The organism is Seohaeicola nanhaiensis (genome assembly GCF_042654245.1).
Classification (GTDB): domain Bacteria; phylum Pseudomonadota; class Alphaproteobacteria; order Rhodobacterales; family Rhodobacteraceae; genus Seohaeicola_A; species Seohaeicola_A nanhaiensis.
On record NZ_JBHSGI010000033.1, the window covers coordinates 273,093 to 498,248 of the forward strand.

Annotated in this window: 205 protein-coding genes and 3 tRNA genes (1 of these 208 cut by a window edge); 87 read left to right on the forward strand and 121 right to left on the reverse strand. The window is 66.4% G+C overall.

Translation table 11 applies throughout. The annotated features are described in order from the left end of the window. On the forward strand, positions 1-798 hold the 3' portion of the coding sequence (locus tag ACFO5X_RS22585; RefSeq protein WP_380721810.1) for a hypothetical protein. It extends 162 nt beyond the left edge of the window; 798 of the gene's 960 nt are visible here — the last part of the coding sequence; its start codon lies off the left edge, out of view; it ends in the stop codon at positions 796-798. A 22-nt stretch (positions 799-820) separates the two neighbouring features. Here ACFO5X_RS22585 and ACFO5X_RS22590 read toward each other — a convergent pair whose 3' ends face one another. Further along, on the reverse strand, positions 821-1,570 hold the full coding sequence (locus tag ACFO5X_RS22590; RefSeq protein WP_380721812.1) for an IclR family transcriptional regulator: 750 nt from the start codon (positions 1,568-1,570) through the stop codon (positions 821-823). Positions 1,571-1,667: 97 nt separating this feature from the next. Here ACFO5X_RS22590 and ACFO5X_RS22595 point away from each other — a divergent pair, with 97 nt between their 5' ends. Beyond that, complete coding sequence (locus ACFO5X_RS22595; RefSeq protein WP_380721814.1) at positions 1,668-2,981, forward strand: aromatic ring-hydroxylating dioxygenase subunit alpha; 1,314 nt, start codon at positions 1,668-1,670, stop codon at positions 2,979-2,981. Next, positions 2,974-4,413 carry a glutamine synthetase family protein gene (locus tag ACFO5X_RS22600; RefSeq protein WP_380721816.1) on the forward strand — a complete coding sequence of 480 codons (1,440 nt, stop codon included), beginning with the start codon at positions 2,974-2,976 and terminating at the stop codon, positions 4,411-4,413. Before ACFO5X_RS22595 ends, ACFO5X_RS22600 begins: the two co-directional genes overlap by 8 nt. On the opposite strand, the gene ACFO5X_RS22605 is transcribed toward ACFO5X_RS22600, so the two are convergent. Next, positions 4,400-5,554 carry a DUF3095 domain-containing protein gene (locus ACFO5X_RS22605; protein WP_380721818.1) on the reverse strand — a complete coding sequence of 385 codons (1,155 nt, stop codon included), beginning with the start codon at positions 5,552-5,554 and terminating at the stop codon, positions 4,400-4,402. The two genes, ACFO5X_RS22600 and ACFO5X_RS22605, sit on opposite strands and share 14 nt — an antisense overlap. 127 nt (positions 5,555-5,681) lie before the next feature. On the opposite strand from ACFO5X_RS22605, the gene ACFO5X_RS22610 reads away from it, so the two are divergent. Next, complete coding sequence (locus ACFO5X_RS22610; RefSeq protein ID WP_380721820.1) at positions 5,682-6,857, forward strand: MFS transporter; 1,176 nt, start codon at positions 5,682-5,684, stop codon at positions 6,855-6,857. Between the two features lie 74 nt (positions 6,858-6,931). Further along, positions 6,932-7,954, forward strand: coding sequence for an aspartate-semialdehyde dehydrogenase (locus tag ACFO5X_RS22615; RefSeq protein WP_380721822.1), 1,023 nt, complete (start codon positions 6,932-6,934; stop codon positions 7,952-7,954). Between the two features lie 42 nt (positions 7,955-7,996). Here the strand turns inward: ACFO5X_RS22615 and ACFO5X_RS22620 are convergent, their stop codons facing one another. The 4 genes from ACFO5X_RS22620 to xylF form a co-directional block, all read right to left on the reverse strand. Further along, on the reverse strand, positions 7,997-8,917 hold the full coding sequence (locus ACFO5X_RS22620; RefSeq protein ID WP_380721824.1) for a glucokinase: 921 nt from the start codon (positions 8,915-8,917) through the stop codon (positions 7,997-7,999). Continuing rightward, positions 8,917-9,666: an ATP-binding cassette domain-containing protein gene (locus ACFO5X_RS22625; protein ID WP_380721826.1), complete on the reverse strand. Its 750-nt coding sequence runs from the start codon at positions 9,664-9,666 to the stop codon at positions 8,917-8,919. The genes ACFO5X_RS22620 and ACFO5X_RS22625 overlap by 1 nt, the downstream gene beginning before the upstream one ends. Continuing rightward, positions 9,663-10,952 carry a sugar ABC transporter permease gene (locus tag ACFO5X_RS22630; protein ID WP_380721828.1) on the reverse strand — a complete coding sequence of 430 codons (1,290 nt, stop codon included), beginning with the start codon at positions 10,950-10,952 and terminating at the stop codon, positions 9,663-9,665. Before ACFO5X_RS22630 ends, ACFO5X_RS22625 begins: the two co-directional genes overlap by 4 nt. A gap of 75 nt (positions 10,953-11,027) precedes the next feature. Continuing rightward, the gene (xylF, locus tag ACFO5X_RS22635; RefSeq protein ID WP_380721830.1) at positions 11,028-12,056 is read right to left on the reverse strand and encodes a D-xylose ABC transporter substrate-binding protein; all 1,029 of its coding nucleotides are present in this window, start codon (positions 12,054-12,056) and stop codon (positions 11,028-11,030) included. A gap of 158 nt (positions 12,057-12,214) precedes the next feature. Here xylF and ACFO5X_RS22640 point away from each other — a divergent pair, with 158 nt between their 5' ends. Both ACFO5X_RS22640 and ACFO5X_RS22645 read left to right on the forward strand, forming a co-directional pair. Further along, the gene (locus ACFO5X_RS22640) at positions 12,215-13,420 is read left to right on the forward strand and encodes an ROK family protein (protein ID WP_380721832.1); all 1,206 of its coding nucleotides are present in this window, start codon (positions 12,215-12,217) and stop codon (positions 13,418-13,420) included. Further along, a complete protein-coding gene (locus ACFO5X_RS22645; protein ID WP_380721833.1) occupies positions 13,410-14,906 on the forward strand; it encodes a CRTAC1 family protein in 1,497 nt (498 codons plus the stop codon). Before ACFO5X_RS22640 ends, ACFO5X_RS22645 begins: the two co-directional genes overlap by 11 nt. Before the next feature lie 79 nt (positions 14,907-14,985). On the opposite strand, the gene ACFO5X_RS22650 is transcribed toward ACFO5X_RS22645, so the two are convergent. The 8 genes from ACFO5X_RS22650 to phnF form a co-directional block, all read right to left on the reverse strand. Beyond that, positions 14,986-15,486, reverse strand: coding sequence for an OsmC-related (seleno)protein (locus ACFO5X_RS22650; protein WP_380721835.1), 501 nt, complete (start codon positions 15,484-15,486; stop codon positions 14,986-14,988). A 3-nt stretch (positions 15,487-15,489) separates the two neighbouring features. After that, entirely contained in the window at positions 15,490-16,380 is an 891-nt protein-coding gene (locus ACFO5X_RS22655) for a fumarylacetoacetate hydrolase family protein (protein ID WP_380721837.1), read from the reverse strand. Positions 16,381-16,384: 4 nt separating this feature from the next. Beyond that, complete coding sequence (locus ACFO5X_RS22660) at positions 16,385-17,161, reverse strand: cyclase family protein (RefSeq protein ID WP_380721839.1); 777 nt, start codon at positions 17,159-17,161, stop codon at positions 16,385-16,387. Between the two features lie 11 nt (positions 17,162-17,172). Beyond that, the gene (locus ACFO5X_RS22665; protein ID WP_380721841.1) at positions 17,173-18,483 is read right to left on the reverse strand and encodes a TRAP transporter large permease; all 1,311 of its coding nucleotides are present in this window, start codon (positions 18,481-18,483) and stop codon (positions 17,173-17,175) included. After that, positions 18,480-18,992: a TRAP transporter small permease subunit gene (locus ACFO5X_RS22670; RefSeq protein WP_380721843.1), complete on the reverse strand. Its 513-nt coding sequence runs from the start codon at positions 18,990-18,992 to the stop codon at positions 18,480-18,482. The genes ACFO5X_RS22665 and ACFO5X_RS22670 overlap by 4 nt, the downstream gene beginning before the upstream one ends. A 108-nt stretch (positions 18,993-19,100) precedes the next feature. Next, positions 19,101-20,171: a C4-dicarboxylate TRAP transporter substrate-binding protein gene (locus ACFO5X_RS22675; protein WP_380721845.1), complete on the reverse strand. Its 1,071-nt coding sequence runs from the start codon at positions 20,169-20,171 to the stop codon at positions 19,101-19,103. A gap of 48 nt (positions 20,172-20,219) precedes the next feature. Then, positions 20,220-20,867 carry a TetR/AcrR family transcriptional regulator gene (locus tag ACFO5X_RS22680; protein ID WP_380721847.1) on the reverse strand — a complete coding sequence of 216 codons (648 nt, stop codon included), beginning with the start codon at positions 20,865-20,867 and terminating at the stop codon, positions 20,220-20,222. 27 nt (positions 20,868-20,894) lie between these two features. After that, entirely contained in the window at positions 20,895-21,626 is a 732-nt protein-coding gene (gene phnF / locus ACFO5X_RS22685; protein ID WP_380721849.1) for a phosphonate metabolism transcriptional regulator PhnF, read from the reverse strand. A gap of 118 nt (positions 21,627-21,744) precedes the next feature. Between phnF and ACFO5X_RS22690 the strand changes: the two genes are divergently transcribed. The 5 genes from ACFO5X_RS22690 to ACFO5X_RS22710 all read left to right on the forward strand — a co-directional run bounded on the left by ACFO5X_RS22690 (position 21,745) and on the right by ACFO5X_RS22710 (position 26,600). Next, positions 21,745-22,590, forward strand: a complete 846-nt coding sequence (locus ACFO5X_RS22690; protein WP_380721851.1) for a hypothetical protein — start codon at positions 21,745-21,747, stop codon at positions 22,588-22,590. A 9-nt stretch (positions 22,591-22,599) separates the two neighbouring features. After that, positions 22,600-23,739, forward strand: coding sequence for an alpha-D-ribose 1-methylphosphonate 5-triphosphate diphosphatase (locus ACFO5X_RS22695; protein ID WP_380721853.1), 1,140 nt, complete (start codon positions 22,600-22,602; stop codon positions 23,737-23,739). Positions 23,740-23,846: 107 nt separating this feature from the next. Beyond that, positions 23,847-25,529 carry an AMP-binding protein gene (locus ACFO5X_RS22700; protein WP_380721855.1) on the forward strand — a complete coding sequence of 561 codons (1,683 nt, stop codon included), beginning with the start codon at positions 23,847-23,849 and terminating at the stop codon, positions 25,527-25,529. 11 nt (positions 25,530-25,540) lie between these two features. Continuing rightward, complete coding sequence (locus ACFO5X_RS22705; RefSeq protein ID WP_380721857.1) at positions 25,541-26,353, forward strand: adenylate/guanylate cyclase domain-containing protein; 813 nt, start codon at positions 25,541-25,543, stop codon at positions 26,351-26,353. Between the two features lie 37 nt (positions 26,354-26,390). Then, entirely contained in the window at positions 26,391-26,600 is a 210-nt protein-coding gene (locus ACFO5X_RS22710) for a hypothetical protein (RefSeq protein WP_380721859.1), read from the forward strand. Here ACFO5X_RS22710 and ACFO5X_RS22715 read toward each other — a convergent pair whose 3' ends face one another. From ACFO5X_RS22715 to ACFO5X_RS22735, 5 genes are all read right to left on the reverse strand, one after another. Further along, positions 26,601-27,797 carry an MFS transporter gene (locus ACFO5X_RS22715; protein WP_380721861.1) on the reverse strand — a complete coding sequence of 399 codons (1,197 nt, stop codon included), beginning with the start codon at positions 27,795-27,797 and terminating at the stop codon, positions 26,601-26,603. Positions 27,798-28,006: 209 nt separating this feature from the next. Then, positions 28,007-28,624: an outer membrane protein gene (locus ACFO5X_RS22720; protein WP_380721863.1), complete on the reverse strand. Its 618-nt coding sequence runs from the start codon at positions 28,622-28,624 to the stop codon at positions 28,007-28,009. 146 nt (positions 28,625-28,770) lie between these two features. Continuing rightward, a complete protein-coding gene (locus ACFO5X_RS22725; RefSeq protein WP_380721865.1) occupies positions 28,771-29,751 on the reverse strand; it encodes an NAD(P)H-dependent flavin oxidoreductase in 981 nt (326 codons plus the stop codon). Positions 29,752-29,894: 143 nt separating this feature from the next. After that, positions 29,895-30,818, reverse strand: coding sequence for an HNH endonuclease (locus ACFO5X_RS22730; protein WP_380721867.1), 924 nt, complete (start codon positions 30,816-30,818; stop codon positions 29,895-29,897). Positions 30,819-30,879: 61 nt separating this feature from the next. Beyond that, positions 30,880-31,713, reverse strand: coding sequence for an IclR family transcriptional regulator (locus ACFO5X_RS22735; protein ID WP_380721869.1), 834 nt, complete (start codon positions 31,711-31,713; stop codon positions 30,880-30,882). Between the two features lie 181 nt (positions 31,714-31,894). Here ACFO5X_RS22735 and ACFO5X_RS22740 point away from each other — a divergent pair, with 181 nt between their 5' ends. The 4 genes from ACFO5X_RS22740 to ACFO5X_RS22755 all read left to right on the forward strand — a co-directional run bounded on the left by ACFO5X_RS22740 (position 31,895) and on the right by ACFO5X_RS22755 (position 36,586). Beyond that, positions 31,895-33,589 carry an AMP-binding protein gene (locus tag ACFO5X_RS22740; RefSeq protein WP_380721871.1) on the forward strand — a complete coding sequence of 565 codons (1,695 nt, stop codon included), beginning with the start codon at positions 31,895-31,897 and terminating at the stop codon, positions 33,587-33,589. Between the two features lie 175 nt (positions 33,590-33,764). Then, complete coding sequence (locus tag ACFO5X_RS22745; RefSeq protein ID WP_380721873.1) at positions 33,765-34,997, forward strand: urate hydroxylase PuuD; 1,233 nt, start codon at positions 33,765-33,767, stop codon at positions 34,995-34,997. Between the two features lie 90 nt (positions 34,998-35,087). Next, positions 35,088-35,963 (forward strand): glutathione-dependent disulfide-bond oxidoreductase, encoded by an 876-nt coding sequence (yghU, locus tag ACFO5X_RS22750; protein WP_380722352.1) that lies wholly within the window; start codon positions 35,088-35,090, stop codon positions 35,961-35,963. Between the two features lie 119 nt (positions 35,964-36,082). Further along, positions 36,083-36,586 carry an HD domain-containing protein gene (locus ACFO5X_RS22755; RefSeq protein WP_380721875.1) on the forward strand — a complete coding sequence of 168 codons (504 nt, stop codon included), beginning with the start codon at positions 36,083-36,085 and terminating at the stop codon, positions 36,584-36,586. A 3-nt stretch (positions 36,587-36,589) separates the two neighbouring features. Here ACFO5X_RS22755 and ACFO5X_RS22760 read toward each other — a convergent pair whose 3' ends face one another. After that, the gene (locus tag ACFO5X_RS22760; RefSeq protein WP_380721877.1) at positions 36,590-37,399 is read right to left on the reverse strand and encodes an HTD2 family dehydratase; all 810 of its coding nucleotides are present in this window, start codon (positions 37,397-37,399) and stop codon (positions 36,590-36,592) included. A 42-nt stretch (positions 37,400-37,441) separates the two neighbouring features. Here ACFO5X_RS22760 and ACFO5X_RS22765 point away from each other — a divergent pair, with 42 nt between their 5' ends. Continuing rightward, the gene (locus ACFO5X_RS22765) at positions 37,442-37,840 is read left to right on the forward strand and encodes a VOC family protein (RefSeq protein ID WP_380721879.1); all 399 of its coding nucleotides are present in this window, start codon (positions 37,442-37,444) and stop codon (positions 37,838-37,840) included. Here the strand turns inward: ACFO5X_RS22765 and ACFO5X_RS22770 are convergent. The 10 genes from ACFO5X_RS22770 to ACFO5X_RS22815 all read right to left on the reverse strand — a co-directional run bounded on the left by ACFO5X_RS22770 (position 37,837) and on the right by ACFO5X_RS22815 (position 48,173). After that, entirely contained in the window at positions 37,837-38,379 is a 543-nt protein-coding gene (locus tag ACFO5X_RS22770; RefSeq protein ID WP_380721881.1) for an NADPH-dependent FMN reductase, read from the reverse strand. The two genes, ACFO5X_RS22765 and ACFO5X_RS22770, sit on opposite strands and share 4 nt — an antisense overlap. A gap of 14 nt (positions 38,380-38,393) precedes the next feature. Further along, positions 38,394-39,035, reverse strand: a complete 642-nt coding sequence (locus ACFO5X_RS22775; protein WP_380721883.1) for a YiaD family glycine zipper/OmpA-like lipoprotein — start codon at positions 39,033-39,035, stop codon at positions 38,394-38,396. A 136-nt stretch (positions 39,036-39,171) separates the two neighbouring features. Beyond that, positions 39,172-40,023, reverse strand: coding sequence for a bifunctional helix-turn-helix domain-containing protein/methylated-DNA--[protein]-cysteine S-methyltransferase (locus ACFO5X_RS22780; RefSeq protein ID WP_380721885.1), 852 nt, complete (start codon positions 40,021-40,023; stop codon positions 39,172-39,174). Positions 40,024-40,103: 80 nt separating this feature from the next. Beyond that, positions 40,104-41,375: an MFS transporter gene (locus ACFO5X_RS22785; RefSeq protein ID WP_380721887.1), complete on the reverse strand. Its 1,272-nt coding sequence runs from the start codon at positions 41,373-41,375 to the stop codon at positions 40,104-40,106. Between the two features lie 4 nt (positions 41,376-41,379). Beyond that, positions 41,380-42,525 (reverse strand): CaiB/BaiF CoA transferase family protein, encoded by a 1,146-nt coding sequence (locus tag ACFO5X_RS22790; protein WP_380721889.1) that lies wholly within the window; start codon positions 42,523-42,525, stop codon positions 41,380-41,382. Then, positions 42,522-43,793, reverse strand: coding sequence for an acetyl-CoA hydrolase/transferase family protein (locus ACFO5X_RS22795; RefSeq protein ID WP_380721891.1), 1,272 nt, complete (start codon positions 43,791-43,793; stop codon positions 42,522-42,524). Before ACFO5X_RS22795 ends, ACFO5X_RS22790 begins: the two co-directional genes overlap by 4 nt. A gap of 3 nt (positions 43,794-43,796) precedes the next feature. Beyond that, on the reverse strand, positions 43,797-44,963 hold the full coding sequence (locus ACFO5X_RS22800; protein ID WP_380721893.1) for an acyl-CoA dehydrogenase family protein: 1,167 nt from the start codon (positions 44,961-44,963) through the stop codon (positions 43,797-43,799). 306 nt (positions 44,964-45,269) lie between these two features. Continuing rightward, the gene (locus tag ACFO5X_RS22805) at positions 45,270-46,292 is read right to left on the reverse strand and encodes a TRAP transporter substrate-binding protein (RefSeq protein ID WP_380721895.1); all 1,023 of its coding nucleotides are present in this window, start codon (positions 46,290-46,292) and stop codon (positions 45,270-45,272) included. Between the two features lie 26 nt (positions 46,293-46,318). Further along, on the reverse strand, positions 46,319-47,602 hold the full coding sequence (locus tag ACFO5X_RS22810) for a TRAP transporter large permease (protein ID WP_380721897.1): 1,284 nt from the start codon (positions 47,600-47,602) through the stop codon (positions 46,319-46,321). Between the two features lie 4 nt (positions 47,603-47,606). After that, positions 47,607-48,173: a TRAP transporter small permease gene (locus ACFO5X_RS22815; protein ID WP_380721899.1), complete on the reverse strand. Its 567-nt coding sequence runs from the start codon at positions 48,171-48,173 to the stop codon at positions 47,607-47,609. 253 nt (positions 48,174-48,426) lie between these two features. On the opposite strand from ACFO5X_RS22815, the gene ACFO5X_RS22820 reads away from it, so the two are divergent. Then, positions 48,427-49,212, forward strand: a complete 786-nt coding sequence (locus tag ACFO5X_RS22820; RefSeq protein ID WP_380721901.1) for an IclR family transcriptional regulator — start codon at positions 48,427-48,429, stop codon at positions 49,210-49,212. A gap of 6 nt (positions 49,213-49,218) precedes the next feature. Here the strand turns inward: ACFO5X_RS22820 and ACFO5X_RS22825 are convergent, their stop codons facing one another. From ACFO5X_RS22825 to ACFO5X_RS22845, 5 genes are all read right to left on the reverse strand, one after another. After that, entirely contained in the window at positions 49,219-50,079 is an 861-nt protein-coding gene (locus ACFO5X_RS22825; RefSeq protein ID WP_380721903.1) for an HpcH/HpaI aldolase/citrate lyase family protein, read from the reverse strand. Continuing rightward, a complete protein-coding gene (locus ACFO5X_RS22830; protein ID WP_380721905.1) occupies positions 50,076-50,534 on the reverse strand; it encodes a MaoC family dehydratase in 459 nt (152 codons plus the stop codon). Before ACFO5X_RS22830 ends, ACFO5X_RS22825 begins: the two co-directional genes overlap by 4 nt. A gap of 14 nt (positions 50,535-50,548) precedes the next feature. Continuing rightward, entirely contained in the window at positions 50,549-51,793 is a 1,245-nt protein-coding gene (locus tag ACFO5X_RS22835; RefSeq protein ID WP_380721907.1) for a CaiB/BaiF CoA transferase family protein, read from the reverse strand. Between the two features lie 433 nt (positions 51,794-52,226). Then, complete coding sequence (locus ACFO5X_RS22840; RefSeq protein ID WP_380721909.1) at positions 52,227-52,991, reverse strand: enoyl-CoA hydratase-related protein; 765 nt, start codon at positions 52,989-52,991, stop codon at positions 52,227-52,229. A 26-nt stretch (positions 52,992-53,017) separates the two neighbouring features. Next, on the reverse strand, positions 53,018-53,611 hold the full coding sequence (locus ACFO5X_RS22845) for a TetR/AcrR family transcriptional regulator (protein WP_380721911.1): 594 nt from the start codon (positions 53,609-53,611) through the stop codon (positions 53,018-53,020). A 291-nt stretch (positions 53,612-53,902) separates the two neighbouring features. On the opposite strand from ACFO5X_RS22845, the gene ACFO5X_RS22850 reads away from it, so the two are divergent. The 15 genes from ACFO5X_RS22850 to ACFO5X_RS22920 all read left to right on the forward strand — a co-directional run bounded on the left by ACFO5X_RS22850 (position 53,903) and on the right by ACFO5X_RS22920 (position 69,989). Further along, the gene (locus ACFO5X_RS22850) at positions 53,903-55,003 is read left to right on the forward strand and encodes a type 2 periplasmic-binding domain-containing protein (RefSeq protein WP_380721913.1); all 1,101 of its coding nucleotides are present in this window, start codon (positions 53,903-53,905) and stop codon (positions 55,001-55,003) included. 72 nt (positions 55,004-55,075) lie between these two features. Then, positions 55,076-56,386 carry a TRAP transporter large permease gene (locus ACFO5X_RS22855; RefSeq protein ID WP_380721914.1) on the forward strand — a complete coding sequence of 437 codons (1,311 nt, stop codon included), beginning with the start codon at positions 55,076-55,078 and terminating at the stop codon, positions 56,384-56,386. A 5-nt stretch (positions 56,387-56,391) separates the two neighbouring features. Next, positions 56,392-56,904, forward strand: a complete 513-nt coding sequence (locus ACFO5X_RS22860) for a TRAP transporter small permease (RefSeq protein WP_380721916.1) — start codon at positions 56,392-56,394, stop codon at positions 56,902-56,904. Then, on the forward strand, positions 56,897-57,958 hold the full coding sequence (locus tag ACFO5X_RS22865; RefSeq protein WP_380721918.1) for a phosphotransferase family protein: 1,062 nt from the start codon (positions 56,897-56,899) through the stop codon (positions 57,956-57,958). The genes ACFO5X_RS22860 and ACFO5X_RS22865 overlap by 8 nt, the downstream gene beginning before the upstream one ends. Beyond that, positions 57,955-58,404, forward strand: a complete 450-nt coding sequence (locus ACFO5X_RS22870; RefSeq protein WP_380721920.1) for a hypothetical protein — start codon at positions 57,955-57,957, stop codon at positions 58,402-58,404. The genes ACFO5X_RS22865 and ACFO5X_RS22870 overlap by 4 nt, the downstream gene beginning before the upstream one ends. A 25-nt stretch (positions 58,405-58,429) precedes the next feature. Further along, entirely contained in the window at positions 58,430-60,040 is a 1,611-nt protein-coding gene (locus ACFO5X_RS22875) for an AMP-binding protein (protein WP_380721922.1), read from the forward strand. Between the two features lie 8 nt (positions 60,041-60,048). Then, positions 60,049-61,275 (forward strand): acyl-CoA dehydrogenase family protein, encoded by a 1,227-nt coding sequence (locus ACFO5X_RS22880; RefSeq protein WP_380721924.1) that lies wholly within the window; start codon positions 60,049-60,051, stop codon positions 61,273-61,275. Next, on the forward strand, positions 61,272-62,273 hold the full coding sequence (locus ACFO5X_RS22885; protein ID WP_380721926.1) for a DUF7064 domain-containing protein: 1,002 nt from the start codon (positions 61,272-61,274) through the stop codon (positions 62,271-62,273). The genes ACFO5X_RS22880 and ACFO5X_RS22885 overlap by 4 nt, the downstream gene beginning before the upstream one ends. 13 nt (positions 62,274-62,286) lie before the next feature. Beyond that, positions 62,287-63,255 (forward strand): ABC transporter permease, encoded by a 969-nt coding sequence (locus ACFO5X_RS22890; protein ID WP_380721928.1) that lies wholly within the window; start codon positions 62,287-62,289, stop codon positions 63,253-63,255. Positions 63,256-63,296: 41 nt separating this feature from the next. Then, positions 63,297-64,316, forward strand: coding sequence for a sugar ABC transporter substrate-binding protein (locus tag ACFO5X_RS22895; RefSeq protein ID WP_380721930.1), 1,020 nt, complete (start codon positions 63,297-63,299; stop codon positions 64,314-64,316). Between the two features lie 100 nt (positions 64,317-64,416). Then, positions 64,417-66,540 (forward strand): ABC transporter permease, encoded by a 2,124-nt coding sequence (locus ACFO5X_RS22900; RefSeq protein WP_380721932.1) that lies wholly within the window; start codon positions 64,417-64,419, stop codon positions 66,538-66,540. Continuing rightward, positions 66,537-66,767 (forward strand): hypothetical protein, encoded by a 231-nt coding sequence (locus ACFO5X_RS22905; protein ID WP_380721934.1) that lies wholly within the window; start codon positions 66,537-66,539, stop codon positions 66,765-66,767. Before ACFO5X_RS22900 ends, ACFO5X_RS22905 begins: the two co-directional genes overlap by 4 nt. A 9-nt stretch (positions 66,768-66,776) precedes the next feature. Next, positions 66,777-67,613 (forward strand): SMP-30/gluconolactonase/LRE family protein, encoded by an 837-nt coding sequence (locus ACFO5X_RS22910; RefSeq protein ID WP_380721936.1) that lies wholly within the window; start codon positions 66,777-66,779, stop codon positions 67,611-67,613. After that, positions 67,610-69,103: a sugar ABC transporter ATP-binding protein gene (locus ACFO5X_RS22915; RefSeq protein WP_380721938.1), complete on the forward strand. Its 1,494-nt coding sequence runs from the start codon at positions 67,610-67,612 to the stop codon at positions 69,101-69,103. The genes ACFO5X_RS22910 and ACFO5X_RS22915 overlap by 4 nt, the downstream gene beginning before the upstream one ends. A 115-nt stretch (positions 69,104-69,218) precedes the next feature. Continuing rightward, complete coding sequence (locus ACFO5X_RS22920) at positions 69,219-69,989, forward strand: SDR family NAD(P)-dependent oxidoreductase (protein WP_380721940.1); 771 nt, start codon at positions 69,219-69,221, stop codon at positions 69,987-69,989. Positions 69,990-70,099: 110 nt separating this feature from the next. On the opposite strand, the gene ACFO5X_RS22925 is transcribed toward ACFO5X_RS22920, so the two are convergent. From ACFO5X_RS22925 to ACFO5X_RS22940, 4 genes are read right to left on the reverse strand one after another with little or no spacing between them, the layout of a single operon-like run. Further along, positions 70,100-71,128, reverse strand: a complete 1,029-nt coding sequence (locus tag ACFO5X_RS22925; protein WP_380721942.1) for a TRAP transporter substrate-binding protein — start codon at positions 71,126-71,128, stop codon at positions 70,100-70,102. Positions 71,129-71,181: 53 nt separating this feature from the next. Then, positions 71,182-72,447 (reverse strand): TRAP transporter large permease, encoded by a 1,266-nt coding sequence (locus ACFO5X_RS22930; protein WP_380721944.1) that lies wholly within the window; start codon positions 72,445-72,447, stop codon positions 71,182-71,184. After that, the gene (locus tag ACFO5X_RS22935) at positions 72,444-72,986 is read right to left on the reverse strand and encodes a TRAP transporter small permease (protein WP_380721946.1); all 543 of its coding nucleotides are present in this window, start codon (positions 72,984-72,986) and stop codon (positions 72,444-72,446) included. Before ACFO5X_RS22935 ends, ACFO5X_RS22930 begins: the two co-directional genes overlap by 4 nt. Next, positions 72,979-74,076 carry a Zn-dependent alcohol dehydrogenase gene (locus ACFO5X_RS22940; RefSeq protein WP_380721948.1) on the reverse strand — a complete coding sequence of 366 codons (1,098 nt, stop codon included), beginning with the start codon at positions 74,074-74,076 and terminating at the stop codon, positions 72,979-72,981. The genes ACFO5X_RS22935 and ACFO5X_RS22940 overlap by 8 nt, the downstream gene beginning before the upstream one ends. 340 nt (positions 74,077-74,416) lie before the next feature. Between ACFO5X_RS22940 and nth the strand changes: the two genes are divergently transcribed. From nth to ACFO5X_RS22955, 3 genes are read left to right on the forward strand one after another with little or no spacing between them, the layout of a single operon-like run. Continuing rightward, positions 74,417-75,061: an endonuclease III gene (nth, locus tag ACFO5X_RS22945; protein ID WP_380721950.1), complete on the forward strand. Its 645-nt coding sequence runs from the start codon at positions 74,417-74,419 to the stop codon at positions 75,059-75,061. Further along, positions 75,058-76,047 (forward strand): adenosine kinase, encoded by a 990-nt coding sequence (locus ACFO5X_RS22950; protein ID WP_380721952.1) that lies wholly within the window; start codon positions 75,058-75,060, stop codon positions 76,045-76,047. Before nth ends, ACFO5X_RS22950 begins: the two co-directional genes overlap by 4 nt. After that, positions 76,044-76,643, forward strand: a complete 600-nt coding sequence (locus ACFO5X_RS22955; RefSeq protein ID WP_380721954.1) for a GNAT family N-acetyltransferase — start codon at positions 76,044-76,046, stop codon at positions 76,641-76,643. Before ACFO5X_RS22950 ends, ACFO5X_RS22955 begins: the two co-directional genes overlap by 4 nt. An 84-nt stretch (positions 76,644-76,727) precedes the next feature. Here ACFO5X_RS22955 and ACFO5X_RS22960 read toward each other — a convergent pair whose 3' ends face one another. Next, positions 76,728-77,762 (reverse strand): NAD(P)/FAD-dependent oxidoreductase, encoded by a 1,035-nt coding sequence (locus ACFO5X_RS22960; RefSeq protein ID WP_380721956.1) that lies wholly within the window; start codon positions 77,760-77,762, stop codon positions 76,728-76,730. A gap of 120 nt (positions 77,763-77,882) precedes the next feature. Between ACFO5X_RS22960 and mnmC2 the strand changes: the two genes are divergently transcribed. Beyond that, entirely contained in the window at positions 77,883-78,542 is a 660-nt protein-coding gene (gene mnmC2, locus ACFO5X_RS22965) for a tRNA (5-methylaminomethyl-2-thiouridine)(34)-methyltransferase MnmC2 (RefSeq protein ID WP_380721958.1), read from the forward strand. After that, the gene (locus ACFO5X_RS22970) at positions 78,539-79,408 is read left to right on the forward strand and encodes a DMT family transporter (protein ID WP_380721960.1); all 870 of its coding nucleotides are present in this window, start codon (positions 78,539-78,541) and stop codon (positions 79,406-79,408) included. Before mnmC2 ends, ACFO5X_RS22970 begins: the two co-directional genes overlap by 4 nt. Before the next feature lie 4 nt (positions 79,409-79,412). On the opposite strand, the gene ACFO5X_RS22975 is transcribed toward ACFO5X_RS22970, so the two are convergent. Beyond that, positions 79,413-81,392: a lytic transglycosylase domain-containing protein gene (locus ACFO5X_RS22975; RefSeq protein WP_380722354.1), complete on the reverse strand. Its 1,980-nt coding sequence runs from the start codon at positions 81,390-81,392 to the stop codon at positions 79,413-79,415. Between the two features lie 137 nt (positions 81,393-81,529). Here ACFO5X_RS22975 and dapA point away from each other — a divergent pair, with 137 nt between their 5' ends. After that, a complete protein-coding gene (gene dapA / locus ACFO5X_RS22980; protein ID WP_380721962.1) occupies positions 81,530-82,405 on the forward strand; it encodes a 4-hydroxy-tetrahydrodipicolinate synthase in 876 nt (291 codons plus the stop codon). Between the two features lie 189 nt (positions 82,406-82,594). Here the strand turns inward: dapA and ACFO5X_RS22985 are convergent, their stop codons facing one another. The 5 genes from ACFO5X_RS22985 to ACFO5X_RS23005 form a co-directional block, all read right to left on the reverse strand. Beyond that, positions 82,595-83,467 carry a dimethyl sulfoxide reductase anchor subunit family protein gene (locus ACFO5X_RS22985; RefSeq protein WP_380721964.1) on the reverse strand — a complete coding sequence of 291 codons (873 nt, stop codon included), beginning with the start codon at positions 83,465-83,467 and terminating at the stop codon, positions 82,595-82,597. Then, positions 83,467-84,216 carry a 4Fe-4S dicluster domain-containing protein gene (locus ACFO5X_RS22990; protein WP_380721966.1) on the reverse strand — a complete coding sequence of 250 codons (750 nt, stop codon included), beginning with the start codon at positions 84,214-84,216 and terminating at the stop codon, positions 83,467-83,469. Before ACFO5X_RS22990 ends, ACFO5X_RS22985 begins: the two co-directional genes overlap by 1 nt. 24 nt (positions 84,217-84,240) lie before the next feature. Further along, positions 84,241-87,054 carry a molybdopterin oxidoreductase family protein gene (locus tag ACFO5X_RS22995; protein ID WP_380721968.1) on the reverse strand — a complete coding sequence of 938 codons (2,814 nt, stop codon included), beginning with the start codon at positions 87,052-87,054 and terminating at the stop codon, positions 84,241-84,243. Between the two features lie 64 nt (positions 87,055-87,118). After that, the gene (locus ACFO5X_RS23000; protein WP_380721970.1) at positions 87,119-87,889 is read right to left on the reverse strand and encodes a TSUP family transporter; all 771 of its coding nucleotides are present in this window, start codon (positions 87,887-87,889) and stop codon (positions 87,119-87,121) included. Then, a complete protein-coding gene (locus ACFO5X_RS23005) occupies positions 87,864-89,000 on the reverse strand; it encodes a citrate/2-methylcitrate synthase (RefSeq protein ID WP_380721972.1) in 1,137 nt (378 codons plus the stop codon). The genes ACFO5X_RS23000 and ACFO5X_RS23005 overlap by 26 nt, the downstream gene beginning before the upstream one ends. Positions 89,001-89,036: 36 nt before the next feature. On the opposite strand from ACFO5X_RS23005, the gene ACFO5X_RS23010 reads away from it, so the two are divergent. After that, positions 89,037-89,888 (forward strand): phosphate acyltransferase, encoded by an 852-nt coding sequence (locus ACFO5X_RS23010; RefSeq protein WP_380721974.1) that lies wholly within the window; start codon positions 89,037-89,039, stop codon positions 89,886-89,888. A 48-nt stretch (positions 89,889-89,936) separates the two neighbouring features. On the opposite strand, the gene ACFO5X_RS23015 is transcribed toward ACFO5X_RS23010, so the two are convergent. The 7 genes from ACFO5X_RS23015 to ACFO5X_RS23045 form a co-directional block, all read right to left on the reverse strand. Beyond that, positions 89,937-90,344, reverse strand: coding sequence for a hypothetical protein (locus ACFO5X_RS23015; RefSeq protein ID WP_380721976.1), 408 nt, complete (start codon positions 90,342-90,344; stop codon positions 89,937-89,939). Positions 90,345-90,467: 123 nt separating this feature from the next. After that, entirely contained in the window at positions 90,468-92,240 is a 1,773-nt protein-coding gene (gene xsc / locus ACFO5X_RS23020) for a sulfoacetaldehyde acetyltransferase (protein WP_380721978.1), read from the reverse strand. A gap of 111 nt (positions 92,241-92,351) precedes the next feature. After that, entirely contained in the window at positions 92,352-93,818 is a 1,467-nt protein-coding gene (gene pdxR / locus ACFO5X_RS23025) for a MocR-like pyridoxine biosynthesis transcription factor PdxR (protein ID WP_380721979.1), read from the reverse strand. A 55-nt stretch (positions 93,819-93,873) separates the two neighbouring features. After that, positions 93,874-94,827 (reverse strand): class I SAM-dependent methyltransferase, encoded by a 954-nt coding sequence (locus ACFO5X_RS23030; protein ID WP_380721981.1) that lies wholly within the window; start codon positions 94,825-94,827, stop codon positions 93,874-93,876. 161 nt (positions 94,828-94,988) lie between these two features. Next, complete coding sequence (locus tag ACFO5X_RS23035) at positions 94,989-95,699, reverse strand: hypothetical protein (RefSeq protein ID WP_380721983.1); 711 nt, start codon at positions 95,697-95,699, stop codon at positions 94,989-94,991. A 39-nt stretch (positions 95,700-95,738) separates the two neighbouring features. Next, entirely contained in the window at positions 95,739-96,638 is a 900-nt protein-coding gene (locus ACFO5X_RS23040) for a DUF262 domain-containing protein (protein WP_380721985.1), read from the reverse strand. Between the two features lie 320 nt (positions 96,639-96,958). After that, positions 96,959-98,350, reverse strand: a complete 1,392-nt coding sequence (locus ACFO5X_RS23045; protein WP_380721987.1) for an aminotransferase family protein — start codon at positions 98,348-98,350, stop codon at positions 96,959-96,961. Positions 98,351-98,768: 418 nt separating this feature from the next. Here ACFO5X_RS23045 and ACFO5X_RS23050 point away from each other — a divergent pair, with 418 nt between their 5' ends. From ACFO5X_RS23050 to ACFO5X_RS23060, 3 genes are all read left to right on the forward strand, one after another. Further along, positions 98,769-99,764 carry a taurine ABC transporter substrate-binding protein gene (locus tag ACFO5X_RS23050; protein WP_380721989.1) on the forward strand — a complete coding sequence of 332 codons (996 nt, stop codon included), beginning with the start codon at positions 98,769-98,771 and terminating at the stop codon, positions 99,762-99,764. A gap of 125 nt (positions 99,765-99,889) precedes the next feature. Next, positions 99,890-100,696: a taurine ABC transporter ATP-binding protein gene (locus tag ACFO5X_RS23055; RefSeq protein WP_380721991.1), complete on the forward strand. Its 807-nt coding sequence runs from the start codon at positions 99,890-99,892 to the stop codon at positions 100,694-100,696. Positions 100,697-100,700: 4 nt separating this feature from the next. Further along, positions 100,701-102,032, forward strand: a complete 1,332-nt coding sequence (locus tag ACFO5X_RS23060; RefSeq protein WP_380721993.1) for an ABC transporter permease — start codon at positions 100,701-100,703, stop codon at positions 102,030-102,032. Between the two features lie 106 nt (positions 102,033-102,138). On the opposite strand, the gene ACFO5X_RS23065 is transcribed toward ACFO5X_RS23060, so the two are convergent. From ACFO5X_RS23065 to ACFO5X_RS23110, 10 genes are all read right to left on the reverse strand, one after another. Next, positions 102,139-102,894 (reverse strand): LamB/YcsF family protein, encoded by a 756-nt coding sequence (locus tag ACFO5X_RS23065; RefSeq protein ID WP_380721995.1) that lies wholly within the window; start codon positions 102,892-102,894, stop codon positions 102,139-102,141. Next, positions 102,891-103,919 carry a 5-oxoprolinase subunit C family protein gene (locus tag ACFO5X_RS23070; RefSeq protein WP_380721997.1) on the reverse strand — a complete coding sequence of 343 codons (1,029 nt, stop codon included), beginning with the start codon at positions 103,917-103,919 and terminating at the stop codon, positions 102,891-102,893. The genes ACFO5X_RS23065 and ACFO5X_RS23070 overlap by 4 nt, the downstream gene beginning before the upstream one ends. Before the next feature lie 37 nt (positions 103,920-103,956). Beyond that, positions 103,957-104,700 (reverse strand): 5-oxoprolinase subunit B family protein, encoded by a 744-nt coding sequence (locus ACFO5X_RS23075; protein ID WP_380721999.1) that lies wholly within the window; start codon positions 104,698-104,700, stop codon positions 103,957-103,959. Positions 104,701-104,805: 105 nt separating this feature from the next. After that, positions 104,806-106,386: a glycerol-3-phosphate dehydrogenase gene (gene glpD / locus ACFO5X_RS23080; RefSeq protein ID WP_380722001.1), complete on the reverse strand. Its 1,581-nt coding sequence runs from the start codon at positions 106,384-106,386 to the stop codon at positions 104,806-104,808. Between the two features lie 128 nt (positions 106,387-106,514). After that, positions 106,515-107,510: an ABC transporter ATP-binding protein gene (locus tag ACFO5X_RS23085; RefSeq protein ID WP_380722003.1), complete on the reverse strand. Its 996-nt coding sequence runs from the start codon at positions 107,508-107,510 to the stop codon at positions 106,515-106,517. Further along, positions 107,510-108,499, reverse strand: coding sequence for an ABC transporter ATP-binding protein (locus ACFO5X_RS23090; RefSeq protein WP_380722005.1), 990 nt, complete (start codon positions 108,497-108,499; stop codon positions 107,510-107,512). The genes ACFO5X_RS23085 and ACFO5X_RS23090 overlap by 1 nt, the downstream gene beginning before the upstream one ends. Then, complete coding sequence (locus ACFO5X_RS23095) at positions 108,499-109,383, reverse strand: ABC transporter permease (RefSeq protein WP_380722008.1); 885 nt, start codon at positions 109,381-109,383, stop codon at positions 108,499-108,501. Before ACFO5X_RS23095 ends, ACFO5X_RS23090 begins: the two co-directional genes overlap by 1 nt. Next, positions 109,380-110,357, reverse strand: coding sequence for an ABC transporter permease (locus ACFO5X_RS23100; RefSeq protein ID WP_380722012.1), 978 nt, complete (start codon positions 110,355-110,357; stop codon positions 109,380-109,382). The genes ACFO5X_RS23095 and ACFO5X_RS23100 overlap by 4 nt, the downstream gene beginning before the upstream one ends. 67 nt (positions 110,358-110,424) lie before the next feature. Next, the gene (locus tag ACFO5X_RS23105) at positions 110,425-111,987 is read right to left on the reverse strand and encodes an ABC transporter substrate-binding protein (RefSeq protein WP_380722014.1); all 1,563 of its coding nucleotides are present in this window, start codon (positions 111,985-111,987) and stop codon (positions 110,425-110,427) included. 92 nt (positions 111,988-112,079) lie between these two features. Then, complete coding sequence (locus ACFO5X_RS23110; protein ID WP_380722016.1) at positions 112,080-113,045, reverse strand: LysR family transcriptional regulator; 966 nt, start codon at positions 113,043-113,045, stop codon at positions 112,080-112,082. 109 nt (positions 113,046-113,154) lie between these two features. On the opposite strand from ACFO5X_RS23110, the gene ACFO5X_RS23115 reads away from it, so the two are divergent. Beyond that, entirely contained in the window at positions 113,155-114,795 is a 1,641-nt protein-coding gene (locus tag ACFO5X_RS23115) for an amidohydrolase (RefSeq protein WP_380722018.1), read from the forward strand. Next, positions 114,792-115,670, forward strand: coding sequence for a CobW family GTP-binding protein (locus ACFO5X_RS23120; protein ID WP_380722020.1), 879 nt, complete (start codon positions 114,792-114,794; stop codon positions 115,668-115,670). The genes ACFO5X_RS23115 and ACFO5X_RS23120 overlap by 4 nt, the downstream gene beginning before the upstream one ends. Before the next feature lie 54 nt (positions 115,671-115,724). On the opposite strand, the gene ACFO5X_RS23125 is transcribed toward ACFO5X_RS23120, so the two are convergent. The 3 genes from ACFO5X_RS23125 to ACFO5X_RS23135 form a co-directional block, all read right to left on the reverse strand. After that, positions 115,725-115,907: a DUF3008 family protein gene (locus tag ACFO5X_RS23125; RefSeq protein WP_380722022.1), complete on the reverse strand. Its 183-nt coding sequence runs from the start codon at positions 115,905-115,907 to the stop codon at positions 115,725-115,727. Between the two features lie 61 nt (positions 115,908-115,968). Then, entirely contained in the window at positions 115,969-116,673 is a 705-nt protein-coding gene (locus ACFO5X_RS23130; RefSeq protein ID WP_380722024.1) for a winged helix-turn-helix domain-containing protein, read from the reverse strand. Next, positions 116,645-116,923 carry a hypothetical protein gene (locus ACFO5X_RS23135; RefSeq protein ID WP_380722026.1) on the reverse strand — a complete coding sequence of 93 codons (279 nt, stop codon included), beginning with the start codon at positions 116,921-116,923 and terminating at the stop codon, positions 116,645-116,647. The genes ACFO5X_RS23130 and ACFO5X_RS23135 overlap by 29 nt, the downstream gene beginning before the upstream one ends. 185 nt (positions 116,924-117,108) lie before the next feature. Here ACFO5X_RS23135 and ACFO5X_RS23140 point away from each other — a divergent pair, with 185 nt between their 5' ends. From ACFO5X_RS23140 to ACFO5X_RS23155, 4 genes are all read left to right on the forward strand, one after another. Next, positions 117,109-117,627, forward strand: a complete 519-nt coding sequence (locus ACFO5X_RS23140) for a hypothetical protein (protein WP_380722028.1) — start codon at positions 117,109-117,111, stop codon at positions 117,625-117,627. Positions 117,628-117,756: 129 nt separating this feature from the next. Beyond that, complete coding sequence (locus ACFO5X_RS23145) at positions 117,757-118,389, forward strand: ribonuclease HII (protein ID WP_380722030.1); 633 nt, start codon at positions 117,757-117,759, stop codon at positions 118,387-118,389. A gap of 90 nt (positions 118,390-118,479) precedes the next feature. After that, positions 118,480-119,577: a site-specific DNA-methyltransferase gene (locus ACFO5X_RS23150; protein ID WP_380722032.1), complete on the forward strand. Its 1,098-nt coding sequence runs from the start codon at positions 118,480-118,482 to the stop codon at positions 119,575-119,577. A gap of 147 nt (positions 119,578-119,724) precedes the next feature. Further along, positions 119,725-121,125 (forward strand): adenylate/guanylate cyclase domain-containing protein, encoded by a 1,401-nt coding sequence (locus tag ACFO5X_RS23155; RefSeq protein WP_380722034.1) that lies wholly within the window; start codon positions 119,725-119,727, stop codon positions 121,123-121,125. 6 nt (positions 121,126-121,131) lie between these two features. On the opposite strand, the gene ACFO5X_RS23160 is transcribed toward ACFO5X_RS23155, so the two are convergent. The 3 genes from ACFO5X_RS23160 to mutY all read right to left on the reverse strand — a co-directional run bounded on the left by ACFO5X_RS23160 (position 121,132) and on the right by mutY (position 123,871). Further along, positions 121,132-121,536, reverse strand: a complete 405-nt coding sequence (locus tag ACFO5X_RS23160; RefSeq protein ID WP_380722036.1) for a response regulator — start codon at positions 121,534-121,536, stop codon at positions 121,132-121,134. Between the two features lie 65 nt (positions 121,537-121,601). Beyond that, the gene (locus ACFO5X_RS23165; RefSeq protein ID WP_380722356.1) at positions 121,602-122,735 is read right to left on the reverse strand and encodes an alkane 1-monooxygenase; all 1,134 of its coding nucleotides are present in this window, start codon (positions 122,733-122,735) and stop codon (positions 121,602-121,604) included. A gap of 47 nt (positions 122,736-122,782) precedes the next feature. Next, positions 122,783-123,871, reverse strand: a complete 1,089-nt coding sequence (gene mutY / locus ACFO5X_RS23170; protein WP_380722038.1) for an A/G-specific adenine glycosylase — start codon at positions 123,869-123,871, stop codon at positions 122,783-122,785. A gap of 83 nt (positions 123,872-123,954) precedes the next feature. On the opposite strand from mutY, the gene ACFO5X_RS23175 reads away from it, so the two are divergent. The 4 genes from ACFO5X_RS23175 to ACFO5X_RS23190 all read left to right on the forward strand — a co-directional run bounded on the left by ACFO5X_RS23175 (position 123,955) and on the right by ACFO5X_RS23190 (position 127,396). Further along, positions 123,955-124,461, forward strand: coding sequence for a DUF721 domain-containing protein (locus tag ACFO5X_RS23175; protein ID WP_380722041.1), 507 nt, complete (start codon positions 123,955-123,957; stop codon positions 124,459-124,461). 13 nt (positions 124,462-124,474) lie between these two features. After that, entirely contained in the window at positions 124,475-125,137 is a 663-nt protein-coding gene (locus ACFO5X_RS23180; protein WP_380722043.1) for a DsbA family protein, read from the forward strand. Then, positions 125,134-126,246 carry a CaiB/BaiF CoA transferase family protein gene (locus ACFO5X_RS23185; RefSeq protein ID WP_380722045.1) on the forward strand — a complete coding sequence of 371 codons (1,113 nt, stop codon included), beginning with the start codon at positions 125,134-125,136 and terminating at the stop codon, positions 126,244-126,246. The genes ACFO5X_RS23180 and ACFO5X_RS23185 overlap by 4 nt, the downstream gene beginning before the upstream one ends. 313 nt (positions 126,247-126,559) lie before the next feature. Beyond that, a complete protein-coding gene (locus tag ACFO5X_RS23190; RefSeq protein WP_380722047.1) occupies positions 126,560-127,396 on the forward strand; it encodes a hypothetical protein in 837 nt (278 codons plus the stop codon). Between the two features lie 185 nt (positions 127,397-127,581). Here the strand turns inward: ACFO5X_RS23190 and ACFO5X_RS23195 are convergent, their stop codons facing one another. From ACFO5X_RS23195 to ACFO5X_RS23230, 8 genes are all read right to left on the reverse strand, one after another. Further along, positions 127,582-128,841, reverse strand: coding sequence for a flavin-dependent oxidoreductase (locus ACFO5X_RS23195; protein WP_380722049.1), 1,260 nt, complete (start codon positions 128,839-128,841; stop codon positions 127,582-127,584). Between the two features lie 53 nt (positions 128,842-128,894). After that, positions 128,895-129,431 carry an isopentenyl-diphosphate Delta-isomerase gene (idi, locus tag ACFO5X_RS23200; RefSeq protein WP_380722051.1) on the reverse strand — a complete coding sequence of 179 codons (537 nt, stop codon included), beginning with the start codon at positions 129,429-129,431 and terminating at the stop codon, positions 128,895-128,897. Further along, positions 129,428-129,841 carry a c-type cytochrome gene (locus ACFO5X_RS23205; protein WP_380722053.1) on the reverse strand — a complete coding sequence of 138 codons (414 nt, stop codon included), beginning with the start codon at positions 129,839-129,841 and terminating at the stop codon, positions 129,428-129,430. The genes idi and ACFO5X_RS23205 overlap by 4 nt, the downstream gene beginning before the upstream one ends. Positions 129,842-129,903: 62 nt before the next feature. Next, positions 129,904-130,923: a P1 family peptidase gene (locus tag ACFO5X_RS23210; RefSeq protein WP_380722055.1), complete on the reverse strand. Its 1,020-nt coding sequence runs from the start codon at positions 130,921-130,923 to the stop codon at positions 129,904-129,906. 65 nt (positions 130,924-130,988) lie between these two features. Beyond that, positions 130,989-131,408: an alternative ribosome rescue aminoacyl-tRNA hydrolase ArfB gene (gene arfB, locus ACFO5X_RS23215; protein WP_380722057.1), complete on the reverse strand. Its 420-nt coding sequence runs from the start codon at positions 131,406-131,408 to the stop codon at positions 130,989-130,991. Between the two features lie 357 nt (positions 131,409-131,765). Continuing rightward, positions 131,766-132,389, reverse strand: coding sequence for a queuosine precursor transporter (locus ACFO5X_RS23220; RefSeq protein ID WP_380722059.1), 624 nt, complete (start codon positions 132,387-132,389; stop codon positions 131,766-131,768). A 96-nt stretch (positions 132,390-132,485) separates the two neighbouring features. After that, the gene (mepA, locus tag ACFO5X_RS23225) at positions 132,486-133,358 is read right to left on the reverse strand and encodes a penicillin-insensitive murein endopeptidase (RefSeq protein WP_380722061.1); all 873 of its coding nucleotides are present in this window, start codon (positions 133,356-133,358) and stop codon (positions 132,486-132,488) included. After that, a complete protein-coding gene (locus ACFO5X_RS23230) occupies positions 133,355-134,905 on the reverse strand; it encodes an MFS transporter (protein ID WP_380722063.1) in 1,551 nt (516 codons plus the stop codon). The genes mepA and ACFO5X_RS23230 overlap by 4 nt, the downstream gene beginning before the upstream one ends. Between ACFO5X_RS23230 and ACFO5X_RS23235 the strand changes: the two genes are divergently transcribed. From ACFO5X_RS23235 to yaaA, 3 genes are all read left to right on the forward strand, one after another. Continuing rightward, positions 134,840-135,127 (forward strand): YggT family protein, encoded by a 288-nt coding sequence (locus tag ACFO5X_RS23235; protein ID WP_380722065.1) that lies wholly within the window; start codon positions 134,840-134,842, stop codon positions 135,125-135,127. The two genes, ACFO5X_RS23230 and ACFO5X_RS23235, sit on opposite strands and share 66 nt — an antisense overlap. 98 nt (positions 135,128-135,225) lie before the next feature. Next, entirely contained in the window at positions 135,226-137,268 is a 2,043-nt protein-coding gene (gene recQ / locus ACFO5X_RS23240; RefSeq protein WP_380722067.1) for a DNA helicase RecQ, read from the forward strand. A gap of 65 nt (positions 137,269-137,333) precedes the next feature. After that, a complete protein-coding gene (yaaA, locus tag ACFO5X_RS23245) occupies positions 137,334-138,104 on the forward strand; it encodes a peroxide stress protein YaaA (protein WP_380722069.1) in 771 nt (256 codons plus the stop codon). Here the strand turns inward: yaaA and ACFO5X_RS23250 are convergent. Continuing rightward, the gene (locus ACFO5X_RS23250; RefSeq protein ID WP_380722071.1) at positions 138,092-140,269 is read right to left on the reverse strand and encodes a response regulator; all 2,178 of its coding nucleotides are present in this window, start codon (positions 140,267-140,269) and stop codon (positions 138,092-138,094) included. The two genes, yaaA and ACFO5X_RS23250, sit on opposite strands and share 13 nt — an antisense overlap. A gap of 162 nt (positions 140,270-140,431) precedes the next feature. Here ACFO5X_RS23250 and ACFO5X_RS23255 point away from each other — a divergent pair, with 162 nt between their 5' ends. From ACFO5X_RS23255 to pbpC, 3 genes are read left to right on the forward strand one after another with little or no spacing between them, the layout of a single operon-like run. After that, positions 140,432-145,879 carry an alpha-2-macroglobulin family protein gene (locus tag ACFO5X_RS23255; RefSeq protein ID WP_380722073.1) on the forward strand — a complete coding sequence of 1,816 codons (5,448 nt, stop codon included), beginning with the start codon at positions 140,432-140,434 and terminating at the stop codon, positions 145,877-145,879. After that, positions 145,876-146,433 carry a putative glycolipid-binding domain-containing protein gene (locus ACFO5X_RS23260; protein ID WP_380722075.1) on the forward strand — a complete coding sequence of 186 codons (558 nt, stop codon included), beginning with the start codon at positions 145,876-145,878 and terminating at the stop codon, positions 146,431-146,433. The genes ACFO5X_RS23255 and ACFO5X_RS23260 overlap by 4 nt, the downstream gene beginning before the upstream one ends. A gap of 24 nt (positions 146,434-146,457) precedes the next feature. Continuing rightward, positions 146,458-148,503, forward strand: coding sequence for a penicillin-binding protein 1C (gene pbpC, locus ACFO5X_RS23265; protein WP_380722077.1), 2,046 nt, complete (start codon positions 146,458-146,460; stop codon positions 148,501-148,503). Between the two features lie 7 nt (positions 148,504-148,510). Here pbpC and ACFO5X_RS23270 read toward each other — a convergent pair whose 3' ends face one another. Genes ACFO5X_RS23270 through ACFO5X_RS23285 form a run of 4 tightly spaced genes read right to left on the reverse strand, consistent with a single transcriptional unit; the run spans position 148,511 to position 155,203 of the window. Then, positions 148,511-150,556, reverse strand: coding sequence for a hypothetical protein (locus tag ACFO5X_RS23270; protein WP_380722079.1), 2,046 nt, complete (start codon positions 150,554-150,556; stop codon positions 148,511-148,513). Further along, positions 150,553-153,327 (reverse strand): DUF4159 domain-containing protein, encoded by a 2,775-nt coding sequence (locus ACFO5X_RS23275; RefSeq protein WP_380722081.1) that lies wholly within the window; start codon positions 153,325-153,327, stop codon positions 150,553-150,555. Before ACFO5X_RS23275 ends, ACFO5X_RS23270 begins: the two co-directional genes overlap by 4 nt. After that, complete coding sequence (locus ACFO5X_RS23280; RefSeq protein WP_380722083.1) at positions 153,324-154,199, reverse strand: DUF58 domain-containing protein; 876 nt, start codon at positions 154,197-154,199, stop codon at positions 153,324-153,326. The genes ACFO5X_RS23275 and ACFO5X_RS23280 overlap by 4 nt, the downstream gene beginning before the upstream one ends. Then, the gene (locus ACFO5X_RS23285; protein ID WP_380722085.1) at positions 154,196-155,203 is read right to left on the reverse strand and encodes an AAA family ATPase; all 1,008 of its coding nucleotides are present in this window, start codon (positions 155,201-155,203) and stop codon (positions 154,196-154,198) included. Before ACFO5X_RS23285 ends, ACFO5X_RS23280 begins: the two co-directional genes overlap by 4 nt. A gap of 81 nt (positions 155,204-155,284) precedes the next feature. Between ACFO5X_RS23285 and ACFO5X_RS23290 the strand changes: the two genes are divergently transcribed. The 4 genes from ACFO5X_RS23290 (at position 155,285) to ACFO5X_RS23305 (ending at position 159,326) form a co-directional block, all read left to right on the forward strand. Continuing rightward, entirely contained in the window at positions 155,285-155,863 is a 579-nt protein-coding gene (locus ACFO5X_RS23290; RefSeq protein WP_380722087.1) for a DUF1285 domain-containing protein, read from the forward strand. 187 nt (positions 155,864-156,050) lie between these two features. Further along, positions 156,051-157,859, forward strand: a complete 1,809-nt coding sequence (gene edd, locus ACFO5X_RS23295) for a phosphogluconate dehydratase (protein ID WP_380722089.1) — start codon at positions 156,051-156,053, stop codon at positions 157,857-157,859. Between the two features lie 3 nt (positions 157,860-157,862). Beyond that, positions 157,863-158,513: a bifunctional 4-hydroxy-2-oxoglutarate aldolase/2-dehydro-3-deoxy-phosphogluconate aldolase gene (eda, locus tag ACFO5X_RS23300; RefSeq protein ID WP_380722090.1), complete on the forward strand. Its 651-nt coding sequence runs from the start codon at positions 157,863-157,865 to the stop codon at positions 158,511-158,513. A 51-nt stretch (positions 158,514-158,564) separates the two neighbouring features. Beyond that, positions 158,565-159,326, forward strand: a complete 762-nt coding sequence (locus tag ACFO5X_RS23305) for a hydroxypyruvate isomerase family protein (protein ID WP_380722091.1) — start codon at positions 158,565-158,567, stop codon at positions 159,324-159,326. Between the two features lie 142 nt (positions 159,327-159,468). Here the strand turns inward: ACFO5X_RS23305 and ACFO5X_RS23310 are convergent, their stop codons facing one another. The 6 genes from ACFO5X_RS23310 to ACFO5X_RS23335 all read right to left on the reverse strand — a co-directional run bounded on the left by ACFO5X_RS23310 (position 159,469) and on the right by ACFO5X_RS23335 (position 166,649). Continuing rightward, positions 159,469-160,242 carry a hypothetical protein gene (locus ACFO5X_RS23310; RefSeq protein ID WP_380722093.1) on the reverse strand — a complete coding sequence of 258 codons (774 nt, stop codon included), beginning with the start codon at positions 160,240-160,242 and terminating at the stop codon, positions 159,469-159,471. A gap of 215 nt (positions 160,243-160,457) precedes the next feature. Beyond that, positions 160,458-163,268 carry a DNA polymerase I gene (polA, locus tag ACFO5X_RS23315; protein ID WP_380722095.1) on the reverse strand — a complete coding sequence of 937 codons (2,811 nt, stop codon included), beginning with the start codon at positions 163,266-163,268 and terminating at the stop codon, positions 160,458-160,460. A gap of 340 nt (positions 163,269-163,608) precedes the next feature. Continuing rightward, positions 163,609-163,788: a zinc-finger domain-containing protein gene (locus ACFO5X_RS23320; protein WP_380722097.1), complete on the reverse strand. Its 180-nt coding sequence runs from the start codon at positions 163,786-163,788 to the stop codon at positions 163,609-163,611. Positions 163,789-163,868: 80 nt separating this feature from the next. Then, on the reverse strand, positions 163,869-164,330 hold the full coding sequence (locus ACFO5X_RS23325; RefSeq protein ID WP_380722099.1) for a DUF1203 domain-containing protein: 462 nt from the start codon (positions 164,328-164,330) through the stop codon (positions 163,869-163,871). Between the two features lie 94 nt (positions 164,331-164,424). Continuing rightward, positions 164,425-165,624, reverse strand: coding sequence for a winged helix-turn-helix domain-containing protein (locus ACFO5X_RS23330; RefSeq protein ID WP_380722101.1), 1,200 nt, complete (start codon positions 165,622-165,624; stop codon positions 164,425-164,427). Continuing rightward, complete coding sequence (locus ACFO5X_RS23335) at positions 165,624-166,649, reverse strand: LacI family DNA-binding transcriptional regulator (protein ID WP_380722103.1); 1,026 nt, start codon at positions 166,647-166,649, stop codon at positions 165,624-165,626. Before ACFO5X_RS23335 ends, ACFO5X_RS23330 begins: the two co-directional genes overlap by 1 nt. 124 nt (positions 166,650-166,773) lie before the next feature. On the opposite strand from ACFO5X_RS23335, the gene ACFO5X_RS23340 reads away from it, so the two are divergent. The 4 genes from ACFO5X_RS23340 to ACFO5X_RS23355 all read left to right on the forward strand — a co-directional run bounded on the left by ACFO5X_RS23340 (position 166,774) and on the right by ACFO5X_RS23355 (position 170,544). Next, positions 166,774-166,850: transfer RNA gene (locus ACFO5X_RS23340), tRNA-Arg, on the forward strand. 137 nt (positions 166,851-166,987) lie between these two features. Beyond that, the gene (locus tag ACFO5X_RS23345) at positions 166,988-167,545 is read left to right on the forward strand and encodes a heme oxygenase-like domain-containing protein (RefSeq protein ID WP_380722105.1); all 558 of its coding nucleotides are present in this window, start codon (positions 166,988-166,990) and stop codon (positions 167,543-167,545) included. Next, a complete protein-coding gene (locus tag ACFO5X_RS23350; RefSeq protein ID WP_380722107.1) occupies positions 167,542-170,118 on the forward strand; it encodes an HWE histidine kinase domain-containing protein in 2,577 nt (858 codons plus the stop codon). The genes ACFO5X_RS23345 and ACFO5X_RS23350 overlap by 4 nt, the downstream gene beginning before the upstream one ends. Positions 170,119-170,202: 84 nt before the next feature. Beyond that, the gene (locus ACFO5X_RS23355) at positions 170,203-170,544 is read left to right on the forward strand and encodes a cupin domain-containing protein (protein ID WP_380722109.1); all 342 of its coding nucleotides are present in this window, start codon (positions 170,203-170,205) and stop codon (positions 170,542-170,544) included. A gap of 6 nt (positions 170,545-170,550) precedes the next feature. On the opposite strand, the gene ACFO5X_RS23360 is transcribed toward ACFO5X_RS23355, so the two are convergent. The 5 genes from ACFO5X_RS23360 to ACFO5X_RS23380 all read right to left on the reverse strand — a co-directional run bounded on the left by ACFO5X_RS23360 (position 170,551) and on the right by ACFO5X_RS23380 (position 174,890). After that, a complete protein-coding gene (locus ACFO5X_RS23360; RefSeq protein ID WP_380722111.1) occupies positions 170,551-171,387 on the reverse strand; it encodes a L,D-transpeptidase in 837 nt (278 codons plus the stop codon). A 93-nt stretch (positions 171,388-171,480) separates the two neighbouring features. Continuing rightward, positions 171,481-172,689 carry an aminopeptidase P family protein gene (locus tag ACFO5X_RS23365; protein ID WP_380722113.1) on the reverse strand — a complete coding sequence of 403 codons (1,209 nt, stop codon included), beginning with the start codon at positions 172,687-172,689 and terminating at the stop codon, positions 171,481-171,483. 228 nt (positions 172,690-172,917) lie between these two features. Next, entirely contained in the window at positions 172,918-173,235 is a 318-nt protein-coding gene (locus ACFO5X_RS23370) for a hypothetical protein (RefSeq protein ID WP_380722115.1), read from the reverse strand. A 19-nt stretch (positions 173,236-173,254) separates the two neighbouring features. Then, positions 173,255-174,097 carry a hypothetical protein gene (locus tag ACFO5X_RS23375; protein ID WP_380722117.1) on the reverse strand — a complete coding sequence of 281 codons (843 nt, stop codon included), beginning with the start codon at positions 174,095-174,097 and terminating at the stop codon, positions 173,255-173,257. A gap of 1 nt (position 174,098) precedes the next feature. Next, positions 174,099-174,890 carry an alpha/beta hydrolase gene (locus ACFO5X_RS23380; protein ID WP_380722119.1) on the reverse strand — a complete coding sequence of 264 codons (792 nt, stop codon included), beginning with the start codon at positions 174,888-174,890 and terminating at the stop codon, positions 174,099-174,101. An 85-nt stretch (positions 174,891-174,975) separates the two neighbouring features. Here ACFO5X_RS23380 and ACFO5X_RS23385 point away from each other — a divergent pair, with 85 nt between their 5' ends. From ACFO5X_RS23385 to ACFO5X_RS23405, 5 genes are all read left to right on the forward strand, one after another. Next, positions 174,976-176,451 (forward strand): NAD-dependent succinate-semialdehyde dehydrogenase, encoded by a 1,476-nt coding sequence (locus ACFO5X_RS23385; protein WP_380722121.1) that lies wholly within the window; start codon positions 174,976-174,978, stop codon positions 176,449-176,451. Between the two features lie 154 nt (positions 176,452-176,605). Then, complete coding sequence (locus tag ACFO5X_RS23390; RefSeq protein WP_380722123.1) at positions 176,606-177,571, forward strand: IS1595 family transposase; 966 nt, start codon at positions 176,606-176,608, stop codon at positions 177,569-177,571. Positions 177,572-177,594: 23 nt separating this feature from the next. Continuing rightward, complete coding sequence (locus ACFO5X_RS23395; RefSeq protein WP_380722125.1) at positions 177,595-178,455, forward strand: hypothetical protein; 861 nt, start codon at positions 177,595-177,597, stop codon at positions 178,453-178,455. Then, on the forward strand, positions 178,448-178,966 hold the full coding sequence (locus tag ACFO5X_RS23400; RefSeq protein WP_380722127.1) for a type II toxin-antitoxin system VapC family toxin: 519 nt from the start codon (positions 178,448-178,450) through the stop codon (positions 178,964-178,966). The genes ACFO5X_RS23395 and ACFO5X_RS23400 overlap by 8 nt, the downstream gene beginning before the upstream one ends. Next, positions 178,956-179,099 carry a hypothetical protein gene (locus ACFO5X_RS23405; RefSeq protein WP_380722129.1) on the forward strand — a complete coding sequence of 48 codons (144 nt, stop codon included), beginning with the start codon at positions 178,956-178,958 and terminating at the stop codon, positions 179,097-179,099. Before ACFO5X_RS23400 ends, ACFO5X_RS23405 begins: the two co-directional genes overlap by 11 nt. Positions 179,100-179,236: 137 nt before the next feature. On the opposite strand, the gene ACFO5X_RS23410 is transcribed toward ACFO5X_RS23405, so the two are convergent. The 6 genes from ACFO5X_RS23410 to ACFO5X_RS23435 form a co-directional block, all read right to left on the reverse strand. Further along, positions 179,237-179,614 (reverse strand): hypothetical protein, encoded by a 378-nt coding sequence (locus tag ACFO5X_RS23410; protein WP_380722131.1) that lies wholly within the window; start codon positions 179,612-179,614, stop codon positions 179,237-179,239. Between the two features lie 283 nt (positions 179,615-179,897). Continuing rightward, positions 179,898-180,596: a dimethylsulfonioproprionate lyase family protein gene (locus tag ACFO5X_RS23415; protein WP_380722133.1), complete on the reverse strand. Its 699-nt coding sequence runs from the start codon at positions 180,594-180,596 to the stop codon at positions 179,898-179,900. Positions 180,597-180,695: 99 nt separating this feature from the next. Beyond that, positions 180,696-180,878 carry a hypothetical protein gene (locus ACFO5X_RS23420; RefSeq protein WP_380722135.1) on the reverse strand — a complete coding sequence of 61 codons (183 nt, stop codon included), beginning with the start codon at positions 180,876-180,878 and terminating at the stop codon, positions 180,696-180,698. 108 nt (positions 180,879-180,986) lie between these two features. Next, positions 180,987-182,426 (reverse strand): amidase, encoded by a 1,440-nt coding sequence (locus ACFO5X_RS23425; RefSeq protein ID WP_380722137.1) that lies wholly within the window; start codon positions 182,424-182,426, stop codon positions 180,987-180,989. Further along, complete coding sequence (locus ACFO5X_RS23430) at positions 182,426-182,710, reverse strand: ArsR/SmtB family transcription factor (RefSeq protein ID WP_380722358.1); 285 nt, start codon at positions 182,708-182,710, stop codon at positions 182,426-182,428. The genes ACFO5X_RS23425 and ACFO5X_RS23430 overlap by 1 nt, the downstream gene beginning before the upstream one ends. Positions 182,711-182,815: 105 nt before the next feature. Further along, complete coding sequence (locus ACFO5X_RS23435; RefSeq protein ID WP_380722138.1) at positions 182,816-184,045, reverse strand: mandelate racemase/muconate lactonizing enzyme family protein; 1,230 nt, start codon at positions 184,043-184,045, stop codon at positions 182,816-182,818. Between the two features lie 307 nt (positions 184,046-184,352). Between ACFO5X_RS23435 and ACFO5X_RS23440 the strand changes: the two genes are divergently transcribed. Next, a complete protein-coding gene (locus ACFO5X_RS23440; protein WP_380722140.1) occupies positions 184,353-186,686 on the forward strand; it encodes a Tex family protein in 2,334 nt (777 codons plus the stop codon). Positions 186,687-186,754: 68 nt separating this feature from the next. Here ACFO5X_RS23440 and ACFO5X_RS23445 read toward each other — a convergent pair whose 3' ends face one another. After that, a complete protein-coding gene (locus tag ACFO5X_RS23445) occupies positions 186,755-187,930 on the reverse strand; it encodes an acetyl-CoA C-acyltransferase family protein (RefSeq protein WP_380722142.1) in 1,176 nt (391 codons plus the stop codon). 125 nt (positions 187,931-188,055) lie between these two features. Between ACFO5X_RS23445 and ACFO5X_RS23450 the strand changes: the two genes are divergently transcribed. The 5 genes from ACFO5X_RS23450 (at position 188,056) to ACFO5X_RS23470 (ending at position 192,624) form a co-directional block, all read left to right on the forward strand. After that, the gene (locus ACFO5X_RS23450) at positions 188,056-188,622 is read left to right on the forward strand and encodes a helix-turn-helix domain-containing protein (RefSeq protein WP_380722144.1); all 567 of its coding nucleotides are present in this window, start codon (positions 188,056-188,058) and stop codon (positions 188,620-188,622) included. 220 nt (positions 188,623-188,842) lie between these two features. Continuing rightward, entirely contained in the window at positions 188,843-190,030 is a 1,188-nt protein-coding gene (locus ACFO5X_RS23455; RefSeq protein WP_380722146.1) for a glycine C-acetyltransferase, read from the forward strand. Beyond that, the gene (locus tag ACFO5X_RS23460; RefSeq protein WP_380722148.1) at positions 190,027-190,647 is read left to right on the forward strand and encodes a class I SAM-dependent methyltransferase; all 621 of its coding nucleotides are present in this window, start codon (positions 190,027-190,029) and stop codon (positions 190,645-190,647) included. The genes ACFO5X_RS23455 and ACFO5X_RS23460 overlap by 4 nt, the downstream gene beginning before the upstream one ends. Next, a complete protein-coding gene (gene tdh, locus ACFO5X_RS23465) occupies positions 190,637-191,674 on the forward strand; it encodes an L-threonine 3-dehydrogenase (protein WP_380722150.1) in 1,038 nt (345 codons plus the stop codon). The genes ACFO5X_RS23460 and tdh overlap by 11 nt, the downstream gene beginning before the upstream one ends. After that, entirely contained in the window at positions 191,674-192,624 is a 951-nt protein-coding gene (locus ACFO5X_RS23470) for a PLP-dependent cysteine synthase family protein (RefSeq protein ID WP_380722152.1), read from the forward strand. The genes tdh and ACFO5X_RS23470 overlap by 1 nt, the downstream gene beginning before the upstream one ends. A 158-nt stretch (positions 192,625-192,782) precedes the next feature. Here ACFO5X_RS23470 and ACFO5X_RS23475 read toward each other — a convergent pair whose 3' ends face one another. The 10 genes from ACFO5X_RS23475 to ubiE all read right to left on the reverse strand — a co-directional run bounded on the left by ACFO5X_RS23475 (position 192,783) and on the right by ubiE (position 202,145). Further along, the gene (locus ACFO5X_RS23475; protein WP_380722154.1) at positions 192,783-193,871 is read right to left on the reverse strand and encodes a Zn-dependent alcohol dehydrogenase; all 1,089 of its coding nucleotides are present in this window, start codon (positions 193,869-193,871) and stop codon (positions 192,783-192,785) included. 68 nt (positions 193,872-193,939) lie between these two features. Continuing rightward, positions 193,940-195,139 (reverse strand): TCR/Tet family MFS transporter, encoded by a 1,200-nt coding sequence (locus ACFO5X_RS23480; protein ID WP_380722156.1) that lies wholly within the window; start codon positions 195,137-195,139, stop codon positions 193,940-193,942. Between the two features lie 5 nt (positions 195,140-195,144). Then, positions 195,145-196,473, reverse strand: coding sequence for a lyase family protein (locus ACFO5X_RS23485; protein WP_380722158.1), 1,329 nt, complete (start codon positions 196,471-196,473; stop codon positions 195,145-195,147). Further along, positions 196,473-197,189, reverse strand: a complete 717-nt coding sequence (locus ACFO5X_RS23490; RefSeq protein ID WP_380722160.1) for an alpha/beta fold hydrolase — start codon at positions 197,187-197,189, stop codon at positions 196,473-196,475. Before ACFO5X_RS23490 ends, ACFO5X_RS23485 begins: the two co-directional genes overlap by 1 nt. Then, positions 197,189-197,755 (reverse strand): protocatechuate 3,4-dioxygenase subunit alpha, encoded by a 567-nt coding sequence (gene pcaG / locus ACFO5X_RS23495; RefSeq protein ID WP_380722162.1) that lies wholly within the window; start codon positions 197,753-197,755, stop codon positions 197,189-197,191. The genes ACFO5X_RS23490 and pcaG overlap by 1 nt, the downstream gene beginning before the upstream one ends. A 1-nt stretch (position 197,756) precedes the next feature. Then, on the reverse strand, positions 197,757-198,467 hold the full coding sequence (pcaH, locus tag ACFO5X_RS23500) for a protocatechuate 3,4-dioxygenase subunit beta (protein WP_380722164.1): 711 nt from the start codon (positions 198,465-198,467) through the stop codon (positions 197,757-197,759). Continuing rightward, positions 198,464-198,844 (reverse strand): 4-carboxymuconolactone decarboxylase, encoded by a 381-nt coding sequence (pcaC, locus tag ACFO5X_RS23505; protein WP_380722166.1) that lies wholly within the window; start codon positions 198,842-198,844, stop codon positions 198,464-198,466. The genes pcaH and pcaC overlap by 4 nt, the downstream gene beginning before the upstream one ends. Then, on the reverse strand, positions 198,837-199,625 hold the full coding sequence (gene pcaD, locus ACFO5X_RS23510; RefSeq protein WP_380722168.1) for a 3-oxoadipate enol-lactonase: 789 nt from the start codon (positions 199,623-199,625) through the stop codon (positions 198,837-198,839). The genes pcaC and pcaD overlap by 8 nt, the downstream gene beginning before the upstream one ends. A gap of 187 nt (positions 199,626-199,812) precedes the next feature. Beyond that, on the reverse strand, positions 199,813-201,345 hold the full coding sequence (gene ubiB / locus ACFO5X_RS23515) for a 2-polyprenylphenol 6-hydroxylase (RefSeq protein ID WP_380722170.1): 1,533 nt from the start codon (positions 201,343-201,345) through the stop codon (positions 199,813-199,815). A 47-nt stretch (positions 201,346-201,392) separates the two neighbouring features. After that, a complete protein-coding gene (gene ubiE / locus ACFO5X_RS23520; protein WP_380722172.1) occupies positions 201,393-202,145 on the reverse strand; it encodes a bifunctional demethylmenaquinone methyltransferase/2-methoxy-6-polyprenyl-1,4-benzoquinol methylase UbiE in 753 nt (250 codons plus the stop codon). A gap of 85 nt (positions 202,146-202,230) precedes the next feature. Between ubiE and ACFO5X_RS23525 the strand changes: the two genes are divergently transcribed. The 8 genes from ACFO5X_RS23525 to ACFO5X_RS23560 all read left to right on the forward strand — a co-directional run bounded on the left by ACFO5X_RS23525 (position 202,231) and on the right by ACFO5X_RS23560 (position 209,945). Then, a complete protein-coding gene (locus ACFO5X_RS23525) occupies positions 202,231-203,271 on the forward strand; it encodes a hypothetical protein (RefSeq protein ID WP_380722174.1) in 1,041 nt (346 codons plus the stop codon). Further along, the gene (mutM, locus tag ACFO5X_RS23530; protein WP_380722176.1) at positions 203,264-204,115 is read left to right on the forward strand and encodes a bifunctional DNA-formamidopyrimidine glycosylase/DNA-(apurinic or apyrimidinic site) lyase; all 852 of its coding nucleotides are present in this window, start codon (positions 203,264-203,266) and stop codon (positions 204,113-204,115) included. The genes ACFO5X_RS23525 and mutM overlap by 8 nt, the downstream gene beginning before the upstream one ends. A 66-nt stretch (positions 204,116-204,181) precedes the next feature. Further along, positions 204,182-204,958, forward strand: a complete 777-nt coding sequence (locus tag ACFO5X_RS23535) for an enoyl-CoA hydratase (RefSeq protein ID WP_380722178.1) — start codon at positions 204,182-204,184, stop codon at positions 204,956-204,958. Positions 204,959-205,152: 194 nt separating this feature from the next. Then, complete coding sequence (rpsT, locus tag ACFO5X_RS23540; protein WP_380722180.1) at positions 205,153-205,416, forward strand: 30S ribosomal protein S20; 264 nt, start codon at positions 205,153-205,155, stop codon at positions 205,414-205,416. 545 nt (positions 205,417-205,961) lie between these two features. Further along, the gene (dnaA, locus tag ACFO5X_RS23545) at positions 205,962-207,356 is read left to right on the forward strand and encodes a chromosomal replication initiator protein DnaA (RefSeq protein WP_380722182.1); all 1,395 of its coding nucleotides are present in this window, start codon (positions 205,962-205,964) and stop codon (positions 207,354-207,356) included. A 119-nt stretch (positions 207,357-207,475) separates the two neighbouring features. Next, entirely contained in the window at positions 207,476-209,503 is a 2,028-nt protein-coding gene (locus tag ACFO5X_RS23550; protein ID WP_380722184.1) for an oxidoreductase, read from the forward strand. 81 nt (positions 209,504-209,584) lie between these two features. Beyond that, positions 209,585-209,767, forward strand: coding sequence for a DNA gyrase inhibitor YacG (locus ACFO5X_RS23555; protein WP_380722186.1), 183 nt, complete (start codon positions 209,585-209,587; stop codon positions 209,765-209,767). A gap of 103 nt (positions 209,768-209,870) precedes the next feature. Then, positions 209,871-209,945 (forward strand) — tRNA-Phe (locus tag ACFO5X_RS23560). A gap of 316 nt (positions 209,946-210,261) precedes the next feature. On the opposite strand, the gene ACFO5X_RS23565 is transcribed toward ACFO5X_RS23560, so the two are convergent. The 4 genes from ACFO5X_RS23565 to ACFO5X_RS23580 all read right to left on the reverse strand — a co-directional run bounded on the left by ACFO5X_RS23565 (position 210,262) and on the right by ACFO5X_RS23580 (position 214,163). Continuing rightward, positions 210,262-210,338 (reverse strand) — tRNA-Met (locus tag ACFO5X_RS23565). A 115-nt stretch (positions 210,339-210,453) separates the two neighbouring features. Next, complete coding sequence (gene hemN / locus ACFO5X_RS23570) at positions 210,454-211,809, reverse strand: oxygen-independent coproporphyrinogen III oxidase (protein WP_380722188.1); 1,356 nt, start codon at positions 211,807-211,809, stop codon at positions 210,454-210,456. A 120-nt stretch (positions 211,810-211,929) separates the two neighbouring features. Then, positions 211,930-213,333, reverse strand: a complete 1,404-nt coding sequence (locus ACFO5X_RS23575; RefSeq protein ID WP_380722190.1) for an aminotransferase — start codon at positions 213,331-213,333, stop codon at positions 211,930-211,932. Further along, positions 213,330-214,163, reverse strand: coding sequence for an aldo/keto reductase (locus ACFO5X_RS23580; RefSeq protein WP_380722192.1), 834 nt, complete (start codon positions 214,161-214,163; stop codon positions 213,330-213,332). Before ACFO5X_RS23580 ends, ACFO5X_RS23575 begins: the two co-directional genes overlap by 4 nt. 140 nt (positions 214,164-214,303) lie before the next feature. On the opposite strand from ACFO5X_RS23580, the gene ACFO5X_RS23585 reads away from it, so the two are divergent. Then, positions 214,304-215,206: a LysR family transcriptional regulator gene (locus ACFO5X_RS23585; protein ID WP_380722194.1), complete on the forward strand. Its 903-nt coding sequence runs from the start codon at positions 214,304-214,306 to the stop codon at positions 215,204-215,206. A gap of 20 nt (positions 215,207-215,226) precedes the next feature. Here ACFO5X_RS23585 and ACFO5X_RS23590 read toward each other — a convergent pair whose 3' ends face one another. From ACFO5X_RS23590 to ACFO5X_RS23620, 7 genes are all read right to left on the reverse strand, one after another. Beyond that, positions 215,227-217,215, reverse strand: a complete 1,989-nt coding sequence (locus tag ACFO5X_RS23590) for a hydantoinase B/oxoprolinase family protein (protein WP_380722196.1) — start codon at positions 217,213-217,215, stop codon at positions 215,227-215,229. Between the two features lie 2 nt (positions 217,216-217,217). Next, positions 217,218-219,254 (reverse strand): hydantoinase/oxoprolinase family protein, encoded by a 2,037-nt coding sequence (locus ACFO5X_RS23595; protein ID WP_380722198.1) that lies wholly within the window; start codon positions 219,252-219,254, stop codon positions 217,218-217,220. Positions 219,255-219,351: 97 nt separating this feature from the next. Then, the gene (locus ACFO5X_RS23600) at positions 219,352-220,383 is read right to left on the reverse strand and encodes an ABC transporter ATP-binding protein (protein ID WP_380722200.1); all 1,032 of its coding nucleotides are present in this window, start codon (positions 220,381-220,383) and stop codon (positions 219,352-219,354) included. After that, entirely contained in the window at positions 220,380-221,366 is a 987-nt protein-coding gene (locus tag ACFO5X_RS23605) for an ABC transporter ATP-binding protein (RefSeq protein WP_380722202.1), read from the reverse strand. The genes ACFO5X_RS23600 and ACFO5X_RS23605 overlap by 4 nt, the downstream gene beginning before the upstream one ends. Continuing rightward, a complete protein-coding gene (locus ACFO5X_RS23610; protein ID WP_380722204.1) occupies positions 221,363-222,274 on the reverse strand; it encodes an ABC transporter permease in 912 nt (303 codons plus the stop codon). The genes ACFO5X_RS23605 and ACFO5X_RS23610 overlap by 4 nt, the downstream gene beginning before the upstream one ends. Then, positions 222,271-223,248 carry an ABC transporter permease gene (locus ACFO5X_RS23615; RefSeq protein ID WP_380722206.1) on the reverse strand — a complete coding sequence of 326 codons (978 nt, stop codon included), beginning with the start codon at positions 223,246-223,248 and terminating at the stop codon, positions 222,271-222,273. The genes ACFO5X_RS23610 and ACFO5X_RS23615 overlap by 4 nt, the downstream gene beginning before the upstream one ends. A 92-nt stretch (positions 223,249-223,340) precedes the next feature. Beyond that, positions 223,341-224,924: an ABC transporter substrate-binding protein gene (locus ACFO5X_RS23620; RefSeq protein WP_380722208.1), complete on the reverse strand. Its 1,584-nt coding sequence runs from the start codon at positions 224,922-224,924 to the stop codon at positions 223,341-223,343. Between the last annotated feature and the right edge of the window lie 232 nt (positions 224,925-225,156).

The window sequence follows — 225,156 nt, forward strand, 5'->3', positions numbered from 1 at the left end:
CTGCCGCCGATCCAGGTCGGGGCGCATGAAGAGACGGTGTCGGCGCCCTATACGATCCGGCTGGAGTTCTCCGGCGCGCTGATTCCGGGGGCCGAGGCACGGTCGGATATCTTTCTCTGGGTCGGGGCGACCGCCTATCGCCTGCCGTCCATCGGGCTGAACGAGCTGACTGGGGTCTGGGAACTGACCCTGTCGATGGCCGATCCGATGCTGGGCGCGATGCGGGCGGCCGACCGGCTGGTGCTGGCGCCGGGGCAGGATCAGGCCTGGGAGCTGCCCGTGGACGGATTGTCCGAGGCGGCCGGTGCAGCGATGCGCACCTGCGCCGAGGCCTGGGTGGCCGCCGGGTTTCCGGTGCCGCCGGCGCTGGCCGAGTTCGCGCCCGCCTATGGCGGTGGTGCGGCGACGCCGATGCGGGTTGCAGCCGATCAGGCGGTGATCGCGGGATGCAACGGACCGGCGAACCGGGGGCCGGATTACCTGCTGTCGGGCAATATCGATGGCGACGGCACCGAGGACATCATCCTCGACTGGCGCGCGGTGGAGTGCCTGTCGCAGCCGGCGCAGCCCTTTTGCGGCGCGTCCCTGTGCAGCGCGGATGTTTTCCTGAGCGGAACCTTCCCGCGTTCGGGCACGCCGGAAACCATGCTGGCGCTGGGCGTCGGGCTGGTGCCTTTGTCCAACGGCAATGACGGGATCCGGCTGGGCGCATCCTATGCCACCTGCAACGCACGCGGGCTGAACGAGTGTGAGTTCCTGTATTATTGGGACGGGTCGGCGCTTCGGGAAGTGCCCTGAGAATGGCGGGGTGAACCCCGCCTTACGTCGCGCCCACGCCGCTTTGCCGCAGCTCCGCCGCGCAGAGGCGCAGCGCGCGCAGCGCGGCCTCGCCGTCGCTGCCGCGCGGCATCGACGTGCCGACCACCATGCCGGCCGCCTCGGGTGCGCTGACCGGGACGGCGAAGCCGACGATACCGCTTTCGAATTCACCGTCGGTTTCTGCGTAGCCCGCGCCGCGTGCCTGCGTCACCTGCTCCATCACGGACTCGCGGCTGGCAAGCGAGCGTTCGGTGTGCGCGGTCATCGGCGCGGTCGAGGCCAGCGGCGCGGGGTCGGTTTCGCAGGCCAGCAGCATCCGCCCGAGGCTGGTGTGCAGCAGCGGCAGGCGGCTGCCCGGGGTAAAGCCGAAGGACACCGGGCCGCTGGGCAGGGTGGATTGCGCGAGCAGCAGCACCTCGGTCCCGTCGCGCGTGGCCAGCACGATTTCGGCGCCAAGCCGGGCGGCGTGGCGGTTCAGCACGGGCTGCACCCGGTGGCCGAAGTCGTTGGCCCGGAAATAGCCCGCTGCCAGCGTCAGCACCTTCGGTGTCAGGGTAAAGGCGCGCCCGGTCTGGGCCAGATAGCCGAGCTGGACCAGTGTCAGCGCGCCGCGCCGGGCGGCGGCCCGGTCCTGCCCGGTGGCGCGGGCGATGTCGGCCAGGGTCAGCGCGGGCATACTGCCGTCGAAAGCGCCAAGAACGGCCATCCCCTTGGCGAAGGTCGAGGCGGTGTTGCGATCCTGCGTCGTCATCCTTGACTCTCTGCGGCGGTATCCGGCAATCTGGGCGGATAACGGATACTATGTGCGATATACGCACATTCGTCAACAGCCAGGGGAGACCTCGCCAATGATCAGCCAGGAACAGAACGACAGCCTGACCCGGGTTGGCCCCGGCAGCGACGCGGGCGCGGTGCTGCGGCTGTACTGGCAGCCCGCCGCCTTGTCGGACGAGCTGATGAAGGCGCGGCCTGTCGTGCCGGTCCGGCTGCTGGGCGAGGATCTGGTGCTGTTCCGCGACCAGGAGGGCAAGCTCGGCCTGATCCAACGCGGCTGCCCGCACCGTGGGGCCGATTTCTGCTATGGCCGGCTCGAGGACAACGGGCTGCGCTGCCCCTTCCACGGCTGGCATTTCGACCGCTCGGGGCAGTGCGTCGAGCAGCCGGGCGAGCCCGAGGGCAGCCGGATGCACGAGCAAATCAAGGCGCGGTCCTATCCGGTGGTCGAGAAGAACGGCATCGTCTGGGCCTATATGGGGCCGGGCGATCCGCCGCCGTTCCCGAATTTCGACTGCTTCCGCGCGCCGGACAGCCATGTCTTTGCCTTCAAGGGGTTGTGGGAATGCAACTGGCTGCAGGCGATGGAGGTGGGCATCGACCCGGCCCATGCCTCCTTCCTGCACCGCTTCCTGCAGGACGAGGACCCGAAGGAGTCCTACGGCAAGCAGTTCCGCGACACCGCCGGGAATACCGAAATCCCGATGACGAAACTGCTGCGCGACTATCCGCGTCCCGAGATCAGCGTGGACGACACCGACTGGGGCCTGCGCCTGACCGCGCTGCGCCACATGGAGGACGGGCGCACCCATGTGCGCATCACCAACCAGATCTTCCCCGGCGCCATCTGCATCCCGATGAGCCGCGAGATGACCATCACCCAGTGGCATGTTCCGGTCGATGACACGACCTGCTACTGGTATTCCATGTTCACCAGCTTCAACAATCCGGTCGACAAGACGCTGATGCGCGAACAGCGGCTGAAGGAGCATCGCCTGCCGGATTACGCGCCGCTCAAGAACGCGCGCAACAACTATGGCTATGATGAGGCCGAGCAGGCGAGCACGACCTATACCGGCATGGGGCTCGACATCAACGTGCACGACCAGTGGGCGGTGGAATCGATGGGCCGTATCCAGGACCGGACCGAAGAGCATCTGGGCAAGACCGATGTCGGCATCATCCGCAACCGCCGGCGCCTGCGAGACGCCATCGCGGCGGTGAAGGCGGGGAACCTGGACAAACTGCCGATGCGAAATGGCGGCACCGAGGCGCTGACCGGGCCGGTGTCGAATGATACCATCGCCAGCGGCGGCGACTGGCACGCGGCGGCCGCCGAGGCCGATGTGGCGCGGCGCGCGACCTGTCCCTGGGACGCCAGTGTCTGAGCCGGGCGCGCTGGCCCGGCTGGGCCTGACCGGACCCGACCGTGACGCGGCTTCGGCCGCATTGCTGGCGCAGGTTTCCGAGGCCGGGCTGGAGACGATCCGCGTGGTCTTTGCCGACCAGCACGGAATCCTGCGGGGCAAGACGATCGTGGCCTCGGCGCTGGAATCGGTCCTGCGCAACGGGTTGGCCGCGCCCTCGACGCTGCTGTTGAAGGACACCTCGCACCGCACCGTCTTCCCGGTCTGGTCCGAGGATCCGGGCATCGGCGCCGGGCTGATGCGCGGGGCGAGCGACGTGCTGATGGTGCCCGATCCGGGCAGCCTGAGGATCCTGCCCTGGGCGCCGCATTCCGCCTGGCTGCTGGCCGATGTGGTGTTCCGCGATGGCTCGCCCATTTCCTTCGCCCCTCGCACCGTGCTGGCGCAGGCCGAGGCCGCGCTGGCGGCGCAGGGGATGCGCGCGCTGATGGGGCTGGAGGTGGAGTTCCACGTCTTTGAACGGCTGGACGCCGGGCTGGCGCACGGTCAGACCACGATGCCCGGCGCGTCGGTGCAGACGCGGGCGCTGACGCAGGGCTATCAGTTCCTGACCGAGACCCGTTATGCCGAGGCCGAGGACATGCTCGACAGCCTGCGCCGGGCAGCGCAGGCGATGGGGATGCCGGTGCGGTCGGTCGAGATCGAGATGGGGCCAAGCCAGTTCGAATTCACCTTCGACCCCGGCCCACCGATGGCCCAGGCCGAGACGATGGTGATGTTCCGCACGCTGGTGAAGGAAGTCTGCGCGGCCAAGGGACTGCACGCCAGCTTCATGGCGAAGCCGAGGCTCGAGAATATCGCGGCGAATGGCTGGCATGTGCACCAGTCGGTGACGGACGCGCAGGGCACCAACGTTTTCATGCCCGGATCGGACGGCGCGCTGCGTCCCGAAGCGCAGGGCTGGATTGCCGGGCTGCTGGCCCATGCCCCGGCGCTGTCGCTGCTGATGGCGCCGACCGTGAACAGCTACAAGCGCTATCAGCCCTTCCAACTGGCCCCGAACCGCATCGCCTGGGGGCGCGACAACCGGGGCGCGATGCTGCGCCTGCTGTCGGCGCCGGGTGACAAGGCCTCGCGCATCGAGAACCGCGCACCGGACAGCACGGCCAACCCCTATTACGCCTTCGCGGCCCAGATCGCCGCCGGGCTGGACGGGATCGCGCAGGGCATCTCGCTGCCCCCCGAGACGCTGTCGCCCTATGACAGCGTCGCGCCGCTGCTGCCGACCAGCCTGCTGGACGCCATAGCGGCTTTTGACAGGTCGGCCCTGCTGAGGCAGGCCTTCGGCGACGACTTTGTCGACTATCTGGTCCGCATCAAGCGGGCCGAGTGGGAGCGGTATCTGGCCACCGTCTCGGAATGGGAACAGGCCGAGTATTTCAATCTGTTCTGAGCGAGGGGCCGGATTTGATCTGGGCCGCCGCCAGGGCATAGCCGCCGGCCGCGCCGTCGATGAAATGGACATGATCGTCCTGCATGGCCGAGGGCACGATGCAGGTCATCATCGCCTCGTCCTGTTCGTAGAGGCCATAGCGGATCACCCCGGCGGCCTGCGCCTTTTCCAGAACGGCGCGCAGGCGCTGAACCGTGTCGGGATCGCAGTCGAGCGTCATCTTCAGCCCGTCGTCGAACTTGCGGAAATCGGCGTTGCGCCCGACCGCGCGCTTGTAGGCGCGGGGATCAAAGGTGCCGACCGGCAGATTGAAGCGCAGCACGGCCCAGGCAAAAAGCGTCTGGGCATAGAGCGAGAGACGCCGCCCGAGCGAATTGCCCTGCCGCGCCGTCCGCGCCTCGAGCGCGACACCGGCCGCGGGCCAACTGACATCGGCGCCCTGCGAGGGGATCGGGTGCCCGTCGCGGTCGAGCGACCGGACGATCGACAGCACCGAGTTGGCAAGCCGGGTGAAGGCCGGGCCCGGCACGCGGTTGGCGGGTTCGATCACCAGCGACAGGATGGTGCCGTTGCGGGCCGGGATGTGCGACCAGCGGCAGGACAGTCCGGTGAGGTCGGGCCGCGTGCCAGGCGGCGCGGGGGGCAGGGCAAAGGCCCCGGACTTCATCTGCGCTTCGAGCCAGGCCAGGCCGCCGCCGGCGAACATGGCGTAATCGACATCGGGCGAAGCCTGATAGCGGGCCACGGCAACGTCGCGCCCGGCGGCGCGGATCCGGGCGAGGCTCGCTTGCGCCACGCGCAGTTCGATCCCGAATTCGGCCGCGGCCCAGGCCTGAACCGCGCTCAGCGCCGCAGCGGCGGTGGCGGCATGGCCGGGGGCGCAGGCAAAGGCGGCGCCGTCGCCGCCGAAGACATAGGGGAAGGCGCGACCGCCCGCGGCGTTGATCTGCGCCGAGATGACGCCGGCCCCGACCATGTTGACCGTCTTGTAGCGACCCGCCGCGATCTCGCCGGTCGAGCCGACGATATCGGCGCAGCCCACCACCCAGTCGTCGGGCAGCGGGGTATAGCTGGCCGGATCGGTCAGCGCGCTGAAGGTCGCAAGCCTGGGCAGGCTGTCATAGAAGCCGTCGCTCTCCATGAGTCTGTCTAGCACCGGGTCTGGCGATTTGGGAACACAACCCGGTGTGGATCGACCGTACGACGATGCCGGCTTGCCTCTGGCGTGCGGGCGTGGCACCGAACCTTATCGGGGGAGGACATCCGACATGCAGGCCGGACTGATCGTCTTGTGTCTGGCTTATGTGCTGAGCCAGTTCTTTCGCGCGTTTCTCGCGGTGATGACTGCCGTGCTGGAGCGCGATCTGGGCGCCGGTCCCGAAGAGCTGGCCAGCGCTTCGGGGTTCTGGTTCCTGGCTTTCGCGGCAATGCAGCTGCCAGTCGGCTGGCTGCTCGACCGGATCGGGCCGCGGCGCACCGCCTCGGTCCTGCTGCTGCTGGGCGGTGGCGGGGGCGCGGCGGTCTTTGCGCTGGCGGCCCAGCCCTGGCACGTCGAGGCGGCGATGCTGCTGATCGGGATCGGCTGTTCGCCGGTGCTGATGGCATCCTACTACATCTTCGCCCGCGAATATCCGCCCGCGCGCTTTGCCACGCTGGCGGCGCTGATGCTGGGCATGGGATCGGTCGGCAATCTGGTCGCCTCCTATCCGATGGCGCTGGCGGTGGAATGGATCGGCTGGCGCGGCGCGCTCTGGGCGCTGGCGGCGGCCTCGGCGGCGGTGGGTGTCGGAATATTCCTGACAGTGCGTGACCCGGCGCGCCACGAGGGCGGGGCTGGGGGATCGGTCCTGACCCTGCTCAGGATGCCGGTGATGTGGGCGATCCTGCCGATGATGTTCGTGTGTTATGCCCCTTCGGGCGCGGTGAGGGGCCTGTGGATCGGCCCCTATCTGCGCGATGTCTTCGGGCTGGACACCGGCCAGATCGGCACCGCCACGCTGATCATGGGCTGCGCGATGATCGCGGGCACGCTGAGTTTCGGGCCGCTTGACCGCCTGCTCGGCACGCGCAAGTGGGTGATCTTCGCCGGCAACCTGGGCGGGGCGGCGGCGATGCTGCTGCTGGTGGCGCTGATCGACCATTCAGTAACCCTGTCGATCGCACTGATCGCGCTGGCCGGGTTCATGGGCGGCACCTTCCCGGTGATGATCGCACATGGCCGCGCCTTCTTTCCGGCCCATCTGACCGGGCGGGGGGTGACTCTGATGAACCTCTTCGGGATCGGCGGCGTGGGCATGATGCAGTTCGCCTCGGGGCGGATGCATCAGAGCTTTGCCGGCGTGCCCAACGTCACCGCGCCCTATAGCGCGATCTTCCTGTTCTTCGGCTTGGCCCTGCTGGCGGGGACGGCGGTCTATTTCTTCTCGAAGGACAGCCTGGATTAATTCCCTTTCCCCGGTCCCGCTTTGCCGATAAGAGACCGACGCCGGATCGCACCGGACAATCTTGGAGAAGACTTATGGGTTACCGCGTCGTTGTTGCGGGCGCCACAGGCAATGTGGGCCGCGAAATGCTGAACATTCTGGCCGAGCGCCAGTTCCCGATCGATGAGATCGCCGCCCTGGCGTCCCGAAAATCGATCGGCACCGAAGTCAGCTTTGGCGACAAGACCCTCAAGACTAAGGACCTGGACACCTTCGACTTTACCGGCTGGGACATTGCCCTGTTTGCCATCGGGTCGGAGGCGACCAAGCAATATGCGCCCAAGGCGGCCAAGGCCGGCTGCGTGGTGATCGACAACTCGTCGCTCTATCGCTACGACCCGGACGTGCCGCTGATCGTGCCCGAGGTGAACCCGGACGCGGTGATGGGCTATGCCAAGAAGAACATCATCGCCAACCCCAACTGCTCGACCGCGCAGATGGTGGTGGCGCTGAAGCCGCTGCATGACCGTGCGAAGATCAAGCGGGTGGTGGTCTCGACCTACCAGTCCGTCTCGGGCGCCGGGAAAGAGGGCATGGACGAGCTTTGGGATCAGACCAAGGCCGTCTACAACCCGACCGACGACAAGCCGGCGAAGAAGTTCACCAAGCAGATCGCCTTCAACGTCATTCCCCACATCGACGTCTTCATGGAAGACGGGCAGACCAAGGAAGAGTGGAAGATGGTCGTCGAGACCAAGAAGATCGTCGACCCCTCGATCAAGGTCACGGCGACCTGCGTGCGGGTGCCGGTCTTCGTCGGCCACTCGGAAGCTGTGAATATCGAGACCGAGGACTTCCTCGACGAGGACGAGGCCCGTGACATCCTGCGCGAGGCGCCGGGCTGCATGGTGATCGACAAGCGCGAGAACGGCGGCTACGTGACCCCCGTCGAATGCGTCGGCGACTTCGCCACCTTCATCAGCCGGATCCGCCAGGATTCGACCATCGACAACGGTCTGAACATGTGGATCGTCAGCGACAACCTGCGCAAGGGCGCGGCGCTGAACGCGGTTCAGATCGCGGAACTGCTGGGCAATCGCGTCCTGAAGAAGGGCTGAGGCCCATAGCGGACCCGGGGCTGTCGCGAGATGGCCCCGGCTTCAGCGGCGAGCGAGGGTCAGGGCCAGCCGGGCAAGACCCGTCAGCGCCGCCGCATCGTCGGTGATCAGGCCCAGCGGCACCCGCGACACGATCTCGGAATAGGCGCCATCGCCGCGTTCGGCCGCGCTCAGGAAGGCGTCACGGCCCACCGGGCCCAGAATGCCGCGCCCGACGCTGCCGGCAAAGTGGATGCCGTCGAGCGGCATATATTGAAACACCAGTTGCCGGGCCAGCAGGCCGGTCAGCCGCGCCGCCAGTCGGACCGTGTCGGGCGCTTCGGCCACGATCTGCCCCGCCTCTCGGTCGGACTCGCCGGTCAGGGCGCGGTGCAGCTGGGTCAGACCGCGGCCCGAGAACAGGTGTTCGACGCTTGGAAAGCAGGCCGCTTTGTCACCCAGTGCTTCCTCCAGCGCCTCGTAGACGCTGATCGGAAGGCTGGCGTGCCCGAGTTCGGCCTCGACCACGACAAGGCCCTCGGATGTGGTCTTGGCGAGGCAGACGTTGAACCCGGTGCCCAGCCCGGCCACGAGGGCCTGACCGTTGCGCGTTCCGGCGCCCGAGGCGGGGCGCAGGACTTCGGTCTGTTCCGCACCCAGTCCCGGCAGGGCATGGCCCAGCGCGGCGAGATCGTTGACCAGACGCACCGGCGCGTTCAGCCGGGCCGAGATTGCGGCGCGGTCGATGGTCCAGTCGCGGTTCGTCAGGCTGGCGCGCTCCGGTGTGATCGGGCCGGCGATGGCGATACAGCAGGCGGCAAAAGGACCGGCATGGGCCGAGAGGTAACGTTCCAGCACTGCGTCAAAGCTCGGATGGTCGTCATTGGCAAAGCGCGCGATGTCCTCGAGCCAGCCGCCCGGCCCGGCGCGCGAGAGACGGGTATTGGTTCCGCCCACATCGGCGACAAGCACGTCCGGTCCCATCAGGCCGCCTTTGCCGGCGCTTTGCCGAGGATGATCATGCCAAGCAGGTCGTCGTCCGTCACATCGGCGACATTCACCGTGCCGACCAGCTTGCCGTTCTTCATCACGCTGGCCCGGTCGCAAAGCTTCATCACGTCATGGATGTCGTGGCTGATGAGGAAGATGCCGATGCCCTGTGCCTTGAGCTGTTCGATCAGTTCGGCCACCATCTGCGTCTCGTGCGGGCCGAGCGCGGCGGTCGGTTCGTCCATGATCAGGATCCGGGCATCGAAATAGACCGCGCGGGCGATGGCCACCGACTGGCGCTGGCCACCCGAGAGCGCCGACACCGGCACGTTGAACTTGCGGAAGTTCGGGTTGAGCCGGGCCATGATTTTGCGCGTCTCGGCCTCCATTGCGTCGTCATCGACGAACCCCAGCGGCGTCACCAGTTCGCGCCCGAGAAACAGGTTCGAGGCAGCGTCGAGATTGTCGGCCAGCGCGAGGGTCTGGTAGATCGTCTCGATCTTGTAGGCCCGGGCGTCGCGGGGATTGGCGATCTCGGCCTTTTCGCCGTTGATGTAGATCTCGCCGGAATCGGCCTTGTAGGCACCTGACAGGATCTTGATCAGCGTCGATTTCCCAGCGCCATTGTGGCCCAGCAGGCCGACCACCTCACCGGGGTGAAGATCGACGCTCACGTGATCGACGGCATGGACGCCGCCGAAGGCGATGGAGATGTCGCGCATCTCGACGAGCGGTGTGGTCATGGTTTCCCCCAGCGCTTGCGATACTGGATGTCGATCCAGACGGCGAAGACCAGTACGGCCCCCACCACGATATTCTGCAACGGCGAATCGACGCCGACCATCCCCATGCCGCTGGCGAGCGACTGCATGATGAGCGCGCCGAGGATGGCGCCGTAGATCGTGCCGCTGCCGCCGGCGAGCGCCGTGCCGCCGATCACGGCGGCGGCGATCACGCGCAACTCGTCCAATGTGCCGATGTCGTTGGCGTGGCTTTGCAGCCGGGCCGAGGCGACCACGGCGGAGAGGCCGCAGAGAAAGCCCATGAGGGCAAAGACTTTCACGGTCAGCATCCGCGTGTTGATGCCCGAGAGTTCCGCTGCGTCCGGGTTTCCGCCGGTGGCGAAGATATACCGCCCGAGGCGGGTCTTGCGGGCCATCAGCGTCATCGCCACGGCGACGACGATCAGGATCAGAACCGAGAAGGGCAGGCCATGGCCCGCGACATAGCCGTCGGGCAGCTCCAGCCCCTGCGCCTCGAAGATGCGGCGCAGCTTGCCGCGCGGGATGGCATAGGCGTTCAGGATAGCGACAAAGCCGAGGATCGCGGCGACCGCCAGCCCGGCCAAGGCGAGTTCGGCGGCCAGCGGCTTGACCGGGAAGTCATGCGCCAGCTTCGAGCGCCGCGCCGACCAGATCGCCCAGAGCGCAGCGATTGCAAGCGCCAGGCCGACGATCCACGACCAGAACTCACCCAGCGTGCCTTCGGCACCGCCGAACAGCAGGAAGGTCTGATCCAGCGGCGCGATGGTCTGTCCCGAGGTCAGATACCAGCCGGCATAGCGCCAGATCAGGAACCCGCCCAGCGTGACGATGAAGGCCGGGATGGCCTGATAGCCGATCAGCCAGCCGTTCACTGCGCCGATCAGCGTGCCGACAGCCAGACCGACGAACACCGTGATCGGCGCGATCAGCGGCGAGCCGAGGTCGAGGCCCAGTGCCTCGGGCAGCCAGCGGGCCTGCGTCATCGCCATCATCGCCGAACAGATGGCCAGCAGCGCGCCGACCGAAAGGTCGATGTTGCGGGTGACGATCACGAAGACCATGCCGGTCGCCATGATGGCGACCGAGACCGTCTGGATCGTCAGGTTGAAGATGTTGCGCGGGCTGAGGAAATTGCCGCCCGTCGCGATGTTGAAGGCCAGCGCGATCAGCACCAGCGCGCCGATCATGCCGATCAGGCGCATGTCGAGATCGAGTTGCTCGATCAGGCCGCGCTTGCGCGGTGTGTCTTGGGAAATCTCGGCCATGCCGCTGCCGCGCCTCCTGCAGTCGTCGGGAAGGGCCGCCGCCCCTGAGGGCGGCGGCGAAATCGCGTCAGGCGATCAGTTGCAGGGGGCCGGGCCGCCGGTGACGCCCTGGCACAGCGCGTCCTTGGTGATCCAGCCGGCATCGACCACGGCGGCAAGGTTGTCCTTGGTCACCGGCAGCGGCGAAAGGAAGACGGCGTTCATCTCGTTGCCGCCGGGCGTCTTGAACTTCACGGCGCCCGGGATCTCTTCCATCTTGGTGCCCTTGGCCAGCGCCACGGCGATCTCGCCGGCCGCCTTGCCCAACTCGCGCGCGTCCTTCCAGACCGACACGGTCTGCGTGCCGGCCGCGACGCGGTTCAGCGCGGCATGGTCGCCGTCCTGCCCCGAGACCGGAATGCCCTGCATCCCCTGCGCGGTCAGCGCCGCCACCACGCCACCGGCGGTGCCGTCGTTCGAGGCGACCACGGCGTCGACCTTGTTGCCCTGCTCGGTCAGGATCTGCTCCATGTTGCGCTGGGCGTTCGCGGGAAGCCAGCCATCGGTATAGGCCTCGCCGACGATCTTGATCTTGCCCGCGTCGATGGCCTCTTTCAGCACCTCCTGCTGACCGCCGCGCAGGAAGTCGGCGTTCGGATCGGTGGGCGAGCCCTTGATCATCACGTAATTGCCTTCCGGCGCGGCGGCGAGCACGGCGCGGGCCTGCATCCGGCCGACCTCGACGTTGTCGAAGGTCAGGTAGAAGGCGCGCGGATCCTCGATCAGGCGGTCATAGGCGATGACGGGGATCTCCTCGTCGGCCGCCGCCTGCACAGCGGGAATCACCGCCTGGGTGTCCTGCCCCAGCACGATCAGCGCATCGACGCCCTGGGCGATCAGGTTCTCGATATCGGTAAGCTGCTTGGCCGAGGACGACTGCGCGTCAGCCGAGACGTATTTTGCACCGGCGGCGTCCAGCGCCGCCTTGATCGCGGCCTCGTCGGTCTTCCAGCGTTCTTCCTGGAAGTTCGACCAGCTGACACCGACGGTCAGGTCCTGGGCCAGAGCGGCCGTGCCGATGAAAGCGCCGGCGAAAATCGCCGTCGCGCATGCGAATAGTTTCATGATCTCCCTCCACGGTGTTCGGCGCCCGGATTATTGGTCCTCCACCGGGCGTGTTCCCGAAAGGTGGGGCATTTTAATTTGAAAATCAAATTAAATTGTCTAACCTGCCGGCGCGCGGGTCTTACAGGCCGCGCCGGCAGGAGGGGAGGCCGGGCTGGATGGCAGTTCTGCAAAGGGAATACGGGCGGCGGCGGCTGTTGCAGGATATCCGCCGGGCGGGCCGAATTCCGCGGATCGAACTGGCCGACCAGACCGGAATCAGCCGCGCCACGGTGACGACGATCACCGCCGAACTGCTGCAGGGCGGGTTGATCGAAGAGATCGCGCCCGGCGGCGAGGATCCGGAGGGACGGCGCGGGCGCCCGCGTGTCGATCTCAAGATTCGCGGCGCCGCGCATCTGGTGGCGGGCGGCAAGATCTCGGACCGCACGCTGTCGCTGGTGCTGATGGATTTTGAGGGAACGCAACTGGCCGAGCTGGAGGTGCAGCTGGCCCGCCCTCGCTTCGAGCCCGAGGCCATGGCCGACGCGCTGGCCGACGCCATCGACGCATTGGCGGCGCAGGCCGGGGTGGCGCGCAGCGCCATCTCGGGCGTCGGGTTCGGAATCGCGGGAATCGTCGAAGCCACCTCGGGCATGATCTACTGGTCGCCCTCGCTGGCCCGGCGCAACGTGGAATTCGGCGCGATCCTGTCGGCGCGGCTGGGGCTGCCGGCCTTCATCGACAATGACGCCAACCTGGTCGCTGTGGCCGAGAAGAGTTTCGGCCTCGGGCAGGATCAGTCGGATTTCATCGTGGTGACCATCGAAAGCGGCGTCGGCATGGGGCTGGTGATCGGCGGGGAGCTCTATCGCGGCACACGTGGCTGCGGCGCCGAGTTCGGCCATACCAAGGTGCATCTGGACGGCGCCTTGTGCCGCTGCGGGCAGCGCGGCTGCCTCGAGGCCTATGTCGCCGATTACGCCCTGCTGCGCGAGGTAGCGACGATGCCCGGCGCCGATGCCACCGCCAGCCAGGCGGAGCGCATCGAGGCACTGCTGGCGGCGGCGCGCGACGGCGACCAGATGGCGCGGCGGATCGTCGAACGCGCGGGGCGCATCTTTGCGCTGGGACTGGCGAATCTGGTCAATATCTTCGACCCCGGCCTGATCATCCTGGCGGGCGAGCAGATGCAGTTCGACCATCTCTATGCCGAAGAGGTCATCGCCGAGATGCGCAAGTCGATCGTGCAGGTCGACAAGCCGCCGCCCGAGGTGGTGATCCACAAATGGGGCAACCTGATGTGGGCGCGCGGCGCGGCGGCCTATGCGCTGGACAAGGTGTCGGATCTGGCGCTGGAGCGGCTCGGCGACCATGCGGCCTAGCCTTCTGCTCTGCCTGCTGCCGACGGTCGCGCTGGCTGGCCCGCGGTTCGAACCGGTCGCGGTGCCCGACCACGTCTATGCCGGCGGCTGGGAGCATTTTGTCGGCGGCGGCGTCGCCGCCTTCGACTGTTCGGGCGATGGCCTGCCCGAACTCTACGCGGCGGGCGGCACCAACCCGGCGCTTCTGCTGCGCAATCGCGGCGGGATGGTTTTCGAAGCCGCCACGCCCGATGCGCTGGCCCTGACCGGGGTAACCGGGGCCTATCCTCTCGATATCGACGGCGACGGGCTGCTCGATCTCGCCGTGCTGCGCGTGGGCGAGAACATGCTGATGAAGGGTAGCCCCGATTGCACCTTCGCCCCCTTCACCGATCTGGGCTTTGTCAGTGACACCCGCTGGACCACCGCCTTTTCCGCCACATGGGAGGGCAAGAACACGCTCCCCACGCTCGCCTTCGGCAACTACGTCAACCGCGACGATCCGAACGGGCCGTTCCGCGCCTGCGACATCAACCTGCTCTACCGGCCCGAGGGCGACCGCTATGGCACGCCAGTGGAGCTGACGCCGGGGTTCTGCCCGCTGTCGATGCTGTTCTCCGACTGGGGCGGGCGGCGGGCCGACCTGCGGGTCAGCAACGACCGGCATTACTATGTCAGCGGCGGGCAGGAACAGATGTGGGCGATGGATGCGGTGCCGCGTCTCTATGGGCCGCAGGACGGCTGGCAGAGCCACATGCTCTGGGGCATGGGCATCGCCGCGCGGGATCTCGACGGCGACGGGCAGGGCGAGGTGATGATGACCTCGATGGGCGACCAGCGCCTGCAACGGCGGATGCCGGGCGCGTCTGGACCGGCGTTCGAGGATGTGCCCTATGGTCTCGGCACCACGGCACATCGGCCCTATACCGGCGGCGACGGGCGGCCCTCGACCGGCTGGCACGTGGCCTTTGGCGATGTCACCAACGACGGGCGCGACGACATCTTCATCGCCAAGGGCAATGTCGAACAGATGCCCGACAGCGCCTGGGAGGATCCGAACAACCTGCTGATCCAGCAGGCGGACGGGCGTTTTGCCGAAGCCGGGCTGGAAGCCGGTCTTGCCAGCCTCGCGCGCGGACGCGGCGCGGCGCTGGTCGATCTGGATGGCGACGGGCTGCTGGACGTGGTGGTGGTCAACCGCCGCGCGCCGATGGAAGTCTGGCGCAACGTCTCCGTGTCCGAAGGGCACTGGCTGACGGTCCAGCTGCTGACCGGAGGGGCGAATTCGCAGGGTGTGGGCGGCTGGATCGAGGTGGACGACGGCACCGGCCCGCCGCGCCGGCGCGAGATCACGGTGGGCGGCGGCCATGCCGGGGGCAGCGCCGTGCCCGCGCATTTCGGGCTGGGCGCCGCCACGCGGGTCCGGGTGCGCGCGGTCTGGCCCGATGGGGTGATCACCGAATGGGGCGAGACCGAAACGGATCAGGCCATTACCCTGCTGCGCTGATGCCGAAGGCAGAGGGCCGCGACGCCTGCTTCTTCTCTTTAAAAATACTCCCGCCCGACGATGGCCGCCGGACGCGCCGTCAGAGGTCGATCCAGCTCCCGCCGCGCTTCAACCGGTGGCGCAGCGTATTGGCCCGCCCCAGCGTCTGTTCCAGGAAACACCCCTTCTGCGCGGCCGCGATCAGGGCCGCGACCTTTTCTGTACTGTCCGGGCTTTCGATCAGCACGTCGATCTCGAAGCTGTTCGGCGCGGTCTCATACGTGCGGCCGGTCTTGCGCCAGTCCCAGATCACCCGCGTCTCGACGCGCAGGTCGTCCAGCGTGACCCCAAGCCGGCGCGCGAAGGCGCGGATTTGGGTCATCAGGCAGCCGGTCAGCCCGGCGACGAAGAGCGCGAGCGGCGGCGGGGCCGAGGCCTCGCCGCCGTGAAAGCTGCCCTCGTCGGTGGCGATGTGGTGCACCTCCTCCTCGAAGGGTTGCACCATTTGCACCGCCAGTTCGTTGCGCATCTTGCCGACCGCCGTGCCGGTGCAGTTGAACTGCACCTTGGCGGCCTCGGGCCAGGTGTTGGGTTCGGCCATGGCTCAGCCCTTCACGATGCGGTTGGCCAGCGTCCCGATCCCCTCGATCGTCAGCTCGAAGCGGTCGCCATCGGCCAGCCTGCGTCCGGTTTCCAGCCCGCAGCCGGTGCCCACGGTGCCCGAGCCAATCACCTCGCCGGGATAGAGCGTCTCGGACATCGAGATATGCTCGATGATCCGCGCGAAGTCGTGCTGCATCTGGCGCGAATTGCCGCCGCCCCAGCGCTCGCCGTTGATGCTCAGGTCCATGCTCAACGCGGCGGGATGGGGGATCTCATCGGCCGTGACGATCCAGGGGCCGAGGATGTTGCCGGTGTCGAAATCCTTGCCCTTGCAGGGGCCAAGTTGGCCGGGCATCTCCTTCATCTGGGCGTCGCGGGCCGAGACGTCGTTCAGGATGGTATAGCCGAAGATATGGCCGGGCGCGTCTGCGCGCGAGATCGACGTGCCCTTCTTGCCGATGACGATGGCCAGTTCCAGCTCCACATCCAGATGTTCGGCATAGGAAGGCCATCTGACGTCTTGCCCGCTGCCGATGAAGGACATGCGGTTGCCCTTGTAATAGATCGGCTGGTCGTACCAGACCGGGGCGATCTGTCCCTTGACGCCGGTGTTCTTCTCGAAGGCGGCAAGACAGTTGGCCAGATGCTCTTCGAACACGAGGCAGTCGCGGTATTGCACCGGCCGGATCGGGCAGCGCATCTCGGCCTCGGCCAGAGCGATGACCGGCGCGCCCTCCGCCAGCCGCTTGCGCGCCTGGTCCAGCGCTTCGGGGCCGCCTTCGACCAGCGTGACCATGTCTGGGAAGAGGTCGGAGAGATCGACCACCTCGGCGTCGGATTTCACCGCGACCACCTTGTCGCGGCCCTGATGGTGGATGGTGCCGAGTTTCATGCGCTCACTCCTCGAAGATGGCGACGGCGCGGGTGAAGCCACCCGAGGCGCCCTTGATCTTGAACGGGAAGGCCGAGACCATGAAGCCGGTCGAAGGCAGGCCTTCCAGGTTGCTCAGCTTCTCGATCTGGCAATAGCCCTGATCCATCCCGGCGCGGTGGCCCTCCCAGATGATGCTGGGGTCTTTCGTCTCGGCGTATTTGCGGGCGGTCAGGGCAAAGGGGGCGTCCCAGCTCCAGGCGTCGGTGCCGCACATGCGCACCCCCTTGCCGGTCAGATAGTTGGTCGCTTCGCGGCCCATGCCGCAGCCTTTCATCAGGAAGTCGTCCTTGCCGTAGTGCATCCCGGCCGAGGTATTGACGAGGATCACGTCCAGCGGTTGCAGGTCATGCCCTATGCGGTCGAGCTCTTCCTCGATCTCGGCGGCGGAAATCACATGTCCGTCGGGCTTGGCGCGGAAATCCAGCTTGACCCCCGGACCATAGCACCATTCCAGCGGCACCTCGTCGATGGTGAAGGACTTCTGCCCGCCGCTCATGGTCGAGTGATAGTGATAGGGCGCGTCCACATGGGTGCCGTTGTGGGTGGAAATCTGCAGCTGCTCCACCGCCCAGCCTTCGCCACCCGGCAGGTCGTCGCGGCTGAGGCCGGGGAAGAACGACAGGATCTGGTCGGCGGTCTGGTCGTGGGTGAAATACTCGATCTTCGGCAGCGCCATCGGCGGATCCGAGGCGATGCCCATTTCAAGCGGGACGGAGAGGTCGACGAAACGGCGGGGCATGGCGGGTCCTTTTACTGGATGAGGAAGGTGGCGATGGGGGGGAAGGCCATGACGAGGCCAAGCACGGCGAGCATGATCACCGCGAAGGGCAGCGCGCCGGCGAAAATGTCGGCCAGCGTGATCGACGGATCATCCAGCGTGGCCTTGATCACGAAGACCGACAGGCCGAAAGGCGGGGTCAGTAGCCCGATCTCGACCGCGATCACGGTGACGATGCCGAACCACACCAGATCGACCTGCATCGGGACGACGACGGGCAGCATCAGCGGGACAAGGATCAGCATGATCGAGGAGGAGTCGAGGATCATGCCCATGGCGATGACGATGCCGACATAGATCAGCATGACGCCCCAGAGGCCCAGATCGGCATTGGCGGCGAACTGTCCGATACCGGCGGGCACGCCCGAGAGCGCGAGCATCTTGGAGTACATCTGCGCCGCGATGATCAGGAAGCAGACGGTGGCGGTGACGAGGCCAGTCTCGACCAGCACGGTCCAGAGCCGCCGCAGGGTCAGCCGGCGCATCCCGAAGCCGAGCAGCAACGCCCCGATGGCACCCATCGCGCCGGCCTCGACCGGCGTGAAGAAGCCGGCGTAGATGCCGCCGAGGACTAGGCCGATCAGAAGGGCGATGGGCAGCCCCTTGGCCAGGAACTGGCCCGGGGTCAGCGCCCCCTCGTCGCTGTCGCGATCCGGCGTGCCGACGAAACCGGGCCACCAGATCGCCATGGCGACGATCCCCAGCGCATAGGCCACGGCCAGGAGCAGGCCGGGGCCGACACCGGCGAGGAACAGGTCGCCGATGCTCTGTTCCGACAGGATGCCGAAGAGGATCAGCAGAAGCGAGGGCGGAATCAGCATCCCCAGCACCGAGGAGCCGGCCACCACTCCGACGGCGAAGCGGGGGGTGTAGCCGTGGCGGATCATCTGCGGCACCGCGATGCGGGTGAAGACGGCGGCCGAGGCGATGGAGATGCCGGTGATCGCGGCGAAGATCGCGTTGGCGCCGACCGTTCCGACACCCAAACCCCCGCGAAGCTTGCGGAACAGCGCATTGGCCACGTCGAAGGCATCCCGCCCGAAGCCGGCCTCGGAAACGATGAAGCCCATCAGCACGAACAGCGGCACCACGCCGAAGAAATAGCTGGAGATCGAGTCGTTGGCCGACAGCGCCAGCAGTTTCGATGCCAGCAGCGGCGAGCCCTTGATCGCCCAGACCCCGAGATAGGAGGCGGCGATCAGGGCGATGGGCACGAAGAGGCCCAGCATCACCGCCGCGCCCATGCCGGCCAGCGACAGGAGACCGATTTCGAAGGGGGTCATTGCAGGTGCCTCCGCCAGATGCGCGCGGCGAATTGCGCGATCAGCATCGCGCCGCCGACCATCAGGGTCAGTTTGACGGGCCAGACCGGCGCGGTGAAATCGCCCAGCGCGCCGATGAATTCGTTGCTCTCCCAGGCCTTGGCGAAGATCGGCCAGGTGGTGCTGACGATGATCCACAGGACCGCGATCCCGATCAGGTCGAACAGCGTCTCGATCCAGCGGGCGGCAACGGGGGCACGGGCGTGCAGCATGGTGAGGAAGCCCTCGGAGCGCGTCATCCGCCCCGAGCGAAGGGCCTGCGGGATTTGCAGGAAGACGATGGCGACGATGGACAGCGTGACCAGTTCCGGCACGCCGCTGACCGGGGCGTTGAACAGGACCCGGCCGCCCACATCGAGGCCGAAGAGCACCATCAGCACCAGGATCAGCGCGGAGCCGAGGACGTTCAGCCCCTGCGTGACCGCATCGAGCAGGCGCAGCGGGGCAGGGTCGGGACGGGGATCTGGCATCTGATGTTCCAAATTGTGGCGTGGCCCCTCACCCCTGACCCCTCTCCCCGAAAGGGGAGAGGGAAGTGCGACGGATGACGGGCGGTGACTCTCCCTGTCGGGGAGGGTTTATTCCTGGTCCCAGTTGCGCAGCGGCTTGGCGCCGGCGGCGCGCATCGCGTCCATGTAGGTCTTCAGGATTTCGCTCGCCGGCTTGCCCTGCGCGTCCAGCTCGGTCGCCCATTTCTTGGCCGCGTTGTCCATCCCGTCGGCCCAGGCCTGGCGCATGTCATCGGGCGCCTCAGTGACGGTCGCCCCGGCCTCGGCCATCTTGGCCAGCGCGCCGGTCACGGCATTCTCCAGATCGGTCGTATACCAGTCCTGCGCGGCGGCCGAGCCGGCGAGGAATGCGGTGCGCACCTCTGCCGGCAGCCCGTCCCACCAGTCCTTGTTGGCGCAGAGCGAGCCGGAATACTGCGCGCCGAGGCCGAAGCGGGTGATATGGGGCGCGACCTCGTACAGCTTGCCCGGCAGCGCGGCCGAGGCGAAGACGATCACGCCGTTATACACGCCGGTCTTGATCTCGTTGTAATAGGTCGTGAGGTTGCCGGCGACACCGACCGCCCCGGTGCCCGAGAGCCAGTTGATCGCAGCCCCCGGCGCGGCGATCTTGCGGCCCTGCAGGTCGGCCAGCGAATTGATCGGAAAGTTCGACATCACGAGGTAGTCGTCGATGGTGATCGGCGCGCCGATATAGACGACGCCGTTCTCGGCATAGGCCTCGGTCATCGCCGGCAGGTTGGCGTGCAGGTCGTTCACGACATTGCCGACCAGCCGAACGTCCGAGCTGACGAAGGGCGTGTAATAGGTGACGTTCTGCACCGCCAGCTTGGCCGGGTCGAACAGGCTGGAGCAGGCGCCGATCTCTGCCAGCCCGGCCTCGACGGCCTCGAGCTCGTCGCCCACCTTCGCCAGCGCGCCGCCGTATTGTTCCGAGAAGGTGACCGTGTGGCCAAGCTTGGTCAGTTCGGCGGTGACCGTGGGGATGAAGGCCTCGGGCATCATGCGCACCCAGCGGAACACCGGCGGGTGGCCGGCGACGATGGTCACGTTGAAGTCATCGGCGCTGGCCGTCATGGGCGCCGTCAGGGCCAGCAGCGGCGCGAGCGCCGTGGCCAGGGTCAGTCTCTTGAGTGTCATTGTCTTTCTCCTCCCAAAGAAAGGCGCCCCTCCCGGCGCCGTGACGTGTCAGTTCGTATCGGTCTCCGCGGCGATGGCGGCCCGCAGGCCACCACTGGCGAAACGCACCAGGCGGGCGACGATGGTGTCGACGTCCGGAGACGCACCTGTGCCGGCCAGCCGCTCGGGACGGTCGTTGCGCGCCACGGTCGCCACCAGTGCGCCGATGGCAAAGCTGTAGCCCCAGGCCAGGATCTGGGGCGACGCGCCGGGGCAGGCGGTCTGCAGCGCGGCAATGAAGCGGCGTGCCACGGGGTCGTAATGTTCCAGCACCATCCGCTGATCACGGGCGACGCCCACCAGCAGCCCCGCGAAGATACGGGCATAGGCGCGGCCACCTCCGGCCGGACCCAGCGGCGGGCGCAGCAGAGCTTCCATGACCCGCTCGACCGCATCAGGCGCAGCGAGGTCGACGCGGTCCAACCGGGCCAGACGTTCCGCGTTGATATTGCCCGCGCGCCGGCCGATCACCGCCTCGTAAAGCCCGTCCTTGTTTGCGAAATGATAGTGCAGCAGACCCTGCGCGACTTCGGCGCGCTGGGCGATGGCCTTCATCCCGGCGCCCGAGAAGCCTTCCTCGGAAAATTCGATCTCGGCCGCGTTCAGGATCCGGTCGCGGGCGGGCAGGGTCGAGGCTGAGTCGGCGGGTTTGTTCATGGGCGCAGGAAAGGCCTGACTGAACGATCAGTCAAGAGATTCCTGCGGCGTGTCGTGCGATACCGTGAGCGCGATCCGTTCACCCGCGAAGAAGGTCACGCCATATTCCAGCGGGGTGCCGTCCAGCAGCGTGTTGACGGCGACGGTCTTGAGCACAGGCACACCATCGCGCAGGCGCAGGTGAAGCGCCTGGGTGGCCGAGGCGCTCTCGGCGGTGATCCGGGTTTCGCGCCGCACATAGTCGGGCACGCCGCTGGCGGCCAGCGCCTCGGTCACCGAACCGCCCTTGCGCAGAGCGTGGGCCAGGCGCGGCAGGCGGGCGGCGGGAAAGGTGCTGGTGAACAGCGCGACCGGCGCCTCGCCAATGCTGGAGAGACCTTCGTAGACGACAACTGGATCGCCGGCCGCCAGCGCCAGCGCCTTTGCCTCGGCCGCGTCGGCGGCGCGGGTTTCGACCCGCAGCACCTGCTTGGCCGGTTCCCGCCCGGTGGCGCGGATGTTCTGGTGAAACCGGACGCGGCGGCCCAGCGGATAATCGGCGGGCGGCGCCTCGACAAAGACCCCGGCGCCGCGGCGGGTGCGCAGGATGCCGCGCTCGGCCATGTCGGCGAGGGCGCGGCGCACGGTGTGGCGGTTGACGCCAAAACGGGTGGCGAGTTCCGCCTCGGTCGGAAGCTTGTCGCCGGGGCCGTATTGCCCGGCGGCGATTTCGCCCTGAAGGGTCGCCGCGATCGCGGTCCAGACCGGTGTGCGCGCCATGATGTCTGCCTCTTGCTGTTGGAGGGGCGGTGCGATAGAGATTTGTCTAGTTGTATATTAATTAGACAAATCCGCAAGGTGTCCAGATGGTTGTGACCCATCCCGCCCGGTGCCGCCCGTGAGCGCCGGTATCTTCGCCCTTGTCCTGCTGGCGGCGCTGCTGCACGCGGTCTGGAACGCGCTGGTCAAGGGAGGGTCCGACAAGTCGGCGGCGATGATGGCCGTGGTGATCGGGCAGGGGGTGGCCGGGCTGCTGGTGCTGCCCTTCGCCCCCGCGCCCGATCTCGCTAGCCTGCCCTACATGATCCTCGGGATGCTGCTGCACATCGGCTATCAGGTCTTTCTGGTCGCGGCTTACCGGATCGGCGACCTGACACAGGTCTACCCCATCGCGCGGGGCGCCTCGCCGGTGATCGTCACCGCCGTCTCCGTGCTGCTGCTGGGCGTCGCCTTCAGCGCGCAGGAGCTGATCGCCGTGGCGATGATCGCCGGGGGGATCGCCAGCATGAGCCTCGCACGTGGAACCGCAGGGCTGGTGCAGGGCAAGGCTGCGCTGCTGGCGCTGGTGACCGGCGCCTTCATCGCCTCCTATTCCATGTCCGACGGGCTGGGCGCGCGGCTGGCGGGCACGGCGCTGGGCTATTACGCCTGGGTGTCAATCCTGAACACGGTCGGCTTTGCCGCGCTGGGCGGGCTGCTGCGCCCCGGTCTGGTGACGGCGGGACTGCGGCAGGTCAAGAGCCTCGTCATCGGCGGCGGCGCGTCCTTTGTCGCCTATGCGCTGGTGGTCCATGCCTTCACCCTCGCGCCCATCGCGCTGGTGACGGCGCTGCGCGAGACCAGTGTCGTCTTCGCGCTGGGGATCGGAGTGCTCTTTCTGGGCGAGCGTCTGACCCCGATCAAGGTGATTGCGACACTGGCGACGGTGGCGGGCGCGGCGCTGCTGCGGATGGCGCATCTTTAGGGGGTGGCAATGGAAACGGTCTTCACCAACGCGCAGCTTGCGCTCGAGGGAGAGATTCGCAGCGGCTCTCTGGTGGTAGAGGACGGGCGCATCGCGCGGATTGACAGCGGTCGCAGCGCGGTGCCGGGGGCCATCGACTGCGACGGCGATCTGCTGCTGCCCGGGCTGATCGAACTGCACACCGACAACCTGGAGCGTCACATCCAGCCGCGCCCGGGGGTCGACTGGCCGCATGGCGCGGCGATCCTGGCGCATGATGCCGAACTGGCGGGGGCCGGGATCACGACGGTCTTCGATGCCATGCGGATCGGCGTGATCGAAGGCGACGAGGGGGCGGCGGTGCTGCAATACGCCCGCGACCTGTCGCGCGAGATCCTGGCGCTGCGCTCGCGCGGGGTGCTGCGGATCAGCCACCTGCTGCACCTGCGGGCCGAGATCTGCTCGACCACGCTGGCGCAGGAATTCGCCGCCTTCACGCCCGAGGACGGGATCGGCATCGTCTCGGTCATGGATCACACGCCGGGACAGCGGCAGTTTCGCGATCCGGCCTCGCTGGAGCGCTATTGGCGGGGCAAGCGCGGGCTCGACGGCGATGGCTATGCCCGGCTGGTCGATCGTCGGCTTGCGGTGCGCCAGAGCCACGGTGACGCCAATATCAGCTGCGCTGTGGCCGAAGCCGGACGGCTGGGCGCGATCCTCGCGAGCCATGACGACACCACGGCCGAACATGTCGCCGAGAGCGCGGCGCAGGGCGCGCGCGTCGCCGAGTTTCCCACCACGCCCGAGGCGGCGCAGGCCTGTCAGGCCCATGGCATCGCGGTGATGATGGGCGCGCCGAACCTCGTGCGCGGCGGTTCGCATTCGGGCAATGTCGCGGCCGAGACACTGGCCCGGGACGGTTTGCTGGACGTGCTGTCGTCCGATTATGTGCCTGCCTCGCTGCTGATGGGCGCGGTCATGCTGGGCGATATCTGGGGCGACATGGCGCGCGGGATTGCCACGGTCACGACGGCCCCGGCTCGGGCGGTGGGGCTGGTGGACCGGGGGCGGCTAGCCGAAGGACTGCGCGCCGATCTGGTGCGTTTGGCCCGGCCAGAGGGGCTGGCGGCAGTGCGCGGTGTCTGGAGCGCGGGCCGGCAGGTGGGCTGAGCGCCCGGCAGCCAAAACACTTGCATCAGGGCGGCACGGTTCTTACCGTGCCGCAATGTCTGCGTAGAGATGGCGTGTCAAACGCTGCAACCGGGGGAGGTGCGCGCATGACCCTGACGGTATCGGCCCGGCCTCGGCCGTGGCACGTTCACTATGGCGCGGACATCCGCGTCGATCTGGATCCGCCCGAAACCACCTGGACCGCCATGATGACCGAGGCGTTCCAGCGCTATGCCGATACGGTTCTGCTGGAATACTACGGCACCCGTTACACCTACGCCGAAATGCGCGACCTGACCGCGCGGGTCGCCGCCGCGCTCAAGGCGCGCGGGATCGCCAAGGGCGACCGGGTGGCGCTCCACCTGCCGAACTGTCCCTGGCATCCGATCTTCTTCTTTGGCGTGATCGCGGCCGGGGGCGTGGTCACCCATCTCTCGCCGCTCGATGCCGAGGCCGAGATCGCCTACAAGCTGGCCGACAGCGGCGCGAAGCTGGTGGTCAGCCTGACGACGCCGGAATTCGCCCATCCTTTCGCGCGCCTCCTTGCCGAGGGCAAGCTGCCGCCGCTGGTGCAATGCCCCGATCCCGTCTCGGGACGCGGGCGGCCCTGTCCGGTGCTGGAGGGCGCGCTGTCGCTGGACGATTTCTGGGCCGGGCACGAGGGGGCGCCCTATCTGCCGGTGACTCTGTGCCCGCAGGACACGGCGCTGTTGCAATACACCGGCGGCACCACCGGCATACCCAAGGCGGCCGTGCTGAGCCATCGCAACCTGACGGCGGCGGTCTACATTTATCACGAGGCCAGCAAGGACGAGGAAGCGACCGCGCCGGGCATGGCGACGCTGGTCTATTCGCCGCTGTTCCACATCATGGGCCTGACCGTCGGGCTGCTCAAACGGATGTGGGAGGGCGGGTTGCTGCATCTGCGCCTGCGCTACGATCCAGAGTCGGCGGTGCGCGAGATCGAGGAAAAGCGTGTCGCGGCTTTCGGCGGGGTGCCTTCGGTCTGGATCGGCCTCCTGCAGGTGCCGGGGATCGAAACGCGCGATCTCTCCTCGCTGAAAAACGTCGGCTCGGGCGGCGCGCCCCTGCCGGTCGAGGTCTACAACCGCGTCAAGCAGCTGACCGGGCTCAAATTGCGCGGCGGCTGGGGGATGACCGAAACCGCACCCGCCGGCACCAGCGTGCCGGCCGACATGCCCGACGCCAAGCTGGGCACCATCGGCATTCCCCTGCCCGGGATCGACATGAAGATCGTCGATGTCGAGGATCCGGCCCGCACGCTCGATCCGAACGAGGCGGGCGAGATGGCGATCCGCGGCCCGAACGTGATGACGCACTACTGGAACCGTCCCGACGAGACCGCCGCCGCCTTTCACGACGGCTGGCTGCTGACCGGCGACATCGGATACATGGACGAGGACGGGTATTTCTATATCGTCGACCGCAAGAAGGACATGATCCTGTCGGGCGGCTTCAACGTCTATCCGCTGGTGATCGAGAATGCGGTGCACCAGCATCCCGCAGTGTCCGAGGCCATCGCCATCGGAGTGCCTGACGCCTATCGCGGGGAAAGCGCCAAGGTCTTCGTGGTGCTGAACAAAGGGGCGGACCCCTTCACCCTGGACGAGCTGCGGCTGTTCCTGACCGACCGGCTGGGGCGACATGAAATCCCGCGCTATCTCGAATTCCGCGAGACGCTGCCGCATACGCCGGTGGGCAAGCCCGACCGCAAGGCGCTTCGGGCCGAGAATCAGGCAGGGCTGGCGGAGAATAGGGACATACCCTAGCGTTTGCGTGCATGAACCAAGCGTCGCCCCCTCGCAGGCTTGCCGCGATCCTTGCCGCCGATGTCGTCGGCTATTCGCGCATGATGGCGCAGGATGAGGCCGGCACGCTGGCCGCCCCGAAACGCTTTCGCGCCGAACGGTTCGACCCCGAGGTGGCCCGGCATGGCGGGCGTGTCTTCAAGCTGATCGGTGACGGCGCATTGGTCGAGTTTCCAAGTGTCGTCGATGCCGTGCGCTGCGCCGTCGCGGTCCAGATGGCAGGGCAGGCTGGCATCGTCCTGCGCATCGGCATCAACCTGGGCGACGTGCTGGTGGATGGCGACGACCTCTATGGCGACGGGGTGAACGTCGCCGCGCGGCTGGAGCAGCTGGCCGAACCAGGCGGGCTGTGCGTGGCGGGCATCGTCGCCGACAGTGTCGCCAACCGGGTGGAGGCATCGTTCAGCGACGGCGGCGAGGTGCGCGTCAAGAACATCGACCGGCCGATCCGCATCTATTCCTGGGCGCCGGGGGGCGCGGTCACGCCGGCCAAACCCAGCCAGCCCGCCATCGCCGTCCTGCCCTTCGACAACATGTCGGGCGATCCCGAGCGGAGGGCATCAGCGAGGACTCCTTGCCGGCTCTCTGGTGGCCGCGGACCGGGCGGTCGAGCTGAACCCGAACTTCCTGCTGGCGCTGACCATCCGCGCCTCGGCGCTGATGTATGCGGGTCGCCCGCTGGAGGCGGTTGCCGACCTGAAACGCGGCCTGCGAATGGACCCGCTGACCGGCCATCTGGCGTGGCATTTCCTCGGTTCCGCCTGGCTTTTGGCCGGGGAGCATGAACAGGCGGTGGAGGCCTTTTGCGAAAGGGTGCGGATGATGCCCTCGACCGACCTGTCGCGCGGCTTCCTCGTCGCGGCGCTGGGCCTGCTGGGGCGTGTGGACGAGGCGCGCGCGGTACGGGACGAGCTGGCAGCCATCAATCCGGGCTATTCCTTCGCCGCGCATCTCGCCCGGCTGCCGTTCCCCGATCCCGCCCCGGCCGAGCGTCTGAAACAGGGCTATGCGGCCGCCGGCATTCCCGACTGATCAGCGCCGCAGCGCAAAACCCGTGGCCAGCACGGCGCCCAGAAGCCCGAGAAGGAAGATCGCAAAGCCCATCCCGGCCAGATCGCCGACGGCACCGGTCGCCAGCCCGCCCAGCGACACGGCGGCAAAGCTGGCCGAGCTCCACCAGGTCAGCACCCGCGCCCGGTGGGTGTCGGCCACCTCCATCTGGATGATGATCTGGCTGCCGATGCCGACGAAGGTGGCGACAAAACCTAGACCCACCGCGATGGCCACCAGCCCGGCAAAGGGCAGGCCGGCGCTGAGCGCCAGACACAGTGCCGCGCTGACCAGGGGGACCAGCCGCAGCATGGTCTGCAGCTGCCGCGTGTCGCGCTTGAGCCAGCCCAGCGTGATCGCCGCCGTCACCGACCCCAGCCCGGCGGCCGAGGTCATCCAGGTCAGGTCGCGCGCGTTGCCGTCCAGCAGCCCGCCCACCACCGCCGGCATGTTTTCGACGATGCTGCGCACCAGCAGGCTGTTGGTCGCGGCCAGCAGCAGGCTCCACCGGATCAGCGGATGCGCCAGCGCATAGCGCAGCCCCTCGGCCAGCCCCTGACCCAGCGAGGATTTCACCCCGCGCGCAGGGCGGGGCTTCATCGGGATCAGCGCCAGCAGTGCTATATAGGGCAGGTAGGACAGGGCATTGACCAGAAAGGTCCAGTTCAGCCCCACCGTGGTGATCAGCAGCCCCGCCACGGCGGGGCCGACCACGCGAGAGGCGTTGAAGGCCATCGCCGACAGCGCCACAGCCCGCGGCAGGTAATGGCGCGGCGAGACCGACGGGATCAGGGTCAGCCGCACCGGATGCATCGCGGCGCCGATCACGCCGATGGCCAGCGCCAGCACGGCCAGCAGGGGGAGCGTGATGAAACCGCCCGCCACCAGCGCAAACAGCAACAGCGAGGTGACCATGAAGGCGCCGTTCGTCAGCATCATCGCCCGCCGTGAATCCCAGCCTTCGGCATAGACGGCGACAATCGGCCCCAGAAACGCCGAGGGCAGCAGAACGGACATAGACACGAAGCCGGTCCAGAAGGTCGATTGTGTCAGCGTCCAGGCCAGCCAGCCGAGCGCGACGCGTTCGGTCCATGTCCCGACGTAAGAGATGAAGCTGATCCCGACCAGCAGGCGGACGGAGGATACCGTGCGGGTCTCTTCGGGGTCGATGTCCTGCATGGGCGGGGGATCGGGGTCTTTCAGGCCGGGCCGGGTGCCGGTTCGGCGGCAACCTCTGGCAAACCTCAGGGGGTGTCAATCGCCCGCGCCCGGCAAATTCGTTCGCATATTACATTTTTTTGACGGGGCTATCTTGGGGTGCCGCCCGACGGCCAACCAGACGAAAAAGGGCCGCCCCGAAAGGCGGCCCCTGACAGATCCCCTGGGGATCAGAAGCGGTAAGTGGCTTTCACGTGGATCGTGTTGAAGTCGACGTCGCCGCCGCCCGAACCCACGTCATCGAAGCTGTGGTACATGTATTCGCCACCGACGGTCCAGTTTTCGCCGACGCGCCAGTCATAGCCCAGACCCACGACATAGCTGTTGGCACTGCCGTTGAAGAAGGTGCCGACGCCGTTGAAGTCGGCATAGGCGTAGCCAAGGCTTGCGTAGAGCAGACCGTTGCCCATCTCCTTACCGGCGATCAGCTTCAGGCGGGCCATCTCGTCGAAGGTCGCGGTATTGCCGGTGCCGGGGTCGGTCACGGTCACGTCGGCCCAGTCGTACTGGAATTCCGGACCCATATACCAGCCGTTGCCGATGTCGAACAGGTAACCCGCGGTCAGACCGCCGATCACGCTGTCGTCGTCGAAGCTGCCGCCGAGGTCGAATTCGCCAAAGGTATAGCCGATCTGGCCGCCGACATAGCCGCCTTCCCAGAAGGATTTCACCTGGACCGGCGCGGGGACGGTCACGACCGGTTCGACGACGGGGGTCGCCGGGCTGCCGGCGAAGGCGGTTCCTGCCAGAGCGGTGGTGGCGAGGGCGAGAGCGAGTTTTTTGAACATGGTCTTCTCCTGTGCTCGATTCCGTGCATGATCCTGACCGGTGCCGCAGGGCGGACCGGACCAGTCCTTGCATTCACGCGGATATAACCATTCCCGCCGCCGGACGTTCCCTCACGGTTCCGTCAGCGGCGGGAACCTGCGCGTTTTCAGGCAGGTACGGCGCGAAACAGCCGATCGCGCGCGGCGCGGTATTCCCGCTCCAGCCGGTCCACCAGCACGGCGGCGGGAACCACCTCCTTGACCGCGCCGATACCCTGGCCCGACCCCCAGATTTCTTTCCAGCTTTTCGGCTTCTGCCGGTTCGGGCCGAAGTCCATGGTCGAGGGGGCCGAGCGTTCGAGGTTGTCGGGATCCATACCCGCAGCGGCAATCGAGGGCTTGAGGTAGTTGCCCCAAACTCCGGTGAAGAGGTTCGAGTAGACGATATCGCTGGCACCGCTGTCCGCGATCATCTGCTTGTAACCTGCCACCGCATTGGCCTCTTCAGTGGCGATGAAGGCCGAGCCGATATAGGCGAAGTCCGCGCCCATCGCCTGGGCCGCGAGGATCGAGTCGCCCGTCGCGATGGCCCCAGAAAGCGCCAGCGGCCCGTCGAACCACTCGCGGATTTCCTGAACCAGCGCCATCGGCGACAGCGCCCCGGCGTGACCGCCGGCGCCGGCGGCGACCGCGATCAGCCCGTCGGCGCCCTTTTCGATGGCCTTGCGGGCAAAGCGGTTGTTGATCACGTCGTGCAGCGTGATCCCGCCCACCGAATGCGCAGCCTCGTTCACCCACTCTTGCGCGCCAAGCGAGGTGATCCAGACCGGCACCTTGTGTTTCACGCAGATCTCCACGTCGCGCTCCAGCCGGGCGTTCGAGCGGTGCACGATCTGGTTCACGGCGAAGGGCGCGGCGGGCTGGTCGGGGTTGGCCTGGTTGTGACGGTCGAGCTCTTCCGTGATCCGGGTCAGCCAGCGCTCCAGTTCGATCGGCTCGCCCTCCTTCTCACGGGCGTTCAGCGCCGGGAAGGATCCGACGACGCCGGCCTTGCACTGGGCGATCACCAGATCGGGGTTCGAGATGATGAAGAGCGGCGAACCGATGACGGGCAGGCGCAGGCGCGAGAGAACTGGAGGAATGGTCACGAAGAGGGTCTCCGGAAATTATGGATCGGGCCGGAGCCTAGCGGCGCGGGGGACGATGTAAAGCGGAGCGCAGCGTCAGAATGGGTGGGGGGCAGTGTCTTTGGGGCGGCTTCGGGCGGGAACAGCCAGAGATGCCCCGCGCCTCAACCCCAGGGCGCGGGGCCATCCGGGGCGCCCTGGCCGAAGACGTTTTCACGATGCCAGCGCAGGTTGGCGGCGCTGGGATGCGAGCGCGGATCGGCGGGTCGGTGCAATTTGCAGTCGGGCGACAGCAGGCGCGCGACGACATCGCCCGGCACCTTGTTGCGCGACACGAGAATGGTCTGCATGTCCTCGGCCACCGAGAGCAGGCCCCGGTCGAACATCCAGTGCAGCGTGGCCGAAAGCGCGAGGCCGTTGCGGACGGCATCGCTGCCGCCGTGTTCCACCGGGCGGATATGCGCGGCCTGCACCTCGGGCCGGCCTCCGCCGTTGCGAAGTTGCAGGCCAGACATGGCGCAGCGATAGCCATAGGCCTCGCGCACCCTGCGGCGGAAGGCCACCTCGCGATAGGGGCGCCGGGTGAGACGTTCGAGAACCGGGCGTTCGAAGGGCTGCATATCTTCCGCCGCCTCGGTCCGGTGAGGATCGTAGCGGTGCGCTTCCCGGTCTTCCAGATCGGCGGGCAGGCCAAGGCTCACGATCCGGTTGAAGTCGGCTTCGGGCAATCGGCGCACCGCCAGTTGCACCGAACCTCCGGATCGCGGCGAGCCATCCGCATTCCGCAATGCCTGTTCGAGCGGTTCGCCTTGCCAAAGGCGAGGAACGAATTGATCGAATTCCAGATAGCTGTGTGGGGCGATCAGTGCGAGGAAACGCCCCTCGGTTCCCGGCTTCGGAATGACCCGGTCGAGACGCGCAACAGCGAAATACCCGCGCGGGCCGGCCTTGACCGGCTCATAGTAAATGACCCAGTCGCCCACAGCCTCCTGCACGGATTTCAGATAGGAGCGGGGAAAGTCGTAGACGACCTCCGGCTCATCCTCGTAGATCGAGTCCGCCTTGTGCATGAGGACCAGTTTCACCATGCACCCAGGAAATCGGGATTGCAGAGAATGGCAAGGCGCTTTTTCGCCTGGCCCGTCGCCCCTAAACCTCCGCCCGCATCCGGTGGGTCAGCGTCTCGGCCATGCGCACCAGGCGGGGACCGATCTCGCCGATCAGGCGGTCGACGGGCAGAAAACCCGAGGGACCGCCGAGGTTGAAGGCCAGCAGCGGGCCGCCCTTCTGCGGGCTGGGAAAAGGCACGGCGACGGAATGCACGCCGGGATTCCATTCGCCGAGGTTGGCGTAGAAGCCGCGTTCGGCGATCTCGGCGGCGGCCTGGCGGATGCCGTCGCGCAGGGCGGGCCAGGCCTCCTTGCCGGCGTGGCGGCGGATCTCGGCCAGCGCGCGGTCCCGTTCCTCTTCGGGGCAGGCGGCAAGCCAGGCGCGCCCCATCGCCGAACGGGCGAGAGAGATTCGCGAACCGACGCCAAGCTGCAGGGAGATCACGCTGGGGGTGCGGGCGCAGGCGATATAGGTCATCGTATGCGCGTCGCGCCCGCCAAGCGCCACCAGCACGCCCTCGCCGCAGCTGTCGGCCAGGTCCTGCATATGCGGCTGGGCGGCCTCGCGGATCGGCAGGCCGGACAGGCAAGCATAGCCAAGGCTCAGCACCGGCACGCCCATCCGATACCGCCCGGTCGGCTTGTCATAGGTCAGATAGCCGGTTTCCAGCAGCGTGAAGGTCAGCCGCGAGACGGTCGAATTCGGCAGTCCGGTGCGTTCGGCGATGTCGCCGTTGCTCAGCCCCGCGCGGTCGTCGGGGCGAAAGGCGCGCAGCACCTCGAGCCCGCGATGCAGCGAGGTGATGAACTGGCGATCCGTCTGTGCCTCGCCGGGCGTGGTTTCGCCGGCGTCCGTGGTAACCCGCTTGCGCAAGGGTGATAATCCTCGTCCCTGTCTGTTTCCTCGGACGGTGTGCGCCCGTCCTTGGCCCCGGCGCACAGGATAGCCGCGCAAATCGCGCCGGGCCAGCCTGCATTTCGGTCAATCCATCCGGCTTGAGTGTCCTGGCGCGCCCGGTCATGATGCGGCTCCGGATCGGGAGAGGGAGGGAACGATGGCGGAGCGGATCGAGACCATGGGCGCGCCGGAAGGCGGCCTGTCGCTGGTGCGCGGCACGACAGATGTGCCGATGCTGGAGCTGACCATTCCCGGGCTGCTGCGGGCGGCGGTAAAGGCGCATGGCGCGCGCGAGGCTCTGGTCTTCCCCGGGCAGGAGGTGCGGCTGAGCTATCGCGCCTTCGCCGAGCGGGTCGATGCGCTGGCGGCCGGCTTCCTGGCGCTGGGTCTGAAGCAGGGCGAACGGGTCGGCATCTGGTCGCCCAACCGGCTGGAATGGGTGCTGACCCAGTTCGCCACCGCGCGGATCGGGGTGATCCTGGTCAACATCAACCCGGCCTACCGCGTGACCGAGCTGGAATATGCGCTGAACAAGGTGGGCTGCGTGGCACTGGTCACGGCGGCGCGATTCAAGTCCTCGGACTATCTGGCGATGCTGCGCGATCTTGCGCCCGAGCTGGCCACTGCCACGCCGGGTCAGTTGCAGGCCGCGCGCCTGCCGGCGCTGCGCGCGGTGATCGCCATGGGGGAAGAGGCGCAGCCGGGGATGCTGCGGTTTGACGACGTGGCGCGCACGCCGGATGTCGCGGCGCTGGACGCCATCGAGGCGACGCTCGACCCGAACGACGCGATCAACATTCAGTTCACCTCGGGCACGACCGGGCGGCCCAAGGGCGCGACGCTGACCCATCGCAACATCGTCAACAACGCCGCCCAGGTCACCGCGCGCATTCATCTGACCGAGGCGGACCGGCTGTGCATTCCGGTGCCGCTCTACCATTGTTTCGGCATGGTGATGGGCGTGCTGGGCGCGGTCAGCAAGGGCGCGGCGAGGATCTTTCCGGGCGAAGCCTTCGAGCCGGCCAAGACGCTGGACGTGCTGGCGGCCGAGCGCTGCACCGCCTGCTATGGCGTGCCGACCATGTTCCTGGCGATGCTGCAGGATCTGGAGGACAATCCCCGCGATCTGACCTCCCTGCGCACCGGCATCATGGCGGGCGCGCTCTGCCCGGTCGAGATCATGCGCAAGGTGCAGGCGCGGATGCACATGACCGAGGTGACCATCTGCTATGGCATGACCGAGACCAGCCCGGTCTCCTTCCAGAGCTTCACCGACGATCCGCTGGACAAGCGCTGCGAGACGGTGGGGCGGGTGCATCCGCATCTCGAGGTGAAGATCGTCGGCGAGGATGGCGCCATCGTGCCGGTCGGTCAGCGGGGCGAGCTGTGCACGCGCGGCTATTCGGTGATGCAGGGCTATTGGGACGAACCGGAGAAGACCGCCGAGAGCATCCGCGACGGCTGGATGTTCACCGGCGATCTGGCCGAATTCGACGAACAGGGGTTCTGTTCCATCGTCGGGCGGGTCAAGGACATGATCATCCGCGGCGGCGAGAACGTCTATCCGCGCGAGGTGGAGGAGTTCCTGATGAGCCACCCGAAAGTGGCCGACGTGCAGGTCTTCGGGGGGCCGGACGAGAAATACGGCGAGGAGGTCTGCGCCTGGGTGGTGCCCGAGCGCCACCAGGAGGTGACCCCGGAAGAGATGCGCGCCTTTGCCAAGGACCGGATCGCCCATTTCAAGGTGCCGCGCTTCGTGCGGATCGTGACCGAGTTCCCGCTCACGGTCACCGGCAAGCCGCAGAAGTTCATCATGCGCGACAAGGAGATGGAGCTGCAGGGGCGGGCGTGAAGCGTAGTCCTCCCGGGACCACCGCCGTTTTCCAGCCCGTCCGAATATCCGGCAGGCACAGACATTCATGCACGATTGTTCGGCGATTTTTGAAAGCGATGGTGCGCGGAAGCGGATGGCTTGGCCGCCCGCCTTGTTGCTAAGCTAAATCTGACGCAGCGGACGGGAGACCAAGATGCAGGACATGGCCATTCTCTGGGAGTGGATCGCCTTCGCGGTGCGCTGGGTGCATGTGATCACCGCCATCGCCTGGATCGGTTCGTCGTTCTACTTCATCGCGCTCGACCTCGGCCTGCAAAAGGCGCCGCATCTGCCCAAGGGCGCCCATGGCGAGGAATGGCAGGTGCATGGCGGCGGCTTCTACCACATCCAGAAATACCTCGTCGCCCCGGCGCAGATGCCCGAGCACCTGACCTGGTTCAAATGGGAGAGCTATTCCACCTGGCTGAGCGGCGCGGCGATGCTGATGGTGGTCTACTGGGTCGGGGGCGAACTGTACCTGATCGACGCAAACAAAGCCGACCTTTCGCTGTGGCAGGGCATCGCCATCTCGGCTGGCTCGCTGACCATCGGCTGGCTGGTCTACGATTTCCTCTGCAAGTCGAAACTGGGCGAGCGTCCGACGGTGCTGATGCTGCTGCTCTTCGTGCTGCTGGTGATCATGGGCTGGGGCTACAACCAGATCTTCACCGGGCGCGCCATGATGCTCCATCTCGGCGCCTTCACGGCGACGATCATGACGGCCAACGTCTTTTTCATCATCATGCCGAACCAGCGGATCGTGGTGGCCGATCTAAAGGCGGGCCGGGTGCCGGACGCGAAATACGGCAAGATCGCCAAGCTGCGCTCGACCCACAACAACTACCTGACGCTGCCGGTCATCTTCCTGATGCTGTCCAACCACTACCCGCTGGCCTTCGCGACGCAATACAACTGGATCATCGCGGCCTTGGTCTTCCTAATGGGCGTCAGCATCCGCCATTACTTCAACACCATGCATTCCCGCCGCCCCGCACCCTACTGGACCTGGCTGGTGACCGCTCTCCTGTTCGTCGCCATCGTCTGGCTGTCGGCAGCAGGCTATCGCCAGCCGGAGGAAGCGGCCGAGGCGCGGCTGACCGCGACCCAGCAGGTCTATGCCGAGGCCGAGGGGTTCGACGCGGTGAAGGATATCGTGCTGGGCCGCTGTTCGATGTGCCACGCACGCGAACCCTTCTGGGAAGGGATGCGCTGGGCGCCCAAGGGCATCTACCTGGAAACCACTGCCGACATCACGGCGGCGGCCCGGCTGATCCATGTGCAGGCGGGGATCACCGAGGCGATGCCGCCGGCCAATGTCAGCTTCATCACGCCGGAAGAGCGCCAGACCATCGCGGCCTGGTATCGCGGTGCGACCGCAACCAACTGAGCGAGCGCGGCGTCACGATTGCGTGCAGGGGTGGCGCAGGGCCGCAAAAGGCATAAGGTGGCGCCCGATCTCACCACCGAGGAAGCCGCGATGACCGAGACCTATACCCCGCCCGCCGTCTGGACATGGAACAAGGCCAGCGGTGGCCAGTTCGCCAGCATCAACCGCCCGATCTCCGGCCCGACCCATGACAAGGAGCTGCCGGTCGGCAAGCACCCGCTTCAGCTCTATTCGCTGGCAACGCCCAACGGGGTGAAGGTGACCATGCTGCTGGAAGAGCTGCTGGCGGCAGGCCACACCGGCGCCGAATACGACGCCTGGCTGATCAAGATCGGCGATGGCGAACAATTCGGATCGGGCTTCGTCGCCGTCAACCCCAACTCCAAGATCCCGGCCCTGATGGACCATTCGGTAAACCCGCCGCAGCGGGTCTTCGAATCGGGGTCGATCATGCTCTACCTCTCCGAAAAGTTCGGCGGGGCCTTCATGCCCAAGGACCCGGCGGCGCGCACCGAATGCATGTCCTGGATGTTCTGGCTGATGGGCAGCGCGCCCTATCTTGGCGGCGGCTTCGGACATTTCTATGCCTATGCGCCCGAGAAGTGGGAATATCCGATCGACCGCTTCACGATGGAGGCCAAGCGCCAGCTGGACGTGCTGGACCGCCATCTGGCCGAGCGTGAATGGATGGCGGGCGATGCCTATTCACTGGCCGACATGATCATCTGGCCCTGGTATGGCCAGCTGGTGCTGGGACGGCTCTATTCGGCGGCCGAATTCCTGGATGTCGAAAGCTACAAGAACGTGATGCGCTGGGCGAAGGTCATCGACAAACGTCCGGCGACATTGCGCGGGCGAATGGTGAACCGCACCTTCGGCGAGCCCTCGCTGCAGCTGCACGAGCGGCACGACGCCTCCGACTTCGACACGAAGACGCAGGACAAGCTGGCGCCGTCCGACGGCTGACTGCGGCAATGCGTCCGCTGGACGGCGGGCGCGGGCCGGGGCAGGCTGGTGGGGTGCGCGCCTCCGGAGTTCCACCGGGAACAGGAGCCGCGCCTCCCAGCCAAAATTGGAGACATGCGATGATCCGTTCTGCGGAAACCTTCGCGCGTTCCGCCCATGCGGGCCAGTTCCGCAAGGGGGCCGCGCGCCTGCCCTATGACACCCACCTGGCCGAAGTGGCCGATTTCGTGACCCGGCACGGCGGCGATCCGGCGGCGGTGGCCGCTGCCTGGCTGCATGACACGGTTGAGGACACCGAGGTGAGCTTTGCCGACCTCGAGGCGAAGTTCGGGGCTGAGGTCACGGGTCTGGTGCGCGAACTGACCGACGACAAGGCGCTCGCCAAGGCCGAGCGCAAGCGGATGCAGGTGGTTCATGCGCCCGGCAAATCGCCCAAGGCGGCGCTGGTCAAGCTGGGCGACAAGACGTCGAACGTGCGCTCGCTGAGGCTGAACCCGCCGGGCTGGCCGCCCGAACGCATCGCCGCTTATGTCGCCTGGGCCGCGCAGGTGGTGGGCGCGCTGCCGCCGCAGTCCGAGGCCGCGCTGGCCGAGTTCCGCGCGGCGGTGGCGCTGCACGACTAAGGGTCAGGCGGGGGTGGCGGTGGCGCTCATGCAGAGCCTGCCGTTCGGGCCGCGCACCCAGAGGTCCTGGCCGTTCCGGCAGATCGTGGCGGACTCGCTGTGCATCAGCGGGGATGCGGCGCGGAAGGCGAAGGTGGCCAGCGGCCCCATCATCTCGGTCGCCATCAGGATCATCAGCTGGGCGAGCAGGGGTCCGTGCACCACCAGCCCGTCATAGCCCTCGACGTCGCGGGCATAATCCAGATCGTAATGGATGCGGTGCCCGTTCAGGGTGAGAGCGGAATAGCGGAACAGCAGGGTCGAATCAAACAGCGCCTCGCGGGCGTCGGTTTCGTCTGTCCGTGCCTCAGGTGCGTCAGGGCGCGGCGCATTGGGGTCGGGGTCTTCGCGATAGACGAGATCCTGCCACTCGCTCAGACAAGGCGTGCCGTCCTGAAGTATCTCATGGCGCAGGGTGACAAAGCCAAGCGGGCCGCTGCGGCCGGTCTTGCGATCGACAGCCTCGACCCGGCTGACTTTTTCTGCGGCGCGGCCGGCGATCAGCGGTTTGTGAAAGGTGAGACGCCCGCCGGCCCACATCCGACGCGGCAGGCCAAGATCGGGGATCAGGCCCTGCCCGGTCTTGGGGTGGCCGTCGCGCCCGAGGCCTCCGGGGGGCTGCGGTGCCCAGAAATAGATCTGATGAAAGAAGGGCGGCAGGGGCGTCCCTGCGGCGATATCGCCGGCCTGTCCCAGCGCCACCTGCAACGCAGCGGCGCGGGCGGGGTCGAGGACATCGGTCAGCTTTTCGGTCGTGTCGGAAGATGCGATCATGGCAGAACCCTAGAGTCGAAAATAAGGCTGAGCAATATCCACATGGCACCCACCCTGACCTCACTCGACCACCTTGTGCTGACCGTGGCCGACATCGGCGCGACGGTGGCCTTCTACACCGATGTTCTGGGCATGCGGGCCGAGGTGTTTCATCCGGCCGATGGCTCTCGCCGCCATGCGCTGGTGTTCGGCCGCCAGAAGATCAACCTGCACCCGAAGGGTGGCGAGTTCGATCCCAAGGCCGCGCATCCTGCACCGGGCACGGCCGATCTCTGCTTTCTCACCGCGACTCCGCTGACAGACTGGCAGGCCCATCTGGCAGCCTGCGGGGTAGAGTTGGAAGAGGGGCCGGTGCGGCGCACCGGGGCGACGGGGCCGATCCTGTCGCTTTATCTGCGCGACCCGGACGGCAACCTGATCGAAGTGTCGAATCCGCTCTAGCGCTCGGCGGCCGCGCGCAGCCGGTCCATCAGCACGCCCAGCGTCTTCAGATAGCGTTCAGAGGTCAGCCGACCCTGGGCGTCGAACTGGTTGCGGCTGTCGGCGACGTGCAGCTCGGGCCCGGTCAGCAGATGCGGCTCGAAGGGCACCAGCAGGCTGCGCAGGATCATCTGCGAGCGTTCGCCGCCAGCCCGCCCGCCGGCCGCCGACATCACCGCGACCGGCTTTCCGGCCCAGGGGTTGGCCTCGGTCCGGCTGACCCAGTCGAGCGCGTTCTTCATCACACCGGAAGGCCCCTTGTTGTATTCGGGGCAGGAGATGGCCACCGCGTCGGCGTCGGCGATCTGGTCGGCCAGCGTCCGGACCGGGGCCGGGATGCCCTCGGCCTCTTCCAGATCGCCGTCGTAGAGCGGCAGGCGCAGGTCGGCGACGGTCAGCCGTTCTGGGTCGAACAGCCGGGCGGCCTCATGCGCCAGCTTGCGGTTGGTCGCCCCGGCCCGCAGCGAGCCGGAGACGATCAGCAAGTGATGCCGGGCCATGCCGCAGCGATCCGTCAGCGCGTCGGGATGATGACGACTTCGACGCGCCGGTTCCTGGCCCGCCCCTCGGGGGTGAGGTTCGAGGCGATCGGCGAATCCTCGCCACGGCCGATGGCCTGCACACGGCTGGCCGAAACGCCCGCGCCGATCAGCACGCTGGCCACCGAGCTGGCGCGGCGTTCGGACAGATCCTGGTTGTAGGCCGCCTCGCCGGTGTTGTCGGTATGGCCGACGACCTGAACGGTCGAATTCGGATAGGCCCTCAGGTTGCTCGCCAGGGCGCCGATATCGCGCTGCAGGTCGGGGCGCACCGCAAAGCTGTCGGTCGCGAAAAGGATGTCCTGCGGCAGGGATACGATCAGCCGGTCGCCGGTGTTCGTGATGGTGCCGTTGCTCATCGAGGCGCGCAGTTCCGCCTCCTGCTTGTCGAGGTTCGAGCCGATCAGCCCGCCGGCGATCCCACCGATGGCCGCCCCGGCGACGGTCGCCTCCGTATCCTTGCCGATCAGCTGGCCAAGTGCCGCGCCGACGCCCGAACCGATCAGGGCCCCCTGGTTGCGGTTGCGGTTGTTGGGATCGTTCAGGACCGGATCGTTGCAGGCGGTCAGGAAAAGGACTGCGCCGAGAGCGGCGACAATAGGGGTCTTCAGGGTCATATGCGTTGCTGCCTTATATGCTCGCGCCGCGTTCTTCCGGCGGTCAAGAACGCATCAAAGCACCAATTGTTCCCTTCCGCAGCCCCAAATCGGCGCGCGCCGGCAAAAGGTCGCGCATCAGTGAGCCGTCGGGGCCTCAAGCCTCCGCCCGGGCCGACTCCCATGCGAGCATCGCGCGCTTGACCGGCAGGCCCCAGTGATAGCCGCCCAGGCCCCCCGACTTGCGCAGCGCGCGGTGGCAGGGGATCAGCCAGCTCACCGGGTTGCGCCCCACCGCCGTGCCGACCGCGCGCACCGCCTTGGGCGCGCCGATGGCGCCGGCGATCTCGGAATAGGTGGTGACCTGCCCTGAGGGGATGGTCAGCAGTGCCTCCCAGACCTTGATCTGGAAGGGCGCGCCGATCAGGAAGAGCGGCGTTTCAGTCAGCTTGCCCTCGCCGGCCCCGAAGGCCGACAGCGCCCAGGGCCGCAGGCGCATCACGTCCTCGACGAAGGTCGCCTTCGGCCAGCGTCCGGTCAGGTCGGCCATCGCCGCCTCGGCCCCCGTCTCGGCGGCGAAGGCGATGCCGCAGATGCCCTTCTCGGTGCCCATGACCAGCGCCGGGCCGAAGGGGCTTTCGAACCAGCCCCAGTAGATCGTCAGCCCTGCGCCGGCGCGGGCGAAGTCGCCCGGGCTCATCGCCTCCCAGCGCAGGAAGAGGTCGTGCAACCGGCCCGAGCCGGAGAGGCCGGTGGAAAGAGCCGTTTCCAGCGTCGAGAAACGTTCGGCCAGCAGCGCCTTGGCATGGCCGAGACGGAGGTACTGCTGATAGCGCTTGGGCGAGACCCCGACCCAGGAGGAGAACAAACGCTGGAAGTGCGCCGGGCTCATCCCCATCTCGCGGGCGAGGTCGTCCAGGCTCATGCCCTCGCCGCCCCGGTCGATCAACTCGATGGCGCGGCGCATGACGTTGTAGTGATAGCCGGTTTCGGGAAGGGCGACGTTCATGGGCGTGATCCTTGTGCTTGCCCGTCAATCTACGTCGCGCGCGCACACCGCGCGACCCGAAACCTGCGCAAATGGAGCGATCAACGCGGCGGCGGCAGCTCGCGCGCCTCGGTCAGGCGGCGCGTCGCGAAGAAGGGTGCGGCTGCGAGGATGACGGCCAGCGCGGCCACAGCAAAGGCCGCCGAATAGTCGCCGGTCCAGACATAGAGCCGGCCCGAAAGCCAGGATCCGAAGGCCGCGCCGAAGGACATCAGCATGAAGATCAGCCCGTAGATCGAGCTGACCCGGCCGCGGGCGAAGATGCGCGCGTTCAGCGACGAGATCACCGGCCCGCGCGCACCCTGGCTGGTGCCGAAGCAGATCACGAAGACCAGCACGAAAAGCCCGAGCGGCCAGAAGGAGAAGGCCAGCAAGGCGACCAGTCCGACGAAGGTTCCGAGAAAGGAAATCAGCGTGCTGCGTCGGATGCCGAAGCGCACGCTGGCCCAGCCCGAGATCAGCACACCGAAGATCGACAGCATCCCGGCCACACCAAAGGCGAAGGCGGCGCTGAGCGCGGGAAAGCCGCGGTCGATCAGAAAGGCGATGGTCTGCACCGTGGTCAGATAGGCCGCGACGGCGGTGAAGAAGAAGGCCTGCACCAGCAGCCAGAATTCCTTTGTGCGCAGGGCGTGGCGCAGGGTCCATTCCGCTTCAGGCGCGGTGCCGGGCCTCGGTGTCCCGCGGGCGCGCGGATTGCCCTCGGCACCCTGCGCAATGATCCGCCAGGGCAGGACCAGCAGCAGGGGGATCGCTCCGGCGACGCACCAGAACAGGATCGCATAGGTCTCGCGCCAGCCCAGATGGTCGATGCCGGCCTGGGCCAGCGGCACCACGGCCAGCATGCCCGAGCCGAAGCCGGAATAGGCGATGGCGATGCCGACGCTCATGTTGCGGTCGAACCAGCGCCCGATCAGCGCGGCCGCCGGCACCATCCCCATCAGCGAGGAGGCCGCCCCGCAAAGCGCCCCGGCCGAGATATAGAGATGCCACAGCGCGGTGGTGCGCCCGGCGATGAACATGGCCAGCGCCAGGCAGCACGCGCCGCCCAGATAACTGACGCGCGGGCCCCAGCTGTCGATGATCATGCCGGTCAGCGGCGACATCACTCCGAGGGTGATCAGGTAGACCGAATAGACCTGCGTCAGGTCGTCGTGCCGCCAGCCGAACTCGGCCTCGAGCGGCTGCATGAAGACCATGAAGGTGTCCACCACGCCGCGCGCGAAGAAGTTGCTGAGGAACCCGAGGGAGACGACAAGGACCGGGATCGCCGCAAGCGCGCGCCGGCTCGTCCTCGGGTCCGTCGTCGTCATGGTCTCACCCCATCGCACCCGCAGCGCGCAGGGCGGCGATCCGGGCCTCCGGGATACCCCATCCGTGCAGCGCGTTAGCCCCAGCTCCGGGGGACTGCGGCGGCGTCGGCACGGCGGCGGGCGTGGCCGAGAAGCGCGGGGCGGGGGCCGGCTGCACGTGGCCGCCGACCTCGACAAAGCTATTGCGCGCCGCGGCATGGGGATGCGCCGCCGCTTCGGTGAAGTCGAGCACCGGCGCGGCGCAGGCGTCGGTCGGACCGAGGATTTCGGCCCAGTCGTGGCGGGTGCGGCTTGCGATCCGCTCGGCCAGACGGCGGCGGGCCTCGGGCCAGTTCGCCCGGTCGCGCATGTCGGGAAAGCTGTCGGGGTCCAGGCCGAGGCCCGCCAGGAGATCGCGCTGGAACTTGCCCTCGATGGGCGCGATGGCGAGATAGCCGCCATCGGCGCAGATATAGCTGTCGTATTGCGGCGCGCCGCCGTCGAGCAGGTTCTGCCCGCGTCCCCCGTCATGGATACCGGCGGCGATCAGGCCCATCAGCGGCGTTGCCAGCAGGGCCGCGCCATCGACGATGGCCGCATCGACGACCTGCCCGATGCCGGTGGCGCGGGCGGAATGGATCGCGGCCAGCAGCCCGATCACCATCATCAGGCTGCCCCCGGCATAGTCGCCCAGCAGGTTGACCGGCGGAACCGGTGCCTGCCCCGGCCGGCCGATCGCGTTCAGCACACCGGTCAGGGCAAGATAGCTCAGGTCGTGCCCGGCGCGTTGTGCCATCGGCCCGTCCTGGCCCCAGCCGGTCAGCCGCCCGTAGGCCAGGCGCGGGTTGCGGGCAAGGCAGGGCTCGGGGCCGAGGCCCAGCCGCTCCATCACCCCGGGGCGAAAGCCCTCGATCAGCGCATCGGCGCCGGTCACGAGGTCGAGCACGAGGTCCACCGCCTCCGCCCGCTTGAGGTCGAGCGCGACCGAGGGCCGGCCGCGCGCGGCAAAGTCGCAGTCGATGGGCCGCGCAATGCCATTGCCCGAAGGCGTCACGCGGTCGATGCGGATCACCTCGGCGCCGAGATCGGCCAGCACCATGGCGGCGAAGGGGCCGGGGCCGATGCCGACCATCTCGACCACCCGCAAGCCCGCCAGCGGCCCGCCGGTCATCTGCGGCCCGCCTGTTCATCGCGCCAGCCACGTTCCAGCGCCTCGCGATGCTCGGGCGCGGCCACGGCGATCATCCGGCGCACCCGTTCCCCGATGGGCTGGCCGCGCAGCTCGGCCACGCCGTGTTCGGTCACAATGGTATCGGCGTCGGCCCGCGCGCAGGTCACGGTGTCCACCCGGTTCACGATACGGCTCAACCCCTTGCCGGTCACCGAGGGCAGGGCGATGATTGCCCGCCCGCCGGGTGACAGCAGCGCGCCGCGCACGAAATCCACCTGTCCGCCGATGGCGCCCATGTAGCGCCCGCCGACCGTTTCCGATCCGATCTGGCCGGTCAGATCGACCTCGAGCGCCGAGTTGATGGCATGAAGCCGCGACAGACCCGCCAGCACGTCCAGCGCGTGGGTTTCCTCCTGCCCGGCCAGCCGCAGGGCGGGATTGTCATGGGCAAAATCGTAAAGCCGCTTTGTGCCCATCAGAATCCCGGCGATGCTCACGCCCTTATCGCGCTCCTTGCGGGCATTGGTCAGGGCGCCGCTTTCGGCCAGATCGACGATTCCGTCGCCGATCGTGCCCGAATGCACGCCAAGATCGCGGTGCGTGGTCAGCGCGCTGCACACGGCCGAAGGGATGGTGCCCACGCCCATCTGCAGCACCGCGCCATCGGGGATCAGCCCCGCCACGCGCTGCGCGATGACCTGCGTCACCGTGTCGAGCGGCGGCACCGGCAGGTGCAGAACCCCGGTCTCCGCCTGCACCAGCGCCGTCAGCGGCAGCGACGGGTCGAGCTCGCCGCCGTGGCAGGCGGGCATGTCGGGCTGCAATTCGCCGATCACCGACCGCGCGCGGCAGGCGGCGGAATAGGCGTAGTCGCGGGCGAGGCCCAGGTTCAGGCCCCCGCCGCTCAGGGCGGGCCGCAGCGACACCAGCGCCACGTCCACGCGAAACCGTCCGGCGCGGATGTCACGCTCGATGGCCGAGAGATGTGCGGGATAGATATCGACCCGCCCTGCTTTCGCCAGCGCCGAGACGCCGCCGATGCCGCAATAGCTTTCAAAGCGGATCCCGTCGGGCAGATCACCGGCGAAGCTGTCGGAATAGACCGGGCCGAGGAATACCATGACCTCGGGCAGCAGACCGGCCCGCGCCTCCTCCAGCAGCCGGCGGACCAGCGTGCGCGGCTCTGCCGTGCCCTGTCCGACGACGATCCGGTCGCCGGGATGCAGGACAGAGGCGAACGAGAACTGCCCGGCCGGGATCGCCTGCATGGCTCAATACGACTTTGGCAGGTCGAGCACGCGCTCGGCGATGTAGCTCAGCACCAGCTGCGGGCTGATCGGAGCGATTCGCGGCACCATCACTTCGCGCAGGTAGCGCTCGACGTGATATTCCTTGGCATAGCCGAAACCGCCGTGGGTCATCACCGCCTGCTGGCAGGCATCGAACCCCGCCTCGCCGGCCAGATACTTGGCCGCGTTCGCCTCGGCACCGCATGGCTGGCCCGCGTCATAAAGCGCCGCCGCCTTCATCACCATCAGCCAGGCCGCCTCCAGCGCGCACCAGTTCTGCGCCAGCGGATGCTGGATTCCCTGGTTCTGGCCGATGGGGCGGTTGAACACCACGCGTTCGCGGGCGTATTGCGTGGCCCGCTTCAGCGCGCACATCCCGAGGCCCACCGCCTCGGCGGCGATCAGGATGCGTTCGGGGTTCATGCCCTGCAGGATATAGCGGAAACCTTCGCCTTCCTGCCCGATCAGATCCTCGGCCGGGATCTGGAAGTCCTCGAAGAACAGTTCGTTCGAATCCACGCACTTGCGGCCCATCTTCTCGATCTCGCGCGTGCGGATGCGCTCGCGGTCGAAGCGGGTGTAGAACAGCGACAGACCCTGCGTCGGCTTGGTGACCTCTTCCAGCGGCGTGGTCCGGGCCAGCAGCAGGATGCGGTCGGCCACCTGCGCCGTCGAGATCCAGACCTTCTGCCCGCTGACGTGATAGGTGTCGCCGCGCCGTTCCGCCCGCAGCTTGAGCTGGGTGGTGTTCAGCCCGGTGTTCGGCTCGGTCACCGCGAAACAGGCCTTCTCGCGTCCCTCTGCCATCGGGCGGATCATCCGGTTCTTCTGCTCTTCGGTACCGAAGACATCGACCGGTTTCAGCCCGAAGATGTTGATGTGCACTGCCGAGGCGCCCGACATGCCGGCGCCCGATTCCGCGATGGTGCGCATCATGATCGCGGCCTCGGTCACGCCCAGACCGGCGCCACCCTGCGCCTCGGCGGTGCAGATGCCCAGCCAGCCCTCGCGGGCGAGTGCTTCATAGAAATCCTGCGGAAAGCCGCCCTCGCGGTCTTTCTTCAGCCAGTAGGCATCATCGAAATCCGCACAGATCCGCGCAATCGCGTCGCGGATCGCCTCCTGTTCGCTGGTCAGGTTGAAATCCATGGTGTCCTCCTCGAAGCCGGGTCTGCGGCGCCGCGGCCGCGCCCGCTTCGGGCCCGTCCGGATGTGCCGGGTGAATGTTCTGCACGTCTTGTTCTTATTTATAGACGTATCATGCACCTACATGGATCATTCTGCCAAATCACATGCAAGAGATCTTTGCGTAAAAGCGCGCCGTCACGTGAAAAATTGATATCAGAAAAGGGGATGTATCGGCAGGCGCGCAATTTTGTTCAGGTATTTGAACGAAGTTGCGCACCTCTGCCGGAAGTGCCCCGCCCGGACAGTCGCCGGGCGGGGCCTTTTGGGTCACTTCTTCGGAATCGCGTCGCGGAAGGCCTGCAGGATCGCCTTGCCGGGCTTGCCGCGGGCCTCTTCCGCCTCGGCCCAGCGGTCGCCGACCTGGGCCATCAGCGCCTCGACCTTGGCCTTGTCCTCGGCGGGCAGGTCGACAAAGGTCACGCCGCCGTCCGCGATGGTCTGCTTGTCGGCGCCGTCCAGCTTGTCAGCCACTTCACAGGCGTGTTTCGTCGCTTCCTCGCCGACCTCGGCCAGAACCTTCTGCGTCTCGGGCGACAGGCTGTCCCACTTCTTCTGGCTGATCATGTAGGCCGCCACGAAAGATCCGAAGTTCATGCCCTGCGTGCCCTGATGCAGGTCAGGCAGCACGTCATAGGGCAGGACCGAGGAATGCGGGAACATCAGCCCGTCGAGCGTGCCGCGCGACAGCGCCTCGCGCACCTCGGGGGCCGCGATCTGGACGGGAACCGCGCCCAGCAGCTGTGCGGCGATTTCCTTGGCGCCGCCCGAGCTGCGCAGCTTCAGTCCGTTGAAGCTGTCGATCCCGGTGATGTCGCGATCCTTGGTGAAGATCTGATAGGGAGGCAGCACCAGGACGAACAGCAGGCGCATCCCGTTCGGCGCCAGTTCCGCCTCGTCGAGCGCGCCGCCCGGCTTGCCGATGGACCAGAAGGCCATCGTGCCGCCGCAGGAATCGGTGAAGGCCTCGGGCAGTTCGCCGACCGAACCGAGCGGCAGCTTGTCGCTGACATAGGCCGGCGCGACATAGCCGATGTCGAGCACGCCGCTTTGCGTCAGCGACAGCATGTCCTTGGCCTTGCCCATCTGCTGGGCCGGAAAATACTCGAAGGTGACCGCGCCGCCCGAACGTTCGGTGACCTTGTCCATCCAGTATTTCGTCATGTTCTCGGCGATATAGTGCCCCACCGGGAAGCTGTCGCCGATCCGCAGCGTCTCGGCCGCGGCGGGCAGGGCCGTCAGGCCCAGCAGCAGCGCCGCCAGGCTGGTGTGTCCAAGGGTCTTCAGTCGCATTCAGGATCCTCCTCGCTGAAATCCGGTTACATCGTCGAGGGCAGCCACAGCACGATGGCGGGAAAGGCGACCAGGATCGCGATCACCACCAGATGAGCCAGGACATGCGGCATGACCCCGCGGAACAGTTCGGCCACGGGGCGCTGCGTATAGCGCGCGACGACAAAGACATTCATGCCCAGCGGCGGCGTCACCATGCCGATCTCGGCGGTGACCACCACGACCACGCCGAACCAGATCGGGTCATAGCCGATCTGCAGCACGATGGGCAGGATGACGGGGATGGTCAGGATCAGGATGGCCACCTGATCCATGAAGAACCCCAGGATGATATAACCGATCAGGATCACGATCATGATCGCCAGCGGGGAGAGCGGCAGCGATCCGACCCAGTCGGCCAGATCGTTGGTCACCCGGGTGATGGTGAAGAAATACCCGAAGACATGGGCGCCCAGGATGATGAACAGGATCATGCAGGTCGTGACCGCCGACCGCCGCAGCGCACCAAAAAGGCCGGGCAGGGTGAGCCGGCGTTCCCAGATCGCCAGCAGCATGGCGACAAAGGCGCCGATGCCCGAGGCTTCGGTCGGGGTCGCGATGCCGGAATAGATGGTGCCGGTGACGGCCAGGAACAGCAGCACCATCGGCCCCACCCGGCGCAGCGAGGCGATTTTCTGCACCAGCGTGTAGGACTGGCCGACTGGCGCCGAGGCGGGCCAGATCGTGACCAGAACCGCCACCGTCAGGATGATCGCCAGCGTCACCAGCAGACCCGGGATGATGCCGCTGATCATCAGCAGCGAGACCGGCACATCGGCCAGGATGCCGTAGAGGATCAGCGCGATCGACGGCGGGATCAGCATGGCCAGCGTGCCGGAAATCGCCACCACGCCTCCGGCCAGCTTGGGCTCGTAGCCCTGCTTGATCATCTCGGGCAGCGAGGTCGAGGCGAGCGTCGCCGCCGCGGCGGTGCTCGAGCCCGAAATCGCACCGAACCCCGCCCCGGCCAGCGCCGTGGCCATCGCCACCCCGCCGCGCACCCGGCCGACCCAGATCGTCGCGGCGCGGAACAGGTCGCTCGACACGCCCGAGATGATGACGAACTCGGCCATCAGGATGAACATGGGGATGGTGATGAGTTCGTAGGAATTCGCCGTGCTCAGCGGCGTGGTGCTGAGGATGCCCATCAGGATGGGCGCGCCGCCAAAGGCCCAGAGCCCGACAGCGCCCGACAGCAGCAGGGCGAAGGCCACCGGCAGGCCGATGATCAGCAGCGAGGCAAGGACGATGAGAACCGCGAGGACCAGCATGAAGTCAGTGCCCTTCGCTGGCGCTGGGCGGCAGCAGGCCGGGCGCCTCGTGCCCGGTGAGCGCCGCGCGCAGATGGCCGAGCACGCGGTGCAGGCAGCGCAGCAGCATGGCGGCCGAGCCGAGCGCAACCAGCGCATAGGCGACCCAGGTGGGCCAGGCGACGGCGGCAGCGATGCGGTCGTCGTTGGCCCAGGCCTCGGTGAACCGCAGCCAGCCGCCCCAGCCGATCAGACCGATGCCAAGCGAGGCACCGGAATATCCGATGGCAAGCGCGGCATGTTTGAAGCGCGGCGGGAAACTGTCGCGGAACAGGTCCACCGCGATGTGGTCGTGATGGGTCAGCGCATCCGGCAGCGCGAGGAAGAAGGCGGCCACCATCAGATAGAGGCCGATCAGGTCATAGGACCAGGAAAAGGGAGAATTGAAGACATAGCGCCCAACCACATCGGCCACGACAATCACCATGATCGAGCCCAGGGCTACGCCGGAGACCGCAACCATCGCCTTCTCTACGCGGGCGAGCGGTCCTTTCGGGTTGGCTTTCGCCCCCTCTCGGGTGTTCTCTGCCATATCCCCTCCCCTGAGCATGGCCGTGCGACGTCATGCGTCCGATAGTATAATTATGTGGACGTTTTGTCTTGAATGTTGAATAAAATTCAGAGTCCCCCGAGTCAATGCCATATTTCCGGACAGGCAGCGCGGAACGGCAGGGGGGGCGGGAGGAGAGAGTTATTGGCTTCGCCGGTTTGTTCCGATATTTAGACAATCCAACATATGACAGGGCGGTCAAGCGATACCGCTCCGGGCGCCTCTGGAGACGAAGATGCTGGTGAGACAGGTTGAGAATGTTCTGGACCTTCTGGAATTCTTCGCCGAACGCGGGCGCCCGGCCAGCCTGGCCGAGGTCTCGCAACATTTCGGCTGGCCCCGGTCCTCGGCCTACAACCTGCTGTCGACGCTGAACGCGCGGGGCTATCTTTACGAGCCCTCTGTGCGCGGCAAATACTATCCCACGCCCCGCTGGCTGGCGATTGCGCAGCAGATCTCGGCCGCCGAACCCGTGCCCGAAGAGCTGATCCGCCTCGGCCTCGAACTGCGCGACCTGACCGGCGAGACCGTGTGCATCGGCGCCGCCGCCGGCATGAGCGTGGTGTTTCTCGAGGTGGTCTCGTCGCCCGCGCGGGTACGCTATGCCGCCGAGGTCGGGCAGCGCATCCCGATCCATTCCACCGCCTCGGGCTGGTCGATCCTCAGCCAGTGGAGCAAGAGCCAGCGCGCCTCGCTGCTGCGCAAGGTCGAGTTCGAGCGCTACGGCTCGGGCACGCCGATGAGCGTCGAGGCGGTCGAGGACCGGATCCGCACCGGCCTGCACAACGGCTGGTTCAAGAGCGCCTCGGCCTACAGCGTCGATCTGGGCGGGGTCTCGATCCCGCTGATCGTGGCGGAACGGGTCTATTCCTTCACCGTGGCCGGCCCGCTGAACCGGGTGGAAGAGAACATGCCGCGCATCGCGATGCAGGTGCACGAAGCGGTGGCGCGACATTTCGGGCCGGACTATCTGGCCGCCACCATCCCCTCGCTGACGACGCCGCCGGGCGGCGCCGCCTGAGGCGCGTCAGAGACCGGCGGCCGCCAGAATCTTGCGCGCGGCGCGTTCGTGGGGCTTGTCGATCATCTTGCCGTCGATGGCGACGACCCCGAGGCCCGGATTGTCCTCGAAGGCGGCGATGACCGTCTTGGCCCAGGCAACCTCTTCATCCGTCGGGGTGAAGGCCGTGTTGACCGGACCGACATGCGCCGGGTGGATCACCGCCTTGGCGCCGAACCCGTCCCGCCGCGCGGCGCGCGATTCCTCGGCGACATAGTCGAGGTCACCGATATTAGTGCAGACCGTGTCGATGGCCGGGATCCCGGCGCTGGCGGCGGCCATCAGGCAGTGATTGCGCGCCATCAGGAACGGGCCGGAATAAAACGCGCCATCGCGGTTCGACGTGGCCCCCAGCGACGAGATCAGATCCTCGGCCCCCCAGAGCAGTCCGCGCAGGCGCGGATGCGGCGGGGTATAGCTGGCCAGACCCAGGATCGACTCGGCGGTTTCGGTGGCAACCGGGATGATGCCGGTGCTGCCTTCCTCGATGCCCGCGGCCGTCTCGAAAGCGGACAGGTAATGCGCCAGCTGCAGCGCATCCGCCGCGTTCCGGCATTTCGGCAGCATGATGCAATCGGGGCGTGCCGGCATCACGGCGGCAAGGTCTGGCAGCGTCAGCCTGGTGTCATAGGCGTTGACGCGCACGATCATCACCTTGCCGGCGCGGTCGGCGGCCAGCATCTCGCAGACCGTCGCCCGCGCGCCGACCTTCGCCGAGACCGCGACCGAATCCTCCAGATCGAGCACCAGCGCATCGGCGGCCGTGGTCATCGCCTTGGCGAACTTGCGCGGGCTGTCGCCCGGCACGAAGAGGATCGAGCGCATCATGCCGCCACCGGCCGTTTCCTCATCAGCCCGGTGCGGCGGCAACTCGCCACCACTGTGCCGTGCTGGTTGAAGCAGGTATGCTCGAACTCGATCAGGCCATTGCTGGGCCGCGATTTGCTTTCGCGCTTGCCCACGATCTCGGTGCGGGTGCGCAGGGTGTCGCCGGCGAACACCGGGTTCGGAAACCGCACGTCGGACATGCCGAGGTTGCCGATAGTGGTGCCCAGCGTCGTATCCTGCACCGACATGCCGATCATGATCCCCAGCGTGTAGAGGCTGTTGAACAGCGGCTTGCCCCATTCGGTCTTCGCCGAGAACTCGCTGTCGATGTGCAGCGGCTGCGGGTTCAGCGTCATCAGGCTGTAGGAAATGTTGTCATGTTCCGTGACGGTGCGGCGCAGCGGGTGGTCGAAGACCGCGCCAACCTCGAACTCTTCGTAATAGAGACCTGCCATATCTTGCTCCCTGATCAGATGGCGGGGCCGGACGCCTTGTCCGGCGCGTCGGAGGACAGGGCCGAGGGGTCGTGGATGACCCCGCGCCGGATCAGTTCCGAGATCGTGGCGCGCGACAGGCCCATGCCGCTGAGATATTCGACCGTGTGCTGGCCCAGATGCGGCGCCGGGCGGGCCTCGGCGACGGGCGTATCGGACAGCTTGACGGGGTTGGCCATCGTCAGGATCGCGCCCTCGGTCGGATGGTCGAGCGGCCGGAAGAAGCCGACCTTTTCCAGATGTTCATCCTTCAGGATGCTTTGCAGGTCGTGCATCCACATCACCGGCACGTCAATCTCGTTGAACAGCTTGACCCATTCTGCCGAGGTGCGGGTCAGGAACAGGTCGGACAGCTCGGCATAGACCGACTCCAGATTGGCCATGCGCGCCGCAAAGGTCGCATAGCGCGGATCGTTGTCCATCCGGTCGCCCTGGCCGATGGCGGTCAGGAAGCGGCGCCAGTGGTCGTCGGTATAGACCAGCGCGCAGACATGGCCGTCGGCGGTCTTGTAGGGGCGGCGGTCGCGGGCAAGCTGGCGGCGATAGCCGCCGCCGTCCAGCGGCGGGTCGTAGGTCAGCCCGCCCAGGTGATCGCCCAGGATGAAGGCCGTCATCGTCTCGAACATCGGAACGTCGACGCGCTGGCCCTTGCCGGTGCGCTCGCGCGCCACCATCGCGGCCAGGATGCCGCTGAGTGTGGTCATCCCCGCTACCCGGTCTGCGATGGCCGAGGGCACATAGCGCGGCTCGCCGCTGCCGGCGACGGTATAGAGATAGGGGATGCAGGCGCCGCCCTGGATCAGGTCGTCATAGGCCGGATTGGCGGCATAGGGGCCGTCCTGGCCATAGCCGTAGCAGCCGGCGTAGATGATCCGCGGATTGACCGCGGCCACCGCTTCGTACGAAAGCCCCAGCCGCTCCATCGCCGCCGGGCGAATGTTGTAGACCAGCGCATCGGCCTCTCGGCACATGTCGAGCAGCAGCGCCTTGCCCTCGGCGGCCTTCAGATCGATCGCGACCGAGCGTTTCGAGCGGTTGGCGTTCAGAAAGATCGGCCCCATGCCCGCTGTGCGCATCGGCCCGATCTGGCGCACGAGGTCGCCTTTCAGCGGCTCGACCTTCACCACATCGGCACCGAAGTCGGCCAGGAACTGGGTCGCATAAGGCCCCATCAGAACGGTGGTCAGGTCGATGATCCGGAAACCGGCGAGGGGGCCCATGGTGCTCTCTTCGATTTGTTCACATATTTAGACTTGATTGACACTATTGTGGATTAGACGTGGGTTGGCAAGGCGATTGTTGCGCCGGCGTGGCGCCGGAGGCGATGTTTTGGACCAGGAAATAAACGCGCACCGGCGTATCGGTGGCTTTGTTCAGATATAGGAATGGTCTCTCGGCAAGCCGCAGGAAACTGCGGCCCGCCCGGCGCCTTTCGCCGTCCTGAAACGCCCTGTTTGAGGCTGTGCCGGACGGTGAGGGGCGGTTCCGGTTCAGACCGGGGCAAAGACCGGCACAAAGATCCCGTCGGCCTGTTCGGTCCCGTGCCCAAGGATGGCTTCTTTGCCGGCCGCATCCAGCTCAACACCGTGGCGGTCCTGCCCGAGGGGGCAGGGCGCAGGGGGCGCCGGAGGCGCCGTTCGCGGCGCGCGGGCCCTAACCGGCCTTGCGCTTGGCCTTGAAGGATTCGATGGCGGCTTTCATCTCTTCGCCGCGGCCCAGCCGGCCCTGTTCCACGCTTTCGCGGTCGAGCGCCACGCTCAGGTCCGGTTCGGCGACGGCATGGATCAGCGCCTTGGTCGCGGCGATGGCGTCGCGTGAACTCGCGGCCAGGCGGGTGGCAATCGCCGTCGCGGTGTCCTGCAGGGCGTCGTCATCGCAGACCTGCCACAGCAGGCCCCAGCGCTCGGCCTGTTCGGCGCTGATCCGGTCGCCCAGCAGCATCGCGCCACTGGCCCGGACCCGCCCGGCCAGACGCGTCATCAGGATGGTGTTGCCGGCATCCGGCACCAGGCCCAACCCGATGAAGGGCTCGTAGAAATAGGCCGACCGGCCCGCGATCACGATATCTGCCGCCAGCGCCACACCGATGGACGCGCCGGCGCAGGGGCCGTTGACGGCCGCAACGAAGGGCAGGGGGCTTTGCCGGATCTTGCGGACCAGCGGATTGAAATAGGTGTCGAGCACGTGGTCGAGATCGGGCGTCTTAGACAGATCGACCGCCGGGAGATCGTAACCCGCCCCGAACCCGCGCCCCGCGCCGGTCAGGATGACGGCGCGCGCGTCAGGCTCGGCCTCGATCTGGAAGATCGCCCGCTTCAACTCTTCCGCCGTCTGATCGCGCATCGCGTTCAGCTTGTCGGGGCGGTTGACGGTCAGCCGGGCAATCCCGGCCTCCAGGCTCCAGGTGACGTCCTGCATGTTTCCTCCTCCCAAAGGATGACCGCCTATTTGAACAGACCGGCCACTACGAACTCCATATAGGTTTCGACCACGTGGTCGGGCGGCGCCACCACCCTGCCGTCGCGCATGCAATAATGCGCGCTGAGATAGTCGCGCGCCGACATCAGCATCCGGCCGATGACGCGCAGCTTTTCCGGGTCGGTCTCGCGCAGGTTGCCGCGTTTGGCCTCATAGGCCATCGCGCGTTCATAGCTGGCGGTCTGCATCTCGACATGCTGCTGAAACCCGGCGCGGGCGTGGAACTCGCCCTCGTGCAGCATCGCAAAAAGATGCGGCGTGTCGCGCAGGAACTCGAAGAACCCGGTGATCCGGGCGCGTTCGCGCGCAACCGGATCGTCAGGTGCCTGTGCAACCTTGGCGCGCACGTGATCGAGCAATTCGAGGCTGATCATCGGCAGCAGCTGATCCAGCAACACCTGACGCGATTCGAAGTAGTTGTAGAACGTGCCATGCGCGATCCCCGCGCCATCCGCGATGCGGGCGATGCTGGCGCCGGCAAAGCCCAGCTCGCCCACGGCCTCGATCGCGGCCTCCATGATCCGGGCGCGGGTTGCTTCCGCACGTTCGGCGCGATTCATCCGCCTCGGTTCGGGCGGCGCGGGCGTGGGGCGGGGCTTGGGACTGACCGTTGACATGAGCACAGGCGCTACACCAGCGGTGCCGGGCGGTCAAACAAAATGAACCATGAATCATATTTCATTTTCCTGTTTACAGAACCGCAGCGCTTCCCCTATGTTCGCGTCACTAATGAGTTTAGCTCACTAACCGCTGACTCGGAGGGCCGCGCCTCGTGGGAGGCCGGTGGCGGGTGAGGGAAGCCAGATGGGCCGTCTTGGCCTGTATTCGTTTCTTTGGGAGGAGAAAAACGAATGAAATACGCAAAAATATCAGCATTTTCTGCGATTTGCGCTGGCCTCATGGCCGGTGCCGGCGCGGTTTCGGCGCAGAATCTGACGCTGTCCACGGGGTTGGGTCAGCCTCACATGTGGGTCGCGCATCACATGGAACCCTTCGCCGAGGCGATGGAATCGAAGACCAATGGCGAAGTCACGTTCACTAAGTATTACGGTGGCGAGCTCTCGGCGGTCGGGCGCGAACTCGACAGTCTGAACAGCGGTGTGATCGACGTCGCAGCGCCCCTGCTGGCGCCCTATCACGAGGGCCGCTTCCCGCTGTCGGACATCACCCAGCTGCCGACCTACGGCACCACCTCGCCCATGGTGACGCGCGCCTTCCAGGGACTGCTCGACTCCGACGTCGAAATCGCGCCCGGCAAGACGTTCTACAGCTACGAGATCGGCGACAAGGGCATCCACGTCTGGGCCATCGGCGCCACCGCGCCCTATTCGATCTCGACCACCTCGAAAGTGCTGAAGGAACCGGCGGACTTCACCGGCACCCTGCTGCGCGCGGGCTCGGCGCTGCACACCATCGTGCTGGGTAACCTCGGCGCGACGCCTGTCACCCTGCCGGGGCCGCAGGCCTACGAGGCGCTGTCGCGCAAGACCATCGACGGCATCATCATCGCGATCTCGGACTGGCCGTCCTATTCGATCCAGGAACTCCTGCGGCATTCCATCGTCGATGTCTCGATCGGCCACTGGGAAAGCTATCTGGCGATCTCGGATGCCGCCTGGGGCAATTTGAGCCCCGAGCATCAGAAGCAGTTCGACGAAACCGCCCGCGAGGTCGCGCTGACCAATGCCGAGAAGTGGGAATCGAACCTCGTCGAGGTGCGCCAGAAGTCCGAAGCCGAGGACGGCGGCAGCTTTGTGTCGGTCAAGGATCTCTCGCCCGAGATGCAGGCCCATATGGACAAGGCCGCGCGGCAAAGCTGGATCGACTGGATCGAAAAGACCGAAGCGGCTGGCCACCCGGCCAAGGCGACGGCCAAGCTTTATGCCCAGCTGATCATGGCCGAGGGCGGAGCGCTGCCCGATGGCGTCGGCGACTATCTCGGCCTGAACTGATCCTGTCTCACAGGCGGGGCGGCGCGTTAGACGCCCGCCCCGCTGCCCTGCTCAGAGAAAGCCCGCAGCGCGATGTCGCATGAAGTGATCATATGGTTCGTGACAGGATGGTTCTTTGCCTTCCTCATTCTCGGACAGGCGGTGGCGACCTGCCTTCTGGGCGCCGGGGTGGTCGGCATCCTGCTCTGGACAGGCGGCTTCCGCGTGCTCTCGGGGATTGTCGGGCAGGATGTCTTCTACACCTCCTCGACCTATTCGCTGTCCATCATTCCGCTCTATCTGCTGATGGCGCAGATGCTGGTGCGGGGCGGCGTCATCGTCGACCTGTTCCGCGTCGGCCATCGCATCGTCGGCTACCGCCGTTACCCGCTGGGGGTGGCCACGCTGATCACCGGCGGCCTGCTGGGCGCGGTGTCGGGCTCGGCCTCGGCCTCCTCCGCCGCGCTGGCGGCGCTGGCGGGGCCCGAGCTCGAACGGGTCGGCTATACCCGCGCCTTCTCGATCTCGCTGGCGGCGGTCTCGGGGTCGCTCTCGGCGATCATCCCGCCCAGCATCGTCTTCATCCTCTACGGCTCTCTGACACTGGTCCCCATCGGCCATATGTTCATCGGCGCCATCGGTCCGTCCATCGTCTGCATCCTGGTCTACATGGTCTGCCTGCGCTTCTTCGGGCAGACCCGCCCGGATGCCGAGGACGGCGTGCGCGACGCCACGGTAGACGACCGGGTGACCGGGCGCACCCTGTCGGCCGTGCTGTTCGTCATCTTCCTGATGCTGATGGTCTTCGGCGCGATCTATGGCGGCGTCGTCACCGTGGGCGAGGCCGGCGCGCTGGGCGCCTTCGTTTCGGTCGTCGGCATGTTCGTCATGAACCGGGTCAGCCTGGCCGACCTCGGGCAGGCGCTGTCGGAAAGCGTCAAGATCACCGCCATGCTGATGATGCTGGTGATCGGCGCCCAGATCTTCGCCCGCTTCCTCTCCTTCTCACGGGTGCCGCGCATGCTGCTCGACGTGGCCGAGCCGCTGCTGGCCTATCCGAGCCTGCTGATCGCGCTGCTGCTGCTGGTGATCTTCCTCGCCGGCATGGTGCTGGAAAGCGCGGCGGTGATCGTGCTGATGGTGCCGATCCTGATGCCCATCGTGACGGCGGCGCAGATCGACCCGCTGTGGTTCGGCGTGATGGCGATGCTGATGATCTCGGTCGGCCTGCTGACCCCGCCGGTCGGACTGGCCGTCTATGCCGCGGCGGCGGCGGGCAAGGTCTCGGTCGCGCAGGTGTTCCGCGGCGCCTTTTCCTTTGCCTTCTTCGCCGCGCTGATCTGCGGCGCAGTGATGATCGTCTTTCCCGGGGTGGTCACCTGGCTGCCCGGGCTGATGGAGTGAGCGCGATGGCGATCTGGAACTTCATCACCCGGTTCGAGGACAGGCTCGCCGCCGTCGGCGCCGGCACCGCGCTCATGGCAATGATGCTGATGTCGGTGATCGGGGTGCTGGGGCGCTATGTGTTTCAGGCCGACCTGATCCCCGGCGCCTACAACATGATCGAGCGAGTAATCTTCCCGCTGATGGTCTTCTGGGCTCTGCCGGCGGCGCATCGCGAGATGCTGTTCCCCCGTTTGGAAATGCTGGCCGAGGCGCTGCACCCGCGCTGGCGCCCGGCGGTCTCGGCGCTGGCGCTGCTGGTGGAACTGGCGATCTACCTCGTGGTGCTATGGTTCGTCACAACCTTCGTGATCCAGACCATCAAGACGGGGCGCACCATGCAGGTCGGCACCGACTTCTGGCCGCTCTGGCCGGTGGTGGTGATGATCCCGATCTCCTTCGCCCTGATGGTCGCCGAGATGCTGCGATTGCTCTGGGTGGACGCAAGACGACTTCTGACAGGACAAGACAATGGCTGACGTGCTCGCCGGACAGCGGGAGATTCCCGCGTTCGACCCCTTCGACTCGGACACGGTACGGCGGCAGCTGACCGCCTATCTGGCGGCGCAGACCGGTGGTGCCGTGACGGTCAGCAAGCTGCAGCGCTTCACCGTCGGCTTTTCCTGGGTCACCTATGGTTTTGACGCAGAATGGGGCGGCAGGACTCGCGCCCTGATCCTGCGGGTGGGTCCGCCCAAGGGCATCTTTGCCCCCTATCTTGCGCGGCCGGAATTCGTTGCACTGAAGGCGCTGGCTCAGGCCGGAATGCGGGTGCCGGGTGTCTACTGGTACGACGACACCTGCACCGTCTTCGGCGCGCCCTTCTTCATCTGCGACAAGGTTGAGGGCGAAGTACCGATCCCCTGGACCGCCGACGGCGGCCCGGCCTTCGACGAGGTGACACGCAAGCGTCTTGGCCACCAGTTCTTCGACATCCTGGCCGATCTGCACAATTTCGACTGGCGCGGCACCGAGGTGGCGGAACTCGATGCCGGCGGCACAGAGGCGACGGTTACGCACCAGCAGATCGACGCCTGGGTGGCGCGGATGCACGACTGGTCCGAGGCGCGCTTCCCCATGCTGGAATGGGCCGCCGCCTGGTTCCGCGACCATGCGCCCGTGGCCCAGCGGATCAGCCTGATCCACGGCGACTTCCGCATCGGCAATTTCCTCGAGGTCGATGGCGACATCCGGGCCTTTCTCGACTGGGAGCTGGTGCATCTGGGCGACCCGCTCGAGGATCTCGGCTGGACCTGCCTGCGCGCCTGGCGCGGCGGGTCGGACTACATGTGTCACCTGCTGACGCGGGACGAACTGCTGGAGCGCTACTGTGCCCGCACCGGGCTGACCGTGGACCGCGCCACGCTGGCCTACTGGGAGGCCTTCGGCACCTTCAAGCTCGCCATCATGCATCTGGGCGCTTTCCACTGTTTCGAGAAAAGGGGGTTCAACGACATGCGCATGGCCGGAATGGGCGCGCAGATCCCGCGTCTTCTGCTGCAGGTGGAACGGGCGCTGGAGGAGGCGCAATGAAGCCCTCGGTCGCCCGCCTGATTGATGGCATCGTGGCCACGCTGCGCGATGACGTGATCCCCCATGTCGGCGATCCCTATGCGCGCGGACAGGTCATCGGCGTGATCGACCTGCTGAACAACTATGGCGCCCGGCTGGACTGGGACGCGGTGCAGGCCGCCTCCAGCCTGACCGCCAAGCGCCGCGCGCTGGCCGAGGCGCGGGCGCTGGCCGACGGGGCAACGGCGGCGGAGGTCTCAGACTGCACGGCGGTGGCGGGCAGCGCGCTCATCGCCGCCGCCCGCGAGGCCGACCGAGAGATTTCCGACCAGCTGGCCGCCTGGATGGCGACGGGCAAGGCCGAGGCGGGCATCGCCCGGCTGCGCCGCCACATGCACGACGAACTGCGCGAAGAGATGAAAATGACCAAGCGGCCGATGTTCGCCGAGATCGCCAAGGGCGGCTGAGCGGACAGGACGAGGGAGGACTGAGATGACCCATCATATCGACCCGCGCATGCCCGCGCCCGAGGACTGCGTGCAGCGTCACCTGATCGAGCGCAATGCGGCCGCACATCCCGACAAGGTCTTCGCCCGCTACGCCGACGGCCGGACCTGGACCTATGGCGAAACGCTGGCCACCACGATCCGCACGGCCAATGCGCTGAAGCGCCTTGGCGTGCGCCAGGGTGACCGGGTTCTGGTCTGGCTGCCGAACTGCGAAGAGGCGGTGCGCGTCTGGTTCGCGATCAACTACCTGGGCGCGGTCTTCGTGCCGATGAACATCGCCTATCGCGGCACCCTGCTGGCCCATGCCGCCACCCTGTCCGAGGCGCGGCTGGCCATCGTTCACGCCGAACTCGCGCCGCATCTGGGCGCGGTCACGCCGGGGCAGGTGAACGAGGTCGTCGTGCTGATGGGAGCGCCGGGCGAGATTGCGGGGATGACCGTGCACGGCCCGGACGCGCTCGACAGCGACGACACCACGCCGATCCCCCTGGATCAGCCGCTGATGCCCTGGGATCTCCAGTCGATCATCTTCACCTCGGGCACCACCGGTCCGTCCAAGGGGGTGCTGTCCTCCTATTGCCATCTGCACCAGATGGCCATTTCGGCGCCTTTCCTGGATGGCGATGACCGCTATCTGATGACGCTGCCGATGTATCACAGCGGCGGCGTGATGCCGATCACGGCGATGCTGGTCCACGGCGGCGCCATCGTCATGGTCGAAAGCTTCAAGACCGAGACCTTCTGGCAGACCGTGCGCGAGGCGCAGATCACCACCGCGATCCTGCTGGGCGTGATGGGCGGGTTCCTGGTCAAGCAGCCGCCCGGCCCTGACGACCGCAACCACACGCTGCGCAGCTGCACCTACGTGCCGATGAACGACACCGCCGTCGCCTTTCACGACCGCTTCGGAACCGACGTTCACACCCACTTCAACATGACCGAAATCTCGATGCCGATCGTCTCCGACCCGAACCCCACCGCGCTTGGCAGCGCGGGACGGCCTCGCGCCGGGGTCGAGGTGCGCATCGTCGACGAGCACGACTGCGAGGTGCCGGTCGGCCAGATGGGCGAGATGGTCGTGCGCACCGACTGCCCCTGGGCGATCAGCCACGGCTATGCTGCCAACCCCGAGGCCACCGCCCGCGCCTGGCGCAACGGCTGGTTCCACACCGGCGACGGCTTCCGCCGTGACGCCGAGGGTAACTACTATTTCTGCGACCGTATCAAGGACGCGATCCGCCGGCGGGGCGAGAACATCTCCTCCTTCGAGGTCGAGACCGAAGTCGCCGCCCACCCGGCGGTCCAGGAGGCGGCGGCGGTCGCGGTCAAGAGCGAGATCGCCGAGGACGAGGTTCTGGCCATCGTCGCCCTGCGCCCCGGCGCCGAACTCGACCCGGCCGACCTGATCGCCTTCCTGCGTCCGCGCATGGCCCACTTCATGGTGCCCCGCTACATCCGCTTCGTCCCGGAACTGCCGCGCACGCCCACCGCGAAGATCCGCAAGGTCGAGCTGCGCGAGGCCGGCATCACCCCCGACACATGGGATCGCGAGGCCGCCGGCATCGTGATCAAGCGCGAAACTCTCAGCACGTAAGGACAGACATGTTTGCGGAAATCGACCCCAGGACAGCGGCGCTGAAGGACAGGCTGACGGCCTTCATGGCGGCGCATGTCTATCCGAACGAAAAGGCGCTGCTGGACGAGTCGCGCCAGGACGGACGCTGGCGGCATACGTCGCTGCTGCGCGAGCTGCAGGCCAAGGCGCGCGAACAGGGCCTGTGGAATCTGTTCTACAACCACGGCCCCGAGGGGCAGGGCCTGTCGAACTACCAGTATACCCACCTCTGCGAGGTGCTGGGCCGCTCGCTCGCCGCGCCGGAGATCTTCAACTGCAACGCGCCCGATGTCGGCAATATGGAAATCCTGTCGATCTACGGCACCGACGCCCAGAAGGAACGCTGGCTGACGCCGCTGCTGAACGGCGACATCCGGTCCTGCTTTGCGATGACCGAACCGGCGGTTGCCTCGTCGGACGCGACCAACATCGAAACCCGCATCGAACGCGACGGCGACCACTATGTGGTGACGGGCCGCAAGTGGTGGACCACCGGCGCCATGGCCGAGGCCTGCAAAGTCGCCATCGTCATGGGCAAGAACGACCCCGACGCGCCGCGCCATCAGCAGCAGTCGATGATCCTGGTCCCGATGGACACACCCGGCGTGCGGGTGGAACGGCCGCTGTCGGTCTACGGCTTCCAGCATCCGCCGCTGGGCCATGCCGAGGTCGTCTTCGACGGCGCGCGGGTGCCGGCGGAAAACATGTTGCTGGGCGAGGGCCGCGGCTTCGAGATCGCCCAAGGCCGCCTTGGCCCCGGCCGCATCCACCATTGCATGCGCTTCATCGGCCTGGCCGAGCGCGCCATCGAGGCGATGTGTGCCCGCGCCCTGTCGCGCACCGCTTTCGGCTCGCGCCTGTCCGACATGGGCGGCGTGCGCCAGGTGATCGGCCAGTGCCGCACCGAGCTGGAGGCCGCCCGCCTGATGACGCTCAAGGCCGCCTGGGCGATGGACGCCCACGGCAACAAGGCCGCGAAGGACGAGATCGCCATGGCCAAGATCTATGTGCCCACGATCACCGGTCAGATCATCGACCGGGCCATCCAAGTGCACGGCGGCGGCGGCCTGTCCGAGGACTTCTTCCTCGCCATGGCCTTTGCCGAAACCCGCTTTCTGCGCATCGGCGACGGGCCGGACGAAGTGCACCGCGAGGCGCTCGCCCGGGTCGAACTGAAGCGCGCCCAATCCCGGACCGAGGAGACCGTCCAATGAGCAATTTTCTGATGCGTCCCGAGGACGAGTCCAACCACACGCCCGACGCCGTCTCGAACTTCAACGAAAGCGTCTATTGCAACGGCTTCGACTTCCGCCAGCAGGTCGGCGGCTGGATGCGCCTTGGCAACCGCGTGAACGAGGGCCGGGCCGAGCTGTCGGTCTGCCTCTACCTGCCCGATGGCCGCATCGCCTGCCAGTTCCTGCGCCCCCGGATCGAACACAACAACGCCTTCAACGCGGGCGGGCTGTCCTACGAGGTGATCGAGCCGCTGAAGGCGGTCCGCATGGTCTACGAGGGCGAGCTGATCATCGTCGACAACCCCGACGACCTGCGCGACCCGCAAAAGCTCTTCGCCACCGGTCCGCGCCTGCCCGGGCGGGTCGAGTTCACGCATCATGCCTCATCCCCCGTCCACGGCGGCGAGCCGCAGGACGACACCACGCCGACGATGTATGGCCGCGACTTCTCGCGCGGGCACTTCAACCAGCACGGCAAGGTCGACGGCGTCATCACCGTCGGCGAGGAAAGCTGGCAGATCGACGGCCGCGGCTGGCGCGACCATTCCTGGGGGCCGCGCTACTGGCAGGCGATCCATTATTACCGCCTGTTCATCGGCAACTTCGACAACGGCGACGGCTTCATGCTGCTGCGCATCACCGACCGCGCCGGGCTGACCCGGCGGCTGGGCGTGCTGCTGGTGGATGGCGACTACGAAGAGGTGACCGACCTCAACGTCATCACCGAGTGGACCGACCAGAAAGACCCCGCGCGCGTCCACCTGGGCGTCGCGACCGCCAAACGCAGGGCGGTGATCGAGGTCGAGGTCCTGCAACTCGCCCCGCTGCGCAACCGCCGCCAGGCCGATGGCGAAGAACTGATCTCGCGCATTGCCGAAGGCTATTCCCGCTTCACCTGGGAGGGGCGCACCGGCTTCGGCATCACCGAATATATCGAGCGGATCGTGGACGGCGAAATGGCCGGATATCCGCTGTGAGGAGGGCGCGCCCATGCTGAGGTCACTCAATCAGGAGCGGATCGTCTTCCTGATCGCGCTGGTCCTGTTTGTCGGCTTCGCCGCCGGACTGCCCGGCTTCCTGACCAGCGGCAACATCCTGTCGCTGATCCAGAACGTGTCGATCCTGGGCATTCTCGGCACCGGCATGGCCATCGGCATCATCGGGCGCGGCATCGACCTGTCGATGGTCTCGACCATGGTCATCTCGGTCTCGTGGATGCTGGTCATGGTGAACGGCGGCATGAACCTGTGGCTGGCCTTCGCCCTGGCGCTGGGCTTTGCGGCGGCGGTCGGGGTGATCAACGGCCTGCTGATCGCCTATGTCGAGATTCCGGCGATCTTCGCCACCCTCGCCATGGGGATCGTCGTCTACGGCTTCGGCAAGTCGTTCCTGGTAAGTACCGATGTGGTCTACCTGCCGACCGGCGAGAGCTGGTTCTATACCATCGGCAGCGGCCAGATCCTGGGCATCCCGAACCCGGTCATCGCCTTCGCCCTTGTGGCTCTGGCCGCCTATCTGTTCCTGACCTTCACCAAATACGGTCGCTACAACTACGCCATCGGCGACAACCTGTGGACCGCGCGGATCACCGGGATCCCGGTGCGCCCGGTCATGGTGCTGCAATACGTCCTGATCGCGATGATCGGCCTGGTGGCGGGTCTGGTCGTGGCCACTGCCGTTTCGTCGATGAACACCCGCCTCGCGCTGTCCACGCAAGTGTATGACGTGATCCTGGTCGTGGTCCTGGGCGGCATCGGCCTGTCGGGCGGCAAGGGCGGCGTGCGCAACGTGATCGTCGGCACCGTGCTGATCGGCATCCTGCTGAACGGCATGACCATCATGAACCTCAGTTACACCACGCAGAACATCTTCAAGAGCATGATCCTTCTGGCGGCGATCGTGATCGACACAATGCTGAACCCGAGGGACGAGCAGACCGCGCAGCACGGGGACATCTGACGCGGCACCCAACCTGTCCAATCTTCAGAGGAGGAGAGACGATGAAGACCAAGACGATGATCGCCGCGGCGCTGGCGCTGGCCGGGCTTGCCGCGGGCGCGGCGGGGGCCGAGCCTTTCGACGACGGCCAGTCCAAGACCTACTACGAGGCCTTCAAGGGCAAGAAGGTCGGCTTCGTGCCGCTGTCCATGGGGTTTGACCTGACCGAGGGCTGGAACGCCGGGCTGCAGAACCAGGCCAAGGCGCTGGGCTACGAGGTCATGGTACGCGACCCGAACTGGAACACCGAGGCGGGCGCCCAGGCCGCCAACGGGTTCATCGCCGAAAAGCCCGATGTGCTGATCCTGCATCCGCTCGACATGCAGGCCTATAACCGGATCGTGCAGAAGGCGATGGCCGCAGGGATCAACGTGATCCAGGTCAACCTGAAATCCATCACCAACGGCGATGCCTATGTCGGCACCGACTGGTACGAGATGGGCGTGAAACAGGCAGAGGCGCTTGTCGGCGCCTGCGGCGAAGGCTCGGGCAAGAACGGCAAGGTCGCCTTCATCCAGGGGATGCTGGCGACGCCGACCGCAACGATCTCGGGGCAGGGCGCGCAGGACGTGTTCGACAAGCACCCCGAGATCCAGGTCGTCGCCACCCAGGCGGCGGACTGGGATGCGTCGAAGGCGCAGGCGATTACCTCGACCATCCTGAAACAGCACCCCGATCTCTGCGGCGTTCTGGGGCTCTGGGACGGTCAGGACATCGGCACCGCCGCGGCCATCCGCGAGGCGGGGCTGCAGGATCAGGTGTTTCTCGTGACCTCGGGCGGCGGCAACCAGTCGGCGGCCTGCGACAACCTCGAGAACGGCAACTTCGACGCCTACTACAGCTATGACGTGCCCGGTCAGGCGCGCGACCTGAACGCGGCGGTGAAGATCCTGCTGCAGACCAAGCCCGAGCCGGGCTCGGCGCCCTTCGCGCTCTACACCCCGCTCAAGCTGATCACCAAGGACAACATGACGCCCGCGTCCTGCTGGACCCTGGACCAGCTGAAGGCCTCGGGCGGCTGACCCCGCCCCGCTGAACCCGTGCGACCCGCCCTGGCGGGTCGCACCATCCGGCCCGGGAGAGGGCAGGCCCGACGGGCGCGACTGACTGGAGTTTCAAGGCATGGCCGCAACTGAAAACTGGGCGAAATGGCGTTCGCGCTGGGTGCCCGACCATGTGGTCGGCGAGATCCTGTCCAAGACCTGGATCGACACGCTGATCCCGGCCTTCATCCTGGTGCTGGTGCTGGTCGTCTTCGGTGCCCAGATGCCCAATTTCTTCTCGGCCTCGAATGTCTCGGACATCGGGCGGATGTATGGCGAATACCTCTTCGTCGCCATCGGCATGACCATCGTGATGATGGCAGGTGGCATCGACCTCTCGGTCGGCTCGACCTTCGCGCTGTGCAATTTCGTGGCGCTGTCGCTGATCAACTACCTGGAATGGCCGCTGGCCTTCGGCATCCCGCTGGTCATGCTGACCGGCGCGGCGGTCGGGCTGATCAACGGAATCCTCATCGGCTATCTGGGCCTGCGCGCCTTCCTGACCACGCTGGTGATGCTGATCATCGTGCGCGCGGTGGTCGACAGCCTGCTGCTCGATTTCTCCATGACCATCGGGCGCGGCTTCAACGCCTCGGCCGCGTGGGAGTTCATGGCGCTGGGCAATATCTTCGGTGTGCCGGCCAGCCTGGTCGTCGCCGCGCTGGTGGGCATCGTGGCGCATCTCGTGCTCACGCGGATGCGCTTCGGCTGGCACGTCATGGCGGTCGGCGGCTCGCGCCGCTCGGCCTATAACGCCGGGATCAAGGTGCGCCGCACGGTCTGCCTGACCTATGTCCTTTCCGGCGCGCTCTGCGGCCTGGCGGCGACCTTCTACGCCGCCCGCCTGTCGAGCGCGAGCGCCGATGTCGGGCGCGGGATGGAGGTGACGATCCTCACCGCCGTGGTCCTTGGCGGCATAAGCCTCGGCGGCGGGCGCGGCTCGGTCGTCAAGGCGGCGCTGGGCACGGTGATCATCATCCTGGTGCAGAACAGCCTGATCCAGATGGGCCTGCTCAGCGGCACCAGTTCGCTGATCCTGGGCTGCGTCCTGCTGCTGGCCGTCGCCATCGACGTGCGCTGGGTCAAGAACCGCCACAAGATCCTGGCTCGCGCCTATGTCTCGCCGGCCTACTTCAAGCTGCCCCCGCTGCCCGAGACGGCGCAGGATTCGGGCTCGGACTATGCGCTGAACGACCGTCTGCGCGGTGTCGAGGCCATCGGTCTCGGCACGCTGGAAGGTCCCGAGGACATGATCTTCGACCGCGACGACAACATGTATTGCGGCAGCCGGCACGGCGACGTGATGCGCATCTTCGCGCCCGACTACACACGGATCGAGGTCTTTGCCCATATCGGCGGCCACCCGCTGGGCATGGCGTTTGACGCGCAGGACAACCTGCATGTCTGCGTCGGCGGCATGGGCCTGTTCCGCATCGCGCCCGACCGCACCGTGACCAAGCTTTCGGACGAGACCAACCGCAGCTGGCTGTCCATCGTCGACGACTCGCGCCTGCGGCTGGCCGACGATCTCGACATCGCGCCGGACGGGCGGGTCTTCTTCTCCGAGGCCACGGTGCGCTACGAGATGTACGACTGGATGGTCGATGCACTCGAGGCGCGGGGCAACGGGCGGATCATCTGCTATGACCCAAAGGACGGATCGTCGCGCACCGTCCTGCCGAACCTGCAGCTGCCGAACGGCATCTGCGTCGAGTTCGAAGGCCAGTCGCTGCTTTACGCCGAGACCTGGGGCTGCCGCATCACCCGCTACTGGTTTGACGGGCCGAAGAAGGGCCAGCGCGAGGTGGTGATCGCCAACCTGCCGGGCTATCCCGACAACATCAACCGCGCCTCGGACGGCACCTACTGGTGCGCGCTCTGCGGGATGCGCTCGCCCGTCTTCGACCTCTCCCAGCGGATGCCGGGCTTCCGCCGCCGGATGGTGCAAAGCGTGGCGCGCGACGACTGGCTTTATCCCAACATGAACACCGGCTGCGTCATCAAGTTCAACGCGCAGGGCGAGATCCTCGACGTGCTCTGGGATTTGGGCGGCGAGGCGCATCCGATGATCACCTCGATCCGCGAACACAAGGGCTGGCTCTATCTGGGCGGCATCTACAACAACCGGGTCGGGCGCTACCGCATTCCGGGCGCCGATCCCGACTGGACCTCGTCTGACTCCTATTGGGGGAAACGGTCATGATCGCCTTTCTGCGGCGCAAGCTGGATGACATCCGCGGCAGCGGCGATGCGGCCGTCACCGTGCCCTCGATGGATGGGGCGCTGCGGCCCAACAGCCTGCTCGACAGCGCGACGGCGCTTGCCTCCGTGCGCCGGCCCGATCAGCTCTGCGACCTCGGCGGCGAGGTAGTCTATTCATCGGGCAACGCCGTTTTCGCCCTGCACGACGGCGCCGAGCGGCACCGCTAAGGATCGGAAGTGACCGCGCTGGCCGCCGGGCCGGATGGCGCGCTGGCCGTGGGGCTGGACGATGGATCGCTCAAGGTGCTGGGCGGCGCCCACGCAAAGACCGATCTGTCGGCGCTCGGCCTCACCTGTCCGGTTGCGCTCGCCTTCGACGGGCCAGACACGCTCTATGCCGCCAACGGCTCGGACCGCTACGCGCCCGGCGAGTGGAAACACGACCTGATGACGCGCGGCGCCTCGGGCGCGGTCTGGCGCATCGACCTTGCCTCGGGGCGGGGCGAGAAACTGATGACCGGTCTCGCCTGGCCGCTCGGCCTCGCGCTATCTCCCGAGGGTCTGGTCGTGGTCGAAAGCTGGCGGCACCGGGTGCTGACCCGCGACGCGGCGGGCACCGTGCGCCCGCGCCTGACCGACCTGCCGGCCTATCCCGCGCGCATCGCCCCGGCGGCGGACGGCGGCTGGTGGCTTGCGCTCTTCGCGCCGCGCAACCAGCTGACCGAGTTCATCCTGCGCGAGCCGGGTTTCCGCGACGCGATGATGGCCGAGGTGGACCCTCAGTGGTGGGCCGCCCCCGCGCTGGAACCTTCGGACAGCTTCCTGCGCCCGCTGCAGGGCGGCGCTCAGAAACACCTCGGCGTGGTCAAGCCCTGGGCACCCAGCCAGTCCTACGGGCTGGTCCTGCGGCTCGACGCCGCCTTCCGCCCGCGCTTCAGCCAGCACAGCCGCGCCGACGGACGCCGCCACGGCGTGACCAGCGTGATCGAATCCGGCGGCCGGGTGCTGGCCACCGCCAAGGGGGGCGACGTGATCCTGTCGCTGGACGTGACACAGCAGGGAGGCCGCAGATGACCGCGCATCTGGAAATGCGCAAGGTGACGAAGGAATATCGCGGCGTTCCCGCGATCACCGACGTCGACTTTCACCTCAACAAGGGCAAGGTGCACGCGCTGCTCGGCGAAAACGGCGCCGGCAAGTCGACCCTGACCAAGATGATGTGCGGTGTAACCGGGCTGACCCGGGGCGAAATGCTGCTCGACGGCAAGCCGGTCAGCTTCTCGACCCCGGCCGAGGCGCTGGACAGCGGCGTGGCGATGGTCTTCCAGGAAACCTCGCTGGTGCCGTCGATGACCGTGGCCCAGAACCTGTATCTGGGCGATGAAAAGCTGTTCAACCGCATTCGCAGCCTGAACATCGCGGCACAGACCTTCCTGCAATCGCTGAACTTCAACGTGAACCCGACCACGATGGTCGCGGGCCTGGGTGCGGCACACAAGCAGATGGTCGAGATCGCCCGCGCGGTGCGTAAGAACGTGCGGGTCATCATCTTCGACGAACCCACCGCCGCCCTCACGCCCGAGGAAAAGCACCACTTCTTCGCGCTGGTCGAGCGGCTGAAACAGCGCGGCGTGTCGATCATCTTCATCAGCCACGCGCTGGAAGAGGCGCTGCAGATCGCCGATGTGATCACCGTCCTGCGCGACGGCGCCCTGATCGAAACCGCGCCGGCCAGCAGCTTCGACCGCGAGCGGATCGTGCGCGCCATGGTCGGGCGCAGCATCGAGAATTCGACCTACGGCGCACAGCGCACGCAGACCCGGCAGGGTCAGGACAAGGTGCTGAGCGTGCAGAACGTGTCGATGGGCACCATCGTCAAGAACACCTCCTTCTCGATCTATTCGGGGCAGGTGACCGGCATCTTCGGCCTGATCGGCTCGGGCCGCACCGAAACCGCCAAGATCATCTCGGGCGTGGTCAAACGCAACTTCCTGAACGGCGGCGAAATCCGCCTGCACGACCGCTCGGTCCGCTATCGCGTGCCGCGCCAGGCGATGGAAGACGGGATCGTCTACGTCACCGAGGATCGCAAGGCCGAGGGCTTTTTCGAAACCATGTCGATTGCCGAGAACCTGTCGATGGGCCGGCTGTCCGCCGGTCTGACCCAAGGCGTCGTGGTGACGCGCGCCGAGATGCAGAAGCTGGCCGCAGACTGGACCAAATCGCTCAACATCCGCGCCATCGATTCCGACGCGCGGGTGATCGAGCTGTCGGGCGGCAACCAGCAGAAGGTGGTGATCGCCAAGTCGCTCGTGCAGCAGCCGCAGATCGTGATCTTTGACGAACCGACGCGGGGCGTGGACGTGGGCGCCATCGCCGAGATCCACCAGCTGATCAACCGTCTGGCCGACGAGGGGCTGGCCGTGGTGGTGATCTCCTCCTACCTGCCCGAGATCCTCAGCATTTCCGACCGTATCCTGGTCTGCCGCGCCGGCCGCGTGGTCGAGGAATTTGACCCTCTGGATACCGACGAACAGCGGATCATGTTCGCCGCGGTGCATTAGGGTCGGCCTTGTTGCATATATATGTGGACGTTTCTGCGCTATATCTGCACACTGACCCGGTGGCGGCGCGCAGCACAGCGACCCCGCAGACCTGTGCGAACTGGAGGAAAGACGCATGAGACTAGAAGGTAAACTGGCCGTCATCACGGCGGCGGCGTCGGGCATGGGGCGCGCGGGGGTCGAGTTGTTCTGCCGCGAAGGCGCCCGCGTCTGCGCCGTCGACATGAACGCCGCCGCGCTGGACGATCTGGCATCGGCGATGAAGGCCGCCGGCACCCCCATCGAGACGGTCACCGCCGACCTTTCGCAGGCCGAAGCCATCCGCAGCAGCGTCGACGACGCGGCGGACAAACTCGGGGGCATCGACGTGATGTGGGCCCATGCGGGCATTCCGGGCCCGGCGGGGATCGAGGATCTGGATCTCGACGCCTACCGCAAGGCCATGGCAGTCAACGTCGATTCCGCCGCGCTGGGCGCCGGTGCGGTGATCCGGCACATGCGCAAGCGCGGCGGCGGCTCGATCATCTTCACCGCCTCGGTCTCGGGCATCGTCGGCTCGCGCTTTTCGCCGGTCTATTCCGCCGGGAAATTCGCAGTTGTCGGCCTGACCAAGTCCCTGGCCCAGACCTTCGCCCCCGACGGCGTGCGGGTGAACGTGGTCTGCCCCGGCCTCGCCGACACGCCGATGGGGATCAAGTTCGTCAGCCGCAAGGAAGACCCGGAAGAGGCCAAGGCCAATACCGCGATGATGCTCTCGGCCATCCCGCTGGGCCGCCTGGTCCGCGCCGAAGAGATCGCCCATGCGGCGCTCTGGTTCGCTTCGGACGATTCCTCCTTCGTCACCGGGGTCGATCTCCCCGTGGACGGCGGCTTTACCTGCCGCTGAGGCCGCGTCCCACCGAAAGCAAAACCGCCCGGACTCAAAGCCCGGGCGGTTTTCTTTTGCACGAACAACAAATGCCGCCGGATCTCTCCGGCGGCACCGCAATCCTCGCCTCAGTTCCCGCGCAGCGCGATGGCCTCGTCCAGCATGGTCTGGGCGTCTTCGCCGTTCTCTTTCACGAAGGCCTCCCACACCGTCGCGGCCTTGTCGCGCCAGGCGGGAATGTCGTCGGCACCCAGAACCACGACCGTCGCGCCCGCGGCCTTCAGCGCCTCGACGCTCGCCGTTGCGTTCTCCTCGACGGTCTTCAGCGCCCGCGCCGCCAGCTCGCTTCCGGTCTCCATCATCACCTGCTGCTGCTCGGGCGTCAACGAATTGAACTCCGCCAGCGACATGATGATCGGCGTGACCGCGGGCCAGGCGAAGGGCGTCACCGTCAGCCCCTTCAGCGGCAGCTTGTTGTCGTGGGAATAGATCGGCGGCAGGATGCCCCCGTCGACCACACCCTGCGTCAGCGCCGGCACCAGCTCGGCCCCGGCGATGGCGACGGGTGAATAGCCATAGACCTCGCCCGCCAGCTGACCGATCCGGCCCCCGGCGATACGGATCTTGAGGCCCTTCAGATCCTCCATGGTTTTCACCGCGTCCGGCCGCGTCAGGTAGAACGAGCTGGGATAGTCGGTCGGTGCGATCGAGATCAGCTTGAACCCGCGCTTTTCCATCGCCGCCGCCAGCACGCCGCCGCCCTTTTCGCTTTCAAAGAAGCGCTGGCCGTGGCTCATGTCGTCCAGCTTGACGTCGAACAGGAAGGGCAGGTCGAAGATGCCCCACAGAGGCTCGACGCTGGCGGCAACCGGCGCCACCGAATAGGTCATGCTGACCTGGCCCGACAGGATCGCCGGCAGTTCCTGGTTGATCGGCATGATCTGGGCCGAGGGGAACACGCGGAAGGTCACTTCGCCCTTGGTCTTCTCGGTCACCTGCTGGGTGAACCACTCGACGTTGCGGTGATGCTGCGACGCGGTCGGATAGGCATGGACAAAGCGCAGCTCCTTCGCCCAGGCGCCGCCCGCCATCAGCGCCGCCGCCAGACCGCCGGCCACGGCCACCCGGGCGGCCCTTCTGGTAAATCCTTCAAACATGGTCTTTCTCTCACTCCCTTGGTTGATGTGCTGTAGGTGCCGCGACACGGCGCCTATTCGAAGACGGTCGACAGCCAGGGCGCCCACCACAGGACCCCCAGCGCGAGAAGCAGCGTGAAGAAATAGGGCAGCGCCCCGCGCATCACCGTCGCTATCGACACGTTGAAATATCCGCTCAGCGCGAACAGGCTCATGCCCACCGGTGGCGTCACCTGCGCGATCATCATGCAGGCGATGGTCAGGATCGCGAAATGCGTCGGCGAATAGCCAATCGCCTGCACCACCGGAAACACGATGGGGATGGTGATGTAGAGGATCGGAACCGGATCCAGCACCGTGCCGAGCACGATGAAGATCAGCAGGATCATCAGCATTGTCAGATGCTCGCTGACCGGCAGCGAGGTCATGAACAGCGTGAAGCTCTGCGGGATGTTGGCAAATGTCAGCGCATTGGCAAACACCGTCGCCCCGCCGAGGATCACGAAGATGATGGTCGTGGTCACCACCGCTGCCTCGGCGCTGCGGGTCAGGATGCGCAGCGTGAAATTCCTGCGCTCGAAGATCGCGCTCATCACCAGCACATAGGCCACGGCCACCGCCGCCGCCTCGGTCGGGGTGAACAGCCCGGCATAGATGCCGCCCAGCACGATGGCGGGCATCGCCAGCGCCGGCAGCGCGGCCACGAAACTGTGCCACACATCGCCCGCACTGGCCCGCGCGCGCAATTCCTGCTTGCCGAACCAGCTCAGCGCGATGGCCGTCAGCACCAGCAGGACGGTGATCACCAGGCCGGGGATCACCCCGGCGAGGAACAGGCGCGAGACATCCATCTGCGCGATGGCGGCGAAAAGGATCATGTAGATGCTGGGCGGGATCATCTGCCCCAGCGTGCCCGACACCGCGATGACCCCCAGCGCGTCCTTGCGGTCGTATCCCGCGCGCATCATGTAGGGCAGCAGCATGGAACCGACGGCGACCACCGTCGCCGTGGACGACCCCGACAGCGCCCCGAAGATCGCGCAGGTCACGACGCCCGTGGCGGGCAGGCCGCCGCGCAGGTGGCCCAGCAGGTTCTCGATGAACCGGAACAACCGCCCGGCAAGGCCCATGTCGGTCATCAGGTTCCCGGCCAGCAGGAAGAAGGGCACCGCCAGCAACAGCCAGCTGTCGATGGCGATGAACAACTGCGAGACGACGGCCTGCACCGGCATCCCGATGTCCAGCAGCAGGATGATGCCGCCCGAGACCAGCATCGCCGCCCAGATCGGGGACCCGGCGATCATCAGCAGAAAGAAGGCGGCGATGCCGAAAAGGGTCATGCCAGCGCCTCCACGGCATTCAGGGGAACGCCCGCGATGCGATAGACGACGCGGAACAGGGTGTAGAGCAACGCCAGCGCCATGCCGGCGGGCAGCGCGGCCGAGGGGATCCAGGCCTTCATCTCGCCCGACATGGTGGCAAGGCCCATGGCGTAGAGACCGGCTTCCCAGTCCCAGGCAGCCAGCAGAAGGGCGGCCAGCAGCAGCGCCATCAGCACCGACAGCACCAGGTCGAACCAGCGGTGCGCGCGGGGCGGCAGCAGGTCGGTCAGCACCGTCATCGCCAGATGCGCGTTGCGGGTGATCAGCGGGCCGAAATACAGCAGGACCGCATAGACGATGGAAAAGCGGCACAGCTCTTCCACGATCCCGTAGGACGAGCCGAACAGATAGCGCAGCACCACGCTGGCGAAGGCCAGCAGCGCGCTGGCCCAGATCAGACAACCGGCGATCACCGCAAGCACCCGGTTCAGCACAGTCTCGATCCGGCGCACCGCGCCGACAAAGCCGCCCGTCAAGGGCAGGGCGCGCTCATTCATAGCGGATCAGTCCGCGCGCCAGCCGGCCCTCGTGCAGGTCGTGGAAGGCCTCGTTGATCTGGTCCAGCCGGTAGGTCTGGCTGATCAGCTCGTCCAGTCGCAACCGCTTGCTCAGATACAGATCGACCAGCCGCTCGACATCCAGCTTGGGCCGCGCGCCGCCATACATCGACCCGGTCAGAACCTTTTCCGAGAAGGGCAGGCTCAGCGCCTCGATCTCGCAACAGCTTCCGACCGGCGCCGCGCCGACGACGATGGCTTTCCCGGCCGGGCGGATCGCATCATAGCATTGGCGGATCGTCGTCTTGTTGCCGATCGCCTCGAAGGCGAAATCGACACCGCGTCCGCCCGTCAATTCCCGCGCCTTCGCCACCGGATCCTCGCTGCGGGCGTCGACCACATGGGTCGCGCCGAAGGTCTGCGCCATGGCCAGCTTGTCGGGGTTCATGTCCGACACCAGGATCACCGAGGCGCCGGCGATCTTGGCCGCCTGCACCGCGTTCAGCCCGACCCCGCCCGAGCCGACCACCAGAACCGAGTCGCCCGGCCGCACCGGCGCCGCGTTGAACACCGCCCCGGTGCCGGTCAGCACCGCGCAGCCGATCAGCGCCGCCACGTCCATCGGCATCTCGTCGGGGATCTTCGTTGCGCAGCGCGCCGGCACCACCGCCTCTTCCGCGAAGGACGAGACCGCCATGTGATGCAGCACCTCGTCGCCCTTGCGCAGCCGCGTCGTGCCATCCGGCATGGTGCCGTGACGCAACATGCTCATCCCGACCTCGCAGAGGTTCGGATGCCCCGTGCGGCAGAAATAGCAGCGCCCGCAGTCGTAGAGGAACGACAGCACCACCCGGTCGCCGACCTCCAGCCCGGTGACGTCCGGCCCCAGTTCCTCGACATAGGCCGAGGCCTCGTGCCCCAGCACGATTGGCAGCGCCGAGGGCCGGGCGCCTTCGATCCGGGTCATGTCGCTGTGACAGACGCCGCTGGCGGCAAAGCGGATGCGGATTTCGCCGGCCTGCGGCGGCAAAAGATCGACGTCCTCAAGGCTCAGCGGTTCACGATAACCGCGTAGCACGGCTGCTTTCATTGGACGCTCCTCCCTCAAGGTCCGAATCCCCCCGAGCCTGCTCAGGATGATCCATATATTGGACATGTGAGACATGAATATGGATTTCGTCAAGAATAATGACGATCCCTCCGTAAAGAGGCAGAGCCCAAGAGCGAGGAAACGCATTATTTTTTGTTTGAAGCCACCTGGTTGGCTGAAAAGTCATTCGAAGCCATATCACATGAAGGTCTTCATATATGGACACCGATTGGTCGCCCCCAACTCAGCCCCATCCGCCCGCCGGTTTCTGCGCCCCGACCCGGCCGGCACCGCCATTCTCCGTTGCAGAGGCCGCCTCGCTGCGGCATCAAGGCGCGCAATGGCCAGCCAACTCGACTATCATACGATCCGCGAGATCTTCACGCGCTTCCATGCCGCCGAGCCCGAACCGAAGGGCGAACTCGAGCATGTGAACGCCTTCACCCTCGTGGTGGCCGTGGCGCTGAGCGCGCAGGCAACCGATGCGGGGGTGAACAAGGCCACCCGCAAGCTGTTCCAGATCGCCGACACGCCGGAGAAGATGCTGGCGCTGGGCGAAGAGGGGCTGACCGAGCACATCAAGACCATCGGCCTCTTCCGGCAGAAGGCCAAGAACGTGATGAAGCTCTCGCGCATCCTGGTCGAGCAATACGGCGGCAAGGTGCCCAATTCCCGCGCCGCCCTGCAATCGCTGCCCGGCGTCGGGCGCAAGACCGCCAATGTCGTGCTGAACATGTGGTGGCACTACCCGGCGCAGGCGGTCGATACCCATATCTTCCGCTTCGGCAACCGCTCGGGCGTCGCGCCCGGCAAGACGGTCGACCATGTCGAGCGCGCCATCGAAGACAACATCCCGGCCGATTTCCAGTTGCACGCGCATCACTGGATGATCCTGCACGGCCGCTACACCTGTGTCGCCAGAAAGCCGAAATGCCCGGCCTGCCTGATCCGCGACCTCTGCCAGTTCGAGGACAAGACCCTATGAAAACCTACGATCTCGTCGGCATCGGCAATGCGATTGTCGATGTCATCTCCAAGGCCGACGACAGCTTTCTCGACCTCATGGGAATCGAGAAAGGCATCATGCAGCTGGTCGAGCGCGAGCGCGCCGAGGTGCTCTACGGCGCGATGGAAGGCCGGGTGCAGACGCCCGGCGGCTCGGTCGCCAATACCATCGCCGGGGCCGGGGCGCTGGGCCTGACCACCGCCTTCATCGGCCGCGTCCGCGACGATGCGCTGGGCCGCTTCTATGCCGATGCGATGCAGGATCACGGCATCGATTTCGCCAACCCGCCGGTCAAGGACGGCGAGCTGCCCAGCTCGCGCTCGATGATCTTCGTCTCGCCGGATGGCGAACGCTCTATGAACACCTACCTCGGGATCTCCTCCGAACTCAGCTCGGACGACGTGCCGAAAGAGGTGGCGGGGCGCGCCAAGATCATGTTCCTCGAGGGCTATCTCTTCGACAAGGACAAGGGCAAGACCGCCTTCCTCGAGGCCGCCCGCGACTGCCGGGCCGGCGGCGGCAAGACCGGCATCGCCATCTCCGACCCCTTCTGCGTCGAACGTCACCGCGCCGACTTCCTCCGGCTTATCGAGAACGACCTCGACTTCGTCATCGGCAACGAGGCCGAGATCCGTTCCCTCTACGAGACCGAGGATCTGGAGGCGGCGCTGGCACAGGTGGCCGCCATCTGCCCGCTGGTGGTCTGCACCCGCTCGGGCGACGGTGTGTCGGTGGTGGCCGATGGGATGCGCATCGACGTGCCCGTCGTGAAGGTCGTGCCGGTCGATGCCACCGGCGCGGGCGACCAGTTCGCCGCCGGCTTTCTCTTCGGCCTCGCCACCGGGCGCGATCTGGAAACCTGCGCGAAGATGGGCTGCGTCTGCGCCGGCGAGGTGATCTCGCACATCGGCCCGCGCCCCGAGGCCGACATGCCCGCGCTGCTGCGCGAGGCCGGCTTGCTGTGATCCTGACCGACGGCTTTCACGATGTGCCGCGCGGCCGCGTGGCGACCGTGGTGACGCATCTCGAAATGCGCACCCCGGCCGAGGTGAAGCCCTGCGTGGTGGCCGAGGGCTATACCTTGCGCCATGTCGAGTCGCCGCAGGTGGACTGGTATCGCGATCTGTTCCTGCGCGTCGGCGGGATGGACTGGCTCTGGTTCTCGCGCCTGCGGATGGACGCGGCGCAGTTGCTGCGCATCATCACCGATCCCGATGTGCAGATCTTCGCGCTGGAACGGGACGGCCGGGCCGAGGGGCTGCTGGAACTGGACTTCCGCACCAGTGGCGAGTGCGAGATTGCCTTCTTCGGCGTCGCCGCGCCGCTGACCGGCGCCACGGCGGGCCGCTTCCTGATGAACCATGCGATCACCACCGCCTTTGCGCGTGGCATCGACCGGCTGCACGTCCACACCTGCACGCTCGACCATCCCCGCGCGCTCGGCTTCTACCTGCGTTCGGGCTTCACCGCGCTGCGCCAGCAGGTCGAAATCCAGCCCGACCCGCGGCTGACCGGCGACCTGCCGGAAAGCGCTGCTCCGCAGATTCCGGTGTTTCGGTAAAGGCGCAGGCGCCCTTACCTTCTCGCCCGAAGACGCGTCCCGCTGTGTGAACGCTGCACCCTCGGCCGGCCGGCTGAGACCGCGCTACATCGACGCCTCGGGCCGGAACCCCTCCGGGATCGCGTCCCGCCCCTCCAGCATCAGATCGGCCATCACCTCGGCAACTTTCGGCGCCATGCCGAAACCGATCTTGAAGCCGCCATTGGCGATGAACTGGCCCGGGACCAGCGGATGCGCCCCCAGCATCGGCGCGCGCGACCGGCTGCGCGGGCGCAGGCCGGCCCAGCGTTCGATCACCTCGGCCCCGGCCAGCACCGGCAGCGCCGCGCGGGCCCGATCGATCAGCGCGTCCAACTGAGCGTCGGTTGACGTCGGGTCGCTGAAGTCGCGCTCGCTGGTCGATCCCAGCGCCAGTGTGCCATCCGCATGGGGCACCAGATGCAGCGTATCGACAAACAGCTGCGGCGCGTCGCGCGCATCGAAGCGGAACAGCGCCGCCTGACCCTTGACCGCGCCGCCGACTGCGCGGCCCGTGGCGCGCGACAGCTCGGCCAGCCCGGCGGCCCCGGTGGCGTGCAGCAGGATACCACTCTCGGCCCCCTCGGTCACCACCTCGGCCCCGCCCGCACGCAGCGCCGCGACCAGCGCGGCGCAGGCGCGGCGCGGATGCAGCCGCGCGCTCAGCGTGTCGCGGATCAGGAACCCGGTAGGGCTGGGCGGCGCAAACGCCCCCGCCGCCTCGGCCGCGATCACCTCCCAGACCGCGCGCCCCTGCCAGAGCTCGGCAGCCGTCTCGCCCCGCTGCCGCGCCAGCACGAGCGCCGCCGCATCCGCGACCGGCTGCAACCGCCCGAGACGCGCGTATCCGGGATCGACCCCGCCAGCCCCGGCGACATCGGACCAGAACCCTTCTGCCATCAGCAGGCTGTCGAGCTGGAACGCCTTCTTGGCGTTCCAGTTCTCCGGCACATGCGGCGCCAGCGCGCCGACAATGCCGCCGCTCGACCCCGCGCCGGGGCCATGCGGGTCGATGACGCGCACCCGCGCGCCGCGCCGCAGGCAGGCCCAGGCGATCGACAGGCCAAAGATCCCGGCGCCACGGATGGTGATATCGGCCATGGTCTCAATAATCCTCTTCCGGCTTGCTGCCTTCTAGTCGGATCGGGCCGCCGGTGAAACCCGGCTTGCCTAAGCCCGCGCGCAGGGGCAGAAGCGACAGGCGGACACCAGAGGCGCAACATGGACCAGGGCAGGGCCGATATCGACTGGCGCGACGGGCGGATCCCGGTCTCGCGCCGCTTTGACGACCCCTATTTCAGCCTCGACAACGGGCTGGACGAGACGCGCCATGTCTTCCTCGCCGGCAACGGCCTGCCCGACCGGTTCCGCGACGGCTTTCACATCGCGGAACTTGGCTTTGGCACCGGCCTGAACCTGCTGGCCACGATCCAGGCCTGGCCGGGCGGCAACCTGCAGTTCACCAGCTTCGAGGCCTTCCCGATGGAGGCCGCCGAAATGGCACAGGCCTTGGCCGCCTTCCCCGATCTCGCGCCGCTGGTGCCGGGCCTGCTGGGCGGCTGGACACCCGAAGGCGGCACCTGGCAGGTCGCCCCGGGTGTCGACTTCACCCTCGTCACCGGCGACGCGCGTAACACGCTGCCCCGCTGGCAGGGCTGCGCCGACGCCTGGTTCCTCGACGGCTTCTCCCCCGCCAAGAACCCCGAGCTCTGGGAGCCGTCGCTCCTGGCCGAAGTCGCGCGCCACACCGCACCAGGTGGCACCGCCGCCAGCTATACCGCCGCCGGACACGTCCGCCGCGCGCTGGCCGAGGCCGGCTTCACCGTCGAACGCGCGCCCGGCTTCGGGCGCAAACGGCACATGACAAGGGCCCGCCTGTGACACAGTCGAACAACATACCTCTCGGCATCACGCTGATGATCGCCACCACGATTGTCTTCTCGCTGCAGGACGGCATCTCGCGCCATCTCGCCGGAGCCTACAACCCGATCATGGTGGTGATGGTCCGCTACTGGTTCTTCGCCGCCTTCGTCATCGTCGTCGCCTCGCGCAAGGCCGGCGGTCTGCGCGCCGCCGCCGCCACCTCGCAGCCTGTGTTGCAGGCCTTCCGCGGCCTGCTGCTGGCGGCCGAGATCGTGGTGGCGGTCTATGGCTTCACCCTGATCGGCCTTGTCGAAAGCCACGCCGCCTTCGCCTGCTATCCGCTGATCATCGCCGCGCTCTCCGGCCCGATCCTGGGCGAAAAGGTCGGCTGGCGCCGGTGGAGCGCCATCGGCGTCGGCTTCCTCGGCGTGCTGATCATCCTGCAGCCGGGCTTCGGCGTGTTCAATCCGGGCATGATCGTGCCGCTGATCTCGGCCGGCATGTTCGCGGTCTACGGCCTGCTCACCCGCTATGCCGGGCGGCGCGACCGCACCGCCACGTCCTTCTTCTGGACCGGCACCGTCGGCGCCGTCTTCATGACCGCCGTCGGCATCTGGTATTGGGAGCCGATGAGCCCCGGCGACCAGATCTGGATGGCGACGCTCTGCCTGACCGGCGCGCTGGGCCACTGGCTGCTGATCCGCTGCTACGAGGTGGCCGAGGCCAGCGCGGTGCAGCCCTTCGCCTACTTCCAGCTGGTCTTCGCCTCGACGCTGGGCCTGATGGTCTTCGACGAAACGCTGCGCCCGAATGTGGTGATCGGCGCGGCGATCATCGTCGCCGCCGGGCTCTTCACGCTCTGGCGCGAGCGGCAGAAGGGCTGACCGCTCAGGGCGCGTAGGCCAGCAGCGTTGACCCCGCCAGTTCGCGCGAAAAGGGGATCGGCAGCGGATCGCGGCCCAGACGCGCGCGATAGACCGGCAGGCTTTCGGTCACGCGCATCACATAGTTGCGGGTCTCGTCAAAGGGGATCATCTCGATCCAGTCCACGATGGCGGAATCGTCGGCGGGCGCCGAATTGCGCGGATCGCCGAACTGCTCCATCCAGCGGGTCGGCCGCCCCGGTCCGGCGTTGTATCCCGCGGCCATCATCACCACATTGCCGCCCATCTCTCCCGCCAGCTTGGACAGATAGCTGGCGCCCAGCGTGGCGTTGTAATCCCACTCGGCGGTCAGCCGCGCGGTGTCGTGCTTGTTGCCGATCCCCAGCCGGTCGGCCATCAGCTTGGCCGTGGCGGGCATCACCTGCATCAGCCCGCGCGCCCCGGCGCCGCTGACCACGCCCGGATCGAACTCGCTCTCGCGGCGGGCGATGGCAAGCGTCATCTCGGGCGCCATCGGCAGCTTCATCTCGGCCACCGGGTGCAGAGGGTAATAGGCGCCATAAAGCACCTGCGCCCGCTGCGCCGCCCGCTTGGCGATCATCACCGCCAGATGCGGCCGGTCCATGTCGACCGCCATCTGCCCCAGCTGCAAGGCCGCCTTCTCGTCCAGCGACTCGACCAGATGGGTCAGGAACCTTTCGCCCAGATCGGCCTCGCCCGAGGCCAGCAGCAAGAGGCCCGCCTCCAGCACGCTCGACTTCATGAAGGCCGCATCGCGCCAGGCCGGATGCGCCGGCGGCTTGCGCAGCTCGGGGTCGAAGGGCAGGCCGCCGCGTTCCGCCGATAACAGCCCGTAGAACGAGGTCTGATACCGCGCGCCCATCTCATAGGCCTTCTGCGCCGAGGCCTTGTCCCCAAGCGCCTGATACGCCCGGCCCAGCCAATACCCGGCACGCCCCTTGGAGATCGGCGATTCGATGGCGGCGTCAAAGCGCTTGAAATGCACCAGCGCGGTCTTCGGGTCATTCAGCTTGCGCAGCGCGATGAAACCGGCCAGCCACTCCAGCTCGGCATGGATATAGCCGGCCTCGGGCGTGGTGTGATGGCTCGCCGCCACGCGATAGGCCTTTTTCGGATCGCCTGCGCGGATCAGCTGGCGCGCCATGTCGATCCGCCGCCCGGCCCAGGCCGCCGGCTCTCCCAGCGAGGCCGCATCGGTGCTGCGCTCCAGCAGCAGCGTCACCGCGTCGTCCCGCCCCTTGCGCGCGCGCCAGACAAAGCGGTCATAGGCCAGCCCCGGCGCATTCGCGAGCTTGCCCGGCACGGCGGCGATGCGCGCATCGACCCCCGGCGCCTGTTCCCTCAGGGCCAGCTGCGCCTCGGCCAGCGCCCGGCGGCCCTCGTCAACCAGCGGCAGCATCCGGCGGGCATTGATCGGCTGGTTGTCCCACAGCATCCGGTCCAGCCGGGCGGCGTGGTGCTTTTCCAGCAGCTGCCGGTAGCTGGCCAGATAGGCCGCCTGCGCCGCATCCGACATCGGCATGGTGCGCCAGGCCAGCACCAGCTCGGCCTCGCCGTCGCCCTTCTTGCCCGCGCCGATCAGCGCGGCGGCATGGGCCAGCGCCCCCTCGGGCGTCTGCGGGCGCTCGTCGGCGAAGAAGGCCAGCACCGTCTTCGGCCCGGCCGCCGCGATCGCGCCCTCGCTCTTGGAACGCAGCCAGTCCAGCCCCGGCCAGTCGGGACGGCGCTTGAGAAAGGCGTTCACCTCCTCGGCGGTGCCGCGCCCGGCGCGCAGCCGGTGCCATTCGACGATATCGCGCGCCACCGACCCGGGCTTGCCCGCCTCGGCCAGCGCCTCGTCCCACCGCCCCGCGCGCATGTCGACCATCGCCTGCGACATCTTTCCGGCCTGGTCGGCCTTGGCCGAGGCCGGCAGCGGGGCCAGTGCGATAAGCATGAGGAAGAGCGCAAGGAGTCGCGTGATCACTTGAAAGACCCGGTTAAGAAAGGCTAGAGGCTCTGGACGATACCCGAGCATATGGCGGGATCAACTCACATTCGTGCCAGCGGCACGATCTCGGCGGGAAATCCGCCCCAACCGCGAAGACAGGAAGCGCAGAAATGTTCACAGGTTCCATGCCCGCACTCGTCACCCCGTTCCGCAACGGCGAGCTGGATCTGGACGCGCTGAAACACCTGGTCGAATGGCATATAGAGCAGGGCTCGACCGGGCTGGTTCCCGTCGGCACCACGGGGGAAAGCCCGACGCTCAGCCACGAGGAACACGAGACCGTGGTCGAAACGGTGGTCAAATCCGCCGCCGGCCGCGTGCCGGTGATCGCCGGGGCGGGGTCGAACAACACGACCGAGGCGATCCGCTTCATCAGGTTCGCCGAAAAGGTCGGCGCCCAGGCCGCCCTGGTGGTGACGCCCTATTACAACAAGCCGACCCAGCGCGGGCTGATTGCGCATTTTACGGCCGTGCATGATGCCGCCAACCTGCCGATCATCATCTACAACATCCCGCCGCGCTCGGTCATCGACATGACCCCGGCGACGATGGGCCAGCTCGCGAAACTGCCGCGCATCGTCGGGGTGAAGGACGCCACCGCCAAGCTCGACCGCGTCAGCCAGCAGCGCGCCGCCTGCGGCAAGGACTTCATCCAGCTCTCGGGCGAGGATGCCACCGCGCTGGGCTTCAACGCCCATGGCGGCGTCGGCTGCATCAGCGTGACCGCCAATGTCGCCCCGAAACTCTGCGCCGAGTTCCAGGCGGCCACGCTCGCCGGTGACTACAAGACCGCGCTGGAGTATCAGGACCGGCTGATGCCCCTGCACGAGGCGATCTTCATCGAGCCGGGTCTGGTCGGGGCGAAATACGGCCTGTCGAAACTCGGCCTCTGCTCGGAAGAGGTGCGCTGCCCCCTGACCACGCTGGAAGAGGGCACCAAATCCGCCATCGACGCGGCCATGCGCCACTCCGGCCTGCTGAACTGACCGGCGCCAACGCCCTCTGACACAGGGGGCAGGTGGGGGCTCTGCCCCCGCCGCGCCTGCGGCGCGGCCCCCCGAGGTATTTGAAAACCAGAGAAGCCAGGGGCGCGGTGCCTCTGGCTTCTCTGGTTCTGAAATACCTCCGCCGGAGGCATCGCGCGGCACGCGCGATTTCCGGCGCAGCGGTCGGGGTCAGCGCCGCCCGTAATAGAGGCCGACCACATGCTCGGCCTCGGCAAAGAACAGCCAGCGGGCGGTGATCACCCCGGCGAGATGGCAGACCACGGCCACGGCCGCCAGCGCGTGGCTGAACGGCAAGAGCAGCAGGACCACCGGCACCACCGCCATCAGCGCAAGCGCGATCACCCGCAGCTTGGCCACGTGGCGCCGTGCGACGACGAAGACCATCTCGCGCGTCAGGTAGTTGCTGCCGGTATGGGGCGGCTCGAAGGCGCGCACGCTGCCGATGGGGCCAAGACCGGTGGCCGAGGCCAGCGTCGTGCCCGAACCCGCCAGCGCCCGGTCGCCCGTGACCCAATACGCGGCCTGCACCAGCCCGGCCAGCACCAGCAGCGCCAGCGCCGCCGTGATCTGCCCGGACAGCAGCGCGCCGCCCGCCAGCGCCGTGGCGACGAACATCACCGGCGTCAGCGGCAGGTTCCAGCGCGGCACCGTCTTGAGCTGCGCGTAGATCATCGAGGTGGCCAGAACCGTGGCCAGGCTCAGCCCGGCGCCGATCCAGCCCAGCAGACTCCAGCGCGCGCCGAAAAACACCAGCCCGGCGCCATAGAGCGCCATCACGATCAGCGTGGCGACCGACAGCCAGCCCTCGCGGCTCAGCCAGCTGGTCTTCCACTGGGTGAAGGCCTTCAGCGCCCGTTCCGGGTGGCCAAGGTGAAAGGTCGAGGCCGAGAGCCCGCCCACCGCCAGCAGGTAGCCCAGCACGAAAAAGGCGAAGGCGGTCCAGCCGGTGACATCGGGATATCCGAGGCCGAGGAAGATCAGCAGGCCAAAACCGAGACCCGACAGCGAGGTGAAGAGAATGACGGAAGGTGCCGGATGCATCAGAGTTTCCCCAGGGCGCGGTCGAGCCAGCCGAGAAAGCCCGCGGGCTCTTCCACGACCGGCGCAAGCAGCGGCGCCAGAATGTCGATCTGCCCGTCCAGCTGGTCCTTGGGCCGCGGCGGCAGATACTTGTTGACCGGTTTGGTGCCCATCTCGGGCATCAGGTCCATCCCGCCGCGCTCGGCCGTCAGGCGCGAGACATGGCTGTCGGGATCGGCGAAATCGCCGAAATGGCGCGCGCCGGCAGGGCAGGTGCGCACGCAGGCGGGCACGCGATCCTCTTCGGGCAGGTTCTCGTTATAGATCCGGTCGACGCAGAGGGTGCATTTCTTCATCACCTTCTCTGCCTGATCCATCTCGCGCGCGCCGTAAGGGCAGGCCCAGGCGCAAAGTCCGCAGCCGATGCAATCGCTCTCGTTCACCAGCACGATGCCGTCCTCGGTGCGCTTGTAGCTGGCGCCCGTGGGGCAGACGGTGACGCAGGGCGCGTCCTCGCAATGCAGGCAGGACTTGGGGAAGTGGATCAGCTGTGCCGCGCCGGTCGCCGGCTGCACCTCGTAGGAATGCACCCGGTTCAGGAAGGTGCCCGAGGGATCGGCGCCATAGGGCTCCTGATCCGACAGCGGCGCGCCATAGTTCTCGGTGTTCCAGCCCTTGCAGGAAATGACGCAGGCATGGCAGCCGACGCAGGTGTCGAGGTCGATCACCAGGCCCATCTTGCGGGTGGTGCTGGCGGGAAGCTCAGTCATGCCGGTTCTCCTCTCTTGCGCGCGTCATTTCCCGACCTTCCATTCCAGTTCCTCCGGACCGGTCCCGACCGGCGAATTGATCGGCGGGAAGGCGGGCTGGCTTTCCGCCGGCGCCGCCACCTTCTCGATCCGCACCCGCAGGTCGAACCAGGCGGCCTGACCGGTCACCGGGTCCGAGTTGGCCCAGCGTTGCCCGTCGCCCTTTTCCGGCAGCAGTTCGTGGATCAGGTGGTTCAGCAGAAATCCCTTGGTCGCCTCGGGGGCGTCGGGCTCCAGCGCCCAGGCGCCCTTGCGCTTGCCGATGGCGTTCCAGGTCCAGACCGTATCCGGGTTCAGCGCCGCCATCTCCATCACCGGCACCACGATGGCGCCATGGGGCGAGGTGACCCGCGCCCAGTCGCCATCGCTCAGCCCGTGCCGCCGCATCAGCGCGGTGGGCACGTAAAGCGGATTGTGCCCGTGCAGCTGCCGCAGCCAGGCGTTCTGGCTGCCCCAGCTGTGATACATCGCCATCGGCCGCTGGGTCAGAGCGTGCACCGGGTAATCGCCCCCGGCGCCGGCGGTTTCGTACCAGATCGGCAGCGGGTCGAGCTGGTCGCGGATCCGCGCGCGCAGATGCTCGGGCGGCTGGCGCGTGCCCTGGCCCTCGGCCGCCAGCTGGAAGCGGCGCAGCGGCTCGACATACAACTGGAACAGATAGGGCAGGGGCTTGTCATACAGCCCCGTCTCGACCGCCCAGTCCTGATAGGCAGTGTTCCACGGCTTGTAATAGCTGGCCTCGGTCGGGACGTGGCGTACCCAGAAGCCGCCGTTCTCGATATAGCGGTCCAGCTGCTCCGGGTTCACCCCGCCGCGCCCATGGCCGCTCCCCGTCTCGCCGGGGATCCGCCAGCCCGACAGCGGCCCGACACCGGGGCGGCGTTCGTGGTTGACGATATAGTCGGCGTAATCGGCGTATTTCGCCGTGCCGTCGGCATTGGTGAAATGCGGCAGCTTCAGCCGTGCACCCAGCTCGCAGAGCGCCGACTGGAACCCCTTCACGTCGCGGTCCGGCGTGATCACCGGCCAGCGGATCGCATCCGCCGCGCCATCCGCCTCGGAAATCGGCCGGTCCAGCAGCGAGATGCAGTCGTGCCGCTCCAGATAGGTCGTGTCGGGCAGGATCAGGTCGGCATAGGCCACCATCTCGGACGAATAGGCATCCGAATAGATGATGCGCGGAATCACGTAGTCGCCGTTCTCGTCGGTATCGGTCAGCATCTTCATCACGCCGCCGGTGTTCATGGACGAGTTCCACGACATGTTCGCCATGTAGAGGAACAGCGTGTCGATCTTGTAGGGATCGCCGGCATGGGCGTTCGAGATCACCATATGCATCAGCCCATGGGCCGACATCGGGTTTTCCCAGGAAAACGCCTTGTCGATCCGCGCCGGGCTTCCGTCTTCCTTCAAGGCCAGATCGTCGGGACCGTGGACAAAGCCCAGGTGCGGCCCGTTCAGCGGCTGGCCCGGGGTCACGCCGACATGCGGCTTGGGATGCGCCTCGGATGGTTTGGGATACGGCGGCTTGAAGCGGAAGCCGCCGGGCACCTCGACCGTGCCCAGCAGGATTTGCAGCACATGCAGTGCGCGGCAGGTCTGGAACCCGTTGGCATGGGCCGAGATCCCGCGCATCGAGTGGAAACTGACCGGGCGGCCCTTCATGGTCTCGTGCGTCTCGCCGCGGAAATCGGTCCAGGCGATGGGCAGCTCGAAGGCCTCGTCAAAGGCGACCCGCGCGATCTCGCCGGCCAGCGCGCGGATGCGGGCCGCCGGGACGCCACAGCGCTCGGCCACCGCCTCGGGCGCATAGTCCGCCGCAAGATAGCGCTCGGCCATCAGGTGGAACACCGGGCGGTGCGTCACGCCCGCGCGGCGCAGGGTGCCCGACAGGTCGGGACGCAGGCCCTTGCGGTCGAAGGCGGCAGGCTGGCCCGTCGCGCTGTCGATCACCAGCGGCTTGCCATCGTCGTCCCTCAGGAACAGCCCGTGCGTCTCCGACGAAGGATCGCAATCCACCAGAACCGGCGCGTTGGTGTAACGGGCGAGATAGTCCAGATCGACCTTCCCCGCCTTCAGCAGCACATGGATCAGCGACAGGATCAGCAGCCCGTCGCTGCCCGGCGTCACGCCGATCCAGTCGTCCGCGACGGCGTTATACCCGGTGCGGATCGGGTTCACCCCGATCACCCGCGCGCCCCGCGCCTTCAGCTTGCCGATGCCCATCTTGATCGGGTTGGAATCGTGATCCTCGGCCACCCCGAACAGGATGAATAGCTTCGTATGATCCCAGTCCGGCTGCCCGAACTCCCAGAAGGCGCCGCCCATCGTGTAGATGCCGGCCGTCGCCATGTTGACCGAGCAGAACCCGCCATGCGCGGCATAGTTGGGGGTGCCGAAACTCTGCGCCCAGAAACTGGTAAAGCTCTGCGACTGGTCGCGGCCGGTGAAGAAGGCCAGCTTTTCCGGATTGCTTTCGCGGATCGGCGCCAGCCACTCGGTCGCGATGGTCAGCGCCTCGTCCCAGCTGATTTCCTCGAACTGCCCCGACCCGCGCGGCCCGACCCGCTTCAGCGGCGCGCGCAGGCGCGAGGGCGCGTTGACCTGCATGATGCCCGCCGACCCCTTGGCGCACAGCACGCCCTTGTTCACCGGATGGTCGCGATTGCCCTCGATATAGGCGACCTTCCCGTCCTTCATGTGCACGTTGATGCCGCAGCGGCAGGCGCACATGTAGCAGGTGGTCTTGCGGATCTCGTCCGAGACTTTGGGCGAGGTGTCGATGCGGGGCTGGTTCATTGGGGGTTCCTTCCGGGGCGCAGGCTAGGGTCGGGGCGCGCCAAGGTAAAGCGGGGCACGCGCATCATCGCACGGCCAGCCGTTGGACGATGCCGATGGCCGCAAGCGTCAGCAGCAGCGACAGGCAGAACTTGCGGTAATGGCGTTCATAGGCCGGGGTGAACAGCCGGCGGCCAATCCACAGACCGGCCAGGCAGGGCAGCACCAGCACCAGCGCGCGCTGCAGCGCCAGCCAGGTCATCATGCCGAAACCGATCTGCCAGCACAGCGACAGCGCCCCGCCCAGAAAGACGCTGAAGATCATCGAGGCCCGCGCCACCCGCGCCGGCATGTTCAGCGCCAGCACATACAGCACGATGACCATGCCGCCGATCGAGGCAAGGCCGGTCGCCAGCCCGGCAACCAGCCCGACCGCCAGCGTGGTCGGCAGGCCGCCCGCCGGCAGTTGCACCCGCGCCAGCTGCAACGCCGCCAGGGACGAAACCAGCGCCAAGGCGATCAGAGCCGACAGGTTCGGATCGACCGTCGTTGTCAGCATCAGACCGGCCGGGATGCCCAGGGCGGCGGCGGCGTGCAGGCGCAGCAGCATCCCGGTATCCGCCTCGCCGACGCCCCGGCGCAGCAGCATCGCGCTGGCGGCAAGCTCCAGCAGGGTGCAGACCGGGATCAGCACCACCGGCGGCAGGATCAGCACGCAACTTGCCATGATCAGCGCCGACAGTGCAAAGCCGGAAAAGCCCCGCACCACGCCGGCGCAGAACACCGCCGCCATCACGTAGGTCAGTTCGTATGGGCCAAGCCCCAGCACGTCAGCCCCGCTTGTCCATCTCGACATAGGCGCGCGGCTCCGGCCCGTCGTACAGCGTCAGCGGCCGGATCAGGATGTTGTTCCGCTGCTGCTCGACGCACTGGATCACCCAGCCGGGCATCCGCCCGATGGCGAAGATCGGCACATACAGATCCATCGGGATCTCGTGCAGCTGATAGATCACGCCGGAATAGAAATCGACGTTCACGTTCAGCCCGTGGCGCGCATAGGGCTTCATCGCCTCGACCACGGCCTGCAGGATCTCGTACCACTCCGGCGCGCCCATCTCCTCGCCCAGCTTCTTCACGCCGTCGCGCATGTGCCGCGCGCGCGGGTCCTCCTTGCGATAGACCCTGTGGCCAAAGCCGGTGACGGCCTCTTTCGCCGCCCGCTTGGCCTTGACGTAAACGGCCGCCCGGTCGGGCGTGCCGATCTCCTTGACCATCTTCATCACGTCCTCGGCCGCGCCGCCGTGGGCCGGGCCCGCCAGCGTCGACAGCGCGGTGACGATGCCGCCGTGCAGGTTCGCCTCGGTCCCGATGGTGACGCGGGCTGCAAAGGACGAGGCATTGGAGCCATGCTCGGCGTGCAGGATGAAATCCACATCCGCCAGCCGCGCCGCGTCGGCGCTGGGCTTTTCGCCCTTCAGCATCCACAGCCAGTTCGCCGCATGGTTCAACGTCGCATCCGGCGCCACCGGCGCCCGCCCGTTGCGGATCGCCTCATGCGCGGCCACCAGCACCGGCACCTGCGCGGTCAGCTTCAGCCCGTTGGCGATGAAGGCCTCCTCGCCCACCTTCTGGCTGTCCTCGTCGAGCGCCGCCAGCGCCGATACGGCGGTGCGCAGCACGTCCATCGGATGGCCGTCCTTCACCGCGCGGATGATGTCGAACACCGCCGGCGGCACCGTCCGCGCCGCGCGCAGAGCCGCGTCGAACTCGGCCAGCTCGGTCTCGGTCGGCAACTCGCCGTGGATCAGCAGATAGCACACTTCCTCGAAGGTCGAATGCGTCGCCAGGTCGTGGATCGAATAGCCGCGATAGCTCAGCTCGCCCGCGCTGCCGTCGATGTCGCTGACGCCGCAGCGCTCGAAATAGACCCCTTTGAGGCCCCGGTTGATCTTGACGGTCTCGGTCATTTCAGGCTCCTTCGTACATTCTTGCAGGGGGCGGATATGGCTTTGATGGATCGTTTGGCGCAGGCCGCGCGGCAGAAACACGCCCGGGTGGTCTTCCCGGAACTTGACGAGCCGCGCGTGGCCGAGGCCGCCGCCCGGCTGCGCGCCGAAGGCCTGTGCGAGCCGCTGGGCCTCGGCGAAGTGACCGAGGCGCAGGTCGCCGCCCTGGTCGCCGCCCGCGGCATGAAAGAGGCGCTGGCCCGCCGGATGCTCGACAAACCGCTGATCCGCGCCGCCGCGATGGTGGCCGCGGGCGAGGCCGACGCGATGGTCGCCGGGGCCGACAGCCCGACCCGCCGGGTGATCGAGGCGGCGGGCCTCGCCATCGGTCTGGCCGAGGATGTCGCGACGCCCTCGTCCTTCTTCCTGATGCTCTTCCCCGACGGGCGCGAGATGGTCTTCGCCGACTGCGCCGTGAACGTCGCCCCCGACGCCGTCGCGCTCGCCGCCATCGCGCGCGCCTCTGCCGCCTCGGCCGCTGCCCTGCTGGGGGAGGCGCGGGTGGCGCTGCTGTCCTTCTCCACCGGCACTTCGGGCGCGGGCGACAGCGTCGACACCGTGCGCGCGGCGGCCGAATTCACCGGCTTCACCGGCCCTGTGCAGGCCGACGCCGCGCTGAACGCCGGCATCGCCGCGAAGAAGGGACTGGGGGCAGGGGACGCCAACGTGCTGATCTTCCCCTCGCTCGATGCGGGGAACATCGCGTACAAGCTGGCGCAGGAACTGGCCGGCGCGCAGGCGCTGGGGCCGTTCCTGCAGGGCTTCCGCAAGCCGGTCTGCGATCTGAGCCGGGGGGCGACCTCCGATGACATCGTGGCCGCCACAGTGGTGACTGTGGCGATGGCGTGAAACATCATGCCATCGCCGCCAATATCACGAGACAGCCGGCGGGGCTGATTATTCGGCCTTCTTCGCCTCTTGCTTGGCCGCCGCCGGATCCTCTTTCTGGATCACGATGGGCGGCTTGCAGCCCTTGGCGTTGTGACGCGTTGCAAGACCTTCGCTGCGCGACAGCAGCGCGCTGGCCTCTTCCTTGGCCGCGCCCTTGAGGTTCATGAAGAAGAGCGCCGGAAAGAACAGGATGGCCCCCGTTGCGACGGCGGCGGCATTGTTGTCGCTGACCTTCTTCTGATCGTTGACCAGCCGAGAGATCTCCTGCGCGTTGATCTCGACCTCCTGCCGCAGCTGACTGCACGACAGCTGCGCGTCGCCGGGCTGGATAAGCTGGACAGGATTGGCCTCGCGCCCCGCGCAGGCGGACAGGGCCAGGCTGGCCGCGGTCATGGCCAGTGTCATTCTCTTCATTGGGGTGTTCCGTATTGCTCCGTTGCGCCGGAATGACTAGCATCTGACGCCATATAGCGCCACTTTGGCGGAGCATGTTCGCTCCGCCCTGTGGCCCGTTTGCTACGGCGCCCCGGCGCAAGGTCAGACCACCTGTTCGCGCATGTCCGCGGCGTCGATGCCCGCCACCTCGACCGGCTTCTTCATCGCGTCGCGGCGGAAGGGCTCGCCCAGCTCCTGGTTGATCATCGCCTCGATCAGCGTGGTCTTCCCGGCCTTCTGGTCGGCAATCGCCTTGTTCAGCGCCGCCGTCAGCTCTTCCATGGTGCGCGTCTGCACGCCCTGCAGGCCGCAGGCCTGGGCGATCCCCGCATAGCTCACGTCCTCGTCCAGTTCGGTCCCGACGAAGTTGTCGTCGAACCACAGGGTCGAGTTCCGCTTTTCCGCGCCCCACTGATAGTTGCGGAAGACCACCATGGTGATCGCCGGCCATTCCTTGCGGCCGATCGCGGTCAGCTCGTTGCAGGCGATGCCGAACGCCCCGTCGCCGGCAAAGCCGACCACCGGCACGTCCGGGCAGCCGATCTTGGCGCCGACAATCGCCGGAAGGCCATAGCCGCAGGGCCCGAACAGACCCGGCGCCAGATACTTCCGGCTGTCCTCGAAGCTCGGGTAGGCGTTGCCGATGGCGCAGTTGTTGCCGATGTCGGACGAGATGATCGCATCCTTCGGCAGCGCCGACTGGATCGCCCGCCAGGCCATCCGCGGGCTCATCCAGTCCGGCTTGGCGCCGCGCGCGCGCTCGTTCCAGGTCGTGCCCGGATCGTCGTCCTCGTGATCCATGCCCGACAGCTGCTGCGCCCAGGCCGACTTGGTCTGCGCGATCTTCGCCATCCGCTCGTCGCGGCCCGCGTCGCCCGCGCCATCCGACAGCCGCTCAAGGATGCCCTCGGCCACCAGCTTGGCATCGCCCACGATGCCGACGCTGACCTTCTTGGTCAGGCCGATCCGGTCGGGGTTGATGTCCACCTGAATGATCTTCGCCTGCTTCGGCCAGTAGTCGATGCCATAGCCCGGCAGGGTCGAGAAGGGGTTCAGCCGGGTGCCAAGGCACAGCACCACGTCCGCCTGCGAAATCAGCTCCATTCCCGCCTTCGAGCCGTTATAGCCCAGAGGCCCGGCAAACAGCGGGTGCGAGCCCGGGAAGGCGTCATTGTGCTGGTAGCCCACGCAGACCGGGGCGGAGAGCCGTTCGGCCAGCGCCATCGAGGCCGGGATCGCCTTGCCCAGCACCACGCCGGCACCGTTCAGGATCACCGGGAACTTGGCTTCGGACAGCAGCTTGGCCGCCTGGTCCAGCGCGCCCTCGCCACCGGCGGGACGCTCGAACTCCACGATCTCGGGCAGCTCGATGTCGACAACTTGCGTGAAGAAATCGCGCGGCACGTTGATCTGCGCCGGGGCGCTCGCCCGCTTGGCCTTCAGGATCACCCGGTTCAGCACTTCGGCCATACGCGACGGATCGCGCACCTCTTCCTGATAGGCGACCATGTCCTCGAACAGCTTCATCTGCTCGACTTCCTGGAAGCCACCCTGGCCGATGGTCTTGTTGGCCGCCTGCGGCGTCACCAGCAGCAGCGGCGTGTGGTTCCAATAGGCGGTCTTCACGGCGGTGACGAAGTTGGTGATGCCCGGGCCGTTCTGCGCGATCATCATGCTCATCTTGCCGGTCGCGCGGGTATAGCCGTCGGCCATCATCCCGGCGCTGCCCTCATGCGCGCAGTCCCAGAAGGTGATGCCCGCCTTGGGGAACAGATCCGACACCGGCATCATCGCCGATCCGATGATCCCGAAGGCATGTTGGATACCGTGGCGTTGCAGCACCTTCACGAAGGCTTCTTCGGTGGTCATCTTCATTGTGCGATCTCCCAGAAATACGATCCCTGCGGCAGCCCGACGGCGCCGGCGCGGTTCCTTCTTCTCTAGGCGCTCGGCCCGGCGGCAGATAGGGCCAGACGCTGCGCTGGCTTAAGTCCAGTAGCCGCTCAGCGCCGCCGCGATCTGCGCCACACCCGCGTCAATCGACTTGCGCGGGATCGAGGAATAGCCCAGCCGGTAGAATTCCGTCGGCCGCTCCGGCCCGGCGAAGAACGGTGCGCCCGGCTCGATCAGTACGCTCTGCGTGCGCAGCCGCTCGGCCAGCGCGGTGGTATCCACGCCCGCCGGCGCCCGCATCCACAGCGACGAGCCGCCATAGGCCCCGCGCCCCGCCACTGTCAGCCCGTGGCGTGCCACCGATTCCTCCAGCGTGCGCCGCCGGTCGTGCAGCGCCTGACCCATCCGCCGGATCTGCGCGTCGTAGTGGCCGAGCGACAGGAAATAGGCGGCCGAGCGCTGCATATGCCCCGGCGGATGCCGCAGCACCTGCGCCCGCAGCGCCCGCGCTTCGCGGATGAAGGCCGCCGAGCCGACGAGATAGCCCAGCCGCAGCCCCGGAAACAGCGATTTGGAGAACGAGCCGACATAGATCACCCGCCCGTCCCGGTCCATGCTCTTGAGCGACGGCGACGGCGCTCCGAGAAACGACAGCTCGAACTCGTAGTCGTCCTCCACGATCAGCGCATTCAGCTCGCGCGCCCGATCCAGCAGCGCCCGCCGCCGCTCCATCGGCATCGTCGCCGTGGTGGGCGACTGGTGGCTTGGCGTGCAGAAGATCACATCGGTCCGGTCGGGGATCGCCTCGGGCGGCAAGCCGTTGGAATCGACCGAAATCGGCGTCACCGTGCAGCGCACCTGGCTCAGTAGGTCACGCAGCGCGTAATAGCAGGGATCCTCGATCGCCGCCTGCCGACGCGGGTTCAGCAGCACCTGCGCCGCCAGCCACAGCGCATTCTGCGCGCCCATGGTGATCAGAATCTCCGCCGGCCGCGCCGCGATCCCCCGCCGCGGCAGCGTGTGGCGCGCGATGAACTCGACCAGCAGCGGATCGTCCTGGTCGAAGTAATCCGCCGTCAGCGCCGAAAAGTCCTTCGCCCCCAGCGCCCGCATCCCGCAAAGCCGCCAGTTTGCATGATCGAACAGCGTCGGATCCGCCTGCCCGTAGATGAAGGGATAGCGATATCGCGCCCAGTCGCGCGGCTTGTTCAGCGTGTCCCCGCCCGAGAAGGTCTTCACCATCGCCCGCGCCCAGTCGACCCGGTCCTCGGGCGGCGCCGCGGGCTCGTAGACCGGCGGCACCGGCGCGTTTTCCGAGACGTAATACCCCGACCGCCCCCGCGACGTCAGATAGTCGTTCGCCAGCAGTTCCGTATAGGCCAGCGTCACCGTGATCCGGCTCACCCCCAGATGCGCCGCCAGCCGCCGCGACGACGGCAGCTTCTCCCCCCGGTGCAGCCGTCCCGACAGGATGCCCTGCGCGATCATCTGCTGGATCTGCGCCTGCAACGTGCCCTGGGCATCGGGTGCCAGAAAAAAGGTCTCGACAGAGATCGACATGCGCCCAGTCTAAATTGGACCTACGCGTGAAGCAATCTGGACTTAGGGCCGCAGCCTATCTGACCTTCTTCCAGATGTCGAAATCCGGGTCCACCGCCTCCAGCCCGGGGTGCAGCGTCAGGTCGAAGGGGAAGGGCGCCAGCAGATAGGCGCCCACCCGCATCGTCGCCACCACCTGCGCCTCCAGCTGCGCCTGCATCGCGTCGTCGCGGAACAGCCGGTAGGAAAAGATCACGTCATAAGGCGCGTAGTCGAAGGCCAGCGCATCCGCCACGAACAGGCTGTCCTCCAGCCCGAAGGCGACCTGCCCGTTGCTCACCTGCAACCCGTTCAGATCGATCCCCGCCACCGACTCGATCAGCATCAGCTGCGACGCCTTCAGCAGCATCATGTTCCGCCCCGGCCCCGCGCCCGCCTCGAGAAACCGCACCGGGCGATAGCGCAGCCGCGGGTCGGCATATGCCGCATCCAGCGACAGGATCGTGTCCAGCCGCCCCAGCAGGTCGAGAAAGCGGTTCACGTCGAAGGGGATGTAGTCATAGGCCCCCTTCATCAGCACATAGTCCTCCGAGTCCGGGTCCGGCATCCCCGCCTCGCGCCGCCGCTGCTCGATCAGGCTGTGCAGCACCCGCGCCAGCGCCCCCTGCCGCCGGGTCATCACCTGCATCGTCTGATAGCGCGCCAGCTCCCGCTCGCGATACTGCTCCAGCGCCAGGTCATGCGCCCGCCCGTTGGCCTGCACCGCATCCCGCGCCGCCGCAAAGGCCGCCCGCGTCTGGTCGAGCGTCTTCTGCTGCAACGCCAGCCGCGCCGTCAGCGAACTCAGCGCCGAACGCGCCGTCGGGCTCCACTCCGCACTGTTCGCCTTGGCCAGCGCCACAACCCGCCCCCCCAGCGTGTCGAGCTTCTTCTGCTGCACCTCCAGATCCCCGATCGCCCCCGCCAAAGCCTCGAGCGCCGCCCCAAGCCGCACATCCGCCGAGAGGAAAGAGGGAAGCGAGTCGGTCATGGCAGGGCCTCAATGGGATCAAGCAATGAGGGCAGAGTGGGGGTTTTGGGGGCGGTTGGGAAGGGGATGTTGCGTCGGCGGGGCGTGCGGTGTGAAGCGAATGATTGTTTGCGGTCCAGAGCTGATCTGTGCTGACAGCGCACCGAACGGCAGGTTGAACACTAAGACGCTGTCGCGGATGAAAGCGTAGGATGAATTCGCTCGTTGATTTTTGTCCATAACTTCGCAGCACGGGCTTCCAAAAAGGTTCGGTAATCGTCTTCATCGATGCCCATGCCCTGCCTATCGATTAAGTGTGTCGCGAGCGTGGCGTCCATCACATGGTTTGTGGCTTGGAACTTTGGGATGTAGACCTTAGGTGGCTTCGCATTGATCTGACGTTTGTTCAGATCGGCTCCGATCAAGGTGATGTTCACGACCGAATTAGCATCTCCTACGCCGTTCGTGCGCAGGTGATCCTTCGGGAAGAAATGGTGGAAGTTCTTGGAGGAGGCAATCTTAAGATAGCTATTGTCCAGCAGGACCGTTCCGTCGTTGTGGAAGTTGCGGGGCTGCTCGAATGCAAGCAGGCAAAGGATCGCCTTGCAAAGAGAGTTTCCTGTCGCGAAATTCGTCCCGATCAGACCTTCTGTGCCGTCTATATTGACGGGAATGTCCCAAGTTCCTGAACCCCCGGCGATGATATCGTCAATCGCACGCTTATCCGCTGCGAGTTTCGATTCCACGGCTGATGAATAGCGAAAGCTGAGAGCCGAGCGCCAGAAGAATTGTCTCATACGCAGGTGATCGTCACCCGACGGCTCATGGCGTTTGATATAAAACCAGTAAGCGAAAGGAACAATTAATGAATCGTAAGGAAGCAGTGCAGACACGGGAATTCGATATGCGGTCCGAAAATGGTCCACGGCACTCTAAATAGCGCTAACCGCCTTTGGCCAAGTATCTATGACCTTCACCTTGTCCAGGCCGAGGATGGTAGCCCGCTTCGCTTCGCCGGCCAAGACAAGAGCCAGAAGTTGGAGGATAGTGGAGGGCGAGACCCCGTCGTAACCGACCTCTTCCAAATCGCTTTCGACCTTCTGCCATTCGACCTGCATGTCGAACTTCTTTTCTTCGTCGTAGGTCTTTGCGACCATAATCTCGAACAGCGTGAGGACCGAACCACCAGTGTTGATGCGTGTGAAAACCTCAATCGCGCTGTCAATGTCTTCGCGCGTAAGTGTGACCAGGCTAAAGTCATACGTTGCAAAAGCCTGTTTAAATTTGTCGGCGATGTCGAGGTCGTCATCGGTCAATCCAAGATTGGCGACAAGCCGCTTTTCGACCTGACGGTTCAGTGACAGTACATCTTTCAGAGATACGCACTTGTGCGGATCATCTGGCAACGCGTGAACCACGATCTGGGCGTCATCCGGCAGTGTCGGGTCGAGGTTAACGTAAATCTCAACGAAGTCGGTCACCTTCTTTGACCCAGCCCGCGGTATCTGCGCGCCTCGGTATGCAGCGAACAACGAGGTCATTCGCTGCTGCCCGTCGAGGACGTATTCGACTTGCCGGTCATCAGGCGTGGCAGGTAGGGAAATATTGCCCACGTCCTTCACATCCGCCATACGCTGATTGGTCTTCCATAGGATAAAGGTGCCGATTGGGTAGCCTTTAACAATGCTATCCAAGAGGGCTGCGGTCTTCTCAATCGGCCACACAAACTCGCGTTGAAATTTCGGAATCTTGATGACGCCCTTCTCGATGTCAGCAATAAGATCCTGATACTTGCGGCTGTCGGGCTTCGGCTGCGGGCGCAGTGTTGTCATCAATATGATCCCTTAGAAACTGAATATTGCAGATACCGTAGCATGGCTTTCGCCACCGCCGCGACCTTCAAATCGGCCGCATTGGATCCCTTGGTTCGAAACGCAGCGAACTTCCGGAAGCCTCCACCACCCCCCCCCAACAAAAAAGCCGGGGCACCCCCCGGCTTCTCTCCTTCCCAAATCCCTCCGAAAGGGCGCCACTCACCCTCTCCGCCAGGCTCTCCCGAATGCCCCCCAAAAAGGTCACTCGACGAAAACCCTGCGAAATCAGGGACTTGACCCCCCGTCCCAGCTGGGACGCCTGACTCGGCCCTCGAAAATCAGCCGAAGACCTTGGTCAGCGCCTTGTCCACGGCCCCGGTGATCTGGTCGATATCGTCCTTGGTCGAGATCAGCGCGGGCGAGAAGCAGAGGGTGTTGTTCTTGCCCGGGATCGAGCGGTTGGTCATGCCGATGATGACCCCCTGCGCCGAACAGTCGCCCACCACGGCGGCGACCATCTTCTCGGCCGCGGGCTGCCGGGTGTCGCGGTCGGCCACCAGTTCGGCCCCCAGGAACAGCCCCTTGCCCCGCACCTCTCCGATCACCTTGTGCTTGTCCATCAGCGCGTTCAGGTTGTCCATCATGCGTTCGCCCATGGCGGTGGTATTCTCGAGCAGGTTCTCCTCCTCGATGATCGCCAGGTTCTCCAGCGCCGCCGCCGGCCCGGCGGTGCAGCCGCCAAAGGTCGAGATGTCGCGGAAATAGTTCAGCGGATCCTCGGCATTGTCCTTGAACGGATCGAAGACATCCTCGGTCGTCACCAGGCAGGCGATGGCCGCATAGCCCGAGGCGACGCCCTTGGCCATCGTCACCATGTCCGGCTTGATCCCGTAATGCTGATAGCCGAACCAGGTGCCGGTCCGCCCGACGCCGCAGACCACCTCGTCGATATGGATCAGCACGCCGTATTTCGCGCAGATCTCCTGCACCCGCTCCCAATAGCCATCGGGCGGGGTGATGACGCCGCCGCCGGCGGTGACCGGTTCGAGGCAGATCGAGCCCACGGTGTCCGGCCCCTCGGCCAGGATCACCTTCTCGATCTGGTCGGCGGCCCAGACGCCGTAATTCTCCTTCGGTGCGCCGTCCTGTTCGAAGGCGCGGTATTCCAGGCAGTGCGGCACCCGCACGAAGCCCGGCGCGAAAGGTCCATATTGCGCGTTGCGCTCGTCCTGACCGCCGGCCGACAGCGCGCCGATGGTGGTGCCGTGATAGTCACGCTCGCGGTAGAGCACCTTGTATTTCTTGCCGCCGAATTTCTTGTGCGCGAGTTGGCGCACCATCTTGAAGGCCTTCTCGTTGGCCTCGGATCCGGAGTTCGTGTAATAGACCCGCTTCATGCCCGGCATCTTCTCGATCAGCTTTTCCGAGAAGAGCGCGCCCGGGATCGAGCCCGCGGAGCCGGCGAAATAGTTCAGCTTGATCAGCTGGTCGCGCACCGCATTGGCGATCCGCTCGCGGCCGTATCCGACGTTGACAGTCCAGACCCCGCCCGAGACGGCATCGAGGAATTCACGCCCGTGCTGGTCCCAGACGCGCATCCCCTTGCCCTCGACAATGATGCGCGGGTCCGAGGTCTCGTAGGGCTTGTGCTGGCTCAGGTGGTGCCAGACGTGGGCCTTGTCGGCCTCGACCACATGACTGATGTCGTTTTCGCTGAATGTGCCGTGCATGAGGCGGGCCTTTCGGAAGAAGGGGAACAGGAGATACCATACCCTTCGCCCTCGGCGGGTCCAGGGCGGGCTGCCACATTTATCAATGCCAGAAATCTGGACGGGTTATAGGGCCAGATGTTGTGCTCCAGTATGTCCAAATTCCGGCCAGCGGAGTGCCGCAAGGTCAGGCGCTACAACGCAATTCCTTGAATCCCCGTCATAATCCATCGTGGCAGGAGAGCGATAGAGCGCCCGTGGATCGGAAATTTCCAGCCCCGGCGCGCAGAAAAATGATTGATCGGCCAATCGATTTCAGGTCGGATCGGATGTGACAGCCGGGCCGGAATTTCTCTGGCCGCCTGACACTCTGAAGCGGCGCGAGACCGCAGGGGAATTCAGACGTTCCGCACGCGCGGACAAAAGGGAGACGATCGACATGACAGTGAAGCAGAAACTCATGGGCGCCGTGGCTGCGGCCGCGATGATCGCGGGCGCCGCTCCGGCGATGGCCGATATCACGGTGGGCTATTTCCTCGAATGGCCGATGCCCTTCGAATACGCCAAGGTGATGGGCACCTATGACGAGGCGCTCGGCACCAAGGTGAATTGGGTCAGCTTCGACACCGGCACCGCCATGAGCGCCGCAATGGCGAGCGGCGACGTGCAGATCAGCGTCAGCCAGGGCGTACCGCCCTTCGTGGTTGCGACCTCGGCGGGGCAGGACCTGCAGATCATCGACGTGGCCGTGTCCTATTCGGACAACGACAACTGCGTGGTGGCAAGCGGGCTGGAAATCGACAAGACCAGCGCCAAGGAACTGGCCGGCAAGAAGGTCTCGGTGCCCCTGGGCACCGCCGCGCATTACGGCTTCCTCAAGCAGATGAACCACTTCGGTGTCGACCTCGCCAGCCTCGAGATCGTCGACATGGCGCCGCCCGACGGCGCGGCGGCCTTCGCCCAGGGCGCGGTCGACATGTTCTGCGGCTGGGGCGGGGCGCTGCGCCGTGCCAAGGAACATGGCAACGTGCTGCTGACCGGCGCCGAGAAGGAAGACCTGGGCATTCTCGTCTTCGACGTGACCAGCGCTCCGGCGGCCTTCGTGGCCGAGAACGGCGATCTGGTGGCCAAGTTCCTCAAGGTGACGGCCGATGCCAACGCCATGTGGGCCGACGAAAGCAAGCGCGCCGAGATGCTGCCGGTGATCGCCAAGGACGCAGGCATGGACGACAAGGCGGCGGAAGAGACGCTGGCCGGCTTCATCTTCCCGACCGTGGACGACCAGCTGGGCGCCAAATGGCTCGGCGGCGGGGCGCAGGAGTTCATGAAGGGCGTGGCCGATGTCTTCGTCTCGGCCGGCTCGATCCCCGAGGCCAAGCCGAGCTATGAAGGCAACGTGAACCTCGGGCCGCTGAAGGCCGCGCAGGGCATGTAAGCAAGATCGCCGGGCGGGCACGGCCCGTCCGGCCCCATCGGGCGGTCCAAAAGTCTCTGCGAGACTTTTGGCAAAACTTTTTGAAAAGTTTTGCGCCGCGCGAATTTCCCCCCGGAGACGGAACGATGAGCGGACTCGCGATCGAAAACATTTCCATGCGCTTCGACCTGCCGGGCGGCGCATCGGTGCAGGCGTTGAAGGACGTTTCGCTCTCGCTCGCGGAAGGCGAACTGCTGAGCGTTCTGGGCCCCTCGGGCTGCGGCAAGACGACCCTGCTGAACATCGTTGCCGGTTTCCTGGCGCCGACCTCGGGGCGGATCGTGCTGAACGGGCACGAGGTCAAGGGACCGGCGGCGGAACGCGGCATGGTGTTCCAGCAGGGCGCGCTGTTCGAGTGGATGAACGTGCGCGAGAATGTCGGCTTCGGCCCCTCGATGAAAGGGATGCCGGCGGGCGAGAAAAAGCAGATCGTCGATCATCTGCTGGATGTCGTCGGGTTGAAGGATTTCAAGGAAAAGGCGGTCTACGAGCTGTCGGGCGGGATGCAGCAGCGCGTGGCGCTGGCCCGCTGCCTGGCCAACGATCCCGACGTGATCCTGATGGACGAACCGCTGGGCGCGCTGGACGCGCTGACGCGCGAGAAGATGCAAAGCCTGGTGCTGAAGCTCTGGAAAGAGACCGGAAAGACCATCATCCTGATCACCCACTCGGTCGAGGAGGCGCTGCTTCTGGGCGAGCGGCTGCTGGTGATGGCGCCGCGCCCCGGACGCATCCACAAGGAATATCGCCTGCCCTTTGCCGAGCTTGGCGTCGGCAAGGACCTGCGGCAGGTCAAGAAACACCCCGAGTTCGCGGCCCGCCGCGAGGAGATCCTGAGCATGATCTGGGACATGGAAGAAGAGATCATGGGCCAGCCGGGCGCGGAGGAGTGAGACGATGATTATCAGCGATCTCGGCCACGAACTGGCGCAACTGGGTCTGGGACTGCTGCGCGCCGCACCGTTCCTGATCGGATATGTCGTGCTGATACTGCTGCTGGCGCTGGTCTGGCGGCTGGTCAAACGCATGCTCACGCCGCGGCACGATTTCACCTCGCTCAAGACCGTGACCTTCGGCGACGAAAGCGCGGTGGTCTCGAACACCGTCGCCTCGGTGATCTCGGTGGTCGCCGTCTTCGTGCTCTGGGGCGCGTTCACCGGCTCGGCCCTCCTGCCGAAGTTCATGCACGCGCCGGGCCCCTTCATCGGCGAGGGCAGCTTCACCTATACCGCCGAGGCGCCGGACGGCACCCGCGACGACGCGCGGGTCGACGTGATCGTCTTCGGCAAGGATGGCGTGATCCAGCCGGCCGAGGTGCCGCCCGGTGACGGCTTTGCCAAGGACGATTCGCTTTCGCTGCAGGCCTATCGCAGCAAGCTCCTGGTCTGGGACGGCAATGACGAGGTGACCCGGAGCGATGGCGCGAAGATCGTCGCCATCGATGGCAAGCCGGTCAGCCCCGGCGGCGAGGTCGAAACCGCCATCGGCCGCGTGGCGCTGACCGACAAGGGCACGCTGAACGTGGTGCCCGCGCAGGGGATGCAGATGGAGGAAATCTGGCTGCCTGCGCCCGAGGCCGTGTGGAACCGGTTGATCACCATCTGGCGCGATGGCTATCAGAACGTGACCCTGGCCGAGCATCTGAGCTATTCACTGTTCCGCGTGATCGTCGGCTTCCTGCTGGGCGCCATCGTCGGCATCCCGCTCGGCTATGCCATGGGCCTCAGCGACTGGTTCCGCGGCTGGTTCGACCCGATCGTCGAGTTCATGCGGCCGGTGCCGCCGCTGGCCCTCATCCCTCTGGTGATTATCTGGGCGGGGATCGGTGAGCAGGGCAAGATCATCCTGCTGTTCCTCGCCGCGCTCTGGATCATGGCCATCGCGGCGCGCTCGGGCGTCAGCGGGGTGAAGATCTCGAAGGTCCACGCCGCCTATTCGCTGGGCGCGAGCAAGGTGCAGATCCTGCGCCACGTGATCATCCCGAACTCGCTGCCCGAGATCTTCACCGGCGCGCGGGTGGCGATGGGGGTCTGCTGGGGCACGGTCGTCGCGGCCGAACTGGTCGCGGCCGAGAAGGGCATCGGCAAGATGATCGTCGCGGCCGCCAAGTTCCAGTCGACCGACATCGTGATCATGGGGATCATCCTGATCGGCGTGATCGGCTTCGGCATCGACATGCTGATGCGCTGGGCCGAACGGATCCTGGTGCCCTGGAAGGGCAAGGGCTGACGCGGCGCGGCAAGATCCGCCCTGAACACCGGCGTCGCGCGGTGAACGCGCCTGCGGCGCGTGGCCTTCGGCGAGGATATTTGCAGCAAGAGGAAGCTGCAGGCGCTCAGAGCGGTTTCAAGGCATATCCCGCCGCTTCCAGCCGCGAGCGCAGCCCGCGCGCAATGTCCAGCGCCTCGGGGCCGTCGCCATGCAGGCAGATGGTGTCGATCCGCGTCGGAATCCGCTTGCCCGACACCGCGATGATCGCCTGTTCCTCCAGCATCTGCAGGATGCGCGTGGCGGCGGTCTCGGCGCCATGGATCATCGCACCGGGCAGCTTGCGGTCGACCAGCGTGGCGTCGTCGTTATAGGCGCGGTCCGAGAAGATCTCGCCCGCCCAGTTGCAGCCGAGGTCGCGCACCACCTGTTCCTGCGCAGTGGCGGCAAGCACCATGATCACGAGGTCCGGATCGACGCGCAGCGCGGCCTCGTAGCAGACCCGCGCCATCGCGGCATTCTCGGAGGACATGTTCGACAGCGCGCCGTGCAGCTTGAGGTGCCGCACACGACCGCCCGCCGCCCGCGCCATCGCCTGGGCGGCGCCCAGCTGATAGGTGACGAGATTGGCGAGTTCGGTGTCGCTCAGCGGAATGCGGCGGCGCCCGAACCCCTGTAGATCGGCGAACCCGGGATGCGCGCCGATGCCGACGCCGTTCTCGACCGCCAGTTTCATCGTCTTTGCCATCGTATCGGCGTCGCCCGCATGCCAGCCGCAGGCGATATTGGCCGAGGTGACGATCCTCAGCAGGGCGGCATCGTCGCCCATCGGCCAGGGGCCAAAGCTTTCGCCCATGTCGGCATTCAGGTCGATTGTCTTCATCGGTTGTCCTTTCGGTCAAGCTCGTCGCCCCGGGTCACGCCGCCGATCAGCTGATAGCCCAGAAGGTCGGGGATGTCGCGGGGGTCGCGGATCAGCGGCCGCACGCGTCGGCGCAGCGCGCGCAGGCGGTCGGCATCGGTCGTCCAGAGCGCGTCGGCGGCCTCGAGCGGGATCAGCGACAGCCGCAACGGCGCGCCCAGCGGCGCCTGCGCGATCTTCGCCACGTCCTCGGGGATCACCGTGCCGATCCGGGGATAGCCGCCGATGGTCTGGCACTCAGCCATCAGCACGAAAGGCGTCCCGTCACCGATCATCTGCACATCGCCGGTCAGGATGAAATCCGAGGCCAGCCCCTTGGCGGCATCGGCCGGGAAGGGCGCGCCCTCGTGGTCCAGCCGGATACCCTGCCGGTTGGCCTGACCGGAGCGGGTGAATTGGGTGGACTGGATGCGGTCGAGCGTCCGGTCGCTGAACAGCCCGGTCTGCGGCCCCGGCATCAGCCGCAGCGTGCCGCCGCTGAACCGCGGGTCCGCGTCCAGCGTCCGCCCCGCCGCCCCCGGATCGGGATCGTCGCCCAGCGTCAGCTTGTCCCCCGTGGCCAGCAGCCGGCCGACGCCGATGACCAGATGCGCCGCGCGGCTGCCCAGCCATTCCGCCTCGGCGATGCCGCCGGCCGGCGTCAGATAGCCATAGACCCCCGCCGTCGCCCCGCCGATGTCGAGCATCTGTCCCGGCTGCAGCAGCAGCGACGAGGGCCAGGGCACCGCCGCCCCGTCCAGCGTCGCCTTCATCGGCGCGCCGGTCAGCGCCACCCGCATCGGTGCATCGACCGAGAACCGTCCGCCCAGCGAGGCCATCTCGATGGCCGGAACAACCGCGGGCAGGTCCAGCAGGGCAGCCGCCTCGAACAGCGCCAGCCGGTCGGCGGCGCCGCCGGACGACAGGCCCTCGGCGACATGCCCGGGGCGGCCGAGGTCCTGGATGCTGAGCGCGGGCCCCGCGCGATGGAGCGTCAGCACGGCCATGCGGTGGCTCCATTTCCCCGACGTGCGAGACAGCCCCTCACGACAGCACCTCGCAGGTCGCGCCGCCGATGCCGTCTGCATCCTCGAGCGCCGCCATCTCACTGGCCGAGACCGGCACCAGCCGCAGCGCGTCGCCGGCGCGCAGCAGGAAGGGTTCGGCGCGGGACGGCAGAAAGGGGCGGAAGGCGGTGCGCCCGATCCGCCGCCAGCCGGTGGGGCTGTCGGCGGGAAAGATCACCAGTTGCCGCACCGCGGCCGCCACGGTTCCGGCGGGCACCTGCGGCGTCAGTTCCGCCTGCCGCGCGACGTCCCAATGGGCGGGCAGCAGGCCGAGATAGGGCAGCCCCGCGGTAAAGCCGATGGCCAGGACGCGCAGGTCGGCCTCTGTCGCCTCCTGCACGGCGCGGGTCTCGCTAAGGCCGGCAAGGCTGGCGAATTCGGCCAGCTGCGGCCCGGCCTCGCCGCCAAAGGTGGCCGGGACGTTCCAGCGCCGGGGCGGCGTGGGCAGCGGCGCGGCCAGCCAGTCGCGGGCGCGGGCGCGTCTGTCGAGCAGCTGCACCAGCGCCGGGCGGGCGATCGCGCCGGGATCGAACCGCACCAGAACCGAGGTGAGCGAGGGCACGATCTCCACCGCGCCGTCGGGAAGGTCGTCGCGCAGGTCGGCGGCAAACGCGATCACCGCGCCGGTTGCCGCGCCCGATGCGGTGCGCGAGAAGCGCACCAGCACCCCGTCCTGCCCAAGCGGCAGGAGTTCCGGCGTGGCGGTCTCGGTCGCAGTCATGCGGTCGGCTCCCTGTCAGTCCGCCCCACACTCGCCAGAACCGGCGGGTTTGTCGATGGGATCGGCGCGCAAAATCTGCGCCGGGCCATAAAGGGCAAGCGTCGCTCAGCCCGCCATATACGCCTCGATGCGCGCCACCGCATCGGCGCCCAGGTGCAGGCCCAGCTTGGTGCGCCGCCACAGCACGTCCTCGGCGGTGCGGGCCCATTCCTGGCGCATCAGCCAGTCGATCTCGGCGGCGGTGAGGGTCGCTCCGAAATCCTGCCCGAGGTCGCCCGCGTCTTTCGCATCGCCCAGCATCGCGCGCGCCTCGGTCCCGTAGGTCCGCACCAGCCGGCGCGCCCAGGCCGCGGTGAGGAAGGGATAGTCGCGCCGCAGCCCTTCGGCCAGCGCGGCCGCTCCATCGACCGGAAACGCGCCGCCGGGCAGGGAAGTGGACCCGGTCCAGGCCCCAGGCGCGCCCGGAAAGGAGGCGGGCAGCAGCCGCGCCATCGCCGCCTCGGCCAGCCGGCGATAGGTGGTGATCTTGCCGCCAAAAACATTGAGCAGCGGCGCGCCGTTTTCATCCAGGCTCAGCACATATTCCCGTGTCGCCGCCGTGGCCGAAGAGGCGCCGTCGTCATAGAGCGGCCGCACCCCGGAATAGGTCCAGACGATATCCTCGGGCCGGATGTCCGCCTTGAAATAGCCGTTGGCGAAGTTGCGCAGATAATCGGCCTCTTCCTTGGTGCAGACCGGTGGCACATCCGGGTCGGGGTGGTCGTTGTCGGTGGTACCGATCAGGGTGAAATCGTCCTCGTAGGGAATGGCGAAGATGATCCGCCCGTCGGTGCCCTGGAAGAAATAGCATTTGTCGTGATCGTAAAGCCGCCGCGTCACGATATGGCTGCCGCGCACCAGACGGATGCTCTCGCGCGAATTGATCTTCAGCGTGTGCTGGATCACGTCGGACACCCAGGGCCCGCCGGCATTGACCAGCGCGCGGGCCTGCACGGTTTCGGTGGCGCCGTCCGCGTGACGCAGGTGAATGCTCCAAAGCCCCGAGGTCCGCTCGGCCGAGACGACCCGCGTGCGCGGCATAATCCGCGCGCCGCGATTGGCGGCGTCGCGCGCGTTCAGCACGACAAGGCGGGAATCCTGCACCCAGCAGTCCGAATACTCAAAAGCCTTCACGAACCGGTCATCCAGCGGCGCGCCTTCCGCAGTGCCGGGCAGGCGGATCGAGCTTGCGCCCGGCAAAATCTCGCGCCCGCCCAGATTGTCGTACAGGAACAGCCCCAGCCGGATCAGCCAGGCGGGGCGGCGGCCCTTCATCCAGGGCATGAACAGCGTCATCAGCCGCGAGGTGGGCGTGTCGCTCTCGAACCGCATGTCGCTGGCATAGGGCAGCACAAAGCGCATCGGCCAGCTGATATGCGGCATCGCGCGCAACAGCACCTCGCGTTCGCGCAGCGCCTCGCGGACCAGACGGAACTCGAAGAACTCCAAATAGCGCAGGCCCCCGTGAAACAGCTTGGTCGAAGCCGACGAAGTGGCCGAGGCCAGGTCGTTCATCTCGGCCAGCGTGACGCTCAGCCCGCGCCCGGCGGCGTCGCGCGCGATGCCGCAGCCGTTGATGCCCCCGCCGATGATGAAGACATCGACGGGCTGGCCGTTCTGATCAGGCGCTGGTTCTGCCGCGTCCATCTGGCGTTCCACGGGTTCGGGTGGCGTTCGCTGTCCGGCTTCCTCTGGGCAGCTCCGCGCCCGGCCGTTGCCCAGATATAGGCGCAAAAACCGTTGCGATCCAAGCCTTACGTTGGTGGCGGCGCGGGTCAGGCCAGCGGCGAAACTGCGGACTCGTCGACCAGATGGCAGGCGATGCGGTGCCCGGGGCGCACCTCGCGCAGCGGCGGCGGAGTCTCGCGGCAGCGCTCCTGCGCCACCGGACAGCGGGTCGCGAACCGGCAGCCCTTGGGCGGGTTGATCGGGTCGGGCGGATCGCCGGGGATCAGGATGCGTTTCGTCGCCGCCCGGCGCGTCTTGTCCACCGAAGGCACGGCCGAGAGCAGGGCCACCGTGTAGGGATGCAGCGGGTTCGAAAACAGGCTGATGCGGTCAGCGTGTTCGACGATCTTGCCCATATACATCACGGCGATGGAATCGCTCATGTGCTGCACCACGCCAAGGTCGTGGCTGATGAACAGATAGGTCAGCCCGAATTCCTTCTGCAACCGCCGCAGCAGGTTCAGGATCTGCGCCTGCACCGCCACGTCCAGCGCCGAGACCGGCTCGTCGCAGATGATAAGTTCGGGCTGGGTCGCCAGGGCGCGGGCGATGCCGATGCGCTGGCGCTGCCCGCCCGAGAACTGGTGCGGGAACAGCCGCTGCTGTTCCGGGCGCAGGCCCACGGCCTTGAACAGCCGCGCGACGATCTCCTGCTTTTCCGCCTCGGGCTTGTCCGATAGGCTGTCCAGCGGTTCCTTGACGATGGCCTCGGCCCGCTGCCGGGGGTTGAGACTGGAATAGGGGTCCTGGAAGATGAACTGTACCCGCCGGCGCGCCTTCAGCAGCGCCGCGCCCTCCAGCGGCAGGATGTCCTGCCCGTCCAGCATCACCTTGCCGCGCCAGGCATTGACCAGCCGCGCCACTGCCAGGGCGGCGGTGGTCTTGCCCGACCCGGATTCGCCGACGATGGCCAGCGTCTCGCCCTGCTTCAGTGCGAAAGAGATGTCGTCGACCGCCTGCAGATAGCTCTTCTTGCCAAAGGCGCCGCCGCGTTTCACCTCGAAACGCACCGACAGGTTCTCGACATTCAGCAGATCGCCCATCACATCGCCTCCGCGTGCCAGCAATCGGCGATCTGGCCGTTGGCAAAGACCTTTGCCGGGGGCCGCTGGTCCAGGCACTCCTGCGTCCGATGCGAACAGCGCGAGGCAAACAGGCAGCGGTTCTGCCCGAAATCGCGCAACGAAGGCACGATGCCCGGCACCTCGGTCAGATCGTGGCGTTCCTCGGTGACGGTCGACAGGATATGCGGCACGCAAGAGATCAGGCCCCGCGTATAGGGATGGCGGGCATGGTCGATGATCTGCTCCACCGGTCCGATCTCGGCCTTGCGCCCGGCATACATGACGATCATCCGCTCGGCCATTTCGGCCACCGCGCCCATGTCGTGGGTGATCAGGATGATCGAGGTGCCGGTCTGCGCCCTGAGATCGCGCAGAAGGTCGAAGATCTGCGCCTGAACGGTCACATCCAGCGCCGTCGTCGGCTCGTCCGCGATCAGGATCTTGGGCTTGCAGGCCAGCGCCATGGCGATCATCACCCGCTGCCGCTGACCGCCCGACATCTGGAACGGATAGGCCGAGGCGCGTGATTTCGGGTTGGGTATGCGCACCGCGTCCAGCAGCGCGACCGCCTGATCCCACGCCGCCTTGGCCGACAGCCCCTGATGCGCGCGCAGCACCTCGGCGATCTGTTCGCCCACAGTGAACACAGGGTTCAGCGAGGTCATCGGCTCCTGGAAGATCATGCCGATCTCGTTGCCGCGAATGTCGCGCAGGCGGCTTTCGCTGGCCGTCGTCAGATCCTCCCCGTCCAGCAGGATCCGCCCCGAGGCCACGCGCCCGATCCCCTCGGGCAGCAGCCCCATGATCGCGAGCGCCGTCATCGACTTGCCGCAGCCGGATTCGCCGACGAAAGAGATATTCTCGCCCGGCATCAGGTCAAAGGACAGGTCGTCGATCACCGGGGCAACGCCGCCACGGGTCTTCAGCTCGATGCGCAGGTTCTCGACCTTGAGAAGCGGTTCGGTCATCAGCGCAGCCTCAGCTTGGGGTTCAGCGCGTCGTTCAGCCCGTCGCCGACAAGGCTGATCGCCAGCACGGTGATGAAGATCGCGAGACCAGGAATCGTCACGGTGAAGGGCGATTCAAGGATATAGGTGCGGTTCGATCCGATGATCTGGCCCCAGCTCACCACGTTCGGGTCGGTCAGGCCCAGGAACGACAGCCCCGCCTCGAACAGGATCGCGCCGCCCACCATCAGCGCCGACTGCACGATGATCGGCGTCAGCGCGTTCGGCAGGATGACCTTGAACATCAGCTTGAGGTTCGATGCCCCCGAGGCGCGGCTCGCGGTAACATACTCCAGCTCGCGAATGCGCAGGAACTCGCCCCGGGTGATCCGCGCCACGGCGGTCCAGCTCACCACGCCGATGGCGAAGGTGATCATCGGCAGCGAGGCGCCGAACAGCGCCACGATGACCATCGAGAACAGCAGCGTCGGCAGCACCTGGAAGAACTCGGTAATGCGCATAAGCACTTCCTCGACCACCCCGCGATAGAAGCCGGCCAGCGCGCCCACGGTCACACCGATAAAGACCGAGACCAGCGCCGCGGCCAGCCCGATCACCAGCGACACCCGCGCCCCCGACAGGATCAGCGCGGTCAGGTCGCGGCCAAGGTAATCGGTGCCCAGCAGAAACCCGTCCGCCCCGGGCGGCGAGAAGGGCGCCCAGACCATGTCGAAGGGATCGGTGCCATACAGCGCCGGGCCGAAGATCGCGGCCAGCACGATCAGGATCAGCACGATCAGCGCGGCCACGGCGGCGTGGTTCTTGCGGAACATCTCCCAGGCCTCGGCAATCGGCGGCCGGGCCTTTTCGACGGTTTCCTCGGGCAGGGCGGGGGCGTCGCTCATCTGCGTCCTCCGATGCGGGGATCGACCAGGCGCAGCGCGAGGTCGGTCAGGATATTGCCGACAATCACCACCAGCGCCGAGAAGAACAGGATGCCGAGGATCGTCGGCGTGTCACGGGCGATGATCGACTGGAAGGCCAGCGTGCCGAGACCGGGCCAGGAAAACACCGTCTCGACCAGCACCGCACCCGACACCACCGCCGAGAACTGCAGCCCCGCCAGCGTGATGACGGGCGACAGCGCGTTCTTCAGCGCGTGCTTGTAGACCACGTCGCGCATCGTCAGCCCCTTGGCCTTTGCGGTGCGCACATAGTCCGACCCCAGCACCTCCATCATCGTGGCCCGCGCCAGGCGCGAATAAAGCGCAAGGAAGATCGAGGCGAGCGTGATCATCGGCAGCACCAGATGGCGCGCGATGTCCAGCGCATGGGCGAAGAAACCGCCTTCGATGGTCACATCCTGCATCCCCGCGACCGGGAACCACTGGATCTTCAGCGAAAAGGCGATCAGCAGCAGGATCCCTGTCCAGAACACCGGGGCGGAATAGCCGAAGAGGGCAAAGAAGGTGACGAAGTGGCTGAGGATGCCGTTCGGCCGCCGGGCCGAGAAGACGCCCAGTACCACACCGACCAGCAGCGCCAGGATCTGCGCCGACAGCACCAGCAGGAGGGTTGCGGGCAGACGCTCCAGGATCAGGCTGGTGACCGGCTGGTTGTAGAAGAACGAATAGCCAAGGTCGAAATGCAGCACCCGGAAGATATAACGGCCGAGCTGCACCAGAAAGGGCTGGTCAAGGCCATAGTCGGCGCGAATGCGGTTCAGAATGGTCTCGTCCGCGCCCCCCATCGACTGTGCGATGGTATCGGCCACATCGCCCGGGGCGAGGTGCAGCATCGTGAAGTTGAGAACGAGTACCGCCAGCAGAAGGATCACGGCATAAGCAAGCCGGATCAGGGTCGATCTGAGCTGGTCCAAGGGCGGATCCTTCTTGGTCTGGCTGGACCCCGCGGCGTGCAAAGCCGCCGCGGGGCAAAGGGACGGATCAGTCCTTGAGATAGGTCATGTCGATGGGCGAGCTGGTGCCCCAGATGCCCATCGGCGGATTGCCCACCTTGTCGGAATAGATCGTGTGCATCGGCACCGCGTTCAGGAAGTAGATCGGAACCTCTTCGGCGACGATCTCCTGGAACTCCTTGTACAGCGCCTTGCGCTTCTCGGGGTCGTTCTCGGTGCCGGCCTCGGCAAGCAGCTCGTCCACCCGGGCGTTCGAATAGCCCTGCGTGTTCGACCAGACGCCCTTGCCGATGTTGTCGCTCATGTAGGTCCGGTTCACCCCGATTACCGGGTCGCCCCAGTTATAGACCGAATCCAGCGACATGTCGTAGTCCAGCGTGCCCATCAGCTTGGCCCAGCTCGGGAAGTCGGCCGAGGAATGGATCGTCACGTTGATCCCGACCTTGGAGAGCGCCTGCTTGATGTATTCCGTCGCCGGCTTGTACCCCGGGAAGGGCGCCAGCTCGAGCGTGATGTCGAACCGCTTGCCGTCCTTCATCGGGAAACCGGCCTCGTCCAGCAGCGCATTGGCCTTGTCGAGGTCGAACGGATAGTTGTTCACATCCGCATCGTACAGCGGGCTGTCCGGGTGAATGCCCGTCTTGGCCTCGGTCGCCGTGCCCCGCAGGATCGCCTTCAGGATGAAATCCTTGTCGATCGCATAGGCAATCGCCTGACGCACCTTCACCTCTTTCAGCGGGCCGCGCGTGGTGTTGATCGCCAGCCAGTCGATCGGGCCGATGCCGCCATAGCCCTTGTTGGTGATGTTCAGCCCCTTCACCTTGGACAGGCGCTGGATCAGCGTCGGTTCGGCCTCGAAGGCGGCCAGCATGAGCTCGCCGTTCTCCAGCGCAATCGCGCGGGCCGAGCTGTCGGGCATGATCCGCATCACGATCTTGTCGAGATAGGGGCGGCCTTCCATGAAGAAACCGTCATAACGCTCGAGGATGATGTGCTCGCCGTTCTTGAACTCGACCAGCTTGAACGGGCCCGAGCCGACCACATCGACGTTGTTGCGCGGGTGGTTCTTCGGGTCCTGCCCGTCGCCATAGATGTGCTTCGGAATGATCGACATCAGCTGCCCCGACATTGCCAGCATCAGCGCCGGGTGCGGTTTGGACAGGTTGATGACGGCCGTGTGTTCATCCGGCGTGTCGACCGAGGTCACCGGCGCGAACATTGACTTGAACGGGTGATATTCCTTGATGATATCCACCGAAAACGCGACGTCTTCCGAAGTGATCGGATGGCCGTCGTGGAAGGTGGCGTTCTCGACCAGATGCAGCGTCACGTGCAGCCCGTCTTCGCTGACCTCCCAGCTCTTGGCCAGATAGGGCTGCGGCGTCCAGCTGTCGTCATACCGCAGCGGCGAGGCGAAGAGCTGCGCCCCCGGAAAGCCGGTGGCGATGCCTGACTGCACCGCCGGGTTCAGCACGCGGGGCGTCGAGGTGATGACCGTCACCAGCGTGCCGCCGCGCTTGGGCTCGTCGGCAAGGGCCGAAGTGGCCAGAAGCGCCGCAGCGGCGGTCGCTGTCAGGAATTGTTTGAACATGTGTCGCACGTGGCGTCGTCCTCCGTGTTGGTCGTTTGAATTTTTCTTATTGGAGAAAGCCTAGACCAGCCCCGTTCCCCCATAAAACAGTTTTAATGCGGACTATTGGTGGCTTTTTTGGCGGAAGCGGGCGGAGGTGCCGTAACCGTAAGCGGGATGAAGGCTCCGGCGTCGCGCAATTCGATACAGGTGCGGATGAAGGCGCGGATGGTACGCGGCTGCCGGGTCTGCCGCATGGTGGCGATTCCAAAGATCGGGGCCTCGGTCTCGTCCAAAATCGGCAACGCGCGATAGGCGCTCTTGGCGCCCTCGAAGCCGGGCGGGCGGATGTTCAGGATGGTATAGCCAAACCCGCCCGCCACCAGCGCCCGCGCAAAATCGGCCGACCGGGTGGCGTGGCCGATCATCGGCTTCAACCCGCGGCGCGAGAACAGCGTGCTGAAATACTCGCGCGCATAGGGCAGGTCCAGCATCACCATCGTGCGGCGCGACAGCTGCGCATAGGTGACCCCGGGCAGGTCCGACATCGGGTCGTCAGTCGAGATCAGCGCATAGGGCGCGGCGTTGAACAGCGGTTCGAACTGCTGGCCCGAATCGAGCCCCATCTCATAGGTGAAGGACAGATCCGCCTTCCCGTCGCGCAGGTAATCGACGACCGTGGCCATGTCGCCTTCCAGCACATCCACCGTGATATTGGGTCGGCGATCCTTCATTGCCTTCAAAATAGGCGGAAGGAAGGCCGGCGCGGCCGTCCCATAGCATCCGATGCGCACAACGCCGGTTTCGTCGCCGCCCACCGATTGCAGGTCGGCCTCGAAATGGCGTGAATGGTTCAGGAAGGCGCGCACCATCTGCAGGGCCTCGAGACCCGCCGGGGTCGCGTGGATGCCCTTGGCCGGCGTGCGCACGAACAGATCGTAGTCCAGCGAGTGCTCCAACGCGTCGATGGCGGCGGTGATGGACGATTGCGAGATCGCCATTTCCTCGGCCGCGCGGGCAATCGAGCCAAGCCGCCCGGCGGCCTCGACATAGCGGAGTTGTTTCAGCGTGAAGTTCATCGGGGCACCATTCCACCAGAAATTCGCGGATGTTGGCCAGATAAAACCATTTTTCCTTGCATGGGAAGCGGCCTAGGCTCCCCTGCAACAGATAACCCAGGAGATATCCGTGGCCGGCATCACCGTCTATTCCGCTAAATCCATCCTCACCATGAACCCGGCCCGCCCGCGCGCCACCCACGTCGCGGTGCGCGACGGGCGCATCCTGGGCGCCGGCACGCTGGAAGAGCTGGAAGGCTGGGGCGACTATACGCTGGACGACCGGTTCGCCGACAAGGTGCTGATGCCCGGTCTGGTCGAGGGCCACGCGCATACCTCCGAAGGCTCGCTCTGGCGCTACACCTACCTCGGCTGGTTCGACCGGATGGATCCGGCCGGCAAGTCCTGGGACGGGCTCAAGACCATCGACGCCGTGCTCGACCGGCTGCGCGTGGCCGAGGCCGAACTTGACGGCGAAGCGCCCCTTTGCGGCTGGGGCCTCGACCCGATCTACATGAACAACCAGCGCGTCAACCGCGCACATCTCGACTCGGTCTCGCCCAGCCGGCCCATCGGCGTGATGCACGCCTCGGGCCACATCCTGAACGTGAACACAAAGGCGCTGGAACTGGCCGGGCTGATGAAGACCGGTATCAATCACCCCGGCATCCCCCTTGGCCCAGACGGCTATCCGACGGGCGAACTGAAAGGCCCCGAGGTGATGACCCCGGTCGGCCCGCATGTCGGCTTCGACCGCTCGCTGATGGATTGCGACGAACAGGGCCTGCGCGACTTCGCCAAGCTCTGCGTGCGCACCGGTGTGACCACCGTGACCGACCTCGCCTCGCGGCTCGAGCCCGAAACGGTCGAGATGATGCTGCGCGTGACGGGCGAGGCGAAATACCCCGCCCGCGTCGTCCCGCTGCGCTTTTTCCTCGGCCTGCCGCCCAAGGACCTCGTGGCCGAGGTCATCCGGCTCAAGGGCCTGGCCACCGACCGCTGCCGGCTGGGCCGCATCAAGGTTGTCGCCGATGGCTCGATCCAGGGCTTTTCCGCCCGGATGAAATGGCCGGGCTACTACAACGGCGCGGAAAACGGCCTGTGGTATGTCGCCCCCGAGCAGCTGGCGGAAATCTACGCCCATGCGCTCGATGCAGGCATCCAGGTGCACACCCACACCAACGGCGATCAGGCCACCGAACTGGCGCTCGACACGCTGGGCCCAGCGCTGCAGAAGCACCCCAGCCGCGATCACCGTTTCACCCTGCAACACTGCCAGCTGGCCGATACCGCCCAGTTCCGCCGGATGAAGGCGCTGGGCATGTGCGTCAACCTCTTTGCCAACCACCATTTCTACTGGGGCGACGAACACTACCGCCTGACCGTCGGCCCCGAGCGTGCCACCCGCATGAACGCCTGCCGCACCGCGCTGGAACAGGGCGTGCCGATGACCATCCACTCCGACGCGCCGGTCACGCCGCTCGGCCCGCTCTTCACCGCCTGGGCGGCGGTCAACCGCATCACCGCCTCGGGCCGGGTGCAGGGCGAACACGAACGGATCGGCGTCGACGATGCCCTGCGCGCGGTCACCCTCGGTGCAGCCTACACGCTGCACCTCGACGGCGAGATCGGCAGCATCGAAACCGGCAAACGCGCCGATTTCGCCGTGCTGGAACAGGACCCGACCGAGGTCGATCCGATGGCGCTCAAGGACGTGCCGGTCTGGGGCACCGTGCAGGGCGGCCGGATCTTCGCGGCGAGCGCGCTGTGAGCCGCCTGCCGGTCACGGTGATCGGCGGCTATCTCGGCGCGGGCAAGACCACGCTGGTCAACCACCTGCTGCGCAATGCCGCCGGGCGGCGGCTGGCCGTGCTGGTCAACGAATTCGGCGCGCTGCCCATCGACGCCGACCTGATCGAGGCGCAGGAGGGCGATCTGATCGCCATCGCCGGCGGCTGCGTCTGCTGCTCCTTCGGCAGCGACCTGACCGCCGCGCTGATGCAGATCGCGGCGCTCGATCCCGCCCCGGACCACGTGCTGATCGAAAGCTCGGGCGTGGCGATCCCGGGGTCGATCATGGCGACGGCCGCGCTGCTCGACTCGGTGCGCTGCGACGGCATCGTGGTCGTTGCCGATGGTGGCGGGGTGCGCGCGGCGGCAGAGGACGCCTATATCGGCGACACCATCACCCGTCAGCTGGCGCAGGCCGACATCGTGATCCTGAACAAGGCCGATCTCGCCGCCGCAGGGCTGGCCGACTGGCTGCAAACGCTCGCCCCCCAGGCCGCGGTGGTCACCTGTCAGAACGCGCAGGTGCCGCTGGACGCGGTCATAGGTATGGGCCCGCATCCGGCCCCTGCGCATGACCATGCCCACGATCATGCCGACGATCTGTTCGAGAGCGTTGTCCTCACGCTGCCAGCAGGAACCGACGCCGCCGCCCTCGCACAATCGCTCGCCGAAGGCCCCTACGGAGTCGTGCGCGCCAAGGGCTGGCTCAGAGGCACCGACGGAATGGCACTGATCCACGTCGTCGGCCGCCAGTGGAGCGCGGAATCGGCCGCCGACACAGCCCGCGAGGGCGTGGTCTGCATCGGCCCCAGGGGACAGCTCGACATCGACGGCCTGCGGCGCCTGGCGGGCTGAACCGAAATCCGTCACGGATTTCGGACCGTTTTCCGTGCCGGAAAACGCGCCCCTTCAGCCCTTCTTCTCGGGCAGCCCCTTGCGCTTGGTCGAGGCGAAGTCCTCGAGTTCCTTCTCGCTCATCGACTCGTACATCTCCTTCGACGCACCCTGAAGCTCGCTCTTCTTCGTCTCGCCGCGCTTGGCGGACAATGCGGCGCCCGCCGCTTTCTGCTGGGCCTTGGATTGGGCTGGCATGATGTGATCCTCCGTTTTACCGGGGAAAAACCGCGCGGGGCGCCGCGCGGTTCCGCGCCGGTCAGATCATCCGGATCACATCCTTGTCGATCGCCAGCATATAGCCGCGCCGCGCGATGTTCTTGACCAGCAGCTCGCTCACCATCTGGTTACCCAGCGTGTCGCGCAGCCGCTTGATCCGCGTCGCCCCCGCCGCCTCGTCGCAATCCGACGCGTCCTTGCCCGAGATCACCGATTCGATCTCCGCGCCCGACAGCACGTCGTCGTCCAGCCGCGCCTCGGCCAGAACCGCCAGCGTCTCCATCGCCGCCGCCGTCAGCTTGAAGCCGAAGTTGTTGAGATAGACCGTATTCTCCTCCCGGCTGATCAGCAGCGAGTTGACCTGGATCCCCTGCCGCTCGATCTCGCCCATCCGGCGGTTCATCGTCACCAGCATGACCAGAAAGACCAGCGCCGCCACCAGCAGCAGCGTGGCGAAGATCATCAGCACGAAAATGACCATCCGGTAGCCGGCCAGCGTGTCGGAAAAAGCAGTCCCCGACTGGGCGAGGATTTCCAGCAGCTTGATCTCGGCCTGACCGGTCAGCGCGTCATTGGCGATGAACAGCTGTTCGACCCGCGCGTTGAACGCGTTGGCATCGGGCAGGGCGATCAGCAGCATAACCCCGGCGAGGACCAGGATCACGACAATGGCAGTGAGCCCGAGGCCGACAATCCGGTTGCCCGACCGCCGCGCGTCAGAAGCGGAGAAAGAACTCTCCGGCATTGGCTCTCCTTTCGTTGAGACCTTCGGGACCGAAGACCGACAGCACGTTGAGAAGCGTCCAGCCCTGGGCGGCCAGACGGGCAGAAACTTCGGCACGGGCCGCGCCCTGCTGGCACGCCCCCTGCAATTGCATGACGCCGTAATGAAGCCGCAGCGGGTTGCCCTGCTTGGCCTTGTAATCGGCGTAACAGTCCGCCGCGAGGGCCGGCTGAGCCAGCGCCATCGTGGCGGCAAGGATGAGATTTCGCATGAGGTGCTTCATGCGGGCACTCTGCGCCCGGCCGCGCGGATATTCAATGACAACAGGCGTTTGCGACATCGTTATCCGATAACAGGGCGCCGTTATTGCCTGTCCTGGGGGGCAGGTCCAGAGTTTGGGTCATCGCCGGTCACGACAGATCGGACACGGCCACACCAACCTCGAAAGGAACGTCCATGCACCGCAAGTTCATCGCCCTGATCGTCTCTGCTGCGGTCGCCGTGACCGGCTTCACCGCCCCCGCCCGGGCCGACAGCGACGACATCGCCAAGGCGCTGCTCGGCTTCACCGCCCTCGCGCTGATTGCCAAGGCCATCGACGACAGCAAGAAGCAGACCACCGTGATCAACCGCTATCCGACGCGGCCCATCTATACCCAGCCGCGCCCACCGATCTACACCCAGCCGCGGCCGCCGATCTACAGCCATCCGACCTATCCGACCTATCCCAATCCGCGCCCGTTGCCGCCGCAGATCTCGAAATTTGACCTGCCGCAAAGCTGCCTGCGCAATTTCCAGGTAAACGGTCGGCCCGTTCAGCTGTTTGGCAACGCCTGCATGAACCGGACCTACGCCTATACCCGGGCGCTGCCGAACGCCTGCGAATATCGCTTCCGCGGCGATCGGGGCGCGGTGCACATCGGCTACGAGCCCTTCTGCCTGCAACAACGTGGATACCGCACGGCGCGTTTCTAGCCTGCGGAGGCGGCGCATCGGTTCGCGCCGTCGGTGAAGGGAGGGTCCGCGGACCCTCCCTTTTTTTGTGTGAACCGCACAGCGCCCGCCCCCTTGCATCGACCCACAGATTCGGTCCAGCAAGGGCACATGACCTGCCCGGACGACAGCCTCGAACGCGCCGCGATGGACCGCGGCTTTCTCCGCATCGCGGGGGTGGACGAGGTGGGGCGCGGCCCGCTGGCCGGTCCGGTCACGGCGGCGGCGGCGGTGCTCGACCTGACGGTCATCCCCGATGGCCTGAACGATTCGAAAAAGCTGACCGCCCGCATGCGCGACACGCTGACCACGACGATCCGCGCCCGCGCCCAGATCGCCATCGCTCATGCCAGCGTCGCCGAGATCGACGAATTGAACATCCTGCGGGCCAGCCACCTCGCCATGATGCGCGCGGTGGGGATGCTGGATCCCGCCCCCGATTTCCTGCTCATCGACGGCCACCTGCTGCCCCGCGACTTGACCATTCCGGCGCTCGCCGTGGTCAAGGGCGATGCCCGGTCGGTGTCGATTGCGGCGGCCTCGATCATGGCCAAGACGGCGCGCGATGCGATCATGGTGGATTTGGCGCAACAGCACCCCGGCTACGGCTGGGAGCGCAACGCCGGCTATCCAACAAAATGTCACACTTTGGCGCTGCAAAATCTCGGCGTCACCCCACATCATCGGCGGTCGTTCAAGCCCGTCCACAATATCTTGTATCAAGTTAAAACGATAACCGGTTGATTCAAAAAAGAATTTGACGGCGAATCGGTCATGACTCATCCTGCTGTCAACCACGAGAGCGCAGCAAAGCGCCCGGGACAGAGGCAGAAGATGACGAAGACCAAACAGACGAGCGCAGCCGCGCTCCCGTTGAACACGATTATCGATGGCGATTGCATCGAGGTGATGAACGGCCTGCCTGCCGGGTCGATCGACCTGATCTTTGCTGACCCGCCCTACAACCTCCAGCTCAAGGGCGAGCTGCATCGCCCCGACAACAGCCAGGTCGACGCCGTCGATGACCACTGGGACCAGTTTTCCAGCTTCGAGGCCTATGACACCTTCACCCGCGCCTGGCTCAAGGCCGCGCGCCGCCTGCTGAAACCGAACGGCGCGATCTGGGTGATCGGATCCTATCACAACGTCTTCCGCGTGGGCGCGGCGATGCAGGATGCGGGTTACTGGCTGCTGAACGACGTGGTCTGGCGCAAGTCGAACCCGATGCCCAACTTCCGCGGCAAGCGCTTCACCAATGCGCACGAGACGCTGATCTGGGCCAGCCGCGACGAAGGCGCCAAATACACCTTCAACTACGAGGCGCTGAAAGCGCTCAACGAAGGTATCCAGATGCGCTCGGACTGGGTGATTCCGCTCTGCACCGGGCATGAACGCCTGAAGGACGCCAACGGCGACAAGGCGCACCCGACGCAGAAGCCCGAGGCGCTGCTGCACCGCGTGCTGGTCGGCACCACCAACCCCGGCGACGTCGTGCTCGACCCCTTCTTCGGCACCGGCACCACCGGCGCCGTCGCCAAGATGCTGGGCCGCGAATATATCGGGATCGAGCGGGAAGAGGCATACCGCAAGGCCGCGACCGCCCGCATCGCCAATGTGCGCAAGTTCGACCGCGAGGCGCTGGCCGTCACCGCCAGCAAGCGCGCCGAGCCGCGCGTGCCCTTCGGCCAGCTGGTCGAACGCGGCCTGCTGCGCCCGGGCGAGGCGCTCTATTCCCCGCGCGGCCAGGTCGCCAAGGTGCGCGCGGACGGTACGCTGATCGGCACCGACGTGCGGGGTTCGATCCACCAGGTCGGCGCCCATCTCGAAGGCGCCCCCAGCTGCAACGGCTGGACTTACTGGAGCTTCCGCAAGGATGGGATGAACGTGCCCATCGACGTGCTGCGCCAGCAGATCCGCTCCGAGATGGACTGAGACCCCTAAAAGTTTCGCATGTTACCGCCGGTGCCTGTGGCCTGACACATGGCACTCACCTGCCCCGCCTTAACGGCGGGGCATTTTTCTATGAAATGGGGCAAGGGATGCCTATCTAGGCAGTGCGCACAAGCGAAGGGGCGCCGCATGGCACGCTTTTTCAATCCGTTCTCGGTCCTTGCCGGTCTCGATGAACCGATCCGCGACACCTCGACTCTGAACCGGCACACCGAAGCCGTGCTTGAGCGACACAAGCGGGAAGGGCTGCACCTGGCCGTCCATGCGCGCTGGGTCGCCATTGCGGTCGTCGCCGTGATGCTGCCGATCCTGAACCCCCGGTGGGACATGCTCTATTACGAGGTGCTTCTGGTGGCGATGGCCGGGGTCGGCTGGCTCCAGCGGCGCGTCGGCGTGGTGGGCCGGTCGCGGCGCGAACTGCTGGTGCTCATGCTCGACATCGTGCTGATGACCTTCATCATCGCGGTCCCGAGCCCCTTCGCGCCGGAAGACTGGCCAACGGCGGCGATCCACCAGTTCGGCGGTTTCGATTATTTCTACGTTCTGCTGGCGGCGGGCACGCTGGCCTATTCCTGGCGCACGATCCTGGCCTTCGGCTGGTGGACAGGCGCGCTCTGGGCGCTGGTTGCGGGCGGAATCTGGCTGTTCGGGCGTCAGGTGCCCGGCCTCAGCGAAGGCATTGCGCAGGCACTGGGGGATCGCGCCGATCTGGCCAGGATCCTCGACCCGAATTCGCTGCGGCTGAACTTCCGCATTCAGGAAATGGTGGTTTTCCTGCTGGTCAGCCTGATCCTGGCGCTGACTGTCCGCCGCTACAGCCGGTTGCTGCTGAACAGTGCCCGGCTGGAACGCGAGCGAGAGAACCTCTCGCGCTATTTCTCGCCCAACGTGGTCGAGCAGCTCTCGCAGAACGACGAGCCGCTGAAACAGACGCGCACCCACGACGTCGCGGTGCTGTTCGTCGATATCGTCGGCTTCACCCATTACGCCGCCACCCACGATCCGCAACAGGTGATCGCCACGCTGCGCGGGTTTCATGCCCGGATGGAGGCCGAGGTCTTCCGCCATGGCGGCACGCTCGACAAATATCTGGGCGACGGGATGATGGCGACCTTCGGAACGCCCTTTCCCTCGGAACAGGATGCCATCAACGCGCTGCGCTGCGTGCGCGCGATGCGCGACTCGCTGCAGGTCTGGAACGCCGAGCGGGCCGCAGCAGGCGAGCCACCCATTCTCGGCAGCTTCGGGTTGCATTTCGGCCCCGTCGTGCTGGGCGACATCGGGGCGAACCGTCTGGAATTCGCGGTGCTGGGCAATACCGTCAACGTCGCCAGCCGGATCGAGAAGCTGACCCGCCCGCTGGTCTGCGAAATCGCGCTCTCCGACCAGATGCGCCAGCGCGCTGAAGGGCAATCCACGCCGGGCGACCCGGCGCTCGACGGGCTGTTCCGCCAGGCGCCCCAGGCCGTGCGGGGACTGGACGAGATGGTCACGGTCTGGACCCTGTCCCGGCCCGAGGTGCTGCACTGATCCGGCTCAGTGCAGCGCCATCCGTTTCGGCAGGGCGGCCGAGAAGACGGCGGCATTGAATTCGGTCTTGGTAAAGACCCTGTGCACCCCGGCCAGTTCCGCCTTCTGCCACATGAAGGGCGAGGGCCAGTCCGACACCATGATGACCGGGATCGCGCCCAGCCGGGCATCCTGCGCCAGTTCCAGCGCGAAATTGGCCCCCTTCCCGTCGGGCAGGTTGTTGTCCAGCAGGATCGGCGCGATCGGCGTTGTCGCCAGCGCCTCGCGCGCCTCTTCGATGCTGGCCACCACCGTCAGCTCGACCTTGGACAGCGCCGCCCGCACCGCTCGGGCAATCATGCGCTGGTCATAGGTGCTGTCCTCGACAATCAGGCATTTCCGCTGCGCAGGCGTGGCTGCGGTCTGGGGCACGGGCGCTCTCCTTCTCGGCCGATGCCGCAGTGTGGCACCCGCACCTTAACGAAGGATGAATGGCGTCAGCGGGGCATCGGCGTCGCGCCCTTGTTATAGGGCGTCCAGTCGGTGATTTCGGGATAGTACATCGCCCGCCAGCGCCGCACCCGCGGATTCATCACCCGCCGCCACACCCGCGGCATCAGCGCCAGCGTGGTCATCACCGCATAGCCATGCGGCAGCTGCGGCGCCTCGTCTTCGGTATAGTTCTGCAACAGCGGAAAGCGGCGGTTCGGCTTGTAGTGGTGGTCGGAATGGCGCTGCAGGTTGATCAGCAGCCAGTTCGACGCCTTGTGCGCCGCGTTCCAGGAATGGCGCGGCAGGACATGTTCGTATTTCCCGTTCCCCAGATGCTTGCGCGACAGGCCGTAGTGCTCGACGTAATTCACCATCTCCAGATGGAAGATCGCGACGAAGGCCTGCACCAGGAACAGCCCGACACCCGCCAGACCCCCGCAGGCGAAGGCCAGCCCGAGGAAGACGGCCTGCAACGCCCAATAGCGGAAGAACGGGTTCGAACGGTCGCTCCAGGCCAGCCCCTTTCGCGCCAGCTGCGCCTTCTCGGCCCGGAACGCCGACTTGGCGCATTGCACCAGCACCCGCCCGAAGAACCGCCAGAACCCTTCGCCATAGCGCGCGCTGACCGGATCGCGCGGCGTGCCGACCCAGGTATGATGCACCAGCAAATGTTCCGACCGGAAATGCGAGTACATCACCATCGCCAGCAGGATATCGCCCAGCCAGCGTTCAAACCGCGATTTCTGGTGCATCAGCTCGTGGCTGTAATTGATCCCGATCGTTCCGGTCACGACGCCGACGCCAAAGAACAGGCCGATGCGCTCCAGCGTGTCGAGGTGTTCGGCCCGCGTCGCATACCAGATCAGGCTGAACAGCGTCACCACCTGCACCGACACCCAGGCCCAGGTGATCACCTTGTAGGCAGTCAGATGCTCCTCACCCGTCTCCGGGTCGCCGTTCTCCAGGTTCAGGCCCAGCACCTTGTCGAGCGCGGTATAGGCGTTCCAGGTGACAACCACGACCAGCAGCACCCAGAACCCGCCCTTCACGGCGCCCAGCCACAGCAGCGGAACCAGCAGGAACGAGGTGGCGAAGGGCAGGACGTTCTGCCAGCGGGCAAGCGTTTCCGGCGGGATCATGTCGAACTCCAGATGTCGGTTGATCGCCATGTCCTATGTGTCTCTGGTTAATCCGCCCTTCCGGGACCGTGCGCTGCCCCGCTTCTCCACAGATCATAGGCCTTGCGCATCACCGTAGGAAGATCCGAGGGCCGGAAAGCGTCCTGCCCCAGGAACGCGCCCCTCTCGGGCGCGGACCCGGCCTCCACCTCGGCATGGCGCACCTGCAGGATCAGGTGAAAATGGGTGAAGGTGTGGCGCACCTCGCCCGGCAGCACCTGCCACTGTGCCGCAACCGGCGGCGCCTCTTCCACGCGCTCGCCCCAGTCCGACCCGGGCCAGCCCAGCATTCCGCCCAGCAGCCCCTTGTCCGGTCGCCGTTCCAGCAGCAGCGCCCCATCGGCCCGCCGCGCGATATAGACGCTGCCCTGCCGCACCGGCTTGGCCTTCTTCTCGGCCTTGCGCGGCAGCAGCGGCGCGGTGCCCGCCGCCCGCGCGGCGCAGGGGTCGCGCAGCGGACAGATGCCGCAGGCCGGCGAACGCGGCGTGCAGATCGTCGCGCCCAGATCCATCATCGCCTGCGCATGATCGCCCGGCCGCTGCGCCGGCGTCAGCGCGCGGGCCAGCGCATGCAGTTCGGGCTTGGCCGCCGGCAGCGGGGTGTGGATGTCATAAAGCCGCGACACCACCCGCTCCACATTGCCGTCCATCACCGTCTCCGGCCGGTCGAATGCAATGGCCGAGATCGTGGCGGCGGTATAGGGGCCGATGCCCGGCAGCGCCAACAGCGCGGCATGGTCGTCGGGAAACACCCCGCCATGCTCACCCGTCACGACACGCGCGCATTTCAGCAGGTTGCGCGCCCGCGCATAATATCCTAGCCCCGCCCATTCCCCCATCACCGCCCCGTCCTCGGCCGCCGCCAGCGCGTCGACACTGGGCCAAAGCCGGGTGAACCGGTGGAAATAGGCCGTCACCGCCGCCACCGTGGTCTGTTGCAGCATGATCTCGGACAGCCAGACCCGATAGGGATCCGGGCGCACCCCCGCCTTCCGCTCGGCCGGACCCACCCGCCATGGCAGCGCCCGCGCATGGCGGTCGTACCAGTCAAGCAGGGCCGCGCTCAGCGCGGCGGGATCGGCGGTTGCGTCACGCATTATTTATGTCCCGTGGCGGCGGTTTTGCTGGCACCCGCCAGCGTGCTCTCTACAATAGGTCAACCAGCGGCGGAATCCATCAGATGGCGCATCGTCAGTCCACGACCCGAGGCTTCAAGCGCACCGCCAGTGTGCTCGACGGCCAGATCCGCCGCGCCGGCGAAAGCCGGGGCTTCGCGGTGGCCCGGGTGCTGACCCACTGGGCCGAGATCGTCGGCGCCGACATCGCCGCCGTCGCGCGCCCGGTCAACGTGGGCTACGGGCGCGGCGGCTTCGGCGCCACGCTGACCGTCCTCACCACCGGCGCCCAGGCCCCGATGCTCGAGATGCAGAAGGAAACGATCCGCGCCAGGATCAACGCGGTCTACGGCTACAACGCCATCAGCCGCGTGCGCATCACCCAGACCGCGCCCTCCGGCTTTGCCGAGGGCCAGGCCCAGTTCGACACGCGCCAGCCCCCGCCCGAACGCCCCGAAGACCCCGTCGCCGCCCGTGAGGCCAGCCAGACGGTCGCGCCAGTGCAGGACGAGGGGCTGAGGGCGGCCCTTGAACGCCTGGGCCGCAACGTATTAAGCAACGCAAAACGCTGAAAAGGGAAACCGAATGACCCGGAAACTCGCACTGCTCGGTGCCGCCATCCTCGCTGTCGCCGTCGGCTATGTCGCCTGGACGGGCAACACGCCGGGCAGCACCGCCCTGGTGGCGCCCGCCAATGCCCAGGCCACGGATGTCGATACCTCGAGCATCGTCGAGATGTCGCTCGGCAAGGAAGATGCGCCGGTGACCATCGTGGAATACGCCTCGTTCACCTGCCCGCACTGCGCCGCCTTCCATCAGGACAACTTCAAGCGCCTGAAGGCCGACTTCATCGACACCGGCAAGGTCCGGCTGGTCTATCACGACGTCTATTTCGACAAATACGGCCTCTGGGCCTCGCTGATCGCGCGCTGCGGCGGTCCCGAGAAATTCTTCGGCATCGCCGACATGATCTACAAGACCCAGTCCACCTGGGCCCGCGCGGAAGAACCGAACGGGATCGTCGAAGAGCTCAAGAAGATCGGCCGCCTGGCCGGGCTCGAGAACGAACAGATCGACGCCTGCATCAAGGACCAGACCAAGGCCGAAACCCTGGTCGCCTGGTTCCAGAAGAACGCCGCCGCCGACCAGATCAACGCCACGCCCAGCTTCGTGATCAACGGCAAGCTGGTCAAGAACATGCCCTATGACGAATTCAAGGCGGTGATCGACGCCGAACTCGCCAAGTGAGCGCGCCGCTGGCCGGCCTGAAGGTCGTCGAACTCGCCCGCATCCTGGCCGGTCCCTGGGCCGGCCAGACATTGTCCGATCTCGGCGCCGAGGTCATCAAGGTCGAATCCCCCAACGGCGACGACACCCGCGCCTGGGGCCCGCCCTTCGTGACCCGGGGCGAGGATGTCTCGGCCGCCTATTACCACTCGACCAACCGCGGCAAGGCCTCGGTCTGCATCGACCTCGCGAGCCCCGAGGGGCAGGCGCGCGTGCGCGAGCTGGTCAAGGACGCCGATATACTGATCGAGAACTTCAAGGTCGGCGGCCTGAAGAAATACGGCCTCGACTACGACAGCCTGAAAGAGGTCAACCCCCGGCTGATCTATTGCTCGATCACCGGTTTCGGCCAGACCGGTCCCTATGCCCATCGCGCGGGCTATGACTTCATCATTCAGGGCATGTCCGGGCTGATGTCGATCACCGGTGCGCCGGAAGGCCAGCCGCAGAAGGCCGGGGTCGCGATCACCGACATCTTCACCGGGGTCTATTCGGTCACCGCCATCCTCGCCGCCCTGCACCAGCGCGAAACCACCGGCAAGGGCCAGCACATCGACATGGCGCTGCTCGACGTGGCGGTGGCGGTGACGGCCAACCAGGCGCTGAACTACCTGACCACCGGGGTCGCGCCGGGCCGCATGGGCAACGCCCACATGAACCTGACCCCCTACGAGGTCTTCGACTGCGCCGACGGCTTCATCATCATCGCCACCGGCAACGACGGGCAATACCAGCGGCTCTGCCGCCTGCTCGGACTCGAGGACATGGCCGAGGCGCCCGAGTTCCTCAAGAACAAGGACCGCATCGCCAACCGCCGCGTGATGATCGCCCGCCTGAACGGCGCCACGGCGGGGTGGAGCAAGGCCGACCTGCTGGCCGCCTGCGAAAAGCAGGGCGTGCCGGCGGGCCCGATCAACGACCTCGCCGAGGTCATGGCCGACCCCCAGGTCGTCGCCCGCGGCATGCAGATCACCCTCGACGGCGTCCCCGGCATCCGCGCCCCCTTCCGCTTCTCCGACGCCGAACTGGCCCTTCACCGCCCCGCGCCAAAGCTGGGCGAGGACGGGTAGGGGGGGCAAGTAATTACTTAAGTTGCAACGACGCCATGACTTACCTCCAAAAAATTCTCGGCGTTCGGTCTCGCCGAATTGATGTGTTTGACGCTTAAAATCTCAGGCGTTAGCGATAGAATGCGCTTGCATCGGTAGGGGCTTCAAACCCTACAAAGTTTTATGTACTGCGTTGGGAAATTTGTATGACCGGGCCGTATATGCGATCTTGACCTGGTGAGTATATTCTAACGATCAGGTCACGGAAGCGTCTTGACTGAAATTTGCGCAGCACTCTAAGGTTCAAAGGCTCTCTCGCCATTGACGAAATGCAATGCTGCTGAAACACATTCTCCTGCTTATTTTTCCGTCGCTAGTTGTGTCGGTTGCTTTAAGCTTAACCATGAAGAGAGCTCTCGGTAAGGGGCCGATCAGTAAGCTGTTTTCAGTTATCATATATAGTCTTCCACTTCTTATATCTTTGATTTTCCTACCCGCCAATGTCCAAGAGCTTCGTGGGGTAAACAATTTTTGGTCTGACTGCTTAAATGTGTTCGCCGAGCAAGATTCAAAGATAAATGCTACAAAAATTTGCTTTGATGCACTTTTGGGGCCAGACGGGAACATACCTCAAACAAGTCAGCAACCGAATTGGAAGATTTCCACGGGTCCTGCATCAGGTGATTGGGACCTGGGCGACTATGTTTTGTCATCGTCGGAGCCTGTAGTGTCGTTTCTCTGCGGGGATAAGATGTTGGAAATCTTCATCCAGTTCAGTCGCAAAGAAAAGGAGTATTTTCAACTGTCCACTCAAGTCGGCACGCTGTTTTATACTACATATAGGGTGTTTTTTGTTTTTGAGCACGGATTGAGCTTGGAATTGCCTATGGAGATTGATCGCAGCTCTCGCGGTGACAGGGTGGGATTCAGGCTTGTTAGACTGCCCGGGGGTAAACGGGTCGGCCGTATTTCGGATGAGGTTATTCAACGCATCGTAGAAGGAAGGGACTTCCACATCGCCATTTCGAAAGATGGAGCGTTATGGCGGCAGGAACAGATCATTGATGCCGCAGGTTTTGCCGTAGCCTGGAAAATGGCCAATGTTTCAAACTCGGAGCGACAATTGATGAGAGGGTCTTCGGTCCAGTGCAACAAGTTTGTCAAGACTTAACGGCGACGAGGTTCGGGCCGAAGACTTATCGGCCAATGGGGTGAGGGAAATCTGATGCTCTCCTGTAGGAGTAACTAAAGTCTCCGCCTCAAAATGATATGCCAGACAGTCACTAAAGGAAATGCAAGTGATTCTAATGTTTTGATCGCCATCCCGGCTAGGATGCTTCTACCGGAACAGCCCCCTCACCCCATCCTCGCCCCCGCCGGAATCAACGCCGGCCGGGCGTTCAGCGCCTCGATCGAGAATCCCGCGATCGACTTGTATTTCGCCGAATGCGCGGCAAGGTCCGCATGCGGGATCACCTCGTTGATGTCCTCATACATCCCCCCGCACAGGTCCTCGACCCGCTGCAGCACCCCGTCCGGCCCGCCGCCCTTGCGGTTGGCCCCGGTGATCGCGGTCGTGACGGGCCGCACCTCGGCCTCGTAGGCCTCGAAGGCCTGCGGCACCGGCCCATGCGCCAGCAGCTTCGCCCCGATCACCCGGGCATCGACAATCGCCTGGCTCGCCCCGTTCGACCCCACGGGATACATCGGATGCGCCGCGTCCCCCATCAGCGTCACCCGGCCCTCGGTCCAGCGCTCCAGCGGATCGCGGTCGATCATCGGATACTCGAAAATCTCGGCCGCCCCCGTGATCAGCGCCGGAACGTCGATCCAGTCGAACCGCCAGTCGTTGAAATCCGGCAGGATGTCCGCCGCCGCCACCGTCCGGTTCCACTCCTGCCGCCGCCAGCCGCCGGTGGTGTCGAACCGCTTTTCCGCAATCCAATTGATCGTCGCGATATTCGTCTCGGGATCCGGATCGCTGATCGGATAGGCGACCACCCGCAGCGAGTCGTGGCCGATCATCACCATCGCCCCGCCGCCGAAATAGGCGTCCGCAGGCGTGGTCGCACGCCACAGCACCTGTCCGTTCCAGATCGGCTCGCCCTCGTCCGGCACCATCTGCGCCCGGATTGCCGAGCGTATGCCATCCGCCGCGATCAGCAGATCGCCCGTGATCTGCCGGCCGTCGGCGAGGGTCACCTCGACCCCGGCCTCGCCCTGCGCAAACCCGGCCACCCGCGCGCCGGTCTCGATGCACTCCGCCCCGGCCCGCGCCACCAGGTCGCGGTAAAGCATCATCTGCAATGCGCCCCGGTGCACCGAATACTGCGGCCAGGCATAGCCCGCCCACTGGCCGCGCGGCTCTTCCCAGATCAGCAGACCGTGCTTGGTATGAAACCCGATCTGCCGCGTCCGCACGCCGATCCGCTCCAGCCCGTCCTTCAGCCCCAGATCATAAAGCTCGCGCACCGCATTGGGCTGCAGGTTGATCCCGACCCCCAGCGGCCGGATCTCGGCCGCGCTTTCGAAGATGCGGAAGGGCACGCCGATCTGATGCAGTGTCAGGCCCATGGTCAGCCCGGCGATCCCGCCGCCGGCAATCAATATGGTCATAGGATGATCCCCCCGGTCCGACTAAAAGCAGCCCGTGCGCGCGGGTGCAAGCCTCAGCCGGCGGCGAAGGCGGGTCCAAAGATGGCGTCGGCATGGTCGGCCAGATAGATCCGCAACCAGGGCGTGAAACGTTCGGGCCACTGCGCCACTTCGGCGTGGAGCGCATCGTGAGAGACCCAGCGCGTTTCCATCACCTCTGCCGGATCCGGCGCCAGGCGCAGCTCGGGCCCCGCCTCGGCAAGGAAGACGTCGACCACCTCGTGTTCGATCATCCCGTTGCCGACCTCGGCCCGGTATTCCAGGTGGTGGCGATGTTCGCAGGTCAGCCCTCGGATGCCCAGCTCCTGCGCCAGCCGGCGGCGGGCGCAGTCCGCTGCGCTCTCGCCCCAATGCGGGTGGGTGCAGCAGGTGTTCGCCCAGAGGCCCGGGGTGTGATACTTCCCCAGGGCCCGGCGTTGCAGCAACATGGCCCCGTCGCGCAGCACGAAAACGGAAACCGCCTTGTGCCGCAGCCCCCTGACATGTGCATCCAGCTTGTCCGCCGGCGTCAGGACGCCGTCGATCCAGGCGGGGATGAACGCCGCTGTCACTTTGCGCTGACGCTGACGAGATAGGCGTAGATGTCCTCGCCGCCCGACTTCAGCTTGAAGGTCATCTTGGCCTTGGCCTTGCTGTTGCCGGTATGCTCTTTCAGAAAGCCGGTCGGGTCATGGGTGTAGGCCGCGAAGGTTTCCTCGTCCCAGACGAGGCCGGCTTCGCCCGCCGCAACCAGATCGGCACCGTATTTGAATCCCTCGACGCTGCCAGCCTTGCGGCCTGCCACGCCCCAGAGGTTCGGGCCCGTCTTGCCGCCCTTCTGGATCACCTCGCCCGAATCCGAAACCACCTCGTGGCAGGACCGGCACTTGTTGAATTCCTTCTCGCCCTTGGCGGCGTCGCCTTCGGCCAGGGCAGGGGCGGCGACAAGGGCGGCGATCAGAGTGGCGGCGATACGGGACATTCGGCTTCTCCAACTGTGGCGTTGGGTTGGTTCTAGCGCAGTCCGGGGGGTGTTTCCAACGGTCACTTTGCCGCGCGGTCGGACCAGCAGGGCAGAAGGTCGCCGGGTTCGGGCCGGGCAAGATAGGCCGCGCGGGCGATGGCGCGGGCCAGGCAAAGCGCGGCGGCATGGCCGATCAGCGACAGCGCGCGCGGGTCTTCGGCGTCGACCTTCCGCGCGCCGGTGGCGAGCGAAAAGACCAGATCGCCATCGGTCGGTGTATGGGCCGGCACGATGGCGCGGGCGATTCCGTCATGGGCGGCAACCGCCATGCGCTGGCACTCGGCCTTGGTCAGGGTGGCGTCTGTGGCGACGATGGCGATGGTGGTATTCGCGCGCTCTCCCGCCTGACCGCGCATGGCCCGCATCTTGCGGCTGTCCATGTCGCGGCCGAGGCCCCCTTTGGGGTCAGGACCCAGTCCGCCGAATTCATCGCCGATCTCGAAGGGCGCGGCCCAGAAGTGCCGATCGCCCGGCGTGGTCAGCGCGCCCACCGGATTGGCGGCAACCAGCGCCCCCACCGTCACGCCATTGTCCAGCACCAGCGAGGCGGACCCCAGCCCACCCTTGACCATGGCGCTCAGCGCCCCGGTCCCGGCGCCGGCGGTGCCAAGTTCGAAATCCTCGTCCAGCGCCTCGAAGGCGGCGCGTCCCAGCGCGCGATAGGGGTTCTCGGCCCAGTCCTTCTGCCCGCCGTTCAGCAGGTCGAAGAGAATCGCGCCCGGAACCAGCGGGATCACCGCCTCACCCACGCGAAAGCCGCGCCCGCGCGCCCGCAGCCCGTCGACCACGCCGGAACAGGCGTCCAGCCCATAGGCCGATCCGCCCGACAGCACCAGGGCATCGACCGCCGCCACCGATTTGTCGGGGGCGAGCAGGTCGGTCTCTCGCGTGCCGGGCGCTCCGCCCATCACGTGCACCGAGGCGACAAAGGGCGTGTCCGCAGACAACACGGTGACGCCCGATTTCAAGGCGGTGTCCGAAGCGTTTCCGACCTTCAGTCCGGCCACGTCGGTGATCAGGTTTTTTGCGCCCGGTGTCATGCTCATCCCCTCACAAAGGCCGCCGCAGGGCGTTCCGAAAACGCCCGCGATGCTGCAAGGCCTTCCTAGGGGTCGCGCACCTTGCTGCGCAAGGCCTTGATTTCACCGCGTTGTGTCTTGCCGTCCAGCCGCCGCCGGATCGAGCCCTTGGTGGGCTTGGTGGCGATCCGCCGCTTGGGGGCGACCAGCGCGCGCGCGATCAGTTCGGCAAGCCGCTCGCGGGCGATCTCGCGGTTGCGCGCCTGGCTGCGGGTGCTGTCGACCTGCAGCACCAGCGCGCCGTCCTGCGTCCAGCGGCGCCCCGCCAGCCGCTTCAGCCGCGCCTTGACCGCGGGCGGCAGGCTGGGCGAGCGCTCGGCCTCGAATCGCAACTCGACCGCGGTCGAGACCTTGTTGACGTTCTGCCCGCCCGGGCCCGAGGCGCGCATGAAGCTTTCGGTCAGCTCCCAGTCCTGAATCGCGACGGTATCGGAAATATGCAGCATGACGGTAAGATAGCGCGACCCGGGGCGGTCAAAAAGGGCCGCCCGAATGTTCGGACGGCCCTTATCGAAAGTTCTTAGGAGGAAGGTCGGTTAGACCTTAAGTGGTCAGAGCGGGCGAATTTGCCGCCTGGGGTTGCCTCAGACGGCCACCTCCCGATCTGTTCCGACACCTTGCTCCAATACCTTTCTCGACACTGGATCACCTCCTTTTCTGTTGTTGCCAATACCTTCGATGCTCGCATGTTTCCGTTAACGGTCAATTGATTTTTTTGGGGCCGCCGGAAAAGCGCTCTTCCGTTGCCGAAAATCTGCACAAATCTTGTGCGGTTTAACCCTGTGGAAACCTCGCGGCCCGGCTCAGACCGCCGCCGGACGCAGCCGCTTGACGATCAGGCGGAAGGGCACCAGCGCAATCAGGGCGAGGCCCAGCTTGACCGACCAGTCCGCCACGGCCAGCGACACCCACAGCGGCACCATCGGTCCGACCCCCAGCAGGGGCAGCGTCTCGTTTGCCCAGGCGACATCGTTGGCCGGCTCGATCCACGACAGCCCGGCGGAAAAGGCGATCGAGAAGAACAGCGCGGTGTCGAGCGTCGCCCCCACCAGCGTCGAGACCAGCGGCGCGCGCCACCAGGCGCCATCGCGCAGGGCCGAAAAGACCGCGACGTCCATCATCTGCGCCACCAGGAAGGCGGTCCCCGATCCAATGGCGATCCGCAGGGTCACCAGCGGCCCGAACTCCCCGACGATCTGGGTGCCGATCAGCGAACAGACGACGCCCACCGCAAAACCGGCGGCGACGACCCGCCGCGCCGGCCCGGCGCCATAGAGGCGGTTCATCAGGTCGGTGACGAGAAAGGCAAAGGGATAGGTGAACGCGCCCCAGGTCAGCCATTGGCCGAACAGGAACTGGACGAGGATGTTCGAGGCCACGACGATGGCGGCCATGGCAAGAATGCCGGGAAGATAGGTTCGGTTCATGACGAATGCCCGTTTTTGACAAGGTTGCGGCGACTTGGCCCGCCAGACCGGCGGGCGACGCGGCATCTAGACCGTCACGGGCTTCGGCGCAAGGCCTCAGTCGGCGCGCAGCACGCCCGCGCATTGCTTGGGCAGGTCGGCCAGGACGTATTCGCGCCGCGGCTTGGGCTTGGGCGCGTTCGGGTCGCGCTTTCGCGGCGGCGGCGGGTTCAGGATGTCGTTGACCCATTTCTGCGCGTCGTCACAGCCGTCGCCTGCGGGCGGCGGATCCTGATCGACGCAGCCACGCATCCCGCGCGGGCAGGCAAGGCGGACGTGGAAATGGAAATTGTGCTTCCACCAGGGCCGGATCTTGCGCAGCCAGCTGCGATCGCCCCTCTCGTCATTGCACATCTGCAGCTTGATCCCGGCCGAGACGAAGATGCGCGCGACACGCGGATCCGAGGCCGCGGCCTTCAGGATCTGGTGATGGGCCGAGCTCCAGTTGCGATTGGTATAGGCTTCCTTGTTCTGCGTGACATCGATGGACGATAGCCCCTCGCGCTCCTGCCGCGACAGGTCGACCCGCGCGGCCGGCAGCATCCAGATATCGGCGTCCAGCCCCAGCTGATGGCTGGCATGGCCCGACACCATCGGCCCGCCGCGCGGCTGGCTGATGTCGCCGATGTACAGCCCGCGCCAGCCCGGTTGGCGGGCGGCAAAGGCGCTCAGATCCTGGATGAACGAGATCATCACCGGATTTCCCCAGTTGCGGTTGCGCGACAGCCGCATCGCCTGCCAGGTCGGACCCGTCTCGGGCAGCTGCATCGCCCCGGCCATGCACCCCTTGGAATAGCTGCCATAGGCCGCCGGTTGCTGCCGCGAGGGCGTGGACTTCGCCCCGAAGAGCTGCTTGGCTAGGGGCTCGGCCTGGGCGGGGAGTGCGAGCGACAGGGACAAAAGGCAGGCAGCGAGTCGGGCAAGGTTCATGAGGCGCGGTCTCCTTCCGGTTTCACCCAGACTAGCAGGATCAGGCCGATTGCAAAAAGCCCGATCACCGGCGACACGCCGATGCGCGTGCTGCCGCTCATCGTTGTCACCAGCGCGATCAGCGACGGCGCAAGGAATGCGGTGGCGCGGCCCGACAGCCCGTAAAGCCCGAAATGCTCGGTCGGCAGGGCCGGGTCGGTGTGGCGCACCATCATCGACCGGCTGGACGATTGCAGGACGCCGCCCATGCCGCCGATCAGGGCGCCGCAGCCGAAGAAGATGGCGTCCGGCAGCTTGGAGCCTTCGGCAAAGGGGATGCCCAGAAGCTGTTCGCGCGACATACCCACGATCACGGTGCAGACCGCCATGAGGATGAAGATCGAGACAATGATCACGCGTTTCGGCCCCCACCGGGTCTCCAGCCTGCCCCCCGCCCAGGAGAACAGCGCCGACGAGATCAAGGCAACGATCCCGAAGATGCCGATGGCGGTCAGCTGCCACTCCAGCACCAGCGCCGCATAGGTGCCGCCAAAGGCGTACAAACCATTTAGCGCGTCGCGATAGAACATGGACGACCCGAGATAGGCCGCCAGGCTGCCCCGGTGCCGCAGTCTGGCGATCGAGCCGACGACGGAATGCAGCGCCTTGGCCAGCGTCGCACGCTGACCGGTGCGCGGGCGGTCGCGGTACCACAGGAAATAGGGGATCATGAAGACCGCATACCACAGCGACGAAAATGGCCCGACGCTGCGCGTGCCTTCGCGCTCCGCCGCGTCCAGGCCGAAAATCGGGTCGATCCCGATCAGCGTCTTGCCACTGCTCTGCTCGACAAACAGCAGCAGCATCACAATCAGCGAGACCAACCCGCCCAGATAGCCGAAGGCAAACCCCGAGCCGGAAATCTGCCCCACCTCTTCCGCCGTCCCAAGGTCGGGCAATTGGCCGTTAATGAAGATCAGCGCATATTCCGCACCGATGAAGCCGATCACGAAGCAGGCGAGCATGGGCCACAGCGTCGCGCCATCCGGCGTGGTCCACCACAGCGCCCCGGACCCGGCGACATACATAAGCGAAAACGCCACCATCCAGGGCATGCGCCGTCCAGAGATGTCCGCCATCGCCCCGATGAACGGCGCGCCGATGCCGATGATCAGCCCGGCAACCAGCATCCCCACGGCCCAGGTGCTTTGCGCCTGCGCCTTGGCGGCCTCTTCGGCCATCCCCGCGGCGATGAACCGCTCCGCCGCGACGGCGGCGAAATAGGGGCCGAAGACGAAGGTGACGAGCAGCGTGTGATAGGGCTGGCTGGCCCAATCAAAGAACCACCAACCCCAGATGCGCTTTTTCTGCGAGAGTTCCGCCATGCCCGGCCCCTTGTTTTGCCGCGATAAGACAGGGGATCGTCGCAGCAGGCAAGCGCACACTTGCCCTTTTTCCGAAGCGGTCTTAGGTGAAGAGGCGCGCGGAAAAGGAAGATGACCATGCAGTCCCTTTATCAGATCCTGATGCTGATCCTCGACGTGGTGTGGTTCTTCGTGATCGCCCATGTGATCATGAGCTGGCTGATTTCCTTCCAGGTGCTGAACCTGCGGCAGCAGTTCGTGGCCCAGGTCTGGTACATGCTGCAACGCATCCTCGAACCGCTCTACGGCCCGGTCCGGCGCATCCTGCCGCCAATGCAGGGCCTCGACCTTGCGCCGCTGGTCGTCCTGCTGGCGATCATCGCGCTGCGCATCGTCCTGACGAACAACGCGGCCGCCTTCTACTAGATTTGCGCGGCACGGGGCCTTGTTCACCAAATCTTAGTGTGTGAAACTGCTCCCTGCAGAGCAGACACATAAAAAACGATTTGAAGGCCCGCCCGGACATGCCCGACCCGCAGGCGCTGTTGCGCGATGTTTTCGGATTCGACGGGTTCCGGCCCGGCCAGGAAGAGATCGTCAGCGCCGTCACATCGGGCCACAACGTGCTGGCCATCATGCCGACGGGCGGCGGCAAATCGCTCTGCTTCCAGTTGCCCGCGATGCTGCGCGAAGGCGTCACCGTCGTGATCTCTCCGCTGATCGCCCTGATGCGCGACCAGGTGCGCGGCCTGCAAGAGGCGGGGGTCTGCGCCGGCGCCCTGACCTCGGGGAACACGCCCGAGGAAACCGAGGCGGTCTGGCAGGCGCTGGAACGGCGCGACCTGAAACTGCTCTATCTCGCGCCGGAACGATTGGCAGGTTCGGGCGCGGTGTCGATGCTCAGGCGAATTGGCGTCTCGCTGATCGCGGTGGACGAGGCGCATTGCGTCAGCCAGTGGGGCCACGACTTCCGCCCCGATTATCTGCGCATCGGCGAACTGCGGCGCGCGCTGAACGTGCCGCTGGCCGCCTTCACGGCCACGGCCGATCAGGAAACCCGCGTCGAGATCGTGCAGAAGCTGTTCGACGGCGCGGCGCCGGAAACCTTCCTGCACGGCTTCGACCGGCCCAACATCCACCTCGCCTTTGCCGCCAAGAACAATCCGCGCGCGCAAATCCTGTCCTACGCGGCCGCCCGGCGCGGCCAGTCCGGCATCGTCTATTGTGGCACCCGCGCCAAGACCGAGGCGCTGGCCAAAGCGCTGGGCGACGAGGGCCATAACGCCTGCGCCTATCACGGTGGGATGGAGGCCGAGGACCGCCGCATCGTCGAAACCCGCTTTGCCCGCGAGGATGGCCTGATCGTGGTCGCCACCGTCGCCTTTGGCATGGGCGTGGACAAGCCCGACATCCGCTGGGTCGCCCATGCCGATCTGCCCAAGTCGATCGAGGCCTATTACCAGGAAATCGGCCGCGCCGGTCGTGACGGCGCCCCGGCCGAGACGATGACCCTCTTCGGCCCCGACGACATTCGCCTGCGCCGCAGCCAGATCGACGAGGGCCTCGCCCCGCCGGAACGCCGCGCCGCCGATCACGGCCGGCTGAACGCGCTATTGGGTCTGGCCGAGGCGCTGACCTGCCGCCGCCAGGTCCTGCTTGGCTATTTCGGCGAAACCGCGGCGCCCTGCGGCCATTGCGACCTCTGCGAGACCCCGCCCGAAACCTTCGATGGCACCACCGCCGTCCGCATGGCCCTCTCGGCGATCCTGCGGACGGAAGAATGGTTCGGCGCCGGCCACCTGATCGACATTCTCACGGGCAGCACCACCGAGAAGATCCGCGCCCGGGGCCACGACCAACTGCCGACCTTCGGCGTCGGCAAGGACTATGACAAGCGCCAGTGGGGCGCGATCTTCCGCCAGATGATGGGTCACGACCTTGTGCGCCCCGACCCGGACCGCCACGGTGCGCTGCGGATGACCGAGGCTGCCCGCCCGATTCTGCGCGGCGAGGCGTCAATCACCCTGGGCAAGGAGGCGATCTCCCGCGCGGCGACCCGCACTCCGGCGGTCAAGGCGATGGTCTCGGACGAGGACGCGCCGCTGCTGTCCGCGCTCAAGGCCAAGCGCCGCGCCCTGGCCGAGGCCGCACGGGTGCCGGCCTATGTCATCTTTCCCGACCGCACGCTCGTCGAAATGGCCGAACAGCGCCCCGCGACGCTGGACCAGATGGCGCGGATCGGCGGCGTCGGCGCCAAGAAACTGGAACGCTACGGCGCGACCTTCCTCGAAGTGATCACCGGCGCGACCGAACTCATGCATCCGGTGCGCCGCAAGCTGGCGGGCCGCGACGCCGGCGCGGTCTTCGACCGCCTGCTGGCGGTGCAGGCCGAACTCACCCGCGGCGCCGATGGGATCGACCGCCCGATGAGCTGCTCTGCTTCGGAACTCGCGAAGGTGGCGCAACTGGGGCAGGGCGACAGCCGGGCGCTGGAGCGGCTGCTGGGCCAGCGACGCGCCGAACGCTTCGGCGCGGCCTTTCTCGACGTGTTGAACGAGGCGCGCTGAGGCAGGCGCCGGTTGAAGCCCGGCCGCGGGCAGGCTAAGCCCGCCGGGGCAGAAGGAGAGCGACGATGTTGGTGGTGATTTCGCCGGCCAAGCGGCTGGACTGGTCGGAACGCGACGTGGCCATGACCGAACCCGCATTCGCCGAAGACGCGGTGCGGCTGGCCAAAACCGCCCGGAACCTGACGCTGGGGGGCCTGCAATCCCTGATGGACCTCAGCCCCGACCTTGCCCGTCTGAACCGGGACCGCTTCCGCGACTTTGCCGAGGCACCCGGGGCCGAGGCCCTGCGCCCGGCCGCGCTGGCCTTTGCCGGCGACACCTACCAGGGCCTCGACGCCGCCTCGCTAGACACCGACGAGATGGCCTGGGCGCAAGACCACCTGCGCATTCTCTCGGGCCTCTACGGTGTTCTGCGGCCGCTCGATGCGATCCAGGCCTACCGGCTGGAAATGGGCAGCCGCCTGAAAACCCGGCGCGGCGCAAACCTCTACGACTATTGGCGCGACGGCCCGGCCAAAGCCCTGCGCGCCCAGGCCGAAGCGGTGGGAACCTCGGTGCTGGTGAACTGCGCCAGCCAGGAATATTTTGGGGCGGTCGATCTGAAGGCGCTGAAACTCAAGGTGATCACCCCGGTCTTCCTGGAAGACAAGGAAAGCAAGGCCAGCGTCGTCAGCTTCTTCGCCAAGCGCGCGCGCGGCGCGATGGCGCGCTATGTCGTCCAGCACCGCTTGACCGATCCCGAGGCGCTCGCCGATTTCGACAGCGGCGGGTATGCCTACGATCCCGCGCAATCGACCCCCGACCGCCCGGTTTTCCTGCGCCCCTACGCGTCCTGATCACAGGGGCAGGGCGGCTCCACATCTGCCGGCGCGGCCTGCGCGATCAACTCCATGATCGCAGCCTTGCGCAAAGGCTTGGTCAGGAAATGGTCCACCCCGGCCTCCAGAATCGTCTGCTCCTCGTCTTCCAGCGCATGGGCGGTCAGCGCGACAATCGGCACGTGACCGCCCGTTTCCGCCTCGATCCGCCGGATTTCGCGGGTCGCGGCCTTGCCGTCGACCTTCGGCATCGAGATGTCCATGAAAATCAGGTCGGGCCGCAATGCCGCAAAGGCCTCCACCGCTTCCTGCCCGTTGCCGGCGAATGTCAGGTCGATCCGGCAGGATTTCAGCATCTTGGCCAGAACCAGCTGATTGGTGCGGTTGTCCTCGGCCGCCAGCACTCGCATCGTCCGCGGCGGGATCGGCGCGGCGGCGTCCTGGGTCTCGGGGCCGGCCGCACCGATATCCGTCAGCCGCGCGAACAGCAGCGAACGCGGATAGGGATAGGGCAGCAGTCCCTGCACCGCATCGAAGGCCGGATCCGCCTGCGCGCTGAGCGGGTTCGACGAGACGAGCAGGATCGGCAGATCGTTCCAGCCCTTGGCCCGCACCGTCTCGGCCAGTTCCAGGCCGTCCATGCCGGACATGGCGTGCTGGGTGACGATCAGGTCGATGTCTTCCGCCAGCCGGTCCAGCGCCAGCGCCCCGCTGGCGACGGCTGTCACCTGAAATCCGAGCTGCGTCAGCTGCCGGGCCATGATCTCGCGGCCGGCATGCTGGCCCGCCACGACAAGCGCGTGACGCAGCGTGGGACGCAAGAGCGGGGGCGGATCGGCTGCGACGTCCGGCGCCGGCAGGCTGATCCGAAAGCCAAAGCACGACCCCTTGCCTTCGCTGCTTTCGACCCAGACGGTGCCGCCCATCAAAGCGATCAGCCGCTTGCTGATGGCCAGTCCCAGGCCGGTCCCCTCGAACTCGCGCGACCGGGCGTCGTCGGCCTGATTGAACTCGCCGAAGATGTGGTCGATCTTGTCGGCCGCGATGCCGATGCCGGTGTCCTCGATCGCGACGTGGATGTCGCAGAGGCCCGTCTCGCGGTCCAGCACCCCGGTCACACGGATCAGCACGTGCCCTTCCCGGGTGAACTTGACGGCATTGCCGGCGAGATTTGTCAGTATCTGCCGGATGCGCCCGGGATCGCCCAGAAAGCGGGTCGGCAGAAACAGGTCATAGTCGATCAGGATCGTCAGCCCCTTGTCGCGCGCCGTCGCCTGCAGCAGCAGGACAACCTCGTGCACGCAGCGTTCCAAATCGAACTCGGCCGGGTGAAGAACCAGCTTGTCGGCCTCGATCTTCGAATAGTCGAGAACGTCGTTGATGATCACCAGCAGCGCCTCGCCCGAACTCTTGATCGTGCTGGCATACAGCGCCTGTTCCTCGTCCAGCGGCGTGTCGAGCAGCAGCTCCGCCATGCCGACAACCCCGTTCATCGGCGTGCGGATTTCGTGGCTCATGTTCGCCAGAAAAGCCGATTTCGCCCGGTTGGCCATCTCGGCCCTTTCGCGGGCGGCCCTGAGGTTTTTTTCGTAGGTCACGCTGGCGGTGATGTTCAGCGCCAGGCTCACCACGTCGCCGCCCTGACCGCGCTGGTCGATAAGCCGGATGTATTCGCCGTTCCACCAGCGCAGCACGATGGGTTGCGGGTTGGGTGCCAGCCAGCGCTCGGTCATCATCGCGCGCCAGTCGGCCGGGGCCAGATCGCCGGTGTCGACCAGCCCTTCGTCGGTCAGCAGTTGCAGGATGCGGGCATAGGACACGCCCGGCACCACCTCCTCCAGACCGTCGAAGGCGGCGACATAGGCGGTGTTGGCGCAGATCATCAGCCCGTCGATGTCGAAAAAGGCGAAACCGTCCTGGATCGTCTGGATCGAATGCCACAACCGGCGCTCCGCGATCTCGACCTTCTGGTGTGCGACGGTCAGGTCGGATTTCACCCGTTCGTTCTCGTCGCGAACGGTGGCGACTTCGGCCTGCGTCTCGCCGATCTGCCGGGTCAGGGCCAGCGCATGGCGGCCCAGCTTGCGATTCGCGGCCGAGAGCTCGGCCTGCTTCAGTTCCAGCAGCCGTTCGGCCGCCAGCCGGGCGCGACGCTCCTCGGCGAGTTTGTTGGCAAGGCTCATGGAACCGAGGCTCCCCCGACTGGTCGTCCATACCGCGCGGCGGCTGTGACCCACCTTCTCCATAGGCGGTAAACAACCGCTTAAGTTGTGTCCAACCGGAGAAGGTGTTGCCAGCCGTCAGCGCCTTGTGCGACCCTGCATCGCATCGGCAGGAGGCTTTCCATGACTCGTTTTATTTCGCGATTTTTCACCGTTGCCTTGACCATGCTCGCCGCGACGAGCGCCGGCGCACAGGCCTCCGATCCACCGGCGGTGCCCGACTTCCGCTATATCGCGACGCGGGACATCGACTTTTACGGCGCCGATCTCGACGCGGTCTTCGACACGACCCTGGAATCCTGCGAACGGGCCTGTTCGGCCAATGCGCAATGCTCGGCCTTTACCTTCAACACCCGGTCGAATGCCTGCTTCCCCAAACGCGGCGTGACCGATCGCAAGGAATACGCCGGCGCCGTCTCCGCCGAAAAGATCGCCACGGCCCCCGCCGTTCTGACCTCCGCAGAAGCCCGCGCCAAAAAGCTCGGTTTTCTGGGCGCGAATGACCTCTCCGACGCCGAAACGCTGGCGCGCACCATCGGCCTGCGCCATCAGGGCGGCGGCCTGACGCTCGACTCGCTGCTCGCCACGGCCCGCGCGCGCGAGGCGTCCGGCAGTATGGCCCAGGCCATGGGCTGGACGGGGGCCGCCGTCGCGGCCACCGACCGCGCCGACCTCTGGACCGATTACGCCCGCCTGCTGATCGCCATCAAGACCAACAACTCGTCCGAACGCCGCGACAACCTGCGCCGCGCCGTCCAGTCGGCCGCCAACGCCTATCTGCGGGGCGAAACCCCGGCGATCCGCGCCTCGGCCCTCATGGTCATGTCCGATGCGCTGGAAGAGGTGGAGCGGGGCCGCGACATGATCCCGGCCCTGCGCCTTGCGGCGGACGAGCAGTCGCGCGGCGATATCGACGCCGCACTCGAAAAGGCGGTTGCGAAATACGGCTTCCGCATCACCGAGAATACGGTGGAAAGCGACAGCGCCGCGCCGCGCATCTGCGCCCAGTTCTCCGAACCGCTGGCCAAGGTCGGCGTCGACTACGAACCCTTCGTGCGCAGCGACACGCCCGGTCTCGCGGTGCTCGCGGATGGCAACCAGCTCTGCGTCGACGGGGTCGAGCACGGTCAGCGCTATCGCATCACCTTCCGCCGCGGCCTCCCCGCTGCCAGTGGCGAGACGCTGTGGAAGGATGTCGAGATCAACCAATACGTGCGCGACCGCTCGCCGGCCGTGCGCTTCCCGGGGCGCGCCTATGTGCTGCCCAAGGCCGCCGACGCCGCCCTGCCGGTCGAGACCGTCAACCTGACCAAGCTCGACCTGAAACTGCGCCGCGTCAGCGACCGCAACCTGCTGCGCGCGTTTCAGGACGGCTATTTCGGCCGGCCCCTCTCCTCGTGGCAGGAAGACAACTTTTCCAGCGAGATCGCGCAGGATATCTGGACCGGCACCGCCGAGGTCCAGACCGATCTGAACCGGGACGTTACCACCCGCCTCCCGATGGGCGAGGCGATTGCCGGCCAGCCGGCCGGCATCTACGCGCTGACCGCGGCGATCCCGGGCGCCGATCCCTATGAGGAACCGGGCGCGACTCAGTGGTTCGTCCTGTCCGACCTCGGCCTGTCCACCCTGTCGGGCACCGATGGGCTCGAAGTCACCGTGCGCGGGCTCTCGGATGCCAGGGCGCGCGAAGGGGTCGAGGTCACGCTGGTCTCCCGCGCCAATGCGGTGCTTGGCAAGACCACGACCGGCACCGACGGCGTCGCGCGGTTTGACGCCGGACTGACCCGGGGCACCGGCGGCGCCGCGCCCGCGCTGGTGCTGGCGAGCCTCGGCGACAGCGATATCGGCTTCCTCAGCCTCACCGACCCGGCCTTCGATCTCTCCGACCGGGGTGTCGAGGGCCGTCCGCCCGCCGGACCCGTCGATGTCTTCCTGACCACGGATCGCGGCGCCTATCGCGCCGGCGAGACGATCCACGCCACGGTGCTGGCGCGCGATACCAAGATCGAGGCGATCGAAGGCCTGCCGCTGATCGCCATCCTCAGCCGCCCCGATGGCGTCGAATACCGCCGGATGATCTCGGACGGCGGCATCGACGGCGGGCACGTTTTCGACATCACCGTCGGCTCCACCGTCCCGCGCGGCTCCTGGCGGCTCGACATCAATTCCGACCCCGATGCACCGGCACTCGCCAGCCAGACCGTCCTGGTCGAGGATTTCCTGCCCGAACGCATCGACTTCACCCTCTCCCTGCCCGATGCGCCTCTCAGCGCCGGGGATTCCGTGCCCCTGTCGGTCGCGGCGAAATACCTCTTCGGGGCGCCCGGTGCCGATCTGTCGGTGGAAGGCAACGTGACCGTTTCCGCCGTTCGCAGCCTGTCGGACTGGCCCGGATACAGCTTTGGCCGCTACGACGGCGACACCTCGCCCCGGTCCGACTATTTCGGCGGCGCGCGCACGGATGCCGAGGGCAACGCCACGGTCTTTGTCGACCTGCCGCAGTCGGATTCGACAGGCTTCCCGCTCGAAGCGCGCTTCGTCACCCGCGTGGCCGATGGGTCCGCCCGCCCGGTGGAACGCCGCCTCACCGCGCCGGTCCGTCCGGACACCGACATCATCGGGATCAAACCGCTGTTCGAGGATGTGGTCGCCGAAGGCACCGAGGCCGGGTTCGAGGTGATCGGCCTGGGGCCCGACCTTCAGCCCAAACCGATGCAGGTGAAGTGGACGCTGAACCGGGTCGAGACCCGCTACCAGTGGTATCAGCTCTACGGCGACTGGAACTGGGAACCGACCACGCGGCGCACCAGGATCGCCAGCGGCGAAGGCGCGCTGGGGACAGCACCGCTCACCGTTTCGAACCCGGTGGACTGGGGACGGTATGAACTGGTCGTGGAACGGCTGGATGGCGACTATGCCTCCGCGGCTCTGGACTTCTACGCCGGCTGGTATGCCTCGGGCGACAGCACGGCCACGCCCGACCGGCTCGAAATGTCGCTCGACAAGCCGCAGTATTCCGTCGGCGACACCGCCCAATTGCGGATCGTCCCGCGCGAGGCCGGCACCGCGCTGGTCAGCGTCCTGTCCAACCATGTTATCTCGCGCCAGGCGGTCGAGGTTCCGGCCGGCGCAAGCATTATCCCCGTCGCGGTGACCGAGGACTGGGGTACCGGCGCCTATGTCACCGCCACGTTGATCCGGCCGATGGACGTGGCCGCGGGTCAGAACCCGGCGCGCAGCCTGGGACTGGCCCATGCAAAAATCGATCCCGGCGAAAAGGCGCTGCGCGTCTCGATCACCACGCCCGAAGTCGCCGAGCCGCGCCAGACCCAAAGCGTCAAGGTCCGTGTCGAGGGCGGCGTCAGCGGCGAACAGGCTCACCTGACGCTGGCGGCCGTCGACCTGGGCATCCTCAACCTCACCGGATTCAAGAGCCCCGATCCCCAAGGCCACTACTTCGGCCAGCGCCGCCTGGGCGTCGAGATGCGCGATGTCTATGGCCGTCTCATCGACGGGATGAACGGCGCGATGGGGACCGTGAGATCCGGCGGCGATGCCGATCAGGGCGCGCGGCTGCAATCGCCGCCGCCGACGCAGGATCTGATGGCGGTGTTCAGCGGCGTCGTCGACGTGGACGCCAACGGCGAGGCGACCATCGACATCCCGCTTCCCGCCTTCAATGGCACCGTGCGGCTGATGGCCGTCGCCTGGACCAGGTCCGCGGTGGGACAGGCCGAACACGACATGCTGGTCCGCGACCCCGTCGTCGTCACCGCAACCGTCCCGCGCTTCCTGGCTCCGGGCGACACCAGCCGGATGCTGCTCGAAGTCGTCCATGCGGATGGGCCTGCGGGCGAAATGACCCTGGCGCTGGCCGGGGGTTCCGGGCTGACGCTTGGCGCCGGGCCGGGAAAGTTCACCCTGGCGCCGGGCGGCAAGGCGACCTTCCAGATTCCGGTCACCGCAGGTCCGGTCAGCGATCCCGACATCGAAGTCCTGCTGACCACGCCCGACGGCGAGGTCTTGCGCCAGACCCTGCGGATGCCGGTGCGCTCGAACGATCCGGTCATCGCCCAGACCCGCCGTTTCGCGCTGGGCGCGGGGCAAAGCTTTGCCTTCACCAACGATGTCTTCGCCGGCATGCGCCCCGGCACCGGCAAGGCGATCCTCTCGGCCGGTCCCCTCGCGAAATTCGACGCGCCCGGCCTGCTGAACATGCTCGATCAATACCCCTACGGCTGCACCGAGCAGATCACCTCGAAGGCGATGCCACTGCTCTATCTCTCCTCGGTCGCCAGGGCCGCCGGGATGGGCGACGGCCCGGCGGTGCAGGAGCGGGTCGATGCCGCGATTGCCAAGGTTCTGTCGCGCCAGTCCTCCAACGGAGCCTTCGGTCTCTGGTATCCGGATTCCGGTGACTTCTGGCTGGACGCCTATGCCTCCGACTTCCTCAGCCGCGCCCGCGCCGAGGGCTATCAGGTTCCCGATCTCGCCTTCCGCCTCGCCATGGACAACCTGCGCAACCACGTCAATTACGCCGCCGACTTCGACTCGGGCGGCGAGGAGATTGCCTATGCGCTGATGGTTCTCGCCCGCGAAGGCGCCGCCTCCATGGGCGACCTGCGCTACTATGCCGACATCAAGGGCGACGCCTTCGCAACCCCGATGGCGGCCGCCCAGGTCGGGGCAGCGCTTGCCGCCTATGGCGACCAGACCCGCGCCGACGCGATGTTCGACCGCGCCGCGCAACTGATCCAGCGCCGTCAGGCCGAACGCCCGGTCTGGCGCGCGGATTACGGCACCTATCTGCGCGACAACGCGGCGGTGCTGGCGCTTGCCACCGAGGCCGGCAGCCAGGCGATCAACGTCTCGGCTCTGACCGACCGGGTGACGGGCCGCGCCGACCGGCTGTCGACGCAGGAGGCCACCTGGTCGCTGATGGCCGCGCAGGCGCTGGTGCGCGGCCCCGACCAGTCGAACCTTCGCCTGAACGGCGCGGTCGTGGACGGCCCCTTCGTCATGGTGCGCGAAGACGACACGCCAACCGAGGGCGCCAGCATCACCACCAGCGACGGCAAGCCGACCGACATCACGCTGACGACCTTCGGCAACCCCGAGGTGCCGCCCCCCGCCGGCGGCAACGGCTATACGATCACGCGCAGCTACTACAGCTTTGAGGGCGACAGCCTGAACGGCGACAGCTTCAAGGTCGGCGACCGTTTCGTTGCTGTGATCGAGGTGAAGGCCTTCGAAAACGCCGAGGCCCGGCTGATGATCGACGATCCCCTGCCGGCCGGGGTCGAGATCGACAACCCGAACCTGCTGCGGTCGGGTGACGTGGGCGCGCTGGACTGGCTGAAACCCTCCGAGGCGGTGCACAGCGAATTCCGCTCGGACCGGTTCCTGTCGCAGGTCGATCTGCGCGAGGGCAACACCGTGCGGCTGGCCTATATCGCCCGCGCGGTCAGCCCCGGCAGCTTCCACCAGCCCGCGGCATCGGTCGAGGACATGTATCGCCCGACCTACCGCGCGCGCAGCGATGCAGGCCGCGTGACCGTGACCGAATGACCGGGGCGGTCTGCACCGCGCATTGGCGCCGCATCGACGGCGAGGGCACCGACCGCTGTGTCCTCGCCAAAGTCGATGGCGGCTGGCTGCTGTCGGGCCAGGCCCATTGGCGCGAGAACGAGACAGAGGCCCAACTGACCTATGCCGTGCGCTGCGATCCGGCCTGGCAAAGCCTGTCCGCCGACGTCGCCGGGCGGCGCGGATCGGACGAGATCGCCCTGCGCCTGCTGCGGGACAGCGGCGGCTGGACCCTGAATGGCGTGGCTCAGCCCGACACGCAGACCTGCACCGATATCGACCTGTCCTTCACCCCGGCAACCAACCTTCTGCCGCTGCGCCGCCTCGTGCTTGACGGCCCGGTGCCGGTTCCGGTCACGGCCGCATGGCTTGTCCCCGACCTCGACGCCATCCGCCCCTTGCCGCAGCATTATACCCGGCTGGACGGCGACACCTACGCCTACGACTCCCCGGGGTTCACCTCGCGCCTCACGGCCCACCCCTCGGGCTTCGTGACCGAATACGCCGGACTGTGGGAGGGCTGGGTCGATGGCTGATCCGGCGCCCCGCAGGGCAGGGCCATGATGCGCCCGCACCGCTGGTTGCTGGGGGGCGCCCTCGCGCTTGCGCTCGGCGGGGCCGCCCGCGACGGCATCGACAGTTGGATCGACGCCACCGACCTTCCCCCGGTTCTCGCCGAAACTTCGGTCGAGATGCGCGACCGCAACGGCCAGCTGCTGCGCGCCTATCAGGTCGGCGACGGCATCTGGCGTCTGGCCGTCACGCCGTCCGACGTCGATCCGAAATACATCGCCATGCTGGTCCGCTACGAGGACAAACGATTCTGGGACCACCACGGCGTGGACCCTCTGGCGCTGCTCCGGGCGCTGGGGCAGGCGGTGACGAACGGCGGCACGGTCTCCGGCGGCTCGACCCTGACCATGCAGGTCGCCCGTCTGATCGAGGACGGCCCGACCGGGCGCTGGGCGGGCAAGCTGCGGCAGATGCGCGTGGCGCTGGCGCTGGAACGGCGGCTGTCCAAGGAGGCGATCCTTCAGCTCTACCTCACCCACGCGCCCTTCGGCGGCAATATCGAAGGCCTGCGCGCCGCCACCTATGCCTGGTTCGCGAAGGAACCCCGCCGTCTGACCCCGGCCGAGGCCGCGCTGCTGGTCGCCCTGCCGCAATCGCCCGAAACCCGCCGCCCCGACCGCCAGGCGCAAACCGCCCGCGCCGCGCGCGACCGGGTACTGGATCGGATGGCGGGGCAGGGCGCGCTGGACCCCGCCGAGGTCGCCGTGGCCAAACGCGCGCCCGTGCCCTCGACGATGCATCCCTTCCCGCAACTGGCCCCGCACCTCGCCGACCGCCTGCGCGGCGCGGCGCCGGATCTCGCGCGCCACGACCTCACGCTCGACGCGACCGTGCAGGCGGCGATGGAGCGGCTGCTGCGCGAGGCGGTCCGCACCGCCGGTCCGCGCGTCTCGGCGGCGCTGGTGGCCGTGGATCACCAGACCGGCGAGATCCTCGCCTCGGTCGGCTCTCCCGACTACTCGGCAGAGGCGCGCGAGGGATATGTCGACATGACCCAGGCCATCCGCTCGCCCGGCTCGCTGCTCAAGCCGCTGATCTACGGGCTCGCCTTCGATCAGGGTCTGGTGCATCCCGAAACCCTGATCAATGATGGTCCCGTCTCCTTCGGCCGCTATGCGCCGCGCAACTTTGACGGCCAGTTTCGCGGCGACATCCGGGTGCGCGAGGCCTTGCAGCAGTCGCTCAACATCCCCGTGGTCCGCCTGACCGACGTGCTGGGCCCCGCCCGCGTTACGGCGGCGCTGCAAAAGTCGGGCGCGACCCTGCACATTCCCGGCGGCAAGCCAGGTCTTGCCATCGCGCTCGGCGGGCTTGGGATCACGCTCACCGATCTCGTCCAGCTTTACGCGGCGCTCGCAGAAGGCGGGCAGGGCCCCGCGCTGAGCGCGATCCGGGGCGCGACTGGTGCCAGCCACCAGCGCCTGATCTCGCCCGAGGCGGCCTGGCAGGTCGGCCATATCCTCGCCGGCCTGACCCCGCCGCCGGGCGCGCCGTCCGGAGTGGTGGCCTACAAGACCGGCACCTCCTACGGCCACCGCGACGCCTGGGCCATCGGCTATGACGGGCGCCATGTCATCGGCGTCTGGATGGGTCGCCCAGACGGAACACCCGTGCCGGGGGCCTTCGGCGGCGAGCTTGCCGCGCCGGTGCTGTTCAATGCCTTCGGGCGGCTCAAGCAGGGCTTCGACCGCCTGCCACCGCCGCCCCCCGCCACGCTGATCGTCACCGCCGCCGAACTGCCGCAGCCGCTGCAACGCTTCCGGCCCCGCACGGCGGCCTTCGCCCCGCCCGAGGATGCGGTTGAACTGACCTTCCCCCCCGACGGCGCCCGGATCGCGCTCGACGGCGGGCCGGTCACGCTGAAACTGCGCGGCGGGAATGCGCCCTTTTCCGTCCTCGCCAACGGCCGGCCCGTCGCCACGGGCTTGCACGACCGCGAGATCCAGATCGCCGCGCCCGGGCGCGGCTTCTCCACATTGGTGGTGGTCGATCGCAGCGGCCGCTCCGCGCGGGTCACGGTGCAGCTGAACTGAGCGAGCGCTATCGCCGCCCTTCGCGCAGCCACCCGCCCACGATCAGCGCCGCCGCCAGCAGCAGCACCAGCCAGGGCGGCAACAGCGCGGTCTGGGTCACGTCGCGGGTCTCATAGGCGTTCCGCGGCGTCAGCCCGATCCACCCCCGGCCCGCAGCAGGCCGGCCTTCGCGCACGTCGCGGATGCTGGGAACGCCGTCCTCCAGCGCAAAGACCCCGCCCCGCTGCGCCTCGACCGCCGGCCGCATCACGCTGTCCGTGGCCACCGTCTCCTCGAACTCGCGGGGTGCTGCCGGGCCAAGGCCGATGACCGAGGTCTGATCCCCCTCCGACAGCCGGTAAAGGCCGATCTCCGGCCCTTGGTACACGGTCTCATAGCGACCGGGAGACACCTCCCGCAATTCCAGCGTGACCTCGCTGCCATCGGGGCGCGTCACGGTCACCGGACCGATGCTGTCGCCCAGCGTCCGCCGGATGATGCGCATCGTCTGGCCGGTCACCACCTCGGCCCAAAGCGCCTCTTCCTCCAGCTCAGGCTCCTTCATCATCCAATGCGCCAGCCGCCGCAGCAGGTCCAGCTGCGGCCCGCCGCCCTCGTATCCGCGCGTCCAGAGCCAGGCATGGTCCGAGGCCAGCAGGGCAACGCGGCCTTCGCCAACGCGGTCGAGAACCAGCAGCGGGCGGTCGTCGATGCCGTTCATCACCACCGATCCGCGTTCCGGCGTCACGTCGATCTGGCGCAGCCACGATCCCCATGTGTCGCCGCCGTGCAAATCCGCCGTGACGGGGTGGCGGTGGCCCAGGTCCGTGACCTTGGGCCGGAACCGTTCCTCGATCACCCGCGCGGTCGGCGCCGCCGGAAGGATCGCGCCCAGGGGCGAACGATAGATGCTGTCGGCCGTGGCGAAATCCGGTCCCGCCGCAACCAGCACCGCGCCCCCGTCGCGCACGTATCGCGCGACGTTCTCCAGATAGAGCGCGGGAAGGATGCCGCGCCTCCGGTAACGGTCGAAGATGATCAGGTCGAAATCGTCGATCTTCTCGAGAAACAGCTCCCGCGTCGGGAAGGCGATCAGCGACAGCTCTCCCACCGGCACGCCATCCTGCTTCTCGGGCGGCCTGAGGATGGTGAAATGCACCAGATCAACCGAGGAATCCGACTTCAGCAGATTGCGCCAGGTGCGCCCGCCGGCATGCGGTTCGCCCGACACCAGCAGCACCCGCAGACGGTCGCGCACGCCGTTCATCTGGATCAGCGCGGTGTTGTTGCGCTCGGTCAGCTCTCCACTTGCCGTCGGCACCGTGAACTGCAGCACATTGCGCCCGCCATGCGGCAGGGTCACCGGCAGGTCGATGTCCTGACCCACGGGCACCGGATAGGTCGCCGGCTCGCCGCCATCGACCGCGATCTGCAACTCGGCCATGCCGCTGCCCTCGGGCACCGCGCCGCTGTCCTCGATCCGCAGCGTCAGCGTCACCGGCTCGCCGATGATCGCGAAGGCCGGCGCGTTGCGCACGATCAGGCGGCGGTCCCAGTCCGTCGAATGACCGGTCATCAGCAGATGCAGCGGTGCCGGCATCTCCGGCGCCCGGTCCATGTCATGCACCCGGCCGTCCGACAGGGCGATGATCCCGGCAATCCGCGCCCGCGGCTCCTCGGCAAGCGCCGTGTTCAGCGCCGTCATCATCTCGGTGCCGGTGTCGCCCTCGCCGTCTGGCACCTCGACCCGGCGGACTTCGGTATTCGGCCGCTCGGCCAGATCGGCCAGCAGCGCGTCGGCGGCGGCCTCGGTCTGCGCCGGGCGGTCGGTCAGCGTCTGGCTCGCGCTCTTGTCCTCGAGCAGCAGCACGATATCGGACAGCGGCGCGCGGTCTTCCTGCTGGAACACCGGCCCGGCCAGCGCGGCCAGGATCACCACGGCCCCAAGCGCCCGCAGGCCCCAGCCCGACAGCCCGCGCCAGAATGCGATGCCGACGGCCAGCGCGGCCAGCAGCGCCAGCGCCGCCACGGCGGGCCAGGGGATAAGCGGATCGAAGATGACAGAGCCGGTCATTGGCCAAGCCTGTCAAGCAGGGCAGGCACGTGCACCTGATCGGATTTGTAGTTGCCGGTCAGCACATGCATCACCAGATTCACTCCGAAACGATAGGCCAGTTCGCGTTGCCGTTCGCCGGCATAGCCGCGCCCGACCGGCAGGAGCGCCGCGCCGTTGCGATCCACCGCCCAGGCCGCCGCCCAGTCGTTGCCGCCGATCACCACCGGCGTCACGCCATCATTCAGGTTGCGGAACGGCATCCCTTCAATCTGCTCGGCATCCGGCGGCGCCGCCTCGACCCAGACCTCGCGGCCGGTGTGGCGCCCGGGAAAGTCCTGCAACAGATAGAAGGTCCGCGTCAGGACGTGATCCGCCGGCAGCGGTTCAAGCGGGGGAATGTCCAGCGGCGCGGCCAGCTGCTGCAACTTCCGCCCGTTCGGGCTGGAGGCGCCAAAGCGGGCGATATCGGAATCGCGGGTATCGAACAGGATCAGCCCGCCCGAGCGCAGATATTCGTTCAGCCGGGCATAGGCCTCCGCCGAAGGCGTCGGCTGATCCGGCGTGATCGGCCAGTAGAGCATCGGGAAGAACACCAGTTCATCCCGCTCCAGATCGACGCCCATCGGTTCGCCCGGCTCGACCGAGGTGCGAAAGAACAGCGTGTCGGCCAGCCCCTTCAGCCCGGCCTGGGCCACATCGTCGATCTGCGCATTGCCGGTCAGCACATGTGCCAGCACCAGTTCGCGGCTGGCCTCGATGGCAAAGGTCTCGCTGTCGTCGGTCTGCGCGCGGACGTCGTGGGGCAGGGCGAACGCCAGCCCGACCGCCAGCGCCGCAGCCGTGCCGCGCAACCCGCCGATCAGCCGGCCCGACAGCGCCAGCGCGGCGATCACATCGGCGGCCAGCAGCACCAGCGCGAGGGCCAGCAACAATCCACCCAGCGGCAGCTCCTCGGTCACGGCCAGCCCCTCCACCGGCACGCCATCCGGCCAGGTGGCGGGGCTCAGCTCGGACCCGGCGGTCAGCACATTGCGCGCCAGCCGGCGGTCTTCGCTGCGGTAAAGACCGGGGCGCACCTCGGGCCCGGCAGGCGCTTCGGCAAGCATCGGGCCATCGACACCCGGCAGGGCGCTGGCATCGCTCAGCACGCCATAGGCATCCAGCACCTGAACCGGGGTCCAGGTGGTGCCCTCCAGATCCTCGGCACTCGGGGCCTTGGCCGCGGAAGAGACCGCAAGCCGCTCCAGCATCTCGACGAACAGCCCCGACAGCGGCAGCGTCGACCATTCCGCATTGGCGGTAACGTGGAACAGCACGACCTGACCCTGACCGATCATCTTGCGCGTCACCAGCGGCGTGCCGTCGCTGAGCGAGGCGATCACCCGGTCGGCCAGTGTCGGATCGGGCTGCGCCACGACCTGCGCGGACACCGTGACATCGGGCGAGACGCGCAGGCCATAAAACGGCGAGCCTTCTGGGAAAGGTGCCAGCGTCTTCGGCTCGCCCCAGCTCATCGCGCCCCCAACGCTCCGCCCGCCGGCCCGCAGCCGCACCGGCATCAGCGGGTGTTCGTCCATCCGGCTGATATCGCTCGCCGCAAGGCGTGGGCCGGCAAACCGCAGCAACATGCCGCCCTTCTCGATCCACTCGGTCAGCGCGGCTTCTTCCGCGGGCGACAGCGTCGCGACATCCGCCAGAACGATCACATCCGGATTGGCCGGCAGGATGTCCAGCAGCGCGCCGTCCAGCAGGTCGGCGGTCGGCTCCAGCGCCTGATGCAGGTAGTGCAGCGGGGCCAGCAGCTCCAGCCCCTCGCGATCGTCCCGCCCGGCAATCAGCGCCACCTCGCGGCGCCGCAGCGCGTCATCGGTCAGCGTCAGCGTCCCCGCCGAACGCTGGCCCGCAATCGCGAAATGCGTGACCCGCGCCCGCAACTCGGCCGGCAGCGCCAGCGCGGTCTCGGCCGTGGTCTCGCCCGCCGCAAAGGTCGCCGTGGCCTGACCAAGCGTCGCCGCATTCCCCGCCGGATCGCGCCCTTCGGCCAGAACCGAAATCTCGCTCTCCGCCCCCGGCACCGACCGCCGGGCCGTCAGCTGGACCGCGCCATCGGCAAAGGTCGCCGGCGCAAGCCCCAGCACGGCCGCGCCATTCTGGAACACCCGGACCGGCCCGCGCGCCAGCACCGCCTCGGCCAGATCCGCGCGCCCCGGATAATCGATGCCGTCGCCGAACCAGTAGGTCTCGAACCCGCCCGGCACGGCATCCAGCGCCGCCGTCACGCCCGCCAGCTGCGGTTCGCTCGGCGACCAGGGCTGCGGGATCAGCCCCGGCAGCCGCGTCTTCCACGCATCCGCCGCCTGAAAGACCACCGCCTCGGGTTCGCTCAGCCGCACAATCGCCACCGTCCGACCCGCGCGCCCCGCTTCGGTCAGCTGCGCGTCGATCAGATCGGACTTCGCATCCCAATGCGTCGCCCCGGCCCAGCTCGCGTCCAGCAAAATCAGCAGCGGCCCGGCCCCGTTTTCCGCCTGCCGTGGGTTCAGGACCGGCCCCGCCAGCCCCACGATCAGGGCTGCGACGGCGACCATCCGCAACAGCAGCAGCCACCAGGGCGTGCGGTCGCTGACGCTTTCGTCGTCCTTCAGGCCCAGCAGCAGCGCCACGCCCGGAAACCGGCGCCGGATCGGCGCGGGCGGGATGGCGCGCAGGATGATCCAGAGGATCGGCAGGACCAGCAGCCCCAGCAGCAGCCAGGGCGAGGCGAACCCGATGCCGCCGAGAACCGTCATCGCGTGCCCCCGTCCAGCGCGCGGTAGAGCCACAGCAGCGCCGCCTGCGCGCTTTCGCTGGTGTGATGCATCCCGAATTGCCAGCCCGTGGCCCGGCACAGGCCGGTCAGCTCGTCGCGCCGTTCGGACAAACGGGCAAGATAGCGGTCGCGCAGTTCGTTGGCCTTCAGCGTTTCATGCCGCAGCGTGCCCCCGACGCTTTCAAAGATCGTCCGCCCGCGAAAGGGGAACTGTTCCTCGGCAGGATCGAGCACCTGCAACAGCATCCCCCGCACGCCGCGATCGGCGGCCTTGGTCAGAGCAAGCCGCACTTCGGCGATATCGCCGAGGAAATCGGAAATGAACACCGCCCTCGCATGGGGGATCATCGCCCGATGCTCGGGCGGGGCGTAATCGGCGGCGGCATCGACCGACAGCGTCTCGGCCAGCCGCGCGATCTGGTCGTTGCCGCGCCGGGGCGGCAGGCTGGTGCCAGTCAGCCCGACCCGCTCGCCGCCGCGCACCAGCAGGATGGCCACGGCCAGTCCCAGCAGCCGCGCGCGGTCGATCTTGGGCGGCAGACGGTTGTCCGACGCAAAGCGCATCGAGGCGCCCCGATCGACCCAGAGCATCACCGACTGCGCGATCTGCCATTCCCGCTCGCGCACGAATTGCTGATCGCCCCGCGCCGACCGGCGATAGTCGATCATCCGCCGGCTGTCGCCGGGCTGGGCCGGGCGGTATTGCCAGAAGTTGTCCCCCAGCCCCGCGCGCCGCCGTCCGTGTTCGCCCAGCAGGACGGTACCGGCCAGTTGCTCGGCACGCGCCAGCAGCGGCGGCAGACGGCCGGCTTCGGCCTCGGCAAATTCGCGCAGGGCGATGGGGTTGGTCACGCGGCGGCCCCGACGCGGGTCAGCTTCTGTGCGGTTTCCTCGATCAGACCGGCCAGGCTGTCGCCCCGCGCGCGGGCGGCAAAGTTCAGCGCCATGCGGTGGCTCAGCACCGGGCGCGCCATGTTGATCACGTCTTCGGCGTTGGGCGCCAGCCGGCCCTCCAGCATGGCCCGTGCCCGCACCGTCATCATCAGCGCCTGCGCCGCGCGCGGACCCGGACCCCAGGCAACCGTATCGCGCACCCGGTCCGAGGCGTCCGGCTCTTCCGGCCGGAAGGCGCGGACGAGGTCCAGGATCAGCTCGACCACGGAATCCCCGACCGGCATCCGCCGCAGCAGCACCTGCGCCGCAAGCAGCTCCTCGCGGCTGAAGACCTGCACCGCCTTGTCCTCGGCAACGCCGGTGGTGGCCAGCAGGATGTCCCGTTCCGTCGCCCGGTCCGGATAGGGCACGTCGATCTGCACGAGGAAACGGTCAAGCTGCGCCTCGGGCAGTGGATAGGTGCCCTCCTGCTCGATCGGGTTCTGCGTGGCCAGCACGTGGAACGCCTGGCCGAGCGGCCGGTTCTCGCCCGCCACCGTCACCACACGCTCCTGCATCGCCTGCAGCAGCGCCGACTGGGTGCGCGGGCTGGCGCGGTTGATCTCGTCCGCCATCAGCAGCTCGCAGAAGATCGGCCCCTGAATGAAGCGGAAATGCCGCGTGCCATCCGCCGAGGTGTCGAGCACTTCCGACCCGAGGATATCCGCCGGCATCAGGTCCGGGGTGAACTGGATCCGGTTGCCATGCAGCCCCATCACGGTCGACAGCGTCTCGACCAGCCGGGTCTTGCCGAGGCCCGGAAGCCCGATCAGCAGGGCATGGCCGCCGCACAGAAGCGCCGCCAGCGTCAGTTCCACGACCCGTTCCTGTCCGATGAATCGGCGGGTGATCGACTGCTTGGCCTCGGCAAGTTTGGCTTCCAGCGCTTCGATCTCGGCGACCAGATCTGCGGGTTCGGACATGACTTTCCTTTCGGGGGACGTATATGCTTTGTAGAAGCGGTCACATCGAGTGTATCGCGCCGGAAGGAAATGGCAAAAGCTATGAGTGGACAAAATGCCGTTACCCCGTCGGCAGAAGGCATTGCACAGGCCGTGCGCAAGGCGAAGTCGCGCGGATTGCCGCCTGTGCATCTCTGGAACCCCGATTTCTGCGGGGATCTCGACATGCGCATCGCCCGCGACGGGACCTGGTTCTATCTCGGCACGCCCATCGGGCGGCCGGAACTGGTGCGCCTCTTCTCGACGATTCTGAAGAAGGAAGAGGGGAAATACTACCTCGTCACCCCGGTCGAGAAGGTGGGGATCACCGTCGAGGACGCGCCCTTCGTGGCGGTCGACTTCGAACGGACGGGGCAGGGCACGGACCAGGTTCTGACCTTCACGACGAACGTCGGCGACAAGGCCGCCGCCGGGCCAGACCATCCGATCCGCGTCGAGCGCGACGCAGAAACCGGAGAGCCGTCTCCCTATGTGCTGGTCCGCGCCAATCTCGAGGCGCTGATCGACCGCAAGAGCTTTTACCGGCTGGTCGAGATCGGCGCCCATCACGACGGGTGGTTCGGGCTGTGGTCGTCGGGGGCGTTCTTTCCGATCATTCCCTCGGAGGACCTCAAGGGATGAGCGCATCGACCCTCCGTTCAGCCCTGCGACCGGCGTCCGATCCGGGGGCTCTGCCCCCGCCGCGCCTTTGGCGCGGCCCCCCCGAGGGTATTTGTGAACCAGAGAAGATGCGGGCGCGGCGCGGGATTGATCTGTCGGGCTTGTTAGCGCTAACTAACGGTGTTTACCGGCAACGGAGAGCGACCCGATGACCCTGAACGCCACGCTGGCACGCGTCACCGACCGGATCATCGCGCGCAGCGAAGCGACCCGTCAGCCCTATCTCGCCCGGATGCGCGCCGCGGCCTCGAAAGGTCCGGCGCGGGCGCATCTGACCTGCAGCGGCCAGGCCCATGCCTTTGCCGCCGCCGGGACGGATCAGCAGGCGCTGGCCAGGGGCGACGCCGGCAATCTCGGCATCGTGACCGCCTATAACGACATGCTCTCGGCGCATCAGCCCTTCGAGCGTTTCCCCGACCTGATCCGCGCCGCGGCCCGCTCGGCCGGCGGCACCGCGCAGGTGGCCGGCGGCGTGCCCGCGATGTGCGACGGCGTCACCCAGGGCGAGGCGGGGATGGAGCTGAGCCTGTTCTCGCGCGACACCATCGCGCTCGCCGCGGGCATCGCCCTGTCGCACGCCACCTTCGACGCCGCCGTCTTCCTGGGCGTCTGCGACAAGATCGTGCCCGGCCTCGTGATCGCGGCCCAGGCCTTCGGCCACCTGCCCATCGTCTTCCTGCCCGCCGGTCCGATGACCAGCGGCATCAGCAATGACGAAAAGGCCAAGGTGCGCCAGCAGTTCGCCACCGGAGAGGTCGGCCGCGACCGCCTGATGGAGGCCGAGATGGCGGCCTATCACGGCCCCGGCACCTGCACCTTCTACGGAACGGCCAATACCAACCAGATGCTGATGGAGTTCATGGGCCTGCACCTGCCGGGGTCCAGCTTCGTCAATCCCAATACGCCGTTGCGAGACGCGCTGACCGTCGAAGGCGCCCGCCGCGCCCTGTCGCTCTCCGCGCTCGGCAACGACTATACACCCGCCTGCCACGTGCTTGACGAACGCGCCTTCGTCAACGGCATCGTCGGGCTGAACGCCACCGGCGGCTCGACCAACCTGCTGATCCATCTGATCGCCATGGCCCGCGCCGGGGGCATCGTGATCGACTGGCAGGACTTCTCGGACCTCTCGGACATCACGCCCCTGATGGCGCGGGTCTACCCCAACGGCCTGGCCGACGTGAACCACTTCCATGCCGCCGGCGGCCTCGGCTACATGATCGGCGACCTGCTGCGCGCGGGCCTGCTGCACCCAGACACCCGCACCGTCGCGGGCGAGGGGCTGGAGCATTATACCGCCGAACCCAGGCTGATCGACGGCGCGCTGACCTGGACCCCGGGCGCAAGCGCCAGCCTGAACGACAGGATCCTGCGCCCCGCCAACGATCCCTTCCAGCCGACCGGCGGCCTCAAACGCCTCTCCGGCACGCTGGGCACCGCGGTGATGAAGGTATCGGCCGTCGCCCCCGAACATCACGTCGTCGAAGCCCCCGTGCGGGTCTTCCACGATCAGGAGGCGGTCAAGTCCGCCTTCAAGGCCGGCGAGTTCACCACCGACGTCATCGTCGTCGTCCGCTTCCAGGGGCCCAAGGCCAACGGGATGCCCGAACTGCACAGCCTGACGCCGATCCTGGCCATCCTGCAGGGCCGCGGCCACAAGGTGGCTCTGGTGACCGACGGCCGGATGTCCGGCGCCTCGGGCAAGGTGCCCGCCGCTATCCACGTCTGCCCCGAAGCGCTGGACGGCGGCGCCATCGCCCGCCTGCAGGACGGCGACATCCTGCGTGTCGATGCCGTCGAAGGGCGGCTCGATATCCTGACCGAGGGCGTTCTCGACCGCGACGCCGTTACGGCCGACCTCTCTGCCAACGAAGCCGGCGTGGGGCGCGAACTCTTCGCCACCTTCCGCCGGACCGTCGGCTCGGCCGATACCGGCGCCACGATCTTTGGAGCCTGACCCATGAGCCTCACCCCTAAGGACGCCAGCCGCCGCACCCGTGACCTCTGCGCGCTGGCGCCCATCGTGCCGGTGCTGGTGATCGCCGATCTCGCCCATGCCCGGCCGATGGCCGAGGCGCTGGTGGCCGGCGGCCTGCCGGTGCTCGAGGTGACGTTGCGCACGCCCGTCGCGCTCGACGTGATCCGCGCGATGGCCGCGGTGCCGGGCGGCGTCGTGGGCGCGGGCACGCTGGTGACCCCCGCGGACGTGAAGGCCGCCGTCGCGGCGGGTGCGAAATTCGGGGTCTCCCCCGGGGCGACCGACGAACTGCTGGCGGCCTGCGAGGCCGAGGGCCTGCCCCTGCTGCCCGGCGCGGCGACGGCGACCGAGGCCATGCGCCTGCTCGCGCGCGGCTATGACATGATGAAGTTCTTTCCCGCCGAGGCCTCGGGCGGCGCCCCCGCGCTCAAGGCCATCGGCGCGCCGCTGCCCCAGATCTCCTTCTGCCCCACCGGCGGCGTCACGCCGGAAAACGCCACGACATATCTCAGCCTGCCGAACGTCGCCTGCGCCGGCGGCAGCTGGGTCGCGCCCGCCGCGATGGCCGCCAAGGGCGACTGGTCCGGGATCGAGTCCCTTGCCCGCGCCGCCAGCCAGCTGCCGCGGGACTGAGGCTGGTCACCGGCGCGGCGGTTCTGAGACCAGGATGCAGGGGCCAGAAACGTGAAACTCGCAGCCAACCTTTCGCTACTCTTCACCGAACTGCCCTATCTCGACCGCTTCGCCGCCGCGGCCAAGGCGGGCTTTACCGGGGCCGAGATCCTCTTTCCCTACGATGTCGCCGCCAGCGCGACCCAGCGCGCCCTGATCGCCAACGGGCTGGACTTCGTGCTGATGAACGCGCCGCCGCCGAATTACACCGGCGGCGATCCGGGCTTTGCCGCCGTGCCGGGTGGCGAGGACCGCTTCCGCCACGACATGCGCCGCGTGCTGCGCTATGCCGGGGTGCTGAGGCCCGGGCTGATCCACGTCATGACCGGTTATACCAAGGCCGAGGCCGCCTTCGACACCTGCGTCGCCAACCTGCAATGGCTGGCCGACACCGCGCCGCGCCAGCGCTTCACCATCGAGCCGCTGAACCAGGGCGATCAGCCGGGGTATTTTCTGGACGATTATGCGCTGGCCGCCCGGCTGCTTGACGCGGTGAACCGGCCCAACGTCGGGCTGCAATACGACAGCTACCACGCCCAGGTGATTCACGGCGACGCGGTGCACGTCTGGCAGACGCATTGTGCACGGGTTGTGCACGTCCAGATCGGCGATGCCCCGGGCCGCACCGAACCCGGCCGCGGCACGGTGGATTTCGCCCGGCTCTTCGCGTCGATCGAGGCGTCGGGCTACGACGGCTGGGTCAGCGCGGAATACAAGCCGACGACGAAGCGGACGGAGATGTCGCTGGAGTGGATGCGGGGGGTGATGGGGTAGGGGACTGTCCCTGAAGGTTTGTGGGCAAGTTACACGGAGTTTTTGGGGGAGAGAGGATTACCTTGCAGTCGCTTTCAAAAAAGCAAGGGTTCTCGAGTCATACGGCGATTCAGCGAATGTCCGCCCGGAACCTTACCGGAAATCAAACGACCCCATCGCGTTCGAAACAGGAGAAATGCCGGTAGCCCGCATCGATAAGCCTTTTGGCAATACGATCTCGCTGTTCAGTGCCATCGGCAGCTTCCTGCACTTCGCTCGGCAGCAAGACGGTTACAGGCACCATCCGAACTGGTGATAGCGGTGTATTCGGTACTATTTTGGGACGGCCTTCGGCAACCATTCCAAAGATGACGCCGACGCGGCCATCTGAGGTTAGGAATCTTTCGGGGATGGCGTCGCTTGAAACGGGTATTTCGGAAGATGCCAAATGAAATTCATCAAGTAACTCGCTGATCCCTCCCCAGTCTGCAACCTGTCTGGCCGCTTCCTCAATAAGTGCAAAGGCAGCCGATGATTTGATGTCATCAAGCTCCATAGCTTGTTGGCCCTTTATCTCTATGAACACCTCCATTTGGAAGCCGTTTTGCAGAATGTTCTTATCTTCTTCGAATGGGGCGGAAAGCCCATCTGACGCGATGATCAGACTTTCCGCTGCTCTAATTATTCTGAATACCTGCTTGCCACCCGGCCACGGGGGTGACCCTAAGAACATAGGATTAACAATATATGAAATGACGATAGGATCGACCTGACCTACTTTTTCCCAATAACTCTGCAGGGCATCATGCGTTTGTTGATATGCCGGATCATCGGGGTCGCGGAGATTTGGATCGGGTCCCGTCGTATTGTCGGCTGAGATCCGGGTGCCAAGGGTCGACCTGGCAAGAAGTGATCTAACCCAATCAAAGAATCTCATGCTGTGATTTCCATCAATAGTAAAATCTCACGAAGATCGGGAGATGCGGCGAAGCGCAAAGCAGTTGTTCAGGATGCAGCATAATACGCGAAATCTTCGCGCAAAGGCTAAATGTGCCGCACCCCAAACACAAGCGGGCGCCGCATGTTTCTGGCTCGTAACTGCCATGCGATGCGCAAGCGACGTCCGATTTATCGGGCCGAATGCAATACCCCTCAATGCGCTTCCGCCCAATTCGCCCCTTTTCCTGCATCCACCACCAGCGGCACCGCCAGATGCACCGCCGGAGCGGCGGCGCCTTCCATCACGGATTTGGCGCGGGCAATGGTATCGTCCACGGCTTCCTCTGAGACTTCGAACAGCAATTCGTCGTGCACCTGCAACAACATGGTCGCCGGCAGCCCCTCGATGGCCGACTCCATCCGCACCATCGCCCGGCGGATGACGTCCGCGGCCGTCCCCTGGATCGGCGCATTGATGGCGGCGCGGCGCGCGAATCCGGCCTGGGGACCCGAGGCGTTGATCTCGGGCGTGTGGATGCGGCGCCCGAACAGCGTCTGCACGTGGCCGTGTTCCTTGGCAAAGGCGATGGTGGCGTCCATGTAGGTGCGGATGCCGGGAAAGCGCTCGAAATAGCGGTCGATGAACCCCTGCGCTTCGGCCCGCGGGATGCGCAGGTTGCGGGCAAGGCCGAAGCCAGAGATGCCGTAGATCACCCCGAAGTTGATTGCCTTGGCGCGGCGGCGGATCTCGGGCGTCATCTCGGCGAGCGGGACGTTGAACATCTCCGAGGCGGTCAGCGCGTGAATGTCGATCCCGTCGGCAAAGGCCTGTTTCAGCTCGGGGATGTCGGCGGTATGGGCCAGGATGCGCAGCTCGATCTGGGAATAATCGAGGCTGACCAGCACCTTGCCCGGCTCGGCCACAAAGGCCTCGCGGATGCGGCGTCCCTCTTCGGTGCGGACGGGAATGTTCTGCAGGTTCGGGTCGGTCGAGGCGAGCCGCCCGGTGTTGGCCCCGGCGATGGCGTAGGAGGTATGCACCCGTCCCGTCTCAGCGTTGATATGGTCCTGCAGGGCATCGGTATAGGTCGACTTGAGCTTTTGCAGCTGGCGATAGTCGAGAACGCGGGCCGGGAAGTCGTGTAGCGTCGCCAGATCCTCCAGCACGTCGGCCGGGGTCGACCATTGGCCGGTCTTCGTCTTCTTGCCGCCCTCCAGGCTCATCTGATCGAACAGAATCTCGCCCACCTGGGCCGGTGAATTGACGTTGAAGCTGCGTCCGGCCAGTTCGTACAGCTCGGACTCGAGCCCCGCCATCTTCTGCGCAAAGGCGTTGGACATGCGGCTGAGCGTGTCGCGGTCGACCTTGATGCCCGACATCTCCATCCGGGCCAGCACCGGCACCAGCGGACGCTCCAGCGTCTCGTAGACGGTGGTGACACGGGCCCCATGCAGGCGGGGCTTGAAGACCTGCCACAGGCGCAGGGTGATATCGGCATCTTCGGCGGCATAACCGGTTGCATCGTCGATGTTCACCCGGTCGAAGGTGATGGCCGATTTGCCCGAGCCGAGCAGCGGCTTGATCGGAATCGGCACGTGGTTCAGATAGGTCTCGCTCAGCAGGTCCATGCCGTGGTTGTGCAGCCCGCCGTGCAGCGCATAGGACATCAGCATGGTATCGTCGATCGGCGCCACGGCGATCCCGTGGCGGGCAAAGATCTTGGCGTCGTATTTCATGTTCTGGCCGATCTTGAGGATCGAGTCGTCCTCCAGCACGGGCTTGAGCAGCGTCAGCACGACGTCGAGGGAAAGTTGCCCCTCGGCCAGGTCGTCCGATCCGAACAGATCGCCCTTGGCGCCGTCGCGATGGCCGACGGGGATATAGCAGGCCTCTCCGGCGTCCACACAAAGCGAGATGCCGGCGAGTTCGGCCTTCATCTCGTCGAGAGAGGTGGTTTCGGTGTCCACCGCCACATAGCCCCGTTCGCGGATGCGGGCGATCCAGGTCTCCAGAGCGGCGGTGTCGCGGATGCAGGTGTAAACCGCCTTGTCAAATCCGGGCGCATCCGGGGCGGCGGGCGCGTCACCCGTGGTTTCGACGGGGTTTTCCGAAATCGCGGGCGTGTCGAGGCCAAATTTCTCGGCCACGCGCCGGGTCAGGGTGCGGAACTCCATCTCGGCGAGGAAGGCCATCAGCACTTCGGCGTCGGGTTCCCTGACCTCAAGGTCGTCGAGGGTGAAATCGAGCGGTGTTTCGCAATCCAGCTGCACCAGTTTCTTGCTGAGTTCGATCTGCTGGCGTTTCTCGGTCAGAACCTCCCGACGCTTGGGTTGCTTGATCTCGCCGGCGCGGTCGAGCAGCTCTTCCAGCGAGCCGAATTCATTGATCAGCAGGGCGGCGGTCTTGATGCCGATCCCGGGCGCGCCCGGCACGTTGTCGACCGCGTCGCCGGCCAGCGCCTGCACGTCGACCACGCGGTCGGGGTAGACGCCGAACTTTTCGAACACGCCGTCGCGGTCGATGCGCTTGTTCTTCATGGCGTCGAACATCTCGACCCCGTCGCCGACCAGCTGCATCAGATCCTTGTCCGAGCTGATGATCGTCACCCGGCCGCCGGCGGCCCGGGCCTGGCAGGAGAGGGTGGCGATGATGTCGTCGGCCTCGTATCCGGCGAGTTCCTTGCAGGCGATGTTGAAGGCCTCGGTGGCGGCGCGGGTCAGCGGGATTTGCGGGCGCAGGTCTTCGGGCATCTCCTCGCGGTTGGCCTTGTAGAGGTCATACATCTCGTTGCGGAAGGTGTGGCTGCCCTTGTCGAAGATCACGGCGACATGGGTCGGGGCGTCGGGGCCGGAGTTGTCCTCGACCATCTTGAAGATCATGTTGCAGAAGCCCGCGACCGCGCCGATCGGGAGGCCGTCGGATTTGCGGGTGAGCGGCGGTAGTGCATGGAAGGCGCGGAAGATGAAGGCCGAGCCGTCGATCAGGTGGAGATGGCAGCCTTTGCCAAAGGTGGTGGTCGCCATGATCGCGGGATCTCCTGTTTCAGTCTGCCTCTTGTATCCCGCATCGGGGGGCTGGCTGCAATGCTCGGGCGTGGACGACTCTTGAGGGCGGACTCGGTTCGGATTTCAGGTCGGATTTGGACCTTGGTGTGTGTCCCGAAGTTAAACGCCCGATGGGGTGTCACTACGCAACCGCCCGCTTGCGCGAGAGGCGCGCAGGATATTCACCGCAAGCTGAAGCGGCACCCAGCTGCCGAAGTGGAGACGGGTGGTGATCAGAATGCGATGATCTGGGGCCGTGCGGGCGGAACTGCCTGAAAGGACAGCGCCGAGAAGGGCGACAATCAAGTTGCGCGGCGGATCACGCCGCGGCCGAAAAGTCCTTGTGGACGTATTTGCAGTCGCAATAGGGGCATTCGACAAAGCCGGTCTCGTGCGGGATGCTGAGCCAGACACGCGGATGACCCAGCGCACCCTCGCCGCCATCGCAGGCGACACGATAGCTGTCCACGACCTTTGTTTCCGGCGCTTCGATGCTCATTGCGGGCCACGTCCTTCTGCCGACCGACTGTGCCCGCGTTTATGCGCAATCGGTCCCGCCGGGGCAAGGGCCGCAATGCCTCAACTGCGCTCGATCCGTGCCTGATAACAGTTGTTGCGCGCCGAGCGGACGTGGACATAGGCGATGTCGTCTCGGGCGAGGATGGTTTCGGCGGCGGCGGGAATGTCTTCGGTGGGGACGATCCGGCCAGTGCCATAGACGATCCGGTCGGCGGCGTTGTAGCCCTTGATGAGGTATTCGGGCGAGGCCAGCGCTGCCGGGATCTCCGTGCCCCCGCCCGGCTCGCAAGGTTCGGCGCAGAGGAAGATCGGGCCGGTTTCTGCATAGGGTTGCAATGCCGGGAAGGGGCGATGCGCGAGGATCAGCATCGCGGCACCCTCGCGGATCTGGCGCAGGCAGTGGCGGCAGGGATTGCCTTTGCCGTCCGAGACGGCGCGTTCGGGCGCGTTGCCATAGGCATCCGGCGCACCCGATTGCAGGGCGCGGACTTCGGCGGTCGGCAGGGCGGTGAAGCGGATCATGACGGGGTCTCCTTTTCCCGCCTTTGTGCTCTTCGCGGCGGGGGGAAAGCGACCCGGATGTTGCGCAATGGCCGTGCGAGCCGGTCCGGGGGCCTTACTTCGGCTCGCGCAGCCAGCCGCCAGCAAACTCCACGCGGGAGACGCCGGCGAGCCGGCAGAGGCGGGCAAGCTCGGACTCGAGCCGGGCCTGGCGGCCGGCACCCCAAGCGACGCCGCGCTCGGGCCAGAGGGCGGTGACGCGCAGCACGTCCTGATCGCGTTGCGCCTTCATGTCGATGCGGCCGACGATGCGGTCGCCCTCGAGCAGGGGGAAGACGTAATAGCCGTATTGGCGCTTTGCCTCGGGCACGAAGATTTCGATGCGGTAGTGGAAACCGAACAGCTTTTCGGCGCGGTTGCGGTCGCGCAGGGCCGGGTCGAAGGGGCTGAGCACGCGCAGGCGGTTGGTGACGGCGGGGACCTCCGTCTCGGCCAGACCGGGGCGGGCGAAGACGGCGCGCTCGGCGCCCCCGGCGCATTCGACCCTCACCGTCTCCAGACGGCCCGCCGCGCATTCTGCCGCGCACCAGTCTTTCGCCTCCTGCGGTGTCACCGTGGCCCAGAAGGCGGCGATTTCACCCGAAGTGGCGAAACCCAGCCGGTCGAGCGCGGCGGTGCAGCACCAGTCGATGGTTTCGGCCGGGTCGGGGCAATAGGTGCGCAGGGTCTCTTCAATCACCCGTTCGGTCAGGTCATAGCGCTTGCGGAAGGAGTCGCGGCCCACCACGGTCAGCGCACCGGTGTGCCAGAGGTATTCGAGCGCGGCCTTGGAGGGGTGCCAGTCCCACCAGCCGGAACCGCCCTTCTTCTCGTCGCCGCCGACCTCGGCCGCGCTGACCGGACCGTTGTCGCGGATATGGGTCAGCACCGGTTCGAAATGGTCGTGGAAGGCGTCGCCCTGCCAGGTCTTCCACCGCTCTTTCAGCGTCGCCGCGTTGCGGGCGAACCGGACCTGCCAGTGGGGATAGAAGGCGCGCGGGATGACCGAGGCGTCATGCGTCCAGTGTTCGAAGAGCTGACCCTTGGCATAGTGCCTTGTCAGGTTCTCGGTGCGGTAGGCCGGACGGCGGGCGAAGAGGATCAGGTCATGCGCCCTGGCCACGGTGTTGACGCTGTCGAGCTGGACGAAGCCCAGACGTTCGATCAGCGACTGCAGGTCGTCGCCCTTGCCAGGGCCCGAGGGTGCTTCGGCCAGTGCATGGCGGTCGAGGAAGAGTGCGCGGGCGGCGCGGTTGTCGAGCCGGGGGTGCGCCATCAGCGCCGCTTCAGCGTGTCGCCATAACTGATCTTGGGCACCAGCGTGATCTGGCTTTCGGTCTCGGCCGGCGGCTCGGACAGGCGGGCCGAGATGATCTCGGCCGCCTTGCGCCCGATTTCGAGGCGGCAGGCGTCCATGGTGGCAAGCTGGCGCGGCAGACCCTGGAGCAGTTCCACGCCGTTGAAGCCGGCAAGGCCGATCTGGCCGGGGACGTCGATGCCCTTGTCGAGCAGGTAGAGCAGCCCGCCGGCCCCGATCATGTCGTTGGAATAATAAAGAAAATCGAGCTCGGGCGAACGTTCGAGCATGGCCTGCGTCATCTCGCGGCCCTTGGCGAGCGCGGAGCCGCCGGAATAGAACTCTCGGTCCTCGATCTCGACGCCGTTCTTGGCAAGATATTCGGTAAAGCCTTCGAAGCGTTTCCGGGCGCGGTGGTCGAGCGGCATCTTGGTGCCCATGAAGCCGATGTGCCGGTACCCCGCCTTGAGGATCGCCGCCGCCATCTCGCGCCCCGCGCGGCGGTGCGAAATACCCACCATGGCGTCGACCGGCTTGCCGTCGGTATCCATGATCTCGACCACCGGGATGCCCGCGGCCTCGAGCATGGCGCGCGAGGCCTCGGAATGTTCCAGCCCAGCGATGATGACGCCGGAGGGCCGCCAGGAGAGCATCTCGTAGAGGACGCGCTCTTCCTTCTCGGGCAGGTAGTCGGTGACGCCGACCACCGGCTGCAACTCGGTGTCTTCCAGCACCTGATTGATTCCGGTCAGCACCTCGGGGAAGACCATGTTCGACAGCGACGGGATGATGACCGCAACCAGGTTCACCCGGTTCGACGCCAGCGCACCGGCGATCTTGTTGGGGACGTAGCCCAGCTCCTTGGCGGCGGCGAGCACCTTCTCGCGCGTCGCTTCGGACACGTCGCCCCGGTTACGCAGGACGCGGCTGACCGTCATTTCGGAAACGCCGGAGGCTTCGGAGACATCCCTGAGCGTCAGCGGTCTTTTGTGGTCGTTGGACACGTGGGGTCTTTCCGGTTGCCTTTGGCTGACGTTACCGCAATCGCGCTGGCCGGTTCAACAACTGTTCACATTCTGCCCCAAGACCGATGACAAGCCCCGCGAAGCCGGGTAAGAGCGGGGCGGCGACCTCGTGGCTCAACTGGATAGAGCAATCCCCTCCTAAGGGATAGGTTGCAGGTTCAAGTCCTGCCGGGGTCACCAGACATCCCTTTTTTGGGGCGTGACGGAGAAGATCATTTTTTTGATTTTCTTCGGAACCCATCGCGTAGCCTCGGCGTTTTCGGTCAAAAGCTTGCTGCTATGGCCGGCGACCGTATTTCTGACCAGGCTGCATGTAGTTGAACGAACCCTCCCTTACTGTGAACGCCGCCTTACCCGATCTGCGCCTGAGGTTGCGCCAGGAAACCGGCCAGGACCATGTCGAACTCGATACTCTGATGTCGACGCTGGACCTGTCGACTCCGGAGGGGCGCGACGTGTTCTCTCACATCCAGTATCGCGGAATGCTGCGGCTCGGTCGCGCCTGCGGCTGGGAGGCTTCCGAGGCCACCTCGCTGATCCGCAACACGGTGGCATCGCTGCAACAGTCTTTTCCTGGCGATGCGCCTGCCGAGACGGACGAGGCGCTGGACGGGGACGCGGTGGCCTATGTCGCTCTTGGCTCTCAGCTTGGCCTCACTGTGCTGCGCAGGTCTCTCGAACCCCATCAACAGACCGGCGCGTTTGAGCACGAGCCGGATCTCGGTGCGTGGAAGGCCTTTGCGCGCCGGATCGCCGAGATTCCGTCCGGTTCCGGGACCGCGACGCGCCTGGTGGAAGATGCCAGGCGGGCCTTTCGCATATTCCAGTCGGAAGCCGCCAGACTGATCAACCCTCCCACTGAACGGACCACATGAACGAACCCTTTATCTCGACCGACACGCCCGTTGATCTGACGAACTGCGACCGCGAGCCAATCCACATCCTGGGCAATGTCCAGGCCTTCGGCGCGCTGATTGCCGTATCCGCCGACTGGATCGTGCAGCATGCGTCCCGCAATACGCGGGAGATCCTGGGGATCGATTCGGATCGGCTGGTCGGCTGCCCGCTGGCGCAGTTCCTCCCCGCAAACACGATCGACAGGCTGCGGGACCGGCTGGGAACCTGCAGCAACGAAAATTCGGTGGGTCGGATGTTCGGGCTGGAGGTGTTCGAGGACGGGCGGATGTTCGACATCAGCGTGCACCAGTCCAACACCAGCTTCGTGATCGAGTTCGAAGCGAAATCGCGGGGCACGGATCACGACGAGCTGGCCATCGTCACGCCGATGATGCGGCGGATCGCGGTGGAGCCGGACGTTCTCTCCGTATCGCACACGGCGGCGGAGCAGCTGCGGGGCCTGACGGGGTTCGACCGAGTCATGGTCTATCAGTTCGGCCCCCAGGGGGACGGCAAGGTGATCGCCGAGGCAAAGGACAGCAGCGATACCGAGAGCTATATGGGGCTGCATTTCCCGGCATCGGACATTCCCCGGCAGGCGCGCGAGCTCTACAAACGCAGTCTGCTGCGGCTGATCTCCGATGTGGATGGCGAGGTGTCGCCCATCGAGCCGCAGTTCAGTCCGGAGGGCCAGCCTCTGGACCTGTCGCTGGCGGTGACCCGCGCGGTGTCGCCGATCCATCTGGAATATCTGAGAAACATGAAGGTGCGGGCCTCCATGTCGGTGTCGATCATCATTCGGGGCGAGCTGTGGGGCCTGTTTGCCTGCCACAGCCGCGAGCCGCTCTACATCGACTACGAGCGGCGCACGGCCATCGAGTTGCTGGCGCAGTTCTACGCCTATGAGCTGGAACGCTCCGAGGCGCGGTCGCTGTCCGAGACCACGGGACGGGCGCAGAAGCTGCATGACCGGCTGATGATGCAGCTGAGTTCGGGCGAGGACCTGACCAAGGGATTCGCGGGCGTGGCGCGCGAGATCGCGAAGGTCATCCCGTTCGACGGCATTGCTCTGTTCTCCGACGGCACCTACCTGACGCAGGGCAAGGCGCCCAAGGCCCAGGATTTCGAGAAGATCGCGCGCTTTCTGAATACGTCGGCGGCGTCGCGGGTCTATGCGACGGACCATCTGATGGCGCATCTGCCCTCGTTGAGGGATGTGATCGATACCTGCGCGGGAATTCTGGCGATTCCGGTGTCGCGCAAGCCGCGGGATTACCTCGTGCTGTTCCGGACGGAGACGACTCGCCAGGTCAACTGGGCGGGCAATCCCCACAAACCGGTGGAGGTCGGGGCCTTTGGCGCGCGGCTGACGCCACGAAAGAGCTTTGAGGTCTGGAAAGAGGACGTCGGCAGCCGGTCCGCCCCATGGTCGGCGACATCGTTGCGGGCGGCGGAGGCCATACGGGTCACGCTGCTGGAAGTGGTGCTGAAGCTGTCGGACGAAATGAACGCGGAGCGCAAGCGCGCGCACGACCAGCAGGAATTGTTGATCGCCGAGCTGAACCACCGGGTGCGCAACATCCTGGGCCTCATCCGGTCGCTGGTGAAACAGTCGGGCAAGAGCACGGGATCGATCGAGGATTTCACGGCGGCGGTGGACGGGCGCATCCATGCGCTGGCGCAGGCGCATGACCAGCTGACCAAGACGGAGTGGAAATCGATTCCGTTCAGCGAGTTGCTGTTCACCGAGCTGCGCGCCTATGTCGAAGGGGACGAAGACCGTCTGACCATCACCGGACCCGAGGTCGACCTGTCGCCGGAATCCTTTGCGACCATGGCGCTGGTCTTTCATGAGCTGGTCACCAACTCGGTCAAATACGGCGCCTTGTCGGTGCCGTCCGGCAAGATCCATGTCGAGATCGATTTCCCGGACGAAAAGACCGTTGGGATCCGCTGGACCGAGAGTGGGGGTCCGGCGGTCAAGGCGCCCACGCGGCGCGGGTTCGGGACCACGATCATCGAGAAATCCATACCCTTCGAGCTGCAGGGCGAGGCACGGGTGGACTATCGCCTGTCCGGGCTGACGGCGGAGTTCCGGCTGCCGAAGCGTTATGTGACGGTGCGGACCCCGGCACCTGCGCCGAAGGTGGACATGTTCGAGACGGAGAGCGAGCCGACGTTCAAGCTGTCAGGCGCGGCTATGGTGGTGGAGGACAATCTGATCATCGCGATGGATGCCTCGGACATTCTGAGCGATTTCGGCGCCGGAGTCGTGCACATCGCGGCGTCGGTCGCCGAGGCGTTTCGCGTGGCGAACGCCAATACGATCTCGCTGGCGGTTCTGGACATCAACCTGGGGTCAGAGACGAGTCTGCCTGTGGCGCAGTTCCTGGCAGCGCGGAAGATTCCGTTCGTTCTGGCCAGCGGTTACGGCACGCTGTCGGATTCGCTGGCACAATATCCCGCCGCTCCTGTGGTCGCGAAGCCCTATACCAAGGAGTCGCTGATAAAGGCCCTGTCCCGTCTGATCGAGGACACCGAGGACGTCTGACGCGATGGCGGATTGCCCTGAATCCCCGACTGCCGCAGGTTGCGGTGGCGGTATATGGACGTATTGATTCGAGGGGAGAGAGCCATGAACGCGCTGATCCAGACCGTCGACGCCGACGTCGATCCCGAGTTCGGGGCGCCGGACCCCGAGAAAGTGATCTCGGGCAAACCGGTGTTTACCACCTGGAACATCGAGGATCGCGACGGGCTGTATTGCGGTATCTGGCAGTCGACGCCGGGAAAGTGGCGGATTGCCTATGAGGAATGGGAATACTGCCGCATCCTGATCGGCCATTCCATCATCACCGGTGAAGATGGCACGGTCCTGGAAGTGCGCGCCGGAGACAGTTTCATCCTGCGCCCCGGGTTCCGGGGCACATGGGAGGTCGTCGAATTCACCCGAAAGGATTACGTGATCCGGCTGTAAGCCGGATCATTCGGTGATCGTGCGCTTTTTCTTCTGCGGTTCCTCGACCACCACCACCTCTCCGCCGGCGGCAGCCTCGGCTTCGAGCTTGCGGCGGAATTTCTCGGCCTCGACGGCGGCATAGACCTCGTCGGCGTCGAGAATGACGGGGGGCAGTTCGACGCCCCGGTTGGCCATTTCCTCGCCTTCGAGCATCACCGATTCGTCATAGGTGCGCACGACCACGTCGGTGCCGAGTTCGGTGCGGTCGAAGAGGTGGATGATGTCCTGGTTGAACATCCGGATGCAGCCGGCGGAATTGGCGTTGCCAATCGAACTCACGTCATTGGTGCCATGGATGCGGAAGTAGGTGTCGCGCCCGCCGCGATAGAGATAGAGCGCGCGCGCGCCGAGCGGGCTGGCGACGCCGCCCGGAATGCCGCGGCGGAAGGGTCCGTAGACCTCGGGTTCGGTGCGCAGCATGTTGGCGGTGGGGATCCAGCCGGGCCAGACCTCCTTGCGGCGGATCGTGCCTGTGCCCCGGAACGACTTGCCCTCACGCCCGACGGCGATGGGGTAGCGGGTCGCCTGGCCGGCGTCCTCGACGTAGTAGAGGAACTTGGCATAGGGATCGACGACGATGGTACCGGGCGCCTCGGTGCCGTTATAGGCCACCTCGGTGCGCCGGTTGGGTTCGACCAGGTATTGCGGATCGACCGCCGGGATCGTGATGTCGCCATCGTCGACCGCACTGTATGGCCCCACGGCTGCCGGGGGCGACGTTTGCTCGGTCGGTGCGCCGCAGGCGGCGAGAAGTCCGAGCGCCGAGCAGAGCACAAGCGTGCGGAGAGTCAGTGCGGGCATGGCAGGGTCCGTGTTCTGTTTCGGATATCTAGTTAGCAGCATATCCGGCTGCGTCAAAACGCGTGCGACGGTTTCCTACGGGGTGAGGGATTTTCAACTCACCACGTTGAAGCCGGGGCCGTAGGGATAGGCTGTGATGTTCTCGTTTCCATCGTCGGTGATCAGCAGGATATCGTGTTCGCGATAGCCGCCCGCGCCGGGCTGGCCCTGGGGTATGGTCAGCATCGGTTCCATCGAGATGACCATGCCGGGATGCAGCGCGGTGTCGATGTCCTCGCGCAGTTCCAGACCGGCCTCGCGGCCGTAGTAGTGCGAGAGCAGGCCGAAGGAATGGCCATAGCCGAAGGTGCGATATTGCAGCAGGTCGCGCTCGGCAAGGAAGGCGTTGATCGCAAGCGTCACCTCGGCGCAGGAGACATTGGGTTTCAGCAGGCTCATGCCGTATTCATGGGCCGCGACGTTGGCCTCCCATATCTTCAGGCTGGCCGAGTCGACCTCGCCCAGGAACATGGTGCGTTCGAGGGCGGTGTAATAGCCCGAGATCATCGGGAAGGCGTTGAGGCTGAGGATGTCGCCCGTTTCGAGCCGGCGCGAGGTGACCGGGTTGTGGGCGCCGTCGGTGTTGAGGCCGGACTGGAACCAGACCCAGGTGTCGCGGTATTCGGCGTCGGGGAAGCTGCGCGCGATCTCCAGTTCCATCGCGTCACGTCCGGCCATGGCGACGTCGATTTCGCGCTGGCCGGCACGCACGGCGTCGCGGATGGCGTAGCCGCCGATGTCGCCAATCCTGGCGCCTTCGCGGATCAGGGCGATTTCGGCTTCGGACTTCATCATGCGCTGGCGCATGGTGGCGGGGGCGAGGTCCACCATGACGGCGGGGGCGAGGAAATCCTCGAGCTTGTCGCGCTGTGTCAGCGTGAGATGGTCGCCCTCATAGCCGATCACGCCGCCCGAGCCGGTCACCGAGTGTACCGCGCGCCAGAAATTGTCGCGCGCCCAGTCGGTATAGGTGAGGGTGTCGGTATGGCTGCGCCGGCCCGGCTGCCCGGCGTCGATGCCCGCCGAGATCGTCACGGCCTCGGTCTCGGTCACGACCAGACCGTAGGGGCGGCCGAAGGAGCAATAGAGAAAGCCCGAGTAATAGGCGATGTTGTGCATCGAGGTGAGCACGGCGGCGGTGGCGCCCATGTCGTCCATGCTGGCGCGCAGGCCAGCGAGCCGGTCGTCGTATTCGGCGGCAGAGAAGGGCAGGCTGGCCTTTTCGCCATTGGAAAAGCGGTAGAATTCGGGGCGTGTCGTCATGGTCGACCCTCCGTCAGCGTGGCGGAGGGAGCACCTGTCGCGCCCGCCTGTTCCGCCATCAGAAGAGTCCCGGCGTACAGGACGGATGGGGGCGCATCCCGCGGGGATGAGGCGACGCCATCGCCGGTGCCCGAAGGAGTGATGTCACTTTGCCGCCCGGGCTGGCAAGTAAAAACGGCGCCGGCCGGTGGTCCGGCAGCAGCTTAAGGGCCTTAGTTTGTGATGGTGTCAGCGCAGCTTGCGGGCCTTGGCCTCGGACAGCAGGCGGGCATAGAGCGCATCGGCCTCAACCCGTGAGATTCCGCTGCCACTGACCCGGTTCTGGCCTGTGATGGCAGCTGCGGGGGCCGCGCTGCTGTCGCCGCCGTTGTAATCCACGGAAGTTGTCGAGGTGACGGTTTCGGTGCCGGCGTAATATCGGATCGGGCCGGTTCCGACGTAATAGTCGACGACCGGCGGCTTCACGGTCACGATTACCGGCTTGTCGCCAGCCAGGGCCGGGGCGGAGGCGAGAAGCCCGCAGGCCAGGACGATTAGGTGTTTCATCGCAATGTCCTTGTGCAATTCAATGCGCGTTCCGGAAGGGTCGGGCAAAGGAGGCGCCGACCAGCAGTCTCCGTCCATCGACGTTATTGGTGATATCACCGACGCCGAGGGAAATCTGCAAGTTTTTATTGCGCCCGGTCCAGATGTTCACGCCGCCGATGGCCTCGTCGCCATACCAGCCCAGGCTGAGGCCGTAGCTGTCGCTGAGACCGACGCCCGCGCCGGCGAACCACCCGGGATCGTTGGTGCCGGTCTTGACACCCGTCCCGTATCCCGCACTGAGCATCACCGGATAGCGCCAGCCGCGCCCGCCGCCCCGCACGGCTGAGACCGAGAGGGTGGTTTCCACGTCAAGCACACGCGAATCGCCCCAGGTCAGCAGGTTGTCCAGGTCGAGGCCCACTGCGCCGCGCCAGTTCGGTCCGAAGGCGACTTCGCGGCTGAGTTTCACGCCCACCTTGCCGGATTCCGCGAAATGGAAGCCCGAGACCGACGTGATGTCGATGATCGGGGTGACGCCGATGCCGTTGACCGGATCGCCCAGCCCGAAGCCGACGGCAAAGGAGGCGTCCCAGTCGCCCAGGGTGCGCCGGTCGCGGCGGTTGGTGGTCGCCGCCGAGACGAACCACAGCCCGCGCGGCGCCCCGAAGCCGGTGGGGATCCCGAACATCGAGACCCGCCGCATCATCGGTGCGCGCCCCTGTTCCAGCCGCTCGAGCAGGTCGAGCAGTTCGGCGTCCGACAGGGTAGCGGGGTCGATGGCCTGCGCCTCGGGCAGGGAGATATGGCGGATGCTCTGGGCGCAGAGCGGCAGCGCAAGCATGGCAGCAATGGCGGCCGCGAAGAGACGGGGCAACCGCATGTCAGGCCCCGGCCAGCGTCCGGGTCAGATCGGAGTCGGGATCGGCCAGATCGTCGATCACGTTGAAATGATGCTTGCCCGGAACCACCACATTCGGCGCGTTCCAGGCCTCGGCCAGCCAGCGCGCCTGATCGAGGAACGCGGGCCGCTCAGCTCCGCCGACCCAGACGGTGACGGCGGTAGCAGGTGCCGGTTGAAGGACCGGGCTTTCCGCGGTCGCGTCGGCCTCGGTCATTGCGAAACTGTCGTTCATCGTCGTCTTCAGCAGGGGCCGCAGGTCGCTGAGCGGCGAGATCGGAACGACATGGCGGATCCGCCCAGCGAAATCCGCGCTCAGCATTCCAGGCGCCAGCATCCGCGCCACCAGATGACCGCCGGCCGAATGGCCGGTCAGCGCGATGGGGCCGGGCACGGCGGCTGCAACCGCTTGAACCGCCTTGGCAATCTGGGAAGTGATGTCGGCTATGCGCACCTGCGGGCAGAGGTCATAGGAGGGCAGGGCAACCGCCCAGCCCCGGCCCAGCCCGCCCGCCGCGAAATGCGACCATGTGGACCGGTCGAAGTTCAGCCAGTAGCCGCCGTGCACGAAGACCAGCACGCCGCTGGGCGTGCCCTCGGGCAGGAACAGGTCGAAGCCATGGCGCGGACCGCTGTCATAGGGCTGGTTCAGCCGGGCGCGTCCGGCCTCGGCCATCTGCGCGCGGAACTGCGCTGCTGCCGCGTTCCAGCGGTCCGGGTAGGCTGCGCCCCCCTCGATATACTTCCCGTTGGCATAGGCGTCATCCAGTTCCATTCCCGACTTCTCCCGCTGTCGTTCTGGACAAATCCTGCCTCAAATGGTTTGGGTGCGCGAGTGGATATTGCCGAAGGAGGCCCCGATGCTTGACGCGACAACCGATCTCAAATCTCTCCTCAAGGACCCAAGTCTGCTTGAGACGCGGGCCTATATCAACGGAAAGTGGGTTGATGGCGACAACGGCACCTTCGCCGTGACGAACCCGGCTCGGGGCGATGTGATCGCCGAAGTCGCCGACGTCAGCCGTGCCCAGGCCGCCGCCGCCATCGACGCGGCCTATGCGGCGCAGAAGGAATGGGCGCGCCATACCGGCAAGGAGCGCGCCGCGATCCTGCGCAAGTGGTATGACCTGATGATGGCCAATTCCGAGGATCTCGGGATCATCCTGACCGCCGAACAGGGCAAGCCCAAGGCCGAGGCCATCGGCGAGATCGGCTACGGCGCGTCTTTCGTGGAATTCTTCGGGGAAGAGGCCAAGCGGGTTTATGGCGAGACGATCCCGGGCCACCAGCGCGACAAGCGGATCACCGTGATCAAGCAGCCCATCGGCGTCGCCGCGTCGATCACGCCCTGGAACTTTCCCAATGCGATGATCACCCGCAAGGCCGCGCCGGCGCTGGCCGCGGGCTGTGCTTTCGTCGCGCGGCCTGCCAAGGAAACGCCGCTGTCGGCCATCGTGCTGGCGGTGCTGGCCGAGCGCGCCGGCATTCCGGCGGGCGTGTTCAACGTGGTGCCCTCGTCGAAATCCTCGGAGATCGGCAAGGAGTTCTGCGAGAACCCGAAGGTGCGCAAGCTGACCTTCACCGGCTCGACCGAAGTGGGCCGCATCCTGCTGAAGCAGGCGGCGGATCAGGTTTTGAAGTGCTCGATGGAGCTGGGCGGCAATGCGCCCTTCATCGTGTTCGACGACGCCGATCTGGATGCGGCGGTCGAAGGCGCGATGATCTGCAAGTTCCGCAACAACGGCCAGACCTGCGTCTGCGCCAACCGGATCTACGTGCAGGCCGGCGTCTATGACGCCTTCTCGGAAAAGCTGGCGGCGGCGGTGAAGAAGCTGAACGTCGGCGACGGGCTGACGGCCGGCGTGACGACCGGGCCGCTGATCAACGGCGATGCGGTCGAGAAGGTGAAGGAGCATCTGGAGGATGTGGTGAGCCATGGCGGCAAGGTGCTGACGGGCGGCAATCCGCATGCGCTGGGCGGCACCTTCTTCGAGCCGACCGTCGTGACCGGTGTCACGCAGGACATGCTGGTCGCCCGTGACGAGACCTTCGGCCCGCTGGCGCCGCTGTTCAAGTTCGACACGGTGGACGAGGTGATCGAGTTGGCCAACGACACCATCTTCGGGCTGGCGTCGTATTTCTATGCCAAGGATCTGAGCCGGGTCTACAAGGTGGCCGAGGCGCTGGAATACGGCATGGTCGGCATCAACACGGGCCTGATCTCGACCGAGCTGGCGCCCTTTGGCGGGGTCAAGCAATCGGGGCTGGGCCGCGAGGGCAGCCACCACGGAATCGACGAATTCATGGAGATGAAGTATCTCTGCATGAGCCTCTGAAGGAAGTTCCGAGGCGGTTTCCGAAAGGGCGGGGGAGACCCCGCCCTTTTGCTGTCCGGGAAGAGGGTGTGCAGCGTCCCAGCTGGGGGCGATTATATACTTGACACACCCAAGCTGTAAGCCTATGTTAAGCTTACAAAGCTAGGAATCTGCAATGTCCGTTCTGTCCAAAGCCTACATGTATGACGAAGCCGCTGCGTTCGCGCACGTCGAAGCCATGCTTTGGCCGAACGGGCCGGTGTGCCCGCATTGTGGCAACTGCGATAAGGTCTACGATCTGAAAGGCGTCCGCTCCAAGCCGAGCAAGAAGAACCCGGAAGGCGTCGAGCGTCACGGCCTCAAGAAGTGCGCTGAGTGCCGCAAGCAGTTTACCGTTCGTATCGGCACCATCTTCGAGGAAAGCCACATGCCGCTGCACAAGTGGCTCCAGGCTATCCACCTGATGGTGTCCAGCAAGAAGGGTATCAGCGCGCACCAGATGCACCGGGTTCTGGAAGTGACCTACAAAACCGCGTGGTTCCTTGAGCATCGTATCCGAGAAGCAATGCGCACGGATCACACCGGCCTGATGGGTTCCGGCGGTGGTGTGGTGGAAGCCGACGAGACTTTCATCGGGAAAGACCCGAAGATGATGCGCTATTATCCCAAGGGCAAGAAGATCGGCCCGCGTCAAAAGATGAAGGTTCTCGCGCTGGTTGATCGCACGACCGGCCGGGTTCGTTCTCAGGTTATCGACCACCTGTCCCGCCGGGACATTGGACCGATCATCAAGGCGAACGTGGCCACCGAAGCCCGCATGTCTACCGACGAGGCAAGCTACTACCGCCAACTCGACAAGCATTTTGCGGAACATATGACCGTTAACCATGGCGCAGAGGAATACGTGCGCGGCGAGGCCCACACGAACACGCTGGAAGGCTATTTCAGCATCTTCAAGCGCGGCATGAAGGGCGTGTATCAGCACTGCTCCAAGAAGCATCTGCATCGCTACGCCGCAGAGTTCGAGTTCCGTTACAACAACCGTGTCGCAAACGGAGTAGACGACACCGAGCGCGCTGCCGTTGCGTTATCTCAAATTGTCGGCAAGAGAGTCCTTTACCGGGACTCGTTGGGCGTGTAGAATCTGCGCCGGAGGCGCAGAAGTTGGCTAACCCGATCAAAATTACCATCAAGGGAAGCAGCTTTCTCGGTGGCGATGCGCCAACCGTCGAGGATTTGCTGTCTCAAATTCAGGACCTTGTTGCCATATTGAGGGGTGTTGAAGACGCGGTTGCGGAGGGCCGGGGCGAAGAAATTGAGTGGCGAATAACCGACGCAACACAAAACTCTCCCTTGACCTTTGAGGTAACGCCGTTCCCCAGACAACACGCAATGAACGTCGATAGTCGGGCGCAAACTGTGATTGCCGCGACTGCGGTTGGGATCAAAAAGCTAGCAGAGGGTGGCCCGCGCCCTCTGTATTTTTCTGACAGCGTGATCAGCAAGGTGGAGAGGGTATTCGAGCGAGTTACCAATGGACTCATGGAAACAACAGTGGATGTTTCTGAGTATGACAGCGCGCCTATGATTTCCGCAACCAAAGCCACCGCTAGGTCCGCGCTGGTAAACTTACATCGGTTCAGAGCACCTGAACCGATAAGCTACCGAGAGCTCGGCTCCGTCGAGGGTTATATTGCGAAGGTCGAGCTTGATGGGCACCGCAGGCCGATTATTTGGCTGCGACACCGACTTGATGGCCAGATGGTAAAGTGTGTATCTAGGGAAAGAGGTCTGGACAGAATTGGGCACTACGAGGTCGCAGAAGTTTTGAAGGGCCTGCGCGTCCAAGTGTTCGGAATGATCGCATACAAAGATCTGGAAAAAATTTCTTCCGTTGAAGTTGAAGGCGTCCATGTGTTTCCGGAAGAAGTTGATCTTCCGGATATTGGGGATATTGTTGCTCCTGGCTTCACAGATGGGGTTGAAGCGGTGGAGTATCTGAGGCGGCTTCGAGAGGATGGCTAGCCCACAACGCATATACTGGGATGCGTGCGCTTGGATTGCATACATTGCGAAGGAAACCGCAGTTCCAATCAAGAGCGGCGGAAAGGAGAACAGATTCGCCATGTGTGAGGCGGTTCTCAAGGGTGCAAGAGAAGGCAAGTACGAACTGGTTACATCGTGCTTTACCCTTGCGGAGGTATGCAAGCACAGTGAGGTAAAAAGCAGCCCGGTAGATAACCTGCCCGCATTCTTTGAACACAAATATATACTGATGATACCGGTGGATTTTGCACTAGGAAGGCACGCACAGAATATGCAGGCTAGCGGACTCGTTGCGCTCAAACCACCTGATGCAATACACCTAGCTTCTGCGCTGCGCGCTAAGGTGGATCAGATAAACACGTTCGACACTGATCTCCTGAAGTTGGATGGCAGCATACCAGGTAGGGATGGAAACCCTTTGAAGATAATCAAGCCTGGAAGCGACAAGTCTCCTTTGCCTCTTTTCCCCGGGAAACCAGATGGACCGTGATAATAAACAGCACGAACGTTTCAAAGAAGCCGCCCGAGAGCTAGAAGCGGACGACGACGAAGCCCGCTTCGCCGCAGCGCTCAAGAAGATCGCCAAGGCCGGGAAGAAGCCGGAAGAGAAGAAGGACAGTTGAGGTATTGAGATACCCCAACAAAATGGGGTATAATGATACCCATGAGGCAAGCACCCGGGGATCTAGGCAAAATACAATGGGACGCTGCGGCTGCCCGCAGCGCCATAGATGAATGCCCGCCCGGTGTCGCGCTTACCTTAGCTCGCCGCGCCCTCACCAGCATCTTGGAACGGGTCGAAGCCCTGAACGACCGCTATTACCCCGTCAAGGGCGCTGGCGTCGAAGGCGTCGGACGGAACGAAGGTCTGGTCGTAAACCTTGATGTCGGACAGGGCCGGCAACGGGATGTTGCCGGGTGTCCAATCGCCCTGGGCAGCGCCGTCAACGTGAACGACGACACCGTGCATGAGGGTAGTCCCTTCGATCTTGAGGAGCGCATAGGGCTGGATGAGAACCTTGACCCCATCCCGGATGGCGCTGATGTGGTGTCGCTCTTTGAGCGCCGCCTTGATCGTATTTTCGGGCGTAGCTGATGCCCGCATAGTGGTGCTGCCTAGCGACAGATTCAGTCCCATGTGCATGTGCTTAACCCCCATATCTTGTGCAGACCTTGGTGAAGGATACACGATTCGGCATGGGTTTGTCAAAGATACAATCGCCCAGCTGGGACGGGGGGTCATGATATTGATTTTAAATGACTTTTGATTAGTGACGTATTTTTGGGCGATTTTACCGGACGGCCGAAAGGGGCGGATGGGCCGGCCCAGGGGTCGCTGCCCCCTCTTGGCCTGCGGCCAATTCACCCCCGAGGGTATTTGAGAACCAGAGAAAGTGCGGGCGCCGCGCCTGCGGTTCCGGTCAGATGCCCTGCAAGCGTCGCGCCTTGCGGGTGGCGGTGAGCTTCATGGCCGGTGCGGCCAGGCGTTCGTGCGAGCCGACCCAGGCATAGGCGAGCAGGCAGGGATCCGTCTGGCCGGTGGTGATGCGATGCTCGTCGCCGGGTTTGTTCAGGATCAGCGAGCCGGGGGCGTGCACCGCCGCGTCATTCTCGGACCAGGCGCCGGCGATGGAGATGTAGCTTTCCTCGATCTCGTGATGGCTGTGCTGAGGATAGGTCGTGTTCGGCGCGAAGAGCACGAAGCCGAGGATCAGCTCGGAGGCGCGCACGGGGCCGAGCGGGCCGGCGATCTCGCAATAGGCATAGCGCTGGGCCAGGGTCTTTGGAACCTTCTCGTAGCCGTATTCCCAGGTCAGACCGGCGCGCACCTCGCGCAGGGCGCGCGCCATTCCCTGCATCGCGCCGCGTTCGCCCAGGTCGAGGGCGCGGGAGAGATGGGCGGTGACGGGCTTGTCCTCGGCGGCGCGGTCGTCGATTTCGGCGTTGCCCGCGATGATCCGCGAGAGCGCGTCGCGCACCCGCTTGCGGTGGGCGCGGATCAGTGTGCTGCCCCCGGCCGAGCCGAAGCGGTAGAGCGCCTCGAACTCGCGCAGAAGGTAGAGCCAGTCGGGCCTGTCCGTCAGCCGGGCGGTGGCCGGGGCGGCCTGCATGTCATCCATTGGTGCGACTTTCCCATGTCGGGCGGCGGCGCGCCCCGCAGGGCAGGTTAGAGCGGTCCCCCGGAAAAGAGAAGCCAGCCGCCGCAGGGCGCGGCGGAGTCAGCTTTGATTGGCGCCGCGCAGGCTGCGGATGGCGCGGCGGACGGCGCGCCAGTCTTCGGCCTCGGCGCGTTTGCCGGCGGAGTCGCACTGGCGTTCGCGTGCGGCGGCCTCGGCTTCGGCCCGGTTGCCGTGCGTGCGATAGAGAGCCTGAGCGTATTCGGCGGTTCGGATGGCTTCCATCTGAGCATCTCCCTTGGATTGGGGGGAGGCATGCCTCCCGCTTGGAGGAAGGACCAGTCTACAGGAAAGCGCAGCGGAAATCACCCCCCGACCCGGCGCAGCGGCAGCTCAGTGCCGGCGGATCGGGTCGATGGGGGTCGCCGGCAGGGCCAGCGCCTGCTCGATGAAGAGCGCGACCTGCAGCAGGCGCGCCTCGCCGCGCGGCGGGCCGATCAGCTGAATCGCCACCGGCAGCCCCGCTCTGGTGAAGCCGACCGGCATGGCCAGCGCGGGAAGCAAGGTGGTGGTGGCCAGGAAGGAGAAGCGGAGCCAGTTCTCGTAGGTGCCGGTCTCTTCGCCGTCGACGAAACGGGGGTATTCCTGTTCGACCGGGGCCGGCGCGATGCCGACGACGGGAATCGCCAGCACGTCCCAGGTGGTCAGGAACTGGTGCATGATGTCGTAGAGCTGGGACCGGCGCGCAGTGGCGGCGTAAAGCTGATCGGTGGTGACGTTCAGCCCGTAGGCGACATTGTCGGCGAGCCTTGCGCCGAAGGTGGCGCGCACCTCGTCCGGCAGACGGGCGATGACGGTGCCGTAATGCATGCCCCGGATCGCCAGATAGGTTTCGTTCAGCCCGTCGAGATCGGGGCAGGCGGTTTCGACCCTGGCCCCGGCGGCGGCGACCGCGGCCATCGCGGTGTTGAGCACCTCGCGGATCTCGCGCTCGACCGGGGCGAAGCCGTTCTGGTCTTCGGAGAAGGCGATGCGCGGCGGGCTGGTGGCCAGTTCGACCGCTGTCTGGAAGGGCACCGCGGGAGCGTCGAGCGAGAGCGGCATCCGCGGGTCCCAGCCGGCCATCGCGTCAAGGAACAAGGCGATGTCGCGCACGTCGCGCGCCATCGGGCCATTCAGCCCCTCGGGCAGGAACTTGGCACCGCCGGGGCCGCCGCCGCAGCGCCCCGGAGCGGGGCGCAGGCCCAGCACGCCGCAATGTGCGGCGGGGGTGCGCAGCGAGCCCATCAGGTCGGAGCCGTGCGAGAGCCAGACCTCGCCGGTGGCGAGAGAAACCGCCGCGCCGCCCGAGGAACCGCCGGCGTTCATCCTCGTGTCCCAGGGGTTGCGGGTGGAGCCGAAGACCGCGTTCGTCGAATTTCCGCCGGCGCCGAATTCGGGCGTGTTGGTCTTGCCGACAACCAGCGCGCCGCGCGATTCGAGCAGGTCGACCAAGGGATCGCTCTGTTCGGGGATGAAGTCGCGCAGCGCGGTGTTGCCCCAGGTGGAGCGCACGCCGGAGACCGCCTGTAGGTCCTTGATCCCGACCGGCAGCCCGGCGAGCCAGCCGGCCAGCGCGGCGTTCTCGGTGGCCAGCGAGGTGGCGCGGTCGCGGGCGCGGTCGAAACTGGTGGTGACCATGGCGTTGACGTCGGGTTCGACCTGAGCCGTGCGGGCTTCGGCGGCGGCGATGGCCTCGGACGGGGACACCTCGCCCCGGCGCAGCAGGGCGACCGTCTCGCGCGCGGGCAGGGCGCAGAGCTCTGGGCCGCTGAAGCGGGTTTCCGGGCGCATCAGCTGTCTCCGCAGAAGAGAGAATGCAGCAGGCCGATCACCTGCGTGGTGCGATCGTCGGCGAGCGCATAGTAGATTGTCTTGCCGTCACGCCGTGTCGTCACCAGCCCGTCCTCGCGCAGCCGGGCCAGCATCTGGCTGACCGCGGCCTGGCGGATGTCGAGCAGCGATTCCAGCGTGCCGACCGACTTCTCGCCGGTGCAGAGGTGGCAGAGGATCATCAGCCGGCCCTCATGGGCCAGCGTCTTGAGATAGGCGGTGGCCTCGGCCGAACGGGCCGCCATGTCGTCGGTCGAATCCGGGGGCAGCGGATGGGTCGTCTGGGTCGTCACGGGCAGCGCGCTCCGGTGGAGGGATCGGGCGCATCATGTCCGAGGCCGGCGCCGCTGTCACCCCTCCGCAGGCGCGCCGCCCTGGAAGGCGTTACCGTTGACGTAATCGCAGGGCGCCTCCTGCATCTGCAGATGCAGTCCGGTGCTGGTGAAGGGATGAGCACGGGCAAAGTCCTCGTCCACGTCGATCCCGAGACCCGGCGCCTCCGAGAGCCGCACGAAGCCCTCTTCGACCTTGATCGAACCGCGGATGAGGCGGTCGTGGAACGGGGTCTCGATGGTCTCGGCGATCAGCAGGTTGGGGATCGAGGCAGCGAGGTGCAGGTTCGCCGCCCACTCGACCGGGCCGGCGTAGAGATGCGGCGCCATCTGGGCGTTGTGGACCTCGGCGAGGGCGGCGACCTTCTTCATCTCCCAGATGCCTCCGGCGCGCCCGAGCGCCGGTTGCAGGATGCTGGCCGCGCCTGCGCGGAGAACCTGGGCGAATTCGGCCTTGGTGGTCAGCCGCTCGCCGGTGGCGATGGGAATGCCGCAGGCGCGCGCGACCTGGGCCATGCCGTCGACATCGTCGGGCGGAACCGGTTCCTCGAACCAGAGCGGCGAGTAGGGTTCCAGCGCCCGGCCCATGCGGATCGCCCCGGCGGTGGTGAACTGGCCGTGGGTGCCGAAGAGGATGTCGGCCCTGTCGCCCACCGCCTCGCGGACCCTGCGGCAGAACTCGACCGAGAGCGAGATATCCGACAGCGCCGGCATGTGCCCGCCGCGCAGCGTATAGGGGCCGGCGGGGTCGAACTTGACGGCCGTGTAGCCCTGGCGGACCATCTCGGCGGCGCAGTCGGCGGCCATGTCGGGGGAGGTCCAGAATTCGGCGATGGGCTGGCCGGGCTGGGGGTAGAGATAGGTGTAGCAGCGGATTGCGTCGTTCATCCGCCCGCCGATCAGCGCGTGGACCGGGCGGCCTCGATCCTTGCCGAGGATATCCCAGCAGGCGATCTCGAGCCCCGAGAAGGCGCCCATCACGGTCAGATCGGGGCGCTGGGTGAAGCCGCTGGAATAGGCGCGGCGGAACATCATCTCGATGTTCTCGGGGTTCTCGCCTGCCATGTGCCGCTCGAACACGTCGCGGATCACATGGGTCATCGCGTCGGGGCCGACCGAGGCGGCATAGACCTCGCCCCAGCCGGTGATGCCGGTGTCGGTCGTGACCTTGACGAGGATCCAGTAGCGCCCGCCCCAGCCGGGAGCGGGGGGCGAGGTGACGATGACGTCCAGATCGGCGAGTTTCATGCGCGGCGGCCTCCTGATTTGGGGCCACCTTCGCCGCCGTGCCCGGCCTTCGCAAGGCGACAAGCGACAGAGCGTGTCGCGCGTGGCGGTTCTTTTGGCGTCGCGCGGTGGGATGGGGCGCAGTTCCTTGGCTTCTCTGGTTGACAAATACCCTCGGGGGGCCGCCCCGCAGGGGTGGCGGGGGCAGAGCCCCCTGCGCGCTTTACGCCTTTGACCGGCATGAGGTCGCGCGCGGCGCTGCTTCCCGCTTTCCCGCTGCGCGGCTGGCGTCTATGTAGGCGCTCCACAGGCAGAGAAGAGGTTTTGCATGGATCGCGCCGCCCGCATCAACCAGACCATCGGGACCGAGATCGGTGCCGCCGCAGCGCAGGTCGCCGCCGCCGTGCGGCTGCTCGACGAAGGCGCCACGGTGCCTTTCGTCGCGCGCTATCGCAAGGAGGTGACCGGCGGGCTGGACGACACGCAATTGCGGATGCTGGCCGACCGGCTGGGTTATCTGCGCGAGATGGATGACCGGCGCGATGCGATTCTCAAGTCGATCTCGGAGCAGGGCAAGCTGACCGACGACCTTTCTCGCTCTATTGCTGGCGCCGCCACCAAGGCCGAGCTTGAGGACATCTACCTGCCCTACAAGCCAAAGCGCCGGACCAAGGCGATGATCGCCCGCGAGAACGGCCTGGAGCCGCTGCGCGATGCCATTCTGGCCGACCGCGCCGCCGATCCCGAGACGCTGGCGGGTGCCTATGTGACCGAGGCGGTGCCCACGGTGAAAGACGCGCTGAACGGCGCACGCGATATCCTGACCGAGGAACTGGCCGAGAATGCCGGGCTGCTCGGCGATTTGCGCGCCTTCCTGCAGAAGGAGGCGCTGCTGACATCGCGCGTGGTCGAAGGGCAGGAGGAGAAGGGGGCCAAGTTCTCGGACTATTTCGCCCATACCGAACGCTGGGCCGATGTGCCCTCGCACCGGGCGCTTGCGAGGATGCGGGCCTGGAAGGAGGGCGTGGTGCATCTCGACATTGCGCCCGACGCCGAGACCGGCCAGCCCCGCTGCGAGGCGATGATCGCCGCGCGCCTGCAGGCCGACAGCAACCGGCCCGGCGATGTCTGGCTGCGCAGCGTCGCCAGCTGGACCTGGCGCATCAAGCTGGCCACCTCGATGATGCTGGACCTGATGGGCGACCTGCGCGCTCGCGCGCAGGACGAGGCCATCGCCGTCTTTGCCCGCAACCTGAAGGATCTGCTCCTGGCCGCCCCGGCCGGCGCGCGGCCGACGCTGGGCCTTGATCCGGGCATCCGCACCGGGGTCAAGGCCGCCGTGGTCGATGCCACCGGCAAGCTGGTGGCGACCGAGACGCTGTATCCGTTCCAGCCCAAGAACGATCTGCGCGGCGCGCAGGGCACGATCATGGCGCTGATCGCGAAACACGGTATCCAGCTGATCGCCATCGGCAATGGCACCGCGTCCCGCGAGACGGAAAAGCTGGTGGCCGACACGCTGGCGATGCTGCCATCCGGTGTTCAGAAGCCGACCAAGGTGATCGTCAGCGAGGCCGGCGCCTCGGTCTATTCCGCCTCGGAGCTTGCGGCGCGGGAGTTCCCCGACCTTGACGTGTCCCTGCGCGGGGCGGTGTCGATTGCCCGGCGCCTGCAGGACCCGCTGGCCGAGCTGGTCAAGATCGAACCCAAGAGCATCGGTGTCGGCCAGTATCAGCACGACGTCGATCAGCACCGTCTGGCGAAATCGCTGGAAGCGGTGGTCGAGGACGCGGTGAACGCGGTGGGCGTCGATCTCAACACCGCCTCGGCGCCTTTGCTGGCCCATGTCTCGGGCCTTGGCCCCGGTCTGGCTGAGGCCATCGTGTTTCACCGCGACGCCCATGGCGCCTTTGCCGCGCGGCAGGATCTGCTGAAGGTCGCGCGCCTTGGCCCCCGCGCCTTCGAGCAATGCGCGGGCTTCCTGCGTATCCGTGACGGGGCAGAGCCGCTCGACGCCTCTGCCGTGCACCCCGAGGCCTATGATCTAGCCCGCCGGATCGTTGCTGCCTGCGGACGCGATCTGCGCGCGATCCAGGCCGATCCGAACCTGCTGCGCGGTCTCTCGCCGGAACGTTTCGCCGACGACCGGTTCGGCCTGCCGACAGTACGCGATATCCTGTCGGAGCTGGAAAAGCCGGGGCGCGATCCGCGCCCGACCTTCAAGACCGCGACCTTTGCCGAGGGCGTGAACGACATCAAGGATCTGAAACCGGGGATGCGGCTGGAAGGCACGGTGACCAACGTTGCCGCCTTCGGGGCCTTCGTCGATATCGGCGTGCATCAGGACGGGCTGGTACATGTCAGCCAGCTGGCCGACCGGTTCGTGAAGGATCCGCACGAGGTGGTGAAGGCGGGCGACGTGGTGCAGGTGCGCGTGACCGAGGTGGATGTGCCGCGCAAGCGCATCGGGCTGACCATGAAGAAAGATGGCGGAAGTTCGGCCCGCGAGGACCGGGCAGCGCGCGATGCCGAACCGCGGGGCCAGCGGCGTGACGGGCCGCGCAAGACGGTTGCGAAGGGCGGTGCCTCTGCCGGACCGAAAGGCAGCGACAGTCCCGGCGCTTTGGGGGCGGCGCTGCTGAACGCCTTCAAGAAGACGTGAAAAAGGCCGGGGGTTCGCCACCCCCGGCCTATCGCTTGCAACGCGGGGGATTGCCCCCGCCCGATCTCCTACAGACGTTCAATTGCCAGAGCGATGCCCTGTCCGCCACCGATGCACATGGTGATGAGGCCGCGCTTGCCGCCGGTGCGCTCGAGCTCATAGAGCGTCTTGATGGTGATGATCGCGCCGGTTGCGCCGACCGGGTGGCCGAGCGCGATGGCGCCGCCGTTGGGGTTGACCTTGCCGGTATCCAGCCCGAGTTCGCGGTTGACCGCGATGGCCTGGGCGGCGAAGGCCTCGTTGCTTTCGATCACGTCGAAATCCCCGGCCGTCAGCCCGATCTTCTTCAGCAGGTTCTGGACGGCGGGGATGGGGCCGATGCCCATGACCTCGGGACGCACGCCGGCATGGGCATAGCCGAGGATCCGCGCCTTGGGTTTCAGCCCGGCCTTCTCGGCCGCATCGGCCGTCGCCAGCACCAGCGCCGCGGCACCGTCGTTGATGCCGCTGGCGTTGCCGGCGGTCACGGTTCCGTCCTTCTTGAAGGCCGGCCGCAGACCGGCGAGCGCCTCGGCGGTGGTCTGCTTGGGGTGTTCGTCCACGGTGAAGGGCACCTTCTCGCGCTTCACCATCACCTCGACCGGGGCGATCTGGCTTTGGAAGTAGCCGGCCGCGATGGCTGCCGCCGCCCGCTGCTGCGAGACCAGCGCAAAGGCGTCCTGATCGTCGCGGGTGATCTGATGCTCGCCCGCCACGTTCTCGGCGGTGATACCCATGTGGCCGGTGCCGAAGGGGCAGTTCAGCGTGCCCAGCATCATGTCGAGCGCCTTGATATCACCCATCTTCTGGCCCCAGCGGGCCGCCGGCATGATGTAGGGGCTGCGCGACATGCTTTCGGCGCCGCCGGCGAGGGCGAAGGCGGCGTCGCCCAGCAAAAGCGACTGCATCGCCGAGACGATGGCCTGAGCGCCCGACCCGCAGAGGCGGTTCACGTTCATTGCCGGGGTGCTTTCGGGAATGCCGGCCTGCATTGCCGCTACGCGCGACAGATACATGTCCTTCGGCTCGGTGTTGATGACGTGGCCGAACACCACGTGGCCGATCTGGCCGGCCTCGACCCCCGCCCGCTCCAGCGCCGCCTCGGTCGCCACGGTGGCCAGGTCGGTGGGCGCGGTGCTGGCCAGGGCGCCGCCAAAGCTGCCGATGGCGGTGCGCGCGCCGTCCAGAATCACGATATCCGTCATGTCTCGTCTCCTCATCGATTCGCCAAAGTATGCGCGGTGCCGCAGCGCGGCGCCAGAGCCTGTGCCGTGGCGTCAAACGGCCGCCGGACGTTGACAGAAGGCGCCGCAGGCACGACAAATCCGCCATGACGGACAGCGCCGACGATATCCTGAACCGCTTGCCCGCCCGCCTGAAGGAGGCGCGGCGCGCGCAGGGGCTGTCGCTCGAGGCGGTCGCCAATCTTTCGGGCGTCTCGCGCTCGATGGTCAGCCAGATCGAACGGGGCGAATCGAGTCCGACCATCGCCACGCTGTGGAACCTGACGCGTGCGCTGCAGGTCGATTTCGCTGGCCTGCTGGATGGCGAGGCCGCGCGCGACCGGATCGACGTGCTGCGCGCCGCCGAGGCGCCGACCATCGACAATCGGGGCGAGGGCTGCCGCATCCGCATCCTGTCGCCCCCCGAAGAGGCAGGGCATCACGAGCTTTACGAGCTGATCCTTGCGGACCGGGGTGTGCTCGACAGCCAGCCTCATGCGCGGGGCGCGCGCGAGCAGCTGACGGTGATCGAAGGCCGGGTCAGCGTCACCTCGGGCAGCGCCGAAACACATCTGGAGACGGGGGATTCCGCCCGATATGCCGCCGACGTCCCCCACCGGATCGCCGCCACCGGCGGCCCGGCCCGCGCCTTGCTGGTGGTCAAGGACGCCTGAGGACACCCGCACAGGGCCTGGCCCTTCTCTGGTTTCCAAATACCTTCGGGGGGCCGCCCGGCACGGGCGGCGGGGGCAGAGCCCCCATGCGCCCGCAGCGTTAGCAAAGGCGTCGAAAGGAGGGGGGAATCCGTTTTCACGGATTATCTTCCGTCAAAAAGAACTTCCCCTATTCCGGAATCGCCTCCGTAATGGTAGAAGTAGCTCGAAGGAGTCCGCGATGTCCCAAGCCTTTCTGTCCCGTCTCACCGAGACCCTCGCCCAGATCGAGGCAGACGGCCTCACCAAGCGCGAGAGACTGATCTCGTCGCCTCAAGGCGGTCATATCACCGTACAGGGGCGCGAGGTGCTGAACCTCTGCGCCAACAACTATCTCGGGCTGGCCGACCACCCCGACCTGATCGCCGCCGCGCGCGAAGAGATGGACCGGCGCGGGTTCGGCATGGCCTCGGTGCGGTTCATCTGCGGCACACAGGACATCCACCGCGAACTGGAAACCGCGCTGGCGCGGTTTCTTGGTACGGACGATTCGATCCTGTTCGCCGCCTGTTTCGATGCCAATGGCGGCCTGTTCGAACCGCTGCTGGGCGAGGAGGACGCAGTGATCTCGGACGCGCTGAACCATGCGAGCATCATCGACGGCATCCGTCTTTGCAAGGCGCGGCGCTATCGCTACGCCAATTCCGACATGGGCGATCTGGAGGCGCAGCTGAAGAAGGCCCGCGCCGAGGGCGCGCGCACTGTCATGATCGCCACAGACGGCGTGTTCTCGATGGACGGCTATCTGGCGAAGCTGGCTGAGATCCGCGCGCTGGCCGACCGGTATGACGCCGTGGTGATGGTGGACGACTGTCACGCCACCGGTTTCATGGGGCCGCAGGGGCGCGGCACGCCGGCCCACGCCGGAGTGCAGGCGGATATCCTGACTGGCACGCTGGGCAAGGCGCTGGGCGGAGCCATCGGCGGTTATATCGCGGGGCCGCAACCTGTCATTGACCTGCTGCGCCAGCGCGCGCGGCCTTATCTCTTTTCCAATTCGCTGCCACCCGCCATTGTCGCCGCCGGCCTTGCCGCGCTGAAGCTGGTGGAGGCGGGCGACGACCTGCGCGCGCAGTTGTTCGAGAACGCCCGTTACTGGCGTGCGGGGCTTGAAGCGCTGGGGTTCGACCTGCTGCCGGGCGAGCATCCGATCATTCCGGTCATGCTGGGCGAGGCCCGGCTTGCGCAGGAGATGGCGGCGCGGCTGTTCGAGGAAGGCGTCTACGTCTCCGGCTTCTTCTTCCCCGTGGTGCCGCATGGCAAGGCGCGCATCCGCACCCAGATGAATGCCGCGCTGACCCGGGCGGACCTGGACATGGCGCTCGCGGCATTCAAATCCGCCGGTTCGGCCTGCGGGGTGATCCGATGACCGATCTCAGCAAGGCCGCGCTTGCCGTTTATGCGGGCAATGCCGACAGGCTGATCGAGGCCTACGAGGCGGTGAACGCCGACCAGATCTTCGCGCCCTTTCTCGACCTGCTACCCGGTGCCGGCGCCACCGCGCTCGATATCGGCACCGGCACCGGGCGCGACGCTGCCTGGCTGGCTGCGCGCGGCCTCGCAGTGACCGCCGTAGAGCCGACCGAGGGCCTGCGCGCCGCCGGCATCACCCGCCACGGTGCGACGCTTGAATGGATGGACGACATCCTGCCCAACCTGCCCGGCCTTGGCGCCCGGACCTTCGACCTGGTGGTGGTGAATGCGGTCTGGCACCATCTCGGCGACGCCGAGCGCGACCGCGCCGCCCGCAGGCTGGCCGCGCTCTTGCGGTCAGACGGGCTGATCCTTCTGTCGCTGCGTCATGGCCCTGAGCATCCGGGCCAGCCGGTTGTCGCGCTGGAGGCGACCGCCGAGGTCGACCGTCTCGCTGCGGCCGGGCTTCGGCTGGTGCGGCAGGAGACCCCTGATCCACATCAGGGCCAAAATCGCGCCGCTGGTGTGACTTGGATCTGGCTGGCCCTAAGGAGGGATGAAAATGACCAATGAAATGAAAGCCCTCGTCAAGGCCGAACCGCGCGAAGGGCTGTGGATGCAGACCGCGCCTGTACCCGAAATCGGCCCGGACGATGTGCTGATCCGGATCAACAAGACGGGCATTTGCGGCACCGATATCCACATCTGGAACTGGGATGACTGGGCGCAGAGGACGGTGCCCGTGCCGCTGATCACCGGGCATGAATTCGCCGGCGAGATCGTCGAGATCGGGAAGAACGTCGAGGGGCTGGAGATCGGGCAGCGCTGTTCGGGCGAAGGGCACCTGATCGGCAAGACCTCGCGCCAGAGCCGGGCCGGCAAGTTCCATCTCGACCCGGCCACGCGCGGGATCGGGGTGAACGAGCAGGGGGCCTTTGCACAGTATCTGCGTCTGCCGGCCTTCAACGTCGTCCCGCTGCCCGACGAGATCCCGGACGAGATCGGGGCGATTCTCGACCCGCTCGGGAACGCGGTGCATACGGCGCTGAGTTTCGACTTGGTGGGCGAGGATGTGCTGATCACCGGCGCGGGACCCATCGGAATCATGGCGGCGGCGGTTGCGCGCCATGTGGGGGCGCGGCATGTCGTCATCACCGACGTGAATCCGGCGCGGCTCGACCTCGCCGCGAAGGTGGCGGATGTGGTGCCGGTGAACGTGGCGCGGGAGGATCTGAAGGAGACCATCGCCCGGCTGAAGATGAAGCAGGGCTTTGACGTGGGCCTCGAGATGTCGGGCAATCAGCAGGCGCTCGACCAGATGGTCGAGGCGATGACGATGGGCGGTCGGATCGCCATGCTGGGCATCCCGCCAGGCAAGTCTCCGGTGGACTGGAGCCGGATCGTGTTCAAGGCCATCACCATCAAGGGGGTCTACGGGCGCGAGATCTTCGAGACCTGGTACAAGATGATCGCCATGTTGCAGAACGGGCTGGATGTTTCGGCGGTGATCACGCACCGTTTCCACGTGGACGATTTCCGGGAGGGGTTCATGGCGATGAAATCCGGGCAGAGCGGCAAGGTCGTGCTGGACTGGACCTGATGGAGTCGATCCTCGACGTCATCGGCAACACGCCCTCGGTCTGGCTGGACCGGCTGTGCGCCGCGCACGGCGTCGAGGGGCGGATCCTGGCGAAGCTCGACTATCTGAACCCCGGATTCTCCAAGAAGGACCGGGCCGCGCTGGGGATCATCCGGGCGGCCACGGCAGACGGGACGCTGGCACCCGGTCAGCCGGTGGTCGAGCTGACCAGCGGCAACATGGGTACCGGCCTTGCCATCGTCTGCACCCAGATGGGCCACCCCTTCATCGCGGTGATGAGCCGGGGCAACTCGCCCGAACGCGCTCGCATGATGCGGGCGCTGGGGGCGGAGGTGGTGCTGGTCGACCAGGCGAAGGGATCGCGGGTAGGGGAAGTGTCGGGCGCGGACCTCGCGCTGGTCGAGGCCGAGGCGCAGCGGATCACTGTTGAGCGAGGCGCCTTCCGCGCCGATCAGTTCAATCATCCGGGCAACGCGGCGGCGCATGAGGCGACGACGGGGCCGGAGTTGTGGCGCGATAGCGGGGGAAGCCTTACCGCCTTTGCCGATTTCGCCGGCTCGGGTGGCAGCTATGGCGGCACGATCCGCGCGCTGAAGCGGCTGAACCCTGCGCTGCGGGGCTATGTCGTCGAGCCAGAGGGCGCTGCGGCCATTGCTGGGGGCGCCGTCACCGACCCTGCGCATCCGATCCAGGGCGGGGGCTACGCCATGGGCGACCTCACCCAGATGCGCGGGGCACCGGTGGACGGGTTCCTGACCGTGAGCGGCGCAGCCGCGCGGGAGACGGCCCGCGATCTGGCGCGGGTCGAGGGGATTTTTGCCGGGTTCTCGGCCGGCGCCAACGTGGCCGCTGCACTTGACCTGCTGGGGGGAGCAGAGTGCGGCGGCGCTATTGGCGTGGTCATCTGCGACAGCGGGCTCAAGTATCTCTCGACCGATCTCTGGGACTGAAGACCGGGGCGAGGGCTGCGCCCCGTCGCGCCTGCGGCGCGATGCCTTCGGCGAGGATATTTGGAGCAAGAGGAAAAGGGGCCCGCTTTTCCTCTTGCCTGAAATATCCTGGGGGGCCGCCCGGAACGGGCGGCGGGGGCAAAGCCCCCTCTGACCCCTCAGCGCTTGAAGACGATGACGTTGCGCTTGGCCGCGCCGCCCAGCGTGTCGGCGATGGCCTCGTTGATCTGCTCCAGCGACCAGCGCCCGGAGATCAGCTCGTCGAGCTTGAGCCGGCCCTGCCGGTAAAGGTCGATCATCCAGGGGATGTCGCGCTTGATCACCACATTGCCCATCTTCGAGCCGACATAGCCCTGGCCGGCGTCGGCGAGGATGAGCGGGGAAAAGCTGGACTTCTGGTCGCCGTGGGGCATACCGACCATGACCACGCGGCCCGAGTTGGCCAGATAACGCGGCGCCTGGTCGTAGACGGCTGCGACGCCGACCGTCACCAACACTACGTCGGCGCCGCGGCCGAGAATTTTCTTCACATCGGCCCAGGGCTTGGCCGATTGGGCCGAGACGGTATCGGTTGCGCCGAATTCGCGGGCGATCTCGAGTTTTTCGTCCAGCATGTCGATGGCCACGATCCGCCGCGCTCCGGCGATACGCGCGCCCTGGATCGCGTTCAGCCCGACGCCCCCGGCGCCGATTACCACCACATCCTGGCCAACCCGAAGCCCGGCCGCGTTGACCGCTGCGCCTACGCCGGTGATCACGCCACAGGAGATCAGCGAGGCGACGTCCTTGCCGATGTCGTCGGGGATCGTCACGACCTGGCTTTGATCCACAACCACCTTTTCGGCGAAGGCGCCGCAGGCCATCGCTTGCAGCATCTTGTCCCCTGAGGCGGTGGTCAGCGGCCCGGCGGTGTCGTCGTGGCGCGTCTCGCAGGTGGTCAGGTGGCCCGACTGGCAGGAGGGACAGCCGCCGCAGGAGCGCACCAGCGTCACGCAGACGCTGTCGCCGACCGCGATGCCACTGACGCCCTCGCCCAGCGCCGTCACCCGGCCCGCGGCCTCATGGCCGTAGACGGCCGGCAAATGGCCGCCGAAGCCGCCCTGCTGGAAGGAGATGTCCGAATGGCAGATCGCCACCGCGTCGATCTCGACCTCGACCTGCCCGCGTGCGGGCGCGGCGAGATGCACCTCTTCGATGACCAGGGGCGTGTTGAACTCGTGGCACACGGCGGCGCGGATGGTTTGCATGACGGTCTCCTCGGATTGCTGGGCGCAGGTTAGCGGGACTGGCTCGTGCCGCAAGGGTGAAACGTGGCTCAGGCCGCAGCGGGCGGTGTCCGGCAGATGACCAGGATCGACAGGCCCAGCAGCAGCGCGGCCAGAACGAAGGGGGCACCGGGGAAGAAGACGCGCGCGCCCTCGGCCGTGAAGGCGGCGAAGGTCGTGGTCATGATCAGCGGCGACAGAATGGCCGCCATCGCGTGAACACTGGCGATGACACCCTGCAGCTCGCCCTGCGCATCGGCACCGGTGCGGCGCGAGAGCATTCCCTGCAGCGCCGGCATAGCCACGGCGCCAAGCGAGGCGATGGGCGTCAGGATCAGCGCCAGCGGGCCGGAGGTCACGACCGCCAGCATGACGCAGGCGAGCCCCTCGAAGACGATGCCCAGCACCGCCGTTCCACGTTCGCCCCGGCGAGCGATCAGCCAGCGCATCAAGAGGATCTGCACGGCCGCCGCGCCTATGCCGTAGAGCGCCAGCGACAGGCCAATCAGCTGCGGCGTCCAGCCGAAGCGGGCCTGTCCGAAATAGCTCCAGACCGAGGGATAAACATAGAGGGCGAGGTCGTAGAGGAAGAACACGATCAGAAGCTGGCGCAGTTCGGGGTGGGCGCCGATCTGGCGGAAGGCGCCCAGAGGGTTGGCCCGCCGCCAAGCGAAGGGGCGGCGGATCGCGTCGGTCACCGTCTCGCGCAGGACCAGCCAGCCGAACAGCAGGTTCAGCGCCGACAGGGCAGCGGCGGCATAGAAGGGGGCACGAGTGCCGTATTCGCCGAGCATCCCGCCCATCAGCGGACCGAGTACGAAGCCGATGCCGAACCCCGCGCCGATCAGTCCGAAATTGGCGGCCTTGTCCTCGGGGCGCGACACATCGGCCATATAGGCCGAGGCGGTGGCATGGGTGGCGGCGGTGATGCCGCCGACGATGCGGCCCAGCATCAGCAGCCAGATCGACCCGGACAGCGCCATCACCAGATAGTCCAGTGTCATGAACAGCAGCGAGACCAGCAGCACTGGGCGGCGGCCATATCGGTCGGAGAGCGCGCCCACCACGGGGCCGAAGAGGAACTGCATCAGGGCGAAGGCGGTCGCCAGCGCGCCGCCCCAGAGGGCGGCATTGGCCAGATCGCCGCCATGCACCTCGCGGATGAGGTCGGGCATGATCGGCATGATCAGCCCGATGCCCATTGCGTCGAGTACCACCGTCAGAACGATGAACAGGGTCCCCGGGCGCATGGGGGTCAGATCAGGGCGCGCACGGCCGCGGCAAAGGCCGTGGCTTCTTGGGGGGCCTGGCCTAGCTGACGAGACGGGTCGAAGACGGCGGCGTCGATCTGGGGAAAGTCGCGGGCGACCAGAGCGGAGAGAGGCGTCTGCGTGTCGAGCGCCTCTCGGCAGAGCGCCTTGACGGCGGCCTGTGCCTCGGGGCGGGGCAGGTGGTCGGTGAGGGCAAAGCTCATTGCCTCGGCATGGATCATGTCCAGTCCCTCGGACAGGGCGCGGGCCATGGCCTGCGGCGCCGGGGTAGTGCCCTGCGCCAGCGCCTTGCCGGTGCTCACGGCCGCCGCGGCGCCGAGTACGATCTGGGGAAGACAGAGCCATTCGGCGAACCAGGAGGCGCCGTCGCGCTGATGGCGCGGCATGGCCGCGCCGTGCAGCGTCGCCATCAGACCGCTGGCCTGGCGGCCCAGGGCCACGAGCACCGAGGGCGCCACGGGGTTCTGTTTCTGCGGCATGGTCGAGGAGGCACCGGCGCCGCCGAGGGCAATTTCGCCGATGCCGGTCATCACCAGTTCGGTGGCATCCTCGCCCAGCTTGCCAAGGGCAAGGGTCACGCGGACGCACCAGTCGGCGATGCGCAGGATCGGCGTGCGGTCGGCGTGCCAGCTGCGCCCCGGATCGGCAAGGTTCAGCGCAGCGGCGATATCGGCGCGCAGGGCCGGGGCCTCGGGACCGAGGGCGCCGGCGGTGCCGGCGGCGCCGGACAGCGAGACGAGCAGGCAGTCGCGGCGCAGGCCGTCCAGTTCGCCCAGCAGACCCAGGAGCGGGTTGCCCCATCCGGCGACGACGGCGCCGAAGCTGGTCGGGGTGGCGTGCTGGCCGTAGGTGCGGGCAGGCATCGGCAGGCGGGCGTGGGCCTCGGCCAGAGTGGCCAGCGCGTCGAGGGTCGCGCGCAGGTCGGTTTCGATCAGCGCCAGGCCCTGGCGCAGGCGCAGCATGAGACCGCTGTCGGAAATGTCCTGGCTGGTCGCGCCCCAATGGGCGAATTGCGCGTGTTCGGGCGCGGCCATGGCCTTGCGGAACTCGGTGACCAGGGCCGGGACGCTGACGCCGTTGGTCGCGGTTGCGCCCGCCATGGCGGCGGGGTCGATCAGTACCTCCATCGCCGCGCGCTGGATCGCCTTGGCGGAGTCGGCGGGGATGATGCCCCGCGCGCCCTGTGCCTTGGCCAATGCGCCCTCGACCAGCAGCATCGCGCGGATCTCGGCGCTGTCGGTGAACAGGCGTCCGACGTCACCCGCCGGAAAGAGGCGCCCGTAGAGGGCGCTGTCAAAGACCGAGCCTGCCATCAGCCGGCCTCGGCGATGCGCGAGAGAAGGGCGGCCAAGCCCTGCGGATCGGACAGGAAGGGAGAATGCCCGGTGGCCATCTCGTGGACGCGGTCGCGGGGCCAGTCGGCGGTCATCTCGTCCTGGTATTCGGGTGGTATGCAGTGGTCGTCCCGGCAGACGATGTAGGATTTCGGCACCGAGGCAAAGCGCTCGGTCACGGTGAGCGGTGTCGTCTGCGGCGGCAGCGCCTGCGCGCAGAGTTGGGCGACCGCGCGGTCGGCCACATCGGGCGCGCAGTCGTTGTAGAAGATGCCCGTGGCCAGGGCGGGGTCTACCGTCATGCTCAGCCCGTCGGCGCTGCGCCGGACAGCCGGCAGGATCGGATGGCGCGGCGCGCGTTTGCGCACGTCGACCATGCTGAGACCCGACTGAACCGGGATATAGGCGCAGAGGTAGATCAGGGCGCGCATTCCCTCCGGATCGGCCTCGGCCGCCGCCGAGATCGGAAAGCCGCCCCAGGAATGACCCACCACGACGGTTTCAGGCGTCGACGCCGCCAGTACGGCCGCGGCGCTGTCGGCCAGCGTCACGCGGTCGTGCGGCGTCGTGTCGGCGCCGTTGCCCGGCAGGTCGATGGCGCGCGCATCATGGCCCAGCGCGGCCAGAGCCGGGATCACGTCACGCCAGCACCACGCGCCGTGGCACGAGCCGTGGATCAGAAGGAAATCGGCCACTACATGTCCAGGAAGACGGTTTCGCCTTCGCCCTGCAACTGGATGTCAAAGCGGAAGGTCCCGTTGCCGGTGTCCTTCGCGATCAGCGTCTGGCGGCGGTTCTGATGCTCGAGCCGGGTCAGCAGTGGATCCTTCGAATGGTCGTCGCCTTCGAAATAGAGCCGCGTCTGCAGGCCGATGTTGATGCCCCGCGCCACGATCCAGACGCCGATATGGGGCGCCATGTTGCCCACCGCGCCGGGCTTGACGGTGGTCAGTTCCCATTCGCCCGTCTCGAAGTTCGAGGCGCGCCGCGCGAAACCCTGCGCGCCGGGGCCATACTTGCCATCGGCATCGGCCTGCCAGAATTCGACCATCACGTCGTTCAGTGCCTTTCCCACCCCGTCGCGCACGACGCCGGTGAGGGTGATCCGCTGGCCGGGCGCATCCTTCGGGAAGGGGGCCGCGCCCAGATCCTGGGCGTAGATCCCGTGGATGCCCACGAAATTCGGCGTGCAGCCGATGTGCACATAGGGGCCGGCGGTCTGAGAGGCGGATTCTGGCAGATATCCCAGCGGTTGCACCATCTTACAAACCCTCCATGCGGTTCTCGAACATCGTCTGGCGGTTGCCGCGGATGACGATGTCGAACTTGTAGGCCAGACAGTCGAGCGGCAGCGCGCGGCCCATGTCCAGCGGAGCGACCAGCCGGTCGATCGCCGCCTTGTCCGGGATCGTGTTGACGATCGGGCAGCGTGCGATCAGCGGATCGCCCTCGAAATACATCTGGGTGATGAGCCGCTGGCCGAAGCTCTGGCCGAACACCGAGAAGTGGATATGCATCGGCCGCCAGTCGTTGACCCCATTTGGCCAGGGATAGGCCCCGGGGCGGATGGTGAGGAACTCGTACGATCCATCCTCGGCCGAGATCGTGCGCCCGCATCCGCCGAAATTGGGGTCGAGCGGGGCAAGGTAGCCGTCCTTCTTGTGGCGATAGCGCCCGCCCGCGTTGGCCTGCCAGATCTCCACCAGCGCGCCGGGCACGCCGCGCCCGGTCTCGTCGAGCACGCGGCCGTGCACGATGATGCGCTCGCCGATGGCGGGCTGGCCGGTGAAGTTCAGAATCAGGTTGTTGTCGAGTTCGCCCAGCAGGTCATGGCCGAAAACCGGTCCGGTCTGTTCGGTCGCGGTCGCGCTGCCCGAGATCAGGGCCAGACGCGGGCTGCGCGGCACGCTCGATTTGTAGGCCGGCGCATAGGGCAGCGGATGGTTGGCGCGGTTGCGCGGCATCAGGGTCATGCGTCGTTCTCCATCTCGGCATAGGTCGCCTTTGCAAGTTTCAGCGCGTGGTTGGCCTTGGGCACCCCGGCATAGATCGCCACGTGCTGGAACACCTCCATCACGTCGGCCTTGCTCGCCCCGGTCCGCGCGGTGGCGCGGATATGCATCGGAATTTCCTCGAAATTTCCCATTGCTGCCAGGAGTGCAAGGGTCAGCATCGACCGCTCACGGCGGCTGATCGCGTCGCTGGCCCAGACAGTGCCCCAGGCACCTTCAGTGATCAGCGACTGGAACGGCAGGTCGAGGTCGGTCTTGTTTGCCTCGGCACGGTCGACATGGGCGTCGCCCAGCACCTCGCGGCGCACCTTCATGCCACGCTCGTAAGTCTCAGACATGGCCGACCTCCTTGAGGAAGGTCGTCAGCGCCGCCGCGTATTCTTCAGGTTGTTCGACGCAGGGCAGGTGTCCGGCCTTGCGGATCAGGTGGAACTTGGAGCCGGGGATCAGGTCGACGGTCTCGCGCACCAGATCGGGCGGGGTCGAGCCATCCTCGTCGCCCGCGATGCCGAGCGCCGGCAGGCGCAGGCTGGCGGTGGTGGTGTAGAAATCGGTGCCCGAGATCGCGGCGGAACAGCCAGCATAGCCGGCGGCAGGCTGGCGCACGAGCATGTTGCGCCAGATTTCGAGTTCGGGCGTGGCGCGGAACCCCCTGGAGAACCAGCGTTCCATCACCGCGTCGGCCAGGCTTTCGATGCCGCCCGCATTCACCGCATCAATCCGCTGTTTCCACATCTCGGCAGTGCCGATCTTGGCCCCGGTGTTGGACAGGACCACGGCCCGCACGAGGTCGAGCCGCTTGACCGCCAGACCCTGGGCGATCATCCCGCCGATGGACAGGCCCACAAACGCGCAGTCCTTGACGTCCAGCAGGTCGAGCAGCCCCTCGGCGTCGCGCACCAGCGCGCCCATTGTGTAGGGGGCGCCGGGTTCGGACGAGAGACCGTGCCCGCGTTTGTCGTAGCGGATGAATTTCAGCCCCTTGGGCAGCAGCGGCAGGACCTTGTCCCAGAGGCGCAGGTCGGTGCCGAGCGAGTTGGCGAAGACCACCGGTGCGCCCTGCGGGTCGCCGTCGATGCGATAGTGCAACCGGACATCTCCCAGATCGGCTATCCGCATGGCCCCCCTCCTGTTTTGGCGTCGCGGGTATCTAAACGCTGGGGGCTTGCAAGGTAAAGATGTGCTCTGGGCGCAGGTTCCGTCGTCTACGCCTCATGGCCGGTGTGTTCGACGGGGGCTCTGCCCCCGCCGCGCCTGCGGCGCGACTCCCCCGAGGATATTTGGAAACCAGAGAAGAGGGGGAGGTTCAGGCCAGGTGTTCGATCACCGCCGCCAGCAGCGCGCCGAGGACGCCCGCCGCAAGGCCGGTCCAGACCAGCGCGGCGCGACCGTAACGGCGCGGGGGCGGCGGTGGGTTGGCCTGGGCGATCAGGGCGTTCTGGACCAGACCGGGCAGGCGCGGGCCGAAGCGGGCCAGCACAAGCGCCGTCTTGGCCAGATCCCGCGCCACGGCGCGGGGGCCGATGGACTGCTTGATGTAATCCTCGACCACGGGCCGCGCGACTTCCCAGATGTTGATATTGGGCGCAAGCGAGCGGGCCACGCCTTCGACCACCACCATGGTGCGCTGGAGCAGGATCAGTTCGGTGCGGGTTTCCATGCCGAAGCGCTCGGTCACCTCGAAGAGATAGGTCAGCAGGCGGCCCATGGAGATATGCGAGGCGTCCATGCCGAATATCGGTTCGCCCACCGCCCGCAGGGCGCGGGCGAATTCGTCGACGTCGCGGTCGGCGGGAACGTAGCCCGCCTCGAAATGCACCTCGGCGACGCGCTTGTAGTCGCGGCGGATGAAGCCGAAGAGGATCTCCGCATAGACGCGGCGGGTGTATTCGTCGATGTGCCCCATGATGCCGAAGTCATAGGCGATGATATCGCCGTTGGCCGCGACCTTGAGATTGCCCTGGTGCATGTCCGAATGGAAATAGCCGTCGCGCAGGGCGTGGAGCAGGAACAGGCGCAGCACCCTTTCGCCGAGCGCCCGGCGGTCGTGCCCGGCGGCGTCGAGCGCGGCATTGTCGCCCAGCGGAAGGCCATCGGCCCAGCCGAGCGTCATCACGCGGCGGCCGGAGTAGTTCCACTTGATCGGCGGCAGGCGGAAGCCGGCGTCGTCCTTGGTGTTGGCGGCAAATTCGCTGGCGGCGGCGCTTTCGAGCCGGAGGTCCAGTTCGCCTTTCACCACGCCGTCGAAATGGGTGATCACCTCCATCGGGCGCAGGCGGCGCGCGCCGGGCGCGAAGACCTCGATCATGCGGGCGGCAAAATAGAAGGCGTCGATGTCCTTGCGGAAGGCGCGTTCGATGCCGGGGCGGAGCACCTTGACCGCGACCTCTTCGCCGGTCTCGGCCAACCGGGCATGGTGGACCTGAGCGATGGAGGCGGCGGCGATGGGGTCGCTGAATTCGGAATACATCGCGGCGACCGGCTGGCCCAGCTCGCGTTCCACCTCGGCGCGGGCGAGCGCGGTGGGGAAGGGGGGCAGCTTGTCCTGCAGCACGCGCAACTGCACGGCCAGATCGTCGCCCACCACATCGGGACGGGTCGAGAGCACCTGGCCGAACTTGATGTAGGCGGGGCCAAGCGCGGTCAGCGCGCGGGTGGCGGGGGGCATCGTGGGGTCGCCGCGATAGCCGAGCCACATGAACGGCTTGCCCAGCAGCCGCGCGACCAGCCGCAGCAGGGGCGGCGCGTCATAGGCGTCGAGGATCACGTCCATCGCGCCGGTGCGTTCGAAGGTGGCGCCGGTGCGGATCAGGCGGATGATGTTGTGCGGGCCGCGCATTCAGAGGCCCCGGGCCGCAGGTCGGACGGGACGGTCTTTGGGGCGCATCACAACTTCCACCCCGAGTGCAGCGCGGCAATGCCCATGCTGAGGTTGCGGTATTTCGCCTGCTCGAAGCCGGCGGCGCGGACCATGTTCAGAAACGTCTCCTGATCCGGGAAGTTGCGGATCGATTCGACCAGATACTGATAGCTGTCGCGGTCCCCGGCGATCAGCTGACCCATGCGGGGGATCACGTTGAAGCTGTAGAGGTCGTAGAGCTTCTGCAGCCCCGCGTCGGGCAATTGCGAGAACTCCAGCACCATCAAACGCCCGCCGGGCTTCAGCACGCGGAAGGCCTCGTTCAGCGCCTCCTGGGGGCGGGTCACGTTCCGAATGCCGAAGGAGATAGTGTAGACGTCGAAGGTATTGTCCTCGAAGGGCAGGGCCATCGCGTCGCCCACCACCCAGTCCAGGCTGCCCTGCATCTGCGCGGCCTCGGCGCGCTTGCGGCCCTCCACCAGCATCGGCTCGGTCAGGTCGAGCACGGTGGCATGGCCGTGGCCCGCGCGCTTCAGGAAGCGGAAGGAGATATCGCCGGTGCCGCCGGCCACATCCAGCAGGCGCTGGCCGGGTCGGGGCGCCAGCCAGTCCATCATCGCATCCTTCCAGAGCCGGTGGATGCCGACGCTCATCACGTCGTTCATAATGTCGTATTTCGAGGCGACCGAGTTGAACACGCCCTGCACGCGCCCGGACTTTTCGCCCTCAGGAATGGTCTCGCGCCCGAAATGGGTGGTCTTGGGGGTGGTCTCGGTCATGCCCATATACCTGTCACTGGTCTAGTGGTTCCTTATAGGGCGAAGGCGTGGAAGACAAACGGGCGAAAGTGAAGCAGGGAGTGCAATGAAGATCCGGCGTTCGTTTCTTTTGATTCTGGCAGGAACGGCAGTTTTCGGCGGCTTGGCGTATCTGATGCGCTCTGTGCCAGGGTTGGAGTTTATTTGGCGTGTCGCTCTGGGCCTGCTCGGGTTGCTGGTGATGCTTCCGGTTGTGATGTTATTTTCCGCCGCTATGACATACGGCCGAACCGGAGCGACGGCCTTGCCCGACGGCATGTTTCAGGGCCTTATGAAAATTGGCTATCGGGTGACCATTTCGATTGTCGGCCTGATGTTTTTTGGCCTGGCGGTCGGAGTTTATGTCGAGGGTTCCACCGGACTGGCCGGTACATGTGCGGTGCTAGGTGCCTTTTTTCTCATCGGGTCTCAGTATGGTCGCATTTGCTGGAACGATGTCTGTATCATCCACCGCGACTACTTCTTCCTGCAAAGGCGGCATCTTTGGGCCGATCTTCTGGAAATCGAGGAAGACTTCCGGAACAGCATCGACAGCACCACCGACCTGATTTTCCCAAGTTCAAAAAAGATCAAAGTCGCAAAGCTTAACGAGGCTCACGCAGACCTGGTGGGTTACGCCCGCGAAAGGCTCCGCGAGAACGTATCGCGTTGGCTGGTTGAAACAACGCGACACCCGGAAGCACGGTCGGGCAGCTTTCTTACTGTCTCAACCACGGATCGGCTGGGCGCCCTCTGCATCTGGGTTATGGCTGGCTTGCTCTTATGGGCGGCCTATGCTCGCCTTCCGCTTTCTTGGCGCGTGGAGGACCTTTGGACATTCGCTATTGTCATGATGTCGGCAGGGTTTGCACTTGTCGGCCAGATGATGTTCTTTCGTCGGATCATCTGGGATTCCGAAGGTGTTCGTCAAAGGCTGGGCATGTTCTGGGAGCGCAAGTATCAATGGGCGCACCTCGAGGCGGTTGACGCTGCGGAGCAAGGCGGCGTTCAAATGACGTTTGCGGACGGACGCCTTATGCGAGTGTCGTTTTCCTGGCTGGGAGCCAAAGAGATGATCGCCTATGCACGGAGCCGCCTGAATGCCTGAACTGCCCGAAGTCGAGACCGTCCGCCGGGGGCTGGCCCCGGTGATGGAGGGGCAGGTGATCGCGCGGGCCGAGGTGAACCGGGCGGACCTGCGCTGGCCCTTCCCGGAACGGATGTCCGAGCGGCTGTCCGGGCGCAGGATCGAGCGGCTGGGGCGGCGTTCGAAGTATCTGATGGCGGATCTCGATTCTGGCGAGACACTGTTGATGCACCTGGGCATGTCGGGGCGGATGACGGTTTCGGGCGATCCGCTGGGCGTATTCACCCATGAACACGCGATGCCCGAAAAACACGACCACGTCGTCTTTCACATGGAGAACGGCGCGCGGATCGTGTTCAACGATCCTCGCCGCTTTGGCGCGATGGATCTGATGGAGACGGCGCGTGCTGCTGAACACCGGCTGATCGCGGCGCTGGGGCCCGAGCCGCTGGGGAACGATTTCCACGAGGATCACTTGGTCGCCGCGTTCCGGGGCAAGAACACGCCTGTGAAGGCGGCGCTGCTGGATCAGGGCATCGTCGCCGGCCTGGGCAATATCTATGTCTGCGAGGCGCTGTTCCGGGCCGGGATCTCGCCGCGCCGCAAGGCTGGTCAGATTGCGGCGGCGCGGGTGGCGGGGCTGGTCCCCATCATCCGGCAGGTGCTGGCCGAGGCGATCGAGGCCGGCGGGTCGAGCCTGAAGGACTACCGCCGCGCCGATGGCGAACTGGGCTATTTCCAGCATTCCTTCGATGTCTACGGCCGCGCGGGCGAGGCCTGCCGCAAACCGGGATGCGACGGCACAGTGGCCCGTCTGGTGCAGTCGGGGCGGTCGTCCTTCCATTGTCCGAAGTGCCAAAGATGACTTGCAGCGCTGCACTCGCGTGATAAGGACTCGGGGTACAAACGGAACAATCGAAAGACTGCGCCCATGGCCTATGAGATGATCACCGTCGACACGGAAGACTATGTCGCTTTGATCCGCCTGAACCGCCCCGACGCACTGAACGCGCTGAACACCCAGCTGCTTGCCGAACTCTGCACCGCGCTTGAAGAGGCGGATGCCAGCGAGAAGGTCCGCTGCATCGTCATCACCGGCTCGGAAAAGGCCTTTGCCGCCGGCGCCGATATCAAGGAGATGTCGGAAAAGAGCTTTGTCGACGTCTTCACCGAAAACATGTTCGCCGATGCCAGCGACCGGATGATGCGAATCCGCAAGCCGCTAATCGCCGCCGTGGCGGGCTACGCTCTGGGCGGGGGCTGCGAGCTGGCGATGGCCTGCGATTTCATCATCGCGGCCGATACCGCGAAGTTTGGCCAGCCCGAGATCAACCTGGGCGTGATGGCCGGGATGGGCGGGTCGCAGCGCCTGACGCGCTTTGTCGGGAAGTCCAAGGCGATGGACATGAACCTGACCGGACGTTTCATGACGGCGGAAGAGGCGGAGCGGTCGGGGCTTGCGAGCCGCGTCGTGCCGGCCAAGAAGCTGATGGAAGAGACCATGTCGGCCGCGCAGAAGATTGCCGAAAAGTCGATGCTCTCGGTCATGGCGATCAAGGAATCGGTCAACCGGTCCTACGAGACGACGCTGTCCGAAGGCCTGCTGTTCGAACGCCGGGTGTTCCATTCGCTGTTTGCGACCGAAGACCAGAAGGAAGGCATGAACGCCTTCATGGAAAAGCGGCAGCCGCAGTTCCGCGACCGCTGAATTCGAGGCGCGGGCGCCTCGGCGCCCGCCTTGTGCCCGGCGTGCAGATTGTTGTTTTCTTTCCAGCGACTTTGCGCTAGAGGCACCGCTTACATGCGTGCGAGACCCGCTTTGGTCAGAATCAGCCGGTACTGAACCCGGTCGGGCTTTGCGCGCGAACAAATTGCAATCGACCCGATCAGAGGGAAAAGAACATGGCCAATACGCCGCAGTCCAAGAAACGCGCCCGTCAGAACGAGGCCCGCTTCGCCATCAACAAAGCCCGCCGTTCGCGCATCCGGACCTTCCTGCGCAAGGTCGAGGAAGCCATCGCTTCCGGCAACCAGGAAGCCGCCGCCGCCGCCCTGCGCGCCGCCCAGCCCGAGCTGATGCGCGGTGTGACCAAAGGTGTGTTGCACAAAAACACTGTCGCCCGGAAAATGTCGCGCCTGTCTTCGCGGGTGAAGGCGCTGGGCTGATCCAGCCCCGCAAACGAAATCGCATATCAAGCAAGGCGTTGCCATCGGCAGCGCCTTTTTCATGTCTGCCGACCAGTTGCGAGAATCTGTGGCACCGGCGGATCCCCGCCCCGGAAAACGGGAGTCAACAGCAGAGTTTCGTTGCCGCTGCTCACTGCAAATTGCTAGGACAGTCAGGCGATTCACTCGCTTGGGGGGACAGGACGTCAACGGCGATTCCCGGCAGGCATTCGGGGATTTTCCGGAGACGACACCGTAATAGCCGGCGTTCAGCCGGTGCGGTTCGCTGCGTTGCCATAGCTGCAACTCGTAACGCGGCCCTGTCGAAATGATGTGTCCGTGGCGCCTGGCGTCCGGCCCGCACACCCGTTCGGGTGTCGGGTCTTCGTCCGGGACGTTCCAGACAGGTATCCCTTTGGGGGTGCTCCGCCATCCGGCTTCGGATGGTGCGTCATACCTGCGCGTTGCGAGTCGGCCGGTTGTTGGGACACCGGCAAGATACAAACAGGTCGCAAGGCCGTAGAATGGGATGCATGGGGCGCCGAATGACAGAGGACCAGTGGGGCAAGCTAAGACAGCGGTTGCTGAAGACGGTTGGGCAGAACAACTACACCACCTGGATCGAGCCTTTGGTGTTCGTCGGGATCAACGACGAAGTGGCGGTCTTTCATGTCCCCACGAACTTTACCGGCAACTACGTCGGGCAGAATTTCTCGGATCTCATTCTGTATGAATTCAAGGCTGCCGGCCTGGACGTGAAGCGCCTTCTGTTCAAGGTCGCGGCCAAGGGCACGGAGCCGCGCGCCAGCCGCAAGGCCGAGCCTGTGGCCGCAGCGGAACATGCCGGCAAGCGCGTGATGCGGGCTCAGCCGGCGCGTGGAGACGATGCGATGGCGGATCTTTACACTGCGCCGCTCGACCCCCGATTCTCGTTCGACACCTTCGTTGTCGGCAAGCCGAACGAACTGGCCCATGCCGCGGCTCGCCGCGTCAGCGAGGGCGGTCCGGTGACTTTTAACCCGCTGGTCCTTTATGGGGGCGTCGGGCTCGGCAAGACGCACCTGATGCACGCGATCGCCCGCGAGATGCGCGAGCGCGATCCGAACGCCAATATCCTCTATCTCTCGGCGGAACAGTTCATGTACCGCTTCGTGCAGGCGCTGCGCGAAAAGAAGATGCTGGATTTCAAGCAGATGTTCCGCTCGGTCGACGTGCTGATGGTGGACGACGTGCAATTCATCGCCGGCAAGGATTCGACCCAGGAGGAATTCTTCCATACGTTCAACGCCCTGGTCGACCAGCACAAGCAGATCATCATCTCGGCCGACCGCGCGCCGGGCGAGATCAAAGACCTGGAAGAGCGGGTACAGTCGCGTCTGCAATGCGGTCTGGTCGTCGACCTGCATCCCACCGACTACGAACTGCGGCTGGGCATCCTGCAATCGAAGGTGCAGCAGTATCGCGGCACCTATCCGGGCCTTCAGATCGCCGACGGCATCCTGGAGTTTCTCGCGGCCCGCATCACCACCAACGTCCGCGTGCTGGAAGGCGCGCTGACCCGTCTGTTCGCCTTCGCCTCGCTGGTCGGGCGCGAGATCGACATGGAACTGACCACCGACTGTCTTGCCGACGTGCTGCGCGCGTCCGAGCGCAAGGTCACCGTGGAAGAGATCCAGCGCAAGGTTTCGGAATATTACACCATCCGCCTGTCCGACATGATCGGGCCGAAGCGTCTGCGGTCGTATGCGCGGCCGCGACAGGTGGCGATGTATCTCTGCAAGCAGCTGACCTCGCGGTCGCTGCCCGAGATCGGTCGCCGCTTTGGCGGGCGCGACCACACCACCGTCATGCATGGCGTGCGGCGCATCGAGGAGCTGCGCGAATCCGACAGCCAGATGGCCGAAGACATAGAGAACCTGCGCCGCCAGCTCGACGAATAAGGCGGCGTACGGGGGACAGTGCCGGGGCGGTGTCGCAAAGCGGCGCCGCCCCGTGTCGTTCGGGCGTTTGACAGGCCGGCGGCGATAGGCGTTCCTGCGGCTAGCCCGAAGGAGTGCCCATGTCGACCGATCCCCTGCTCCAGCCCTACACGCTCAAGCATCTGACCCTGAAGAACCGGCTGATGATCACCAGCCACGAACCGGCCTATGCCGAAGACGGGATGCCGAAGGAGCGTTACCGCGCCTATCATGCCGAAAGGGCGCGCGCCGGCGTGGCTCTGACGATGACCGCCGGATCGGCCAGCGTGTCGCGCGACAGCCCGCCCGCCTTCAACAATATCCTCGCCTGGAAGGACGAGGTGGTCGGCTGGATGCGGGCGCTGGCGGACGAATGTCATGACCATGGCGCGGCGGTAATGATCCAGCTGACCCACCTTGGCCGACGCACCCGCTGGGACCGGGGTGACTGGTTGCCTGTCGTCTCGGCCGGATACGCGCGCGAACCGGCGCATCGCGCCTTCCCCAAGCTGATGGAAGACTGGGACATCGCCCGGATCATCTCGGATTACGCCGATGCCGCCGAGCGGATGCAGGCCGCCGGCCTCGACGGTATCGAGCTGGAAGCCTATGGCCACCTGATGGATTCGTTCTGGTCGCCCGCGCTGAACGATCTCGACGGGCCCTATGGGCGCGGCAGCCTCGAGGACCGGATGCACTTTGCCTTCGACGTGCTGCGCGCGATTCGCGCCCGCGTGGGGAAGGAGTTCATCGTCGGCATCCGATATGCCGCTGACGAGGCTATGCCGAATGGGGTGACGCGAGAGGAGGGGATGGAGATCTCGCGCCGGTTCAAGGCGAGCGGCCTGGTCGATTTCCTCAACATCATCCGCGGCCATATCGAAACCGACGCGGCGCTGACTGACGTGATTCCGGTCCAGGGCATGAAGAGCGCCCCGCATCTGGACTTCGCGGGCGAGGTGCGGGCCGAGACGGCCTTTCCCACCTTTCATGTCGCGCGGATCCAGGATGTTGCCACGGCGCGCCACGCCATTGCCTCCGGCAAGCTCGACATGGTGGGGATGACCCGCGCCCATCCGGCCGACCCGCATATCGTCGCCAAGATCCTGCGCGGCGAGGAGGATCGCATACGACCCTGCGTTGGCGCCAACTATTGTCTCGACCGCATCTACATGGGCGGCGCGGCACATTGTCTGCACAACCCGTCATCCGGGCGCGAGCTGGAGCAGCCCCATGCGATTGCGCGGGCCTCCGAGCGGCGGCGCGTGGTGATTGTCGGGGCCGGGCCTGCGGGGCTCGAGGCCGCGCGGGTTGCGGCCGAACGGGGCCATGAGGTGATCGTGCACGAGGCGGCCAACGATCCCGGAGGGCAGGTGCGGCTGACCGCTCAGACCGCGCGGCGTGCCGAGATGATGTCGCTGATCGACTGGCGCGTCGCCGAATGCGACCGGCTGGGCGTGCGGTTCCGATTCAACAGCTTCGCCGAGGCGGATACGGTGACGGCCGAGGCGCCCGACGTGGTGATCGTCGCCACGGGTGGGCTGCCCGACACCGGCGGCTTCGACCTGGCCGTCTCGGCCTGGGACATCCTGTCGGGCGATGTCCGCCCCGGCAGCGAGGTGCTGATCTATGATGAGGCTGGGGATTTCGCCGCGCTACAGGCGGCCGAACGCATCGCCGAGAGTGGTGGCCGGGTCGAGATCATGACCCGCGACCGCACCTTCGCGCCCGAGGTCATGGGCATGTCGCTGACCCCGGCCATGCGCGCCCTGCAGGCGCGCGACGTGACGTTCACCGTCGCCTGGAAACTCGATGCCCTGCGGCGGGAGGGCAACCGGCTGGTCGCCGCGATCGGCACCGACTATTCGGCCGCGGCGCGCGAAAGACGGGTCGACCAGGTGGTGGTCAATCACGGGACGCGGCCTCTGGACGATCTCTACTTCGCTCTGCGCCCGGGGTCGGTGAACCTGGGCGAGGTGGAGTATGAGGCGCTGGTCGCCTCGCGTCCGCAGACGGTGATGCGCAATCCGCAGGGCGCCTATCGCCTGTTCCGGATCGGCGACGCGGTGGCGGCGCGCAACACCCATGCGGCGATCTATGACGCGCTGCGCCTGGTGCGGACGGTCTGACCCGTAGCCCCGGCTTGAAACCGCGGGCCGGATCGGGCATTCCGAGGCCGGCAACCGCACTGCCCGAGGAGAGCGCACGCGATGACCTGCCCGATCTGCGGTGAAGAAACCCGCCGCGACTGGCGGCCCTTCTGTTCGCGCCGCTGCGCCGACCGCGACCTTGGCCGCTGGTTGACCGGCAGCTACGCCATCCCCTCGCGCGATCCCGAAGACGCCGAACGCGCCGAGGAAGAGCTCGCCGCCGCGCCTGGCCGCATGCACTGAAAGCAGCTTGCGCAACATCCTGACGCAGACCGCAAAAAGCGTCTGGACACCGGCCCGGCTTGGCCCTAGAACGCGCAAACCCGACAGGCCCAGCCTGTCCCGTGCCCGGGTAGCTCAGGGGTAGAGCAGTGGATTGAAAATCCTCGTGTCGGTGGTTCGATTCCGCCCCCGGGCACCATTAACTCCCGAAAACGTCAGACATGTCAGAGGGATAAATCGGGCACTGGCCAGTTGATCCCCCGGCTGTTTCGCCCAACGGCTTCCCGACAGTTCTTAGAGAAGCGCGGCATACTTCAAGTTAGGTAGTTCTCTGAGACCGGTTTCTTCCTTCAGTTTGAGGTAGAGTCCGCTCCAGCCGGGAGACGCCGAGATCAGATTGGTTCCCGAGGGAAACTTGCTTGCCCTAGAAGTGACTGGCGACCTCGCCGGCCTGTCGTCGCTAAGCCAAACAAAAACGGCCCGGAGCATTAAGCTGACGGGCCGTTCTGTGACAATGGTTGCGGGAGTAGGATTTGAACCTACGACCTTCAGGTTATGAGCCTGACGAGCTACCGGGCTGCTCCATCCCGCGACACTTGAGAGCCTTCATCTATCTATCCCTTCCGGGGGATGCAATGGCCTCAGTCGGATTTTTTTGACAATTTCATAACAATTCCGCAGGGACCCTCCTTCACCTGTCCAGGGCGTCAGGAGGCTTGGCTGAAGCGGGCGCCCTGTGGCATGTGGACGTCAAACCGGCTGGCGATGATGCGGGTCAGGGGGCGGCCTGCCGGGCGAATCGTCAAAGCCTCGGGCGTGGTCTCGACCAGATCGCCGAACTGTTCGGCGAGCAGGGCCATGTCGGGCCGCAGCCGGTCGGCCGCGGTGCCATGGGTCGCGCGCAGCGCCGGAAGATCCAGCCTGAAGTCGCACATCAGCATTTCGATGGCCCGTGCGCGCAGGAGGTCGTCCGCAGTCATCATGTGTCCGCGTGCGCCGGCCAGCTCTTCCCCCTCGATCCGCTGGACATAGGCCGGCGTGGCCGCGGCGTTCTGGATGTATCCCGTGGGCAGGCGCGAGATCGACGAGGCGCCGAGGCCGATCAGCGTGGGGCAGGTGTCGTCGGTATAGCCCTGGAAGTTGCGCCGCAGGTGGCCGGAGGCGGCGGCCTGGGCCAGGCCGTCGCCGGGACGGGCGAAATGATCGATACCGATGGGACTCAGGCCGGCCCGATGGAAGACGGCCGCGGCCTGCTCGGCCAGCTGGTGGCGCTCGACCTCGCGGGGCAGGGCGGTTTCGTCGATCAGCTGCTGGCGCTTGGACATCCAGGGCACATGGGCATAGCCGAACAGTGCGACGCGGTCGGGCGCGAGGTCCAGCACCTTTTGCAGGGTGTCGTCGAGGCGCGCCGCGTCCTGATGCGGCAGTCCATAGACCAGATCCGCGTTCAGCGAGGTTATGCCCGCTGCGCGCAGATCGTCCACGCAGCCGCGGGTGATGTCGAAGGGCTGAAGCCGGCCGATGGCCGCCTGAACCTTCGGGTCGAAATCCTGCACGCCGATGCTGGCGCGGTTCATGCCTTCGGCTGCGAGGGCCGAGATTTTTGCGCGGTCGACCATTGTGGGGTCGATCTCGACCGAGAATTCCCAGTCTTCGGTCGGCGGAATCACGGCCTTGACCGCCTGGGCCAGCCGGTGGATCAGGGCCGGTGGAAGGATCGTCGGCGTACCGCCGCCCCAGTGCATCCGCCCCATGCGCAGACCTGCGGGGAGGAGAGCGGCGAGCAGCGCGAGTTCCTTCTCGAGCGTACCGATATAGCTTTCGACCGGCGACAGCGTCCGCGTCCCCTGGGTCCGGCAGGCGCAGAACCAGCACAGCCGCTCGCAGAAGGGGATGTGCAGGTAGACCGAGACGGGGTCGTCCGGGTTCAGCGCGGCAAGGGCCTGTCGCTGCTCGGGCGCGCCGATGGACGGCGAGAAGACCGGGGCCGTGGGGTATGAGGTGTAGCGGGGCACCCTGGCATCGTAGAGGCCGAGGGATCGCAGGCGGTCGATGTGTTTCATGTGCCGCTTGTGCCTCTTTTAAGTCTGGCCGACCTTGAGCAGGATCAAATTGCGAGCAGCAAGCCTCGAGCGCCCGATTGGCGGCGCAGGGGGGCTGCACCGCCATCGGTCGCGAGCGGGTCAGAGCGTGGCCGCGATCTCCTGGGTGGCCGAGCGGGCGATATCGACGATCTGGTCGGCCTCGGCGCGGGTCAGGGTCAGCGGCGGGGCAAAGCCGATGCCGTCGATCCGTGGCATGGAGCGGACGATCAGACCTTTGCGGCGAGCGGTTTCGGTGACCTGGGCCCCGATGCGGCGGGCGGGGTCGAAGAACTGGCGGGGGCTGCGCTGTTCCACAAAGTCCACGGCCGCGAGCAGGCCGACGCCGCGCACCTCGCCGACCATCGGATGATTGCCAAAGGCCTCGCGCAGGCACTGCTGAAAGTAGGCGCCGGTGTCGCGGGCATTCTCGATCAGTCCTTCGCGGTCGATGATGTCGAGATTGGCCAGCGCGGCGGCGGCGCAGACGGGGTGGGCCGAGTAGGTCCAGCCGTGGATGAACGGCCCGTTCTGCCGAGTGCCTTCTTCGAGCACCTGCCAGACACGGTCGCTGACCACACTGGCCGAAAGCGGCAGATAGCCCGAGCTCAGCCCCTTGGCGAGCGCCATCAGGTCGGGGCGGATGCCGTAGAGGTGCGAACCGAATGCCGCGCCGGTACGGCCGAAACCGGTGACCACCTCATCGGCCACCAGCAGAACGTCATAGCGGCGCAGCACCTGCTGGACCTCTTCCCAATAGCCTTCGGGCGAGGGCAGGATGCCGCCGGAGCCGACCACCGGTTCGGCAAAGAAGGCGGCGACGGTTTCAGGCCCCTCCGAGAGAATGGTCGCCTCCAGTTCCTGCGCGAGACGCCTGGAATAGGCACGTTCGGTCTCGCCGGGATGCGCGTCCAGCCAGTGGTGGGGCGCGGAAACGTGGATCACCTCGGGGAGGGGCAATCCGAAGAGACCGTGAAAGCCGGGCTGGCCGGTCAGGCTGCCCGACAGAACGCCCGACCCGTGGTACGAGCGCTGCCGTGCGATCAGCTTTCGCTTTTCAGGCTTGCCGAGGATGCGATGGTAATACCAGACGATCTTGGCGTTCGTTTCGTTCGAGTCTGACCCGCTGAGACCGTAGAACACATGGTTCATGTCCAGCCCGATCATCCCGGCGATGCGGCCGGCAAGTTCGATGGCCGGTTCGTTCGAGTTGCCGTTATAGGCGTGGTAATAACTGAGCTTCGCCATCTGCGCATGTACCGCGTCCGCGATCTCGGTGCGGCCGTAGCCCACGTTCACGCACCAGAGGCCGGCAAAGCCGTCGATCATCCGGTGGCCGTCGCGGTCGGTCACGTAGATGCCTTCGCCCCCGGTAATGATCTGCGAGGGCAGCTCGCCGCTGGCGAAATCGGCCAGGTGCGTGCCGGGGTGGAACATATGCGCACGGTCGATCACGGCCGGGTCATTGATTTCCCGGGGCAGGGAAAGGTCGCGTGCGCCGGTCATTCCCAGCTCCTGACCCAGGCGGGGTTGAAGATGCGGCCGTCTGCGGCGGCGAGACCTGACAGGCTGGCCATCTGGTCGTCGGAGAGCGCGAAATCGGTGATGGCGATGTTCTCGGCTACACGGCCGGGATTGCTGGAGCGCGGGATGGCGACATTGCCCTGTTGCAGGTGCCAGCGCAGCATGACCTGTGCCGGGCTCTTGCCGTGTTGGGCGGCGATGGCGCCGATCACCGGGTCTTCCAGCAGGCGGCCGCTGCCGATCGGTGCATAGGCGACGAAGGCGATGCCGTGACGGCGGCAGGCCTCGATCACCTTGGTCTGGTCCAAACGCGGGTGGTATTCGCACTGGTTGGCGACCAGCGGCTCCTCGGCAATGGAGACGGCCTCGTCCAGCAGGCGGGCGGGGAAGTTCGACACGCCGATGTGCCGGGTCAGCCCGTCGCGCTTGGCCTGCACCAGAGCGCCGAGCGTCTCGGCCAGCGGCACATTGGGATCGGGCCAGTGAATGAGCAGCAGGTCAACGGGGCCGACCCCCAGCGCCTCGACACTGCGCTCGGCCGAGGCGCGGAAGGCGTCCGCCCGCAATTCCGTGTGCCAGACCTTGGTGGTCAGGAAATAGTCGTCGCGGGCAAGGCCGGTGGCGCGCAGCGCTGCGCCGACGCCGGCCTCGTTCTCGTAGCGGGGCGCGGTGTCGAAATGGCGGTAGCCGGCCTTGGCGGCCGCATCGACAGCGGCATCGAGCGTGTCGCCGGACAGCTGCCACGTGCCGAGCCCGATCTGCGGGATATCTGCGCCGTTGGCGGCAACGCTGGGGACGGGGGTGATGGTCATGAGCGACTCCTTGTTTCGCAATTTTGTGACAAAGGCGGTATCGCCCTTGCCATCGGATGGGGATGGCGGTTTGATCGCTGCCGCCGCCAAGTATCTGTAACGCACGGGTTTCCGTGCTCTGAGCAAGCCGGGAATTCTCTATGCGCGCACGCCAGCTCGAAGTCTTCTGCATGTTGATGCGCTGCGGTACGGTGACGGGTGCGGCGGCGATGCTCAACATCTCGCAGCCGGCGCTGAGCCAGATTCTGCTGCACGCCGAAGATCAGCTGGGATTCAAGCTGTTCAACCGGGTGCGCGGCCGGCTGGTACCGACGCAGGAAGCCGAGGAACTGTATCCCGAGGCAGAGCGGATCTTTTCCGAACTGGGCGCGCTGCGCCGGCGCACCAAGGACATGCGCTATGGCCGGACCGGATTGGTGCGGATGGGCGCCTCGGCGCCTCCGTCGATGGCGATTGTGCCCAAGGCGCTGGCCCTGTTCCGCGAGGCGCATCCCGATATCGTCGTGCGCTCGCTGATCGCGCCGATGCTGAATGTTGTCGAGCTGGTGCGCAACGGCGATATCTCGCTGGGCATCGTGATGAACAACATGCCCCATCACGATCTTGACGTGGAACTGGTGGGGCAGGTGAACCTGGTCTGCCTGGTGCCTGAAACGCATCGCCTGGCGAGTGCCGAGAGCATCGGTTTTTCCGACCTGAAGGACGAGACGCTGATATCCTACCGCACCGACACCCTTCCGGCGCGGTTGCTGTCGGCGGCTGCTGAGGCGGAGGATCTGGAGTTCAGCCCGGCCATCGAGATCGACGTCTCGATGACGGCTTTTCCCTTCGTGCGCGGGGGCCTCGGTGTTGCCATCGTCGACGGTCTGCTGCCATGGGGCCAGTTCCCCGGCATTGTCAGCCGCCCCGTGCGCCCGAACATCACCGTGCCCATCGCCTTCCTGACCAGCAAGGACCGCCCGCTGACGGGCGGCACTGCCCTGATGCGCGACTTCCTGCGCGAAGCCTGTGCCGATCTGGGGCTGGGACGGCGGCGGGCCTGATCGCACGCCGCTCCGGCCTGTCACAGCGCGACCTCGGGCAGGTCCGGGTAGCGCGCGCGCAGTTTTTCGAAGGCCGTGGTGACGGCGGTGGCGTCTGTCACATCGGCGGCGGGCGTGGCGCCGATTTCGCGGAAGATCGCGTGCTTGATGAAATAGCGCCAGTTCACGGGCAGTGCAGCCAGGATGCGTGTCAGCGCGTCATAGCGGGCCATGGTCCAGACCGCTTCATAGGCGATCCGGTTAGCGCAATAGCCGCTCTCGTCACCGCGCGAAGCACGGATTGCGTCCTGCGCCTGCGCCGTGGCTTCGGAATCTACGGCGCCCTCGTCGTTCAGGACGACGCCATAGTTCTCGCGGGCGTGGTTTGCCGAGATGAAACCGCGGCGGATGTCGGCCAGAACGTCGTCCAGGGGACGTTCCAGCGGGTCGCCATAGCCGCCGGCGCCGGGACCGCGCAGTCGGATGACGTCGCCCGGCTCGCAAGGCACGATGTCGATCGAGCCAAGCTCTTCGGGTGCCGGTCCGTCCGGGTTGCGGGTGAAGGTCGAATGCCCGCCGGCCTTTCCACCGGCCAGACCCCAAGCCGCAAAGCGCGAGCGGTCGCGGTTGCGCGCGGTGACCATGGATTGCGGTGCGTGCAGGCGGAATTCCATCTCCAGCGCCGAGCCGCCGCGATACCGCCCCGGTCCGCCGGAATCGGGCACCAGACCATAGCGCAGGATGTCGATGGGGACCTCGGCCTCGTTGATTTCGACCGGCGTGTTCTTCAGGAACGACATGTTCGCGCCGCAGCCCTCTGCCCCGTCGGCCTTGGGGCCGCCGCCGGCGCCGCCGCCCACCGGTCCGATCGAAGCCATGACCGGGCGGCCATCGCGGGTGGAGGTGCGCACGTTCAGGATCGAGAGGCCGTTGCCGGGCGAGGCGGGCATCCGGTCGGGCACGATCCGGGCAAAGGCGCCGATCACGGCGGTCTGGGCGAGGTTCGACAGCAGGCTGCGCATTCCCACGGCGGCCGGCTTGACCGGATTCACCACCGATCCTTCGGGCAGGATCGCACGCACGGGCCGCACGAGGCCATAGTTCAGCATCACGGTGGGATCGAGGCAGGCCAGGGCATAGACCACGCCGACCATGGCGAGCGAATGGCGCGAATGCCCGCCGGTCGGCATGTTGAGCGAGGACACCAGCTGCGGGTCCGAGCCGGTGTAGTCGACCTCCATCTCGTCGCCCTTGATGCGCAGCGTCACACAGATGCGCACCGGATAGCCGCCGGTCTGATCCTCGTCGGCATAGTCGGCAAAGAAGTGTTCGCCATCGGGCAGGTCGCGGATGATCGCGCGCGACTGCGCCTCGGCATAATCGAGCAGTCCATCCAGCCCCTGACGGAAACCATCGGGCCCGAAACGGGCGATGACATCCTGCATCTTGCGCACGCCGACCTCGGTGCAGGCGATCTGCGCCAGCAGGTCGCCGTGGTTCTGCTCGGGCAGGCGCACGTTGGTTTCGATCAGCGCCAGAAGATCCTCGTTCATCTTCCCGTCGCGCATCAGCCGCATCGGGGGAATGCGCAGCCCTTCCTGGTGGACTTCGGTCAGGGTGCGCGACAGCGAAGCGGGCACGGCGCCGCCCACGTCGGTGTTGTGGATGTGGTTGCCGACGAAGCAGACCAGTTCCCCCTTGTGGAACACCGGCCGCCACATGTGCAGGTCCGGCGCATGGGTGGCGACAAAGCCGGAATAGGGGTCGGACACCACGCATATGTCGCCGTCGCGGTAATCGAACCGGCCCAGAACGCGCGAATAGTCGAGGCCGGTGTACCAGGTCGCGCCCATCGTGACGGGCGAGGCGACGGTCAATCCCTCGGCCGAGAGGACCTGGCAGGAGAAATCCTCGGTCTCCTTCACGAAGGTCGAATGCGCGGTGCGCATCAGCGTGTAGCCCATGCTCTCGGCCGCGGCGGCGCAGAAATTGGCGAGAACCTGGAGTTTGGCGGGGGAGCTGGCGGACATGCTCATTCTCCTTCGGTGATGCGCAGATTGGCGAAGCGGTCGACGCGAACGGCGAAGCCTGGGGGGACAACGGTGGTGCTGTCGTCCTGAAGCACCACGGCGGGACCGTCGAAGCGGTGGCTAGGCATCAGGTCCGCCCGGCGGTAAAGACCGATCTCGCGCCGGGCGCCGTCCATGCGGATGGAGATGTGGCGGATCGGCTGGGCGATGGCGTCGGTCTCGGGCAGGTCGGGCAACACGGGCTTGCCGGTCGGGCCGGAGACGACCAGCCGCAGGGTCACGATCTGGATCGCGGCGGACGGGTCCGCATGGCCGTAAAGCCGCGTATGTTCGGCGTGAAACGCCGCTGCCAGCGCCGAGCCGTCATCCTCCAGCATGTCGGGGGACAGAGGCGTTTCAATTTCGAAGCTTTGCCCGCGATAGCGCATCTCGGCCGAATACTGCAGGACATGCGTGCCGGTATGGCCCTGTTCCTTGTGCAGCCACTCGAGCGCCTGCGCCTGCATGGCGCGCATCCGGTCGGCGAGATCAGGCAGGAGAGCCGGTTCGAGATCGGCATAGATCGTCTGCACGAAGTCGTTCTTCATGTCGGCGATCAGCCCGCCCAGCGCCGAAAGCACGCCGGGTGTTGTCGGCACCACGACCTCGCGCATGTGCAGCTCGCGCGCAAGGAAGCAGGCGAGCATCGGTCCGGCCCCGCCGAAGGCCAGCAGGGAGAAGTCACGCGGGTCGATGCCGAAGCGAGAGATGAGGCCCGAGACGCCGGCGAACATCGACGAGACCGCGATTTCGATGATCGCCTCGGCGGTTTCTTCCACACCCTGGCCGGTTGCCTCGGCCAGGGGCGCGATTGCGGCGCGGGCCCGGTCGGCGTCGACTGTCACCGTGTCATAGCCCAGGCCGGAGTGGCCGACGAGGCCCAGGGTCACGAAGGCGTCGGTGATGGTCGGCCGCTCGCCGCCCTTGCCGTAGCAGGCGGGGCCGGGGGTGGAGCCGGCGCTTTCGGGGCCGACGCGCAGCACGCCCTGCCGGTCGACCCATGCGATGGACCCGCCCCCTTCGCCGATGGAGGAGACTGAGACCGATGGGATGAAGATGCGGAACTCGCCGATCTGCTCTCCTGTCCCAAAGGCCGGCTTGCCGTCCGAGATCACCGCCACGTCAGCCGAGGTGCCGCCGATGTCGAGGCTGAGGCAATTGTCGATGCCGGACATGCCCGCCACATAGGCCGCGCCGATCACACCCGAGGCAGTGCCGGACAGGATCATGTCGACGCAGCGGCTCTTGCCTTCCTCGGCGGTCATCAGCCCGCCGTTGGATTTGGTCAGCCGGGGCTCGGGCGTGACGCCGACCGCCTTCAGCGCGGCCTGAAGGCGGGTCAGGTAATGCGCGACGCGTGGCTGGACATAGGCCCCGATCACCGCGGTGATGGTGCGTTCGTATTCGCGGATGATAGGCCAGGTGCCGGAGGAAGCAAAGACCGGCAGCCCCGTTTCGTCCGCGACGATGCGGGCGGCGGTGTCTTCATGCGCCGGGTTGCGCCAGGAATGCAGGAAGCCGATCACCACGCCTTCGGCCCCGGCATCGCGGGCGGCGCGGGCGGCAGCGCGCAGTGCGGTTTCGTCCAGCGGGGCGGTCTCCTCGCCCTGTGCGTTCAGCCGTCCGGGAATGCCCCAGACCATGTCGCGCGTAATCAGCGGCTCGGGCCGCTTGGACAAAAGATTGTACATGTCCGGGATTTTAAGCCGCTCAAGCTCCAGCACATCGCGGAAGCCTTCCGTGGTGAACAGCGCGAGCTTCAGGCCCTTGCGCTGGATCACGGTGTTGATGCCGACGGTCGTGCCGTGGGTGAAATAGGAGATATCCGCCGGCGTGATGCCGTAAAGCTCGCCCGCGCGCGCAATCCCGCGGGTGACTTCCGCGCCAGGATCGTCGGGACGGGAGAAAACCTTGAGACTGCGGATTTCCCCCGTCTCTTCGTCGAGAAAGGCGAAATCGGTAAACGATCCGCCGATATCCACACCAACACGATAGGTCATCCAGGTCTCCGGCCGTCTGGGGGCACCGGAAGGTGCCCGAGTTCAAGGACTGCGGTGCCGGGGGCATCGCAGGGGTGCGGGTTGCAGGGCCGGGGTGTCAGACCTCGGCGCGTTCCGGCTCTGCCTTCTGCGCTTCGGCATGATGGCAGGCGGCGCTTTGCCCCGGCGCGACAATGCGCAGAGGCGGAATTTTGGCCGAGCACTCGGCGGTGGCGCGCGGGCAGCGCGGTGTGAAGTGGCACCCCGGGGGCGGGTTGAGGGGCGAAGGGATCTCGCCGCTGATCGGCTTGACCTCCATCAGCACCTCACCCTCGGCGGCGATCCTGGGCACGGAATCGAGCAGGGCTGCGGTATAGGGGTGCGAGGGGCGGTTGAACACCTGACGGGTTTCGCCCAGTTCGACGATCCGCCCCAGATACATCACCGCCACCCGGTCCGACACATGGCGCACGACGGAAAGGTCGTGGCTGATGAAGACGCAGGTCAAGTCCAGCTCGCGGCGCAGTTCGAGGAACAGGTTGATGACCTGCGCCTGGATCGACACGTCGAGCGACGCGACCGGTTCGTCGCAGATCAACAGCTTGGGGTTCATCGCCAGGGCGCGGGCGATGGCGATGCGCTGACGCTGCCCGCCCGAAAACTGGTGCGGATAGCGCCCCGCGAGCGTCGGGTCGAGACCGACGCGGGAAAACCACTTTTCCACGTGGGCGCGCGAATCCGCGCGGCTGACGATGCCGTGGGCGATGGGCCCCTCGGCCACGGCCTCCCCGACCTTCATGCGCGGATCGAGCGAGGCGAAGGGGTCCTGGAACACGGTCTGGACCGCCGTGGTGATCTTGCGACCGTCCTCCATCACCTTGAGGCCGTCAACCATCACGCTGCCCGAGGTGGGCGCGTAAATTCCGGCGATGACCCGGCCAAGCGTCGATTTCCCGCAGCCGGATTCGCCGACCAGCCCCAGCGTCTGTCCCTTCGCCAGCGTCAGCGATACGTGCGAGACGGCCGTCAGCGAGGGCGGCGCTGGCTTGCGCAGCGCGCCGCGCACGATCCGCTCGCCCATCGTCAGGCGGGGGCCGAAAATCTTCGAGACGTTGTCGATGCTGAGGTAGGTATCGGTGTGACGGCTCATGTTGCGGCGCCCTCGGGGATTGGCTGGGAGAGCGGATGGACACAGCGCCAGCTGCGCCCATCCTGCTGCACGAGATCTGGCACGGTTGTGCAGGCGGCGTCGGCGCGGGCACAGCGGGGGGCAAAGGCGCAGCCTTTCGGCAGCGACAGCATCGACGGCATCGAACCGGGGATCTGGCGCAGCATCTCACCGGGTCGGGTGGCATGCGGCATCGAATCGAGCAGGCCCCGGGTATAGGGGTGGATCGGATTGCGCAGCACTTCGGCCGCCGAGCCCGTCTCGACGATCCGCCCGGCGTACATCACGAGGATGCGCGAGGCGATGCCTGAGACAACAGCCAGGTCATGGCTGATCCAGATCATCGCCACGCCGAATTCACGGGCGAGCATCTTCATCTCGGTCACGATCTGCGCCTGGATCGACACGTCGAGCGCCGTGGTCGGCTCGTCTGCCACGATCACCTTGGGGCGGTGCAGCAGGGCGATGGCGATGGCCACCCGCTGCCGCATCCCGCCAGAGAATTCATGCGGATAGGACTTGAGCCGCGCGCGGGCCGAGGGGATGCCAACTCGCTCCAGCGCCTGGGTGCAGCGGTCCTCGCTCGCTTTGGGCGACAGCCGCTCGTGCGCAGAGAGCGCCAGCCCCATCTGCTGGCCGATGGTCAGAAGCGGGTTGAGCGTCGCAATCGGATCCTGGAAGATCATCGCGATCTCACGTCCCCGGCGCCGGCGGAGATCGGCACGCGACATGCCGACCAGTTCGGAGCCGTTCAGCTTGACCGATCCACCGGTGATCTTGCCCGGTGCGTCGATCAGGCCCAGCAGCGAGAACCCCGTGACGCTCTTGCCCGACCCGGATTCGCCGACCAGCCCGATGATCTCGCCTTCGGCGAGCGAGAAGGATACATCGTCCACGGCGCGCACGGTGCCAGCGGCGGTGAAGAATTCGGTCCGCAGGTCGCGGACGTCCAGAACGGAGGTCATCGGCGCAGCCTCGGGTTGAGTTGGTCGCGGATCTGGTCGCCGACGATGTTGATCGCCATGATCAGCAGGATGAGCATCAGGCCGGGATAGACCGAAATCCAGTAGCGTCCGCTCATCATGTAGGCGAAGCCGTTGGAGATCAGCATGCCGAGCGAGGGCTCGGTGACGGGCAGGCCGAGGCCCAGGAAGGACAGCGTAGCTTCGAGCGAGATCGACGAAGCGATCTGCACCGTGGCCACGACGATCAGCGGCGGGGCGCAGTTCGGCAGGAGGTGGCGGAAGACGACGCGGCCTGCCGACAGAGGCGTGGCCAATGCGGCTTCGACATAGTCCTTGCGCCGCTCGGCCGTTGCTGCGCCATAGGCGGTGCGCGCGAAATAGGCGTATTGCGCCGCGACCAGCGCGGTGATGAGCTGTGCCTTGCCCTGACCCAGAAGCGCCGAAAGCACAAGCGCAAGCAGGATGGCGGGAAAGGACAGCTGAAGGTCGATGATGCGCATGATTACCGTTTCAATCCAGCCGCCCACATAGGCGGCCAGCACGCCCACCGTCGCGCCGATGGTCAGGGCGATGAAGCCGGCAGCCAGACTGATTTGGATCGAGATGCGCAGCCCGTAGAGGATCGCCGAGAACAGGTCGCGGCCCTGCGCATCGGTGCCGAGGATATGGACATACCCGCCCGATCCGACAAAGCCCGGCGGCCGCCGCGCATCCATCAGCGAGAGGGTCTGCAGGTTATAGGGATCCTGCGGCGCGATGAAGGGTGCGAAAACCGCCACGAAGGCCAGAAGAAGAGTCACCGCCAGGGCGATTGTGGCGATGTGGTTGCGCCGGAATTCGCGCCAGAACAGCACGATGGGTGGCGTCGCCTTGCCGGGCGTCGGCGTGGTTGGGACCGGCTCGCTCATGCGCTCTGTCTCCCGCTGCGAATTCTCGGGTCGATGGCGGCAAAGACCAGATCGACGGTGAAGTTGATCATCACGAAGAGAAAGGCCGTGAGGACGAGATAGGCGACCATCACGGGACGGTCGAGGACTGTGATCGAGTCGATGATTAGCTTGCCGACACCGGGCCAGGAGAAGATGGTCTCGGTCACCACAGCGAAGGCGAGGGTCGAGCCGAGCTCGAGACCGAAGACGGTAATGATGGGGATCGAGATCAGCTTGAGCACGTGACGGCGCAGGATCGTCGATTCGGACAGGCCAGCCGCGCGCGCGAATTTCACTGTGTCCGACAGCATCGCCTCGCGGGTTCCGGCCCGGGCCAGGCGGATCATCATCGCCATTTTGAACAGCGCGAGATTGAGCGCGGGCAGGACGATGTGGCTGAGACCGTTGAGCGTCAGAAAGCTCCACTGAACGCCAAGGACCGTAACCGTTTCGCCGCGTCCTCCGGCAGGCAGGATGCCGAGCGAAACCGCGAAGGTCAGGATCAGGATCAGCCCGACCCAGAAGGAAGGCACGGAGAAGCCCAGGATCGACAGGCCCATGATGAGCTTGGCCAGCAGGCTGTCAGGCTTCACGCCGGCATAGACGCCCAGCGAAACGCCGACCACCGTGGCGAAAAGAATGGAAATCAGCACCAGTTCCAGCGTGGCGGGCAGGCGGCCGCCGATCAGTTCGAGGACCGGCATATTATAGACGAAGGATCGCCCGAAGTCGCCGTGCAGCAGGTTCCAGGCGAAGATGCCGTATTGCTTCCACAGTGGAAGGTCGAGCCCCAGTCGCCGGATCACCTCTTCGCGCATGGCGATGGTGGCGTCGGGCGGGATCACGATGTCGACCGGGTTTCCGACGGCATAGACGCCGACGAAAACGATGACCGACATCACGGCCATGACGAGGACCGCCTGAAGGGCGCGTTGGACGATGAAGGCAAGCATGCGGTTTGGAGGTCTCCGGCAGAGGAGGGATACGCCGTCGCCAGGCGCGGCGGCGGTTCGGGAGCGCGGCGGACCGCGCTCCCGTGGTGCGGTTACTTCTTCGGCTTGATCGGATAGGCGAGCGTGTCGCCATCCGTGCGCGGGGTGAAGTCAAGTTCGCCCGCCTTGGCGGCCCAGACCGACTGAAGCTGAACGATCGGGATCAGCACCTTGTCCGCTGCGGCCATTTCCATGGCTTTTTCAAGGATTTCGCGGCGCTTGCCTTCGTCCAGCTCGACCATGCCCTCTTCGATCAGCTTGTCGAGGTCCGGGTTGGAATAGCTGATGCGGTTGAAGCCGCCCAGGCCCTTTTCCTTGTCCGGAGTGTGCATCTGGCCGCCCAGCGTATAGGTCGCCTCGCCGGTCAGCGTGCCCCAGCCGTTCATCGAGACGCTGTATTCGCCACGCGACTGCGCCGGGAAGTAGACCGTGCGCGAGGTGGCGTTGACGTTGACCTTCATGCCGATGACGCTGAGCATCTGGCCCAGGCCCTGGCAGATCGCGGCATCGCCGGGCAGGCGGTCGGAGGTGCAGTAGAGGTCCATCTCGAACCCGTCGGGATAACCCGCCTCGGCCAGCAGGGCCTTGGCGCCTTCGGGGTCATAGACCGGCTTTTCGACCTTGTCCGAATAGCCGAAGAAGCCGGGGGGCATGCCCTGGTCGGCGGGCTTGCCAAGGCCTTCCAGCACGATCTCGACCATCGTCTCGCGGTCGATCGCCTTGTCAAAGGCCTGACGGACGCGGATGTCGGTCAGCGGGTTGGTCGGCAGCGGCGAGCCGTCCTTGGCACGCACACCAGGCATCACGTCGGGCCGCTGATCCAGCAGCATGTTCATGATGTAGATGCCGTCGCCCAGGAAGGTGTCGATGCTGGGGTCGTTCTTCAGCTGAAGATAGTCGGCCGAGGAGACATCGTTGACCAGATCGACCTGACCGGCCTTGAGCGCCGCAAGCCGCGAGGAGTCGTTCGGCATCTCCTTGCGGATGACCTTTTCCCAGGCTGCGGGGCCGCCCCAATACTCATCAAAGCGCTCGAGCATCAGGTCGCCCTTCGGCTCCCAGCTGACCAGCTTGAACGGGCCGGTGCCGATGGCGGCTTTGCCGCTGTTGAAACCTTCGGGCGCAGTTTCCGGGGTGGAGTAATCCGCCGCGGCCGTGTGGCTGACGATGAACAGGCGCACGAAGTCATAGGGCAGCGAAGGCGCAGGGCCGTCGGTGTGGATGTGAATCGTATGCGGATCGACGATTTCGACCTCTTTCACGCGGCGGACATAGATCGCCGTCGTGGTCGGGCCGGTGACGATCGGCGGACGCGCGATCGAGAACTTGACGTCTTCCGCCGTGAAGTCGCTGCCGTCGTGGAACTTGACGCCTTCGCGCAGCTTGAATTCCCAGGTGTCGTCGTCGACGGGCTTCCATTCGGTGGCCAGGCCCGGCCCGATCTGGAGATTCTCATCGGCCCAGACCAGCGTGTCGAAGATGTGCTTGGCCGCTTCGGCATGGGTGCCGAGGGCCGAATAGTGCGGATCGAGCGACTCTGGCCCGCCGCGGACCCCGATGGTCAGTGTCTGGGCGCCGGCCATGCCGGCCACCAGGGCGATCAGCCCGGCGATCCCCGTTATCCGTATGTAAGACATTATTTGATCCCCTGTTGTTGCCGCGGGTGGAAAGCCCACGCGCTGCGGCGGCGCGCGCGCCCGTCTGTGTGCCGACTGTGCGGGCCGGATGGCTTGCACGTCAAGGAACGGGCGATTTGATTTCGTCGCAAGGCCTTAAGTTGGGCTTATGCTTGTGTGCAGTGCTCAGGGGGTCTTCTGGGGGTGTCTATTAAAGTATTGATAATATTTTGATTTTTGCGTGTCGGGCGCG

Coding starts and splice junctions, on each gene's coding strand:
- ACFO5X_RS22590 (WP_380721812.1), bottom strand. CDS start 1,570: ATGACGACGCAGGATCGCAACACCGCCTCGACCTTCGCCAAGGGGATG.
- ACFO5X_RS22595 (WP_380721814.1), top strand. CDS start 1,668: ATGATCAGCCAGGAACAGAACGACAGCCTGACCCGGGTTGGCCCCGGC.
- ACFO5X_RS22605 (WP_380721818.1), bottom strand. CDS start 5,554: ATGGAGAGCGACGGCTTCTATGACAGCCTGCCCAGGCTTGCGACCTTC.
- ACFO5X_RS22610 (WP_380721820.1), top strand. CDS start 5,682: ATGCAGGCCGGACTGATCGTCTTGTGTCTGGCTTATGTGCTGAGCCAG.
- ACFO5X_RS22615 (WP_380721822.1), top strand. CDS start 6,932: ATGGGTTACCGCGTCGTTGTTGCGGGCGCCACAGGCAATGTGGGCCGC.
- ACFO5X_RS22620 (WP_380721824.1), bottom strand. CDS start 8,917: ATGGGACCGGACGTGCTTGTCGCCGATGTGGGCGGAACCAATACCCGT.
- ACFO5X_RS22625 (WP_380721826.1), bottom strand. CDS start 9,666: ATGACCACACCGCTCGTCGAGATGCGCGACATCTCCATCGCCTTCGGC.
- ACFO5X_RS22630 (WP_380721828.1), bottom strand. CDS start 10,952: ATGGCCGAGATTTCCCAAGACACACCGCGCAAGCGCGGCCTGATCGAG.
- xylF (WP_380721830.1), bottom strand. CDS start 12,056: ATGAAACTATTCGCATGCGCGACGGCGATTTTCGCCGGCGCTTTCATC.
- ACFO5X_RS22640 (WP_380721832.1), top strand. CDS start 12,215: ATGGCAGTTCTGCAAAGGGAATACGGGCGGCGGCGGCTGTTGCAGGAT.
- ACFO5X_RS22645 (WP_380721833.1), top strand. CDS start 13,410: ATGCGGCCTAGCCTTCTGCTCTGCCTGCTGCCGACGGTCGCGCTGGCT.
- ACFO5X_RS22650 (WP_380721835.1), bottom strand. CDS start 15,486: ATGGCCGAACCCAACACCTGGCCCGAGGCCGCCAAGGTGCAGTTCAAC.
- ACFO5X_RS22655 (WP_380721837.1), bottom strand. CDS start 16,380: ATGAAACTCGGCACCATCCACCATCAGGGCCGCGACAAGGTGGTCGCG.
- ACFO5X_RS22660 (WP_380721839.1), bottom strand. CDS start 17,161: ATGCCCCGCCGTTTCGTCGACCTCTCCGTCCCGCTTGAAATGGGCATC.
- ACFO5X_RS22665 (WP_380721841.1), bottom strand. CDS start 18,483: ATGACCCCCTTCGAAATCGGTCTCCTGTCGCTGGCCGGCATGGGCGCG.
- ACFO5X_RS22670 (WP_380721843.1), bottom strand. CDS start 18,992: ATGCCAGATCCCCGTCCCGACCCTGCCCCGCTGCGCCTGCTCGATGCG.
- ACFO5X_RS22675 (WP_380721845.1), bottom strand. CDS start 20,171: ATGACACTCAAGAGACTGACCCTGGCCACGGCGCTCGCGCCGCTGCTG.
- ACFO5X_RS22680 (WP_380721847.1), bottom strand. CDS start 20,867: ATGAACAAACCCGCCGACTCAGCCTCGACCCTGCCCGCCCGCGACCGG.
- phnF (WP_380721849.1), bottom strand. CDS start 21,626: ATGGCGCGCACACCGGTCTGGACCGCGATCGCGGCGACCCTTCAGGGC.
- ACFO5X_RS22695 (WP_380721853.1), top strand. CDS start 22,600: ATGGAAACGGTCTTCACCAACGCGCAGCTTGCGCTCGAGGGAGAGATT.
- ACFO5X_RS22700 (WP_380721855.1), top strand. CDS start 23,847: ATGACCCTGACGGTATCGGCCCGGCCTCGGCCGTGGCACGTTCACTAT.
- ACFO5X_RS22705 (WP_380721857.1), top strand. CDS start 25,541: ATGAACCAAGCGTCGCCCCCTCGCAGGCTTGCCGCGATCCTTGCCGCC.
- ACFO5X_RS22710 (WP_380721859.1), top strand. CDS start 26,391: ATGCCCTCGACCGACCTGTCGCGCGGCTTCCTCGTCGCGGCGCTGGGC.
- ACFO5X_RS22715 (WP_380721861.1), bottom strand. CDS start 27,797: ATGCAGGACATCGACCCCGAAGAGACCCGCACGGTATCCTCCGTCCGC.
- ACFO5X_RS22720 (WP_380721863.1), bottom strand. CDS start 28,624: ATGTTCAAAAAACTCGCTCTCGCCCTCGCCACCACCGCTCTGGCAGGA.
- ACFO5X_RS22730 (WP_380721867.1), bottom strand. CDS start 30,818: ATGGTGAAACTGGTCCTCATGCACAAGGCGGACTCGATCTACGAGGAT.
- ACFO5X_RS22740 (WP_380721871.1), top strand. CDS start 31,895: ATGGCGGAGCGGATCGAGACCATGGGCGCGCCGGAAGGCGGCCTGTCG.
- ACFO5X_RS22745 (WP_380721873.1), top strand. CDS start 33,765: ATGCAGGACATGGCCATTCTCTGGGAGTGGATCGCCTTCGCGGTGCGC.
- yghU (WP_380722352.1), top strand. CDS start 35,088: ATGACCGAGACCTATACCCCGCCCGCCGTCTGGACATGGAACAAGGCC.
- ACFO5X_RS22755 (WP_380721875.1), top strand. CDS start 36,083: ATGATCCGTTCTGCGGAAACCTTCGCGCGTTCCGCCCATGCGGGCCAG.
- ACFO5X_RS22760 (WP_380721877.1), bottom strand. CDS start 37,399: ATGATCGCATCTTCCGACACGACCGAAAAGCTGACCGATGTCCTCGAC.
- ACFO5X_RS22765 (WP_380721879.1), top strand. CDS start 37,442: ATGGCACCCACCCTGACCTCACTCGACCACCTTGTGCTGACCGTGGCC.
- ACFO5X_RS22770 (WP_380721881.1), bottom strand. CDS start 38,379: ATGGCCCGGCATCACTTGCTGATCGTCTCCGGCTCGCTGCGGGCCGGG.
- ACFO5X_RS22775 (WP_380721883.1), bottom strand. CDS start 39,035: ATGACCCTGAAGACCCCTATTGTCGCCGCTCTCGGCGCAGTCCTTTTC.
- ACFO5X_RS22780 (WP_380721885.1), bottom strand. CDS start 40,023: ATGAACGTCGCCCTTCCCGAAACCGGCTATCACTACAACGTCATGCGC.
- ACFO5X_RS22785 (WP_380721887.1), bottom strand. CDS start 41,375: ATGACGACGACGGACCCGAGGACGAGCCGGCGCGCGCTTGCGGCGATC.
- ACFO5X_RS22790 (WP_380721889.1), bottom strand. CDS start 42,525: ATGACCGGCGGGCCGCTGGCGGGCTTGCGGGTGGTCGAGATGGTCGGC.
- ACFO5X_RS22795 (WP_380721891.1), bottom strand. CDS start 43,793: ATGCAGGCGATCCCGGCCGGGCAGTTCTCGTTCGCCTCTGTCCTGCAT.
- ACFO5X_RS22800 (WP_380721893.1), bottom strand. CDS start 44,963: ATGGATTTCAACCTGACCAGCGAACAGGAGGCGATCCGCGACGCGATT.
- ACFO5X_RS22805 (WP_380721895.1), bottom strand. CDS start 46,292: ATGCGACTGAAGACCCTTGGACACACCAGCCTGGCGGCGCTGCTGCTG.
- ACFO5X_RS22810 (WP_380721897.1), bottom strand. CDS start 47,602: ATGCTGGTCCTCGCGGTTCTCATCGTCCTTGCCTCGCTGCTGATCATC.
- ACFO5X_RS22815 (WP_380721899.1), bottom strand. CDS start 48,173: ATGGCAGAGAACACCCGAGAGGGGGCGAAAGCCAACCCGAAAGGACCG.
- ACFO5X_RS22820 (WP_380721901.1), top strand. CDS start 48,427: ATGCTGGTGAGACAGGTTGAGAATGTTCTGGACCTTCTGGAATTCTTC.
- ACFO5X_RS22825 (WP_380721903.1), bottom strand. CDS start 50,079: ATGATGCGCTCGATCCTCTTCGTGCCGGGCGACAGCCCGCGCAAGTTC.
- ACFO5X_RS22830 (WP_380721905.1), bottom strand. CDS start 50,534: ATGGCAGGTCTCTATTACGAAGAGTTCGAGGTTGGCGCGGTCTTCGAC.
- ACFO5X_RS22835 (WP_380721907.1), bottom strand. CDS start 51,793: ATGGGCCCCCTCGCCGGTTTCCGGATCATCGACCTGACCACCGTTCTG.
- ACFO5X_RS22840 (WP_380721909.1), bottom strand. CDS start 52,991: ATGCAGGACGTCACCTGGAGCCTGGAGGCCGGGATTGCCCGGCTGACC.
- ACFO5X_RS22845 (WP_380721911.1), bottom strand. CDS start 53,611: ATGAATCGCGCCGAACGTGCGGAAGCAACCCGCGCCCGGATCATGGAG.
- ACFO5X_RS22850 (WP_380721913.1), top strand. CDS start 53,903: ATGAAATACGCAAAAATATCAGCATTTTCTGCGATTTGCGCTGGCCTC.
- ACFO5X_RS22855 (WP_380721914.1), top strand. CDS start 55,076: ATGTCGCATGAAGTGATCATATGGTTCGTGACAGGATGGTTCTTTGCC.
- ACFO5X_RS22860 (WP_380721916.1), top strand. CDS start 56,392: ATGGCGATCTGGAACTTCATCACCCGGTTCGAGGACAGGCTCGCCGCC.
- ACFO5X_RS22865 (WP_380721918.1), top strand. CDS start 56,897: ATGGCTGACGTGCTCGCCGGACAGCGGGAGATTCCCGCGTTCGACCCC.
- ACFO5X_RS22870 (WP_380721920.1), top strand. CDS start 57,955: ATGAAGCCCTCGGTCGCCCGCCTGATTGATGGCATCGTGGCCACGCTG.
- ACFO5X_RS22875 (WP_380721922.1), top strand. CDS start 58,430: ATGACCCATCATATCGACCCGCGCATGCCCGCGCCCGAGGACTGCGTG.
- ACFO5X_RS22880 (WP_380721924.1), top strand. CDS start 60,049: ATGTTTGCGGAAATCGACCCCAGGACAGCGGCGCTGAAGGACAGGCTG.
- ACFO5X_RS22885 (WP_380721926.1), top strand. CDS start 61,272: ATGAGCAATTTTCTGATGCGTCCCGAGGACGAGTCCAACCACACGCCC.
- ACFO5X_RS22890 (WP_380721928.1), top strand. CDS start 62,287: ATGCTGAGGTCACTCAATCAGGAGCGGATCGTCTTCCTGATCGCGCTG.
- ACFO5X_RS22895 (WP_380721930.1), top strand. CDS start 63,297: ATGAAGACCAAGACGATGATCGCCGCGGCGCTGGCGCTGGCCGGGCTT.
- ACFO5X_RS22900 (WP_380721932.1), top strand. CDS start 64,417: ATGGCCGCAACTGAAAACTGGGCGAAATGGCGTTCGCGCTGGGTGCCC.
- ACFO5X_RS22905 (WP_380721934.1), top strand. CDS start 66,537: ATGATCGCCTTTCTGCGGCGCAAGCTGGATGACATCCGCGGCAGCGGC.
- ACFO5X_RS22915 (WP_380721938.1), top strand. CDS start 67,610: ATGACCGCGCATCTGGAAATGCGCAAGGTGACGAAGGAATATCGCGGC.
- ACFO5X_RS22920 (WP_380721940.1), top strand. CDS start 69,219: ATGAGACTAGAAGGTAAACTGGCCGTCATCACGGCGGCGGCGTCGGGC.
- ACFO5X_RS22925 (WP_380721942.1), bottom strand. CDS start 71,128: ATGTTTGAAGGATTTACCAGAAGGGCCGCCCGGGTGGCCGTGGCCGGC.
- ACFO5X_RS22930 (WP_380721944.1), bottom strand. CDS start 72,447: ATGACCCTTTTCGGCATCGCCGCCTTCTTTCTGCTGATGATCGCCGGG.
- ACFO5X_RS22935 (WP_380721946.1), bottom strand. CDS start 72,986: ATGAATGAGCGCGCCCTGCCCTTGACGGGCGGCTTTGTCGGCGCGGTG.
- ACFO5X_RS22940 (WP_380721948.1), bottom strand. CDS start 74,076: ATGAAAGCAGCCGTGCTACGCGGTTATCGTGAACCGCTGAGCCTTGAG.
- nth (WP_380721950.1), top strand. CDS start 74,417: ATGGCCAGCCAACTCGACTATCATACGATCCGCGAGATCTTCACGCGC.
- ACFO5X_RS22950 (WP_380721952.1), top strand. CDS start 75,058: ATGAAAACCTACGATCTCGTCGGCATCGGCAATGCGATTGTCGATGTC.
- ACFO5X_RS22960 (WP_380721956.1), bottom strand. CDS start 77,762: ATGGCCGATATCACCATCCGTGGCGCCGGGATCTTTGGCCTGTCGATC.
- mnmC2 (WP_380721958.1), top strand. CDS start 77,883: ATGGACCAGGGCAGGGCCGATATCGACTGGCGCGACGGGCGGATCCCG.
- dapA (WP_380721962.1), top strand. CDS start 81,530: ATGTTCACAGGTTCCATGCCCGCACTCGTCACCCCGTTCCGCAACGGC.
- ACFO5X_RS22985 (WP_380721964.1), bottom strand. CDS start 83,467: ATGCATCCGGCACCTTCCGTCATTCTCTTCACCTCGCTGTCGGGTCTC.
- ACFO5X_RS22990 (WP_380721966.1), bottom strand. CDS start 84,216: ATGACTGAGCTTCCCGCCAGCACCACCCGCAAGATGGGCCTGGTGATC.
- ACFO5X_RS22995 (WP_380721968.1), bottom strand. CDS start 87,054: ATGAACCAGCCCCGCATCGACACCTCGCCCAAAGTCTCGGACGAGATC.
- ACFO5X_RS23000 (WP_380721970.1), bottom strand. CDS start 87,889: ATGTCGAGATGGACAAGCGGGGCTGACGTGCTGGGGCTTGGCCCATAC.
- ACFO5X_RS23005 (WP_380721972.1), bottom strand. CDS start 89,000: ATGACCGAGACCGTCAAGATCAACCGGGGCCTCAAAGGGGTCTATTTC.
- ACFO5X_RS23010 (WP_380721974.1), top strand. CDS start 89,037: ATGGCTTTGATGGATCGTTTGGCGCAGGCCGCGCGGCAGAAACACGCC.
- ACFO5X_RS23015 (WP_380721976.1), bottom strand. CDS start 90,344: ATGAAGAGAATGACACTGGCCATGACCGCGGCCAGCCTGGCCCTGTCC.
- xsc (WP_380721978.1), bottom strand. CDS start 92,240: ATGAAGATGACCACCGAAGAAGCCTTCGTGAAGGTGCTGCAACGCCAC.
- pdxR (WP_380721979.1), bottom strand. CDS start 93,818: ATGTCGATCTCTGTCGAGACCTTTTTTCTGGCACCCGATGCCCAGGGC.
- ACFO5X_RS23030 (WP_380721981.1), bottom strand. CDS start 94,827: ATGACCGACTCGCTTCCCTCTTTCCTCTCGGCGGATGTGCGGCTTGGG.
- ACFO5X_RS23040 (WP_380721985.1), bottom strand. CDS start 96,638: ATGACAACACTGCGCCCGCAGCCGAAGCCCGACAGCCGCAAGTATCAG.
- ACFO5X_RS23045 (WP_380721987.1), bottom strand. CDS start 98,350: ATGCACGGCACATTCAGCGAAAACGACATCAGTCATGTGGTCGAGGCC.
- ACFO5X_RS23050 (WP_380721989.1), top strand. CDS start 98,769: ATGACAGTGAAGCAGAAACTCATGGGCGCCGTGGCTGCGGCCGCGATG.
- ACFO5X_RS23055 (WP_380721991.1), top strand. CDS start 99,890: ATGAGCGGACTCGCGATCGAAAACATTTCCATGCGCTTCGACCTGCCG.
- ACFO5X_RS23060 (WP_380721993.1), top strand. CDS start 100,701: ATGATTATCAGCGATCTCGGCCACGAACTGGCGCAACTGGGTCTGGGA.
- ACFO5X_RS23065 (WP_380721995.1), bottom strand. CDS start 102,894: ATGAAGACAATCGACCTGAATGCCGACATGGGCGAAAGCTTTGGCCCC.
- ACFO5X_RS23070 (WP_380721997.1), bottom strand. CDS start 103,919: ATGGCCGTGCTGACGCTCCATCGCGCGGGGCCCGCGCTCAGCATCCAG.
- ACFO5X_RS23075 (WP_380721999.1), bottom strand. CDS start 104,700: ATGACTGCGACCGAGACCGCCACGCCGGAACTCCTGCCGCTTGGGCAG.
- glpD (WP_380722001.1), bottom strand. CDS start 106,386: ATGGACGCGGCAGAACCAGCGCCTGATCAGAACGGCCAGCCCGTCGAT.
- ACFO5X_RS23085 (WP_380722003.1), bottom strand. CDS start 107,510: ATGGGCGATCTGCTGAATGTCGAGAACCTGTCGGTGCGTTTCGAGGTG.
- ACFO5X_RS23090 (WP_380722005.1), bottom strand. CDS start 108,499: ATGACCGAACCGCTTCTCAAGGTCGAGAACCTGCGCATCGAGCTGAAG.
- ACFO5X_RS23095 (WP_380722008.1), bottom strand. CDS start 109,383: ATGAGCGACGCCCCCGCCCTGCCCGAGGAAACCGTCGAAAAGGCCCGG.
- ACFO5X_RS23105 (WP_380722014.1), bottom strand. CDS start 111,987: ATGTTCAAACAATTCCTGACAGCGACCGCCGCTGCGGCGCTTCTGGCC.
- ACFO5X_RS23110 (WP_380722016.1), bottom strand. CDS start 113,045: ATGAACTTCACGCTGAAACAACTCCGCTATGTCGAGGCCGCCGGGCGG.
- ACFO5X_RS23125 (WP_380722022.1), bottom strand. CDS start 115,907: ATGCCAGCCCAATCCAAGGCCCAGCAGAAAGCGGCGGGCGCCGCATTG.
- ACFO5X_RS23130 (WP_380722024.1), bottom strand. CDS start 116,673: ATGCCGGAGAGTTCTTTCTCCGCTTCTGACGCGCGGCGGTCGGGCAAC.
- ACFO5X_RS23135 (WP_380722026.1), bottom strand. CDS start 116,923: ATGCGAAATCTCATCCTTGCCGCCACGATGGCGCTGGCTCAGCCGGCC.
- ACFO5X_RS23140 (WP_380722028.1), top strand. CDS start 117,109: ATGCACCGCAAGTTCATCGCCCTGATCGTCTCTGCTGCGGTCGCCGTG.
- ACFO5X_RS23145 (WP_380722030.1), top strand. CDS start 117,757: ATGACCTGCCCGGACGACAGCCTCGAACGCGCCGCGATGGACCGCGGC.
- ACFO5X_RS23150 (WP_380722032.1), top strand. CDS start 118,480: ATGACGAAGACCAAACAGACGAGCGCAGCCGCGCTCCCGTTGAACACG.
- ACFO5X_RS23155 (WP_380722034.1), top strand. CDS start 119,725: ATGGCACGCTTTTTCAATCCGTTCTCGGTCCTTGCCGGTCTCGATGAA.
- ACFO5X_RS23165 (WP_380722356.1), bottom strand. CDS start 122,735: ATGATCCCGCCGGAAACGCTTGCCCGCTGGCAGAACGTCCTGCCCTTC.
- mutY (WP_380722038.1), bottom strand. CDS start 123,871: ATGCGTGACGCAACCGCCGATCCCGCCGCGCTGAGCGCGGCCCTGCTT.
- ACFO5X_RS23175 (WP_380722041.1), top strand. CDS start 123,955: ATGGCGCATCGTCAGTCCACGACCCGAGGCTTCAAGCGCACCGCCAGT.
- ACFO5X_RS23180 (WP_380722043.1), top strand. CDS start 124,475: ATGACCCGGAAACTCGCACTGCTCGGTGCCGCCATCCTCGCTGTCGCC.
- ACFO5X_RS23190 (WP_380722047.1), top strand. CDS start 126,560: ATGCTGCTGAAACACATTCTCCTGCTTATTTTTCCGTCGCTAGTTGTG.
- ACFO5X_RS23195 (WP_380722049.1), bottom strand. CDS start 128,841: ATGACCATATTGATTGCCGGCGGCGGGATCGCCGGGCTGACCATGGGC.
- ACFO5X_RS23205 (WP_380722053.1), bottom strand. CDS start 129,841: ATGTCCCGTATCGCCGCCACTCTGATCGCCGCCCTTGTCGCCGCCCCT.
- ACFO5X_RS23210 (WP_380722055.1), bottom strand. CDS start 130,923: ATGACACCGGGCGCAAAAAACCTGATCACCGACGTGGCCGGACTGAAG.
- arfB (WP_380722057.1), bottom strand. CDS start 131,408: ATGCTGCATATTTCCGATACCGTCGCGATTCAGGACTGGGAGCTGACC.
- ACFO5X_RS23220 (WP_380722059.1), bottom strand. CDS start 132,389: ATGAACCGAACCTATCTTCCCGGCATTCTTGCCATGGCCGCCATCGTC.
- mepA (WP_380722061.1), bottom strand. CDS start 133,358: ATGAACCTTGCCCGACTCGCTGCCTGCCTTTTGTCCCTGTCGCTCGCA.
- ACFO5X_RS23235 (WP_380722065.1), top strand. CDS start 134,840: ATGCAGTCCCTTTATCAGATCCTGATGCTGATCCTCGACGTGGTGTGG.
- ACFO5X_RS23230 (WP_380722063.1), bottom strand. CDS start 134,905: ATGGGCGATCACGAAGAACCACACCACGTCGAGGATCAGCATCAGGAT.
- recQ (WP_380722067.1), top strand. CDS start 135,226: ATGCCCGACCCGCAGGCGCTGTTGCGCGATGTTTTCGGATTCGACGGG.
- yaaA (WP_380722069.1), top strand. CDS start 137,334: ATGTTGGTGGTGATTTCGCCGGCCAAGCGGCTGGACTGGTCGGAACGC.
- ACFO5X_RS23250 (WP_380722071.1), bottom strand. CDS start 140,269: ATGAGCCTTGCCAACAAACTCGCCGAGGAGCGTCGCGCCCGGCTGGCG.
- ACFO5X_RS23255 (WP_380722073.1), top strand. CDS start 140,432: ATGACTCGTTTTATTTCGCGATTTTTCACCGTTGCCTTGACCATGCTC.
- ACFO5X_RS23260 (WP_380722075.1), top strand. CDS start 145,876: ATGACCGGGGCGGTCTGCACCGCGCATTGGCGCCGCATCGACGGCGAG.
- pbpC (WP_380722077.1), top strand. CDS start 146,458: ATGATGCGCCCGCACCGCTGGTTGCTGGGGGGCGCCCTCGCGCTTGCG.
- ACFO5X_RS23270 (WP_380722079.1), bottom strand. CDS start 150,556: ATGACCGGCTCTGTCATCTTCGATCCGCTTATCCCCTGGCCCGCCGTG.
- ACFO5X_RS23275 (WP_380722081.1), bottom strand. CDS start 153,327: ATGACGGTTCTCGGCGGCATCGGGTTCGCCTCGCCCTGGCTGCTGCTG.
- ACFO5X_RS23285 (WP_380722085.1), bottom strand. CDS start 155,203: ATGTCCGAACCCGCAGATCTGGTCGCCGAGATCGAAGCGCTGGAAGCC.
- ACFO5X_RS23290 (WP_380722087.1), top strand. CDS start 155,285: ATGAGTGGACAAAATGCCGTTACCCCGTCGGCAGAAGGCATTGCACAG.
- edd (WP_380722089.1), top strand. CDS start 156,051: ATGACCCTGAACGCCACGCTGGCACGCGTCACCGACCGGATCATCGCG.
- eda (WP_380722090.1), top strand. CDS start 157,863: ATGAGCCTCACCCCTAAGGACGCCAGCCGCCGCACCCGTGACCTCTGC.
- ACFO5X_RS23310 (WP_380722093.1), bottom strand. CDS start 160,242: ATGAGATTCTTTGATTGGGTTAGATCACTTCTTGCCAGGTCGACCCTT.
- polA (WP_380722095.1), bottom strand. CDS start 163,268: ATGGCGACCACCACCTTTGGCAAAGGCTGCCATCTCCACCTGATCGAC.
- ACFO5X_RS23320 (WP_380722097.1), bottom strand. CDS start 163,788: ATGAGCATCGAAGCGCCGGAAACAAAGGTCGTGGACAGCTATCGTGTC.
- ACFO5X_RS23325 (WP_380722099.1), bottom strand. CDS start 164,330: ATGATCCGCTTCACCGCCCTGCCGACCGCCGAAGTCCGCGCCCTGCAA.
- ACFO5X_RS23330 (WP_380722101.1), bottom strand. CDS start 165,624: ATGGCGCACCCCCGGCTCGACAACCGCGCCGCCCGCGCACTCTTCCTC.
- ACFO5X_RS23350 (WP_380722107.1), top strand. CDS start 167,542: ATGAACGAACCCTTTATCTCGACCGACACGCCCGTTGATCTGACGAAC.
- ACFO5X_RS23355 (WP_380722109.1), top strand. CDS start 170,203: ATGAACGCGCTGATCCAGACCGTCGACGCCGACGTCGATCCCGAGTTC.
- ACFO5X_RS23360 (WP_380722111.1), bottom strand. CDS start 171,387: ATGCCCGCACTGACTCTCCGCACGCTTGTGCTCTGCTCGGCGCTCGGA.
- ACFO5X_RS23365 (WP_380722113.1), bottom strand. CDS start 172,689: ATGACGACACGCCCCGAATTCTACCGCTTTTCCAATGGCGAAAAGGCC.
- ACFO5X_RS23370 (WP_380722115.1), bottom strand. CDS start 173,235: ATGAAACACCTAATCGTCCTGGCCTGCGGGCTTCTCGCCTCCGCCCCG.
- ACFO5X_RS23375 (WP_380722117.1), bottom strand. CDS start 174,097: ATGCGGTTGCCCCGTCTCTTCGCGGCCGCCATTGCTGCCATGCTTGCG.
- ACFO5X_RS23380 (WP_380722119.1), bottom strand. CDS start 174,890: ATGGAACTGGATGACGCCTATGCCAACGGGAAGTATATCGAGGGGGGC.
- ACFO5X_RS23385 (WP_380722121.1), top strand. CDS start 174,976: ATGCTTGACGCGACAACCGATCTCAAATCTCTCCTCAAGGACCCAAGT.
- ACFO5X_RS23390 (WP_380722123.1), top strand. CDS start 176,606: ATGTCCGTTCTGTCCAAAGCCTACATGTATGACGAAGCCGCTGCGTTC.
- ACFO5X_RS23400 (WP_380722127.1), top strand. CDS start 178,448: ATGGCTAGCCCACAACGCATATACTGGGATGCGTGCGCTTGGATTGCA.
- ACFO5X_RS23405 (WP_380722129.1), top strand. CDS start 178,956: ATGGACCGTGATAATAAACAGCACGAACGTTTCAAAGAAGCCGCCCGA.
- ACFO5X_RS23410 (WP_380722131.1), bottom strand. CDS start 179,614: ATGGGACTGAATCTGTCGCTAGGCAGCACCACTATGCGGGCATCAGCT.
- ACFO5X_RS23415 (WP_380722133.1), bottom strand. CDS start 180,596: ATGGATGACATGCAGGCCGCCCCGGCCACCGCCCGGCTGACGGACAGG.
- ACFO5X_RS23420 (WP_380722135.1), bottom strand. CDS start 180,878: ATGGAAGCCATCCGAACCGCCGAATACGCTCAGGCTCTCTATCGCACG.
- ACFO5X_RS23425 (WP_380722137.1), bottom strand. CDS start 182,426: ATGCGCCCGGAAACCCGCTTCAGCGGCCCAGAGCTCTGCGCCCTGCCC.
- ACFO5X_RS23430 (WP_380722358.1), bottom strand. CDS start 182,710: ATGGCGGCCCGTTCGGCCGAGGCCACCGCCTATCTCAAGACGCTGGCC.
- ACFO5X_RS23435 (WP_380722138.1), bottom strand. CDS start 184,045: ATGAAACTCGCCGATCTGGACGTCATCGTCACCTCGCCCCCCGCTCCC.
- ACFO5X_RS23440 (WP_380722140.1), top strand. CDS start 184,353: ATGGATCGCGCCGCCCGCATCAACCAGACCATCGGGACCGAGATCGGT.
- ACFO5X_RS23445 (WP_380722142.1), bottom strand. CDS start 187,930: ATGACGGATATCGTGATTCTGGACGGCGCGCGCACCGCCATCGGCAGC.
- ACFO5X_RS23450 (WP_380722144.1), top strand. CDS start 188,056: ATGACGGACAGCGCCGACGATATCCTGAACCGCTTGCCCGCCCGCCTG.
- ACFO5X_RS23455 (WP_380722146.1), top strand. CDS start 188,843: ATGTCCCAAGCCTTTCTGTCCCGTCTCACCGAGACCCTCGCCCAGATC.
- ACFO5X_RS23460 (WP_380722148.1), top strand. CDS start 190,027: ATGACCGATCTCAGCAAGGCCGCGCTTGCCGTTTATGCGGGCAATGCC.
- tdh (WP_380722150.1), top strand. CDS start 190,637: ATGACCAATGAAATGAAAGCCCTCGTCAAGGCCGAACCGCGCGAAGGG.
- ACFO5X_RS23470 (WP_380722152.1), top strand. CDS start 191,674: ATGGAGTCGATCCTCGACGTCATCGGCAACACGCCCTCGGTCTGGCTG.
- ACFO5X_RS23475 (WP_380722154.1), bottom strand. CDS start 193,871: ATGCAAACCATCCGCGCCGCCGTGTGCCACGAGTTCAACACGCCCCTG.
- ACFO5X_RS23480 (WP_380722156.1), bottom strand. CDS start 195,139: ATGCGCCCGGGGACCCTGTTCATCGTTCTGACGGTGGTACTCGACGCA.
- ACFO5X_RS23485 (WP_380722158.1), bottom strand. CDS start 196,473: ATGGCAGGCTCGGTCTTTGACAGCGCCCTCTACGGGCGCCTCTTTCCG.
- pcaG (WP_380722162.1), bottom strand. CDS start 197,755: ATGGTGCAACCGCTGGGATATCTGCCAGAATCCGCCTCTCAGACCGCC.
- pcaH (WP_380722164.1), bottom strand. CDS start 198,467: ATGACCCTGATGCCGCGCAACCGCGCCAACCATCCGCTGCCCTATGCG.
- pcaC (WP_380722166.1), bottom strand. CDS start 198,844: ATGTCTGAGACTTACGAGCGTGGCATGAAGGTGCGCCGCGAGGTGCTG.
- pcaD (WP_380722168.1), bottom strand. CDS start 199,625: ATGCGGATAGCCGATCTGGGAGATGTCCGGTTGCACTATCGCATCGAC.
- ubiB (WP_380722170.1), bottom strand. CDS start 201,345: ATGCGCGGCCCGCACAACATCATCCGCCTGATCCGCACCGGCGCCACC.
- ubiE (WP_380722172.1), bottom strand. CDS start 202,145: ATGACCGAGACCACCCCCAAGACCACCCATTTCGGGCGCGAGACCATT.
- ACFO5X_RS23525 (WP_380722174.1), top strand. CDS start 202,231: ATGAAGATCCGGCGTTCGTTTCTTTTGATTCTGGCAGGAACGGCAGTT.
- mutM (WP_380722176.1), top strand. CDS start 203,264: ATGCCTGAACTGCCCGAAGTCGAGACCGTCCGCCGGGGGCTGGCCCCG.
- ACFO5X_RS23535 (WP_380722178.1), top strand. CDS start 204,182: ATGGCCTATGAGATGATCACCGTCGACACGGAAGACTATGTCGCTTTG.
- rpsT (WP_380722180.1), top strand. CDS start 205,153: ATGGCCAATACGCCGCAGTCCAAGAAACGCGCCCGTCAGAACGAGGCC.
- dnaA (WP_380722182.1), top strand. CDS start 205,962: ATGACAGAGGACCAGTGGGGCAAGCTAAGACAGCGGTTGCTGAAGACG.
- ACFO5X_RS23550 (WP_380722184.1), top strand. CDS start 207,476: ATGTCGACCGATCCCCTGCTCCAGCCCTACACGCTCAAGCATCTGACC.
- ACFO5X_RS23555 (WP_380722186.1), top strand. CDS start 209,585: ATGACCTGCCCGATCTGCGGTGAAGAAACCCGCCGCGACTGGCGGCCC.
- hemN (WP_380722188.1), bottom strand. CDS start 211,809: ATGAAACACATCGACCGCCTGCGATCCCTCGGCCTCTACGATGCCAGG.
- ACFO5X_RS23575 (WP_380722190.1), bottom strand. CDS start 213,333: ATGACCGGCGCACGCGACCTTTCCCTGCCCCGGGAAATCAATGACCCG.
- ACFO5X_RS23580 (WP_380722192.1), bottom strand. CDS start 214,163: ATGACCATCACCCCCGTCCCCAGCGTTGCCGCCAACGGCGCAGATATC.
- ACFO5X_RS23585 (WP_380722194.1), top strand. CDS start 214,304: ATGCGCGCACGCCAGCTCGAAGTCTTCTGCATGTTGATGCGCTGCGGT.
- ACFO5X_RS23590 (WP_380722196.1), bottom strand. CDS start 217,215: ATGTCCGCCAGCTCCCCCGCCAAACTCCAGGTTCTCGCCAATTTCTGC.
- ACFO5X_RS23595 (WP_380722198.1), bottom strand. CDS start 219,254: ATGACCTATCGTGTTGGTGTGGATATCGGCGGATCGTTTACCGATTTC.
- ACFO5X_RS23600 (WP_380722200.1), bottom strand. CDS start 220,383: ATGAGCCGTCACACCGATACCTACCTCAGCATCGACAACGTCTCGAAG.
- ACFO5X_RS23605 (WP_380722202.1), bottom strand. CDS start 221,366: ATGACCTCCGTTCTGGACGTCCGCGACCTGCGGACCGAATTCTTCACC.
- ACFO5X_RS23610 (WP_380722204.1), bottom strand. CDS start 222,274: ATGAGCGAGCCGGTCCCAACCACGCCGACGCCCGGCAAGGCGACGCCA.
- ACFO5X_RS23615 (WP_380722206.1), bottom strand. CDS start 223,248: ATGCTTGCCTTCATCGTCCAACGCGCCCTTCAGGCGGTCCTCGTCATG.
- ACFO5X_RS23620 (WP_380722208.1), bottom strand. CDS start 224,924: ATGTCTTACATACGGATAACGGGGATCGCCGGGCTGATCGCCCTGGTG.